Origin of the sequence: Mesorhizobium helmanticense (genome assembly GCF_003034915.1) — a bacterium.
In the GTDB taxonomy this organism is placed as follows: Bacteria; Pseudomonadota; Alphaproteobacteria; order Rhizobiales; family Rhizobiaceae; genus Mesorhizobium; species Mesorhizobium helmanticense.
Genome location: NZ_PZJX01000018.1, coordinates 1 through 230,686, shown reverse-complemented (window position 1 = coordinate 230,686; position 230,686 = coordinate 1). Strand labels below are relative to the sequence as shown.

The window sequence follows — 230,686 nt, the reverse complement described above, 5'->3', positions numbered from 1 at the left end:
TGTCGGGCCATTCGTGAAGCGCATCTATAACACGCCGACGCTGATGATTGTGGCCGAGGGCGACGATCTGACATTGTGGGATCTTGAAATCGGCGCCTTCAACCAGATCCCGTCGACGAAGAAGAAACTGGAAGTGCTGCCGCACACCTCGCACATGACGCTCTATTCGGACCAGTCCAAGGTGAAGGTGGCGGCGGCGATGGCGCGGGACTGGTTCGTCGAGACACTGAAGCCGTAGATGATCAGGGCATGCAGGTAGAGCCGCATCTTTCGCGCCGGCCGGCGAATTTCCATCCGCTCACCCCCGCGGATTTCCTGGCGCGTGCCGTGGCAGTCCATCCGGACCGCCCGGCAATCGCCTGGAACGATCGGCGCTGGACCTACCGGCAATTCGGCGGCATCGCGGCGCGGCTTGCCGCCTGGCTCGGAAGGCAGGAGATCGGGGCTGGCGACGTGGTTAGCTTCATGTGCTCCAACCGGCCGGAGATGCTGGCCGCCCATTATGCAGTGCCTTCCATCGGCGCGGTGCTGAACAGCATCAACACCCGGCTTGATGCCGAGACCGTCGCCTACATACTCGACCATTCCGGCAGCCACATCATCGTGGCGGACCCTGGAAGCATCGACATTGCACGGCAAGCCGGGCGCCTCGCCAACACGCGCGTCGTGCTGTTGGCGGAAAGTGAAGACAGCAACGAGGACAGGCTCGATCTCCTGGCCGGTGATCCCGCAGAAGACCGCTTCGAAATATCAGGCGTTGCCGATGAATGGCAGCCGATCTGCCTCAATTACACGTCAGGCACGACCGGGCGGCCCAAGGGCGTCGTCTACCATCACCGGGGCGCCTATCTCAATGCGCTGGGCAATGTCATGGCGCTCGGCTTCGACCGCGACACGGTCTATCTCTGGACCTTGCCGATGTTCCATTGCAACGGCTGGTGCCACACCTGGGCGGTGACGTCCGCGGGCGGCCTGCATGTCTGCCTCGACCGGATCGATCCGGATCTGGTGTTCGGCGCCCTCAAGACCCACGCTGTGACGCATTTTTCCTGCGCCCCGGTGGTGCTCTACATGCTGCTCAACCATCCCGGGCGCCCTGCCGGCGCCCTGGAAAAGCGCGTCACGGTCGCGACCGGCGGCGCGTCGCCAACCAGCACCTTGATCGAACAGCTCGATACGCTGGGCGTCGACCTCGTCCATCTCTACGGCCTCACCGAATCCTACGGTCCGGCGACGCTGTGCGAACTGCCTGGTCGCCTGGCGACGGCAAGCGCTGGAGAAAAGGCCGCATTCCTGGCGCGACAGGGCGTGCGGCATATTACGGCGAGCCAAGTGCGGGTCGCCGACGAGCAGGGAATGCCGGTGGCGGCCGACGGCAAGACCATGGGCGAGATCCAGCTTTCCGGCAACACGCTGATGGCAGGCTATTATCGCGACGCGGCGGCGAGCGAGAGTGCGTTTTCGGGCGGTTGGTTCCACACCGGCGACCTCGCCATCGTGCACCCGGACGGCGCCATCGAGATCAAGGACCGGTTGAAGGACATCATCATCTCGGGCGGCGAAAACGTCTCCAGCCTGGAGATCGAGAATGTGCTTCACCAGCATCCCGCCATCCTGCTGGCAGCGGTCGTTGCCATGCCGGACGAGAAATGGGGCGAGGTGCCATGCGCCTTCATCGAGACCAAGGCGGGCAAAGAGGTCGGGACGCAGGAGCTGGTCGCATTCTGCCGTTCCAGATTGGCCGGCTATAAAGTCCCGAAACGCTTCGTCTTCCGCGAATTGCCGAAGACGGCGACCGGCAAGATCCAGAAATTCGTGCTGCGCGAAGCCGCGCGCTGATTACAACGTTCCGTGCGGAGCTTTTGGGGTCAGAGCCCAAAAACTATCGCTTAGCTAGTGGAAGTAGATGCCGCCGCAGACGTTGAGCGCCTGGCCGGTGACGAAGGCTGACTGCTCCGAAGCGAAGAAGCACACCGGTCCGACGATATCCTCGGGGTAGCCGAGACGTTTCAGCGCCGCGACCTCTTCCCAGTGCCGGATGGCTTCGTCGCTGCCGAGATTGTTCTTGCCCATCTCGGTCAGGATGATGCCGGGGCAGATGGCGTTGACGGTGACGCCGTCCATGCCGACTTCCTGCGCCAGCACGCGGGTCAGCGTGATCACGGTCGCCTTGGTCGCGGCGTAATGGCCCTGCGTCGGCACGCCCTGGCGCCCGGCGATGGAAGCGATGTTGACGACGCGGCCGGATTTGCGCGCCCGCATATGCGGCAGCACCGCCTGGCACATCAACAGCACGCCCTTGGCGTTGACGTCGAAATGCGCATCCCACGAGGCCTCGTCGAGATCCTGCAGCAGGCTGGGCTTGAGGATGCCGGCATTGTTGACCAGCACGTCGATGCGACCCGCGTCCCCGAGCAGCGCTGCCGCAGTCGCCTCGACCTCTTTCTTGCAGCTGACGTCCATCGTGTAGACATAGGCCTTGCGGCCGGTGGCCTCGATCTCGGCGCGCGTGACGTCGAGTTCCTTCGCCTGCGCCGGCAGGTCGGTGACCGCGACATCATAGCCGAACTGCGCCAGCCCGACGGCAAGCGCCCGGCCGATGCCGCGGCTGGCGCCGGTGACCAAGGCGACCGTGCCGACTTTTGAATTGCTCATGGAAAAAAGTCCTTTCGAAATGCTGCTGTCAGGCGTGGGCTGAGGTGCGCGCAGGCGCCTTGACCGGAAGGGAATTCATCGCGGCGATAGTGTCGTCGAAGGAGACGAGCTTGCCGTCCGAGCCGAGGCCCATCGCGACTTTCGCCGCGACCGCCGAGGCAAAGCGCGCCGAGCGTTCGAGATCCCATCCCCTCACGATGCCGACGATGATACCGGCGGTGAAACTGTCGCCGCAGCCGGTGGTGTCGACGACCTCGATATCGAAGGCCGGCAGATGGAACGGCTTGCCGTTTTCCGGCGCGACATAGACGCCTTCGCCGCCTAGCGTGAGCAGACAGTTCCTGACGCCCTTCGACTTGAAGTAGGCGGCAACCTTGGCCGGATCGGCCTCGTGCGCCATTTCGCTGGCCTCGTCGATGCTCGGCACGAAATAGTCGATATAGGGCAGGCACGGCTCGACGAAGGCGATCGTTTCCGGCGTTGCCTGGATGAGGTCGAAGGTGGTGGTGCGGCCGAGCTCCTTGGCGCGTTTGAGCAGGCGCACCGTCGGCTCGCCGTCGAAGCTTTTCAGCAGGCCGGTGCCGCCGACATGGACGACGGTCGCGTCGAGAGCGGCGTCGAGATCCTCGTCGGCGACGCGGAACACCGTAGCCGTGCCCGGCACGTGCAGAGCCGGCCGCTCGCCATTGGGGCGAACCGGCAGGATGGTGGAGGAGGTCTGCACGCTGCCGTCACGGCGGACCAGGCCGCAGTCGAGACCGTATTTCTGCAACTTGGCGACGAACCAGTCGCCCATGTCGTCGGTGCCGAGCGTGGTCACGGCCTGCGTTTTCAGGCCGAGGATGGCGCAGTCCATTCCCGTCGCGCCGGCGGTGCCGGCAACGGTCATGCGGATCTCCTCGATATAGTCGGCCCTGCCGCCTTCCGGAATGCGCGAGACCGGGCGGCCGAGAATGTCGAGCACGTAGAAGCCGACCGAACTGACATCGAAGCTGGGCATGGTGGAAAAATCCTTTGACGAAGAGGCGGAAAATTACTGGCGCGCGCGGCGCAGGCCGAAGCTCACGGCAAGCACCAGGAAGACGAGCACGCCGATACCGACCTGCTGCCAGTAGAAGTTCCAGCCGATGAGCAGCAGCCCGTTCTTGACCACGGCGAGCAGCAGCACGCCAAGCAGCGTGCCGACGACCGTCGGCCGGCGCTCGGCGCTGAGCGTCGTGCCGATGAAGGTGGCGCCGATGGCGTCGAGCAGGAAGGCGTTGCCCGACAGCGGCACGTAGGACTTCACCGTCGCCGACAACAGGATGCCGGTGATGCCACAGAGCAGCGCGCAGCCGATATAGACCAGCGACTGCTGACGCGGCACGGCGAGGCCCGAATACCAGGCGACGCCCGGCTGCGCGCCCATGGCCTGCACGGCGCGGCCGAAGACGGAGCGATGCAGCAGGAGATAGACGACGACGATGCAGGCGATCAGCACCAGCACCGGCGTCGGCACGCCGAGCAGTGCGGTCCTGGCGATGGCGTTGAACTGGTCGCCGGCATAGCCGGTGATCAGGTAGATCGGCTGGCCGCCGCTGGTTGCAAGTTGCTGCGTGCTCTGGCCGATGAACAGCACGCCGAGCGTCGCCAGGAACGGGCTGATCTTCAGCCTGGTGATCAGGATGGCGTTGAGCACGCCGACGGCGACGGCCGCCAACAGCCCGACGGTGACGCCGAAGACGCCGCCATAGCCGGCGGCAAGCAGCATGACGAACACCATCGAGGCCATGTCGACGGAGACGCCGACCGACAGGTCGATGCCGCCCGACGAGATGACGATGGTGAGCCCGAGCGCGACGATGGCCAGCATCACCACATTGTTGACCAGCACGTTGTAGAGGTTGGCCCCGGTGAGGAAGGTCGGACTGGCGACGGCAAAGAACAGGCAGATCGCCAGGAAGGTGATGACGACGCTGTAGCTGGCGATGAAGCCGCCGAGCCTTTGCGCGCCAGAGGCGCCTGTGTCGTGCGAAACGCTCATCGAGATGCCTCCGGTCCGCGGGCGAATGAGGTGACGGCGACGACCAGCAGGATCAGCGCGCCCTGCACGCCATTGACCCAGTAGCTCGACACGTTGAGCAGCTGGAAGCCATTGGCAAGGAAGCCGATGAACAGCACGCTGAGCAGCGTGCCGCCAATGGTCGGCACCAGGCGCCGGGAAAAGACCGTGCCGAGCAGGGCGGCGGCCAAGACCGACAGAAGCATCTCGCCGGAGCCGGGCGTGCTGGCGCTGAGCCGCGACACCGCCAGCACGCTGGCGATGGCCGCGCAAAAGCCTGAGAACAGATAGGTGAAGCCGACATGCAGCGGCACATTGATGCCGGCGGCGCGCGCTGCTTCCGGATGGCCGCCGACGGCGTAGAGCCGGAGGCCAAAGGTCGTCTTGTGGATGAAGACGAGCATGATGGCGGAAAACAGGATCAGGCACCAGGCAAGCGCCGAAATGCCGAGGAAGCTGCCCGAGACCAGGAAGGCGAGCAGCGGCGAGGCGGCGCCGACCACCGTGTTCTGCGTCAGCGTCAGTTCGGCGCCGGCGGCGATGTTCATCACCGCCAGCGACGCCAGCAGCGGCAGGATGCCGAGGCCGACGACGGCCACCGCATTCAGCGTGCCCACCGCAATGCCGCAGGCGATGGCCGCAAGCAGCGCCACGGCATCGGGATAGCCGGCCTGCAGCACGGTGGCGAACACCGCGGCGCACAGGCCCATATTGGCCGCGATCGACAGGTCGATGCCGCCTTCGGTGACGTTCGAACCGCCGCCGATGATGACCACGGCCATGCCGAAGGCGAGCACGCCGAGGATCGCCGATTGTTCGACGACGTTGATGAGGTTGAAGGAGGACAGGAAGCCCGGCGCGAACAGCGCGAAATAGAGCAGGATGAGCGCGAAGGTGGCGATGGCGCCGAGCCGCACGGCGGCCGCCCCGAGGCGCTTGCCGGTGTTTTGCACGCGCGGCTGCTTCTCGCTCTGCGCGGTGTCCGTGCCGGCGGCTTTCATCGTTGTTGCGGTCATGAGAAGGCCTCCGCCTTGGCGATGCGGGCACCGGAAGAGGCGGCAAGCAGCCTGTCGCCGTCGAGCTCGGCGCCAGAGAATTCGCCGGCGAGCCTGCCGCGATAGACGACGAGCACGCGGTCGCAGACGCCGACCAGTTCGAGCAGGTCGGACGACAGCATCAGGATGGCGGCGCCCTCACCGGCCAGCCGGTTCAAGAGATTGTAGATCTCGACCTTGGCGCCGACATCGACGGCGACGGTCGGCTCGTCGAGGATGTAGACGCGCGACTGGCAGCTCAACCATTTAGCGATCGCCACCTTCTGCTGGTTGCCGCCGGAGAGCTGGCGCACCAGCGTGTCGCGGCCGGGCGTCTTGATCGACAATTCGCGGATCAGCCCGTCGATCGCCTGGTTCTCCTGCCGCCGCTTGACGAAGCCGCTGCCGCTGTAGCGGCCGAGACTGGCGAGGCTGATGTTCTCACGCACCGAGAGATCAATGGCCACGCCGTGAGCGCGGCGATCCTCCGGCAGCATGGCGATACCGCCCTGGACGGCGTGCACCGGCGAGGACAGCGACAAGGTCTTGCCCTCGACCTTGACCGAGCCGCGCTCAGCGCGATCCAGCCCGAACAGGCACTGCACGATTTCCTTGGCGCCGGACCCTAGCAGGCCGGTCAGCCCGACGATCTCGCCGCGGCGCACCGAGAACGAGATGTCCTCGAAACTGCCAGCCATGCCGAGATGCGAGACTTCGAGCATCGGCGCGCCGATCTCGACCGAGCGCTTCGGAAACATCTCGCCAACATCGCGCGCTATCATCATGGCGATGATCTCGTCGATCGGCGTCTGAGCAGGATCGACGGTGCCGACATCGGTGCCGTTGCGCATCACGGTGACGCGATCGCAGAGCTGCTCGATCTCCTGCATGTAGTGCGAAATGAAGATCACCGCGATGCCATCATCACGCAACCGGCGCAGCACAGCAAACAGGCTGTCGACCTCACGCTTGACGAGTGCCGCCGTCGGTTCGTCGAGCACCAGCACCGAGGCCTTCTGCGCCAGCGCGCGGGTGATCTGGACGATCTTCTGCTGCGCCGTGGTCAGGTCCTGCACCAGGATGCCCACGGGGAGTTCGAGGTCGAAATAGCGCTTCAGGAGTTCGGCGGCGCGCCGGTTCATCGAACGGCGGCTGACGAAGGGGCCGAAGCCGAGTTCATGGCGCAGGAACACCGCCTCGCCAACCGTGGCGGTCGGCACCAGCAGGCGGTCCTGGTGAATGAAATGGACGCCGAGCCGTTCGACTGAGGATGGGGTCAGATTGCCGACGGTCTCGCCGTTGACTGATATCGTGCCGCTGTCGGGCTTCAATATGCCGGCCAGCACCTTGATGATCGTCGACTTGCCGGCACCATTCTGGCCGACGAGGCCGTGGATGGTGCCGCGCGCCACTTCCAGGTCGGCATCGTGAAGCGCCTGGACCGGACCAAAGCGCTTGGAGATGCCGGTCATCGAGATGGCGATTTGAGCTGCGGCGGGTTGCGCGGTCATGCCCTGCTCCTTGCGCTGTACTCTTTGCGCATGACGCCTGAAACCGGGATCGGCTGCATGCGCAGGTTTGAAAATACGGGAGCGCGTCGTGCGCGTCGAATCCGGCGCGTGGCGCTCCCCGGAGGCCGCGCCGCCGAAGCGGCGCGGCCCGAACGGCATGAGGCTTGGGAGGCCTTATTTCACGCCGGCCTTCTCGGCAGCATCAAGGAACGGCTTGCCGGTGACGGCGGCGTTCTCCTTGTTGATGAGCACGGCAGGCACGAAGGTGAACGGCGGAACCTTCTGGCCGGCCAGGAACTTGGCCACGTTCTGCACCGAGGTCTTGCCGATCTCGTAGGGCTGCTGGGCGGCGACGGCGGCGGCCGGCGACTTCGCGTCCATCACCATCTTGATGACTTCCGGGCTGCCGTCGATGCCATAGGTCTTCAACTCCTGCCGGCCGGCGGCCTCGGCGGCCTGGGTGGCGCCGATCTGCGGCACGTCCCAGCACGCCCAGACCGCGTTGAGCGAGCCCTTCTCAGGCGACTTGGTCAGCATGTCGGTGATGTTGGAATAGGCCGCCTGGACCGTGTTCGGGATGACGTCGCGCAGTTCCGGCTCGACGATCTTCACGTCCGGGAACGAGGACAGCACATATTTCATCTGGTCGTAGCGGATCTTGCAGACCGGCACGGAGTAGAAGCCGTTGAAGACGAGAACGTTGCCCTTGCCGCCCATGTCGGCGACCATCTGCAGGGCGATTTCGGCACCGATATTGTAGTTGTTCGAAGTGGTGTTGTTGATCGCATGGGGCGTCGCCGTATCGACGGTGAACAGCGGAATATCGGCCTCGCGGATCTTGGCCAGCCACGGGTTCAGCACTTCGAGATTGCCGAGCACCTCGACGATGGCGTCGGGTTTCTGGGCAATCAGCGTCTGCAACTGTGCGATCTGCTGCTGGTCCTTGCGGCCGGCGTCGAGCGCGATCGCCTCGCCGCCAAGCGCCTTGATCTCGTCCTGGATACCGCGGAACGCCATCAGATCCCAATAATGGTCGGTGCCGACGATGGAAACGCCGATGCGCTTGCCCTTGAGGGAAAGCTCCTGCGCCTGCGCGGCGGACAGGACGAACTGGAGACTGCACGCAGCCGCCAGCGCGATGGCCGCCGTCTTGAGAATGCCGTGTGATCTGCTTTGTTTGTTGGACATTGGTTTCCTCCACTTTTGCCTTCAATAACCCTCAGAACCCGCTCTGAAGGACCTCACCGGTTCGATCCGGCAATTCGTTCGAAACGCTCATGCGGCATCGGCATCGCGATGGCCGTAGCTGGCCATCCTGCCGATCACGTTCTCGATCTCCTCATCCGAGAGCACAGGCGGCTCGCCGATCTGCAGACAGCCATGATATTGCCGCGCCAGCGTCTCGACCTCGACCGCCAGCCACATGGCGTTGTCGAGGGACGTGCCGACGGCAATCATGCCGTGATGCTCCAGAAGACAGGCCTTGCGGCCCTCGAGTGCTGCGACCGCGTTGACCGAAAGCTCGGCCGTGCCGAAGGTCGCGTAAGGGGCGCAGCGTATGTCGCTGCCGCCGGCAATGGCGATCATGTAGTGGATCGCCGGGATCTTCCTGCCCATGATGGCGATGGTCGTGCAATAATTGGGATGGGCATGGACGATCGCGTTGACCTCCGGCCGCGCCTTGAGGATGTCGAGGTGGAAGCGCCACTCGCTTGAAGCGTCGAGCCTGCCTTCGACGTCGCCGGCCCAGTTCATGAACACGATATCCTGCGGCTTCAGCGTCGCGTAAGGCGTGCTGGTCGGCGTGATCAGCATGCCTTCGCCATGGCGCACGCTGATGTTGCCTGACGTGCCCTGGTTGATGCCGACCCTGTTCATCTCGATGCAGGCGTCGATGATCGACTGGCGTATTTCGGTGTCTGCCGACATGTAATTTCCCATTGCTTGCCGACCCATCACCAGGCCGTATAACCGCCGTCGATCGACAGGATCGCGCCGGTGACGTAGCTCGAGGCTGGCGACGCCAGGAACAGGATCGCCGAGGCGATCTCCTGTGGCTCGCCGCAGCGCGCCATCGGCGTCATGTCCATCCACACATTGAAGAGTTCGGGGCGGTCGCGCATTTTCAGTGTCATGTCGGTGGCGACATAGCCGGGGGCGAGCGCGTTAACGCGCACGCCCATCGGCGCCCATTCGACGGCGAGCGCCTTGGTCAGCATGTGGACCGCACCCTTGCTGACCATGTAGGACGCCGCACTTTGCGGACGGTTGACGATCAGGCCCGACATCGAGCCGAGATTGACGATGCTGCCCTTGCCCTTCGCCACCATGTGGCGGCCGAAGGCGCGCGAGGCCCAGTAGACGCCGTTGACGTTGATGTCCATGACCAGCCGCCATTCCTCGTCGGGCGTGTCGAGCGCCGAATTGAGGCGGGCAATGCCGGCGCTGTTGACGAGAATGTCGATCTTTCCCAATTCTGCCGCCAGATCGGTGGCGGCGGCTTCCAACGCATCCGGATCGGTGACGTCGAGCGGCCTTGTCGAGACGCTGGTGACACCCGCATCCGCAAGCGCGGCAACCGCCGCGTCCAGCACGCCCTGGTCGAGGTCGATCAACACGACATGCGCGCCGCAGGAGCCAAGCGCCTTGGCTGCCTCGAAGCCGATGCCGCGCGCGCCGCCGGTAACCACGGCTATCTCGCCATCGAGATCCAGTTGACGCCTGTAATCCATACTCTTCCTCCGCGCCGGAACACGGCTCCGCCTCGCGCAAGGCAACAGCTTTGCGCCCGTCGCCAGCCATCGCGGCGACGCCTCAGATCCGATCTTCCGAAAACTCCTCCCGCCACCCCCGGGGGATGACGGCATGAGCAAATCCTAAGGTCGTTCCACGCTCATGTCAATCTGGTTATTACCAGAAATAATATTTCTGCAAGCTGGGCAAATCGGCAATGTGTTGCCTTGGCATCCCTATGCGTTGGTCGCGCTGCTCTGCTCGATCGACATGTGGATGCGCGCCACCGACGAGTTGTAGAGCGCCTGGTAATATTCGAGCGCGGCGCCATCGGCATCGTAGGCAATCGATTCGATCGAGATCAGCGGCGTGGTCGGCGCCACGCCCATCCGCTCCGCTTCCTCCAGCGTCGGCATTGCGGCCGTGAACCAGCGCTCGGCCCGCAGCACCGTCAGGCCATAGCGCTCCCTGATCGTCTGGAAGACCGACTGGTTCTCGATGTCGACGGTCTCCAGCCCCGGCACCTTATGGCCGGGCAGGCTGATATGGGTGAGCGTGATCGGCGCGCCGTCGGTCATGTAGACGCGGCCGATGCGCACGACGCTGCCGGTCTCGGGTATGCCGAAGACGCTGCTTTCCTTTTCGCTGGGCGGGCAGCGGTAGAACTCGAAAGTGCGGGTCGAAACGACATGGCCCTTGGCCGTCAAATCCCCGAACACTGAGAGGTTCGAGGTCATGAAGTCGACATGCTCGCGCGGCGCCGCCACGAACATGCCCTTGCGCGGCATCTTGATGACGCGGCCGCCATTGGACAGCGAACCGATGGCGGCCCGCACCACGGGGCGCGACACGCCGAAGAAATCGCACAGCGCCTGTTCGGACGGAATGCGCGAATTGGCGGCCAGCACGCCGGTGTTGATCGCTTCCTCGATCTGGTTGCGCAATTGCACCCAGAGCGGCGCGGCGTTATCGCGGTTGAGCTGGATCTTCGCGCCAATATCGCGGAAGGCTTCCGCAGCCTCTGCGTCTTCCTGGTCGTAGCGCGGTCTTCCCCGGGTCTTCAGCATCCACCCACCTTGAACTCTCGACCGGCAAAACCGGGCACTAGCATCATCGCCGTGCCTGATACACTCAATCTTTGCGCGAGAAATCAAGCCCGGCAGTGAACCATCCCTGTGAGCCGGCAAGGCGGACCGAACCTAGCGCTTGCCGCCAGCCATCTTCGCGGCCGCCGGCAGACGCCGTAGGGCAAGCATCGCCGCCGCACCAATGAATGGTCCCGGCACCAGCAGCAGGAACGCCCAGCGCCAGCCGCCGAGCAGCGAAGCGACATGCGGGACCAGCCAGATCACCAGCACGGTCAGCGCGAAGCCGAGCCCGAGCTGGACGGACAGCGCCGTGCCGACAAAGCGCCGGTCGCCGAGCTCGGTCACCGCCGCCGAAAACTGCGCCGAATCACCGATGATCGAAATGCCCCAGACAATCGCGACCACTGCAAACAGCCAAAGCGGCCCATCGAAGACAAACCCGATCAGCAGCGCACAGAGGCCGGAAACGAGCATCAGGCCTGATGTGGTGAAGGTACGGCCGAAACGGTCGGAAAGCACGCCGCCGAGCAGGCAGCCACCGACACCGGCGGCGATTGCGCAGAACGTCAGCAGCGACGCCATGGCCGGCGAAACCTGCTGCGCTTCGAGCGCTGCGCGGGCATAGGCAAGCAGCCAGGCCCACATGGCGTAGAGCTCCCACATATGGCCGAGATAGCCGATGTTGACGAGGACCAGCGGCCTGTCGCGGAAGACCGCGCCGATCTGACGGGGATCGAAGACCGCCTTGCCGAAGGGATACGGCCCCTCGCCGGCGAAGAACCAGAATATCGCAGCGCCGACGATAGTCGCCACGGTCGCGGCGATAACCACCAATTGCCAGTCGAGCGCGCCGCTCAGCGCGCGAAACAGATGCGGCAGCGACGAGCCCAGCGTCAGCGCGCCGATGACGGCGCCGAGCGCCAGCCCCCTGCCCCGCACGAACCATGTCGAAACAAGCTTCAGGGCGGGCGGATAGACGCCGGCAAGCGCGACGCCGGTGAGGATGCGGGCGCAGACCAGGCCGACCGGCTCCGGCTGCAGCAGCAGGCAGGCATTGGCGGCTGCGGCCAGCAGGGCGGAGAGCGCCATCAGCCGGTTCAGCCTGACGATGTCGGGCAGATTGACCAGGCTCGACGCCAGCGCGCCGGCGACGAAGCCGATCTGCACGCCATTGGTCAGCCAGGCCTCGATGGCGCCGGACAGGTGCCACGCCGCCTTCAGCTCGGGCGTGATCGCGGTTGCCGAGAACCAGGTGGTCAGCGACAGCACCACCGCGAGGCATAGCAAGGCAAGCACGCTCCAGCGCTGCGCATCGTCGATGCCGTGCATTGCGCTGGGAATGGCCCGCGAGAGCGCCATCCCGTCGCTCAGGCCCTGGCCAGCGGCACGGTGAACACCGTCGCGGTGCCGGTCAGGCAGATGTCGCCGGCTTCGTTGCGCACCGAGGTCTCGATCTTGCAGATCGGCTTGTCGGGTCGCACCTCCTTGATCTCGACGCGGCCGGTGATCATTTCGTCGACGCCGACAGCCTTGACGAATTTCCAGCCGACTTCGAGGAACACCGTGCCCGGGCCGGGAAGGTCTTCCGCCACCAGCGCATTGAGGATGCCCGAGGTGACGCCGCCCTGGACGATCAGCTTGCCGAAGACCGACGCCTCGGCCAGCGCCTTGTCGTAGTGCAGCGGATTGCGGTCGCCGGTCATTTCGGTGAACGCCTCGATGTCCTCCAGCCGCGTGCGCCGCGAACGCTCGGCGAAGGCGCCGACTTGCGGCCGCCCCTTGATGACGCCGATCCAGCCGTCCTTGGTCTCTGTGCTCATGGGCGTGTTCCCTCTATGGTTGGGTTGTCTGGTTGAGCCGGCACCGGCCGACGGTTTGAAAGCGGGCAGCAGGCGGCCGCCGATCCGCGTCGGCGCCAGCACAAGCGGCTGGCCGACGGCGCAGGCGGCTTCGTCGGCCACGATGAAGCTCAACATGGTCGGGCCTTCCTCGAGCTCGACAAGGCCGACGACATAGGGAGCCGCCGGCAGCCAGCCGGGATGGCCGGGCTTGTGCACGACCGAGAAAGACTTCAGCCGACCGCGGCCGGAAGCCTCGCGCCAGGCGAGGCGGTCGCTCCAGCAATGCGGGCAGATCGGCCTGGGATAGAACACCGCCTTGCCGCAGGCCTCGCAGGACTGAATGAGCAGCCGCCCCTCGGCTGCCGCCTGCCAGAACGGCGCGGTCAGCGCGGTGACGGTCGGTCCCGGCGTCTTCAAGAGATCGAGATCGGCGCTCATTGATCGGCTCCCAGCACCAGCGCCGTCGCCTCGCTCATCGTCGCGCCATTGCCGGTGACAAGAGCCAGTCTGGCGTTGGCGATCTGCCGGCCGGTCGCCTCGCCGCGCAGTTGCCGCACCGCTTCCACGACATGGGTCATGCCGCCGGCAAGGTCGGGCTGACCGAAGCCGAGCTGGCCGCCATGGGTATTCAGCGGCGCATCGCCGGAGGGACCGAGATCGTGGTCGCGGACCCAGCGCCCGAACTGCCCTGGAGCGCAGAGGCCGGCATCCTCGATCGTCGCCGCCACCATGATCGTGTAGCAATCATAGAGCGACAAAAGGCTCATCTGGTCGGCACGCGTGCCCGACTGCGCGAAAGCGCGCGCCATCGCCGGCTTGAGCGGCCCGGAGGTCAGGCTCGGCGCCTGCGAAACGGCGCGGTGCGTCACCTTCTCGCCGGCGCCCAGAAGATGCACGGCAGGCTTTGCCAATTGCCGCGCGCACTTGGCCGAGACGACGACGACTGCCTCGCCGCCGGCGACCGGCATGACGATTTCCAGGAGATGCAAGGGCGAGGCGACCATGGGCGAGGCCAGCACATCATCGACATCGGCCGGCTTGCCGTAGAAGATTGCATCGGGATTGAGCTGCGCGTTGCTGCGCGCCCAGGCGGCGATCGCGGCGAAATCCCGCGGCGTCGAGCCATGCTCGGCCATATGCGCCTGCATCAGCAGCGCATAGGAAATGTTGGCGCCCGACGCGCCGAACGGCACGTCGAATTCGCGGATCGGGTTGCGGTTGGGCGAACGGGCCGGCACTTCCTCGCGGGTGTTGGCCAGCACGCACAGCACCGCCTCGCACATGCCGGCCTCGATCGCCGCTGCCGCCCGCCAGACCATGCCGGCGCCGGAGGCGCCGCCGAGATCGACGACATTGGCCATGTCGGGTTTGAGGCCGAGATATTCGGCAACGGTCGCCGGCACATGCTGCGGCGTCTCGCCGACCTGCGGCCCGACCAGCAGCCCGTCAATGTGACCGGGCTCTAGCCCGGCATCGAGGACGGCGAGCCTGGAAACTTCGGCGATCATCTCCAGCGTCGTGCGTCCTTCGGTGCGCCGGGTTGGTTTCAACTCGCCGATGCCGGCAATGGCGCCACGTGATCGTGTCGCGCTCATGCCGCCTGGCTCCGGTCGAGGAGCCGGTATTCGTCAAGCGCCTCCGGGTTGGCTAGCGACCCGAGGTTCTTCACCACCTTGCCCTCGATGACCGTGCGGGCGGCGCCCTCCACCCGCTTACCGTTCAGCGTGTAGGGAATGGCCGAGACGGCATGGATGCGATGCGGGACATGGCGCGGCGAGGCCTGGTCGCGGATATGCTTGCGGATGCGCTGGGCGAGATCCGCGGTGAGTGTGCCGCCCTCTTTCAGCTTCAGACAGAGCAGGATTTCCTCGTCGCCGGTGATCGGCGCGCCGAACACCAGGCAGTCCTCGATCTCCGGGAATTTCTCGCAGGCCGCGTAGATCTCGGCGGTGCCTATCCTGACACCGCCGGGTTTGAGCGTGGTGTCGGAGCGGCCATGGACGATGGCCGAGCCATGCACCGTCATCTCGGCGATGTCGCCATGTGTCCAGATTTCGCGGCGCGCGGCAAAATAGGTGGCATGGTAGCGTTCGTCGCCGCCCTCGCCCCAGAAGGTCAGCGGCATCGACGGGAACGGCTCGGTGCAGACGAGATCGCCCTGGGTGGCGACAACAGGCGCGTTGCGCTCGTCCATCACCGCGACCGCCAGTCCGAGCCCCTTGACGGTCAGATGGCCCCTGCGCACCGGATGCAGCGGCGAACCAAGCAGGAAGCAGCCAATGATCTCGGTGCCGCCGGAGATCGAGGCGAAGATCATGTCGCGCTTGACGTTCTCGTAGACCCAGTCGAACTGGCCTGATGAAACCGGCGCGCCGGCCGACAGCAGCGAGCGCAATGCCGACAGATCGTGCCTGGTGCCAGGCGCGTAGTGCTCGTCGGCGAGCGTCGCCAGATATTTCGGGCTGATGCCGAAATGGGTGACGCCAGCCCGTTCGGCGACACGCCAGAGCGGGCTTGGGTCAAGACCGCCTGGCGATTTCAAGATCGGCGCGCCGTCGTACAGCACGACCGCCGCATTGCAGGCGAGGCCGGAGATTAGCCAGTGATACATCATCCAGGCGGTGTTGGTGTACCAGCTCATGATGTCGCCCGGCCGGACATCGCCGTGCAGCAGATGTTCCTTGACGTGCTGGAGCAGGACACCGCCGGTGGAATGCACGATGGCCTTTGGGGCGCCCGTAGTGCCTGAGGTGTAGAGGACATAGGCCGGGTGCGAGAACGGCACGCGTTCGAAGGCGAGGTCCCCTTCCCTGCCAAATGCGTCGAAGCCGATGCAGGAAATGCCGGCCGGAGCCTGCACCGTGGCTTGGTCGCCGCAGATCACCAGCGTCGTCAGGCCCGGCATGCCGGCGGCGATCTCGCCAAGCCGGCCGGCAATATCGTGGTCCCCGCCGCCATAGCGGTAGCGCGGCGTGGCGAACAGCACCTTCGGCTCGATCTGGCCGAGCCGGTCGAGGATGGCCGAGACGCCGAAATCCGGCGAGCAGGATGACCATACCGCGCCGATGGACAGCGTGGCGAGCAGCGCCGCCAGCGCCTCGATGCGGTTCGGCAGGATGCCGCCGACCCGGTCGCCGCGCCCGACACCGGCAGCCTTCAGGCCATGCGCGGTGCGGGCGACCATGATCCGCAATTCGCCACGGCTGTAGTTGCGGAAATGTCCGGTTTCGTCGGCCTCTACGATGGCAAGTGCGTCGTCATCGCCGCGCAGCAGATTCTCGGCAAGGTTGAGGCTGGCCTCGGGAAAGAAGGCACTGCCGGTCATCGGCGCCGACGGATCGGCGCGGAACGCAATCGCGCCCGGATCGCCGATGACACCGGCAAACTCCCAGACGGCGCGCCAGAAGGCGCCCTTTTCGCCAATCGACCAGCGATGCAGCGACTCGTAGTCATGCGGATCGAAGCCGTTTTCAGCAGCGAAACGCGCAAGGCCGCAGTTTTTGAACGCGGCCGAAGCCGGCGTCCAAAGCACGCTGGATGTCATTCTGGTCCTCCCGGAAATTCGTTTGGCGTTTTCGCTCTTGGCTGTGCACCCGACACCAGCTAGAATATTGGTTATAACCAGAATGTCAAGAAGCCCGGATGGGCTAGTTCGTCTTGGCAAGGGAGCCGGAAGCGCATGCAGGATGTGTTCATTGTTGCCGCCAGACGCACGCCGATCGGCAAGCTCAACGGCGCCTTCGCCGGCATCGCTGCCGCCGACCTCGGCGCCGCGGTGATCGGCTCGCTGCTGCAAGAGACCGGCATCGAAGGCGACGCGATCGGCGAAGTCATCATGGGCCAGGTGCTGACCGGAGGCGCGGGACAAAACCCTGCCCGGCAGGCGGCGCTGAAGGCCGGCATTCCGGTCGGCGTGCCGGCGATGACCGTCAACAAGGTCTGCGGCGCGGGGCAGAAGTCGATCCATCTTGCCGCGCAAGCGATACGCTGCGGCGATGCCGACATCGTCATTGCCGGCGGCCAGGACTCGATGACGGAAGCACCGCATCTGATCTACGGCGCGCGCCGCGGCGTCAGGATGGGCGACCACGAGATCAAGGATTCGATGATCGTCGACGGCCTGTGGGATGCACCCAACCAGGTGCATATGGGGGTGACGGCGGAAGGCCTGGCGCGGCGCTATCAGGTCACACGCGACGAGCAGGACCGCTTCGCGCTGGCCTCGCAGGAAAAAGCGGCCACGGCGATCGCCGCCGAGCGCTTCGCCGGCGAGGTCGTGCCGGTCACGGTCTCAGCGAAGCGCGGGGACCTTGTCATCGCAACCGACGAGCATCCCAATCCCAACTCGGCGCTGGAAACCCTGTCCCGTTTGCGGCCGGTCTTCGACCCGGACGGCACCATCACGGCCGGCAATTCGTCCGGGCTCAACGATGGCGCCGCGGCGGTGATGGTGGTCTCGGAAAAGCGCATGAACGAGCTCGGCCTGACGCCGCTGGCGCGCATCGCCGCCTACGCCTCGGCCGGCGTCGAGCCGATGGAGATGGGGCTAGGGCCGGTGGCGGCCTCGCGCAAGGCGCTGGACAAGGCCGGCTGGACGGCATCCGACCTCGACCTGCTCGAAATCAACGAGGCCTTTGCCGCGCAGGCCATTGCGGTCGATCGCGAGATGGGCTGGGACAGCGGCCTGATCAACGTCAATGGCGGCGCGATCGCGCTCGGCCATCCGCTGGCCGGCTCCGGCTGCCGCATCGTCGTCACGCTGCTGCACGAAATGCGCAAGCGCGGCGCAAAGCGCGGCCTCGCTTCACTCTGCATCGGCGGCGGGCTTGGCGTCGCCATTTGCCTGGAGCGCTGACGGGGAAAGGTCGTTCAGGATTGCGGAAGGATGACGACGTTGTCGGAGTCCCAGAAAATTTCCGTATTCTCACCCGGTTTCGGCAGGCTTGTGCGCGTGCTGCGCTGAACCTGGACACGAACGCGGACACCATCAGCGAGACGGATGGTGTAGAACGACCTGCTGCCTATGAAGATGACATCCTCGACCTGCCCGATCGCCGATTGCGTGGTGTCATTGTCCCGGTTGAAGCGGAAGGATTCCGGTCGAATCGAGACGATCACCTTGCCGCGCAATTCTCCGGCTGGAACGATGGAGCTGTGAAAGCGTAGACCCGATCCGGTGACGGCCGTCCTGGCGGAAGCGTCATCGCCTGCCACTGCCGCCTCGAACAAATTGGTCTCGCCAAGGAATTTGGCGGCGAACAGCGATTTCGGCGCCGCGTACATGGATTCGGGCCGGTCGATCTGCACGATGCGGCCCTTCTCCATGAGAACGACGCGATCCGACAGGATCATCGCCTCGTCCTGGTCGTGCGTGACGTAGACGAAGGTGGCGCCGGTCTGGGCATGAATGCGCTTCATCTCGACCAGCATGTGCTGACGGATCTTCAGATCGAGCGCGGCGAGCGGCTCGTCGAGCAGCAGGACTTTCGGGCCATTGACCAGCGCACGGGCGAGCGCCACGCGCTGGCTCTGGCCGCCGCTCAACTCGTTGATATAGCGGTTGGCGAAGCTGTCGAGCTGAACGATGTGCAGCATGCGCTGAACCCGCTCGCGGATTTCCGCCTTGGGCGTGCCCTTGACCTTGAGGCCGAAGGCGACGTTCTCGAACACATCGAGATGCGGGAAAAGCGCATAGCGCTGGAAGACCATGTTTACCGGCCGCCGCTCGGGAGGTTGGCCGGCACAATCCCGGCCATCGATCTTGATGGAACCGGCGGTCACCGCCTCGAAACCGGCTATGAGCCGCATCAGGGTTGTCTTGCCGCAACCGCTGGGGCCGAGCAAGGTTACGATCTCGCCCTGTTCGATGGACAGGTCTATGTCGCTCAGCGCCTGGAAGGAGCCGAACATTTTCTGGGCCGCGGTGATCTCGATCACGGGCGGGCGGATTGTCATGCCTGTCGGTCCTTATGACACGGTGCGGCTGGCGACGGCCGATCTTCTGCGCAGATGGCCGATGAGCCAGGCAGCGAAGAGGATGGCGATGGAGAACACCAGAGCGAGAGTGGAGATGGCATTGATGAGCGGCGTCACGGTGCGGCGCATCATCGACCAGATATACATGGGCAAGGTCGTCTCGGTGCCGGCGACGAAGGAGGTCACGACGAATTCGTCGAAAGACACGGCAAAGGCCAATATGGCCGAGGCGATCAATGTCGGCGCGATCAGCGGCAGCGTCACCTTGCCGAAGGTCTGCATCTGACTGGCGCCGAGGTCGCGCGATGCCTCCTCCAGCGATGGATCGAACAGAGCAAGCCTGGCGCGCATCGCCACGATCAGGATGGGCAGGGCCAGCACCACATGCGAGATGACGATGGTGACCGTCGAGAGCTGGACGCGGGCCTGCGCGAACAGCACCAGAAGCGAGACGCCGACAAAGAGGCCGGGCAGTGCGATCGGCGTCAGGCACAGCACCTCCAGCAGGACGCGGCCGCGATGCCCCAGGCGAAGCCAGGCAAGCGAGGCGGCAGTCCCGAGGATCAGCGTGATCAATGCGGTGAAGCCGGCGACGGTGAGGCTCTTGACCAGGGCCGAACCGAGCTGGGCATTGCCGAGCACCTCGGCGTACCAGCGCAGGCTGAAGCCGGCAAAGGGAAACGACAGCGAAGGGCTCGCGTGGAAAGAGAACAGAACGATGATCACCAGCGGCATCAACAGGAACGCCAGGATCGACCAGACCACCAATTTGAGCAGCATCGCGTCAGCCCCCCGCTTTTCTGGCCGGCCGGCGCTTGACGACCAGGCCCGTTGCGCGCCCAAGCCCCATCACCGAGAGGTAGATGACGATCGACACCAGGAACATCAGGAAGGCCTGGGCGGCACCCAGCGGCCAGTTGCCGGTCTTGCGGAACTGATCGGCGATCAGCAGTCCCGTCGTCTGTCCCGACGATCCGCCAAGCATCTGCGGCGTGACATAGTCGCCCGCAACCATGACGAAGGTCAGCATGAAGGCGCCGACCAGGCCGTTGGCGGCGTTGGGCGCGATGACGCGGAAGAAGGCGCCGAGCGGAGAGGCGCCGAGATCGCGCGCGGCGTCGACAAGATCCTTCTTGATCTCGCTGAGCGAGGACACAACCAGAAGGATGCAGAACGGCAAGTAGATGTGGATCAGCGTGATGGCGACCGCAAAGCGGCTGAACAGGAACACCCCGACCGGCGTGTCGACGATGCCGGCCTGGATCAAAATGGTGTTGAGGACGCCGCTGGTGCCAAGCAAGGTGCGCCAGGCATAGATGCGGACAAGGTAGCTGGAGAACCAGGTGATCAGGATAAGGTAGAGGATGACCTGCGAGCGGCTGACATAGACGAGGTAGTAGCCCACGGGAATCGCCAGCACCAGCGTGACCGATGCCGTGACCAGCCCGATCAGGATGGCGTTGATCGTCACCGTCCAGAACAATGGCGACATCAGCGAATTCAGATAGTTCGAAAACACGAAGTCCGGCACGATCCTGTACGAGGCCGCCGTCCAGAAACTGTAGACGAACAGGATCAGGCTCGGCACGACGAAAAACACGACCATGTACAGAACGGCCGGCGCGGCCAGCAAGCCGCCCATGCTAGAGCGCGGTGCCTTCATGAACATTCCCACGGACAAACGCGCTATCGGCAAGGACGCCGATAGCCAATTCTCAATTCAGCCTGTTGCAACGAGGGAAGTCTACATCCCTGCCTTGAATTCCTGCCACGCCGCGATCCAGTCGTCATAGGTGGCATGGGTGTCGGATGCCCGCGGCGGAATGCCGGGCAGGCCGGCGGCGAAGATGCTGTCGATGGCATTGTAGTCGATGCGGTTGCGCGATTTTTCGTCGAGCAATGCGACTGCCTTTTTGGAGACCGGCGCCTGAACCACGGCCATGGCGACCTTGGCCTGCACCGCTGGGTCAAGCGACTGGTTGATGAAGGCATGAGCCGCCTCGACATTGTCCGCCGAAATCGGGATGAACCAGGCATCCACCCACAGGACCGGGCCTTCCTTCGGCATGGCCATCTCGATCTTCATGTTCTGCTGGTCGGTCTGCGTGATGATCGAGGGATCGGCGCAAAGTGCCGCAACGACCTCGCCGGAAACCATGAGGTTGACAAGCTCGCCCTGGTTGAGGGCGATGACGCGGGCCTGATCGCGGTATTTGGAGAATTCCGCGAAAGCCTTGCCAAGTTCGTCCTTGGTCAGCAGCGGATATTTCTCGCCAAGGCCGGCGACACGCGCGGCGACCGGCCAGGAGCTCACCGTGTCGTCCATGATGGCGATCTTGCCCTTCAGCGAAGGATCGAGCAGGTCGGCGTAGGATGCCGGCTTGGCCAGCTTGTCGGCGTTGAACAGGATGGTGTTGAAGCCCCAGATATAGGGCGATCCCCAATGCTGCCCGTCGGCGAACCAGGTCGGCTGGTCGTAGAACTGGCTGAAGAGATTGTCGGCGCTGTAGTTCGGCACTTTCGAGACATCGATCGGAGTTACGATCTTCATTTCCCTTATGTAGAGATCCGCATAGGCCTGGTTGTATTCGGCCAGATCGATGGGCGGCGGGTTGCCGGCGACGAACTTTGCCTGCACGTCATCCTGATTGGCGATCGACGTGGCCTCCACCGTCACGCCATTCGTCTTGCGCCAGTCGGCAAGCTCGCTGGTCAGGTCGTAACCTTCCCAGGCCATGACCTGGAGTTCGCCCCCGGCAGCCGCCTGCGCCGGCAGCGAGGACAGTCTCAACAGGAACGCCCCCGCTCCCAGGCCGGCCATTCCGGCGAGAGCGGCCCGCCTGCTGATCGACGATGTTAACAAGCTCGAATTGGCTTCGTCTCCTGCTTTGCGCGTCATGATGAGTTCCCCTTTTTTTGATGGCAGTTTCGACAACCTTGCTTTACAGGATATTGGATACAATAATCATCGGAGTCAAACGAAATCGTCCTGCCACTTGGGCATGGCTCTGGATTTCCTTTTGAAGATTTCATGGCGGATCGAGATATCGACCGCCTTGGCCGCCGGCCCGCTCAAGGCTACGAGCGCCGTTGTGGCAGTGGCTGACGCTCAACGTTTCATGCGAGTGCGAAAAAGCCGGTCGCCAATATGGCGAGCCCGAAATTCGGATTGTGTCGCCGTTCAGACGGTCGCGATCCAGATCGACCTGGATTATTTCCCGGCTCCGCCAAGCAGGCCGCGCACAAATGCCTTTTGGAAGAGCAGATAGGTAACCATTACCGGAAGAAGCGAGATAAGCGTGGCCGCCATCAGCGGACCGTACTCGACCTGCAGACTGCTGGCGAAGCCGGCTATCGTCGCCGTAACAGGCGTCGCTTTGTCACTCGTCGTCAGGGTGATGGCGAAGAGCAGGTCGTTCCAGATGGCGCGGCTCTGGATGATCGCAAGCGCGGCGAGACCAGATCCCGATGCCGGAAGCAGAAGCCGCCAGAAATAACCTGCCGGAGTGCAACCGTCGATCAACGCCGCCTCATACATCGACCTCGGCACCGAGGCGAAGAAATTGCGCATGAAAAAAGTGCAGAAGGGAACGCTGTAGGCGGTGTGCACCAGCCACATGCCGGGAATGCTGTCGTAGAGGCCGAGCGACCTGATCAGAAAGAACAGCGGAATCTGGACGATCTGGAACGGCACGAGCATGCCCGTCAGCAGGAAGAAATAGACCACGCGTCCGCCCGCTCCGCGCATATAGGCAAGCGGATAGCCGGAAATCGCGCCGACCAGCAGCGAGAAGATCACCGATGGCACCGTGATCGCAATCGAGTTCAGGAAGCTTCGCCCCATCCGATCGTAAGCGATGGCGTAGTTCTGGAAGTAGAGCTCGTTCGGCAACGCGATCACCCGCGTTATTTCGGATGGCGATTTGAGCGACGTCAGGAACGCGACGACCAAGGGCGCGGCAAATATCACCGCTGCCACCACCAGGATCGAAAAAGGTAGCGCCGTGCGCCTGGCAACCGCTGTGTTCATCCTATTCCGCCTCGGCGTCCTGGACGCGTTTTGCCAGTTGGTGGATGTAAGGCATGATGATGAGGCCGGCGATCACGAGCAGGTAGACGGAGATCGCACTGGCGCGGCCCATTTCGAACCTGCCGAAGGCAGTATCGTACATCTGCGTGGCGAGCACCTCGGATGCGTATGCGGGGCCGCCATTGGTCATCGCCCAGACGATGTCGAACAAGCGCATCGCGTCGACCGCCGCCATGCCGAGGACGACGATCGTCGAGGGCCACAAAAGCGGGAAGCTGACCTTCCAGAACACCTGCCAGGGCGTCGCCCCCTCGATCCTTGCGGCTTCTATGTATTCCACCGGGATATTGCGGAGGCCCGCGAAGAATACCAGGAAGGCGAAACCGGTCGTCCACCACAGCATCGACCCCATGAGCGCGAAATTGACGATTGACGGGTCGCCCAGCCAGTTCTGGGCCAGGCCGCCCAGCCCGACCGACTGGAGGATCGTCGTCAGCAGACCGCTGGTCGGCTCATACATCCAGCGCCAGATCGCAGCCACGGCAACGGCCGGGATGGTGAAAGGCAGGAAGAAGACGACCCGGAAAACCGACTCGCCTTTCATCCCCCTGTCGAGCAGAGCCGCCAGGAGCAGGCCGAGGCTTGTCGGTCCAAGCAGCAGGAAGACGAGCCAGGAAATGTTGTTCAGGACAGCGTGGTAGAAGCGCGACTGGTTAAGCAGCACGACGTAGTTCCGCAGTCCGACATATTTCGGCGTGGGCGAGAAACCATCCCAACTGTGAAGCGACAAATTGAATGTGGAGACGATGGGATAGACATAGAAGACCGCAAAGAGGGTTATGGGAAGCGACAGAAAGATTGCGTGCGTCATCCCTGCGGTCTGGAACTTCCGGCGCATGAGTTGGAAGTTGGGCATGTCGAATTGTCTCTTGTGAGCTGATGCCTTCGGTCGCGCGATCAAGGAGGAAGCCGGGCCGACATCCGTCGGCCCGGCCTCGGGATCACCACTTCAGGTAAGCGCCCTCCGCCTGGGCTTCCTGGCGGAGGCTCTCAAGCGTCGAGATCAACTCGTTCTCATTTGCATCGGAAGGGTCGATCGCGAATTTCTCGAGCTGGACGCCAAGCTCGGTGCCGACCTTCGTCGGCAGCAGGAAGAACAGGTTCGGCAGCACCGCGTTGGCCTTCGACGCATCCGCCAGCTGCCTGGCGAATTTGGCGCCGACGGCATCATAGATCGACGGATCGACGGTCACGTTTGGCGCGAGCGAGCCTTTCGGAACCGCAAAGGTCGCCTGGCCTTCGGCCGACGCCGCCGAGATGACGAATTTCTCGGCTGTTTCGAGCGTGTCGGCCGGGCCTTCCGGCACGGCAAAGGCATCCATCTGGAATATAGCCTTGCCCTCCGTGCCCGGTGCTGGAAACACGTCAAACTTCTCGACGGGTGCGAAACCCGCCTGTTTGAAATAGGCCGCCGCCCAGGCGCCCATCATGAACATCCCGGTATTGCCGTTGACGACATCGTCGGCCGTCTGGGTCCAGGTCTTGCCGCTCCAGTTCTTGGCGTAGCACTTGACCATGGTATCGCGATAAAGCTCGAGGCCCTTGCGGAATTCCGGGCTATCGAAGCCCAATTCACCGCTCGCGATCTTGTAGTAGCCCTCGGTGCCGACGGTGGAGACGAGCGGCGCGTAGAAATTATACAGGCTCCAGAACGGACCTCCTGCATTGCCCAAGGGCTCGACGCCGGCCGCGCGCAGCTTGTCGCAAACGGCGACCAGGCCCTCATAGTCCTTGGGAGGCTGAAGCCCGGCCTTTTCGAAGATCGCCTTGCTGTAGAATATGTTGTTGATCAGCGACAAATCATAGGGAATGCCATAGGGCTTGCCGTCGACCTTGACGACGCGCTGCACCCCCTCCGGAAAGATCTCGTCGCCCTTGATTTTCGCCCAGGTCTCCGAAAGATCATGCAGCTTGCCGCTGTCGACGAAGGTCTTGAGCTCGAAGGCCATCGAGCTCTGATATGCGGCCGGTGGCGTGTTTCCCATGAACGCGGTCTGCAATTGGCGACGCATTTCAACCGCGTTGCCCGGGATCACCTTGCCGACGATCTGGTTGTCGGGATTCTGTTTGTTGGCGAAAGCGATCAGGGCTTCGATACCGGCCTTTTCAGACCCGGCCGCATAGTAATGCCAAAGCTCCTTCGGGCCGTCGGCCCTGGCCGCTGATGCGCCGGCGAGCACGCCAAGCGCCACGCCAAACCATTTCAAGTTACGCATTGTTCTACCCTCTGTTGAGCCGGGCGTTGGTGTCCCCGGCATATATTCTTCAAACAAGAAAAACCTACCCCCAAAAATCGACAGGCGTCAACAGATTGCGCGTAAAATATCCGCCTCGTCGAATGCGATCGACCTGCATTTCCGATTAACACCTTGTTTTTAAGCACTTTTTTTAAAACGATGAATTCGTAGCCTACCCGGCGATTGACAATGCGGCTGATCTCCTCGTATCAATTATTCTCATAACAAGAAAAATATCGGAGCGAGGCTTGAGCAAGTCGTACATCAGGCATTTCAATGCCAATGCGATCTTTCACAGGATCCGCATCGAGCCCAACGTTTCGCAGCGCGACATCGTCGCAAGGACTGGCATCGACAAGTCGGTCGTTTCCTCAATTATCAATCAATTCAGCGAGTTGGGCCTGGTCGAACGCAATCCGGTAGCGACCAGCAACAAACCTGGCCGCCCTATGGAAGGTCTTACCATTTCTCCTGAAAGCGGCCTGATCGTCGGCGTCCAGATCGAGGCGGACACGATCGGCTATGTCGCTGCCGCGCTCGACGGAATCCCCCTGTGCTCCAGGGCCCAGGCCTTCGACGGGAAGCTGGACGGGGTCGCCGATCTCGTCGGCCGGGGAGTCAAGGAAATCGTCGGTGAATGCGGCCGCGCCGGCGACACGCTCGGTGTCGGCATTTCGCTTCCGGGTCTCCTCACCGACGAAGGCATGCTGCTTCACGCACCCGTCCTTGGATGGCGCGGTGTCCCGGTGGTGGACATGTTCTCCGAGGCACTCGATGCGCCCGTTTTCGCGGGCAATGACGGCAAGGCCGCCGCGATGGCGGAATACATGTTCGGCGAATGCATCGACATCAAGGATTTCATCTACCTGTTTTCAGGCTCGGGTGTCGGCGGCGCCTTGTTCCTCGACGGCGACATCTACCGCGGCGCCAGCGGACTGGCAGGCGAACTGGGGCACATCAAGGTTGTCCCGCAGGGCCGCTATTGTTCGTGCGGCGCCTCGGGTTGCCTCTCGCCTTACCTTTCCGAGCCCGGGCTGGCAGAGGAGATCGGCAGGCTGACCGGCAATCGGCCCACCTCGTTCAAGGACATTATGGAGCGCGCCGACGCCAAAGACGAGGTGGTTGTCGGCGTGCTCGACAATGCCGGCGCCGTCCTCGGTTCGGCGATTTCCAGTCTCGTGAACATCTTCAATCCGCCGCTGGTTTGCCTCGGCGGCGATATGGCGAGCGCCGAGCCTTACCTGCGGCCGGCGGTCGAACGGGCCCTGCAACGACTGGCGCATCCTTCGATGTCGGTTCAGACCAAGGTCATTTTCTCGCAACTGTCGACCGTCAGCCCGTTTCTCGGCGGCGTCGCGCTCGCGCTCGATGGTGTCACCGGTCTCGATTCCCCTCACGTTCTTCCGTGAATTCAGCTCAGGTCAGTTCGAAAGTCAGAGAATGCGCATAGCTATTGTCGGCCTCTCCATCGAGATCATGCTCGCCTCCCCGGTCCCGACCACATGGGACGCGATACAACACTACACCGGCAAGGAGATGTCCGAAGGCGATGTCTGGATGGTCCGAGGCATGCTGGCGCGCATGGCGGAAGATGGCGACGTCGAGGCGGTCCCACTGTACTGGGCCACCGCATTGCCCGGCGGCCCGCTCGAATTGTCGGCATACCGAGAGGTCAAGGACAGGACGCTCGCGCTCATCGACGAACACGGTCCGTTCGATGGGATGCTGATTGCCAATCATGGCGCGTTGGAAGTCCAGGGGCTGGACGTCGACGCAGATACCGATTTCATCCGTGCCGTCAGGAATGCCCTTGGGCCTGATGTGCCGATCGGACTGTCGCTTGATCTGCATGGCGACATGACCCCGGAGCTTCTCGACGCAGCAACGGTGATCAGCGTTCTGCGCACCGCGCCACATCGTGACGACAGGCAGACGGGGTACCGGACGGCAGACCAGCTTATCCGAGTCATTCGAACCGGCATCACGCCCAAGAAATCGGTCGTCAGCCTGCCCATCCTCGTCCCTGGCGAAACCGCGGTCACGGCACTGGAGCCCGCGAAAAGCCTTTACGGCGCGCTGCCGGAATACGACAGCGTGCCGGGCATGATGGAAGCAAACATCCTTGTCGGGTTCGCGTGGAACGACCGGCCGTGGACCGCCGTATCGGCGATTGCGGTAAGCGATGGCGATGCCGAGGTCGCGCGTGCGCAGGCGACACGGTTGGCGCAGGCGATATGGGCCAGACGCGCCGATTTCAATCTCAAGATGGAGACCGCGGAGGTTCGCCACGGGCTGCGGCTCGCGGTCGAATGCGCGGAGCGTCCCGTTTTCGTATCCGATTCCGGAGACAACACGACGGCGGGCGCGGCCGGAGACCTGACCCTTGTATTGCAGGCAGCGCTTGAAGATGAGCAGGTCCGCGATATTGTCATCGCCGGCATTACGGCTCCCGAAACCGTGCGCAGGCTTGTCCAGGCCGGGGTCGGCTCGACTGTCGAGATCGAACTGGGAAGCGAGCACCTTTCCCGCCCGAAGACGGCATATCGCGTAAACGTGCTCGTCGAGGCATGCGGAGAAGAACTGGTGCTGCCGGGGTTCCAGCCATACCGGTCCAGGGAAGGCGCGTGGGCGAAGGTTCGCAGCGGCAATGTCATTGCAACATTCCACGCCAATGCCATTGGCATAACCACGCCCCACCATTTCCTGGCAATGGACATCGACCCGACCATGCACAAGGCGTATGTCGTCAAGCTCGGCTATCTCCACCCGCAACTCGAGGACATCTCAGCCCGGCATATCCTCTTGCTGAGCGACGGCACCTCGCAACTGGACATGACGCGGCTCCAATGGAACGTCTTGCCGCGTCCAACCTACCCTCTCGACAAGGATTTTGCCTGGGACGCGCAGGCCCGGATCTACGGCGATTGATCTCCCTCGCAGTCGATTTTCACTGCTGTTGCACCGACACGAACAAAAGGACCCCCAATGACCATTTCCCTCACATCCGTTCGGTTGCCGGACTTCGGTTCCCCCGGCGAAAAGCCGGACATTCCCGTTGAGACATATGATGCGCGCGCCCGCGCTGCTTACGACAGGGCAGGATGCGACTGGCTGGCGATCTATGCGGACCGGGAGCATTTCGGCAACATCGCTTTCCTGAGCGGTTTCGAGCCGCGCTTCGAGGAAGCCTTCCTCCTGCTTGGGCCAAACAACAAGCGCGTGCTTGTCACGGGCAACGAGTGCGAGAGCTACGCGCCGCTGGCGCGTCTGCCCGGGATGAGCGTGCTTCTGGCCCAGACATTGAGCCTGATGGCGCAGGATCGCTCTCGCTTCCCTCGCTTCTCCGACCGTCTCGGCGATGCTGGAATAAAGGCAGGCGACACCGTAGGGCTGGTGGGCTGGAAATATCTCGAACCATTCGAGGACGACGCTGTCGAAACCGCCTATTTCGTTCCCGCAGTCTACGTGCAGGCATTCCAGCGGGCGGTCGGCGCTTCCGGCGGATTGCGGGACGCGACCCATGTTCTGATGCATCCTGAAAACGGCATCGCCGTCACCATCGATGCCGATCAGATCGCAGCGTTCGAGTGGGCTGCATTGCGCAGCTCGTCGGCAATGTGGCGGATTGTTTCGGGAGTGCGGGAGGGCGACAGCGAGTTCGACGCCGTTTCGCGCATGGGCTATGCCGGAGACCCACTGAACGTCCACACCATGTTCGCGTCAGCCAGCAAGGGCGAGCCGGTGATCGGCCTGCGGAGCGCAACGGGCCGCAAGCTTGGGCGGGGCGATGGCGTGACGACCGCGATCGGACACTGGGGCGGTCTTTCCTCGCGGGCAGGCCTTCTCGATCGTGCCAATGACGAATTTCTCGCAATTGCCAAAGGCTACTTCCAGGGCTTGATCTCCTGGTACGAGACGGCCGCAATCGGTGTCGAGGGCGGCGCCATCCATGAGGCCGTGACATCGACGCTCGCGAAAGCGAAGCTGAAGCCGGCGCTCAACCCGGGCCATCTCGGCGGCTACGAGGAATGGACGCACAGCCCGATCCGGCCAGGATCCGGGGATCGTATCCGCTCGGGCAAGCATTTCCAGGTCGATATCATCCCGACGCCGATCGCCGATGGCTGGGCGCTAAACTGCGAGGACGCGGTTGTCCTTGCCGATGACGCGCTTCGGGCCGAGCTGGAGACCAAACATCCGGCGGTCTTCAAGCGCATGGCGGCGCGTCGCGACTTCATGAAGGACAAGCTCGGCGTGGACCTGCGGCCGGACATCCTGCCGCTTTCCTCGACACCGCTTTATTTCGCGCCGTTCTGGCTCGCGAGCGACAACGTCCTCGTCCGCGATAGATAGCCCTGAGATCCGGCACCGGAGGGTCCGATGACAGCCATCGAGCTGAACAAAGTCGTGAAAGCCTATGGAGGCGTTCAAACCGTTCACGGGATCGATCTCTCGATCAAGGATCACGAATTCGTGGTCCTGGTCGGCCCTTCCGGCTGCGGAAAGTCCACCACGCTGCGCATGATCGCGGGGCTGGAGACGATAACGGATGGCGAGATCAAGATCGGCGAGCGGCGTGTCAACGACCTGTTGCCGGGAGAACGCGACATCGCCATGGTTTTCCAGAATTACGCGCTCTACCCGCATCTCTCGGTCGAGGACAACATCACGTTCGGGTTGCGTTTGAAGAAGACGCCGCGTGGCGAAGTCCAGACGCGGCTGGCCGAGACCGCGCGGATCCTGGACATCGAGCACCTGCTCAAACGCAAACCAAGGCAACTCTCTGGCGGACAGCGCCAGCGCGTTGCCATGGGACGCGCGATGATCAGGAATCCGGCGGTCTTTCTTTTCGACGAACCGCTTTCGAATCTCGACGCCAAACTCCGCGTCCAGATGCGCGCCGAGATCAAGCAGATCCACGAAGCGGTGCCGACCACAACCGTCTATGTCACGCATGATCAGATCGAGGCGATGACGCTTGCCGACCGGGTCGTGGTAATGAATGCCGGAAGGATCGAGCAGATCGCGCCGCCTCAGGAGCTATATCTGAGACCCGCGACCAAGTTCGTGGCTGGATTCATCGGATCGCCGGGCATGAATTTCCTCAGCGCGACGCTCGAACGAAACGAAAATCAATTCAGCGGCGTCCTGTCCGATGGTGCGCGCCTCGAACTGCCGAGCGACGTCTCCAGGTTCGCCGATGTGACGGGACAGGTTGTCGACCTCGGCATCCGGCCCGAACATCTTTCGCCCGGCCCAAAAGACGGCCGATCCGGAAGCAGGATCAACGCCACCGCGGAACTCGTCGAACCGCTTGGAATGGATACGCTCGTTCACTTCACCATCGCGGGCACAAAGGCGGTCGCGCGCGTACCACCCGATGGTTCGCTACGACGAGGAAGCGAACTTCCGCTCTTTGTCGAGCCGCAGGATATCTATGTCTTCGACCGCCAAAGCGGCAGCACTCTGCACGGCGAATAGGGACCTGCGAACGGGCCGGAATCGAAAAATCCGGGACAGGATCAGCCGGCTGCCTCGCCCCGCTTGAGCTGGCTGACGATCTCTTCCGCGGCGTCGGCGACATGCTTCTTGAGCAGCCTCGACGTTTCGACCGCGTCACGCAGGCGATAGGCCTCGAAGATGTCGCGATGTTCCTGCAGCGCCTTGGTCTGGGCCTTCAGCGGTTCGATCTGCAGGCGCAGATAGCGATCCGCCGAACTGTAGAGCGTTTGCAGCACCGCCATCGAACGCGGCCGCATGGAGGGCTCGAGCAGCGCCGTGTGGAAGGCCCAGTTGAGACGGCTGAGTTCCTTCGGATCGCCCCTGGCAATAGCAGCCTCGTAATCCTGAAGAGCGCGCTCGGCATTGGCGATATCCTGGTTGGACATGCGCGCGATGGCCTTCTTGACGAGGAAGGGCTCCAGCAGAAGCCGTGCATCGAAAAGGTCGATCGCATCGTCGGCCGACAGATCGGAGACGACCGCGCCGCGATGCGTCCTGATGACGACAAGACCTTCCGCTTCCAATTGCAGCAGCGCCTCGCGCACGGGAATGCGGCTGACCCCCAGCTCGGCCGCTATCGCCTCCTGGCGGATCTGATGGCCGCCCGGATAGTCGCCGCCGATGATCTTGGCGGCGATATATTCCGCGACCATCGCGGTGACGGTCTGGCGCTGCAACAGAGGCTTGGGCGAAGTCGACATGGCAGGCATTTCCAGAATCGCTCTATTTATCGGGCGATCGTATCCAATATTTCATTCCGATCCAATCCAGCCTTCCAATCGAGATCCTTGGTCAGCCTTTGTCATGCATGTGATCCCAAAACCGCTGCACACTTTTGGGCGACATACATCAATGCCGATCCGCGTAGTCGACGATCTGTGGCGGCAGTGGTTCGCGCCCGCGCACACGGTCGACAAGCTTTTCCGCAATCATCATGGTCGGGCAGTGCAAATTGCCGCTGGTGATGCGCGGCATGACCGACGCATCGATGACACGCAGCCCCTCGGTCTCATGCACCTTGCCGTCGGCATCGACGACCGACATGTCGTCGACGCCCATCCGGCATGTCGAGCAAGGGTGGTATTGCGTGCCGAGATTCTCCTTTAGCCAGGCAAGCACTTCGGCATCGGGCATCGTCCTCAGCCCCGGCGTCAGGGCTTGCCCGCGCATGTCGTCCCAGGCGCGCTGCTGGATGATCTCGTCGGTGTGGCGCACGCCGTCGATCAGATCCCGCTGGTCCTGCGGATGGGCGAGGTAGTTGGAAACGATGGAGGGATGGGAGCGCGGATCGGCCGATTTCAACGTGACGGCGCCCCGGCTCTTCGGCCGCATCAGGCAAGTCTGGTATTGGAACCCTTCTTCGATATTGACCTTGCCATGCATCAGTTCGCCGAGCATCGGCAAAAACTCGTGCTGGATGTTGGCATAGTCGGCGGCCGCGCTGCTCCTGAAGAATGTGCCGACTTCCCAGAGATTGGTCACGCCGAGGCCGGAGCGCAGGAACAGCCATCGCGCCCCGATCAGGCCCATCTTGAACATGTTCAGGTCCATGGCCGGGGAGACGCCCTGGCGCGACGCCCTGTAGCGCACTGAAACGGCGACGTGGTCGACGAGGCCCTTGCCCACGCCCGGCACATCCGCAACCGGCTTGACGCCGAGTGCGCGCAACTCCTCGGAGGGACCGACGCCGGACAGAAGCAGAATCTGCGGCGAGTTGAAGGCGCCGCCGCACAGCACCACCTCGCGTCCGGCCTCGACGGTGTGGATCGCGCCGTCAACCTCATAGGTCACGCCGACCGCGCGCTTGCCGTCGAAGTCGATCCGGTGCACCAATGCGTCCAGCTTGAGGTCGACATTGCCCTTGCGCAGCGCGGGCCTGAGATAGGCCCTGCCGCCGCTGGCCCGCACGCCCCTGTCGATATTCGCCTGGTAGATATGGACGCCTTCCTGACGGTAGGCATTGTAGTCGGGATTGAGCGGATGGCCCGCCTGCTGGCCAGCCTCGAGAAACGCCTCGAAGACCGGCAGATCGCCTTTCAACGTGGTGATCGCGATCGGCCCATCGCCGCCGCGATAGGTGTTGGCGCCCTTGTCGTAGGTCTCCAGCCGCTTGAAGTAAGGCAGGCAGTGGGCGAAGGACCAGCCCGGCAGGCCGTCCTTGGCCCACGCATCGAAGTCGCGCGGATTGCCGCGCACATAGACCATGCCGTTGAGCGAGCCGGAACCGCCCAGCATCTTGCCCCTGACATGCGTGATCATGCGCCCGCCGAGCGCCTCTTCAGGTCCCGTCTCGAAGCTCCATGTCCGGCGCCGGTCGGTCAGCGGGTAGGACATGGCAGCCGGCATGCGCACATAGATGGAGTTGTCGCTCGGGCCGGCTTCCAGGACGAGAACGCGAGCGCTCCTGTCCTCGCCTAGCCTGGCGGCGACGATCGAACCGGCGGCGCCCGCTCCGACGACAATGTAGTCATACGCCTTGGATGCCATATCGAACTTACCTTCACTTGTGCCCAAAAGAATACGTCCGGCCAGCCTTTATGTCGCCCACCAGATGCTTTTGGTCCGCGAATACTGGTCGAGCGAATGGATGCCCTTGTCCTTGCCACCGAAGCCGGATGTCTTGAAGCCGCCGAACGGGGTGGTGAAATCGCCTTCGCAGAAGGCGTTGATCGCCACGAAACCCGCGTCGAGCGTGGTGGACGCCTCGCGAATTGCGCGCGGATTCTCGCCGAAGACATAGGCGCTGAGGCCATATTGCGTATCGTTCGCACTGCGGATGGCGCTGGCGAGATCGTCGTAGAACCTGACGGAGAGAACCGGGCCGAACACCTCTTCTTTCCAAGCATCGGCGCCTTCGGCGACATTGAAGAAAACGACCGGCTCGACCAGGCGCGGCGATGCGCCTTTGGTTTCGGCTGCCGACACGCTGAAATCATTGTTGCGCTGCTTCTCGATGTCGACGGCGCGATTGACCTTGGCGGCGTGGGCGTCGCTGACCAGCGGCCCGATGCGCGTGGCCGGATCGAAGGGATCGCCGATCGGCCATTCCCTCATCTTGGCGACGAGCATGTCGCGGAGATCGCCCTCCAACGCGTGCGGCGCGAGAACCCTCGATATGGACGAACAGAGCTGGCCGGAATTCATCAGGAAGCCGGTCGAGATGTCGTCGGCGAAACGGTCCAGCGACGTGACGTCGGGCAGGATGATGGCGGGATTCTTGCCGCCGCATTCCAGCGAAATTTCCTTCAGGTTCGAATCGGCGGAATAGTGCAGGAAGCGGCGTCCGGTGGCGGTCGAGCCGGTGAAATTGATCGCCGAAACATCGCCATGCAGCCCCAGCGCCTTTCCGGCGACCGGCCCAGTGCCGGGGACGACGTTGATGACGCCGGCCGGGAACCCCGCTTCGATCGCGAGTTCGGCCAGCCGCAGCGTGGTCAGCGGCGTGTCGTCGGCCGGCTTGCAGACGACGGTGTTGCCGGCGGCCAGCGCCGGGCCGATCTTCAGCGCCAGCGTGGTCAGCGGGTAGTTCCAGGGCAGGACGATGCCGACGACGCCTTGCGGCTCGCGCACGATCTGGCTGAGCACGCCCTTGCGGCGTGCCGGGCTGAGATCATAGGCGGTCTCCGTCAGGCTGGCATACCAGCGCAGCACGCCGACAGTCGTCGGCACATCGTCATTGTAGGAATGCAGGATCGGCTTGCCGACATCGAGGCTTTCGAGAAGCGCCAATTCGAGCCAGTTTCTTTCGACCGCGTCCGCCAGCGCACGGATCAACACCGCGCGTCCTTCGTGCCCCATCGTACCCCAGTCCGCCTTCAGCGCCGCGCGGGCGGCCTGCACGGCAAGATCCACTTGCCTCTCGCTGGCAAAGGCGACTTCGCTGATCGTCTCCCCGTCGAAGGGAGACATGATGCTTTTGACGTCGGAGCCGCCGTCGCGGGAAAAGCCGCCGCCGATCCAGGCCGAATCCAGCCGCCGCGCCGTCTCGCGGACCTGCTTCAGGTCGGACGCGCCGAATGTGGGAATCTTATGCATGCAATCCGTTCCTAGTACATCCGCCGGTCGCGCCTCCTCGAAGGCGCGGCCGGCGACGCGGAATTTCCGGTGGTGGTCCGAACATCCCCGCGGATCAGGCAGCGCGGCGCGATTGCGTCTGCTTGAGCTCTTCGATCGTCGCCTTGATGGTGGCGATGACGCGCTCGCGCTCCTCGCCGGCCAGCGGCAATCGCGGCGCCCGTGTCCATTCAGGCGCGCCGTAGACAAGGTGCTCGGCCATCTTGATGTACTGGACCAGCTTCACATGCGTATCGAGGTGGAAGGACGGCGTCATGATACGGTAGAGTTCGCGCGCCCTGGCGAAATTGCCGGCCGCGCACAGGTTGAAAATCTCGACGCATTCCTTCGGCCAAGCATTGGTCATGCCCGAGACCCAGCCGGTCGCGCCGAGCGACATGCTTTCGACGATCTGGTCGTCGACGCCGCAGAAGATATCGAAGCGATTGCCCAGCGCGATGAACATGTCGGTGACGCGGCGCACGTCACCGGTCTCCTCCTTGACCGCGACGATGGTCTGACAATCGGCCAGCATCTTGAGGACGGCGGGCGTGACGTCGACGCCATAGGCGATCGGGTTGTTGTAGATCATGATCGGCAGATCGCTGGCGCCGGCGATCGCCTTGTACCATTCGGCCGTCTCGCGCGGGTCGGTCTTGTAGCCGAGACTCGGGAACACCATCAGGCCTTCGGCGCCATAATCCTGGAAGGCGCGCGCGCCAGCGACCGCGCCGGCGGTCGATATCTCGGCAAGGCCGGAGAGAAGCGGAACGCGCCCGGCGACGACCTCCCTGGCGGCACGGATGACGGCTTCCTTCTCCCCCGGCAGCAACGAGGCATTCTCGCCCAGCATCGGCAGGACGATGATGCCCGAGACGCCGTTGTCGATCAGACGGTTGATGCTTGCCTGTGTCGCTTCGAGATTGATCGAACCGTCCTGCTCGAGCTTGGTCGTAACCGCCGGGAATACCCCCTGCCAATGCGTCATCGTCTGGTCTCTCCTTGGACTCGCTTTCGCAATAATGTATCCAATCTACAATATTCCATTCAAAAGTCTACCGTGAAATCCGCGTTGCGGCAGCGCCAAAACGGGCATGTCACGCCACTGGGATGGGCGGATTTTTCTCGAAGCGCGGCACGGACACACGCACCCCCTCCTGCGCCGAGCGCCTGACGGCCAGCGCCGTGGCAAGCGAGGCGACGCCGTCCCATCCCGTCGCCGCCGGACGATCGCCATGAAGCACGGCGGCATTGAACCGGGCGATCGTGGTGGCGTAGAGGTTGGCGGGCTCGACCGGAATTTCCGTCATCTCGGTGCCGCGGCGAATATAGACACGACCGGACGGCGCCTCATCCAGGATGCCCCGGCCATAGATCGACCCTTCGGTGCCATGGATCTCGAGCGCCGTCTCGTGATGGGCGAAGACCTGGCCCTCATGCATGTAGGCAATCAACCCGGAAGCGAAGTTGACAATGGATTGCACCTGGTCTTCCACGCCATTCTCGCCGATCAGGCTGCTTGCCTTCATCGACATGACCTCGACCGGTTCGTCCGCAAGCACGAAGCGCAAAACGTCGACATTGTGCACGGTCAGGTCATAAATGACCCCACCTTGCGTCTTGTCTTTCGTACGCCACGTCTGCAATTCCTTGGGAAGGTACTCGCAATACATGACGCGTGCCGCGAGCGGCCGGCCGATCTGGCCTGTAAGCACCAGGTCGCGGATCGCCCTGTGCGTGGCCGCGCCACGCATATGATGGTTCGTCGCCAGGACGACGCCGGCGCGATCGCAGGTCCTGGCCATCTCGACAGCATCATACAGGGTCAGCCCGAGCGGCTTTTCGCAAAGCACATGCAGGCCCGCCGCCGCGGCTTCGAGCGTGTCGTCGCGATGCCGGTCATTGTTGGTCGAGACGTAGACCGCGTCGATCGCGGTTTCGGCAAGGAGCGATTCGAGGCTTGTCGCGGATACCGATATCCCGAGATCGTCGGCGAAGGCGCGGCCACGGTCGGCACTCCTGCTGACGACCGCCACCAGTTCCGCATCCGGCACGGACTGGATCGCCCTGGCGACCCATGAGCGGGCGATCTGGCTTGCCCCCACGATTGCCCAGCGGACCTTGCCTTGGGGCGCCTCAGTCATGGAGTTCCCTCGAAATCGCCGCGCCGACCGAGAAATCGCTGAATGTGACCTCGAAACCCTCGCGTTGCGGCGAACAGCACATCATGCCGACGTCGACCGTTTTCGAGGGCGGGAAGTAGGCAAGCCGCACCGGCTTCCAGTGGCCGTCGGACGCATCCAGATATTGAACGCGGATCGCTTCAGCGTGGCGGGTCAGGCGGATCCTGATGCCGTCCGGACTTGCCGGAATGCTGACCAGCGACCAGTCGGACGCGTCGTTGGTGACCACGACGGAAAAATACATCAGTCCGTCGGTGAATTCGATACCGGCCTTGACCCAGTGCGTCTCGCTCAGCCGGACCATCAATCCGGCCTGGTCGTAAAGCACCTTATAGTCGCCCCTGACCGTGACCTCGGCGCTAAAGTCGCCTTCGACCTGGCGACACAGGAAATGACCATTGTCGCGCCAGAAATCGTAGAATGTCTCGCGCCAGAAATCAGTCTCCTTGCCGGTGCGGACATGCAGCGTGTTGTCGCCAAACGCGTGGTGCGGCGGCGGGTTGAGCCAGGTCAGGTCGGTATTCCCTAGTGTCGTCATCGGCTTGCTTGCCTGTCCGGTTCGTGTTGCGTGATCGTCTTGCGTGGTCTGATTAGCCGGCAAAATGTACCGGCGGTTACCTGTACACGTCGGCTACCTGAACCAGGTGTCCGACAGTCGGTAGCCCTCGGGGAACGGATCCTCGGGATCCACTCCGTAGTGGCTCACTCCGGTCAGCCAGGCGCGCCCGGATACCTCGGTCACCACCGCGGGAACACTGCCAGCCATGGCCGTCTCAACGATGCGGCAATCGAAGACGGTGTCGAGTATCGAGGTATGCCGGAACTTCTCGCCCACGGCGAGGTCGCCGCGCGCATGCAGCAAGGCCATCCGCGCGGAGGTTCCCGTGCCGCATGGGCAGCGGTCGAGCCGGCCGGGAGAAACGACCACGGCGTTTTTCGAGGTCTTCACGCCATCGACGATCCGCAACGGGCCGGCGAATTCCGTCTGGTTGATGGTGTTGATCGACGGGTTCTCCGGATGGATCGAGGGAAGCTGTTCGGCGGCGGCGGCCTTGATGGCCTCGCCTAGCCCGATCAGGTCGCGCGCCTCGTCGCGGGCCAGCGTCACGCCGACGTCCTGCGCATCGACGATGCAGTAGATCATGCCGCCATAGGCGACGTCGACCCGCAGCGACCCGATCCCGGGCACCTCGACCATCCGGTCGCGATGCATGACGAAGGACGGGATGTTGCGGAATGTGATGCGGCGGCACTTGCCGCCGCTGCAATCCGCCTCGACCTCGACGAGACCGGCCGGCGTATCGACCCTGACGATGGTCTTGGCGCCGCGCATCGGGATCATGCCAGCCTCGAGGGCGACCGTGACCGTGCAGATCAGGTTCGAGCCCGACATCGGCACAAAATAGTCGGACTCCATGACGATCATGCCGATATCGGCATCGGCGCGTATCGGCGGCGTGATGAGGTTGACGGCCGCGTTGACGCTGCCGCGCGGGTCGAACAGCAGCATGTTGCGCAGCCAGGCGCTGTCGCGTTCCAGCGCCTCCATGCGCTCGAACATCGTCGCGCCACGCGGCGGCAGAACGCCGCCGGTGATGACCCGACCCACCTCGCCCTCGGCATGGGCTCCGACGACGGTAATGACGCGATCCAGGTTCATTGACGGCATCCTCAGAATTATGACGCAACTGCCGGCGGATACGGCCCCTTCGCACAGGTTCTCAAGAAATTGCATCCAATATACGGATTAATGGCGCGCTGGGTTTTTGTCAACCTGCATCCAAGGCGTTCTCGGCCAGCCGGGCGTTAAGCGCCTCGCCAGCTCCGCCGCAGCGGCCGAGGTCGCAACACTCAACCGGACAGGGCGAGCCGCCCGGCGCGGCAATCTGCGCGCGTATCTGCCCAACTCCGACCCGGGGCTGATCAAACAAGAGGCACATCTACCCGATTGACAAAATTCTAAACAGGCGACCAAGATCATATGACCATCAACGATCTTGGTCCCGAGGTTGCCCCTCGGCATTGGCGTAAAGGAGAGCCAGATGCCCCTTCAGCAGAGAGTGACCCATCGTTCAAAACGCCCCGCCATCCTTGCTACCGCACTGCTCAGCCTGAGCCTGATCGCGATGCCCGGCACCGTCCATGCCGACGGGATCACGCTCAAGGTTTTCGGCGGTTCGGCCCTCGACCAGCTCGCTCCGCGTCAGGCGCCGGACGAGCAGAAGAAGATCCAGCAGCAGGTTATCGACGGTTTCCTCAAAGCCAATCCCGACATCTCGGCGGTCGAGTGGGACGCGCAGGGGCCGCAGACCGATTCCATCCAGCGCGTGATGACCGCCAAGCTCGCCAGCCAGGAGATGGACCTGATCGCCTGCCCGGCCTTCTACACCAATGGCGCCTATGTCAGGCGCAAGCTGGTGATGCCGATCACCGACAAGATCAAGCCGTTCCAGGACAGGATCGATGCCGCGGCTCTTGGCGCCTTCACGATCAGCGGCCAGGTCTACGGCGTTCCCATCTCCACCCTGTCGACATCGACGATCTTCTACAATGTCGATCTCTTCCAGAAGCTCGGCATCAAGGTGCCGCCGACCTATGCCGACCTGAAGGCGGCGGTGCCGAAGTTCAAGACCGAGGGCGTGATCCCGCTGCTGCATCAGGGCTCGAACACCGTGATGTGGCCGATGTGGTATTTCGAGACCTTTTCGCAGGCCTCGGGCGACCCGGTCGGCAAGACCCAGAAGAACCTGGAAGGCACGGCGAAGTTCACCGATGCACCTGATGTCGAAGGGTTCAAGCTGATCAAGCAATGGGTCGATGACGGCATCCTTTCCAAGGATTCGCTTTCCGTCGACCAGGACGGCATGCGGGCGGCCTTCGCGGCCGGCAAGAGCGCCATGTATTATGGCGGCACCTGGGAAATCCCGTCACTCCAGACGAGCGTCAAGGACTTCAAATGGGGCGTCTTTGCCTTCCCGAAAATGGAGGGAACAGCGGGCGCGCCAGGCCATGGCGGCGGCGCCGACAACGGTATCTGCGTGGCCTCGTCGATCCCGCCCGAGAAGCTCGATGCAGCCGTCAAGTTCATCGAATATCTGACCCGGCCGGAGGTGGCGACGCTCTATCTTGCGCCGGAGCAGCCGATCGCGGCTTCGATCAAGGGTGTGCCGCAGGTTGACGACGCCTATGCCGTCGAGCTGCGCAAGGAGGCCTTCCCGAGCACGATTAAGTTCCTCGACTGGATCTGGCCATCGGAAGTCGCGACAGCCACGGCCTCGGCAATCGCCGGCATCGTCGGCGGCACGACGACGCCAGAGGATGCCGCGGCCTCGATCCAGACCACCTTCGACGACCTCAAGGCGCAGGGCAACTGGCCGCCCAAGTGACCTCGCATTCGGCTGACCTGGCAGGCATGAAACCCAGCCATCAAACAAAAGGGGCCGCCCGTCTCGGGCTGCCTCCCCTACCGGAGACAAGGGAACATGACGAAAAATCGCGCCGAGCGGCAGCGCTTCTCGATCGGTTATCACCTGAACAGTTGGGACCTGACCGGCCTTCCGCTCAGGCCAGCAATCAAATTCCTGGCCGATCAGGGTTTCGGCTGGTTCGAGATCCTCGCCTTCACCAGCCTCTCGGACCAGTACGCCCGCAAATACATGCAGCTCGGCAACCAGGCGCCGATGGGGGTCACCACCGACACCGACATTCTGCGGCGCTACGCGCTGCTCTCGGAAGGCCAGAGCGAGTATGGCATCAAGCTGTCCTCCTTCTATGTGAACGCGATCTTCACCAACCCTGTCGCCTGGCCCTATGAGCGCGATGTGCTTGTCGCGCTGACCCGGATGCTGAAGGGCTTCGGCTCGCCGGTGCTGGTTCTGGGCGGCGGCCCATCGGAAGCCATTGCCGGCCCTCACACGGCCGACGACTACCGCGCTTTTTGCCGCGCGCTCGAGGATATCGGCAAGCGGACCAAGGACCTCGGCATCGAGACGGTCTATCACCCGCATCTCGACACCTTCATCGAACGCCGTGACCAGCTCGACCGGATGATGGATGAACTCGACACGGACCTCGCCGGCCTCTGCATCGATCCGGCGCATCTTGCCCATACCAACTCCGATCCGGTCGATGCGGTCAGAACCTATATTTCGGCCGTGCGCTACATGCACTTCAAGGACACCAAGGTCGATCCGGCGCTGAAAGGCTATGACCGCTACGGCGCCTTTTGCGAACTCGGCGCCGGCGTCGTCGACCTTGCCGGCATTGTCGACGTGCTGCTCGACGCGAACTATGACGGCCTCGCCATCATCGAGCTGGACGCTTCGAAGAAGACGGCCGAGCAGAGCACGCTGGAAAGCATCGCCTATATCAGCGACACGCTCGGGCTGGTGCTGACGCCGAAAACCGCGAAGGGCGCATGAGCACGCGACCGCAAGAGACGGCTCCTTCCGCGAGCCGTTTCGGGCGCTTCGTTTCGGGCGACGGCGCGGTCGCCTTCGTCATGATCCTGCCCGCCGCGATCCTCTTTTGCCTGTTCTACCTCTGGCCCTTCGTCAACGGTTTCTGGCTCAGCCTGCACAATTGGGACGGGTTTTCCGACCCGACCTGGGCAGGCTTCTCGAACTATCAACGCCTCGCGCATGACCGCATTTTCCTCGGCGCGCTGCGCAACAATCTGATTTTCGTCGTCGCCGTCGTCGTGCTCAAGAACGTGCTGGGTCTCGGGCTGGCGCTGCTTCTCGACCGGGCGCTCGTCGGCCGCACCTTCTTTCGCGCCGCCGCTTTCATCCCGGTGACGATGTCGTTCGTGGCCGTCGGACTGCTCTGGTCCTGGATCTACAATCCGGTCTTCGGGCTGCTCAATGGCGCGCTCGATCTGTTCGGCCTCGGCGCACTGAAACAGTCCTGGCTAGGCGATGCCAATATCGCGCTCTATTCGATCATCGTCGTCGATGTCTGGAAGTGGCTGGGCTTCCACGCCGTGATCTATCTTGCGGGGCTGCAGACGATCCCGTCCGAACTCTACGAATCGGCAAAGATGGACGGCGCCGGACCGGTCCAGCGCTTCTGGCATGTCACTCTGCCGATGATGATGCCGATCGTCTTCATCAACACCATTCTCGGCCTTTCCGGCGCCTTCGTGCGCAACTTCGACATCGTCTATGTCCTGACCAAGGGCGGACCGAACCACGCCACCGAGGTCGTGCTCACCTACATGATGAGCAAGGCCTTCCAGGACGGCGCCATGAGTTATGCCGCGGCCATCGGTTACGTGCTCTTCCTGATCGTCGGGCTGGCCAGCGTCGGCCTGCTCGCCCTGATGCGGCGCCAGAAGCTGGACGTCTGATGAGCGGCTCGGCCAACCCTTCTCTCCCGCTTGGCAACGGCATGGCCAGCCATCGCCACCGCCTCGGCGCGCGCGGCGTTCTCGAACTCGTCGGCATCTATGCCGCGCTCGTGCTTGTGCTCCTTGAGACGATCTATCCGCTGCTCTGGGTGCTGTTCGGCTCGCTCAAGACAAAGCAGGAAATGCTGAGCAACATCTGGGGGCCGCCATCGAGCCTGGTGTTCCAGAACTATGTCGATGCCTGGCGCATTGCCGGCATGGGATCGCGCATCGTCAGCAGCGTCTTCGTCACCGGCTCTGCCTTGATCATCCTGGTGGCGGTGGCGACGCCCTGCGCCTATGCGCTGGCCCGTCTTCGCTTTCCCGGACGCGGCCTTGTGCTGGCGGTGGCGGTGGCGGCGATGCTGGTGCCGCCGCAAGTCATGGCCATTCCGCTGTTCATGGTGGCGCGCGATCTTGGCCTGATCAACAACCGACTCGGCATCGCCTTCGTCTACGCCGCGACGTCATTGCCGCTGTCGGTCTTCATCCTGCGCAGCTTCTTCGTCACGCTGCCCGCCGATCTGGAAGACGCCGCGCGTGTCGATGGCGCCAGCCGGCTGGCGATCCTGATCCACATCATGCTGCCACTGATCCGGCCGGGCGTGGCCCTGATCCTGATCTTCGGCTTCATCGAAATCTGGAACGATTTCTTCCTCGCCTTCCTCCTGCTGCGCGACCCGTCCGTGCAGACCATCCCGCTCGGGCTGGTCAGCTTCTTCCAGCAGTACGACTCGCTCTGGACGCTCTACTTCGCCGCGCTGACGATCACGACACTGCCGGTGATCGTCGTCTTCATCGCCATGCAACGGCAGTTCATCGCCGGCCTGACGGCCGGCGCCGTTAAGGGTTGACATGCAGGATCGCGTTATCGGCGTTGGCGTTATCGGTTGCGGCGAGATCGCCCAGTTGATGCACTTGCCCTATCTCCAGGAATTGCCGGCGTTTCGCATCGCCGCGCTGTGCGACATCTCACCCGGCACGGTCGACAAGCTCGGCGAGCACTACGGGATTGCGGCGCGGTATGGCGACCATCGCGCCCTGCTCGCCGATCCTGATGTCGACGCCGTGGTGATCTGCACCTACGACCATGGCGAGATGGTCGCTGACACCATAAGCGCCGGCAAGCATTTGATCGTCGAGAAACCGCTTGCCTTCACGCCTGAGGAGGCACGCCCGCTGGTCGAGCAGGCCGAACGCAGCGGCCTCATCGCCCTTGTCGGCTATATGAAATTCTATGATCCCGGCTATGAGATCGGCCTCGAGCGCATCGCCGCCATCGGCAGGCCGAAGTCGATCCATGTCCATGACTTCGCCGGCCGCTTCGACCGATACGGCAAGCTCTACACGCAGACCCGCATTGCCGACGTGCCGGCCGATCTGCTTGCGGCCGGACGAGATGCCGTCACACGACGCGTCGAGGCGGCGCTGGGGCCCGATCATGCCGGCTATCGCGACCTCTACCTGCTGTTGCTCGGGTTGAGCAGCCACGACCTCGCCGTCATGCGCGGCGCCTTCGGCACGCCGAGCCGCGTCGTGCATGCGCAGCAGACCGGCCCGAATCAGCTTCTGGCCGTGCTCGACTATGACGGCATTCCCTGTCTCTTCGACATGGCGCTCGCCCAATATGAATGGTGGGACGAATGGATCCATGTGCATGGCGAGCGCGAGGAGGTGCGAATCGATTTCCAGAACCCCTATTTCCGCAACGCCTCGGCCAGCGTGCGGGTGCGCGAAGCGGCCGGCGAGACGGGGTCGGAACGCGTGATACCGGGTATCCCCGACACCGCATTCCGGCGCGAATGGCAGCATTTCGCCGATTGCATTCTTGCCGGAGCAAAACCGCGCACGCCGCTTTCGGGCGGTCTCGCCGACCTCGACCTTGCCGTCCAGATCATCCAGGCAATGCCGCCAAAGCGGCTTTGAGACGAGGCCCCTATCTGAATTTCGGAAACGCGCCGCCGGCCGGCGCGTTGGCCCAGCTCTGCAAGGTCTGGCCGCCGTCGATCAGCCAATCCACGCCAGTGACATGCCTGGCCTCGTCGGAGGCCAGGAAGGCCACGGCGGCCGCGACATCGTCCGGCTGGCCGATGCGGCGCAGCGGGATGCGGTCGGCGAAATGCTGGACACTGCTCTTGAAATCGCCGTCGCCGCTCGCCGGTACGCCGAGCGTCGTCTCGATCACGCCGGGGCAGATGGCGTTGACCCGTATGCCGTAGGGCGCTGCATCGAGTGCTGCGACCCGCGTCAACCCGACCACGCCATGCTTTGAAGCGACATAGCCGGCGCCGCCGGCGAGCACGTCCCAACCGGCCATGGACGAGCCCATATTGACGATCGAGCCGCCATTGCCGGCCGCGATCATCGCCCGAAGCGAGGCCTGCAAGACGAGGAACATGCCGCGCAGATTGATGCGGATGATGGTGTCCCAGTCCTCGACGGGCAGTTCGTGAACAGGAGCGACAACGCCGGAAATGCCGGCATTGTTGAAGACGGCATCGAGCCCGCCGAAGGTCTCGACGGTCGTTGCAACGGCGCGACGCACATCTGCCTCATCAGTGATGTCGGCCTCGATGGCGACTGCGTGCTCGCCGAGAGCCTGGGCCAGCGTCTGCGCTGCCGCGCCGTTGCGGTCGACAATCGCGACCTTTGCACCCTCATCGAGGAAACGCCTTACCGCCGCGCTGCCGATCGCGCCTGCGCCACCGGTGACGAGCACGCATTTTTCGTCGAATCGCTTCATTTTCCAGACTCCGGCTGGGGATAGGAGCGCCACGAATGGCTAGGCTGGAAGCCGATCGTTTTGCGCGCATGGGCCGTGTCGAGCACGGCGCCATGGCCGGCGATCGGCCGCGATAGCGGGACATCCGGGTAGACCCGGCGCAGCAGCGGCTCGGTCTCCTCTTCCATGAACGTGTCGGCGGCGCTGAGCAAGACGCGGAGATGGCCCTCGCCTCCCCATTCCAACGCCTGCAGGAAGCCCTGCCCCGCATCGCGCGCGTCGAGATAGGCCCAGAGATCGCGGGCGCTGTCGGCGGTGGCGCGGCGCGGGCCGACGCCGGCGAAGAAGGTTTCCGGCGTCTGGATCCAGGGCATGCGGATGCTGACGGCCGAAAAAGCGCCGCGGCGCACCGCAGCGTCGACAATCTCTTCGCCGAGCCACTTCGACAGCGCGTACGGATCCTGCGCGCCGACAGGATGGTTCATATCCACCGGCAGATAGGGCGGGCGCACGGTCTTCTCGAAAAAAGGATAACCGAAAACGCTGAAGGACGAGGCGTAGACGAACCGCCTGGCGCCAGCCATGGCGGCCGCCTCGACGACATTGTAGGCGGTCGCGATATTGGTCTTGAACACCTCGCCGCCGGCCCGTCCGGTCGGGCGCGGGATGGCCGCGATATGGATCACGGCGTCGCAATCGCGCACCAATTGCAGTGCCGATCCCAGATCCGTCAGGTCAGCGCTTGCGTGACGCCATGCCAATTTATCGGGCGCAACGGCATCGATGCCCAATACATCATGACCGGCAACGATGAGCGCCGTCGCCACATGGCGGCCGAGCAGGCCGCTGGATCCGGTAACGATTGTCCTCATGGCTCAGCCCCTCAGCCCGGCAAGTCCGGCGAATTTTGAATATCATTGATGGTCATACAAATCGAACACATGATCGTATTCGCTTGTCAATGCCATTTTCGCGGTGAAAATCGGCGCAAGCCCTTGTCGGCGCTGCTTGCGCACATTCGGCAACCGGCTTTGCTTTGAACGGGATTGACTTGGCGTCCCCAACGGTTTTTTGTATGAGTATCAACGATCGACCAAAGGAGCTCGCCATGCCCGTGGACGTCTTTTCCTCACATCGGCACGATGACGCGATGCGCCTTGATCCGCAACGCGCGGCGATTATCGTCATCGACATGGTCAATGAATTCTGCAAGCCCGGCGGCGCTATGGTATTGCCGGGATATGAGACGCTGGTCGCGCCGCAATTGGCGGTCATCGAGGCCGCGCGCGCCGGTGGTGTGCCAATTATCTGGGTGCACGACACCCATCGGGCGGGCATGCGTCGCGAGCGCGAATGGGTGAAGCGCACGCCACATTGTCTGGAAGGCACCTGGGGCCCGGAAATCATCGAGGATCTTGGCGCCCGCGACGATGAAATCCACCTGATCAAGCGGCGCTACTCGGCGTTTTTTCAAACGGATCTCGACCTTACGCTCAAAGACATGCAGGTCGATCAACTGGTCATCTTCGGCGTGGTCACCAACATCTGCGTGCGCTCGACCGTCCATGACGCCTTCTTCCAGGGCTATGAAGTGGTGGTGCCCAGCGATTGCTGCGCGGCGACCGGGCCGCGCGAGCAGGAAAGTTCGCTCTACGACATAGCGACGCACTTCGGCGTGGTCAGCGATTCGGCAAGCGTCGTCGCCGCCCTTCGCGACGGGGCGTCGCTTCAACCGACTGAAGTCGCGGCTTGAACGTCTTTCAAGACCGCGGCACCCGAGACAGCGCGACAGGAGTGCGATGTGAAGACTGAAATCGAATCGCAACCTGAAAGCAGCACAGCGGCGGCCAAGGGATCAGGGGACGGCGCCAAGCCGCTGAGCCGCGAGCAGGTGCTGCAGCGATACGCCACGACGGGCTATGAGCTGGACCGCCATCCGGCGCACGTGATCCGCCGGGCGCATCAGCGCGCGACGCTGCGCTTCCAGCAGGTGATGGCCGGCGAAGACCTTTCGCCGACGCAGTTCGCGGCGCTTGCGACCATCCTCAGGCATGGCGAGGTCTCGCAGAACCATTTGGGACGGCTGACCGCGATGGACCCGTCGACCATCAGCATCGTCGTGCGCAAGCTTCTCAAGAACGGGCTGATCAGCCGCAGTGCATCCGATACCGACCAGCGCCTGTCGATGATCGCGCTGACCGAGAAGGGAACCAGGTACACGCTCGACCGACTCGAACGCAGCGTCGAAGTCGGGCGACGGTTTCTGTCGCCGCTTACGCCAGCCGAGCAGGCGACGCTGCTTCGCCTGCTCAACCGCATCAATGACGACGATCCGTCGAATGGCGACGGCGGGAAATAACTCGCGTCCCAACGACTTCCAGGAATAACAGACGAGGTGCCGATGTCGCCCGACCCGAAACCCAACACGCTTGTCATGCGCAACATCGGCCTGATGCTTTCCGGCGATCTCGCCCAGCCGATCCTAGACGCCGACACGATCGTCGCGGTCGATGGCAAGATCACCGCCATCGGCAAGGCCGGCGCGCTTGACGTCGGCGCCGCCGACACCGTGATCGACGCCGGCGGCTCGGCCGTCGCGCCCGGGCTTATCGACAATCACGTCCATCCGGTGGCCGGCGACTGGACGCCAAGACAGAACCAGATCGGCTGGATGGATTCGACCGTGCATGGCGGCGTCACCACCATCGTCTCGGCCGGAGAGGTCCATACGCCCGGCCGCCCGCGGGACCTGGTCGGCCTGAAGGCATTGGCCATCGCGGCGCAGCGGACCTTCTCCAATTTCCGCCCGAACGGCATGAAGGTCCTGGCCGGCGCGCCGATCCTGGAGCCCGGCCTGACCGAGGAGGATTTCCGCTATTTGGCCGAAGCTGGCGTGACGCTGATCGGCGAAGTCGGCCTCGGTGGCGTCAAGGACGGGCCGACCGGCCGGCAGATGATCGCCTGGGCGCGAAAATACGGCATGACCTCGATGACCCACACCGGTGGGCCGTCCCTGCCCGGCTCCGGCCGCATCGGCGCGGATACCGTGCTCGAGGTCGATGCCGACATTGTCGCCCACGTCAATGGCGGGCCGACGGCGCTCCCCGAAGCGGAAATCCGGCAGATCTGCGAAAAAGGCTCGCGGGCGCTGGAGATCGTCCACAATGGCAATCTGCGCACCGGCCTGTTCGTGCTCGACCTCGCCAGGGAGCGCGGCGAACTTTCGCGCATCGTGCTTGGCACCGACAGCCCGGCCGGATCCGGCGTGCAGCCGCTCGGCATATTGCGGACGCTGACCATGCTGGCCTCGCTGGGTGGCGTCGCGCCGGAAGTCGCGTTCTGCTTTGCCAGCGGCAACACGGCGCGCGTGCGCGGGCTGCACGATCGCGGCATGATCGAGGTCGGCCGCGCCGCCGACCTGGTCTTCATGGACCAGGCGATCGGCGGCGCCGGCGACGGGCTGCTCGACAGCGTGGCGCAGGGCAACCTTCCGGGTATCGGAATGGTCGTCATCGACGGCGTGGCGCGAACCGGCCGAAGCCGCAACACCCCGCCGGCAATGCGGGTGCCGGAAGTCGTCACCGTTTGACGACGGTCAGGGTGCGCTGAGATTCAGCTGACGCCGTCCTTGCCGACGATCTTGTCCTTGGTCAGCCCACCGACGCGTGGGTGCGGCCTGCCGGAATCGGTCACGGCGATGGCGACGACGATCTCGTCGGCACGCGGCGCGTCGGGCACGCGAACCTCCATGCCGTCGAAATGGCTGCGCACCCGCGCCGCGTCCTTGTGGCCAAGCGGGATGTCGAGCGGCACGCCGAGGCCGCCCCGTTTCTTCGACGAAGGAATGAGCGCGGCGCCCTTGCCGAGCACATCGCGGAACGGCGCGCCAAGCTTGGGGTGAAGGATGGCGGCGGCATGTTCCAGCTCGCCGTCCGCGCCGACCGCGGCTGCCTTGCCGAAACTCTCGATCCGGTTGCCCGGAATGCCAAGCGCGGCGACCGCGCGCTTGGGCAAAATCTCGCCCAGTTCCTCACCGATGTCGCTCAACGCCGACAGGTCTTCGACATAGGTGCCCGCATAGGGGTTGCGGATCACGGCAATGGCCGCCGCACGGCGGGTCGGCGGATCGACGGGACGGCCGCCCTCGCTCAAGGTTTCCTCGACGATGGTGATGATCCGGCGAATTTCCGCGCTCATCGCAATCCGTCCTCGCCCTTGATATCGGCCGCGGCAAGGCCGCCCACCCGCGCATGAATGCGCGCACCGGTAGTCATCGCCAGGATGACCGCCATCTCGTCGCTTCGCGGTGCATCGGTGATGCCGACCTCGATCGCATCGAAATGGCTACGCACATAGGAGGCATTGATGTGCGTGATCGGAATGTCGATCCGCGTGCCGGGGCCGCCGACCTTCTTGGTCGAGGGCACGATCGCCTTGGCGTCTCCAAGCAGTTCGCGCATCGCGTAGCCGCCCGGATTGTGCCAGAGCGCGCCGTGTTCGAGCTCGCCGGCGGCACCGACAATTGCGCCCTTGCCGTAGCCTTCGACGGCCGAGGCGCCTTCGCCGATGGCATCGATCAAGCGTCGAGCCATATCGAGGCCGAGCGGCTTCAGATCGTCCATGAAGCCGGTGATCTCTTCGACATAACGCCCGGCAAAAGGATTGGCGATAACGGCGACGACCGCGCCGCGCTTGAGCGGGTGCGCCGCGACGGGGCCGCCCTCATGGAATATCTCCTCGACCTGAACCAGAAATTTCCTGACGACCACAGCCGGCATTTGTCCGCTCTCTCTTCCCGTCGTTTGCTAACTCGTTAGAGTATCAACAATTATCCCCGACAGCCATTTGTCAAGCTTCGACATCAGGTAAGCGAAAAAAGGCACAACGAAACTGCCTCGCAGGGCGATTGACAGCCTGCGGGGCCGCTCATAAACTCATATGACCATCAACGAAAATAGCCGCTGTCTCGGCACTATGCGCGGATGGTCAAGGCGTGGCTTGAAAAGCTGAAAAAGCTGAAGGGGAATGACATGAAAAGGGCGCTCAAGAGTTTATTCATGGCCGGCACGATGCTTGCCATCTCGTTCGGATCCGCCGCGGCGCAGGACAAGGTGTCCATCGCCGCCATTTCCGGATATTTCGCACAGGGCTTCGGTGTTTCCATCGTCAATGGCCTCAACAAGGCCAAGACCGATTTCGGCATCGACCTCAAACTGGTCGACACCGGCAATCGCGCGCTCGATTACGAAGAGCAGTTCGAGAATCTGGCCAAGGCCAAGCAGTACGACCTCATCTTCGTGATGGGCTGGGAACTGGTGGATTCTCTGCAGAAGGTCGCCAAGGAATATCCCGACCAGCGCTTCGTGTTCATCGATGGCGTGCTCGACAATCCCAACATGATCTATGCCAATTTCGCGGAGGAGCAAGGATCCTTCGTCGCCGGTGCGCTGGCCGGCATGATCGAGGCCAAGGGCAGCGAATTTCCCAAGATCGGTGACGGCAAGGCGATCGGCTTTGTCGGCGGCCGCGACATCCCGGTGATCCGCAACTTCCTCGGCGGCTACGAACAAGGCGCCAAATATGCGGCGCCCGACGTGAAGGTGAACTCCGTTTTCGCCGGCACCTTCGACGACCCGGCCAAGGGCAGCGAGCTTGCCCAGGCGCTTTACGGCCAGGGCGCCGACATCGTCTACAACGTTGCCGGTCCGACGGGCGAAGGCGTCATGCAGGCGAGTGCGGCGGCCGACAAATATTCGATCGGCGTCGACATCGACATGTGCGGCTCTGCACCCGGAAACGTGCTCGCAAGCATGCTGAAGCGCGGCGATATCGCCGTCTACACGCTGATCAAGGACGAGGTCGAGGGCCGCAAGGTCACAGCCGGCACCCGCACTTTCGACCTCGCTTCGGGCGGCGTCGAAGTCAAGGTCTGCGACGACATCGCCCCGACGATCCCGGCCGACGTCACGACCAAGCTGGACGAGATCAAGAAGGGCATCCTCGACGGCAAGATCGAGATCGCCAAGGCGAAATAGGACAACAACAGCGCATCCTCCCAAGAAAGCGCTACGCTGGTTCGCCGCGGCTTGCCGCGACGGACCAGCGTCCAATCCGTGAGAACCATGGTGTCGAACGCCGGGTCGCCGACCCTTCACATGAAAGCCGAGATGGCCGTCGCATTGACGGGCATCACCAAGCGTTTCGGCGCGTTCGTTGCCAATGACGGCATCGACCTTGCCGTGCGCCGGGGCGAAATCCACGCCATCATCGGCGAGAACGGCGCCGGCAAGACGACGCTGATGAACATCCTGTTCGGGCTGCTGCAGCCCGATGAAGGCTCGATCCGTCTGAACGGCGAGGAAACGGTGGTCACCGACCCGGCCGTAGCCATCAAGGCGGGGCTCGGCATGGTGCATCAGCATTTCAAGCTGGTCCCCTCGCTCTCGGTCGCCGACAACGTCTTTCTCGGCATGGAGATCCGTCGCCATGGCATGATCGACCACGCCGCGCAGATTGCGCGCACGCGCGAATTGTCCAAGCGGTTCGGGCTGCAGGTCGATCCGACCGAGCGCGTCGGGCTGCTCTCGGTCGGCATCGAGCAGCGCATCGAAATCCTGAAGGTGCTGGTGCGCGGCGCGCGCACCATCATCCTCGACGAGCCTACAGCGGTGCTGACGCCACAGGAGAGCCGCGAACTGTTCCAGACGCTGCGCAGCTTCGTGGCGGAAGGCATGACGGTGATCTTCATTTCGCACCATCTGGAAGAGGTGATGGAGGTCTCCGACACGGTGACGGTGCTGCGCAATGGCAAGAAGGTGGCGACGCGCCCGACGGCCGAGCTCAACAAGGACGAGTTGGTACGCATGATGGTCGGCCGCGAGGTCAGCTTCGACCGCCGGCCGCGCACGCCCTCGCGAGGCGATGTCGTGCTTGATGTCAAGGAATTGTGGGCGCGCGACGACCGCCGGCTGCCGGCGCTGCGCGATGTCAGCTTCGCGGTCCGCTCCGGCGAGGTGGTGGGGATCGCCGGCGTTGCCGGAAACGGGCAGACGGAGCTGGCTGAGGTGCTTTCGGGCCTCAGACCTGCAAGCCACGGCTCAGCCCGACTGAAGGGCCGGGATCTTGCCACGCTCTCCCCCAGGGAAATACGCGAAGCCGGTCTCGCCCACGTTCCGGGCGACCGGATGGTGCGCGGTGTCGACCGCAACGCATCGATTGCCGCAAACATGCTGATGGGCCGGCAGCACCGCGCGCCATGGAGTAGCAGCGGCGTGCTCAACTGGACCGCCATCAGCCAGAATGCCTCCAGGCTGATCAAGGATTTCGACATTCGCGCGCAAGGACCGGGCGATGCCGTGAAGCGGCTCTCGGGCGGCAATATCCAGAAGGTCGTTCTGGCGCGCGAATTCACCAACGGCGCCGATTTCCTGCTGATCGATCAGCCGACGCGCGGCGTCGACATCGGTGCGCAGGAGGCCATCCATGACGAGATCATGCGCCAGCGCGCCGCCGGCCGCGCCATCCTCTTGATATCCGTGCAGCTCGACGAACTTGCCGCCCTTGCCGACCGCATCCTGGTGATGTTCAACGGGCGCATCATGGGCGAGGTCGCCGGCGACGGTGCGGACGAAGATCGTATCGGCATGATGATGGCCGGCGTGGCCGCGCCGGAACGCGCTGCGGAGCCGGCATGATCAGGGATCGCTTGCGCGAGGTTTCCGGCCAGATCATCGCCATCGCCGTGGCGCTGATCCTGGGTGCGATCATCATTCTCCTCGTCGGCGAAAGCCCGGTGCGTGTTTTGACGACGCTGCTGCGCGGCGCCTTCGGCGACCAGGAAAAGATCGCCGGCACCTTGCTGCAGACGACGCCGATACTGATCTGCGGCATAGCCGCCTGCATCGGGCTGCGCGGTGGCATGTTCAATGTCGGCATCGAGGGCCAGCTTTTTCTTGGCGGCTTCGCCGCCGCCTGGGTCGGCTTCGCGTTTGCCTTGCCTCCCGGCATTCACATGCTGGCGGCCTTGGCATTGGCGGTCGCGGCAGGTGCTGCCTGGGTCGCCATTCCCGCCTATTTCCGCGCCCGCTACAACACCAACGAGGTCGTCTCGACCATCCTTTCGAATTACGTCGCGGTGCTGCTCACCTCCTATTTCACGATCTTCCTGTTCAAGCGGCCAGGCGGCTGGTCGGAGACGCCGCCGATCCTGGCCACGGCCTATCTGCCGGAACTCTTCAGCTTCTCGCGGTTGAACTGGGGCCTGGTCATCGGTCTGGTGCTGGCGCTCGGTGCGGCGCTGGTCTTTCGCTACACCAGTTGGGGCTACGGCGTGACGATGGTCGGCTCGGCGCCGAAATTCGCCGAATATGGCGGCGTCAACGTGAAACGACAGGGCTTTGTCGTCCTGTTGCTTTCGGGCGCCGTCGGCGGCCTGGCCGGCGGCATCGAGACGCTCGGCGTCCATCACCGGTTCATGGAGGGCTTCGCTCCCGGCTTCGGCTTCGACGGGCTGATCGCAGCACTTCTCGCCAACGGCTCGCCGGTCGCCACCATCTTCACCGCGCTGTTTTTCGGCGCCCTGCGCAGCGGATCGCTGCTGCTCGAAGTCGATACCAGCGCGTCGCGCGAGATCATCACCGTGATCCAGGCGCTGATCATCCTCAGCGTGTCAGCGCAGGTCCTAGTCAGGCGCCGCGGCGACAGCCAGGCCGGGGAGCGGCGATGGAAATTCTAGACAAGCTCGTCAATGTCGCGCTGATCGCGGCGACGCTGCGGACCACCGCGCCCATTCTTCTGGTCGCGCTCGGGGGCTCGTTCACCACCAAGGCCGGCATTTTCAACATCGGCCTCGAAGGCCAGATGCTGGTGGGCGCCTTCTTCGCCGTCATCGGCTCGATCTGGACGGGTTCGGCATTCGCAGGCGTTGCCTGCGGCGTCGCGGCCGCCCTCGTCTTTGCACTGGTCTTCGCCGTCCTGGTGGTGAGTTTCCGGGCCAATGAAGTGGTCGTCGGGCTGGCGCTCAACATCCTTGCCGGCGGCATGACGATCTCGCTGATGAAGGCGATCTTCGGCACGCGCGGCTCCATCGTCGGCCACGGCATCGTCGGCCTGCCGAAAGTCCAGTTGCCCGGCGCCCGTGCCGTTCTCGGCTCATGGGCGCCGTTGATCTCCGGCTTCACGCCGATCGTCTATGTCGCCTTCATCGCGGTGCCGCTGCTGGTGTTGTTCTACAATCGCACCCGGCTCGGTCTCTATATCCGCGTCGTCGGCGAAAAGCCCGAGGCCGCCGAAGCGCTCGGCATCTCGATCACGCGTGTCCGCTATATCGCATCGCTGCTGTGCGGATTGCTGGCGGGCCTCGCCGGCGCGCATCTGTCGCTCGGCTATATCACCATGTTCACCGAAAACATGTCTTCTGGCCGTGGTTTCATGGCGGTCGCCATCCTGATCTTCTCCAATGGCGATCCGCTGAAGGTGCTGGCCGGCTGCCTGCTGTTCGGCTTCGCCGATGCCTTCTCGCTGCGCCTGCAGACATTCGGCTATCCCTCCTATCTGGTTCTCACCGTGCCCTATGTCGTCGCGCTCACGGCGCTGTTCGCGCTCTCCTATCGGGCGCGGCCGAAGGTCATCACCGAGACGTTGGCCTCGATGCAGAGATTGTTGTCGACGGACAAGAACATCGGACCTGACGGCAAACATCCCTCATGAAGGAACTTTCAATGGAACGCATAATCCTCGACGTGGATTCTGCCGGCGACGACATACTCGCCGTGCTGTTTGCCGCGGCGAATCCAAACCTGAAGCTTGAGGGCGTGACCACCGTGACCGGTGCGGCCGGCCCGATCGAGCAGGTCACCAACGTTGTCCTCAACACGCTGGCGCTTGCCGGACGCGACGACATCGCGGTTTATGCCGGCGCCTGGCGGCCGATCGTCGGCAATGCCAAGGCAGATATGGAGGCGCCGGTCCATTTCGAGAAGCGGCTTGTCGCCCGCTTCGGCGACCGCCTGAAGAAATTCAATCCGCCCGCACCTGCCCCGTCGCGTCAGGCAACGCCAGGGCACGCCGTCGACTTCATCATCGACACGGTGATGGCCAATCCCGGCGAGATCACGCTGGTGACGACGGGGCCGCTGACCAACGCGGCAATGGCGCTGTTGCAGGAGCCCCGGCTGACGGCCGCGCTCAAGCGCCTGCTGGTGCTCGGCGGCAATTTCCAGACGCCGGGCAACATCACACCACTGTCGGAGTACAACATCTGGGCCGACCCCGAGGCCTCGCGCATCGTGCTGAACGCCGATGTCGACAAGATCCTCGTGCCGCTCGACATCTGCGAGGACAACCGCGTCGCCGCATCGATGCTGACGCGCGACGACATCGCCGACATGCAGGCGCTCGCCAAGGACAATCCCGTCTTCGACATGATCGCCGACAGCTTTCCGATCTACATCGACATCTGGCGCGAGTTCTTCGATCTGGTCGGCTTCCCGATGGACGATGTGATCACCGTGGCGCTGGCGTTCGATCCTGGCCTTGCCACCATGAGCGAGCCGCTGTTCGTCGATGTCGTGCTGGACGGGCGTATCGCGCGCGGGCAGACCGTCGCCCATCGCGGCCGGCAATTGCTGCCTGGTGGCGGGCCGAAGACCACGCGCATCTGCACCGACCTCGACGGCCGGCGCTTCCTCAACATGTTCAAGCAGACTATCGCGCAATACGAGCGGGCGGCCTGAGAAACGAAACGATGACCATTGCAACTCCCATCCTGTTCGATTGTGATCCCGGCCACGACGATGCCATTGCGCTGGTCATGGCGCATCGCTCGCCGGCCATCAAGCTGCTTGGCGTCACCACGACCTGCGGCAACGCCGAGGTCGAGAAGACGACGGCCAACACGCTGCGCATCCTCGAATTCATCGGCGCCGGCGACGTGCCGGTAGCGCAGGGCTGCCACCGCCCGCTGGCGCGGCCCCTGGTGCTCGGCACCGCCGACGGACCGAGCGGTCTCGAAGGCTCGCCCTATCTGCCGCAGGCGACGATCAAGCCGGTCAAGCAGCATGCGGTCGATTTCCTCGCCGATGCGCTGCGCGCCGCGCCCGAGCCAATCCTGGTGGTCGCCACCGGCCCGCTGACCAATATCGGCCTTTTGGTCCTCAAGCATCGCGACGTGCTGCCCAAGATCAAGGAATTGATCTGGATGGGCGGCGTGTTCTACCGCAGGAGCGAGATCATCACGCCGACCGAGTTCAATGCCTTCTGCGACCCGGAAGCGCTGAAGATCGTGCTCGACAGCGGCGTGCCGATCCTGATGGTCGGCCTCGATGTCACCATGCAGGTGCTGATCGAGGCGCCGCAATATGCCGAACTGGCGACCATCGACACGCCGCTCGGCCGGCTCGTCAACGACTGGCTGCTGTTCTACGAGAAGCTGCACCGCAACTCGATGGGCGTCGGCGGTGCCATGCACGATCCGCTTGTGCTGGCGCTGGCGATCGATCCGACGCTGGTGCGCACGCGTCCCGCCCATATCGGCGTCGACCTGTCCGGCAGCTACGCATTCGGCGCGACCGTCGCCGATTTCTGGGGCGAGCGGGGCGAAAAGGAAAATGCCCGCATCGCGCATGAGGTCGATGCGGACCGTTTCTTCAAACTGATGTTCGACCTGCTGCGGGATTAGGCGACACGGCACCTCCTGATCATCGCGTGGATCGCTAAGGGGCGACGCTACCGGCTTGAAGGTGCGCACATCCGCCGACGGCGCGCGATTTCGGCGCCGTCAGCGGCTTCCTGTGCCTCACCCCAGTGCCCCTGTTCCTTCGGATCAGGAAGGCGTGGATGGATCTTGGGGGATCTTCCACGCTGCAAGACCAACTCTATGCGTGCCGGCAGGCCCGCAAATCGGTGCCATCACCCATTTTTGGGCGGCCGGTTCCCCAGTTTTCGCGAACTTGTCTAGAGCGGCGGATTCCCAAGTTGAATCGTACCGCCGTTCTATCTCTTTGTTTGAGCATCGGATTTTCCCAAAACCGCTTCGCACTTTTGGGTCCGATGCCCTAGCTTTCGCGAGCTTGCAGGGCGTCTGCCGGCGGCAAAAGCCAGGGCTCGCCGCGAAGGCGGAGCAGAATTTCCATCCGGTTTGCCGCGCTGAATTTGCCGAGCACGGCCGAAACCTGGTGCTCGATCGTCCGCGGTGAGCGCGACAGGCGCCGTGCCGCCTCCTTGTTGCCCAAACCTTGGGCAATCATTGTGAGCACCTGTTGTTCTTGCCTCGTCAGGCCTAGCGGATGCTGCCTGGCCACGGTGTACGGCCCACGGCGCTGCTTCGGCAGTTGACCGGCTGCTCCGATGCGCTGCGCCAGCTTTCGCGCCAGCACTGCCGCTGGGCGCGCTTCGAGGCCCTCCAATGTCGTCACCGCGCGACCCAGCGCCGCGCCTGCATCGCTTGCGCGGACCTGCATGAGAGCGAGCGCCGACTCATAGGGAAGGCCCACGCGGGACCATTCGGCCGACGCCGCCATCGGATCGCCACGAAGTTCCAATGCTCGCGGCAAGGGAATGCGGGCGGCCGGCACCGACAGCGATCCCGCCATTCCACAGCGCTGCCACCAGACTGCCAGTTCGCCGATATCCCAGGGACGGAAATTGTCGAGGTCCATTTCGGCGAGGGCCGTCAGCTGCTCGTGGCCGGCGCCGGGCTCCTCGGCAAGCCAGGCGGCCTCGGCCAGCGCCAGGCGAACCGGTATGATGCGTTGAGCCTCGCCGGTCGACAGACCCTCCTGGAGGGCCTGCTCCAGCAGGGCCGCGCCACCGGGCTCACCCAGCCGAACCCGAGCCCTGCCGAGTTCCGTCAGAGCCGGCAGGTGCATCACCATCGGCAGGCGTTCCAGATTCATGACGCCCTGGGCAATCGTCTCGGCCTCGCGAAAGCGGCCCTGCTCGGTACGAAGCTGTGCTTGCCGGCCGAGCAGGTATTGCGCCGCCGAATCGAGGTCGTGCCTGGCGCAATACGCAATCCCTTCCGCAAGCAGCCGTTCGGCCAAGGCGAAGTCCTTGGACACCACAGCGCCTTCGGCGAAGTTCGTATAGGCTCGCGACGCGTGGTCGTGAAACCCGTGTTCGAGTGCCAGCGCGAGGCTTTCCTCCAGCCGTTCGCGACCGCCTGGACGGTCTGCGAACAGGAGAGAGGTGCCGACATTGTTCAAAGCGTGGACGCGTGTTTCGACTTCGCCCAATTGATCGGCCAGCGCGATCGCGCGCGAGCCCCAATCGATTGCTTCGTCAAAGCGATAATGCAGCATGTGGAGCTGCGAGCGCGTGCTGTAGGCCATCGCCAGTTCCGGCCCAGGCGGCAGATTCTCCACTTCACGCACCGCCTGATCCGCGTGGTCTTCAGCCTCCTGCCCCTCTCCTCGGCGCCAGTGGAGACGCGACAGCCAGCGCAGATTGGCGCCGACCTTGTCGATGCGCCCAAGCTCTCGCCAGATCGCAATGGCGCGATGCCGTGCCTCGATGATTTCGTCATAGACGAACTGTGACAGGCCCGCCTCATAGGCCCAGTCTTCCCAAAGCTGGGCCGCCTGCGCCGACGGCGCCTCTGAAACGTATCTGAGTGCTGTCGCCAGATGTGAAGCCGCCTCTCGATGCGCGCCCAGACGCGCGGCCTGCCGGGCGGCCTGTGGCGCAAGCTCCAGGACGCGTTCGCCGTTGTCGGCCCCCCCGGCATGGTGCACCCGTCGCCAAAGCACGGCGCTTGCCTGCGCCGCCGGAAGCTCGGAGAGTACTGCTTCGACTTTCGCATGAAGCGACCGTTGCAGAGACGGAGCGAGGCGGTCGAGGGTGGCCTCCCTGGCAAGCTCATGGCGAAACGTCAGCGCGCCCTGATCGTCGCGCCGCAGCAATCCACGCCCGACGCACCGGTCCACGAGAGCTTCTGTCTCATGCCCGAGAAGTGAGCGGATCAGCCATGGCTCAACGCTGCCCGGCATGATGCTCATGACCTCCAGCACCTCGCGCTCTCCGGGCGTCAGGCGTGACAGGCGCGCCCAGACCGCGTCGCGTATGGAATCGGGCACGCGCCCCGGTTCTGCCTCACTGCTGGACAGAAGCTCGGTGACGAAGAAGGGATTGCCCTCGGTAATACGATAGAGCTCGTCGGCGGAGCGGCCGGCCTGCTCGGCCAGCACCGTCACTGCCTGGGAAGACAACGGTTCTAGCGTCAGCCGGCGCACCGAGGCCGACGGAAGGTCGCCGAGCACGTGGGTCAGAGGATGATCGGCACTCATCTCGTCCCTGCGCATGCTGAGCACCAGCATCGTGCGGAGCAGGGAGACGCGGCGACCGAGATATCTTACCAGGTCAAGTGTCGCATTGTCAGCCCAATGCATATCCTCGAAGATAAGCACGGTCGTGCCCTTGGTGTGCTGAAGCGCGCTCAACAACGCCGGGAAAAGCCGCTCCGGCGCCGCGGTCTCCTCGAGCAGCGCCGCCACGCGAGGGTCCAGCAGATGCGCCATGTCCTGAAGAGGACCGAGCGGGCGTGGTGTAAAGAGCGCCTCGCACCAGCCCCACAGCACGCGGCAATTCCCGTCGGCCTCCTGCGCGAATTCGCGCAGGAGCGACGTCTTGCCAACGCCCGCCTCGCCGTCCACCAGCACAGTCCCGCCGTGGCCGGCCGCGGCTCTCTCGACCTGGGCCAGCAACGTTCCAAGCGGCCCCTCTCGCTCAAGCAGCATAAGAGCTCACACCTCCACAACCTTTGAAGGTACAGCAGTAAGCCTTGAGTGCAACAACGTCATTTCACCTAGGGTGATCGGACTAGCGATCGCATCATGCATATCACTGACCGCCAACCGCACTCCGACACTGGTACCGGCGTCGAGGAATATCCCGTCAGTTTTAGACCAAACTGGATGGGAGCTAAGAGGCTCTCCTCGCCATGCGCGTATGGCAAGCGAGCGGACCATTTCTTCGAACTGATGTTCGACCTGCTCCGGGATTAAACTGGACCCTGCCAGACACCCTCGTGCAATTTCGCGGCCTCTTCGACCAGCATCAGCCCGATGACCTCGACGATACGCTGACCAGCTTCGAAGACCACCCGGCAGGGCAAATCGAGGGTCGGATTTTCCGGATGATTGCCGGTGATCGCCTTCAGCTCACTTTCGCCGAGCCCATAGACGACCCGGCCGATGCCAGCCCAATAGGCAGCGCCCGCGCACATCGCACAGGGTTCGGCTGACGTGTACATGGTGCATTGGCGCAGGAAAGCAGGCTCGTAGCCCTGCGAGGCCCGGGTCATCAGCACGCGCTCGGCATGGCCGGTCATGTCGCGGGTCGGATTGAAAGCGTTCTCCTGCTCCATCAGCACGCTGCCGTCCGGTCCGACCAGGATCGCTCCGAAAGGATGATTGCCGGTTTCCTGAGCCCGGATCGCGACCTTGAAGGCCTGGCGAAGAAAATATTCGTGATCAACAGGCATGGTGGCCATCGATTGGTTCTCCCTGTTCGCAGCGCACAAGCTGCGTGATCGGATGGCCAATGACAAGATTCAGGATGGCGCCGTGCCGTTCAGGATGTCCTTGACGTTGACAAGCGCATTCCGCACCGCGGCGCCTCCGGCGTAGAAGGTAAGCTGCAAGATTGTCTCGATGATCTGTTCGCGTGTTGCGCCCGCGCTGAGCGCGGCTTGCGTGTGCGCCCGCAACTGCGTGACGGTGTGCCCGAGCGTCACGCAGGAGGCGATCACGACGAGTTCCCGGGTGACGATATCGAGACCCGGACGGGTGGTGATGCCGCCGACGGCCCATTCGATCGACATGTCGGTGAAGTCGGGGCAGAGCCCTTCCATGTCCTGGACAAGGGCCTCTCCGGCTCCGGCGCCGAAAAGTCGTTCGAAATGGGCCAGACCGCGCCGGCGAAGTTCGGGATTTGAGATCATTGCAGTTTCTCCTAGAAGCTGAGTTCGGTTGCGGTGTGAGCGTCGTCATCAGTTGAGCGGCACTTCCGATCCGTGTGTTGTGATATGGAAGTATGATCTGATAAACAGGCCAGTGTTTCGATCTTTCCGAAGTAAGGCTTGGCAATCTTGGATCGCCTGCAGAGCATGGCCATTTTCGTTCGAGCCGTGGAACGCGGCAGCTTTTCGGCCGCAGCCGAGGATTTCCGGCTGACGGGGACGATGGTCGGCATGCATGTGCGCTCGCTTGAGGAGCGGCTTGGCGCACGTCTTCTCAACCGGACCACACGCCGGCAGAGCCTCACCGACGTCGGCAAGCTCTACTACGAGCGTTGCAAGCAGATCCTCGGCGACGTGGCCGATGCCGAGTCCAGCGCTGCCCGCCTTCAGTCTGTTCCGCGCGGCCGTTTGCGGGTGATGACGCCGGTCTCATTCGGCGTTCATGCACTGGCGCCGGCCTGCGCGGACTATCTGTCGTCAAATCCAGAGGTGGCCATCGACCTCGTCTTGAGCGACCGGCCGATCGACATGGTCGAGGAAGGTTTCGAGATCATGGTGCGGATCGGCGACCTGGCCGATTCCACCATGATCGCCCGGCCGTTGCTGCCCTATCGTTCCATAGTTTGCGCCGCGCCCGCCTATCTGGATCGCCGCGGGGTTCCACAGCGCCCCGACGACCTTTCCGGGCATGTCTGCATGGGCTTTGCCCATCCCGTTGCCAGCCGCGAGTGGCGGCTGCAAGGGCCGCAGGGCGAGATCAGTGTCCCCGTCTCCCTCGCCCTGACGGTCAACAATGGAGAAGCGCTGCGCATGGCGGCCTTGAGCGGGCTCGGCATCATCATGCAGCCCGAGATACTGCTTGACGACGACGTCCGGGCCGGCCGCCTGATCCCGCTGCTGCCGGACTTCCTGCCCTTGCCAAAGCCGATGCATGTCCTGACGCTGCCGGACCGGCATCCGCCGCCAAAAATCCGCTCGTTCGTCGATTTCGTCGTCAGCCGGTACGGGCGGCGCTGAGGCCGTCTAGCGTCGCTTGCCGGAACTTGGCCTCGCCTTCGCCGCTTCGATCTGTGATGCCGCGAACTGGCGGGCATGCAAGGCGATCGCGCCGCCGTCGGTCCACAGATCCCGCCAGATCGCCAGATCGTGCGACAGCCCTGGCGCCACCACCGCCGACGAGAAGGATTCGAACGTTATCGGCCCGTGGTAGCCAATGTCGTCGAGCGCATGGAAGAAGCCGGTGAAGTCGATATGGCCGGAGCCCAGCAGACCGCGATGGTTCTCGCCGATATGCACATAGCCGAGTCGGTCGCCGACCAGATGCAACGGGCGCACCAGGTCGTCCTCCTCGATGTTCATGTGATAGGTGTCGAGGTGGATCATGATGTTGTCGGCGCCGATGTCGTCGGCCAATTCGAGCGCCTGCCTTGCCGTATTGACAACGTTTGTCTCGTAGCGGTTGCAGACCTCCAGGCCAAGCAAGACATCGACTGCCGAGGCAGCCCTGGCAAGATCGCGGAGCACGGAGACAGCATTGGCGCGACCGCGGGCGCTTACCGGATAGCCGTATTTGCCGAGGGCGCTGTAGAGCGCGCCGGTGAGCACGCGGCCGCCGAGACCCGCCGTCGCATCGAGCGATGCCTTGAGCAATTGCGCGCCGCGTTCCACCACCGCTGTGTCCTCGTTGGACACGTCCGCATCAAAGGCGAGGCCGCGCGAGCAGGCAACCTGGAGACCTGCATCGTGCAGCAAGGTTTTGGCATGAGCGACGTCCAGCCGGTCGAGATCGTGCAGCGACAGTTCGAGAAGATCGAAGCCCGACTCCGAGGTGCGGGCGACGGCGGTTTCGATCGACTGGCGCGACGTGTCGCCAACCCACACCAGAGCATGAACACCCAGTGGATTTGAGGCAATTGTTTTGGTCACGAAGGTGCTCCGTTGGTTGCAGAATTCCAGGCCCGTTGCCCGTCAGGACGCAAGTATGAACCATATGGAAAGAAATTTGACATGTGGAAAGAAATTTGATTGCAAGATGCAACAAATTTCCTTCCCGACACGCGCTTGCTGTGCGCGACCGCAGACGCCGAGCATGCGCCGATCAGCAGGCGAAGGAGCCGCTTCAAGAACCGGAGAGGCTCATCAAGCGCTCTATGGCGTCTTCCGGGAACTGGCGGGGCGGGTTCGCGCCGACATGTTCAGTGCCACGGCGGCGCGGATGAGCGCCTTCAACGCCTCTTCATCGATCGTGTCGCCCTCATGAATATCGATGGCGCGCCTGGTGTTGCCTTCGAGGCTGGAGTTGAAGAGGCCAGACGGATCCTCCAGAGAAGCGCCCTTGGCGAAGGTCATCTTCACGACATTCTTGTAGGTCTCGCCGGTGCAGATGGTTCCGGCATGCGACCACACCGGAACCCCTCTCCACTTCCACTCCTCGACCGCTTCTGGATCGGCCTGCTTGATGAGATGTCGAACCTGGGCGAGCGTCTCGCCCCGCCAATCACCCAGTTCCCTGATTCTCGCATCTATCAACTGGGAGGGAGAGGCTTCTCCTTCCGTCGAGCCGCTGTTCTTCATGGCCGTTCTCGCTGTCTTCATGGTTGCTGTCGCTTGCCCTCGGCTCACATCCGTTCGCCGGGCAATTGGCTGGCTTGCTTCACCCAGGCGGCGAACTGGGCTTCGTCGAGCTGGTCGTCCTCATGGATGTCGAGATAGCGCACTTCCTTCTGCTTGGACTGGCCGGGCGGAACAGGCTGCAGCGACGTACCGCGGAAGAAAGCCACTTTGACGTATCTGGTGAAGCAATGGATGCCGAGGAACCAGCCTTGGCCCTCGATGCCATAGAAGGGCGAGTTCCATTTGACGGCCTTGTACACGCCGGGGACAGTGCGCGTGATGAGCGCATCGAGCCGGCGGCCGACGTCGCTTTTCCAGCCCGGCATGGCCGCGATATAGGCCTGCACGGGGGTATCTCCATAAGCCTTCGCGATCTGGGGGTTGCCGCCCGAGAGGAGGGCGGGCTTGCCAGCGGCCGGCTGGGCGGCGGTCTCCTTTGCGATCTTGGTCGGCTTCTTGGACGTCTTGGCCATTTTGTTACTCCAGTACGCTGTTCATTCCAGCACGCTGTTCACTCCAGTACGCCGGCGCCTCGCCCGCTGCGCCACTTGCTGGCATAGGGCAGCACGAACATGTACAGGCCGGTAAACAGCAGCAAGGCGAGCGGCAGCAACGGCGAGTAGACCACCCAGAGAGGAGGTTCTCCCAGTCCCATGGCGACGAAGTTGGCGATGACGGTCACCGTAAAGGCAATCGACAGCCAGCGGTGGATCTGCCTGACCCAGTTGTTCCGATTCAATTGCATCTCCTTCTGAAGACGAACCGACGTGCCCCCGGCGACCGGCCCTGTTTGTAACCTGGCGGACTTCAATCCAACCGCGCCAAGACCTGTTCCAGGTTGCCAAAGAACTTCCGCCAGCCGACCGTTGCGCCCTGGTAATAGGGCCGCTGGTCCGCCCGGAAGCCCGACTGCTCCATGCGCAGATGGGTTCCCGTGCTCGTCGGGGTGAGCGTCCATGTGATGACACTCCTGAGGTCCTTGGTGTCCCAGGTGTAGGACAGAGTTTTGGCCGGCTCGACTGCCTGGACCTGACAGTCCACGCCGCCCCAGTCCGCGCTAAGATTGAAACGGCGGCCCTCGTCCGGCTTGAAATCGTTCTTCATCATCAACCACTCCTCGATCAGGTGTGATTGCGTGAGCGCGCGCCAGATCTTTTCCGGCGGATAAGGGATTTCACGCTCGACAACGACGGAACGCGTTTCGGTCGTTGTTTCATTCATTGGTCCATCCTTTTCAATAAGTCTTCGAGGTGGTCGAACCGGGCCTCCCAAAACCCGGCCATCTCGCTTGTCCAGTCCATCAAGGGGGCAAGCGCGCCGAGTTGCGCGCTATAATGGGTCTGTCGTCCTTCGTGGCGATCGCGCACCAGCCCGGCCTGCCTCAGAAGGCCGAGATGCTTCGAGACGGCCGGTTGCGAGATCCCGGCCTGAGCAGTCAGGGCGCCCACGGTCTGCTCTCCCTGGCGGCACAGCCGTTCGAAGATCGCCCGCCGCGTCGGGTCGGCGAGCGTCCTGAAGAGTACATCGTGAGCGTTCGTCATTTGGGATCGATGGTCCTCGCCTTACCAGCGCGCCAGCTGGGTGATTTGAACAAGGTTGCCGCAAGTGTCGTTCAGCTGGGCGATGGTCGAGCCGGTCACCTCGGTCGGCGGCATGGTGAACTCGGCGCCGCGCGCCTTGATGCGCTCGTAGTCGCCCTTGACGTCGTCGGTGAAGAACATGACCGCGGGCTGGCCCTGCTGGAATATGGCTTGCTGGTAGGCCTTGGCCGCAGGGTTGTCGTTGAGCGCGAGTTGCAGCTCGGTTCCCTCCGGCTCGTCGGGCGAAGTCACGGTCAGCCAGCGATACGGCCCGTTGCTGAAATCGGCCTTCTTGGCAAGGCCGAGCACCTCGGTGTAGAGGCGCAGGGCCTTCTCCTGGTTGTCCACGTACACGCTGGTCAATTTGAGCTTCATTTGCACGTTCTCCGTCAGTCACGTTCGCGGCGCGCGCTGCGCCATTTCATAATCAATAACCAAGCGGCTATTGATTGACGTATAACCATTGGGATATGCGTTCGTCAAGCAGGAAGGTGGGTTGTGTCTTCGTTACAGGAGCCACCGGCCCTGTGGGGGCGCACCGCCAGGTTCGGCAGGCAACGCGATGGCACTTATTCGTGCACGGCTTCGAAATCGCCTGCCGATGCAGTTGATGCCGAAGTATCGCCAATCACTGGGTCTTGGGCTTCGTCAGCACATTGTCCCACCAATTGTCGGCGATGTGAGGCAATTCGACAGCAGGCTCCCTGCCTAGCAAATGCGCCAGCACGCGCGGTGGCGTGAGCGGCGTTTGCTGCACCCGACACCCCGTCGCGCGCGCCACGGCACAGGCGACCGCGGCAGGGGGATTCATGATCGGTACTTCGCCGGCGCCTTTCGCGCCCAACGGCCCAATGGACGGCGCGCCTTCATAGAGATCGATCTCGACAGGCACGGTGTCGAGCGCCAGCGGCACTCGGTAGGTCTCAAGGCTGTCCTGCCTGATGCAGCCATCCTCGCCGATCGTATGTTCCTCATGCAGCGCGTAGCCCAGCCCTTGCGTAACCCCACCCTGGATCTGTCCGTGGATGGCGCGCGGGTTGAGCGCCCGGCCGACATCCTGCACCACCTTGTAGCTCAGGATCTCGACATGGCCGGTCTCGGGGTCCACGGCGACCTCGCAGTCATGGACGTTGAAGACGGGAATATCGATGGCGTCGATAAAGTGGCCTGCGGCGCAGCCGGGCATTGCCGGAACGCCGGGATTGGTGAACGAGCCGCTGCCGACCACCGGGCCCGTAACCTGGTGCGCGCGCTGGACGACCTTGGCAATCGTCGTCCCCGATCCCTCGATCCCGGCGATCTCGACCCGCCCGTTGCGCAGTACCAACCGTTCCGGCCGGGTTTGGAGCAACTCGCTCGCAATATTCAGGATCTTGTTGCGCACGTCCGCCGCGGCGGCGACGCTCGCCGCGCCGACGGAAACGGTTGTGCGTCCGCCGCCAACGCCGAGATCGAAGCCGGCTGCATCCGTGTCGGCGTTGCGGACGATGATATCATCCGGGTGGATGCCGAGCTCGTGGGCGACGATCTGCGGCAATGCCTGCACCATCGTGCCCTGACCAAGTTCCACGCCGGCGGTGATGAGCGTCGCGCTGCCGTCGGCATTGAGGTTGATGGTCGCCGTCGAGGGGCCGACGAAGATGAACCAGGTTCCCACCACGGTGGCGCGGCCGTACAGGCGATCGCCCGCCAGATGTTTCTTTGACGGCGACTTTTCACGCAGGCGTTCCATGCGGTCGAGCATCGATCCGAGCACGTCGCCCTCGAAGACCTGGCCCGTGGCGCCGAGGTCGCCGTCGCCCAGCACGTTGCGTCGCTTGAATTCAAGCGGATCCATGCCGATGGCCTCGCAGATCTCGTCGGTATGCCGCTCCAATGCGAAGGTGTTGTAGACGCCATTGCAGGCGCGAAAGGCACCATTGGGTGGGGTATTGGTATAGATGGCGCGTGTCGCCAGCTTGATCGATCCGAGCTTGTAGTTGCCGCCGAGCGTGTGCGCCGTCATCGTGGTCAGGAAGATCTGCTCGCCGCCATAGGCGCCGCAATCCATCAGCACAACAGCTTCACGGCCGACGATCTCGCCTTTTTCGGTGACCGCCGAACGTATTTTGATGTCGGCGTTCTCGCGGCAGAGGCAGGTCAGCATCTCCTCCTGCCTGGAATAGACGAGGCGCACCGGCTGCCCGGACTTGCGCGCCAGTATCGCGGCGTAAGGTTCGAGCGTGCAGTCGAATTTCTGGCCGAAGGCACCGCCCACCGGCGGCACCGTGACATGCACCTGCGAGGCCGGAACACCGAGCAGCTTCGCAGTCATGTTGCGCACCGTCCACGGCACTTGCGTGGACGTCTCGATATGATAGCGCCCATCCTCGTAGGTGGCGATGACGGCCCGGGCTTCGAGCGAAACATGGTTCTGCCGGCCGACCCGAAAGCAGCTCTCGACAATGACGACGTCGTCTCGCGCGAATGCCGTGTCGGTGTCTCCCCGGATCACCGTCGCCTCCCAGGCGACATTGCCGCCGCGCGCACCGCCTTCGAACAGGATTTCGTAACTCTTCCAGTCCGGGTGAACCAAGGGTGCGCCGGGCGCCAGCGCATCGGCCATGGTGAGTACGGGAGGGAGAGGTTCAAGCTCAACCTCTATCGCGCGCGCGGCTGCTTGAGCCTGCTCGTAGGTGTCGGCGGCGACCGCGGCTATCTGCTCGCCGTGGAAACGGATGACGCCCGAGGCGAAGAGCGGATGGTCGGCGATGCCGATCCCATGCATTCCCGGCGCGTCTTCGGCAAGGGCTATGGCGCGCACGCCCGGCATTTGCCTGGCGCGCGTGGTGTCGATCCTTATGATACGCGCCGACGCGACCTCCGAGCGAAGCACCGCCGCGTGGAGCATCCGAGGAGGCATACGGTCGACGGTATAGCGCGTGCGGCCGAGCAACTTGTCGCGCGCGTCCCGACGGGGCAGGTTCATCACGACGCCTGACGGGTCAGCGGTCGCCATCTTTCAACTCCGCCTTGCCAGTGCGACGGCTGCATCGACCAGGCGCTCATAGCCTGTGCACCGGCAGATATTGCCGACGAGCGCCGCCTTGATCTCGTCTCTTTCGGCGTGCGGGCGCTCTTGGAAGAAACTCGTGAGCACCATCAGGATGCCGGGAAAGCACATGCCACATTGGACGACGTCGTGCTCCTCCATGATCAGTTGCAGAGGTGACGGCTCGCCGGCAACCGCGAGCGACTCGACGGTGCGCACGTCCCGCCCCTCGACCGTGCCGAGCGGCACCAGGCAGGACACGACCGGCCGGCCGTCGAGATGCACGGTGCATGCGCCACAGATCCCTTCCCGGCACGCCACCTTCGCGCCGGTAAGAAAGAACTCATCGCGCAGCACATCGATGAGCGGCGTCATCGAACCGCGAGACGAGATCCGGTCTTCGCCATTTATCACCAGGTTTGTCGGCATGGCCGTTCGCTTTCAAGTTCGTTCGTACTGCTACCCCGCAAGAGCGGCTTGCGCCGCCCGCCGCACCAGGGTCGGCAGGACCTGCACCCGATACCATCCCGGCGCTTCGACGCTCTCACGCCCGGCGAAGACGCCTGCGCCGGCCTTGGCCAGTTCGTGCGCCCTGGCCGGGTCCAGCGGACGCCCCAAAAGCTGCTCCTCCAATTGCGGCCAGCGCCGTGCCGAAGCTTCGACGGAACCCACCGCCACCTTGATATCTTCGACCAGGCCATCCGACCCGAGCGCGGCAGCCATGCTGACGATCGCCACGGGGTAGTCGCCGGCCTTGCGCAACGGCAGCCGGGCATGGCCGGTCCGCAGGGACTTGCGCGCGATCACCACGCCGGTCACCAGTGTTCCCGGTTCGAGCGTGCAGCGGACATCCAGCAGGCGGCCGACCGGCATGCGCTCCCGACCGCCCGGCGTGCGAAGCTCCACCGATGCGTCGAGGCACAGCAAAGCAGGTGAAAGATCGGAAGCTGGAAAGTCCGAAGCGCAGAGATTGCCGCCCACGGTCGCCATCTGCCGTACGGCCGGGTTTGCGGCTCCGCCCGCGGCAGCGACCAGGCCGTCGCACCCCTCGGCACCAGCCAGTGCCGCGATCAGGCGGGCATGGGTGACACAGGCGCCGATGCGGATTTCGTCATCCGTCAATTCGACGGCACACAACTCGGCGATCCCGCCGATGCCGACATAGGACGAGCGTCGCTCTTCACGCCGGATCGGCGCCCGCATGATCCATGTGGCGCCGGCAAGCGGTGCGCCGGCCGGTCCCCGATCGGCTAGCGCCGCCACGGCGTCAGAGAGGGACGTGGCGACGTAGAGGCACTGCCCTGTGCTGGCTGGCATGCGGCGAAGTCCTTCCTGCGGCACCGGCAAGACCGTCGGCGATGGGCCGGCTATATCGATCAGAGGCTGCCGCCGGGCCGGCCGCCGGAAAGCCGCCACGCCATCGGCAGCACCGCCGCGGCAAGCGCGAGCTTGAGCAGGTCACCGAGGACGAACGGATACAGTCCCCAGGCAAGAACCGGCTTGTCCCATCCAACAATGGAGCCAAGCCAGGCCAGACCGAAGGCGTAGATGACGACAGTCCCCAGAAGCATGGAAAGCGCCATCGTCGCAATCCTGCGGTCCCAGCCGCAGCTGGCGAGGAAGCCGCACAATGCCGCGGCGGGCAGATAGCCGAGCAGGTAGCCGCCGGTCGGGCCGACCATATAGGCAAGGCCGATGCCCTTTTCCGGCGTTCCGGCGAAAACCGGAAGTCCCAGCGCGCCTTCAACGAGGTAAAGCGCCACCGTCGCCGCACCGAGACGCCATCCGAAGGCCGTTCCGATCACCAAGACGACGAAGGTCTGCATGGTCATCGGCACCGGATAGAATGGAACCTGCAGCTTGGCCGACAGCCACAGCGCCAGCGATCCGGCGACGACCAGTGCGACATTGCGCAATGCGGCGTTGCGCCCGGAGAAAGTCCTGTCGGCCAGTGTGGGGTAAAGCGTCATGGAGGACATGTCTCGTTCCTTTCTGGATTGGGCGGATTGCCGTCAGCGGCTGCCGACCAGCATGCGATAGCGGACCTGATCGAGGATGACGGCGAGCACGAGCAGCGACCCCAGCAGCACCATCTGCAGGTAGGAGCCGATCTGCGCTATGTTCATGCCGTTCTGGAGAAGCACGATGAAGAACGCGCCGAGCACCACATTCTCGACGCGGCCGATGCCGCCGCGCAGCGACACGCCGGCAATGACGCAGGCGGCGATGGATTCAAGCGCGATGGTGCCGCCCAGATTGGTCTCGCCGGACTCGACCCGCGCCGTCATCAGCACGCCGGCAAGCGAGGCAAGCAACGCACAAAGGGCGTAGGCGAAGAACAGCACCTTCCTGGTGTTGACCCCAGACAGATTGGCCGCCTTGAGGTTGCCGCCGACCGCATAGACATGGGCGCCGAAGATGGTGCGGTTCATGATCAGCCACATGACGATAATGGCGACGATGGCGAACAGCACCGGGACCGGCACGCCGAAAACCCGGCCAAAGCCGAAGAAATTGCCGAAATCAAACGGCAATCCCGACACCGGCACGCCGCCCGTCAGGAACAGGGCAATGCCCGCGCCGATCGATTGCAGCCCGAGCGTCATGATGAAGGGCGACACGCCGAACTGGGCGACGCCAAGCCCATTGAGGCAGCCGACAAGCAATGCGGCGCCGAAGCCGGCGAACGCGCCGAGAATGATCGCCACCCAGACGAGGTCGGGCATTGCGGCGACAAGCGCGACCATGGCGAGCGCCGACACGACCGATGTCAGCGCAATCGCCGTGCCGACCGAAAGATCGAACCCGCCGGTGATCAGCACCAGCATCTGCCCGAGCGAAACGAGGACGAGGTAGACCGACTGGCGCGCGACATTGGTCAGGTTCTGGATCGACAGGAACTGCGCCGAGACCAGAGCGAACACGACCAGCGTGGCGGCGAGGAAGAACGGCAGCACGCCGACCCTCAGGAACAGGCCGCGGATGGCCGCCAGCACAAGATTTCGTTTCGGCGCTTCGGTGTCGGTCAGAACCGGAGAGCCTTGGGAGACGGTCATGCCGGTACCCTCGTATCAGCGAAGAAGTGTTTGAGGACGTTCTCTTCCGAGATGGCGGCGCCGGTCAGCTCGGCGGCGATCCGGCCCTTGGAAAAGACGACCAGACGATGAGCCAGATGCATGACTTCCGTCAGGTCGGACGAGACGACCACGACGGCCTTGCCGGCCTCGGCGATTTCCTTGATGAGCCGGTAGAGCGCCGATCTGGTACCCATGTCGACTCCCACGGTCGGCTCGTCGAAAATATAGATGTCGTGTTCCTTGGCGAAGCCCTTGCCGAACAGCACCTTCTGCTGGTTGCCGCCGGACAGCTTGGATACGGAGCGGTTCAGATAAGATGGTGAAATATCGACGCGCGCGGCGATGCCGTCGGCAAGTTCGCGGCTGCGGCGCGGCGAGATGAAGCCGATGCGGTTCGAGACATCGTCGCGGCCGAGCAACGATAGCGCGATGTTGTCGCGCGCCGTCGCGGCCAGCTGCAAGCCTTCGGTCTTGCGGTCGGGCGGCAGGTAGAACACGCCGCCGCGCAGGAGCTCGCGCGTCGCCTTACCGGTCACGTCCCTGCCCTTCAGCATGACGCGGCCCGCCCTTATCGGCTGGAGGCCAAGCACGCTGCGCCAGAGCCGCGACTTGCCGCTGCCGACGAGACCGGCGACGCCGAGAACTTCGCCGGCGCGCACGTCGACGGAAACGCCATGCACGCCGGCGCTGATGATGTCAGTCAGGGACAACACGATTTCCCCATCAGTGCCGCGCGCGATCTCGGGATAGATCTGGTCGATCGCGCGACCGGTCATCAGTTCGACCAGCGCGTGTTCGGAAGTTTCCTTGGCGGAGACCGTGGCGATCATCCTGCCGTCGCGCAACACGCTGATCTGGTCGGCGATCTCGGCGAATTCCTGGATGCGGTGGGAAATATAGATGATTCCGACGCCCTCGGCCCTTGCCCTGGCAATGAAGCCGAACAGTTTGCGCGTCTCCTTTTCGGTCAGCGATGCCGTCGGCTCATCAAGGATCAGGACGCGCGCCTTGGCCAGGAAAGCCTTGGCGATCTCGACCATCTGCTGCTCGGCCCGCGAGAGGGCAGAGACGGGACGCCTGACATCGATCTCGAAATCGAGTTCGTCGAAGAGATTTTGCGCGCCGGCGATCATGGCGCGACGGTCGAGGAACAGGCCGCGCCTGGGCTCGCGCCCGAGATAGACATTCTCATAGACCCGCAGCGTCGGCACCAGCGAGAACTCCTGGAACACGGTGCCGATGCCGAATTTCGCCGCATCATGGACCGATTGCAGTTCGACCTCCTGGCCGTCGATCCTGAGCGAGCCCGATGTCTGTTTGTAGACCCCCGACAATATCGAGATCAGCGTCGACTTGCCCGCGCCGTTCTCGCCGAACAGCACATGCACTTCTCCAGGCAGAAGCCGGAAGTCGACATTGCTGAGCGCCTTGACGCTCAGGAACGTCTTGGTAATTCCGGTCATCTCGACAAGAGGCGGCATTGGGGGCGGCATCAGCGCATCCATCGGTTCCACCGGAAGGCCGGCCCCGCGGGCGGGGCCGGTCCGGTTTCGGATCATTCCACGTTGAAGACCGGTTTGTAACCTTCCGGCGGCAGGATGTTGGTCTGCGGCACATCGTTGACGTTGGCGGAGTCGACCACGAAGATCTTGGGGCCGACATGCTTGATGTATTCCTTCTTCTCCAGGATGCGGACGGCCTGGTCGATCGCGATACGGCCCTGGATGACCATGGAGTCGGCGGGCGCTGCCAGGATGAGGCCGCGCTTGATGCCTTCATAGACGCCCGGCGTCATGTAGAAGGCCAGGAGGTCCACCTTGCCTTGCAGCCCTTGCTCACGAATGATGCCTTGCGCGGCTTCGGCGGTGACCGCGGTTCCGGCGATGTAGCGGATCTTCGGATTGGCCTGCAGCTCGTCCTCGACGAGCTTGAGCTGCACTTCCTTGCCGGTGTCGCCGAACTTCGGCTCAAGGACCTTCACCGCCGACCCCTTCACCGCATCGAGGAAGCCCTTGTTGGCGGCCTCGACCCAGCCCGCCCCCGCCGGTCCCGGGAACCAGCCGACCTCGACTTCCTCGCTGCCGGCGGGATGTTTCTTGGCCAAATATTCGCCGGCCGAGGATCCCATCGTGTAGAACGAGACCAGCGACTTCGCCGACACATCCGGCGATGAGATGCCGTTGATGACGTCGATGACCGGGATACCCTTCTTGTGGATCTCGGAGACGAGATTGTTGAGGCCGTCGAAGGAGATCGCGCCGATGACGACGGCCTGCGCGCCGCTCGCCACGCAGTCCTCGATCTGCGAGATCTGTTTGTTGAGCTCGGTGTAACCGCCGGCCTCGACCAGATTCATCTTCACGCCGAGACGCTTGGCTTCCTCGGCAACGCCATAGTCGACGCCCAGCCAGTAGGCGTCCTTCATGTGCGGGAATGAAACGCAGATCTTCCACGGTTGCGAAGCCTTATCCAGCGCCACGTAGGAGACGTCCATCGGCTTGCCATCGGCGGCGAAGGGCGGTTCGATCTTCTCGGCGTCATAGGGCGACCAGTCGGCGGCGTAAGCGGCGCCCCCGACGATCAAGGCTGCCGCCGTCACTAGCATCATTTTTTTGAGATTTCTCATGTCATTCCCCTTTCTTGTTATCGGCCGCCGCCTTCCGACGGTTCGGCCGCACTTACCCAAATGTCAGTTGCCTTCCCTCAGGCGAAAACGCTCCTGATCCTGTCGAGCAATGCTGCCCGGTCGGCGCGGGCTTTCAGGGCGCCGTCCATGTCGACCTTGACGAATCTGGTGGGCGTGTTCGGCTGCAACTGGCCGATCAGGTCCATGTCGGCCGAAACGACCGTGCCGATCATGAAGTAGCCGCCGCCAGAGACCGCATCGCGGTGCAGGATGATCGGCTCGGTGCCGCCCGGCACCTGGATCGAGCCGTAGGGGTAGCAGCTGTCAACGATATTCGACGGGTCCGAGCCGGCCCCGAAGGGCTGGTCGCGCTCGACGAATTGCAACGGCCGGCCGCCGCGGAAGCGATAGCCCATACGGTCGGCCTCGGGCGCCACCTTCCACTGATCATCGAAGAAGTTCCGGTGCGTCTCCTCGGTGACACGGTGCCAGTAGAGGCCAGGCAGGACCCGCAGTTCGGCCGGCATTCCCGGTCGCCGGCGCAGCGCTTCCGGAATGCTGCGCCCTTCCTTGCTGCCGGCGGCATTACCGACGGGCAGTTTGTCGTCCTTGGCGATGGCGCGGCCCTTGAAGCCGCCCAGCGCCCCGATCGGGTAGGTCGAGCGGCTGCCAAGTGCGAGCGGCACATCGATGCCGCCGGCAATCGCGATGTAGATACGCGCGCCAGTCTGCAGGAAACCGAAACTCAGCACCTGGCCTGCCCTGACCTTCAGCGCGGTCCAGGACGGCTTTTCCTCGCCGTCGAGCTTGATCGGCATGTCGGCGCCGGTCACCGCGATCAGCGCGTCGCGGGTGAATTCGAGATGCGGTCCGACGAACACTGCTTCCAGGCCGGCAGCACCCTCGTCATTGCCGACGAGCAGATTTGCCGCGCGCAGCGCCAGCCGGTCCATCGCACCACCGATCGGGATGCCAAGGTGAAAGTAGCCGGGACGGCCAAGATCCTGAACCGTGGTCGAAAGCCCCGGATTGAGTACTTTAACGGCCATTGATCATGCCCTCCAGCCTGGCGTTGTAGCCGTCGATGTCCTTCTGGAATTCGCGCAGGTCGAAGGTGACGTCGCTGATTGCGGGGGTGAACCGGCCAGCGGCGACTTGCTCGACCGTGTGATCGTATTCTTCGCGGCCGATCGGCTTGAACTTGACGATGTCGCCCGGACGGAAGAACACCATGAAGTCGCGGAGGTAGCTGGTCTTCTGCTCCGGATCGAAGATCGGCATCGGCGTGATGCCGAACATCTGGTAGCCGCCGGCGCCGCGCACCGAATAGATGCAGGAAAAGCAGCCGCCATAGCCGATGGTCAGTTTTGGCGTATCGGTGCGCGGCCTGAGGTATTTCGGCACCTGGATCTGCCGCGGCCGGTCGACCATCTGATACATGAACGGCAATCCGGCGACGAAGCCGACCATCGACACGAACCATGGCGATCCGGCATGGGCGGCGATGAAGTCGTCGACGGTTGCATAGTTGTTGATGCGGGCGGCGTATTCGAGATCGGTGGCCTTGGGATCCTGGTGGCGCTCGCGGAAGCGCATCAGCGTCTCGTGTGTCCACGGATCCTGGTAGAACACCGGGATTTCGATGATCCTGGTGGCGATCACCGGATCGGTTTTGCTGGCCGCGCTTTCAATGGCCTGCACTTCGCGCAGCATATCGTCGGGCCGGATGATGTCGGGATTGAACTTGATCTGGAATGAGGCGTTGGCCGGGCAGATCTCGGTCACCCCCTTGATCTGGCTGTCGCGCACGGCATTGGTCATCGACAGGCTCTTGAAGAACGCCTCCAGCGACATGCTCTCGTCGCACTCGACGAAGAGATGCTCGTCGCCCCCGAATGAATAGCGGTTTTGCATCAGGCCACCTCTCTCGTGCCGCTCGGCGGGGCGGCGAATTTCGTTTCCAGCCAGTTCTCGAGAAAACGCGTGTGGAAGCGTCCGGCCGCCACGTCGGCATCGGCGGCGAGCGCCTCGTGCAGCGGCACGGTCGTCGGAATGCCTGATATCTTGAGACCGGCGAGAGCGGTGCGCAGTCTCGCCAGGCAGGCGGCGCGATCGGCTCCGTGCACGATCAGCTTTCCCAAAAGCGAATCGTAGAAAGGCGGCACCGCGTAGCCGGCAAAGAGCATCGTGTCGAAGCGGATGCCTTCGCCTTCCGGCACGGCAAGCGTCTCCACCGTGCCCGGACCGGGCATGAAACCCTTGTAAGGGTCCTCGGCATTGATCCGGCACTCGATCGCGTGGCCTACAATTGCGATATCTTCCTGCCTGACCGACAAAGGCTGGCCGCCGGCGATGCGCAGCATCTCCTGGACGAGATCGAGCCCGATGATCATCTCCGTTACCGGGTGCTCGACCTGGATGCGGGTGTTGACTTCGATGAAATAGAAATCGCGGCTGGCGTCGTCGTAGAGATACTCGACCGTTCCCGCACCGCTGTAGCCGACCGAGCGCGCCAGGGCGACGGCGCTGTCGCATAGCCGTTTGCGCACGTCGGCCGGCAGGCCAACGGCCGGGGCTTCTTCCCAGACCTTCTGCCGGCGTCGTTGCAACGAGCATTCGCGCTCATAGCAATGGACGAAATTCGTGCCATCGCCGAGGATCTGCACCTCGATATGGCGCGCCTTTTCGATCACCTTCTCGATGTAGAGGCCGCCATCGCCAAAAGCGGCTGCCGCCTCAGCCGAGGCCTGTGGGAAATGGCGTTCGAATTCCTCAAGCGAATGCGCGATGCGGATGCCTCTGCCGCCGCCGCCGGCCGCAGCCTTGATCATCACCGGAAAGCCGATGCGCGAGACGATCGCCGCCGCCTCGGCGAGGTCGGACACACGCCCATCGCTGCCCGGCACCGTCGGCACGCCGGCCTTGGCCGCCACCTGGCGCGCCGCGACCTTGTCGCCAAGCAGCCGGATCGCCGCCGCGTCCGGGCCGACAAACTTCATTCCCGCCGCAACCACCGCTTCGGCGAAGTCGGCATTCTCCGACAGGAAACCGTAGCCCGGGTGGATGGCGTCGACCTTGGCTGCCTTGGCCGCGGCGATCACCGCTTCGACGTTGAGATAGGATTTCTTGGCTGCCGGCGGCCCGATGTCGATCGCCTCGTCGGCCAGTTGCACCGCCAGCGAACCGGCATCGGCCTGACTGTGCACCTGGACGGTCCGCAAGCCCAGGGCTTTCGCCGCGCGGATGATCCGCACCGCGATCTCGCCCCGATTGGCAACCAGGACGGAATGGATGGTCATGCCTCGACCTCGGCAAGCGCCTGGCCGGCCATTATTGCGTCGGCGTCGTCGACCAAGAAGCGGATCGCCTTGCCGTCGATGCCGGCCGTCACTTCATGGAAGGACTTCATCACCTCGACGAGGCCGATCACATCGTCGGCGGAAACGCTGTCGCCATCGTTCTTGAACGGCGCGCTGTCGGGCGACGGCCTGCGGTAGAACATGCCGGGCAGCGGCGATTTGATTTCGGCTTTGCTCATTTTGATCCCCTGATGGCATAGGCCTGTTGGGCGGATACTTCCGACACCGGCGCGATGCGGATCCCGTTCGCGACCAGCGCGGAACGCATGTTGCCGGCGATCTCCAGGCAACCCGGCGTGTCGGAATGAAAGCAGATCGATTCGAAATCAATGTCGATATCGACACCGTCGACGGTGCGGACCTTGCCTTCGAGACAGGCGCGCACGACCTTGTCGGCGATTGCGGCCGGATCGAGTTTGCCGACATGTCGCGTGAAGACGATCGAGCCGGAGCGGTCATAGTCCCGGTCGGCGTAGAACTCCCTTATCACCGGGTGACCAGCTTCGATGGCGGTCCGATAGGTCTGCGACATCCCCATGCAGAAGACGAAGGCGTTGGGCGCCACGGTGCGCATCAGCTTGATGAAGGATCGCGACAGCGCCTCGTCGGCGGCAAGCTCCATGTAGAGCGCGCCGTGCGGCTTGACGTGCTGCAGATTGGCGCCGTGACGGCGGGCAAATTCGCGCAGCGCCCCGATCTGGTAGACGATGTCGTTGATGATCTCGTCGCTGGTGCCGTTGATCTTGCGGCGGCCGAAACCCTGCAGATCCCGATAGCCCGGATGGACGCCGATGCCGACGCCGTGCTGGGTCGCAAGCCGCACGGTGGCGTCCATGAGATTGGGATCGCCGGCATGGAAGCCGGCGGCGATGTTGGCGGAGCTGATCAGCTCCATCAGGCTGGCATCGTCGGTCTCGCTCAGGCGCCATTGGCCGAACGCCTCACCCATATCGCAATTGATGTCGACAACCGTGACCGGCACGTTGCTCCCTTTGCAATTCAGGCGCTGATCGACAGCGCGGTTCCCGTCTTCTTGTTTTTTGAACGTTAGCGCGGTAACACGGCATTGAAAAATTCTATTCTTAGAATTTGATATTCTGATTTTTAGATACCCATTTTGGATGTATCTCGCTGCGAAAGCGCCGGATACCGCCAGAAGCATAGGCGTTTGCTGCGATGCAAAAAGGCAGTCGCTGCCCAAAGAAATTGCGCGTATCGCATTTCCAGAAGATACTAGCCTTCAGTATCAGATAAACGGAAAGCTACTTCCTTGCCCATCAGCCTGCGTCAAATCCGCTATTTTGTCTCGACCGCCGAGCAGGGCCAGATCTCGCAGGCGGCGGTCGACCTCGCAATTTCGCAGTCTGCGATCACCACCGCGATCAAGGAACTGGAGAGAGTGATCGGCGCCGACCTGTTCGTCCGCTCCCCCCAGGGCATGGAGTTGACGGCGGCGGGGCGCCAATTCCTGTTCCACGCTTACGACATCCTCAACAAGGTGCAGGAAGCGACCAGCCTGAACGTGCCGGCCAACAATCTCGAAGGCAGCCTCACCGTGGCGGCCACCTATACGGTGATCGGCTATTTCCTGCCCAATCATCTGGAGAAGCTGAAGCGCAATTTCCCGAAGCTCGACATCCAGCTCTTCGAGCTCAACCGCGAGGCGATCGAGGAGGGCCTTCTGTCCAACCGCTATGACATTGCCGTCCTGCTCACTTCCAATGTGCTCAATCCGGACCTGACGACCGAAACGCTGCTGGGCTCGCGGCGACGGCTATGGGTCGCATCCAAGCATCATCTGCTGCAGCGGGAATCCGTTGGCCTGAAGGAAATCTCGCAAGAGCCGTACATCATGCTGACTGTCGACGAGGCGGCGCACACCTCACTGAAGTACTGGAGCAAGACGCCCTATCAGCCGTCCGTGACGCTGCGCACATCGTCCGTCGAGGCAGTGCGCTCGATGGTTGCCAACGGCCAAGGTGTGGCAATTCTCTCGGACATGGTCTTGCGGCCATGGTCACTGGAAGGCAAGCGCATCGAAACCCTGGTGCCCAGCGACCCTATTCCGGCGATGGATGTCGGCCTGGCCTGGCGCCGCAACGCCCAGTTCACCCCTGCCATGGAGGCGTTTCGGTCTTATTTCAGGCAGACGTTCTATATCCCGAACAGTCGCTAGCGCTTGTATGAACGTGTCGGCGAGAAAAACATTTCAACCGCCAAATCTCGGCTCCGGTGTTCCGGTTACGCCAAGGCCGGTGATCGCGAAAAGGCTGCCCCGCAGGACGCCGTCGCCGGGAAAGCGTGGCAGCGGCGGCTTGGCCATCGAGGTGACGTAGAGGGTGTCCAGCTTCGGCCCGCCGAACATGACGCTGGTGATCTTCTTCACCGGCATGTCGATGATGCGATCGATGCTGCCGTCGGGCGCATAGCGCACCAGCCGACCGTCATAGACCAGCGCATTCCAGAGGAAGCCTTCCGCGTCGACCGTCGATCCGTCGGCTGCCCCGCCGCGGCTGGTATCGACACGGGTGAAGGTGCGCCGGTTGGTCGCCGCGCCCGTAGCAATGTCATAGTCGTAGGCCCAGATCTCGCCAGTCCAGGTGTCGGCGAAATAGAAGGTGCGGTCGTCGGGGCTCCAGCACGGGCCGTTCGAGCAGATGATGCCGGAATCGATCCTGGTGACGGAAAAATCAGGATCGAGCCTGTAGAGACCGCCGGACGGCCCCTCTTCCATCGTGTCCATGGAGCCGGCGAAGAAACGGCCGCGCCGGTCGACCTTGCCGTCGTTGAGACGGTTCATCGGCTTGTCCGGTTCCGGATCGTGAATCAAGGTAACATCGCCAGAGGCGAAATCGAGCAGATGGAAGCCGCGTTGCAGCGAGACCACCGCGCCGCTGCCATCCTTGCGCAGCGCCATCGAACCGATCTTCATCGGCACGTCCCATGAGCGTATCTCGCGTCCGTCGGCGGTGGCGCGGAACACGCGCCCGTCGAAACTGTCGATCCAGTAGAGGCGCTGCTGCTCGACGTCCCACAGGGGTCCCTCGCCCAGCGTGGTCTTCACGTCCACCACGACTTCGATCTTCATGCCGTCCTCCTTTGTTTGTGCCCGTGCCGCGATTGGCTAGAAAGCGACCTTGTCGCCGCCCTTCAGTGACAGGATCTCGCGCGCTTCGTCGGGTGTCGCCACTTCCATACCGAGCCCCTCGATGATCTTGCGGGCAAGCAGCACCTGTTCGGCGTTCGACTTCGCCAGTTTGCCCTTGCCCGCCCAGAGGCTGTCCTCCAGCCCGACGCGGATGTTGCCACCAAGGGCCGCCGACTGGGCGGCGATACGAAGCTGGCTGGCGCCGGCGCCCAGCACCGACCAACGGAACTGGTCGCCGAACAGCCGGTCGGCGGTACGCTTCATATGGGCAACATCTTCGGGATGCGTGCCGATGCCGCCGAGCAGTCCGAACACCGACTGCACGAAGAACGGCGGCTTCACCAACCCGCGATCGGCGAAGTGGGAGAGGTTGTAGAGATGGGCGATGTCATAGCATTCGAATTCGAAGCGCGTGCCATTGTCGTAGCAGGTCGCCAGAATGTACTCGATATCCTTGAACGAGTTGCGGAAGACGAGGTCGCGTGTCGCTTCCAGATGCTGCTTTTCCCAGTCGAACTTGAAGGTCTGGTATTTGTCGGCGAGATGATAGAGCCCGAAATTGATCGAACCCATGTTGAGCGAGGCGACTTCCGGCTTGAACTGGGCGGCGGGCCGCACGCGCTCCTCGACCTTCATGTAGGGGCTGCCGCCTGTAGTGATGTTGATGGCGGCGTTGGTGCCTTGCTTGATGCGCGGCAGGAAGCGGGCGAAGGCCTCGGGCGTCTGGTCGGGTTTGCCGGTCTCCGGGTCGCGCGCATGCAGATGCAGGATCGCAGCGCCCGCCTCGGCCGCGGCAATCGCCTCGGACGCGATGTGGTCCGGCGTGATCGGCAGATAGGGCGACATGGTCGGCGTATGGATCGCCCCCGTCACCGCGCAGGTGATGATGACCTTGCCGCTGGTCTGCGCAGCGCCGGGCTTGCGGCTTGTCTCTCTCATTTTCCAAACTCCCGATCCGATTTTTTCTTGTGCGCTGCCAGTGCCATCAGCCGGCGGTCGCGCCACACTTGCCGCTCGCCGAGGCTCTCCTGTGGCAGGCGCTTGCGGCGGTCGGCCTCGACCGTCGTCATCACCTCGCCCGCCCAATCGACGCGCCGCAGCATCTGCGGGAAGATGTTCGAATAGATCGTCTGGTAGCGCTCGACATAGTCGCGCACACCGCCGGGCGCATTGAGGTCGATGGTCTCGAACGGGCCCATGAACGACCAGCGCAGGGCCAGCCCGTCGCGAATCCCGATATCGACATCCTCGACGCTGGCATAGCCATCGGCGACGAGCCGGAAGGCCTCTTCCAGCAGCGCGCCCTGCAGGCGGTTCATGATGAAGCCGTCGAGCTCGCGCTGCATCACCAGCGGCGCATGGCCGGCGTCGACGAGGAAGGCGCTGGTCCGTTCGACCGTCTCGGTGGAGGTCCATGGCGCCGGCACGACCTCGGCCGCCGGGATGAGATAGGGCGGATTGATGGGATGGACGACGAGGCAGCGGTGACGTCCTTTGAGATGATCGGTGAATTTCGACGGCAGCAGCGCCGAGGTGGAACTGGCGATCACCGCTTGCGGACCGGCAAACGTATCGATCAGGGAAAACACCTCACGCTTCACCTCGAGGTTTTCCGGCGTGTTCTCCTGGATATGGACGGCCCCGGCCAGCGCCTCCTCGAGCTCCGCGACGACGGCGATGCGATCAAGCACGGCGTCGACCGTCTGCCCGCGCAACAGATCGTTCGATGCGAGGTCACCCAGCACACCGCCGATATAGTCGCGGGCGCCGCCCGTCGCGGCCGGCGACTGGTCCCACATGCGTACATCGTGGCCGGCGCGCGCGAAGCTGATCGCCCAGGCCCGCCCGATGAAGCCACTGCCGACAATCGCCACCTTTGCCATCGATCGATTCCTCAGAGTGTTTCGACATTGCCGTCGACGCCGAGCGACTGGCCGGATATGTTGACGCCGGCATCGGAGAGCAGGAAGGCGACCATCGCGGCGACGTCGTAGGGGCTGGTCATGCGGCGCAGCGAAATGTTCTGGAGATAGCGCCCCGTCATCTCCTCATGGCTGATGCCGACCTGGCTGGCGCGCGCCGCGATGACGCTTTCGATGCGCGGGCCCTCGATGATGCCGGGCAGGATGGCGTTGACCCTGATGCCGTGCGGCCCGAGTTCCTTGGCGAGGCTCTGCGTGAAGCCGATGACGCCGAACTTGGCCGCCGAATAGGGCGTACGGAACGCGTAGCCATGGCGGCCAGCCGCCGACGACATCGACACGACCGAACCGCCGCCCGCCGCCTTGATCAGCGGCACGGCACGCCGGGCGCAGAGGAACTGGCCGGTCAGGCAGACGTCGATGCAGCGCCGCCAGTCCGCCGGATCGATCTCGTCGACGCCGCCAGTCGGCCCAGCGATGCCGGCATTGTTGATCAGCGCGTCGAGCCCACCGAGCTTTTCCTGCACCGTCTCGAACAGCTGGTCGACATCATCCTCGCGCGAGACGTCGGCCTTGACCGCATCGACCAGCGCGATCCTGCCGGGTGCGGCGGCCAGCGCTTCGTCGGAAACGTCGCACACCACGATGCGCGCGCCGAGCCGCGACAGCGTGTCGGCGATGGCCAGGCCGATGCCGCCGGCGCCCGCCGTCACCAGCACGCGCTGCCCTTTCAGCCCACCCAGAAATTCATCCGCCGAAGCCGGCGCCTTTGCACTCATCATCCTGTCCTTCTCATTGCAGTCGCCGTTCGCGCAGCGCCATGACGGCGCCCAGAACGACCAGCCCGTATAGAATTGCCCTGGTGGCATAGGGAAGCGTGGTGCCGGCCAACAGCATCTGCAATGCCGTCAGCAACAAAACGCCGCCGAGCATGCCGAGATAGTGGCCGCGCCCGCCAGTGATCAGTGCACCGCCGACCACCACCACGGCGATCGACGGCAAGAGATAATCGTCGCCCATGCCGAGGCTCGCCTGACCCGAAAAGCCTGTCAGCATGATGCCGACGATCGCGGCGCAGACGGCTGAGAGCATGTAGACCAGGATCAGCGTGCGCTCGACGCCGATCCCCGACAATCGCGCCGCGCGCAGGCCGTTGCCGATGCCGTAAACCCGGCGTCCGAACGGCGTGCGCCCAAGCAGCAGCACCGCCGCCACAACGAAGACGATCATCAGCAGAACGACCGGCGTCACGAGACCGAGCCTGGCCGTCATGAACCAGCGCAGCATCGGCGAGGAAAACCCGGCCGGCGTTCCTTGCGAATAGAGCAGCGCGCAACCTTGCAGAATACCGTTGGTAGCGAGCGTCATGACGATCGGCGAGATACCGAGATAGACGATGCCGAAACCGTTGGCGAAGCCGATGGCGCAAGCGATCAGGAGCACGGTCGGCAAGGCGTAGACGAGTGCTGCATCGGAGCCGTTGACCATGCCGGCCAGAATGATGCCGGAAATGCCGATCGTCCACGGCACGGAGAGGTCGAGGCCTCCGGTCAGGATGACGGTACCCTGCCCGAGCGCCAGGACGGCAAGGAAAGACGACAGTACGAGCAGCGAGTTCCAGTACCCAGGATTGAGGATGGTACGGCCGAGCCATATCTGCGTGACGACCACGATGATGATGAGGCAGACATAGGCGGGCAGCGCATAGCGCAGCGTCTCGGCATTGCGCAGATGGAAAGCGGGGCGCGGCGACATCTCGCTGCGTTGGTCAGGCGATGGCCGTGCGATCCTGAGACGCCGATCCGCGTGCTCGAGCTGCGAGGGCAATATGCCGGCGCGCCAGGCGGCAAACCTGGCGCGCGCGGCGCGAAGCTGCACCGCAAGCACCGATGTATGCGAGATCGAGCCGGCAAGAGCCGCCAGCACGAGTATGGTGCCTTCGGCGATGGTGGAATAGTAGGCCGATACGTTGAGCACCAGCAGGATATTCACCACGATCATCAGGATATAGGCGCCGAAGACGGTGCCCACCGGGCCGCCCTGCCCGCCGCCGAGACGCGTGCCACCGACGACGACCGCTGCGAACATCGACAGCAGCAGAGGATTGCCGACCAGCGGATCGCCGCTGCCGGTCTGGGCGCTGATGAACACGCCGGCAAGACCGTAGCAGCCGCCGGCGATCACATAGACGGCGAAGCGCACGAGCACGACGTTGATGCCGACCGCCGCGGCCGAATCCGCATCGCTGCCGACCGCATAGAGCGCGGTGCCGAAGCGGGTTCCCTTCAGCCAGAACCAGGCGAGGAGCACTATCCCAATCACCACCAGCGGCATCGGCAGCCAGCCGGTGATCGCGTCGCCGAGATAGAAGGTGCCGAGATCGGGCGACACGAAGCCGCCGGGCTTGTCCATCACCAGCAGCGTCACGCCTTGCAGGATGAACATGGTGGACAGGGTCACCACGATGGGCTGCATACGCAGCACCGCGATGAAGAAGCCGTTGAAGGCGCCCACCGCCATGCCAACGCCGATGCCGACCGCCGTCCACAGGAGGATGCTCGCGCCAGTCGCCATCGGGTCCATGCTCGATGCCAGCACGACATTGACCAGCGATATCACCGCGCCGGCGGACAGGTCGAAGCCGCCCGACAGGATCACAATGGTCTGGCCGATCGCCGCTAGCGCCGAGGTCGCGCCACCGCTCGACAGGAACGACACGTCGAAATAGGTGAGCGGCCCGGCACTGACCCAGTCGACGATGAAAAGCAGGATCGCAAGGACAGCCGCGGCGATCAGAGCGCCACGATTTCGCACCAGCGCGCGGCGCAGCCCGACGCCGCTGGAGACAGGGGACGAAAGTGCGGCGCTGCTCATGCGGCGACGTCCCCGGCATGCCCGAGCGCCGGGCGCATGATGGCGGGTTCGGTAATAGCATCACCTTCAAGCTCGGCCGCGATGCGCCCGTCATAGAGAACCAGGACCCGGTCGCATTGATGGACCAGTTCGGGAATCTCGGTCGAGTGCAGCAGGATCGAGCCGCCAGCGGCCACATAGTTTCGCATCATCACATAGAGTTCGTGCTTGGTGCCGACATCGATGCCGCGGGTGGGATCGAACAAAAGCAGGATGCGGCTCTGCGCCACCAGCCATTTGGCAATGGCGATCTTCTGCTGGTTGCCGCCGGAAAACGCGCCCGCCCGCGTCCACAGCGCGCGACGGTCGACTTCGACAGTGGCGAACGCCTCCTCGACGGAGCGCATCTCGGCCCCGGCATCGACGAGGCCGAGGCGTGTAAAGCGCGACACCACGGGCAGCGTGGCGTTCTCGCTGCCCGTCAATTTCAGGAACAGACCTTCGGACTTGCGATCCTCAGGCACCAGGCCGATCGCCATGTTGGGGCGCAATGCATCGGCGGGCGAACCAAGCCATACCTTGCGGCCGTCGACCAGGATGTCGCCGCGGGTGATTTCGGCCATGCCAAAGCAGGCCAGGAACAGGTCCTGCTGGCCCATGCCTTGCAATCCTGCGACGCCGAGGATCTCGCCCTTGCGCAGGTCGAAGCCGACGCCGTCGAGCTTGCGCCCGACCTTCAAGTCGCGCACGCCCAGAACCGGCGGCCCGAAAGCCTGCGCATCGTCGGGCTTGGGCGGAAAGGTCTGCTCGATGCTGCGGCCGATGATCTTTTCGATCACGTCGGCGTCCGAGACGTCAGCAACCGGGGCGGTGACGATGTGGCGGCCGTTCCTGAGGATCGTCAACGTCTCGCAGAAGGCGCGGACCTCGCGCATGCGATGGGTAATGAAGACGATGGTCGTGCCTTGCGCTTTCAACCTGGCGATAATGTCGCCCAGCCAGTCGACGTCGCGGCCGGCGAGCGTCGAGGTCGGCTCGTCGAGCAGCAGGATGCGCGGCTTGCGATAGACGGCGCGCGCGATCTCGATCTTCTGGCGCACCGAAAGCTCGAGATCGCCCACCTCGGCATCGAGATCGACGGAAAAGCCGAGATCGTCGATGTGGCGGCGGACCGCCTTGCGCGCGGCAGCGCGGCGGATCAGGCCGGAGATGCCGACGGGAGCGTAAGGCAGCAGCATATTGTCGAGGACGGTGAGATCGCGCACCAGGGTCATCTCCTGGAACGCCGTCTGCACGCCCAGCGCGTGTGCTGCGCGCGGCGCGCCGTAACCGATCTCCTTGCCGAAGACACGGACATGGCCTTCGCTCGGCCGCACCAGTCCCGACAGGAGTTTCACCAGCGTCGACTTGCCGGCGCCATTTTCTCCCAGCAGCGCATGGACGCTGCCGGATGCAATCTGAAACGACACGCGGTCGAGCGCGACGGTCGGGCCGAAGGCCTTGCTGATGCCGTCGATCTCGACAGCGGGAAGCTCGGGAGATTCTGTCATTGGCCTCGATCGCCAGCCCTTGTCCAGATCGACGATGCACGGACAGCAATTCTCCGTGCATCGTCACGATCGCCTTGGGAGGCTTTACGTCTCTATTTTGTGCATGTCGTTGTCCCAAAACCGCTGCACACTTTTGGGCGACATGCACTATTCTTCCGGCTGTCCGACGAGAGCAGCGGCGAGGCCGATCTCGGGTGTCTGGTCCGAGAAGATCGAGGCGAACCAGCCGGGGTTCGAGACCAGCGACGGCTTGAAGGCGTTGCAGCCGGCCTTCATTTCCGCCCAGCTGCCTTCGTCGCACAGCTTGATCGTCTCACTGGTGACAATCGGCAGCGGCAGGATCGTGGTCTTCGCCACATCCTTGCCTTCAATCGCTTCGACGGCCAGCTTCAAGGCGAGTGCCCCGGAATAAGGCGGCGAGGCGTAGGAAATGCGTTGCGCACCGAGCGGCGCATAGGGGGAAGCCGCACCTTCGACCTCGGTGCCCTCCGGCAGCATCTGGATACGGCCACCATTGGAGCCTTCCCCGGCGCAGGGCAGGAGTTCACTGGTCTTCTTGCCGGCCTCGAGTTGCATCGAATTGGCGGTGAAGCAGCCGACCTGCATCCACAAACCGTTGATGTCGTCCCAGTTGCGGGTGGCCAGTATCTTCGAAAGCTCGGTGCGGGCAACCGCCTGGCTCCACATGCCGACAGCCTCGCCGACGATCTTGATGTCGGGATATTTGGCGAAGACTTCCTTGGCGGCCTTTGTCCGTTGATCGTCGACGGATGTTCCGGGAACACCGGTGATGGCAATGATGTTCCCTTTGCCATTGAGCTTTTTTGCAAGCCATTCGGCGGTCACCCTGCCCGCTTCCAACTGGTCGATATGGACGTTGTAAGCGCAAGGCTCGGTGATCTCAGCGTCGTAGGCAAAGACCTTCACACCCTTGTCGCAGGCATTTTTCACGACCTGATTGAGCGCGGTCGGCGAGATCGGGTACACGACGATCGCTTTGGCGCCGCTTTGCACCATTGCGTTGATCTGCTGGATCTGGCGCTGCGCGTTGGGTCCGGCGACCTGGACCTGCAGGTCGACCTTGTCGACCAGGCTTTTGTGAGCGGCCACGGCCTTGACCATGTTGGCCGCCTCCGCCTGCCAATCGTTGCCGATGTAGCTCATGCTGAGAAATATCTTGTGCTTTTCAGCCGCCTGCGCGGCGGACAGGCTAAAAGCGCATGCAGCCATGCCGGCCAGCAGCGTGAGCCGCCGGACTTTCAATCCGATACCCATGTATTCCTCCCAATCCGAACGACCGAATGCCTCCCAAGGGTACGAAACGTAACCCTTGTCATTCGACGTCATCGACCGTATCATGATTTGATCAAAGATCAATGATGAAATCGCCTGATATCAAAACCAGTGCTCGAGGCGGCTTGACGCGGCAATCCGAACCTTGCATTCCGGACTCAGGCGGTAGCGTCGCCCTAAGCGCGTCGCGTTTGTCCGGCCTCATGCGACGCGCTTCAGGTTGTTTTGTGCATGTCGTTATCGCAAAACCGCTGCGCACTTTTGCGCGACATGCATTAGGCGGGAAGGTTGACGGGAGATGGCTGGATCGGCATTCAGGAAGCCGGGGGTCGAGATCACTCCCCTGTCCAGGGAAACCCTGCAGGACAGGGTCTATCGCCATGTCACCGAACTGATCCTCGACGGCAGCATCGTGCCGGGCGAGATGGTGACGGTGCAGAGCCTAGCCGACGCTTTTGGCGTCAGCCCGATGCCGGTCAGGGAGGCGTTGCGGCGGCTGACCGCCGCCAATGCGCTGATGGTGGTTTCGGGCCGATCGATCGGCATTCCGGCGCTCAGCCGCGCGCGTCTGATCGACCTCAGGAATGTCCGCTACGAGATCGAAGCGATCGCCGCCGCATGGGCAGCGGAGCGCATGGACGACCGCGGCATAGCGCTGCTGCGCCAACATCTCGATGCGCTCGAACAGGCCAATGCCGCCGGCGACGTCAAATCCTACCTCAGGGCCAATTACGCCTTTCATTTCTCGATCTATCGGGCGGCCGGCTCCGAGAACATGCTCAACATCATCGAGAATCTGTGGCTGCAGATCAGCCCCTATTTCAACATGCTGCACGATTCCGGGAACTATTCGACCGCCAACGAGCACCATCAGGAGATGTTCGCGGCGTTGCGCGACCGGAATGCGGAGGCGGTTCGGGCCGCGGTCCGTGCCGACATCGACGCGGCCTTCGACGTGCTGGTCGGTTTGCTGGTATAAGGATTGGACCCTGGCACCTGAAGCCGGTCATGCCTCCCGTTGCCGACAGCATGCCGCCTGTATTCTTCCGGATCCGCATCGAACAGTTGTCCAGCCGGCAAGCACTGGAATAGATTGCTTACGCCCTGAGATTGCCGGGATGGCCGCGGCTTGAAAGCAGCACATAATGGATTCGCTCATAACCCGGCTCGGACTCGCCCTGGCAATTGGCCTGCTCGTCGGGCTGGAGCGTGGATGGCGTGAGCGGGACGCGCCCGATCGCAGCCGGACAGCTGGCATTCGCACGTTCGGCATATCCGGCCTGCTCGGAGGCATTCTGGCAGCGCTGGCCAATGCGCTCGGCGCGGTATCCGTCCTGGTCGGAGGGTTCATCGCCTTTGCCGCGATCTTCGCCTGGTACAAGGCGCGCGAGGCAGCGCATGATGAGGATTTTAGCGTCACGAGCGTCATCGCGGGCCTTGCCGTGTTCGCACTCGGCGCGCTTTCGGTCGCCGGCGACTATCGAGCCGCTTCTGCCGGAGGAGCAGCCCTCGCGGCGGTCCTTGCGAGTCGCGAGATCCTGCACGGCCTTCTGAAGCGACTGACCTGGGTCGAGCTTCGTTCGGCCCTGATCCTGGCGGTGATGACGGCGATCGTTCTACCCGTGCTGCCAAACCGGACGATGGACCCGTGGGGCGGGTTCAATCCCTGGGAGGTTTGGCTCCTGACGGTGCTGATGGCGTCGATTTCCTTCGCCGGCTATGTCGCCGTCCGCGTCCTGGGAACCACGCGCGGCCTGCTCGTCAGTTCGACCATCGGTGCCATCGTTTCCTCCACAGCCGTGACCATGGCACTTGCCCGCGACGCGACATCGTCGAGCAATCCCTTGCCGCTGGCAGGGGCGGCTTCGCTGGCAGCGATGGTCTCGCTGTTGCGTGTTTGCGTGGTGGTTTTGCTCATCGAGCCAAGCGTATTCGTCCCAGCCGGCATTCCCGCGATTGCCGCGGCGCTCGTCTTCGCGGGCTGCGGCGCATTCCTGCTGGCGCGCGTCGGCGGGGATCAAAAAGGTGGCGCGCTTACGCGCAATCCATTCGAACTGGGTCCATTGCTGCTCTTCGCCTTGCTTTTTGCGGTTGTCGCGACCGCGAGCGCGGCATTGGCGGCTCAATTCGGCGGACGCGGCTTGCTGGCGAGTTCGGCGCTTGCCGGCACGTTCGATGTCGATGTCTCGGTGCTCAGCGCGTTGCGCCTCGTCAAGCATTCGGTTGCTGTCGAGACCGTAGGCCAGGCGGTGCTCGCCGCACTGGCGGCAAATGCGATCGGCCGGCTATCGCTGGCGGTGTTTGCCGGCCCAGTTAAATTCTGGTTGCCGCTGGCCGGCGCAACCGTGGCTGCTGCGGCCGCCGGCTACTGCGCCATGCTGCTGCCAAATATCGAACTGTCCCGGAGCTTGGCTCTTCCTTGAGGTCCAGGTCGCACCATCAGACCCCCAGGAAACGCCTCAACGCACGATCTTGACGCACATTGGCGTGCCGATCTCGATAGCCCGTCCGGTGTCGATCAGCGTGCCACTGTCGACGTCCCGGGCAAAGATCGAAATGCGGTCGGCATTCTGGTTGGCTGAGAAGAGATGGCCGCCGCCGGACGGGGTCAGCGCCAGATTGCGTGGCGTCGCGCCGCCGCAAGGAACATAGCCGACAAGTTTCAGCACGCCGGTCTGCTGGTCGACCGCCATGATGACGACGCTGTCGTGGCCACGGTTGGAACCATAGACAAAACGGCCGTCCGGCGCGATCTGGATATCGGCGCAATGGTTGCTGTCGCGCGCCTCGGCCGGCACCGCCGGCCTGGCATCGATGATCGAGAGCTTGCCGCTGGTTTCGTCCAGCGCCATCGAAACGATGGTCGAGTCCAGTTCGTTCATGACGAAGACGAAGCGTCCGTTGGGGTGCAAGGCAAGATGGCGTGGACCAGCACCTGGCGGCAGAGCGGATTCGGCGAGCTTGCTCAGCCTCCCATCCGGCTCGATCCGATAGGAGACCAGCCGGTCGATGCCGAGGTCCGCGACAACAGCTGTTCCACCGCCAATGGTTTCCGTCACGCTGTGGGCGTGAGAGCGCTCCTGCCGCGCCGCGTTCGGGCCGGTGCCTTTATGCGATACGCTGGCCAGCGGCACCGACAGTGCGCCGTTCTTATCGAAACCATAGACAGCCACCGCCCGGTCCGGTCCACCCTCGCCCATGCCGTAATTCGCCACCAGAAGCTTCGTTCCGTCACGGGTGATGGTGTTGTGCGCGGTGATGCTGCCCAGCGAAGGCTGCTTGTTCAGATAGCTTAGCGTAGCGGTCGCGCGATCGAAGCTGTAGGCGCTGACCGTTCCTTCCCGCCAGGTGAAGACTTCCGAGTTGGCGTAAATGCGTGCGCCGTCCGGGGTCACCGACAGGAATGTCGGATTGTCGATGTCGTTGGTCTCGGCCAGTTTTCGCGTTTCCAGCGTCTCTTCGTTGAAGTCGTAGACGCTAAGGCCGACACCGCGCGCGCCCTGAAAATACGGCGCCTCGCGGTTCAGGCTACCGATGAAGACCAGACAGGCATTCCGCATGATTTTCCTCCCTGCCCCGCCAGCGCTTCGGCGCGCGGGAACAGCCAAAATTTCGCCTGTTCACGCTTGCAACGCAACCCCATATGTGAAAATACTATTTACAAAAGAAGATTGACGGGAGGAGACGTCGTGCTTTTCGACGCTTTGCTAGGCGTTCCGACAGTTGTGCCAAGCCTCGCCCAGAGCTGGTGGGGCCAGCCGTGACCGAATTCGCGCCGACCGTCGGTGTGGCCTCGACGCACCCCAAAAATATGCCTGAGGATCACGCCGCGCTGCCGGTATGGAATGCGGAGAACTGGTTCTACGAGGACTGGCCGGTCGGGCAGAAAATACGCTCGCTGCGCCGCACGATGGCGGAAGGCGACAGCCACCTCTTCAACACGCTGGTGCTCGATATCCACCCTTATGTGCAGGACCAGATGTTTGCCGAGAGCGAAGGCATTTTCGGCAAGAGGCTGATCGCTGGCGCCTTTGTCTTCTCGGCCGGGTTGGGCCTGGTCGCCACCAACTGCATCAATGCCTTTTCCTACGGCTACGACAAGCTTCGCTTCATAAAACCTGTCTTCATTGGTGACACGATCTATTCGATCCGCTCCAACCTCGACAAGAAGCCCCGCTACAAGGACATGGGCCTGATCCGTGCCAGCTATGAAGTGTTCAAGGGCGAAGGCGAGTTGGTTCTCTACTGCGAGCACCTGCAGACGGTGAAGTACCGCAACCCTGCCGATTTCATCGGCAAGACGGAGAAATAACAATGCAGGCAGCAGCCGAATTGCCGCTTGCCGGTCTCACCGTCGTCGATATGAGCCAGTTCCTGTCCGGTCCCTATTGCTCGCTCAGGCTGCTCGATCTTGGCGCCCGCGTCATCAAGATCGAGCGGCCGGATGGCGGCGACCTGTCGCGCCGGCTCTACCTCAGCGACACCGAGATCGGTGGCGACTCCACGATCTTCCATGCCATCAACCGGGCCAAGGAAAGCCTCGCCATCGACCTCAAGAACGAGGCCGATCTCAAGGCGCTGCGCGGACTACTGGCCAAGGCCGACGTGCTGATCCAGAATTTCCGGCCGGGCGTCATCGAGCGGCTCGGCTTGGACTATGGTGCCGTCCGCGAGATCAACCCGCGCCTGGTCTATGCCTCGATCAGCGGCTATGGCGAGGAGGGCCCTTGGGTCAAGCGGCCCGGCCAGGATCTGCTGGCGCAGGCGCGCTCCGGTGTGATGTGGCTGAACGGCGACGAGGACCAGGGGCCGGTGCCGTTCGGCCTCGCCATCGGCGACATGCTAGCGGGTGCTGCCTGCGCGCAAGGCATACTGGCGGCGCTGGTGCGGCGCGGCATCACCGGCCAGGGCAGCCATATCGAAACCAGCCTGCTGGAAGCGCTGATCGACTTCCAGTTCGAGGTGCTGACCACGCACCTCAATGACGGCCGCCGCCTGCCCAGGCGCTCCAGCTTCCGCAGCGCGCATGCCTATCTGTCGGCGCCCTATGGCGTGTACCCCGCCAAGGACGGCTACCTCGCCGTTGCGATGACACCGATCCCCAAGCTGGCCGATCTGTTGTCGCTTAACGAATTGGCGCCCTATCGCGACAAGCCGGCATCGTGGTTCACCGCGCGCGACGACATCAAGGCGATCGTCGCGCAAAGGATCGCCACCAAGACGATCGACGAATGGCTGGCCATTCTGGAGCCGGCCGACATCTGGTGCGCCAAGGTGCTGACCTGGCCGGAGATGCTGGCAAGCGAGGGGTTCCAGTCGCTCGACATGCTGCAAACCGTGACGCGCGAGGACGACGTCTCGATCCTCACCACCAGTTCGCCGCTCAGGGTCGATGGCATCAGAGCCAAGGTCGACCGGGCGGCACCCCGCATCGGCGAGCACAGCACCAAAATCCGCGAGGAATTCGGCCTGTGAATACGCGCACGCTCAAAGGAATGACCTGGAGCCATCCGCGCGGCTACGATCCGATGGTCGCCTGCTCGTCCCTCTGGCGGCAGAAGACGGGCATAGCCATCGAATGGGACAAGCGCTCGCTGCAGGATTTCGAATCCTTCCCGGTCGATGAACTGGCGCGAGCCTATGACCTCATCGTCATCGACCATCCACATGTCGGCCAGATAACGGCGGAACGCTGTCTCGAGCCGCTGGATGTCGCCGGCCGCGAGGCGGAGCTTGCGGCCTTGGCCTCAGGCAGCGTCGGACAATCCTATCCGAGCTACAACTGGCAAGAGCGGCAATGGGCCTTTCCGATCGATGCGGCAAGCCAAGTCCAGGCCTGGCGGCCGGACGCGCTTAATGCCCCGCCTGCGCGCTGGAGCGAGGTGCTCGATCTCGCCCGGCAAGGCCGCGTGCTGCTGCCGCTGCGCCCGCCCCATTGCCTGATGGTGTTCTTCACGCTTGCCGGCAATCTCGGTCATCCCTGCGCGACCGATCCATCAGTTGATCTCATCGAGAGCGGGGCCGGCGGTAAGGTCTTCGAGACGATGCGCGAGATCGCCGCGCTGGTCGATCCCGCCTGCTTCGACATGGATCCGATCGCCGTTTCGGAACGTATGTCGGAAGCAGGCTCCAGGATCGTCTGCGCGCCACTGATCTATGGTTACGTCTCCTATGCAATGACTGGTTTCCGCGCTAACCGGCTGGCCTTTGCCGACATTCCAGTCATCGGTTCCAACGGCACGATCGGTTCGGCGCTCGGCGGCACGGGCATAGCGGTCTCGGCTTTTTCCCGGGCGAAAGATGCCGCGATCGATTTCGCCTATTGGGTCGCCAGCGGCGATGTCCAGCGCGGCGCCTATGCCGCCTCGGGCGGCCAGCCCGGCCATGCGGCAGCGTGGGAGGACCAGAGCGTCAATGCCGCGACCGGCAGTTTCTACAGGGATACGCGCGCGACGCTGGAAGGCGCATGGGTGCGGCCGCGCCATGACGGCTACATGGCGTTCCAGCAGGCGGCATCCGACTGCATTATTTCCGGCATCACCTCCGGGCGCCAAGCCGCCCGGGTCGTTGCCGATCTCAATCGCCTGTTTCGGGACAGCGTCCCGGCGCAGGTGTCCGGCGCTGCCGGTGGAGGAGCCTGAGCGAAACCGAATGGAGGAGAACAAGATGACAGGAATGATCCGCGGCCTGCTGGCCGCAACCGCCCTTGCCACGATTGCAACGACTGCCCTGGCGCAGGACGTGCAAGGCGTCATCGGCGGGCTGCCGAGCGAACTCAAGGCGCAATATGACGGCGCGCCGCAGAAGGTATTGCCCTCGGCCTGGGACAATTTCACGCCGCCGGCGAAACCATGGAAGTGGTGCCATTCGGAATCCTACCAGGGCAACCCGTGGCGGGTCACGGTGACCAAGGAGTTGAAGCGTCTCGTCGACGGGCTGATCGCCGACGGCACCGTCTCCAGCTTCGAAGTTTCCGATTCCAACAATGACGCCAGCCAGCAGATCAACCAGATCCGCGCCTTCATCGACAAGAAGTGCTCGATCATCACGTCGATCCCGGGTTCGGCGACGGCGTTGGACGATGCCATCGACGCGGCCGCCAAGGCCGGCATCCCATTCGTCACGGCGGCCGGTTCGGTGACCAGTTCGAATGCGATCAATGTCGATTCCAACTATGCGCGTTGGGGCTATGACATGATGACGGCTATAGGCAAGGCCCAGCCGGACGGCGCCAGCATCCTTTTGGTCGAAGGCATCGCCGGACACCCGATCGTGGTCCAGGAGCGCCAGGGCGCGGACAAGGCGCTGGCGGAAAATCCGAAGCTGAAGATCTCGCGCAACGTCAATGGCAACTGGACGGCCAACGTCACCAAGACCGTGGTGCTGCAGGCGATCGCCACCAATCCGGCGCCGATCGATGCGGTGTGGACGACAGGCAGCGAAAGCCGCGTCGTCGCCGAAGCCTTCGCCGAGGCCGGACGGCCGGCGCCGCTGATCACCGGCTCGATTACCGGCGATGCGCTGGGCTATTGGAAGGCCAATCCCGACAAGTACCGCTTCGAAGGCCATGCCGTGCTGCCGCACTGGACCGCCGAGACGCTGTTTCGCGTCGGCGAGCGCATGCTTGACGGCCAGAAGCCCAAGCTGAACACGCTGCTGATCCCGATCCCGCCGGTTCACAGCGCCGATCTCGGCGCGTGGTACAAGGACTGCATGACGACGGATGCGGTGTCGATCTTCCCGGTGCCGCCAACGGACCCGATGCCGGAAGAATGGCTCGACGCCTATTTCTCGAACCCGGCGCCGACCAAGGGCTGGGATTATTCGAAGGTGCCGGATGCCTGTGCAAAGTGACGCCTGTGCAAAATGATGCCTGCGCCAAATGAGGTCTCGGCTGGTCGGTTCCTTTCCGGGAGCCGGCCAGCCAGCATCGAAATACGACATGCTTGAAATCAAGAACATATCCAAACGCTATGGCGAGACGGTCGCTCTTGCCGATGCCTCGATCGTGTTCCGGTCGGGGACCATACACACGATTCTGGGTGAGAACGGTTCGGGCAAGAGCACGATGGTCAAGCTGTTGTCCGGCATCGTCCAGCCGGACAGCGGCGCGATCCTGCTGCAAGGCAAGCCGTTTTCCGGCACCAGCCCCTCTGCCTTCCAGGCGCAAGGTTTCGCGACGGTCTTCCAGGAGGTGCTGATCGCACCGGATCGCAGCGTGACGGACAACATCCTGCTTGGCCTCGACGGGCTGGTCCGGCGCACCGTTGCCCGCAACGAGCGCCGCGACAGGGCAGCGCTGGCGCTGAAGCGCTTCGCTGTCACCGACGTCCCCCTTGACGCACAAGCCGGCCTGTTGCCGCTTGCCGCGCAGCAATTGGTCGTTCTCGCCCGTGCGATCGTGCGCAACCCAAAAATCCTCATCCTCGACGAGGTCACCGCCGCGCTCGACTTCGCCGACCGCGAGTCGGTCTTTTCGTCGATGCGCGCCCTTGCCGGCGAGGGTTGCCTCATCCTGTTCATCACGCATCGCATGGATGAGGTGATGTCGCTTTCGGATCGCATCTCGATCCTGCGCGGGGGCCACGTGGTGCGCACCGAAGAGCGTGGCGCCTCGTCACCGGCTGAACTTCTCAAGGCGATGGCGCCGCGCACCGCGGCGGAGTTGGCGCATGGCTGATCGCGCCCTCCCCGACTCTGGTGGCTCTGACTTTCGTGGCCTCGCCATTCGCGACCTCGTCATCGCGCCCGGCGCCAGTCCGATCACACAGGCGATCGCTCCCGGCGAGATCGTCGGCCTTGCCGGCCTCGACGGTCATGGCCAGGAACTGTTCCTCAAGATGCTCGCCGGCCTTGCACCACCGCTTGGCGGCTCGATCGTGCTCGACCTACCCGGCGGAGGCGGCAAGATCACCGGGTTCCGCAAGGCGGTCTCCAGCGGCATCGCCTATCTGCCACGCGACAGGCGGGCGAACGGCATTTTCCCGACCCAGTCGGTGCTCGACAATTTTGCCGTCTCGACGCTGTCGCGCGATACGCGCCTCGGCCTGATCAGTCCGGCGGCGCGAAGAGTGCGCTACGACATCTACCGCAAGAAACTGTCGATCGTCGCACCCAGGCCCGATGCGCCGATCACCACACTGTCGGGCGGCAACCAGCAAAAGGTGCTGCTGGCACGAGCGCTGGCTCTGGAACCCGCGATCCTGCTGCTCAACGACCCGACGCGCGGCGTCGATGTGGCGACGCGGCACGTTCTCTACGACGTCTTTCGCGGGCTTGCCGCCGACGGCATGGGACTTGTCATCCTCTCCAGCGAGATCGAGGAGATCCTGCTCTTGTGCCATCGTGTGCTGGTGTTTCGCGAAAATGAAGTCGCGGCCGAAATCGCGGGCCAGTCCCTCACCACCGACAGCGTGATCTCCGCCATGTTTGGACGTGCGGCATGAGTTCTGTCACGCGCCTCCTGCCTCTCTGGCGACGCGTCGGTTTCGCCGTCGTGCTTCTGGTCGTGCTGCTTGCGGTCAATCTCATCCTCAACCCGGCGCGATTCCAGCCGGGATCCTGGGGCGCGCTGATCGGACTGGCCGCGCCCTTGATTGGCGCGGCCATCGCCTCCACACCCGTGATCCTTGCCGGCCGTGGCGGCATCGACATCTCGGTCGGACCGCTGATGGGTTTCGTCAACGCTTTTGCGATCCAGGTGCTTTTCCTTGGCGCCGGCATCTCTTCGCCTCTGATCCTCGTGCCTGCCGCGCTGCTCGTCGGTGCGCTGGTCGGCGCGGCGAACGGCTTTCTGGCGACGGTCGTGCGCATCCAGCCGATCGTCGCCACGCTCGGCACCTATCTGATCCTCACCGGCGTCACGCTGACGATCCTGCCGGCGCCGATCGGTCCCGCACCAGCCTGGCTCAAGGCCTTGTCCGGCCCGCTCTCGATACTGCCGCTGGCGGCGATGTTCATTGGCTGGTGGCTGGTGCGGCGCACCCCTTACTACGATCAACTTATGGCGGTCGGCAGCGACGACCGCGCCGCCTACACCGCCGGCGTCGACGTCACGCGCGTGCGCTTCATCGCCTATGTCATGACCGGTCTTCTCAGCGGATGCGCCGGGCTGATGCTGACTGCGCTGATCGGCTCCGCCGATCCCAATATCGGACCGACCTACACGCTGATCGCGATCGCTGCCGTCGCTCTGGGCGGCGTCAGCCTGGCCGGCGGCCGCGGCGGTGTGGCGGGCGCGGCCATCGGCGCCATCGACATCTTCCTCCTGCAAAGCGTGCTGACGACATTCAATGTCTCGACCTTCGTGCTGCAGATCGCCTATGGCGCGATACTGGTGCTGGCCGTGATGTTGACCGCGCTGCAGGAACGTTTCGCCACCAGAGGGCGCTGACATGACCGGCCGAAACCTGTTTGCAACCACCAACGCCCGCGTCATCGGCGCTTTCTGCGTCGCCGCGCTTCTGCACGCGGCCGGCACCGCCCTCATTCCTGGCTACTCGACGCCGTTTGCCGTACGCGCCATGCTGGTGCTCGCCTCGCTGCTTGCCGTCGCCTCGATCGGGCAGACACTGGTGGTGATCATGGGCGGCATCGACCTGTCCATCCCCTTCGTCATCGGCTTCGCCAATGTCGTGGCGGCGCAGCTCTATGGCGACGGCTGGAACTTTTTTCTCGTCTGCGGCCTCGTCGGGGTGCTGGCGATCATTATTGGCGGACTTAACGGGCTGATCTCGCGCAGCCTCGACATCCAGCCACTCATCGTCACGCTCGGCATCGGCATGGTCGTGCAAGGGCTGGTGCTGTTGTGGACGGCGGGCTTTCCATCAGGCTCGGCGCCACAAGCCGTTTCCAGTTTCGTGTCGATCGGCGGCTCGGCCGGTCCGTTGCCGGTGCCGTGGCTGGTGCCCAGCCTCGTCGTGCTGACGGCATGCGTGGTTCTGGTGCTGGAGCGAACGCCCTACGGACGCCGGCTCTACGCGCTGGGCAGCAATCCGGGCGCCGCACCGCTAGCGCTGATCGACCCGGTCCGTATGTGGGTCGTCACCTATGCGGCAAGCGCCTTCTTCGCTGCCGTGGCGGGGGTGCTGCTGCTCGGCTTCACCGGCTCAGCCTATGGCGATGTCGGCCAGCCCTATCTGTTCCAGACCATTGCGGCGGTCGTCGTCGGTGGCGCGGCGCTGGTCGGCGGGCGGGGCAGCTACCTCGGCACGATCGCCGGCGTTCTGGTGCTGACCGAAATCAACACGCTGCTGATCGGCCTCGGCTTCCAGCCCTCGGCGGTTCAGGCCGCGCTTGGCTTCATCATTGTGCTGCTGGTCTCACTCTACGGCCGCGAACGGCACGTATCGGCAACGATCTGACGCTGCGCCAAGTCGGCTAGGCGAGCCGCCAGAGCTTGCGGGCATTCGCCGACAAGAGCCTGTTGCGCTCCGCAACGCTGCAGCCCGAAAGCAGCGCATGGGTCGCCGCCACCCATGTCGACAGGCCGCCGCCAAGCGTGCAGACAGGCCAATCGCTGCCCCAGACGACGCGGTCCCAGCCGAATTCACCGATCGTATGTTCGACATAGGGCCGCAATATCTCGGCCGTCCAGCTGCCAGGATCGGCATAGGCGACGACGCCGGAAATCTTGGCCATGACATTCGGGCGTCGCGCGATCTCGCTCATATGCTCACGCCACGGATGCTCGGCATTGCCCTTGATGTCGGGAACACCGCAGTGGTCGAGGACGAACTGCACATCGGGCGCCAGGTCGGCAAGCGCGATCGCCTTCGCAATCTGATGCGGCAGCACGACGAGGTCGAAGGTCAGGCCGGTGCCGCCGAGCCGCTTGATGTTGTCGCGGAACAGCGCACCTTCCGAAAGCTCGTCGGGCACGACATGGAGGACACGGCGGAAACCCTTGACGAAGGGATTTTCCCGCTGGCGTGCGAGATAGGATGGAAAATCCTCGTCCTCCGGCCGGCAGGAGGCGATCGCTCCGACCAGCAGGCTGCCGGGCTGCCGCGACAGGCCTTCGACACGGGCGGTCTCCGCCTCGATATCGGCGGGGTCGACATCGACCTCCATATGCAGCACGCGCTCGACGCCGACACGGCGAGCCTCCAAGGCGTATTCCTCGTAGGAAAAATCGCGGTTGAGCGCCGGCACGCCGGCGAGCCAGGGATAGCGCAGCACCGAGCGGTTTATGAGATGCAGATGAGTGTCGATGATCATGGTGGCGTACCCTCTAAAGCTCGCAACACTATCTCGCTGAAAAATTCATTATTCAAATAGGAAATTACGGCGATTGAGGCACGTCCGAGCCGGCCAATCGCGACAATCGAGTCGCTGCGCCCTGCAGCAACTGGATCGTCAGTGTGATGTCAGGCGCGGCCGCCGCATTGACGAGGGTGATATAGGGAATGGTGAGCGCCGCGATGGCGCGGCCATCCGGTCCCAGCACCGGCGTCGAAAGGTTGTAGACGCCGGCCGTCTGCAGCGAGGCCATCATCTCGTAGCCGCGGTCGCGAACCTGGTCGAGCCTGGCAAAGAACTCGGCCGGCTGCGCCGCCTTGTCGGTGCTGCGGACGTGCTCGGAGATCATCATCTGCCGTTCTTCCTGTGAGCGGAAGGCCAGCAGAACATGTCCCGAACCAGTGTCGAACAGGCTGATATGGGAGCCGACCCGGATCGAGATGCCCCAATAGTTCGGCGCCTCCTGCTGGGCGATGACAACAGCGGAACCGCGATCAAAAACAACAAGTTGGTTTGCCTGCTGCGAGGTTTCGGCAAGTTCGCGCATCACTGGCGTCGCGTAGGAAACCAGTCGCCGCACCGGGGCGTGCAATTGCGCCAGACCGAACAGCTTGAGCGTCAGCGAATAGCGGTCGCCGTCCAGCCGGGTGACGTAGCCGCGCCGCACCAGCCGGTCGAGCATGCGATAGAACTCGTTGGGGCTGCGATCGAGTTTCTTGGCGATTTCAGCCTGGGTCAGGCCGCCGTCGACGCCGGCCAGCAATTCCAGGATGTCGAGCCCCTTGTCCAGTGCCGGGGCGCGATAGCGCTCGTCTTCGCTGTCATCCATGGCTCATCCCCCTCAGTGAATTCGATTCTTCATATACGCAGGAACAGGGCCGACGGAAACAAATTTCGCCTTGACGTATCCGTGAATGTTTTGTTTGTATATGAATGTAGCGCTTCTTGTCGTCAGACGAGTTGCGATCGCCGCTGAGGCGCACCAAGGGAGGATACCAATGAACAGACTGCTTTCCGGCGTGTCCGCCGGCGCATTGTTGCTTGCATTCGGTGCAGGCGCGGCCCTTGCCGGCGACCTGCCCGGCAAGTTCGAGGGCGTCACCGTCGACGTGAAGCTGATCGGCGGCCAGCAATATGAAAAGCTCTATGAGCGCATTCCCGAATGGGAAAAGGCGACCGGCGCCAAGGTCAACATCCTGACCAAGAAGAACGGCTTCGACATCGACAAGGAGCTCAAGTCCGACATCGCCTCCGGCAGCACCAACTGGTGCGTCGGCTGGAACCATTCGTCCTTCGCGCCGCAGTATACGGGCCTCTATACCGACCTCAGCAAACTGCTGCCTAAGGAAGAAATCGACGCCTTCGTGCCTTCGACGATTCAGGCGGCAACCATCGACGGCAAGCTGATGATGCTGCCGCGCGCCCAGTTCGACGTTTCGGCGCTCTACTACCAGAAGAGCCTATACGAGAACGCCGACAACAAGACCAAGTTCAAGGCGAAATACGGCTATGACCTGGTGCCGCCGGACACGTGGAAGGAAGTCACCGATCAGGCCGAGTTCTTCGCCAACCCGCCCAATCTCTACGGCACGCAGTTCGCCGGCAAGGAAGAGGCCATCAATGGCCGCTTCTACGAGATGGTCGTCGCCGAAGGCGGCGAGTATCTCGACAAGGACGGCAAGCCCGTCTTCAATTCCGAAGCCGGCATCAGGGCGCTCGACTGGTTCGTCAACCTTTACAAGGCAAAGGCCGTGCCGGCGGGAACGACCAACTACCTTTGGGACGATCTCGGCCAGGGCTTTGCCTCCGGCACCGTCGCCATCAATCTCGACTGGCCGGGCTGGGCCGGTTTCTTCAACGATCCGAAGTCGTCGAAGGTCGCCGGCAATGTCGGCGTCAAGGTTGCGCCGAAAGGCTCTTCGGGCAAGCGCACCGGCTGGTCCGGTTTCCACGGCTTCTCGGTGACCGAGAATTGTCCGAACAAGGAGGCCGCGGCCTCGCTCGTGTGGTGGCTGACCAACGAGGACAGCCAGAAGCTCGAAGCCGCCGCGGGCCCACTGCCGACCCGCACAGCGGTCTGGGACTGGGACCTGAAGCAGGCCGAAAACGATCCCTACAAGAAAGAGGTTCTTACCGCCTTCCAGGAAGAAGCCAAGCACGCCTTTGCCGTGCCGCAGACGCCTGAGTGGATCGAGATCTCGAACGCCGTCTATCCCGAATTGCAGGCGGCGATCCTCGGCGACAAGACGTCCAAGCAGGCGTTGGATGAAGCCGCCGCCAAGGCGACGCAGATCCTCGAAGACGCCGGCAAGCTCTAGAAACCGCTACCAACGCCGCCTCCCTCATGACGGTTGAGGGAGGCGATCGCGCCTTACCGGCACTGGGCGATCACGATGGGCTTTCGCCCACCCGGACCTCGACAGCCCAGCGGCGCCCATAATCGATGCAAACCTCAGGGATTCTGATGAAGGGCTTCAAGCCATCCGCGCCATTCCTGCTGCTGCTTCCGGCCATGATCGTGCTGGCGGCGGTTGTCGTGGTGCCGTTGCTGTTGTCGCTCTATTCCAGCTTCACGCCTTTCCGGCTGACGCGGCCCGAGACATTCTTCGTCTTCATCGGCTTCAGGAATTATCTTTCGATCCTATCCAACGGCGATTTCTGGTGGGCGTTCGGGCGCACCGTTCTGCTGCTGACGATCGCGCTCAATCTCGAGATGCTGCTCGGCCTTGGCCTGGCGATGCTGGTTGAGAAGGCGACACGCGGTCAGCGCATCCTGCGCACGTTGATGATGTTCCCGATGATGTTCTCGCCGATCCTCGTCGGCTTCCAGTTCAAATTCATGTTCAACGACAATATCGGCCTGGTGAACAATGCCTTGCAGTCGCTCGGCGTCACCCAGGACGCCATACCGTGGCTGATCGATGGCCATCTCGCCTTCATCGCCATTTCGATTGCCGAGATCTGGTCGTCGACGGCGATCTTCGCGATTCTGATCCTCGCCGGTCTGCTGGCCATGCCGAAGGAACCGATCGAGGCGGCGCGGGTCGACGGCTGCACGCCGTGGCAGACATTCCGCTATGTGACATGGCCGTTCGTAATGCCCTTCGCCTACATCGCCATGACCATCCGCTCGCTCGACGTCGCGCGCGCCTATGACATCGTCAAGATCATGACCGACGGCGGACCGGCGGGCCGCACCGAACTGCTGTGGACGCTGGTGGCGCGCACCGCCTACAGCGACGGGCGCATGGGCATGGCCAACGCCATGGCCTATTTCTCGATCCTGCTGTCGATCGCCTTCACCGTCTATTTCTTCAACAAGCTCGCCGCGGCGCGCACGCAGATCGGTGCTGAGTGGTGATGGACGAGAATTCTTCCGCCCGCCTGAAGCGCCGGCTGTTGGGCGTTGTCTATCGCATCGGCCTGTTCCTGGCGATGCTGACGATCTGCCTGCCGGGTCTGTGGATCGTCATCTCGTCCTTGCGGCCAACCGTGGAGATCATGGCCAAACCGCCGGTCTGGATCCCGCAGGAGATTTCTTTCGACGCCTATGTCGCCATGTTCAGCGGCATCGGCAAGGGCGGCATCCCGGTGATCGAATATTTCCGCAACTCGCTGATCATCTCGGTGACCTCGACGGTCATCGCGGTGGCCATCGGCATGGCCGGCGGCTATGCCTTCGCCCGCTACCGCTTCCGTGGCAAATCGAGCGTCTTCCTCGGCCTGATGCTGACACGCACTGTGCCTGGCATCGCTTTGTCGCTGCCGCTGTTCTTTCTCTATGTGCGGCTCGGCATCATCGACACGCATTTCGGGCTGATCCTTGCCTATGTCGCGCTCAACGTGCCGTTCACGATCTGGCTGATCGACGGCTTTTTCCGCCAGGTGCCAAAAGATCTGGCGGAGGCCGCGCAGATCGATGGTTGCACGCGCTGGCAGGCCTTCTGGCAGGTCGAGTTTCCGCTTGCAGGGCCTGGCATCGCGTCCGCGGCGATCTTTGCCTTCCTGACCTGCTGGAACGAATTCGCGCTGGCCTCGCAACTGACACGCTCGGTCAGCGCCAAGACGCTGCCGGTCGGCCTGCTTGATTACACCGCCGAATTCACCATCGACTGGCGCGGCATGTGCGCGCTTGCGGTGGTGATGATCATCCCGGCGCTGACCCTCACCTATATCGTCCAGAAGCACCTTGTCGGCGGCCTGACCTCCGGCGCGGTGAAAGGCTGACCCAATGGCAACCGTTTCCCTCACCAAGCTGACCAAGCGCTACGGCAATATCGAGATCGTGCACGGCATCGACCTCGACATCGCCGATCGCGAATTCATCGCGCTGGTCGGTCCCTCCGGCTGCGGCAAGTCGACAACGCTGCGCATGATCGCCGGGCTCGAGGAGATCAGCGATGGCTCTATCGAGATCGGCGGACGCGTCGTCAACGACCTGCCGCCGCGCTCGCGCAACATCTCGATGGTCTTCCAGTCCTATGCGCTCTATCCGCATATGACGGTGCGCGAGAATCTCGGCTTCTCCCTCAAGATCGCCGGCGCCGCCAAGGAGGACATGGAGCGCCGCGTCGCCGAGGCGTCGGCCATCCTCGGTCTCGACACGTTGCTCGACCGCCGGCCCTCGCAATTGTCCGGCGGCCAGCGCCAGCGCGTCGCCATGGGCCGCGCCATCGTGCGCGATCCGGATGTGTTTCTGTTCGACGAGCCGCTTTCCAATCTCGACGCCAAGCTGCGCACGCAGATGCGCACCGAGATCAAGAAACTGCATGCCAAGGTGCAGTCGACGGTGATCTACGTCACCCATGACCAGGTCGAGGCGATGACGCTGGCCGACCGCATCGTCATCATGCGCGACGGCTATATCGAGCAGGTCGGCACGCCCGACGAGGTGTTTCGGCGGCCGGCGACGCGCTTCGTCGCCGGCTTCATCGGCTCACCGCCGATGAACCTACATGAGGCGACGATCGATGATGGCCAGATGGTTTTCGCCAGCGGCGAAAAATTGCCGCTGCCCGGCCAGTTCAAGGCCAATGTCGCGACCGGCGACAAGGTTGTGTTCGGGCTGCGGCCGGACGACATCTATCCGACCGGCCACGGTATCAGCTCCGGCGGCGCCGCCGACGTCCATCAGATCGAACTGCCGATCACGGTCACCGAACCGCTCGGCAACGAGACGCTGGTGTTCGTCGAATTCAACGGCAGCGACTGGGTTTCGCGCATGCTGAACCCCAGACCGCTGCGGCCGGGCGAGCGGGTCGCCATGAGCCTCGACATGTCGCAGGCGCATCTGTTTGCCGCCGACACCGGAACGACATTGCGGAGCTGAAGGCATGGCTAGAATAGAGAAGGTCGAACTGCGAATGGTAGACCTTGTGCCCAAGGTCAAGCGCACCGACGCCATCCAGAGTTTCGTCAGCCAGGAAACGCCTGTTGTAACGATCACCGATTCCGACGGCGCGGTCGGCACCGGCTACAGCTACACGATCGGCACCGGCGGCTCTTCGGTGATGCGGTTGCTCTCGGACCATCTGGCGCCGCGCCTGATCGGCCGCGACCCAGATATGATCGAAGCGATCTGGCACGATCTCGAATTCGCCACGCATGCCACCACGATCGGTGCGATCACGGCCATAGCGATCGCGGCGATAGATACCGCACTTTGGGATTTGCGGGCGAAGAAACAGGGCTTGCCGCTTTGGAAACTGGCCGGCGGTGCCAAGGACCGCTGCCCGCTCTACACGACCGAAGGCGGCTGGCTGCACATCGAGACGCAGGCGCTGGTCGACGATGCGTTGGCCGCCAAGGCCAAGGGTTTTCGTGGCTCGAAGGTGAAGATCGGCAAGCCGCACGGCGCCGAGGATCTGGCGCGCCTGTCGGCGGTGCGCAAGGCGGTTGGCGACGGCTACGAGATCATGACCGACGCCAATCAGGGCTTTTCGGTCGATGAGGCGATCCGGCGGGCCGCAAGGCTGCGCGAGCTCGACCTCGCCTGGATCGAGGAGCCGCTGCCGGCCGACGATATCGACGGGCATGTGCGGTTGTCGAACTCGACGCCGACTCCGATTGCCATCGGCGAGTCGCTCTACTCCATCCGTCATTTCCGCGAGTATATGCAGAAAGGCGCCTGCTCGGTCGTGCAGGTCGATGTCGGCCGCATCGGCGGCATCACGCCCTGGCTCAAGATTGCCCATGCGGCGGAAGCCTTCGACATCCCGGTCTGCCCGCATTTTCTGATGGAACTGCATGTCAGCCTGACATGCGCTGTTCAGAACGGCAGATATGTCGAGTACATTCCGCAACTTGACCAGTTGACCGGCAAGCATATGCGCATCGAGGATGGCCAGGCGCTGGCGCCTGATGAGCCGGGCATCGGCATCGACTGGGACTGGGATGCGGTGAAGGCCATGAGCATCGCCGAATTCACCACGGCGATCACCAGATAGGGACGGGCATGCAGCGGATGGGGATGGTGCTGGGGCTGAAGCCTGAAAAGGTCGAGGAGTATGTCCGCCTTCACGCCGCCGTCTGGCCGGATGTGCTGACGATGATTTCGGCCTGCAACATCAAGAACTACTCGATCTACCTGAAGCGGCCGGAAAACCTGCTGTTCAGCTATTTCGAATACCATGGCATCGACTATGCGGCCGACATGGCCAAAATGGCGGCCGACCCGAAAACCCAGGAGTGGTGGGCGGTCTGTATGCCATGCCAGGAGCCACTCGCGACCCGCAAGGAAGGCGAATGGTGGGCTGACATGGACGAGGTCTTCCATCATGACTGAAGGCGGTTTCGACCCTGCCTCGCTCGTCCAGGCCTGGCCCAAACCCTCGGCGCCCCGTCCGATCGTCACCTTCGGCGCGGGATCGATCGTCGGCGACGCGCATTTCCCGGCCTATAGGAAAGCCGGCTTCCCGGTCGCCGGCCTCTACGATCCGGACCAGGCCAAGGCGCGGACCCTGGCCGAGAAATGGGACGTGACTGTGTTCCGCTCGATTGAGGAAGCGGCCGCCGTCGAGGATGCGATCTTCGACCTCGCCACGCCGCCCGGGCGGCACGCCGAGATACTCAAGGCTCTACCCGATGGTGCGGTCGCATTGATCCAGAAGCCGATGGGCAACTACCTCGGCGAGGCAACAGAAATCCTCGAAATCTGCCGCGGCAAGAACCTCAAGGCGGCCGTGAACTTCCAGTTGCGCTTCGCGCCGATGATGCTGGCGCTCAAGGATGCCATCGCCAAGGGCTGGCTCGGCGAGATCGTCGACTTCGACGCCTGGCTGGCGCTGGCGACACCATGGGAGCTCTGGGAGTTCCTGCTCAAGGCGCCGCGCGTCGAGATCGCCATGCATTCGATCCATTATCTCGACCTGATCCGGCAATTGCTTGGCGATCCCAGAGGTGTGCACGCCAAGACGCTTGGCCATCCCAACCATGCCGTGGCGCAGACGCGCACCAGCGCCATTCTCGACTATGGCGACACCGTGCGTTGCGCGCTCTCGATCAATCACGACCACAAGTTCGGCCGCCAGCACCAGGCCTGCGAGTTCCGCATCTGCGGCACGGAAGGCGCTGCCTATCTCAAGCTCGGCCTCAATCTCGACTATCCGCGCGGCGAGCCGGATGTGCTGGAGATCTATCCGAAAAGCGGGACGGACTGGGTCGCCGTGCCATTGGCCGGCGAGTGGTTCCCCGATGCCTTCGTCGGTCGTATGGCCAATGTCCAGCGTTTTGCGGCTGGAGAAGACGCAACGCTGATCAGCCCGGTCGAGGATGCCTGGAGCACGATGGCGCTGGTCGAGGCGGCCTATCAGTCGAGTGCGGCGCCGGCGACGCCGATCGCGGAGAGGCCCTGATGGAACAGATCCAGTATTTCGAGGACTATGAGATCGGTTCGTCGCGCCTGACCAGCGGCCGCACCATCACCGAGACCGACTTCGTCGTCCATGCCGGCCATACCGGCGATTTCTTCCCGCACCACATGGACGCCGAGTTCATGAAGACGACGCCGTTCGGCCAGCGCATCGCCCACGGCACGCTGGTGTTCTCGGTCGGCGTCGGGCTGACGGCTAGCGTCGTCAACCCGGTCGCCTTTTCCTATGGCTACGACCGGCTGCGCTTCATCAAGCCGGTGTTCATCGGCGACACGATCCGCACGCGCACCACCATTGCCGCCAAGGAAGACGATCCCAAGCGGCCAGGGTCAGGGCGGGTAATCGAGCGCTGCGAGGTGATCAACCAGCATGGCGACGTCGTCCTGGCGGCCGACCATATCTACGTCGTCGAACGTCGCGACAAGTCGAAGCAGGCTTGAATGCGCTGCTCCATGCACGCTTCCATCTGGAATTGACCAGCCTTCGTCAGAATTGGTCCTGAGCTATTCGAAAGAATAGGTGAAACCTCCTTCGGAGGCTCCAACCGTCACCTTCGTCATCTTTTCGCCCTCGAGCGACCGGTTCAGCACCCCCCGGCTCAATTCCGGCAGAAGCGTGTTTGTCAAAATGGCGTCAATCATTCGCCCGCCGGATTCGATCTCGGTGCAGCGGGCCTTGACGAGATCCATGACACCGTCACCGATCACCAGTTCGGCATCGTTGGTTGCCCGCAGCCGGCGAGCGATCTTGGCAAACTGATGGCGGGTGATCGCTTCGATCATGGAATCCGAGAGCGGGTAGTAGGGGATGGTTACCACCCGGCCAAGGAAGGCCGCCGGGAACACCTTCAACAATGGAGGGCGCAATGCTGTGTCCAGATCGTCGAGCCCTGCCCGCACCGTGCCGTCCCTGGTCCGGTCCATGATGACCTCGGAACCGACATTTGAAGTGAGCAGGATCAGCGTGTTCTTGAAATCGATCCGGCGGCCTTCGCTGTCGTCCATCATCCCCTTGTCAAAAACCTGGAAGAAGATTTCATGCACGTCCGGATGCGCCTTCTCGACCTCGTCAAGCAAGATCACCGAATAGGGTTTGCGCCGCACAGCCTCGGTCAGGATGCCGCCCTTGCCGTAGCCGACATAGCCGGGTGGCGCGCCCTTCAGGGTGGAGACCGTATGCGCCTCCTGGAACTCGGACATGTTGATCGAGATGAGGTTCTGTTCGCCGCCATAGAGCGTTTCGGCCAAGGCCAGCGCGGTTTCGGTCTTACCCACGCCGGAGGGACCGCAGAGCAGGAACACGCCTACCGGCTTTTCCGGAGCACCGAGCCCGGCGCGGCTGGTCTGGACGCGCCTGGCGATCATCTCCATGGCATGATCCTGACCGACCACGCGTTCGGACAGAGTGGTGGCCAGCCGCAGCGCCTTTTCGGTCTGGCTCGACAGCATCCTGCCAGTGGGGATGCCAGTCCAGTCCTGAACCACGGCCGCCACCGCATTTCGGTCGACCGACGGCAGGATCAGGGGCGTCTCGCCCTGCGCCTCGGCCAGTTCGGCCATAAGTTCGCGCAGCCGTGCAAGATCAGCGGCCGGATCGGTCGGAGGAGGATCGGTGGTCGCTGTTGCCGCCGCCACGGTCCCGGGCGTTTCGGTCTCAGAGACTTCGGTCTCGGTTGCATCCGGGCCTGCCGTTCCGGTGGCCGCCTCCTCTGTCGCCACTTCATCGAGCGGCACTCCCTCGCCGCGCAGCCTGGCGCGCAGTTCGAGTATCTCGGCAACCAGCGCCTTTTCCCGCTCCCAACGTGCTTGCGCGGCGGCAAGGGTACCTTCGGTTTCGGCAAGTCCCGCTTCGACCCGGGCCTGCCGGTCGGTCACCTCGATGCCGATCGCGGCCTCGCGGCCGATAATGCCGCGCTCGACCTCCAGCGCCTGCCGGCGGCGCAGGATATCCTCGACCTCGGCAGGGGTGGCATGTTGCGAAATGGCGACACGGGCGCAGGCGGTGTCGAGAAGACTCACCGCCTTGTCCGGCAATTGCCGCGCCGGGATGTAGCGATGCGACAGGCCGACCGCCGCCTCGATCGCCTCATCGAGTATCTGCACCTTGTGGTGCTGCTCCAGGACGCCAGCCACACCGCGCAGCATCAGAACGGCGACCGCCTCCGACGGCTCGTCGATCTTGACCACCTGGAAGCGGCGCGTCAGCGCCGGGTCTTTCTCGATGTGCTGCTTGTATTCAGCCCAGGTTGTTGCCGCGATGGTGCGAAGTTCGCCGCGCGCCAGCGCGGGTTTCAGCAGGTTGGCCGCATCGCCGGTTCCGGCAGCACCACCGGCGCCGATCAAGGTATGGGCTTCGTCGATGAACAGGATGACCGGAGTCTCGGAGGATTGAACCTCATCGATGACCGCCTTCAGCCGCTTTTCGAACTCGCCCTTTACGCTTGCACCCGCCTGCATCAATCCGACGTCGAGCATGCGCACGCTCACCCCTTGCAGGGTGGGCGGCACGTCGCCCTCGGCGATGCGCAACGCAAAGCCCTCCACGACCGCGGTTTTGCCGACGCCGGCCTCACCGGTCAGGATCGGGTTGTTTTGCCGGCGTCGCATCAGGATATCGACAATCTGCCTGATCTCCGGATCACGGCCGACGACCGGGTCGATCTTGCCGTCGCGGGCGCGCTGGGTCAGGTCGGTGGCGTATTTCGCCAGCGCCGAGTCGCCGCCCGGGCCCCGTTTCATCGGCGTTTCAGTGGCAGGAGCGGCCGGGGCGGCGCCGGCTTCGAGCGAGCCCTCCACCACATCGGCGAAGCGCGAGACGACACCGTCGGCATCGATCTTGTCGAATTCGCCGCTGATCTTCGACAGCAAGCCTTCCAGCACCGGCGTCTTCAAGCAAGCGAGGAGAATATGGGCGCTGCGAACCTCCTCTACGTTGAACTCCAGCCCCGCCAGGTTCCAGCCTTCCTGGATGGCATGAAAGATATGGTCGGAGAATTCCTCGATCGAAGTCGCGCCGTAGGGCAGCTTATCGACGGCGCGGGTCATGTCGGCGGTAAGCCGGCTTGCATCAACTCCCGCATCGGCAAGTATCATTTGCACATCCGAGCGATCGGAAAGCACCAGTTGCTCGATGAAGTGGACGAGTTCGACATAGGGATTGCCGCGCAGTTTGGCGGCGTCGGCCGCAGCCTTGAAGGCCCGCAAACAGACAGGATTGAGCTTGCCGACCAGTTCCTTGCGCTTGAAACTCTGCGATGACCGGCGCTGTTCCATTGAACCTGCTCCTGAAATCTGCCAGCCAACAACCTGCCACATTAGTGGCGACTTGACAAAGCGCATGATGGATAAGCGCTCGGCCGCCGGCCCGGCCGGCTTCCGTTTCGCGGATAAGTCCCACATTCGGGTCGCAGACAACCACGGAATTGCCGGCGTCTATGCGATGAATTTCACATACAGGCCTCGTCGATCACGCCACTGATCCCAGCGCTCAAGATTGGGTTGCGGACTTCTGTTAACTTTTAAGCAGCAACTAAATTGTGGTAAAGTGACGCAGTGTGATACCGTAGCGTCACGCGTGGTTTCAGGGCTGCCCGCTGGGGGTTTGTGTGATTGATCTCGCACTCTGGCTTGCTCCTCTCGACGGTGAAAATCCGTCCGGGAAGGATTTGCGCAACGATCCCGCTTTCCACGAGCTGGAGCGGCTCACCGAGCCCCAGGTCAAGGTCGTCCATGACGGCAACAACAAGCCCGCCTCGCAAAGCACCATACCGGTCGACTGGCCCGCCGTTCTCGGCAAGGTCGAGGAACTGCGCGCGCATGGCCGGGACCTGCGCTTGCTTGTCCTTGTCGCGCGCGCGCTGGCCAATGAACAGGGCCTGGCTGGATTCGCGCAGGGCCTGACCCTGATTGCGAAGAGCTTCGACCAATATTGGGAAACCATGCATCCGGCGTTGCGGCCGAACGCTGCGCCACGCGATGCGGCCTTGCGCCGTCTCAACGCCCTCGCAGACCTCCAGAATGGCCAGGACGGACTGCTGGCGGACCTGCGGCTAAGGACGTTCTTCGCGCCGCGCGCGATCGGACCGATCACCGGACGCGATCTGGAAAAAGGCGCGCTCGACGAGCGTGTCATGCTCCAGGAAGCCGCTTCGGGACTGAACGCGGCTGAAAAGGCGGCGCTGGCCAGCGCCCACAGCCAGCTTCTGAACCGGGTACGCGCCGGATGCGCGGCACAGGCGGACCAGGCCAATGCGGAGATGGTGTCGCTCCTCGCCGACGCCCGGGCAGCGATCGCCGCCCTCGATGCGGTCGAGACGGCGCTCAACGCTCACCTTGAGGGCAGCGGCGGCGCCATTGCCGCGGAATTAAAGCGGTTTCTGCAGCGTCTGCTGACGACGCTCGAGCGGAATTCGGCCCCCGATGCTGCAACGAACGGCGCGGCGAAGCCTCCTCCCTCGCCCGCGGAACCGGCAACGCCTGCTCGAAACGGTCATGGAGCCGATACGATGGCAAGTATGGCAAGCTACGCGGAGTCCGGCAGCAGCGGCCTGCCCGACCGGATCTCGTCCCGCGACGACGTCGTCAAATGCCTTGACCTTGTTGTCGCCTTCTACGACCGCACCGAACCGTCGAGCCCGATCCCGCATCTGGCACGGCGCGTACGCCGGATGGTTCACATGGATTTTGTTGAACTGATGGAAGATCTCGCCCCTTCGGGGCTGAAGGAATTCCGGCTCCTGGCCGGCGTTCCCGATGCCAAGAAGGCCGCTCAGAAGGATGAAAGGTAGCAACACATGCCAGCCGAAAGCAAAGCGAAGGTCATCGAACGAAATCGCGCGCCGCGGGTGCAGATCGCCTACGACGTTGAAACCTACGGCAGCCCGACGACAATCGAATTGCCGTTCGTCATGGGGGTGATGGCCGATCTTTCCGGTGCCTCGCAAACCAAGGAAGCGTCGAAATCGGTACTCGACCGCGCTTTCGTCGAGACCGACGCGAACCGCTTCCCCAAGTTCATGGAAGCGCTTGGGCCGCGGGTGAAGGCGCGGGTGAAGAACACGCTCCCGCAGGCCGAAGGCCAGGAGCGCGACGAGGAACTGGCGCTTGACCTCACCTTCACCAAGATGGGCGATTTCGCCCCCGACAAGATCGCTGAGCAGGTTCCGCAACTGGCCGAGATCCTCAAAATGCGTCGTCAGCTCGAGGAACTGCTCGGCTTCATGGATGGCCGTGTCGACGCCGAAAAGCGCATCGCGCAACTTCTGAACAACGAGCCGCTTCTCGGCAAGATCGCCAACCAGGCACTATCCGACGACGACAAGGCTGGGGAGTAAGTCATGGCCGAACAGCAAAAAACCGCAGCCGTCACCGCTGAGGCGGAAGCAATAGACCTCGGAGAATTCAGCGGGCTGCTGGAGAAGGATTTCAAGGTCAAGAAGGACGACAGCGAGAAGCTGCAGCAACTCGTGCGTAACCTGGCACTGGCCGCGCAATCCCGTTCCGACACCACGACTATTTCGTCCAATGCGATCAAGTCGATCAAGTCGCTGATCGCAGGCATCGACAAGATGCTGACGACGCAGGTCAACGAGATCCTGCACGCGCCGGAAGTGCGCGAGATGGAGGGCACGTGGCGCGGCCTCTGGTATCTCATCAACAACACCGAGACGGATCAGAAGCTGAAGATCCGGGTCATGAACATTTCCAAGGAGCAGCTCGCCGACACGCTTGAAGACTATGAAGGCCAGATGTGGGATCAAAGCCCGATCTTCAAGAAAGTCTATACGGACGAGTATTCGATGCTTGGCGGCGAGCCGATCGGCTGCCTGGTCGGCGCCTACGAATTCTCGAACCATCCGCGCGACGTCGGCCTGTTGCGCAACATGTCCGGCATCTGCGCCTCGGCGCATACGCCGTTCATCGCGGCCGCCTCGCCACGCCTGTTCCGGATGGACAGCTGGCAGGAACTGCCGAACCCGCAGGACCTGCAGATGATCGTCTCCAATCCGGCCTATGCCTCGTGGCAATCGCTGCGCGAGAGCGAGGACGCGCGCTATATCGGCCTGACCATGCCAAGGGTGCTGGCGCGACTGCCGTATGGCACGGATACCGTTCCGGTTAAGGGCTTCACCTTCGAGGAAGAGGTACAGGCCGATCACAACAAATACGTCTGGATGAACGCCGCGTTCCCGATGGGCGTCAACATCAACCGCAGTCACAAACTCTATGGCTGGGGTACGCAGATTCGCGGCGTCGAGAACGGCGGCACGGTGATAAACCTGCCTGTGCACAGCTTCCCGACCGACGACGGATCGATCGCGATGAAGTGCCCGACGGAAGTCGCCATCGACGACCGGCGCGAGGCGGAACTGGCCAAGCTCGGCCTGATGCCGATCCTGCACCGCAAAAACACCGATCTCGCGGCTTTCATCGGCGCGCATTCGTTGCAGGACGACGAGACGCGCGCCGGGCGGCTGGTCGATCCCGACGCCCAGTCGAACGAACGGCTGAGCGCCAATCTGCCCTATCTTTTCCCGGTCTCGCGCTTCGCGCATTACCTCAAGGCGATCGCGCGCGACAAGATAGGGTCGTTCAAGGAGCGCTCGGACATGCAGATCTGGCTGACCGAGTGGATCAACCGCTACGTGCTGGCCAACCCGGCCTTCGCCGACGACAAGGCGCGCGCCAAGCGCCCACTTGCCGCTGCGGAGGTCCAGGTGGACAGCGTCGAGGGGCGGCCGGGCTATTACAATGCCCGCTTCTATCTACGCCCGCACTACCAGTTGGAGGGTATCAACGCCTCGCTCCGGCTGGTGTCGGAACTACCGTCCGTGAAGACTTGATTTGCAGCAACATCATCTTGTTTTGATTGAAAGCGGTGGAGAAAGACAATGCCCACAACAGTGAAGATCGATGGCTTTTTAAAGGTTCCGGATATCAAAGGCCCAAGCGTTCGCGACGGCCACGAAGATGAAATCGAAGTCCACGGTGTCGACTACAAGATAGTCGCGCCTTACGATCCGAATTCGCTCTCGCGTCGCGGTCGTGTGTCCCTCGGCATGATCAAGTTCACCAAGCACTATGACAAGTCGTCGCCATATTTGAAAAAGGCGCTGTTCGACAACAAGGCGCTGGACGAAGTTGTGTTCTCCGCACGCCGGACCATCGACGGCGAGACCAGCGACTACCTGGTCGTCACCCTGACCGACGCCTCGATCATGGAATACGACATGTCGCAGGCCGAGGACGAGGAAGACCTGATCCAGGAGGAGGTCAGCTTCGCCTACAAGAAGATCAAGTTCGTCTATGACAAAGACGACGAAATCGAAATGGATGTCTATGTCGGCAAGTGAGGCCCGGCGGTCCGGCGCCGACAAGCTGCAGGTTACCGGCAGTTCGCGGGCGAAACGCGAAGCGGTCCAGCCCTCTCTCTGGGACCGCCTCGTCAACGACCTGCCGGGCGTGACCTCGGAAATAGACGGGCTGCGCCAAGTCTTGCACGACGAGCTTGGCACAGACCGGCTGGACATCCTTGTTGCGGGAACCCCGCGGGTCATCGACGCCGACGCCGAGCTCACGTCCGATCAGAAGCAGCGCCTGCATCGCCTGATCTTTCAAACCCAGCATCGTGCGGAGATCGAAAGCCGTGGCGTGGTCGTATCGGCCCGTGTCCTCAGGGAGGCCGTGCGTCGCGACATCGAAGCTCTGTTCAACACCGAGCGCTTCGAGGCCATTCCACTTCTTTCCGATCTCGAAAGCGAACAGGCCGCCGACAACCCGCCGTCGCTTGCCGATTTTCCGGAGGTTCGCCGAAGTGTGGTCAATTACGGCGTGCCTTCGTTTTCGGGTCGTTCGTCCCGCGACTTCGATCGCGAAACCCTGGCGCGCGAGATCCGTTCCATCCTCGCCACGTTCGAGCCACGTCTCAAGGAAAGCGCAACAAAGGTTACGGTGACCCTTGGCGACAAAACCGTGGGCCTGAAGATCGAGATAGACGCTGTGCTGATCATGACGCCGACGCCGGAACGCATGCGGCTGCGCACCACGATCAATCTCGATAACGGCTTGGCGCGGACCGAATTTAGGGAAGCCTGAGAGATGGATCGGGTCTTCGTAGAGTATTACGAGGAGGAACTGACCCATATCCGTGCACTCGCGGCGGAATTTGCCGACATGCATCCGGCTGTGGCGCGCAATCTTTCACTCGATACGGTCCCGTGTCCGGATCCGTATGTCGAGCGGCTGCTTGACGGCGTTGCCTTCCTCGCCGCGCGCACCCGGCTGAAAGTCGATGCGGAGCGCTCGCGGTTTTCACGCAGCGTGCTCGATGTCCTCTATCCCGATCTGGTTTCACCGGCGCCGGCAACGGCGATGGCGGTGCTGAAACCCGGCCAGCAGGTCCAGTCGATGATTGCCGGCCATGTCATCAAGCGCAACACGCGGCTGGTCTCCAGCCTGCAACCCGGCCTGTCGACGCGCTGCACATTCACCACCGCGCAGGAAATGACGCTGTGGCCGATAGCCATCACTTCGGTCGGCTATTTTCAGGATCGCAGCGCGCTGGCGGCGGCAGGCATAACGCCGATCGGCGGTGTGGGCGGCGAGGCAGCGCTCCGCATCACGCTGGCTCGAACCGGTAAGGGCAAGCTCAACGAATTGGCGCTGGACAGGCTTGATCTCTATTTTGCCGGGCGCACGAAGGCGCCGCTGCTGTTTGACGCGATTTTTGGCGCCTGCTCGGCGGTCGGCGCACGCGCCGAAGGCAAGAGCAACCCGCTATCGCCTTTGCCGGAACCCGAAATGGTCGGCATCAGCGACGACGAGGCCCTGATGCCTCGTACCCGTCCGACATTCGAGGGGTATCGACTGCTGCGCGAATATTTCATGATGCCCGAGCGCTTCCACTATGTGCGGATTTCAGGGCTGCAACCCGTCCTGCGCAAATGCGAGGCCGGGATAGAGATCATCTTCATGTTCCGGCGTCCGGTGGCCGAGCTTGCCGACCTGACACCGGCCGATTTCGAACTGTTCGCAACGCCGATCATCAACCTCTTCGAGCGTGAGTGCAACGTCATCGAACTCGATCCTCGCAAGACGCGGCAAGTACTGCATGCCGACCGCACGCGGGCGCGGGACTTCGAGATCTATCGGGTCACCCGCGTCGAGGATGCCGACACCGAGGGCAACGATGCCGAAATCCCGGAGCTCTTCAGCCTCGGTCAAAACCGCGGCAGTGGCTGGGTCTACTCCACCGAACGGCGCCCTCGCCGGGCCACCGAGGATGAACGGCGCGACGGCCTGACCCGCACCTCATACACCGGGGACGATGTGTTCCTGTCGATTTCCCGTCCGCTTGGAAGCCCGCCGAACCGTCCGCTGAAGCGGGTCGACATCATGGCGCTTTGCACCAACCGCGATCTGCCGATCCTCGACGACAATCCCACCTTGACGCTGGAGACAGGCGATCCCGTCGAGACAGTCAGGCTCCTGGGCGCATTGCGTTCACCGCAGCCGGCCATCCCTGCGGCGCTGCCAGCGGGCGCCGAGGGCGAATCCCGCGCCGACAATCTCGCCTGGCGTCTCGTGGCGCAACTCGCGCTCAACTTTCTCAGCCTTGCCAAGGAAGGTCGCGGCCTGGATCCGCTGCATGCGTTGCTCGATCTCTATGCCGACCGGGGCGATCCGAGCCTCGCCCGCAACGTGCATTCGTTCGTTCGCGTTGACTCGCGGTCGGTCATCGAGCGGCTGCAGATCGACGGGCCGATGTGCTTCGGACGGGGCACGGAAGTGACGCTGCATGTGGACCAGTCGGTCCTGGCGGGGCAAAGCACATTGCTGCTTTCGGCCTTGCTGGCGCGGCTGTTTGCCCGTCATGCCGGAATAAACGGCTTTGTGCGGACCCGCACGCGGCTGCTGCAGAAGCAGGAGGATGTGCCATGGCCGATGACGCCCGGCAATCGCTACCTGATCTAGACACATTCGACCTGGACCGGGCCGAGGGGCTGTCTGAATCGTTCGACTTCTTCGAGCTGCTGCGCCGGCTCGAACGGAGGGGCGGTCTGTTCGGCTATTCCGGCCAGCCGGATCGCGAACCTGCAAGGCTCGGACAGCATGTGCGTCTCAGCTTTACCGCCAAGGACGTGGTTGAGTTCCGCGACGCGAAGGACAAGACGCCCGGGAACGACAAGTCGTCGAAGGACAAATCCTCGGGGAACGACAGGGTGCCGGCCCGGGTCACGGTTGCAAATATCGGGCTGATGGGACCGGAAGGCCCCTTGCCGCTGCATCTGACGCGTTGGGTGCTCGATCGCCTGTCGCAGCGCTGGTTCACCGGCGCCGACGCGCGGCAGACCAGCGACACGACCTTCGTGGACTTCGTCAACATTCTTCAGCACCGCATGATTGCCCTGTACTATCGGGCCTGGGCGGATGCCCACCCCGCGGTACAGGTGGAACGTGCGGTCGGCGGCCGCGTTCGCGCCATGCTTGAAGCCATGGCGGGGATCGGCCTGCCTGGCACTGGGAATCCCGATCTCGACACGGTGAAGCTTCGCCAGGCCGCTTCGCTCGCCAGCCAGGTCGACGGCCCGGAGCGCCTGACGCTGTTTCTGGCGGAAGCGTTCAAGGTGCCGGTCCAGCTCAAGGAATTCGTCGCCGCGTGGATAACCATACCAGCCCCGCTCCAGACGCGCCTTGCCAAGGCTTACACCGCGCTCGGTCGCGGGGCGACGATCGGCCCGCGCGTTTTCAACCGCCAAAGCCGGATCGAACTCCGCGTCGGCCCGCTCGGATATGAGGACTTCAAGGCGTTCCTGCCGGGTGGCCAGAGCCTGAAATTATTCAAGCAGGCTGTCCGCGACATGGTCGGGGAATCGCTCGACGTCGATCTGCGGATCGTGCTCGCGCGCAACGCCGTGCCGCCGCCGCATATCGGAGCGGTACAGCTCGGCCGGACCGCCTGGCTTGCGCGCCCCCCCGAAAGGGGAGATGCTGACGATATGCGGCTGCGGACGATCGTCGGATGGCGGCCGGAATTGGCGGAGGTCGCGGCATGAGCCTGCTGCTGACGCTGGAGCAAGGACCCCGTACCCAGGCGGTTAGGCAGACCCGGCTGGACGAGGGTGAACTGGTGATCGGCCGCAGCGCGGACGCGGGCTGGCAGATCGACGATCCCGACATGTTCGTTTCGCGCGCCCATTGCAAGATCACCGGCGGGCGGGACGGATATTTCGTCACCGATACGTCGAGCAGCGGGCTGTTCATCAACGACTCCAACAGTCCGCTGGGCGCTGGCCAGTCCGCGCGGCTGCAAAGCGGCATGCGGCTCAGACTGGGCGACTATGTCGTATGCGTCGACCTGCAGTCGCCGGTAGCCCAGGCACCGGCAAGCAGTCAGTCGGTCGCGGAACGCCCGCCGCCGGCGTCTCGTGTACCGATCAGCATCGGCCACGACGACTTTTTTTCAGCCAAGGTCGAAGAGGAGCCACGGCGACCGAGGCCGGCCGATCTGCCGAACCCGTTCGAGCAGCCGGTGCCAGGAGCGTTCGAGCGTGCCAATCAGCGCAGTTCACCTGCCTTCGACGACCCGTTCAGCCTCGACCCGGTATCAACACCCGCGCCGAACGGCGCAGCCTATCCCGAACCACGTGGTGCGCCAGGCCCCGCTGACCCATTCAGCCTCGATCCGGTGCCTTCCCGCAACGGTGCAACCGAGTCCGTTCCAGGAAAGTCATCCGAATTCGATGACGATTTTGGTTTCGAGCCGGCCGCGACGCCCGATTTGAAAAACGGCGCCGGCCCGTCCGGTCAACGCGAACGCGCCGCCGTAAGGCCGCAATCCGCCAATCCGTGGGACCTGCCCGCGCAACCGGCTGAGGCGCCTCCTCCACCAAGAACGGGCGCTGCCGCCAAAGCTCCCCGGCCGGAAGCGGCGGGGCTCAATGACACGGCGCTTCGCACGGCGTTCCTGCGTGGCTTGGGCATTGAGGAAGCCGATTTTCCGGGGCGCGACACCGCCGCGGAAATGGAGAAGTTCGGTCGCGAATATCGGCTGATGATGGAAGGCCTGATGCAGCTTCTGCGCAAGCGAGCCGAAGAAAAGGGAAGCGCTCGGGTCGCCCAGACGATGGTCGGGGCTTCTGAGGTCAATCCGCTCAAGTTTCTGCCGACGGTCGACGACGCCATCGTGACCATTATCGCCGAGCGTAGCCCCGGATTTCTCGCCGGCGAAGCAGCAATCGCCGACGCGGTCCGCGATCTCGCGCAACATCACGTGCGCGCCTGGCGCGGCGTGCAGACCGCCTTGCGGCGGATGATTGACCGTTTTGACCCGGCGGCGATCGAGGAAGAGCTGAAATCGAATTCCGCGATCGGCACCCTGCTTTCAGGCGGGCGTGGCGCCAAGCTGTGGGAGCTCTACCAGAAACGCCATCGTGAAATCGCCCAGAGCGCGGAAACGAGCTTTCTTGGTGAAATCGGCGCAGATTTTCGGGACGCATATGAGGAGGAGTGAGACATGATCGATCGACGCGAATTCGTCATTGCCCTGGGCGCGACGGGGCTGCTTGCGGCTTGCCAGAGCGGTCCGCCAAAGCCGTCGGCCATCACGGTCAACCTGACCGGCGCTGCCGGCATGAACCCGGGACCGGGTGGCGGCGACCGGCCCGTGACGGTCCTGGTGATGCGGCTGCGCAGCACCGGTAAATTCAACTCGGCCGATTATTTCGCGCTGCAGGGCGATGCCGGCTCCGCGCTCGCAGGCGACCTCATCGGATCCGACCAGATGTCGGTCGCACCGGGAAAGACCGCGACCAAAATCATCACCGTCGAGCCGGACGCAACTGCGCTGGGCTTCGTTGCACTGATCCGCGAGCCCGGCGGCAGAAACTGGCGGACAACCAAGTCCGTTTCGCCGGGATCACAATTTACCGTCAACGTAACGCTTGGTAGCGGCGGAATTTCCGCCTAGCGGCCAAGGCAAGGGGTGCTCGATGCAGAGAGTGGCGGCATGAGCGATGCAAACAGGGTGCTGTGGTCCGAAGGACTGTTTCTGCGGACCCAGCATTTCCAGCAGCAGGATCGTTTTTTCGAGGCGACTGTGCGCGGCGCTTTGCAGGCCGGGCAGTTGCACACGTTCGGCTTTCAGCAGCTGACGCTGGACCAGGCAATGCTCGATGCCGGCCAGGTCTCGATCCTGTCGGCACGGGGCATCTTTCCGGACGGGACTCCCTTTTCGATCCCGGACATGATGGACGCGCCGCGACCGCTACCGGTGACGCCGGATACGGGCGCCGGAGCGGTGCTGGTCGCCTTGCCGCTCGAACCTCCCGGCGGCGTCGGCTTCGATCCGGCACACACGGCGTCCAGCGGCGCACGCTATCATGGGCGGATCGTTGCGGTGCGCGATGCCGTGCAGGGAGGTTCCGACCCCGAAGAGATCGAGATCGCCCGTCCGCAGGCGCTGCTGCTTGCCCCCGGAAAGTCGGTTGGCGGTTACACCGCCCTGCCCATAGCCGAAATCAAGGGCGTTCGAGCCGATGGCGGGGTGTCCCTGGACGAGACGTTCCTGCCGCCGACCTTGGTTACCGGCGCTGTGGCCGGGTATCGGCAATTGCTTCAGGAAGTCGTTACCGGCCTCGACCAGATCGCCGAGGCGCATGGCAAGATGGTCATGGGCGGACCAGGGCGCAGCGTCGAAGATTTGTTGATGCTCAATCTCGCCAATGCGGCGCGGCCGCGACTGGCCCACATGCTGGCGCAGGATGTTTTCCATCCGGCCGAGCTTTATCTTGAGCTTGCCGGTCTCGCCGGCTCGATGGCGACTTATGGCTCCAGCGCGCGGCGGCTGGGCGAGTTGCCGGCTTACGATCACATGGCGCCTGGACCCGCATATTCGGCGCTGGCGGATGCCCTGCGTTCGCTTATCCTGAGCCTGCGCTACATCGAGCCGAAATCACGCGCGCTGCCCGTCATGCGGCATTCGACCAATGTCTGGAAGATCCGCATCGACAATCCGAAGCTCCTGGTGGCCAGCCGGATCGTCATCCGGGTCGGGTCCGAGCTGTCGGAGGACGCGCTGCGCAAGATATTCGTCAATCAGGCGACTGTCGGCGCAGCCGATCAGTTCGAGGGCCTATGGAAGTCCCGCCTGCCCGGCATCCCGCTGAAACCGCTTCATTCGCAACCCCGTGAAATCCCCTACGATGGCGATCGGCTGTGCCTTGAGCTGGACCAGAAGAGCGAGCACTGGGCCTCGCTGCTCGATGCCCCAGGCTTCGTCATCGGCGTTTCGGGCGTGTTGCCGAGCGAGCCGCAGGTGGACTGCTACTCGGTGAACAGGTGAGATCATGAGCCGAGATGATCCTTTCGGACTGTCGGAGGATCGTGAACGCACTCGCATACGGCTGACCGGCGCGCCGATGCCGCGCCCGATGGCGCCACTCCTGCCAGGCGCGCCGATAAAGCGATCCCGCGCTCACCCGAACGCACTTGTCAATGCGTTCGCACCCTTGCTCGAATTCGCGCCCGAGCTTGAAAGCGCGCTGCCGCCGGAGAATCCGGAAGCGCTGCGCACCCGGTTGCTCGACGAACTGGTTCGGGCACGCGATACGGCGATGGCGGCGGGATCCTCGCTGGAGCGAGCCGATCAGGCAGCCTGGGTGGTGGCGGCGCTGCTCGACGATCTGGCGTTGAACACGCCATGGGGCGGTGCAAGCGCATGGCCGCGTCAGCCGCTCGTGGTCATGCTCCGCGGCGATGTCGATGCCGGCACGCAGTTCTTCACCCGTCTCGACGAACTGGAGCGCCACCCGAACCGTGATCGCGAATTGCTGGAGCTGCAATATCATTGCCTGGCACTCGGCTTCCGCGGCAAATATCGCGTGCCCGGCCGGTCGGGCGACCGCTCGCTCAATGCCGTTCGCGTGGCGGCGGCACGCTTCCTACGCGATGCCGACGCTGAAGGCGCGCCGCTGTCGCCGAACTGGAAAGGCGTGATCGCCTCCGACGAGCCGCAGCGCTTCATCGTTCCGATCTGGGTAATGGCGCTCGGCGCCGCTGTTGTCGCCACCGCAATCCATATCGGGCTCTCAATGGGGCTAAGCAGCCAGGGGGTCGAGCTTTCCGCCCTTGTTCGCGCCCTGCCGCCTCCCACCCGCGGTGATATCAGCCGCACGTCGCCACAGGTCGACGCGCCGCCGCCAGAGGCCGTGGATTTTGCGCTGCTGCCGGAATTTCAAGCCGGGGCGCCGGCCAATCTCAGGTCTGCCCTTAGAGGTACCGAGAGCGTTTCCCTGGCGAAGCTGGTCGTTCAGGCCTCCAACCCCGAACTGTTCCAGTCGTCGCGGGCGCAACTGACCGACGGTTTCGAGCCCCTGATCGGTTCCATCGCCAAGGTGATCCTCGCCAATCAGGAACTGATCGGAAACATCACGGTGGTCGGTCACACCGACAGCGTTCCGCTGCAAAGCTCCAATCCGCTCTCCACCAACCAGCGGCTGTCCGAAGCGCGCGCGGCGACCATTGCCGACATGCTGGTCCAGAGCGGAGTGCCGCGGGACCGCGTTCGTTCCGAAGGCCGCGCAGCCACCGATCCCGTAGCCAAAGACAGCACACGCGAAGGCCGGGCCTTGAACCGCCGCGTCGAGGTGCTGGTCGAAAAGAGGCTGTGAGATGTTCATCCTGCGCTTCCTCTGGGCGGTTCTGACATCGCGCTGGCTCTGGACGCTGATCGGCATCACGCTGCTTTCCCTGGTTATCTGGGTGTTCGGCCCGATCGTCAGGGTCGGTGCTTACGAACCCTTCGCCTCGGAAACTGTGCGGATCGTCATTATTGCGCTGCTGGTCATCTTCTGGCTGATCTGGCTGATCGTCGCCCAGCGCCGGGCGATCCGCGCCAACCGCATGTTCATCGCCGAGATCGCCGCGCCAGCGGTGGAAAAGCCGCTCAGCCCGGGCGAGGAGAACGTCGCCGCCGTCGGTGCCAAGTTTGCCGAAGTGATGGCCGAACTGAAGCGCCGCAAGCTGGGCGGGCGCAAGTTCCTGCGCGAAATGCCCTGGTACTTGATCGTCGGGCCGCCGGCCACCGGCAAGACCACGGCCCTGCGGCAGTCCGGGCTGAACTTCCCGATCGACCTGACCGACGACCTGCAGGGGGTTGGCGGCACACGTAACTGCGACTGGTTCTTTTCGGAAAACGCGGTTCTGATCGACACCGCCGGCCGCTATGTCCAGCAGGAGAGCCAGCCCGACGTCGATGCGGCGGAATGGCTGGGTTTCCTCGACCTTTTGAAGAAGCACCGGGGTCGCCGGGCGCTGAACGGGGTGATCGTCGCGCTATCGATCGACGTGCTTTCGGAGGGCGACGAAGCCATCAAGGCACATGGTCGCAAGATCCGCCGTCGGTTGGCAGAGCTCAACGACCGGCTCGAGATCCGCCTTCCGGTCTATCTGATGCTGACCAAGGCCGACCTGATCAAGGGTTTCGAGGCTTTCTTCGGCGGCCTGTCGACGGCCGCGCGCGAGCAGGTGTGGGGGACGACCTTCGCGCTGGACGCGCGCGTCGACGCAAAGACCATAGAGCGGGAAATCGCCACGCTGGCGACGGAACTCGAGCGGCGGCTGGTGCCGCGCCTGGAGGACGAGGACAAACTCGCCGCCCGCGCCGAGATCTTCAGGTTTCCCGCCCAGCTCGCAAGTCTGTCCGAACCAATCCAAGTGCTGATCGAGGCAATGTTCGGCGAAAGCCGGTACGAGGAAGCCGCCTGGCTGCGCGGCCTCTATCTGACGTCAGCGACCCAGGAAGGGGCGCCCATCGACCGGCTGGCCGCGGCGCTGTCTTCTTCCTTCGGTCTTCCGCCGCGACGGGCCATGCCGGCGCAGCGCATCGAAAAACGCAGCTTTTTCCTGAAGAACCTGCTGACCGAGGTCATCTTCAGGGAAGCGGGCCTGGGGACGTTCGATCCGCTGGCGCAGCGCCGCCGCGCCTGGATCTGGCGTGGCGCCGCCGCCGCATGTACCGCCGCGGCCCTGTTGGCCGGCGCGATGTTCACCTGGTCCTACTATGACAACCGCAATGCGATCACGGCGCAGGTAAGCCAGTTCGAGGCGCTGCAGACGCCGCTGACCGCGGCCGCGGCAAACCCGGCGTCGGTGGCGCAGCCTGCCATCGATGGCGCGCTCAATGCGATGGCTGAGGTCGCAAATGCCCGAACGGCGCCGCCAGGCAGTGCCCAGGATCTGCTCGGACCATCGGCCTCGGCGGAGCTGCTGCGCGCGCAGGCCGACACCTACGACCACTCTCTGCGCAACGTTCTCGAGCCGCACATGATCGCTCTGCTCGAGGCAACCATGTGGCGGCAGATCCGCGATCCGGATTTCATGCTGGGGGCGCTGAAGACCTATCGCATGATGACGGGCCTGTCACAGATGGATTCCGATTTCGTCCAGAACTGGTGGGTGAACGATTTGCCCGAATTCGCGCCCACGGCGCCCTTTCCGACCGCCGACGCGGAAGAGCACCAGCTTGCCGCGATCCGCCGCATGGCGGTCGACGACAGCTATATCGCGCCGGATCAGGCGCTGGTTGCCGAGGCGCTGAAAACAGTCTGCACGATTTCGTTGCCGGCGCGTGCCTACAGGCAGCTGCTGGCCGACCCGGCGGTGGCCGGGCTCAAGGAATGGATCCCCGCGAATTTCGCCGGACCTAACGGCGCCAAGGTTTTTGCGCGGCGTTCCGACAAGACGCTGCGCGTCGGCATTTCGGGGGCATTCACTTATTCCGGCTTCCACGATGCCATTCTCGACCGGGTCGAGGATGTCGCCGCCCAGGCGGCGCTGGATCGGGCGGTCTTCGCCGGAGGCTGTTCGGAAAATTCCGAGACCTCCGTCTCGGCGCTGTCCGAGGACATTCTGAAGCTCTATTACGAAGACTACATCGCGCAATGGGACAGTTTCCTGCGCGATATGAGGCTCGCGCCGTTGACCGACCTGAATGTCGCCAGCGAGAATCTCAAGGACCTTTCAAGCGCCGATTCCGCGCTGAAACGCCTGCTCACGGCAGTCATTCAGGAGACCGACCTTACCCGATCCGATGAAGCGCCGGCCGATAACAAGGCAGCGGCCAAGGGCGGCTCGAAACTGCTGGGCAAACTCGGCAAGTTGGGAAAGATCGTCAAGACGGGAGCCAAACTGCTGCCGCGCGCGGGCTCCCCCGACGAGGTGGATCTGACCGGCAGTCTGGTGGCCGAACACTTCAAACCGCTCAAGGGCGCAATCGCCGAGGTTGACGGCCAGCCGCCGGCGCTCGATGCCGCGGTGGTGGCCCTGACCGCCCTGTCCAACGTGCTGCAGACAGTCACGGCCAATCCCGATCCCCAGGACGCCATCAAGAAGCAGGGCGGCCTAGCCGAGCTGACGGGAGCGGTCGCCAGGCAAGCGCAAATCCTGCCCGATCCGGTCGACGACTGGCTCGGCGGCATCGCCGGCGACACCAGCGGCCTGACGCAGAAGGCCGTCACCTCGGAGCTCAACGCCATCTGGCGCGCCGACATCCTGCCGTTCTGCCAGGCAGCGCTGAACGACCGTTATCCCTTCAGCCCCGAAAGCGCGGTCGACGTCAATGTCCGCGATTTTTCTCGTCTGTTCGGGCCGGCCGGAATGATCGACGCCTTCATCAACGATCACCTGATCAGCTATGTCGACACCGCCAGCCAGCCATGGAAATGGCGCGCCGATTTTGGCCTGGACGCTTCGGCTCTGGCGGCGTTCGAACAGGCCAGGCGGATCCGCGACGATCTCTTTCCCGGCGGTACGGGTCCGGTGATGAACTTCACGCTCGAGCCCAAGGATCTGTCTCCGAACGTCACACGCGTCACGCTCAATCTCGATGGCCAGAACCTCGTCTACTTCAACAATGCGACGCGCCCGCAGCCGATGACCTGGCCCGGCAAGGACGGCACCGGCGTCATCTCGCTTGCCTTCCAGCCGATCGACGGCTCACCCGAAATCATGCTCAACGAGACCGGCAGCTGGGCATGGCTGAGGATGCTACGCAGCGGCCGCTTCACCGGCACCTCGCTGTCTGACGTCTACAGCCTGCGATTGGGCACGCAAGGCATGTACGCCGACTTCGAGCTCAAGGCGGCAAGCGTCGAAAATCCCTACAATCTTCAGATGTTCAAGAAGTTCTCATGTCCGCCCCAGATATGATCCTGCCCGGCTTTTACGGCAAAATGCCTGCCACCGGCGATTTCGTCACGCGGCGGCTGCCGGGGGATTTTGTGCGCGTTTGGGACCGCTGGCTGGCGCAGCACATCGTCCCGCTGATGGGTTCGGAGGCCTGGCCGCAGAATACGGCGCTGCGCTTTCTCGCTGGCCCTGCCTCCTTCGGCGCATCGGCGGGCATCATCTTGCAGAGCGCCGACAGGGTCGGCAGGCAGTTCCCGCTGAGCGTCGTCGCGCAGCTCTCCGAAGCTCCCTTCCAGCTTACTCATGGCGACGAATGGTTCGACAGCATCGAGGCTGCGGCCTTCGCCGCCCAACGCGTTGAGCTCACACCCGACGAACTGGATGCCGCACTGACCGCCCTGCCGGTGCCACCCATTGAGGAGGGCGGAGATGTCATCGACGACATGGTGATGTGGACCGCCCGCTCGGACATTTTCGACATCGACCCGCAATCTCCGCAAGCGACGCTTGAACAAATCTTCGCCGCCAACTGGGAGACCAGTTGATGCAGGCAGAAGGTGTTCTCTGGATATCGGTTCACTGGCGTTGGAGGAGTCCGGCCTGAATGTTGCCGCTGTCAAACCAAACACCGTTCGCAGCAGAAGGCCTATGGACCCGCGACGAGCGTGGCCAGGAGGTGTGGCTGGTCGCGATCAAGGCTTCCTTCCAGATCGACCCCGACGGCAAGCAGACGCCCCTGAAGGAACAGGTTCCCATCAACATGGCGCCGGTGTTCGCCGCCGATCCCAATGAACTATTCGATGACGACGATTTCCACATCGAGAAGAAGCACACCGATGTGTTGGTTGAGGGGCATGTTTACGCACCTAAAAGCCAACCGAACGTCGAGTGCACGGCGCGCCTGAAGGTTGGCGATCTGGATAAGATCATCAATGTGACTGGCGACCGGATATTCGTTCCTGGCCCGGTTTCGTTCCGCATGAGTCGCCCAGAGCCATTCGTCAAAATGCCAATCAGCTGGCGTCGCACCTACGGCGGCACGGATATGGAAGGCTCGAAACCGGATTGGGACCAGCGCAATCCGATCGGTGCCGGGTTTGCCGTGAACCCTCAAAGGCTCGTTGGCAGGACAGCGCCCAATTTCGAATATCGCGACGCGCCCTACCGCGATCACCGGAGTGGCCGGCCTGCCAGTTTCGGCCCAGTCGCACACCATTGGCAGCCGCGCGCAAAATACGCGGGCACCTACGGCGAAGAATGGAAGAAGACGCGCGACCCGCTGCTCCCTCACGACTTCAATCGCCTATACTATCAATGTGCGCCAGAAGATCAGCAAACCAAAAAACCACTAGTCGGCTATGAGGATGTCCGGCTGGGCGGATTGAACGCCGATGGATTTATGCAGTTTCTTCTGCCGCGTATCACCTTCGACATCACAACGCATTTCAAGAACAAACCAGATGTCAAACACGAAGAGCCTTCGATTCAAACGTTGCGATTAAGACCGGATGACCGGCAGTTCAGCATAACTTGGCTCTCCGCACTCCCCGTGCCTTACGACGAGGAGAAACTCAGCACCACGACCATCCGCATTCGACGGCGCGCAGGCGTTTCTCCCGCAGTCAGCCGCACCGGCGTTTGGACAGGATCTGATTGATGGCCGGTGGCAGCACCATAGTTATCATTGGGGTCGGTGCTCGCACGCCGCTCGGATTTTCCGCTGCAGCCAGCTCCGCGGCGGTGCGCGCCGGAATATCAGGCATCCAGGACCACCCGTATATGATCGATCGTTTCGGCGAACGTATGAAGGTGACGCGAGACGTTGGCATCGACGCGGCGTTGAATGGCCCGCATCGCGCGGCCGCGATCGCCACCACGCCGGCGCTCGATGCCTTGGCACCCCTGCGTAAGATCGGACATTCCGTGCCGATTGCACTGATCGTATCGACTGGCGAACCACGTCCAGGGCAGAACGGCGATTTCGCCGGGAGGATGTATGCTGAGCTTGGCGCCAGGCTATCCCACGACGCTAGGCTCGAAGGAGGAGGGTCCATCGCGGGGGGACATGCCGGGGGGCTGCTCGCCCTTTACCATGCATACAAGATGTTGAAGGAGGACAGAGCCAAATTCTGCCTAGCCGGAGCCGTGGACACTTATCTCGAACCGGAAACACTAGAGTGGTTGGACGAAAATGAACAGCTCCATTCCGACGGGAATATCTATGGCTTCTGTCCCGGCGAGGCCGCCGGGTTCTGCCTGATGACAACACTGCAGACCGCGCAAGACTTCGGCATTGACCCTCTCCTGCAGGTGGTCGGCATGTCCATCGCCAGCGAGGAGAGCCGGATCAAGACGCAAACTGTTTGCCTCGGCGACGGGCTAAGTGCCGCATTCCGCTTCCTATTCGAGAATGCACCCGCCCACCCGGTCGATCGCATTATCTGCGACATGAATGGCGAACGCTACCGCGGCAATGAGTATGGTTTCGCCGTGCTGCGTAATCCCGGTCGGTTCAAGGATGCCGCCGATTTCGAGACCCCGGCGGATTGCTGGGGTGACGTTGGCGCTGCATCAGGTCCGCTGTTCGTCAGCTTGGTCACCGAGGCTGAAGCCCGAGGTTACAGCAAAGGACCGCTTTCCCTGATTTGGGCGAGCTCGGAAAACGGCACGCGCGCAGCCGCGTTGCTCGGTGGCGCAAGGAGCACACGCTGATGCCAACGCACATCACCGTGAATGGCCTTGGCCTCACACACAAGAGTTCGACCGGGTTCTCAAAGGCCACGATACCCGACGTCTGCAAAACGCCCACTCCTGGCGGCCCTGTGCCGATGCCGTACCCAAACTTCGCGATGAGCAGCACGTTGGGAGACGGAACCACGACCGTCTTTGCCAAGGGCGGCGCGATGATCGCCAACAAGGGCTCGCAGTACAAAATGTCCATCGGCGACGAGCCGGGGACGGTCGGCGGCGTAAAGTCGAACACCTTCAAGCAAGCTACAGATTGGATCACTTACTCCTTCGACGTTAAAATGGACGGCAAGAACGCTTGCCGTGACACTGACAAGAAATTCCACAACAACAAAAACACCGTCGACCTGATGGGGAACGCTAACCCGGCACCAGGGACAAATTCCACGTTTGACGCCCTAAAGAAGATGGTGTGCGAATGCGACGTGGACGAAAAAACGATCAGCGATGTCCCAAAATCTCCCAAGTCGACCTACTGTCGGCGGCTGGGGGATGCGAAACATGACTGCGTCGATAAAAAGATCGTGGATCATAACGGACAAGGGAAAGAGCCCGTCATCGGCGCCGAGTCGGGCTGGAAGAAGGACGATCCATTTTCCGAGAATCCAGCGACCGACATGGTTGGCTTTTCGAGAAAGGGAAGTCGACAATGGCAACGCAGCGGATCTGGCTGGCCCGACGCGGTAGGGATGGATGAAAACGGTGATCCACAACAGTGTTTCGATTTCAAGTTCAAATGCAAAGGGACGAAAAAGAAAGGCGCAAAGCCGACTCCTTGGGGAAAAGGTCAGCGTAGAAAGCAGGAACGGATTACGCGGGAGTTTGGAAGCGATCCCGACAAGTATCCCCCTATCAAGATCTGCAACATCGAGTGCTATCAATGACGACGGAAAGCAATCTCACAGTTCGAAATGAGCACGGCACGATCGTAGCGCTACCGACCATTTGCCTTTCACTTTTCAGTGACGATTCACTGGCCGCGGTGATGTTGTCGACCGCCGATGTCATTGAGCGATATGTCAAGCTGATAGGTTCCGACAAGCTGGCAATTCGGTACGATGCTGATGGAAATGATCGCCCACTAACCCCCAATCGATATGCTCGCGACCTTAAGACCCTGAGGAACGCGCAATCCCGCCAGACGATCGAGGAAATCCTCTATGACTCAGCGATCGATGAGTGGGTAGGGGCGTATTCCGTTAGCTTTTTCGGCATCGATCCCAATTCCGAGGACGCCGAGCCGGAAGAGGCGAGCATGCTCATCCTAACTCTCCCATTTGATGCCGTCACAAGCATCGGCGCTGACGCGTTGGCTGAGGAGTTTCGGCAAATGGTTTCTGTTTTCTCACGGCTTTCTTACGGTTACGCTTCGTATTGCCTACGTAGGACGGAAGCTACGTCCCATATGGCGACTGGCGGGATTAATGCATTGATTGCTAGGTATCTAGGCCTAGATCCTTCTTATTTACCGATGCAGAATAAGATGAGAGGAAAGACTTTTGGAGCGCACTGGATAGATTTTATTGGAAGACCTCTGGTTGAGAAGCTCAAACGCTCGAGTATCATCGCCGACGTCCAGCATGCGGTGGTTCACGACCTTTCGGATGGAGGTTTGATGATTCAGAACTCCAAGGTGCCTGCCCTCGGTGACGTCAATCGCCGGGCGACAGATATAGGGTCCATGCCGGAGACCGCGCGCGCAATAAAATCGCTTCGCAGCCGCGTAGCAAACTTTGGTGACCCAAATTTCAATGCGCAAGACTGGCTTGCGCGCTTCGACGATCTTGAAGTTGAGGATTGGAACAACGCGCTATGATCACGCGACCGTTCGCGGTGAAGCATCAAGTTAGTCGGGCATCCGGCCAGATTGAATTGAACGTCCTGCTAAACGACAAGGTTGACGCAAAGCTCATTATCGAATCGATTGACCGGGGAATTCGCTCGATCGAAAGCCTCGCAGCACTTTCGCCGGATCCTAAAATCGCTGGATTTTCTATATTGGACCAAACGCGCAACGAAAACGCGTTCCGGTGGTATCTGCGTTGTCCGGTAGCCGACCCCTCCCTTCTCGCCAAAGTTATCAACATCGTTCATGGTGCCAGCCTTGAGAACGATAGCGTCAAGGAGATCACGCTTGTCGCAGAGGGAGCTGACTTGGATTTGTCGGAGGGGCCAAGGCCGTTGGTAATCAGCTTCCCGTTCGAAGTGCTGAACGAGACGGAAGGTCAAAAATTGACGGTAGTGCTCGAATTTCAGGACGTGACGACCGAGGAGCAACGAGCGCCATTTGTCGAAGCCTGGGACAACTTTGCGACACTCGCCGAACTCGGCGCATTCTACGATCTCGAACACCCGCCGGGAAAAGCTTTCGCCGTAGCTGATCGCTTTCCGCTCTCCAACGCATTGGAAATAGTTATGCGCTTCGAGCGCTACAAGTTCGACCTGTCCCACCTTTCCGAGCTATTCGGCGCGTTCTCGACGCTCCATCGTTCGATAGCGCCAGTAGAGCGCGTCATCGTGTCCTGACGTCGAGCGGCACGACATCCATTTCTTTCCCTCCCCAGTCCTTAACCTTCTCCGCCACGGGGACCCTGGCGCCAAAATCTCCAAAATGATCCTCGAAGGCATGGCCAAGCTCGGCCGGGTTGAGCGTGAACAGGTCCGCCCCCTTCGCCTCCGGAAACAGTTCCAGGAGCGCACCGCCGGCCGCAACTGCCAGTGCCGGATTGCGCATCTGGTGGATCAGCCAGTGCAGCACTGTGCGGTCACCCAGCATGCCGGCGCCGCGCACGGCTAAAGGCGCGGTCTCGGGCGATCTCAGCAATGTGCCCATCCAGGCTCGCACGTCCTTGTCGGGCGCGGCCGTGATCGCCGCGCGCAGGGCCGTCATTGCGCTGGAGCCGCCGCTGACCGCCACCTTCCGTAATTCGGGGCTGGCCAGGTCGCCGGAGCCGAGCTCGTTTAGCGCCCAGGCCGCCCAGAACCGAGCGAACTCGTCGTCATCGGTCAAAGCCGCTGTCAATTCGTTGACAAGGTCTGCGCGTTTCAGCGTCCCGGCGAGGCGCACACTGGTAGCGCGAACGCGCGTATCCGGGTCGCGGACAAGTCTCCCCAGCATCTGCTTCGGGTCGACGCTATGCCCGAGGCAGGCCGATACGCCGAGAAATCGCTTGAAGGCATCCGGCGCGCCGATCCAATCCCGCACCAGCGGGGCGATCGTTCCAGGCAGGTGCCACGCCAACGCGCCGACCAATCCGCGAGCGTCGTCCTTGCTTTGAAGGCCGAATTCGACCGCATCAGCCACGCGACGGTCGTCATTCAGCTCTATCGCCATCCATCCATAGAGGAACAGTTCGCCCTTCTCGGGGAAATCCTCATATGCCGCGGTGATGAACGGCCAAGCGGCAGGCCCAGCGATACGCAGGCCATCGAGGTTGGCTTCCAGGCGCCGATCGACGCCGGCGACCACATGACGGTCCGGCGGATCGTCCATCATCAGCGTGTCGCGCTGCGCCCAGAAGAACGCGACCTGCTCGGCGTACTGCCTGACGACATCCGGGACTATTGGCCGCTCCGGCGCGCCTTCAGATTTTGGCTTGTCGGTTGCCGCCAGCATCAGTTGAGATCGATCGATCCGCCACGGATACGATTGGCGGCACTCGCCTGGCTGGTGACATACGTGCCGCGAATGGTGATGCGGCCATCCTTTTCCATGAGGATCGTCGCCTTGCCGCATCGCAGTTCAATGCGCTCTTCCCCAATGATGCGAACGCGCTCACCGTCGCGCACGACTTGCGGCGCTGTGGTCTTGTGTGCCGGGTCGACGACGCGGCCGACGATAAGCGGCTTGGCGGGATCGCCCTCCTGAAAGAGCAAAGCCACCTCGGAGCCGACCATATCGGACGTGAGTACAGTCAAGCTGCGCGCTGGCATCGCTGTCTCTTCCGGATTGCCGGGGAACACCACCAGCGGCGATGCGGCGTCGTCGAAACCGAGAAAGATGCCGATCACCACACCGTCAATGCGTTCGCGAACGTCACTCATCGCCACACCCTCAATTCTCGCTGATCTTCGAGCCCTTCATAGTGATGTCGCTCGACGCCTTGATGCTAATTTTGCCCGACGCCTTGACCGAAATATCCTTGCCCTCGATGCCGATCGTGCCATCTTTCTTCATCATGATTTTCGCCGATCCGGTCTGAATCAGAATCTCGTCGCCGGCGTCAATCACCAACTTCTTGCCGATTTTGATCGTGCCATTGCCTGTGACCGAAATGGCACTGTCTTTGCCGACGGAAAGCGAATGCGCGCCGGCCACGGATGTCGAATCGTCCTTGCCCACCGAAGCGGTGCGTCCGCCGCCGACCGTCGAGCCTTGATCCTTCGCGATGCTCTCGGTGTGGCCGCCGCCTATGGACACGCTCTGGTCGGAAGCGATCTGCCAGCTGTCCGTTGCGCCGATGCTGTGGCTCTGCGCGGCCCCCACCGTCACCGACCGTGTCGCCCCTATCGTATTCGCTTGTGGGCCGCCTACACTTCGGGTTTCAGAAGCACCCACTGAATCGATGCGCGCGGCACCGACTGTCACCGTCTGGACGAGCGCAACGGTCTGCGTGTGATTGGCGCCGATTGTCTCCGTCGAGTTCGCCCCAATACCGATCGTCTCGTTCGACCCCACCGTCAGCGACCTGTTCACCCCCACCGTCTCGGTATCGTTGTTGCCGATATCCGTGGTCTGGTCGACGCCGACCTTGACCGTCTTGTTGTTACCGACGTCCTCGTCGAGGTTGTGGCCGACGGAGTGCTTGGCGTCGTGGTCTATGCGGTCCGACTGGTCGTGCTGGACCAGCTTGGTGCGGTCGTTCTTGATCAGAAGGTTGTGGTCCTTCTGCGCCTGGAAGTTGACCAGTTCGGAGCCGGCCTTGTCCTCGAACATCAGCTCGTTGTAACCGCCGCCGCCTTTCGATGAGTCGGACTTCCAGCCGGATTGCGTGGCGCTGCCCGGCAGCCCGTAGGGCGGCATCTGCGAGGCGTTGTAGACCCTGCCGGTGACGATCGGCAGATCCGGGTCGCCTTCGATGAAATCGATGATGACCTCCTGGCCGATGCGCGGTATCTGGATGAAGCCCCAGCCGCTGCCGGCCCAGGTCTGCGAGACACGCACGAAACAGGAGCTGTTCTGGTCCTTCTTGCCCAGACGGTCCCAGTGGAACTGCACCTTCACCCGGGCATACTTGTCGGTGAAGATCTCCTCGCCGGAGGGACCGACCACCGTCGCCGTCTGGGGACCGCGCATGATCGGCCGGGGGGTAATTCGCGGCGGACGGTAGGGCAAGGCGGTCGGCGCGACACCCAGGATCACCTTGAAGTTCTCGCTGCCGACGTCGGCAAGGGCCCTGTAGCCCGGATCGAACAGCCGGTATTCGGCGCTGACCACCAGATACTCCTGGTTCTGATCCTCGCGCGGGAAACCGTCCAGCTTGAACGTGCAGCCGGAATATAGCCCACGCACGGTTCCGACAGCGGCGATGCGCTGGTGCACGGCCTGGACTTCCTCGCGCCGGATGGCCGCCAGGCTGTCGCCCCGACCCACATCGAGATGGGCGCCGGGCTGGCGGTAGTTCTCGCCCGCCGCCAATTTGTGGCCGAACGGCTGGGCGGATTTGGCCATCAGGTCGGCGCCTGGCTTGGTGAAGTCGTAGTCGGTATGGACATAGGCGCCTGGCCGCACCGAACTGCCCGGAATCCATTCCGTTATATACTCGACATCGCGCCGCGAGCCCTGCCCTTCAAAGTGATAAGGCACCTTTTCGTAACCCGGCGCAGGCTTCAGCTTGCTCATCGCATCGGCGAGCACAAGGGTGTGCTTGCCCTCGTCGTGCTCGAAGAAATATAGGATGCCTTCGTGCTCGAGCAGCCGCTGCACGAAATCGAGATCGGTCTCGTCATACTGCACGCAGTATTCGCGCGGCGAATAAGACCCCTGCAGGCGCTTCTCGAATTTTGCCGTGCTGTATTTCGAGAAAACCTCCTCGACGATCTCGATGACGCTCATGTTCTGGAAAATGCGGCAGTCAGTCGTGTTGCCGAGGAACCAGAGCCATGGCCTGATGACCGCTTCGTAATATGCCAGCCTGTCCTCGATCCGGGTGAGCCGAAATTCCGAGATCAGGCCGCTGAACCAGCGTTTCGGATCGGATTCACCTTCGATCGAAACAGCCCCGCCCAGCATCTTGAGCGGATCGATATCGGGGCTGTTACTCACGAACCCGACAGTATAGGCCAAACAACGACTGATCTCATCGCGCCCGACGAGATGGGTGAAGGTTAACAACTCGGCGCCCACCGGTGTCTGCACAACCGTGGCGCGTTGTTCGTTCGGCATGGGTCGTGCCCCTCCTGGACGCGGCCGCCAGTGTGGCGGATTTGAAGTTCCTGCTATGTGATCAACATCACCTTCAGGAACGCCACACTAGGCCATGTTGAGCCTACCACAGGTTTTCCTGCCGACCAAAAAAAGAACGAGCGGCAGCTGAACCCTGCCTTATCGATTTAATCGACTTGAAACGCTGCTGTCCTGTTATACTTGCAAGCTGCTAGAATGGTGGCGTATCGATCGGCGATCGACGGCGATTTTAGATGTTCATCAGGCTGCAGATCAACAATGTCGACGCCCTGCCCGCTGGCATCTCAACCGGCTATGCAGCCCGTGATCGCGGCTTCGAAATCGGACGCGAGGCTTGTGACTGGACTTTGTCCGACCCGGACAAGTTCATCTCCGGCCGGCACTGCGAGGTCAGGTTCGACGCGGGCGCGTTCTGGCTGTACGATGTCTCGCGCAATGGAACCTTCGTCAACGGATCGAGCCAGCGCATGGCCGGCCCGCATCGGCTCGGTCATGGCGACCGGCTGCTGATCGGCCGCTACGTCATCTTGGTATCGATTGACGACGAGCGCGCGACGACAGGCCAAGTTCAAGGCAATCGCGGTTCGACGCAACGGGAAATGCCGGTCGCCACCGGCCGGCCGCTGGACTTCGGCAACGAGCCTTTCTTCAGTCCGGCGGAGCAGCGGCCCGGGCAGCAGGCGCCAGCGTCGACGTCTTCGTTGCTGCAGCCCACTCCTCCGCCCTCGGCGGGGTCCGCACCCCGCCGCCCTGACTCAGACGAGATGCTGCGGGAAATCGCGATCGGAGCCGGCATCTCCCCGGAATTGCTTCAATCTCGTGATCCTCATGAAGTTGCTGCCGAAATCGGCGCGGTGCTGCGGACGGTGGTCGAGGAGCTGGCCTTGCTGCTGAAAGCACGGGCCGCTGCGAAGATATTGGCCAAGAGCACACACCGCACGATGATAAGTGCTGAGGACAACAACCCCCTGAAGTTCGTGCCGGGGACCGACGATATCCTTGAGATCATGTTCGCGCGGCGCAGGGCCGGCTATCTCGATGCCAGGCACAGCATCGAAGATGCATTCCGCGATCTCAAGACGCACGAATTTGCCACCTATGCAGCCATGCAGGCTGCTCTTTCGCGCTTACTTGACGACTTGTCGCCCGAGGCGATCGGCAAAAAGCTTCCGCCAACGTCGTTCAGCTCGAAGAAAGGCCTGGCCTGGGACGCCTTTGTCGCGAAATGGCGGACCATGGAGGAAGCCCACGAAAACGGCATGCTGGATATATTCCTGTCCTATTTCAGCGAAGCCTATGCCAAGGCCGACAAGCAAAAATAGAGCGGTGAGACCGACCCTGGCGCATAGAAGTGCATCCCCGAAAGAACGTGCAGTGCTATAGTCGGCGAAGAAAAATCTCGTCGGCGCACTGCATCCGGTTCCAATGGCTACTTTGTGAGACTACGATCACATACGACAGTTCGCCAAGCTGGTAAGGTTGATTGACCTGGGGTCTGCGGCAAATGTCATCTTACGGCGGGATAGCGTTTTGTAGCCAACCTTCTTCCGAACAGTGCTCTCGCCAGCAGGGACGGCGTTTTCTGCATCTGGCCAGGAGCCGTTTGGCGTTCATCCAGCGCATGCACCTACATCGCGCGTGGACGGCAGATCGGCGATGAGTTCCAAGGACGATCCTTTCGGTCCGGCGGGCAAAACGGTCATTCGCCCCAGGCCACGGCGCGAGCAGAAATCGGCGCCAGTTGCTCAGGAACCCGTCCCAGGTGGCAAGCAGCACTCGCCGGTCAAGGATTCAACAGTTTTCGATTCCGGTGTCGGCCGGCACCCGCCACCGGGCTGGACATCCGGAACCGTGATTTATCAAGGCGAAACTCCCGGCGCAGCGGCGGGAGCAGGCTCGTTTGCGGCCACGCCAAAGCTCGCCATGCAGCAGGGAATCCTGCTCGATGCCGCGGACAGCGTCAGCTATTCCGCGGCAAACCCGATCCTCGCCGCGGCCGCGCCCCTGCTGATGCTGTTCGGCCAACTCAGGCTTTTGCCAGTCAAAAGACAAGCGGAGCCGTTGGCGGAGCACGTCGCCGATGAGCTTGAAAAGTTCGACCGGACCATGGAAAAAGCCGGCGTTCCTGAAGAGGATGCCCGGATCGCAAAATTCGCCCTTTGCGAAACCGCTGACGATCTGATCGGCAACCTGCCTTGGCCCAAGAGTGATGACTGGGCGCAGCACAGCATGGTGTCGCGGTTCTTCCACGTCGAACCCACCGGGACGGGCTTCTTCGAAGCGCTGAACAAGGTGCTGGGCACCCCGGAGGCACATTACGATTTGCTCGAATTGATGCATGCCTGCCTGTCATTGGGGTTCGAAGGCCAGTATCGAGGCCTGGGGGGCGAAGACACCGATCTCGAACGCGTCCGACGCGACGTCTACGAGACGCTCCGCTACTTCAGGGCTCGCGCCGACGAAGAGGTCTCGCCGCACTGGCAGGGCCTGGCGGCGACAATGACGAACTCGTCGGCCCGGCTGCCGCTCTGGGTCGTTGCGGCTGCTGCATCGGCGCTGCTCACAGCGGCATTCTTCACGTTGCGGGTCTTCATCACCAACGAGGGCGATGCCGTTGCCGGCCAGCTGCTGGCCCTCAATCCATCGACGCCGGTCACCATCGAACGCGCCAGCGTGGCGCCGTTGGCCGAACCGGTGAAAGTCGCCCCGCCTGTCGCCGCCACCCCCAGCCAGATCGATCGCATCCGTACCGCACTGGCCAAGGATATCGCGCGCGGCGGGCTGACCGTCGGCACGCAGGGCAGGTTCATCGTGGTGGAAATCAACAATCTCCTGCTGTTCCAGTCCGGCAGGGCCGAGATAAAGCCGGAGTTTGGGCCGATAGCCGCTGACATCGCCGCCGCGCTGGAACCCGAGCCCGGACCGATCCGGATCGTCGGCCATACGGACAATATAAAGCCGCGAAAATCGAGCGCGTTCAAATCCAACTTCGACCTTTCCGTCGCCCGGGCGAAGGCGGTCGAAGCAATGATGGCGCCACGGTTCAGCCAGCCTTCGCGGATCACGGTCGAAGGCAAGGGCGAGGACGAGCCGATCGCCGACAATACGACGCCGGAAGGCCGCGCCCAGAATCGCCGTGTCGACGTGATGATCCCCAAGGAGGAGACGTTGTGAGCGCGGCCGGCTGGAAGCGCCCATGACGCGTTGGCTGCTGCGGATATTCAGCGTCATCGCGCTGGCCGGTTTCGCGGCAGCCATCTGGTTTGCCGGGCCCTTGATCCGCTTTGCCGACACCCGCCCGCTCGGCCCCGTCTGGCTGCGTGCCACGATCATAGGCGTCATCCTGACGATCGCGGCGCTCTTCTACGGCTTCCGGTTCTGGCAAATGCGAAAGGCACAGAAAGCGCTCGAGGCGGCAATCGTCCGCAACGACGACAGGGATGGCGACTCGCAAGTGCTCGAGGCCCGCATGAACGAGGCCATTGCGACGCTGAAGCGGTCGAGCGGCAAGCGCAACTTCCTCTATGATATCCCCTGGTACATCATCATCGGCCCCCCCGGTGCAGGCAAGACGACGGCGCTGGTCAATTCGGGCCTGAAATTTCCGCTTGCCGGGTCGGGTGACGCCCAGCCGGTGGCCGGTGTCGGCGGCACACGGTCCTGCGACTGGTGGTTCACCGACGAGGCGGTGCTGATCGACACCGCCGGACGCTACACAACGCAGGATTCGCACGCCGAGAGCGACAAAAAGAGTTGGCTTGCCTTTTTGGCGCTGCTCAAGAGATACCGCACCAGGCAACCGATTAACGGTGTCATCCTGGCCATCAGCCTTGCAGACCTCATTAGCCTCGACGACCAGCAATTGAACGCCCATATCGTCGAGATACGCAGCCGGCTGCGGGAAACATACGAAACGCTGAAAGTCCAGTTTCCGGTCTACCTGCTTTTCACCAAGGCCGACCTTGTCTCCGGCTTCATGGATTATTTTGGCGGGTTCGACGAAACGCGCCGACGCAAGGTGTGGGGCGCGACATTCCAGACCACGGATCGCAACAAGAACATGGTCGGCGAGACTCCAGCCGAGTTCGAGGCACTGGCAAAATGGCTGGCGGAGGAGGTCCCCGACCGGCTGCAGGAGGAGGCTGATCCAGTCGCGCGCATATCTGTCTTCGGCTTTCCGGCGCAGTTTGGTGCGCTGAAGGGACGGATCACCACTTTCGTCGCCAGCCTGTTCGATCCGGCCCGCAGCCAGGTGAATGTCAGCCTGCGTGGATTTTATTTTTCGTCAGGCACGCAGGAAGGAACACCGATTGACCAGGTGCTCGGTGCAATCAGCCGCAGTTTCGGCAGCAATTCCAGAGCCCATCTGTCCGGCACCGGTAAAAGCTTCTTTTTGCACGACCTTCTCACCCGCGTCATTTTTGCGGAGGCCGGGTGGGTTTCATACGACAAATCGGCTGAAAAGCGTGCAGCGATAGCCAGATATGGCGGCCTTGGCATAATCGCATTGATCGCTGCGGTGGCCCTGGGCGCCCTGGCCATGAGCTACACAGCCAACAGGTCGCTGATCGACGCCACCGCGCAGGCGATGAACCAGTATCGCGAGACAGCGGACCCACTGCTCAAAAGCACGACGGTCACCGATGTCGATCTCGAAAACGTCATTGGCCCGCTCGACCAGTTGCGCAATCTGCCGGCAGGGTTCGAAACCGGCGACTTGCCGACGCCGGTCGAGGAGACGTTCGGCCTCAGCCAGCGGGAAAGACTTCTTTCGGCATCCAAGACGGCATACCGGCAAGCCTTGGAGCGCACATTCCGCGCGCGGCTATTGATCCAGGCCGAGCGGACGATCCAGGCCAAGATGGCTGACCCCGCCGCGCTCTATGAACCGTTGAAAATCTATCTGATGCTTGGCGGCAAGGCGCCAAAGGTCGATGACGCGTTGATCGTTTCCTGGATGAGACAGGATTGGGAGCAGAACCGGTATCCGGGCGAAAACAACCGCGAGGGACGGGCGCAGCTCGAAAAGCATCTGCGCGCCATGCTTGCCTTGGATGACGCCTATGATCCGGTTTTCGAACTCAACCGACCGCTTGTCGAATCCGCCCAGCGCTCGCTCGGGCGCATGAGCCTGGCCGATCGCGCCTCCGCATTGATCAAGTCGGCTACATACGCGGCGGCGCTGGACGATTTTTCTGTTTCCGCGAAAGGTGGCCCGGAAGCGCAGTTGCTGTTCGAGCGCATCGACGGCAGCGACCTGGCTGATGTTGGTATTCCCGGCATCTACACCCATGCCGGCTTCAACGACTTCTACCTCGGGCAACTCTCGCGTATCGCGCAGATGCTGGTCGACGATCAATGGGTCCTCGGCGGTGGCGGCGAGCAAGGCGGCATCGATCAGGAACTGCTCAAGCTCGGTCCAGAACTTCTCGATCGCTACGGGAAGGAGTTCACCGCGGCGTGGAACGGCGTTCTCGACGAATTGAGGTTCAAAGCGATGCTGAAGGACAAGCCGCACTATATCGCGCTTTCCGCCGCCGCGTCATCAACATCGCCGATCGACCAGCTTTTTACGGCGATAGCCGACGAGACAGCTCTGACGCAGGAAGCCGGACGCAGCAGAGCCTCCGAGCTAGAATCCGGCGTGGTTCAGAACCAGCCGCAGACGTCTGCGGATATCGCCAAGGGTTTGGCGCGCATCGGCATACAGATTGCCACAGGCAAATCGCAAAGCCGCGCCGGCGCAGGGTCCTCGAGCGCACAGCACCCCGGAGCAAATATCGAAGCGCAGTTCAGATCATTCCAGACGCTGGTGAACGGTCCTGCCGGACGCCGCCCGATCGATGCATTGACCCAGAATTTCCGTGACATTTACCAGAGTCTGCAACTGGCTGCCGATGTTCCTTCGCAGACGGAACGCGTCAACATGAATCTGCAACTGCAGGTATCCACCCTTCGCGCCAATGTCTCGCGTCTGCCCAAGCAACTCGCGCGGATGGTCAACGCGACGGCCGACGAGTTTGAGGGCAACGTCGCCGAAACCTCGGTAGCGAATCTGAACCAGATGCTCGACCAGACGGTGACGCGCGCCTGCGAAGAGGCGGTCAACGGACATTATCCCTTCGCCGGCAATGGCACCGAGGACATCGCAATGGCGGATTTCTCGAAACTGTTCGCTCCGGGCGGGCTGATGGACCGGTTCTTCGCACAGAATCTCGCATCGCTGATCGATATGACCGGCCAGGACTGGAGTTGGAAACAGGATGCGCGCTTCGGGCGCGACCTTCCGAAGTCGACCTTGAAGGACTTCCAGCTTGCTGCCGAGATCCGCAACGCCTTCTTTCCCTCCGGTGGTTCTGTCCCATCGGTGAGCGTGACCTTTACGCCGGTTTCACTGCATGGCGATGCCGATGCGGCAATACTCGACGTCGATGGCCAGATCGTTCAAAGCAACCAGGCAGGCAACACGCCAAGCACGGTGACCTGGCCGAGCGGCGGGACTTCGGCGTCCGCCAGCCTGAGCCTCATGCCGGAAATGCCAGGCCGTGAGTCCGCCATCAAGTTTGACGGTCCATGGGCACTGAAGCGATTGCTGGACAAGGCTGATATCACCAGCACCGGCGGCAATACGGAAGCCCGCTTCGTGATCGGCGGGCGCGATGTCGCCTATACGATCCAGGCCGGTTCGGACCCCAACCCCCTCCTCCTTCCCGCGCTTTCCGGGTTCAGCTGCCCAAAGGCTTTTTGAGATGGCCCTTGAGCTTTCCAGCATGGTGACGCCGCCCATGGGCAACAGGCGCTCGGACGTTGATTTCGATACTCTAATATCCGCGCCTGTGGCAAACTGGCGCGAGCGAGCGCTGAAAAAAGCGCCGCAAAGGACGCCTGCGAAGCGCTTGGTGGCAAATTGAATAATGTCGCCCTTCCCTTTGAAAGCTTCGGCGTCAGCCACAGGGGCTGTGTCCGCGAGCTCAATGAGGACAGCTATCTGGTCGAGCCGGAAACCGGCCTCTGGGTCGTGGCCGACGGAATGGGTGGACATGATGCCGGAGAAGTCGCCTCGGCCAGCATCGTCGATCACCTGGCAACGATCGGCATCGCAAGTTCAGCACCGGATCTTCGCGCGCGCTTCGAGGACCGGCTGAGCCGGGCCAATGCCGAGATCCGCGGGATATCGGAGTCTCGCGGCGTTACCATAGGCTCCACCGTCGCTGCCCTGCTGGCGATGAATGGACGGTACGCCTGCTTATGGGCGGGCGACAGCCGGGTCTATCTGATCCGCAACGCCTCGATCTCGCAGATTTCGAGGGACCATACCGAAGTCCAGGAACTGCTTGACAGGGGCATGATCAGCGCGGCCGAGGCGCTCACCTGGCCGCGCCGCAATGTCATCACACATGCAGTTGGGGTCAGCGACGAGATCGTCATCGATTTCCAGCAAGGCGAAATCATGCCGGGGGACATTTTCGTGTTGAGCACCGATGGGCTGACGGCGCACGTCACCGACGCCGAGATCGAGGCAGCAGTGATGTCCGCGACACCTCAGGCGGCGTGCGAAAACCTGCTGCAAACGGTGCTGGCGCGCGGCGGAACAGACAATGTCACGATTGTGCTGGTGAAGATCGGAGACGGAAGCAACGGGTTCCATCCTGATCCATCCGCGGAGGTTGGAGGCCGATGAGCGCCGACGACAAGACGCGAATATCGCCTGGCCTTGCCAACACCGCCGTCGGCACGCAACTCAGCGGCATCTACGAACTTGACGAGCGGATCGCGTCCGGAGGCATGGGTGAGGTCTATCGCGGCCACAACATCCAGACCGGCGACCACGTCGCGATCAAGATCGTCCTGCCCGAGTTCGCCCGTGATCAGACGATCCTGTCCCTGTTCCGTAAGGAAGCCTCGATCCTCAACCACCTGTCGCACGATGCGGTCGTTCGATATCACGTCTTCACGATCGATCCCGGGATCGCCCGGCCCTACCTTGCCATGGAATTCGTCGACGGTGAATCGCTGTTCGACGTCATGCGACGTGGCGCGATGCGGACGGAAGAAGTGCGCAAGCTCTGCCACCGCCTTGCATCCGGTCTGAGCGCCGTGCACCAGGCAGGAGCAATACACCGCGACCTCTCCCCGGATAACATCATCCTGCCAGGAGGCCGGGTCGACCGTGCGAAGATCATCGACTTCGGCATCGCGCGATCGGCGACCGTCGGCGGGGAGACCCTGATCGGCGGAAAGTTCGCCGGCAAGTACAGCTACGTTTCTCCCGAACAGCTCGGGCTGTTTGGCGGCGACGTCAGCGAACAGTCCGACATCTACAGCCTGGGATTGGTGCTGGCCGCCGCACTGCGCGGAAAACCGATCAACATGGGCGGCTCCCAGTTCGAGATCGTTGAGAAGCGCCGAACTGTGCCGGACCTGTCCGACATCGATGCCGATTTTCGCGACATTGTCGAAGCCATGCTGCAACCGGACCCGCGGGATCGGCCGATCAGCATGGCGGACATCGCCAGGCTGACGCGTGATGACAGCGAGGAGACAACGCCTCCACCGTCCATCAAACCCCGCGACCGGACCGGTCTGCCGCGAACCGCGGGAACCGTCGCGCCCGGTTCCAAAGCCCCGGGGCACGGCTTGCCAACCGCAGCGAAATCAGGGGAACAGCGCTTCGTCCCGCATGTACGGCCGGCGCATCTGTCCGAACCGCGGCCCTCGGCGGCCGCGGATCCTTCGCGCGCGGTCACCGCTGATGCTCGCGGAAAGTCTGCAAGGACCCGAACCTTCGCGATCGCTGGCTTGACGGCGCTGGCTGTGGTGTCTGGCGCAGGCGTCTATCTGAGCGGCTTGATGACGCCTTCCACGCCGGTCGCCGACGATACACCGCTTTTGACACCAGAAGCACCAAAGCCGGCCCCGACGGACAGCGCTGCGAGCCGGCCTGGCAATGAGCCGGCAAAGCAGATTCCATCCCAGCAGCCAAAACCGGACATCGCTACGCCGCCCGTCGACAATCAGGCCGATGCGGCGGCCAGTCAGGAGCCGGAGCCGACACAGCCGGTCAAAGTTCCCCCGCCAACCGAGGAAATCTCGGAGCCATCTGCGGTCGAGACGCAAACGCCACCCGAAGCGGCTCCACCGGCAATTCAGCCGGATGCGGTGACCAGCGACAGCCAGCAGGCCGCTCCGCCGACCGCCGACGTCGCACCTATAGCACCAGCCGAGAAAGCCTCGCCGCCAGCGGTCCAGCCCGATGCCGTGGAAAGCCAGAAGCCTGAGCGACAGGCTGCAGAGGAAGCCAAGGCCAAGGCTGATGCCGAAGCCAGGGCCAAAGCGGAGCGAGAGACCGAAGAGGCGGCGAAAGCACAGGCCGAAGAGGAAGAACGTCGGAACGCGGAGCAGGCTATGCGGATCTTGTCGGAGACGAAGGCCAGGCTCGACGCCGAACGCAAGGCCGCGGAGCAGGCGCCAAAGGCGGCGCTTGCGCCGCAGCAACCGGCTGACAAGCCGCCGGACGACGCAACCGTCGCCTTGAATGTGCCCAGACCGGAAGCTCCGCCGGCCCCTCCCGTCGATGCGATGGCGCAACGGGTCGCCTGGGTGCGCGACTTCAGCGGCGGCGACTGTTTCTATGCGGCGTTGACGTCGGCTACCGACAAGGCTGCCGCGATCGAGGGATTTGGAACCGAGGTCCCGCCTTTCGAGCGAATGATGTACGACTTCCAGGCAAGATTCCAGGTCGAACCGGACATCAGCGTCCGCCTCATTGAACCGGCCCAATGCGAAGTCACCAACTTTCTGCGCATTCTGGACCGGACGGCTGCCGACAAGCCGCAGCTTGTCCTCGATCGGACGTCGGTGCCGAGCGGTTCGCCGATCAGCGGCACGCTGGTGACGGATGGCGGCCTCATTTCCAGCGTGCTGCTGATCGACCACAAGGGTATGGCATTCAACCTCGACGATCGCATCGTGGTGCAATCGGACAAGGCCACGTTCAGCATCCCGACCGGTCTCGGCGCTGCCGACAAGGCGGCCGGCAAGCCCGTGCCGGAGATTATAATGGTCATCACAGGTCGACAGGATATTCAGGCTGCGGCGTTCTCCGAGCCAACACCAGCCTCGGTGCTGCTACCCAAAATTATCGAGGAAATCGAGACCAGCGGATCTGACTTCTCCGCAACGGCACAGTACTTCCGGCTCGGCGGGTAGCATGAACGCCCATGGACCTCCGCCGCTTGCGTTTTTCCTCCCTGCCCGCTGTCCCGCCCAAAAAGCGGCGTGACTTGGTTCGAGCCCTCAAACTTGCGGTCATGTCGGGTGCGGCGCTGCTGGCTCTTCTCTCGACGAACGAAGCGCGTGCCGAATTCACCGTCTGCAACCAGACACTCGACGTGGTCAATCTCGCCGTTGGCCAGAAGGTCGACAATGCGGACCAGACCGACGGCTGGTGGACCATCGGCGCAAATCAATGCGTAAACGTCATCCGCGAGGAACTGGCGAACCGCTACATCTACATCTATGCGACGGACGTCTTTGGTCACGCGATCCTGACCGGGTCGACCGAAATGTGCATCGACCGGCGGCGCTTCTCGATACGCGGCATCGATGAATGCTGGCAGCGTGGCCGTATCGCCGCGCGATTTCTCGAAGTCGATACGCTCGAACAGGTGCGGTGGACCTTTTTCCTGACCGGAAGCAATCCGTGACGCACAGTATCGATACGAGCTTCAGGCTGAAGAAGCAGGCGCGCGCCGCCCTTCGCAGACGCAGGCTGTGGCGCAGGCTCTCTGCCGGTCTGGCTGTGATTGTCCTGCTGTCGATCGCCACCGGCTTTTACCTCACCGCGAACTATTGGTCGTTCGGCGATGAAGACGAGGAGTTGCAGGCGGTCGAAGGAACGGACGATGTGCCGGCCGATGCATCGGTCTATGTGCCTGCCATTATCGATCTCGCAGGCGACCCGATGTGGATCACCCTTGCGCCAGACGCCGGCGCCGCAACGAAAGGCAAAGTGATCCCGCGCCCGGCGGAACTCGATCAGGCCGGAGTTTCTCCCCAGATCGAAATTCTGTCTGACGTGATGCTTAGCGCCAGCGAAAAATTCATGACGACGATACCGTCCACGCAAGAAGATTTCGCATTCTTCCAGGCGCAGCGACAGACCCCGGCGCCGCCATCCAGCGATTTGCAAGACGATCCTCAGCTACTCGAGCCAGGCGAGGCTCCGGTTGCTTCTGGTCCGCAGGCGGATACCGACGACCCCGAAGCAGGCTGGGGCGAAACAATCGCTGCAGGCGAGGCAGCCCTTCCCGCCTTCCAGAAGACCCAGATCGAAAACAATACAAGCGTCGCAATTGTCACGAGCGAATATCAGCGATTCGAGGCTACCGCAGACATTTTCGTAAAGATTCTGAACGACCGCAGTTTGGACAGCGTCGCACTGGATGCGCATTTCCCCACCGAGGACGCCAGGCTGGCAGGCGAAGCCCTGAAGGCGCTTTTCGGTCGGGAAAGCCTTGAGCCGGGTTATGTCGTCGCGATGCGCGGTTTCAGGCCGGCGCGCGAGACGACAGCCATGTCCCTGATGCAGGTTTCCATCTACGCCAAGAACGTATTTGTCGGCACGCTGACGCGCAATGCCGCTGGTGCGTTTGTGTCGGGTGTTGACCCCTGGGTCCGCGAAGATCTGTTCAACTACTCGGGCGCACAAGCGGAAGGCACGCACAAGAGGCAATACCGACTGCTCGACGCAATCTATTCGACCGCGGCACGTAATAATGTTCCAACCGGCGTGATCGGAGAAGCGATCATGTATCTTTCCAGAGGACAGGATCTGGATGCCTTCGCCAGCCAGGACCAGCGTCTGGTGCTGATCTATTCGCAAAGGCCACGTGGCAAGGAAGAGACTGCGGGACGGGTGTTGTATGTAGGTGTCCAGGGTAGCGAAAAGAGCCTCGACTGTTTCGTCTTCCAGCAGAGCGACGGCCAGTTTGCATGCGTTAGCGGTGACGATCAGGTTCGCTCGCTGACGGTCACCAACGGCATGGTCACGCCGGTCAACGGGGTCATGACGTCCACCTTCGGTCCGCGAAAACACCCGATCCTCGGAACCGTCCGGATCCACAAGGGTGTGGATTGGGCAGCACCTCTGGGTACACCGATTGCAGCCGCTTTCGACGGCGAAATCGTCTTTCAGGGCGATGGAAAAGGATACGGCAATCTGGTGAAGATCTCGCACGGAAACGGGAGCGAGACGCGCTATGCGCATATGCAGAGGTTCGCGATCAAGAACGGTGTCGGCACGAAGGTGAAGGCGGGCGATATCATTGGCTATATCGGCACCACCGGCCTTTCGACCGGACCGCACCTGCATTTCGAACTTTATCGGAGCGGCGAGGCCGTCAATCCCCTGGGCACGGTTACCACAATCGCAACGGACGATTCCGCCGTCGAAACGCTGACCGACCGTATCGTTCATGTCGAAAGTGGCGGCAGCGCCCGCGCCAAGAACCCCCTTTCTTCAGCGACCGGCGCCGGTCAGTTCATAACAAAGACCTGGATCAGAATGATGAATACATATCGCCCCGAACTTGCGCGGACATTGTCGACCGCCGACCTGCTCGCTCTGCGCTACGACGCTACGATCTCGCGCGAGATGGTCAGCAATCTGGCGCGCGAAGGCGAGGCCTATCTTCGGGCGCGCGGCCACCAGATCACGGCCGGCCGGCTCTATCTCTGCCATTTCCTGGGAATGGAAGGCGCGCATCAAGTGTTGTCGGCGTCGGGTTCGGCGCAATTGAGTGCCGTGCTCGGGTCGGCCGTCATTCAAGCCAACCCATTTCTCACCGGCAAGACCGCCAGCTATGTCGTGAGCTGGGCCGAACGGAAAATGGGTCGGAAGCTGAGCCAGCCAACGACTGGCGCAGGCCAGCAGACAACGACGACGCAAGTCCGCCAGACATCGCCGGAGTTCGAAAAGTACAAGCAGGCAATCACGGCCGTCATAAGCTCGGTTCAGAATACCCTTTGAACCTGCCTCTCGCGGCGCGCGGGTTTCGCCGTATCGGACCCTTTCAACCAAAACTGTGGCCGGGATCACATACGCCCAAGAGCCATTTTGGCAGAAGCGACTACGTCGCTGATGAAACTCAGCATGCACAGACACCAATGGTGTGCGCCAAAGGCGCGGAGGGCTGGTCCATGCAAGCATTCGCCGTCTTTCTGAGCGGGTTTATCCTGTTCATCATCGCCTCGCTTGACGCCGAGGCTGCCACGCCCGATGCCAAACGCGTGGCGCTGGTCATCGGCAACAGCAAATACGTGCATGCCGTTGCCTTGCCCAATCCGGCCAACGATGCGCACCTCATCGCATCCACCCTGCGCAATGCCGGCTTCCAGGTGATCGAAGGGGTCGATCAGGACAATGCAGGCATGCACAGCCTCATCAGCCGGTTTACCGAGCAATCCTATGACGCCGATCTCGCCGTCGTATTTTATGCCGGGCACGGTATGCAGGTCGACGGCAAGAATTTCCTGATACCGGTCGACGCCGAGTTGACATCGCCCGCTTATCTCAAGACCCGCACCATTCAGATCGACGACTTCATGGCAGCGCTGCCGCCCGAGCCGGCGGTCGGGGTCATTATCCTCGATGCCTGCCGCGACAATCCGCTGGCAAGGACGCTGGCCGCCTCGATGCCTAAGAGCCGCTCCACCTCGTTCGGCGCCGGTCTGGCGCCGGTTGAAGCAAAATCGGAGGGCGTTGGAACCGGCGGCATTCTGATTGCCTATGCAACGGATCCAGGCGCCATCGCTTTCGACGGCAACGGCGTCAACAGCCCTTATTCCACGGCGTTAGCCAGGCACCTGACTGAGCCCGGCGTTGAAATCCAGAGCGCGCTGACGCGTGTGCGCGGCCAGGTGACCGAAACGACGCAGGGCCGCCAGAGACCTTGGCACAACGCATCGCTGGGCCGCGAGGTCTTCATGGGACAATCCGTTGCGCAAGCGGTGCCTGTCGTAAAACCTGCCGCCGACGTATCTGGCGCAGCTGCGACCGCGACCCCCGCCCCTGCAACCAGCGAGCCTCCTTCCTGGGAGGTCGAGCAGCGCCTGTGGGATGAAGCTTCGAAGCGCAATTCCGTTCCGTTCTACGAAGCCTATCTCGACCAGTTTCCCAACGGCCGCTTTGCCACTGTGGCACGGCTGAACATCGACCAGCTGAAGGAGCCGAAAGCCGAAGACCAGCAGGTCGCGGCGGTCGATGAGGACGAGGCGAATGCCAATTCCGGCTCGGCCGTTCGCACCTCCATTGGTGTTTCGGACGAGGCGAAGCAGACCCCGGGTACCGAGTTGACAGAAAGTGCGATCGGTCTCGATCGCGAAGGCCGCATCGATCTGCAATTGCGCATCGAAGCCTTGGGCAACGAACTCGGCCGTATCGACGGAAACATAGGTCCGCAGACCCGCCAGGCTATCGGCGTCTGGCAAGCGAAGAGCGGTCTGCCGCGGACCGATTTCTTGACGCGCGAGCAACTGGCGTTCCTGGTGATCCAGACCGATCCAATGATGGCCACGGTGCGCGCCAGACATGCCGCAGATCAGGCCCGTGCAGCGCAGCCGAAAAAACAGGTGCAGAAGGCCCGCGCACAAAAGCCCGTGGCACAGAAAGCCCGGACACAAAAGCCGGTGGCGGCACACAAGCCTCGCAAACAACAGCAGGTCGTGCAGAAAAAGCGCTACCGCGAGGTGGTTCGACGGGACGCCCCCCCGCCGCGGGACAACAGCGACTTCCTGACCAAGGCGTTGATTTTCGGCACCGGCGTTGCGGTAGGTGGCGTGCTCAACAACAACTGACAAGCCTGCGTTTCAAGCCTGTTCGACACCTGAGCAGGGGCCTGACGCACACCAGCTATTCAGTTCTTATCCGCATTTCCACCCGGCGGTTGGCCGGATTGTAGGGGTCGGGGTTGCGTGGATGCGTTTCGCCCAGGCCGATTGCCTTGATGCGGGCAGCGTCGACGCCATTGGACATGAGGAAGGCGGTCACCGATTGTGCTCTTCGTTCCGACAGCCCCTCATTGTAGTGAGCCGAACCGGAAGCGTCGGTGTAGCCCTCAACGACAAAACTCAGCGTGCTCAGCCGGTTATCATTGAGCGCCTTGGCGAACTCGCCGAGTTCGGTGCGCGCAGTTGTATCGAGTTCCGCGGAATCCAGGCCGAAATTGATCAGCATATCGATGCTGGTTCTTTCGGCGGGTGCTTCCTTCTTGTTGCTCTTGCATTCGTCTTCGGTGCCGACACAAACCCCACGCGACGGGCCGAATTCGCTCGCCCCTTCGAAAAACTTCACGATGTCTTCTGATTTCTGAAGCGGATCAGCGGAAGCATGTGTCGAAGAAAGCGCTACCGCCAAGACAAAGGCTGAACCCCACAACTTCACAACGGCACTCCTGTTTTGAGCATCCGATTTCGCCAACTTGGACTATACCAAATTGCGAAGCGATTGTCTGTCATAAACGTTGAGCATTTGGGCGATCAACGGCGGTTGCCACCTTGCCCTGGACTGAGGCTTGACCCGCGCCTCGTCCAGCGCTTCAGTACCAATTGTTCCCCAGGTGAAAGCGTGGTGGCCATGGCTTATGAGCTTCGATTCAAAACGGCGCGGGATCTTTTCATGGCCTGTCCCGCTGTTGCCGGGGACATGGTAGCACCTCCAACCGAACAGCCTTCAATCGAGTTTTGCCGCACTCTCCTTGCCGGACGAGTGCCCGAGGAGGCGATTACGTTCTGTGCCTATCTCCTGCCTGAGCGGGCTGCGATCTGGTGGGCGCATGAGTGCCTGAGCCACCTGACCGATCTGCTCGATAGCGGGGATCAGGAGTTGCTCGCGCTCGTTCACGACTGGGTCGGCCAACCCGATAGTCCTTACCATGGCGCGGAAGTGAGCAAGGCCGCGGCAATGCCGCCGACAACGCCGGCTGCCTGGATTGCCCTGGCCGCAGGATGGCACGGCAACGGTGCGGCTGCGGACATGGCCGCGGCATCGCATTTGCGATCATTTCCCGCCGCCCATGCGGTCAATGCGGGAGTTCTGGCCGGACTGGCGCGCGTTGCATTGGCGGACCGCTTTTCGGTTCTTTCCGCGTTTGTCGAAATGGGCATCCAGATGGCAGAGATCGAGGCGCTGCGCCAATCAGCGGATGCATACTAATGCATCTCGCGTTTGACCGGTCTCACTTTAGGTTGTTGTTTTGTGCACGTCGTGCGGCATCCTCCGACCCTCGTCGTGTTGCGCAGCTTTCGTAAAAAATGAAACGGAAGCCAGCTCAGCTGTGCGCCGAGATACCGCCGCTATCGAGGCCATCACCAGCCGCCGCCCCCTCCCCCGCCACTGCCACCCAGGGGAGCGATGACAGGTGGCGCAGACTCCTCCTCAACCGGCTCGATCACCTTTTTCTTGACCACCCGTTTGGGAGCCGCCTTGACAACCTTCTGCTCGACAGGTGGCCTGCGAACAATCTTCTGCTCGACGGGTACCCTGCGAACGACCTTCGGCGGTGACGTCTCCACCAGCGGCGTCGGTTCGGGTGGCATCAAATACGTGCAGCCTGTGAGCGCCGCAAGGACGCCGAAGAGAGTTGTTCCGATGATCGCCTGCTTCAATACTCTGCCCACCATTGCCTCCTTGTTGATCAGAACAAATCCCGACGCGGATTGGCTTGCTCCCAGACCGCCCTGGCCGCCTTGACCAGTTGCGTGTCGATAGAACCGCTTGACGGAATCTTCGACTTGAGTTCCCCACGCAGTTGCTTCAACGCAGCCGTTTTCGCCTTCGTTCCGAACTTGGCCAGCGTTGTCTGGGCGTCCGGCAACTCGTTGCGAAGATCGAGCGCGACTGTGAATGCCAGGAAACGCACGGCGACGGCTTGGTCGGCATTGTCGCCCTTCTGCATCTCGAGGGCCGCGCGATCATATGCACCGGATTGATCGCCCCGCGCGGTCGCCAGCTCAAATAGGCGTTGCGCTTCATCAAGGTTCTGCTGCACGCCGAGGCCATCTCGATACATGCGCCCAAGGCTGGCTGGAGCGTAGGGCTGGCCAAGATCGATGGCCTTCTGGAATAGCGCCTGCGCCGCCTTCGGATCCTTTTCGACACCTTTGCCGCTGAGGTAGTTGCGACCGAGCAGGTTCATCGAATACATGTCCTGTCGCTCGACACCGGCATTCAAGAAAGCAACGGCGCGGACCGGATCGACGGGCGCACCATTGCGGCCTTCGGTGAAGATCGCGGCGAGATCGTTCATGGCATAGGTATGCCCCATCGCTGCCGCCTTCAGCAGCAGGTCCAGCCCCTTGGCCGTGTCGCGCTGAGCGCCGAGACCGTTGAACAAGGCACGACCCCACGCCGTCATCCCATAGGGATCGCCTTTGTCAGATGCCACTGAGTAGAAGTCGTTTGCCTTCTCGGGATCGACGTCCATCCCTATTCCAGACGAGGCGATATAGCCAAGTTCGAACACGGCGCGCACGTGCCCCCTGTCGGCAGCCTGTTGGATGGCTTTCCTGGCCTGCTCGACCTTGCCCGCCGCAAGCAGCGCGCGCCCCAGCTCATAGCGGAAGCGGGCGACATCGGGATACGCCTTGACCGCATCCTCGCAGAGCTTCACCGCGTCGGCGCCGATTTCATTTGGCAGCAGGCCGGGGACGACGCCCTGCAGGTCGAGGGGTTCACCGGCAGCCGAGTCGCAGGGATCGACGGTAGGCGATAGTTTCATCGTGGCGGGCTTGGATGCGGCGCTGCCCGCCCGGATTTCGAAGGCGACCTCGACCGTTTTGCCAGCTCCGATCTGGGGCTCATAGCGCAGCCGGTCGACCTCATCAGCCATCAGGCTGGAGTCGGGCGACAGGATCCGATCCGGCAGGGATAGCGTTCCCGTTGCCGGATAGCTGGCAACTTTCAGGCTGACCGCAGGGTCCTGTGTCGGGAAATTCAGATTCAGCGGAATCGGGCCGACGCCGACCGGAATGTCGATCTCCCGGTCTTCGATCGCCTCGGCGGCGCCGGTGATATGGATGCCCCGCTCCAGCACCTGCTGCTTCTGCTCGGCCTCGAGCGAAGCCATCACCTGTTCACCCTGGGCGCCTTCGCCGCTCTTGATCCGGAACACCAGCATGCCCCGGGCTTCGCCGCCCCAATTGTCGCGTGCGGCATAGGCCAGCATGTCCATCTCTTCCGGCTCGCCGGTTCCCTTTGGGACATCCATCTGCAAACGCGGCAGGTCCTTGCCCTGGATAAGTTCTCCCGCCTCGACGACCTTGCCGTCCAGCATCAGGCGGCCGAGCGTGGGCGGTCTTTCGATGCTGACCGTGATTGTCCCGCCGTCGATCTCGACCGGTTCGGGGAGATCCAGACCGACGGGGCCAGCCCCTGACAGCACGACCTTCTCCAGCACCGGCGGCAGCGATGGGCGGCTGCTTCGACGCATCAGAACGACGTCGTCGATCAGCGAAGAGTTCTCCCAGGGAACCTGCAGGCCCTTTGTCGCCTCAACCACATCCCGGCGCACGGCCGACATGACGGTGCGAATCTCCTGGTTGGGGGCCAGCGCGCGACGAGCAAACGCCGAGGAGAAAGGACTGAGGTCGCCGGCGCCGTCATAGGCAACGGCGCCGGGTTCGGTGGCAAACGCGATCAGCGTGTTCAGCGAGCTTCTTACTTGCGCAAGGCCGGTGCCGCTGGCGACAACAAGCTGGTCCCTCAGCCAATAATCCTTGCGCGGGAATGGATTGTTGCGACAGGCATCGAGAATGATCACCTGGATTTTCGACTTCGAACGCATCTGCTGCAGCACGTCGTTCAGCTTGATTGCCTGGACCTCGACATCGGCCGGCTGTTTCAGCGACGCGTCCACCGGGATCAGGAAATTTTCGCCGCCGATCTGAAAGCCGTGACCGGAATAGTAGACGACGGCGACATCGGCGCCATCCACGGCGGCCAGATAGTTGCGGAACTGGTCTTCGAACTGCAGCTTGGTGAGATTGCTCGCAACGAACACCTCGAAACCAGCCTGCCGAAACGTATCGGATACGTCCACAACATCCTTGGCCGGGTTCTTGAGGGCCGAGATTTCCCGGTAGTCGGAATTGCCGATGACAAAGGCAACTCTTCGTTCGAGCGCGGACGCGTCGAAGGCCGCAAGGCTTGCGATGATGAAGGCTACAACGAAGCCGCAACGTCGGAGCATGTCATATCCCTTAACCGCTGTTACCTGATGACCACAAGAATACAACTTGCGGTATCAAAGTCCGTTAGAGAGCATGCAACCTGCCGAGACACGACCCGGGAGAAACGCCGCCACGACAGCGGACAAGCCCTCACCTGATCAATTGCTAAATTACATCAGAGGTGAGGTGTCTGCAATGTATGTCACACAGGCTCGCCATTTCGGCTATTAGAACCCGTGGTCGCGCTGGGGTCGGCTGCCGTAACGATATTGTGGTTAATTGCAGGACTGAAACAAGCGTCGCCGGAAATCCTGACGCGGCGGCCGGCCAAGGGCGAGCAGGAAGCGTAAGCAATCCTGACAAACTGCTCCGATAGTCGAGCCAAAGCTACGTCACTGGAAAATGCCTATGATGCGTCGCGCCGATTTGCGGTATCGGATGCAAAGGCGGTACCGTATTTGCTCGGGTCAATAGGCCCCCAAATCCTCTTGATTATAGCCAGTATGAGTAAAGTAAAATTTATGCAACGACCTGGAAAGCAGTCCGAAAGCAGGCGGTCGCGACGGAAGTCGACGTGCATGCCATCGCTCTCTGCCTCGAGCACGAGCCCACGTTGCGAGATCAATTCCTAGGGAGATAGTCAATGGCTCGCAATAGATCGCAAGAAACTCGCACATCGAAACCCAATGATGGCGTGGTCGTCCAAGGCGACAAGCGCAACGCACAAGACATTATCGGATTAATTATCGACCAGCAGTCACAGTTCTCCAAAACAAACCGCCGGATTGCACACGCGATTCTGAGCGAGCCGCATAGCTTTGCCGAAAAGCCCATCGAGGAGCTCACCACCTGGCTCCATGTATCGGCGCCAACCGTCACCCGGTTTTCCCGCATGCTGGGGTGTGACGGCCTAAAGGATCTCAAGCTTAAGATCATGGGATCGGTGCGTGTCGGCATCCGTTATCTCGAACCCCAGACGCCGCCCGGATCCATCGCCGAGGTTGCGGAGCGCGTCAGCAAACGGGCACAGAAAACCATTGCGGATATGCATCACAACGTCGATCTCGAACGCGCTCAGGCGGTGGTCGACAAGATCAGTGTCTGTCACACGCTCTACGCATTCGGCAGCGGCGGCGTCTCCTCATGGCTCATCGAGGAAATCCAGAACCGCTTTTTCCGGCTGGGCATACGTGTCATTCCCTGTAACGATCACCAGATGCAATTCATGCTGGCGACAAGCGTGGAACGCACGGACGTCGTCATCTGCTGTTCGCTCACGGGCGCCAATAGCGAGCTTGAGAAGGCCGTATCCGTCGCTCGCGAATACGGAGCGATAACGATTGCCCTGACCCCAAGCGGAACACCTCTCGCCGCCGCGGTGGATGAGCTGCTGCCCATCAACGCCCCCCCCGACGAAGATATTCTGAGCCCGGCGTCAATCCGCTACGCTTACATGATCGCGATCGATATCATCTCCTACGGCGTCGCCATCGCACGTAAGAACGCAGGCCGGGAAAAACTTCGCCGCCTCAAGCAGCAGCTGGCGATCGCGCGCGATGAGGCTCAGACCCAACCTCTGTGCGACTGACCCGAAAAGATGTCTATTTTTTGCTTTTTCGATCAAAAGTCAGCTTAAAAAATGGTCACCTGCTCAAAACTGGCGGATAAATGATCCGAAAATAAAAATTTTGTTGGACAGCTCCAAAAAATTTTGCATAGTTACCCCACAGCACGAGCTTAACCGGCCTTACAGTTCGTCTTCGAGGTCGGAGATACCGAAAGTTATCTGCCGGCGCAGCCGGTTGGCCGAAATCAAAAAAGCTATAACAATGGGGAACTAGCATGATTTCTTCGCTGGAACGACACCTGCTGTCCAGAAGACAGATACTGCAAGGCGCTGCGGGGTTATCCGCTGCGGCGATGATGGGATCTCGCGCTTTCGCGGCGCCCTCCACACCGATCAGCTTCGTTGGCTGGCAGTACCAGCCGCAGATCGTCGAAGAGAATGTCAAGTCGTTCATGAAACTCTACGACGAGAACGTGAATTACGAACTCGTATCAGGCGACTACCACCCCGTGGCGGAGACGAAGCTTACCGGCGGTCAGCATATCGACATGCTGTACTCCGAGGAGAACTACATCGCCCGCTGGCACGCAGCCAACTGGATCCGCGACATCGAGAGCCTGCCGGGCGTTGCTGATATCAAGGCCGGCATGTTCCCGGTCAGTGTGGAGTCGCTTTCACTGCCGAACGGCGGGCCGCTATGCGGGCTTCCCTACTACGCCGGCTACAACACCTTCCTCTACAACGAGGAGCATCTCGCGAAGGCCGGGGTTCAGGCGCCGGAAACCTGGGATGCCGTCCTTGATGTCTGCCGCAAGCTCAAGAAGGATGGGATCTCCGAGGCGCCCTTCCACGCGATGTGGCAGCAACAATGGCCTGATATGTCCTGGTACATGTTCGCGGCATGGTATTCAGAAGGCGCAAAGGTCTTCGACGCCGATGGGAACTTCGTCGACGAGCCGGCGTTGCGCAAGATCCTCGAAATCAACCAGACTTTCTACAAGGAAAAGCTGGTCGTCGAGGACATCATGACTTTGCCCGGCGAAGGCGTGCCCAGCTATGCCTCCGGCCGCCACACATTCATGGTCGTGCATGATTACAACCACAAGGTTGCCAATGATCCCGCCGTTTCCAAGATCGCGGGAAAAGTGCGCAACGCGATCATGCCGGGAGCGACCCGCTCGACCATGGCCTGGACGGCGGCCTATCTCATGGGCTCGCAACCCGTCGATGAGGAACGCGTGTGGAACCTGCTCCAGTTCTTCGGCGGCAAAGCCAAGGATGGCCAGTATCATGTGATCAAGCGCTGGGCGCTCGAGTTCGGCCTCGGCTCGGGCTACAAGGAGGTCATGCAGGACCCCGAGATCGTCGCCAGTTTCTCGAAATGGCGCGACCTCGATATTTCGGCCAAACAGCTCGGCATGGCGACGTCACGCGCCATCGGCAAGGCGATCTGGTTCCCGGAATGGGATATGTTCATGATGCAGCAGGTCCAGGAATACATCCGTTCGGGCAGCTCGACCGACCAGCTGGTGGCATCGCTTGCGGCCAAGGCTTCGGAGTTGAAGGCCCAGTACCAGTAAGGCATCCGAAGTAGCCGGTCATCGGGATCGGCTACTCCGTCCGTATCAACCTCCAACGACATCGCCAGACGCGGCATTGCCGGCGATCTGGCCCAGATGATGTGCGAGGACGCATGACAACGACGCTGCTGCCGTCGCAAAGAATAGAGCCACTGGCGCATCAGCGCCGCCGCAGGATCAGCCTTCCGGCTTTTGCTTATGTCTCCGTCGCCCCGACACTGATCCTGATGGTCCTGATCGTCGGCCTGCCACTCCTCTACAGCCTCTATTTGTCCTTCAACATCACCAATCCGATCACCAAGCGATGGATTTTCGTTGGCTTCGCCAATTATACGAAGATCTTCCAGAACCAGGACTTCTGGTATGCGCTCGGCCGCACGCTTTATTTCTCGGCGATTGCGGTCATCGGAACGACCGTACTCGGAACGCTGATCGCACTTGTCTTAAACCAGCGATTTGCTGGCCGCGGCTTCCTGCGCAGTGTGGTCCTTGTCCCCTGGGCCATGGCGCCTGTGTCTATCGGAGTGCTGTGGTCCTTCATCTATGCCGGCAATTTCGGTTTGTTGAACGGCTTTCTCAACGACGTGGGCCTCGGTTCATGGGGACGGGCATGGTTCGGAGAGGGCTTCCGCGCCCTCAACCTCGTGGCATTGACCCAGGTCTGGAACCAGACGCCGTTGACGACGCTGATGCTCCTTTCCAGCTTGCAATCCATGCCGGGCAACCTGCATCGCGCAGCCATTCTCGACGGCGCAGGGCCGGTCAAGCGCTTCTTCTCGATCACGCTGCCCTGGCTCAAGCCGACGCTGCTTTTCTCCACCATCATCTCCACCATCAATGCGTTCCTGGCCTTCGACATCATCTGGATCATGACGCGCGGTGGGCCGGGCGCGGCGACAACCACATTGTCCTGGCTCGGCTACATGCAATCCTTCCAGTTCCTGAAGTTCGGCGAAGGGGCCGCTCTTCTCTACGTGTTGACGTTCCTCAGCCTTGCATTCGCGATCGCCTATTTCGCCTTCCTCAGCCCCAGGAAAGCCAGAACGACGGTGCCGGCGATGGCCGCTCCAGGACTGCAGACGGCCAGCCGCCCGCGCCCTCCCATGGTCGTCTTGCCGGAATGGAAGCCGAAGAGGCTGATGGGCCCGATTGCCACGCGCAACACGGCTAAATTCCTGTTCGCGCTCGCCGTTGTTGCCATTTTTGTCTGGTCTTTCCTGCCCGTCGCCGCGCTGATCCTGATCAGCCTGTCGCCGGCCACCGACCTGATCCGAACGCCTCCTTCCGTCGTGCCCTCGACGCTCACCTTCGAAAACTATCGGTCCGTGCTCATGGCCCAAGGCACGACCAGCGTGCAGGCCGCACGCGTGCCGTTGTCGCTGCTCAACAGTTTCGGCGTCGGCATCGTCGTCTCCGTCATCAACGTCGCGCTCGGCACATTGGCTGGTTACGGTTTTGCCCGCTACGCCGGACATCGTTTCTTTGCCGTCAGCCTCTGGGCGCTTCTTCTGACGCGTATGGTTCCTGCGCTGACGCTGGTTCTGCCGTTCTTTGTCATCTTCCGGACGCTCGGGCTCATCGACACCCATCTCGGTCTGGTGATCGCATATTCGACGATCCTGATGCCGCTTGCCGCCTGGATGATGAAGACCAGTTTCGAGACCGTGCCCCTCAGCCTGGAGCGCGCTGCACAGATCGATGGCTGCAGCCGCTGGACGATGTTCCGCAAGGTTCTGGTGCCTGTGGTGCGGCCGGCTATCGTCGCGGCGCTGATCTTCTGCTTCCTGGTGTCCTGGAACGAGTTTCTCTTTGCCATGATCCTGACCTCGACCCCCAAGACGCAGACAATCCCGGTCGTCATCGCAGGCTTTCTCAACCAGGCACGCTTCTATGAGTATGGGCCGCTTTTTGCCGCCAGCGTGCTTGCCATCCTGCCGCCCGTGGCGGTCGCCTTCTTCTTCCAACGTTACCTCGTCCAGGGTGCGCTTTCCGGCGCGGTCAAGGGCTGAAAGGAGATTTGAGCATGGCATCGATCGAAATTGCCGGCCTCAACAAGCGGTTCGGGACCATGGCTGTTTTGAAAGGGCTCGATCTCTCGATCAACGACGGCGAGTTCATCTCCTTCCTCGGACCGTCGGGATGCGGAAAATCGACTTTGCTGTTTTGCATCGCCGGCCTGGAGGATATCGACGAGGGATCCATCCGCTTCGACAACAAGGAGATTTCGGATCTCGGACCGCGCGAACGCAACATCGCCCTGGTCTTCCAGGATTACGCGCTCTATCCGCATATGACGGTGCGCGAAAATATCGCCTTTCCATTGCGCCAGCAGAAACTGGCAGAGGCGACCGTGGACAAGCAGGTTGCCTGGGCCGCCGATGTTCTGGGCATCGAGGCCCTTCTCGACCGACCGCCGGCGGCGCTTTCCGGCGGCCAGCGCCAGCGCGTCGCCGTTGGCCGCGCGATCGTCAGAAACCCTTCGGTACTTCTAATGGACGAGCCCCTTTCCAATCTCGATGCCTCGCTGCGCGTGCGCATGCGCACCGAGATCCGGCGCCTCCAGAAGGCGCTCGGCATCACCGTCATCTTCGTTACGCACGATCAGGAGGAGGCCATGGTGCTGTCCGACCGGATCGCCGTGATGAAGGACGGCGTCGTGCAGCAGTTCGCGCCGCCGATGGAGGTTTATTCCGAGCCAGCCAACCAATTCGTTGCCGGGTTCATCGGCAGCCCGCAAATGAACTTCTTGCCCGCCAATCTGTGTGGCGGCAGTTCCGATCAGATCCTCGGCGTGCGTCCACACGACCTGAAGCCGGCGGCTCGTGGCAATGGCGGCCTGACGCTGTCGGGCGAGCTTGTGCTTATCGAGCCGGCCGGGCCTTTCCAGTTCCTCGACGTTTCGATCGCCGGGCATGTCGTCCGGGCAACCTGTAGCGACGCGTCCGGCCTGTCTGCCGGCCAAAGCGTCATCCTCAGCGCGCGAGCGGACGCCGTTCGTTATTTCGCCGCGGACGGCGGCACCCGTATCAACCAGCAATTCTTGGAAACCGAAAGCCGAATTCATGCCGTATGAGCTCGTTTTAAAAAATGGCCGTGTGATCGATCCTTCCCAGGGCATCGACCGCATCACCGACGTTGCCTTCGCCGGCGGAAAGGTCGCCGCGCTTGGGGACGGTCTTTCCGGCACGCAAGAACGAAACGTCTCCGGCTTGATCGTGACGCCCGGCCTGATCGATCTGCACACGCATGTCTACTGGGGCGGGACGTCGCTCGGCGTGGACCCCGACTCGTTTGCCCGAAAGAGCGCGGTTTCGACCTGCGTCGATACAGGAAGTGCGGGACCAGGAAATTTTCCGGGATTTCGCAAGCATGTGATCGAGCGCAGCACCGCCCGCATTCTCGTTTATCTGCATATCTCCTTCGCCGGCATCTATGGGTTCGCAAAGAATTTCATGATCGGCGAAAGCCATGACATGCGGCTTCTTGCCGGCCGTGAAGCGGTCGAGATCATCAACGCCAACCGCGACGTCATCATCGGCGTGAAAGTGCGCATCGGGCGCCATGCTTCCGGCCCCGCCGGTATCCAGCCTCTCGATGTCGCCCTGCAGGTCGCGGATGAGACGGGCCTGCCGCTGATGGCCCATATCGATGAGCCGCCGCCATCCTACGAGGCCGTTGTCTCGCGCCTGCGCGCCGGCGACGTGCTGACCCATTGTTTCCGGCCCTTCCCCAATGCACCCGTCGACGGCAGGGGCAAGATCAAGCCGGAAATCCTTGAGGCAAGGCAACGCGGCGTTCTTTTCGATATCGGCCACGGGATGGGCTCCTTCTCCTGGAAGTCCGCACGCGCAATGATGGCGCAAGGTTTCCAGCCGGACACCATCTCCTCCGATGTCCATGCGCTGTGCATCGAAGGCCCGGCCTACGACCAGGTCACGACGCTTTCGAAATTCCTGGCGCTCGGCATGTCGATCAACGACATCATCGCAGCCTCGACCGTCAATGCGGCCAAGGCATTGCGGCGCCCTGAGCTTGGAACGTTCAAGATCGGCTCGGCCGGGGATGCGAGCATCCTCGAATTGCGCAGCGGCGCGTTTTCCCTTGAAGACACGCGTGGCGAGATCGTCGTCGCGCCTGAACGTATCTTTGCCGCCGGTCTGGTCATTGCCGGCCAGGATATCGGTACCGACGATCAAACGCTCGCAGCAGCGGCCGAATGAAGGAGATCTGAAAAATGGATGGTGGCTACACAACGAAAGACGCGCCGGCCAATTTCATAGGCGGCGAATGGCAGACGGAGCCGGAGACCATGGCGGCGGTCAACCCGGCAACCGGAGAGACCATTGCCCAGCTCCCGCGATCAAGCCGCGAGACGGCACAACGGGCTGTCGCCGCGGCAAAGGCCGCCGGGCCGGCATGGGCCGACACGCCGGTTTTCAAGCGCGCCGCGATTTGCGTTGCCATCGCCTCGGCAATCGACGCCGCTCAGGAAAAGATCGCTCGCATCCTCTCGGCCGAGCAAGGCAAGGTTCTTGCGGAGGCCATGGGTGAGGTCGGCAAGGCCGCCGACGGCTTCCGGCTGGCATCCGAGCTCGTCAAGCAAATGGGCGGGCAGACCTTGCCGGCCGAGGATCCGACGAAGCTTGTCATGACGATCCGCCAGCCGCGTGGCGTTTATGGCGTCATCACCCCGTGGAATTTTCCGGTCAACATCCCCGTGGAATATCTGGCCCCGGGCATTGCCAGCGGCAACACCATCGTCTGGGTCCCCGCTCCTTCCACCTCGCTGGTCGCCTGTGCCTTGATGGAGGCAATCGACAGCGCCGGTCTTCCCGCCGGCGTCATCAATCTGGTCATCGGGGAAGGCGCAACCGCGGGCGACGCCGTCGTGGTTCATCCCGACGTGGCGGCCATCGGCTTTACCGGGAGTGCGGCGACCGGCAGGAGAATCGCCGAGCGCGGCGCCGGCAAGCCGCTGCTCCTGGAACTGGGCGGCAACGGCCCCGTGATCGTTTTCGAGGATGCCGATCTTGACGCGGCTGCCGCTGCCGCGGCCGGCGGCGCATTCTTCAATGCCGGTCAGGTCTGCGCCGCGACGGGACGTGTTCTCGCGCATCGGTCGATTGCCGAAAGCCTGTGCGAGAAACTTGTCGTCCATGCGAAAAAACATGTGCTCGGCGATCCCTTCCATCAGGGAACCACCATGGGGCCGCTGAACAACGCCAAGGTCGCGGCCAAGGTCAAGGAGCATGTCGATGACGCGGTCGCCCAAGGCGCCAAGGTGCTTTATGGCGGCAAGCCGCGCCCCGATCTCGGCAGTGGACTGTTTTTTGAACCGACGATCATCGCCGGTGTCACGCGCGAGATGAAAATCAACCGGGAGGAGACTTTCGGCCCTGTCGTTCCCGTTCTCGCGTTCAGGGACGAGGCCGAAGCGCTCGATCTGGCGCTCGACAGCGACTATGGCCTGTCGGTCGGCGTCTTCACGGCGGATGTGGCGCGAGGTGTTTCGATCGCCAAGGCGATCCCCGCCGGGATCGTCAACGTCAATGCCGGCAGCACCTGGTGGGAAATTCACCTGCCTTTCGGCGGCGGGACCGGCACCAGGAGCGGCATCGGCCGGCTGGGCGGCGTGCACACGATGGAAGCCATGACGGAACTCAAGATGATTTCGGTCACGATCGATCGAAAGGCAGGTGCGGCATGAACCCCCAATCGCTTGCTTTTGCCGGCGAACGCAATTCGCTGCTTTCTCCGCCCGAAAAAGCGCGGATGATCCGCGTTCTCGTCGACGAACTGATCCCTGGCGCCGAGGGCTGGCCCTCCGCATCCGAAGCCGGCGTGCACGGCATCGTGGCGATGCGTCTCCTTGCGGACTGGAGCGATGTGCGGTTTACGGCAATGGCCGATCTGCTGGGCTGGGAAAGGGACGGGCTTTCAAGCGCCGATGGCGAGACCCGCATCGCGTCCGTCAAGGCCTTCGAGCACGCTGACCCGGAGCTTTTCGACAGGATCTACGCAGCGGTGACGCTTGCCTACTACGAAACGCCTTTCGTCATCGAAGCCATTCGAAACACGGGGCGCCCATACTCCTACCGGCCTCATCTCACCGGCTACGACATGGCGCCCTTTGATTTCAACCGGGACCAGCCCGCCCATCGCCGCGGCCGCTACCTGAAAACAGAAAACGTCAGGCCCGTCGATACGTCGTCGCTCGGCCTGGACACGGTAAAGACAGATCATTGGGGACTGGAAAGATGACAACAGAGCGCATCTGTGACGTATTGATCGTGGGCGCCGGCGCGACGGGATCCCTGGCGGCACTGACACTGGCGGAAGCCGGTCTCGATGTCATCTGCCTGGAACAGGGTTCCTGGGTGGAAGCGCAAGATCATCCGCATCTCCATGCCGACTGGTCTTGGCAGCGCCGGACCAACTGGAGCCCGGACGTCAACAAGCGCAGCCATCCGGACGATTTCCCCGTCAATTCGGACTCCTCGCAAATCCTGATGTGGAACGCCGTCGGCGGGTCGACCAACGTCTATGGCGCAATCTGGCCACGCTACCGTCCCTCCGATTTCCGCAAGGGCACGGAGCATGGTCTTCAGCCGGACTGGCCGCTCACCTATGAGGATATCGCGCCCTTCTACGAGCAGGCCGACAAGCTCGTCGGCGTGTCGGGACTTGCCGGCGATCCGGCCATGCCCCCACGAGACCGCTGCCCGACCCCGCCAATGCCTGTGTCCAAGGTGGCGAAGCGCCTTGCTTCCGGTTTCGATGCGCTTGACTGGCACTGGTGGCCCGTCGAGGCCGCGGCGATCTCGGAGGATTATGACGGCCGACCGGCCTGTAACAATTGCGGCACCTGCAACGGCTGCCCGCGCGGATCGATGAGCAAATATTCGCTGTCCATCTGGCCGAAGGCATTGAATGCCGGCTGCGAACTGCGCATCAACGCCCGCGTGCTGAAGATCGAGAAAGACCCGGACGGCCGCGCAAGCGGCGCGCTCTATGTCGACCGGAACACCGGGAAGAAATATTTCCAGAAAGCGAAACTGGTTATCGTGGCCGCGAACGGCATCGGCACGCCACGGCTCCTTCTTGCATCCGACAATCTTGCCAACGCCAACGATCAGGTCGGACGCCATCTCCTGCACCACACGCTGGTTGCCTGCGAGATGTGGGTCGACGAGCCGGTCGATGGTCATATCGGTTACGTCGCATCCCTGCTGTCGCGGCAGTTTGCCGAAACCGACGTGTCGCGCGGTTTCGTCAACGGTTTCAATTTCAACTGCATCACCTCAACGCCTTCGGCAGGAGAACTCGCTGCAGGCTGGTTCACGCCGGCTCGTGCGCCATGGGGCCGCGACCATCACCCGTGGTTCGAGCGTCACTTCGGCCATTCCATCGGCGTTTTCGCCATTGGCGACGATCTGCCGAATCCGGAAAATCGCGTGACGCTGGATCCCGTGCTGAAAGATTCCGATGGCGTGCCTGCGGCAAAGACCCATTATGCGCCAGGTGAAAACGACAAGCGCATGATGAACTACATGCTGGATCGCCTCGAGGAGCTTGCAAAGGCGTGCGGCGCTTTCGAATATCGGCTGCATGACTATCGCGACAAGGACGGCGTTTATCGCACACCCGCCTGGCATATGATCGGCACCTGCCGCATGGGCAGCGACCTCGCGACATCCGTCGTCAACCGGTGGAATCAGACCTGGGAGGTTCCCAATCTTTTCATCGTCGATGGAAGCGTGCTGGCGACCGGCGGTGTCGTCAATCCGACGGCGACCATCTCGGCGCTCGCTTTGCGTGCCGCAGCCTATATCCGCGACAATTTCGAAACCCTGTCGCAGCAGACGCGGTCGTCGATAGCCGCCTGACGCGGACGACGCGGGTAGTCCATCGCAAGCCCGGTAAAGCCATCGGGGTCCCGCCGAAATGGCTATGACCGGAGTCGTGCGGATCAGAGAAAGACAAAATGCTCCAACGCCCCCCTGCCGAACCCGGAATGAGCGAAGCCGATATCGATACGCCTGCCCTCATCATCGATCTCGATGCCATGGAAGGCAATCTCGACCGCATGGCCGCATTCTGCCGCAACGCAGGGGTACGGTTGCGCGCTCACGCGAAAACCCACAAGTCCCCCGTCATCGCCCACTGGCAGATCGCCAGGGGGGCCATCGGCCAGTGCGTGCAAAAACCAGCGGAGGCCGAGGTTCTTGCCTGGGGCGGCGTCAGCGACATCCTCGTTTCTAACGAGGTCGTTTCCTCCCGCAAGCTGGCGCGTCTGGCCGCGCTGACCAGGATGTCGAAGATTTCGCTTTGTGCCGATAGCGCGATCGTGGTCGACCAGATCGAGGCAGTTGCCGAATCCTTTGCCACGCGGTTGACCGTGCTGGTCGAGATCGACGTCAGCGGCGGCCGCTGCGGTGTGGAGCCCGGCGAGCCGGCCACGGCACTGGCGGTACGCATAGCGAGAAGCCGCCATCTGGTGTTCGGCGGCCTGCAATCCTATCAAGGGCGCGCCCAGCACCTGCGCACCGAAGAGGAACGGCGCGACGCGATCGGCCAGGCTGCGGCGCGAACGGCGGATACGGTCGCCGCAATCAGGAAGCAAAAGCTGGAATGCGCTGTCGTTGGCGGCGCAGGCACGGGAACCTTCGCCCACGAGGCAGCCAGCGGCGTCTACAACGAGTTGCAAGCCGGCTCCTATGTGTTCATGGATGCCGACTATGCACGAAATCGTCCCGCTCCCGATTTCGAACAATCGCTGTTCGTGTTGAGCACGGTCATGAGTGCCGCCCGTCCCGGCATCGCGGTTCTGGACTGCGGCCACAAGGGGATTGCCGTCGACAGCGGGCTTCCTCTCATTCACGCCAGACAGGATATCGACTATGTCGGCGCATCCGATGAGCACGGTTCGCTCGTCCTGCGTTCGGATCCCGGCAGCCTTGCCATCGGCGAAACGCTGCGCCTCATTCCGGGCCATTGCGATCCAACGGTCGACCGCTACGACTGGTATGTCGGCATGCGCGGCAAGCGGGTCGAATGCGTCTTTCCTGTCGCGGCGCGCGGAATGATGCAATGACGCTTGCTGTTCCTCTGAAGACCGAAACGAAACCCCAGGACCTGAGCCTACGCTGCATCGCTTGCGATGCCACCCTGGCGCCAACACTGGTCTACCGCTGCCCCGACTGCGGCGGCATATTGGAGGTTGTACGTCAAAAGCCGGAGGGCCGCGGCTGGCTCAGGGCCGACTTCGTCGCGGATGACATTACGCTTGGAGAGGGCGGCACGCCGCTTCGGGAACTCAGACCCGATCTCCTCCATGCCGGCTTCAAAGGGCGGCTTCTGGTGAAGGACGAAACCCGCAATCCATCCGGCTCCTTCAAGGATCGTCTCGTGGCGGCGTCGTTGAGCCGGGCGATCGCGCTTGGCGCGACTGGTATCGTCAGCGCGTCGAGCGGCAATGCCGGCGCCGCTGCCGCCTGCTATGCCGCGAATGCGGGAATTCCCGCTATCATCGTCTGCCCGGAGGCGACCCCGCGTGGCAAGCTGGCGCAGATTGTCGCCTATGGCGCCACGCTTGAGCAGGTGCCCGGCCATTACGGAAACTCGTTTGAGCATGCCAAACGACTCTGCGCCGAGACCGGCTATGCAAATCTGACCACGACCTATCTCAATCCTTATGGCGTGGATGCCTTGCGGCTGGTCGGGCAGGAACTCCATGAGCAGATGGGACGCATCGTGCCCGACTGGATCGCCATCCCGACAAGTTCCGGGCCGCTGGTCAAAGGCGTCTTTCAGGGCTTTATGGATAGGGTTGGCGAAGTGCCACGTCTGATCGCGGCGCAGTCCGAAGGTTGTGCTCCGATAGCGAGAGCCTTCAAGGACGGAAAAATCGACGTTGACGGCTGGGAGAACCCCAAAACGATCGCGTCCGGCATTTCGGACCCGTTGCTGGGCTATCCCGAGGAAGGCAGTCTGACGCTTTCGCTTGTCCGCGCAAGCAAGGGTGTTGCGTATGCCGTCGGCGATGAGTGCATTCGCGAGGCGATGATCGACCTGGCGCGCAAGGCCGGTCTGTTCTGCGAGCCGACGGGGGCGGCCTCTCTTGCCGCGGCCCGGGATCTGTTCATGAACGGCACGATTGGATCAACTGATACCGTGGTCTGCATTGTGACCGGACATGGTTTCAAGGATTTTGCGGCCCACGAGGGCGTGGGGCACTCCATTCATCGAGGATCCAGACCGCTTTAACCGGGAACTCTCGGAGTTCGCAGATTGAAGAGGCGTGCGCCAAGCGAATGCGCCCAATCCTGACAACGATTATCGCGGACCGCGTCGCTGCCGACGCCTTCACCACGAGCGACCCAGAAGGTGTCGCCGATCCCATGCTCCAGATGCAAATCGCGGCGAAATACCTCGTCGAATGCGGCGCTGTCGCAAAAACCACACGCGAGAGGGAAGCGGCCGCGACGGAATTGATTCGGTCGATAGGCTCACGTGCCAACGGGGGCACACTAATCCCCGGCGGCCTCCAGGATGAGGTTCGTGATCTCGTCGGGGTGGGAGATCAACGACAGGTGACTTGACTTCACTTCGATAGTTTTCGCGCCCATGCGTTTGGCCATGAAGCGTTCGAGATCGGGGTTGATTGTGCGGTCTTCCGTTGAAACGGCGTAGAAACTTGGCTTCGAGCGCCAAGCCGCCTGCGTGGTCTTGCCGGTGAGCAGCGCCTTGTGGAATGGTTCCTGGATCGCATAGAGCACTTTCGCCTTCTCTTCCGGCAGGTCGCCAGCGAAATCGCGCAGGAAAGCGGCCTCGCTCAAACGCCCTTCATCACCGTCGAAGATGATACCGGCGGATGCGGGTGGTGTCGGAAATGTCTTGGCCAGCGCCGTGTAATCCTCGCCCGCGTCCGGCGCTCGCGCCGCCACATAGACGAGGGCCGAGACGTTGGGATGCATGCCGGCTTCCGTGACAATCATCCCGGAAAAGGAATGCCCGACCAGAACGGTCGGGCCATCCTGCCTCGCCAACACGCGCTGCGCGGAGGCGACCGCTTCGGGTAACGTCGTGAGGGGGTTCTGCACAGCGGTGACATTGAGTCCCGCCGCCTGCAGTCGCGCGATCACTTCGGACCAGCAGGAGCCGTCAGCGAACAGCCCATGCACGAGAACGATATTGCGCGCCTTCACAAGCGCTGCCGGGGTTGCGGCCATTCCGCGCGCAACGATGAGCGAAGCGACGGCGGCGGCAACCGCCGTGGTCGAGAAGGTACGCCGGTTGATCATGAGCTGTCTTCCTTCCATTGTACGAGTTCTTGGCAAAAATCCTGCGGTGTCACTACGCCGGCGGCGGGATCACCATCGAAAAGACGATCCGTCCGGATCAGGCGGGCACCCCACTTGCGAGTTCCGCCAAGGCGCGAAGCTTCGCGTCCAGCATGATTGCCGCGGCGGTGACGTCATCGTTGTTGAGCCGGCTCATCAGCGACGAGGGCAGATCGTATGCCAACCGCACCTCGCCGGTTGCCGTCTGAAAGATCAGGACCCTCACCGGAACATTCAGGCCGACACCCAAGTCATGCGTGATCATGGTCTTGGCCACCATCGGGTTGCCGATGATGTATGATCGAATCCTGGCGTTCTCACCCACCCTGGCCATCCAGGCGCCATGGTCGTTCGTCAGGAAGCGCATGAAGCCGCTTCGACCTTCATAGGCCCGGATGCGGGACTCGAAGTCGGCTGGGCTGGTCGCCGCGGCGACTTCGCGCGCAATAATGGTGGGGTCCCCGAAGTTACCGAGTTCGGCCTCGAAGGCAGCCACGACATCGTCGAAGGAACGCCGGCTTACATGCTCACAGTGCTGAACGGTAAAGCTGTCGATCATGGATACCTCCTCTTGGCTTGCTGGTAACCTCTGGCCAACCACGATCTTTACAGCGTTGGCCAGGGGCGGTTGACATGGGTGTGCAATCCTTACCTCGCGGTCGCGGCCTTTTCGATGAGCTTGGCCACAACTGACGGATGCGAGACCATCACGACATGGGGAGCGCCTTTCACGACTATGGTCTCCTTTGCACCCGCACGCTGCGCCATGAAGGCGTGTGCGGCCGGCGGGATGACCTTGTCGTCACTACCGTAAACAAACCACGATGGAATGGTTTTCCAGGCCGGCGCCTCGGAGGCTCCCTTAAGCGCGACATCCGTCACGGGGCGCTGAGTGGCCGCCATGAGCTCGGCCTGCTTCTCGGGAACATCAGCCGCGAATACAGACCGGAACTTATTCTGTTGGATATAGAGGTCATGGGCGCCGTCGGCGAGGGCAATCGGCGTCGCCAGCGCGTCAGGCAGGATGCTTCCCGGAAATTTGCCAGTGAGATCGAAGGCGCTCTCGCCAGCTTCCGGCGCATAGGCCGCCACATAGACCAGGGCCTTGACATTGTCGGCGCCGGTCGCGGCATTCGTGATGATCGAGCCTCCATACGAGTGGCCGACCAGGACCACCGGCCCTTTGACGTTCTTGACAATACCGGACACGTAGTCGGAGTCGCTTTTGATGCTGCGAAGCGGGTTCGCAGCCGCGATGACCGTATATCCGGCGGCCTGAAGCTTGGAGATTACACCGTCCCAGCTCGATGAGTCCGCCAGCGCACCGTGGACCAGGACAATGGTGGGCTTCGTCGGCTCGGACGTGGCGGCCGAAGCGGTACCGATTGGCAGGATCGACATGCCAATGGCGCTGAGAGCCAACAGCGCGGTAAATGCCGCCTGCGTAAAGTGAGCTATAAGTTTCATAGACAGGTTCCTCTGATTTGAAGGATGGGATTAAAATCGATGTTGACGGGCGATTGCCCTGCTCGCCTGCTCGCCAATGATGACGCTGGGCGCCATGGTGTTAGCCAGAGGAACGCGGGGCATCACGGAGGCGTCTGCGACACGGAGGCGGTCGACGCCGTAGACTTTGAGACGACTGTCCACGACGGACATGTCGTCCTGCCCCATCTTGGCAGTGCAGCTCTGGTGCCAGATGGTCGTCACGCCGTCGCGGATAAAGTCGTCCATGGCGGCCGAGGTGAGTGCCGTCGGCATGACTTCGCGCTTCACAAAGCCCTTAAGCGCCTGGGAGTTGCCAACCTCCCGCGCAAGCTCCACACACCGCCGCAACGCGGTCAGGTCAGCCGGATCGGAAAGGATTTGCGCATCGATCTGGACCGGATCGTCGGGTTTGGCACCGGTCAGGCGCAGACGCCCCACGCTGTGCGGACGCAGCAGCGCCGGAAATATCCCCCAGGATCCGGCCGGGGTGGTGTAACGCCCAGCGAGCTCGGGGGTCACGACGGGAAACTGTATCTGAAGCAATTGGATATCAGGACTGTCCAACTCCGGTGCGCTCTTGGCAAAGATGGTGGCTTCGCCTCCGTTGCCATGGGGAGGCAGCGGCTCCGGATATTCCCAGACGCAGCTCGAGACCATGATGTGGTCCTGGAAGTTGGCGCCCACTCCAGGAAGGTGTTGGATCACCGGGATGTCCAACGATGCCAGCGCCTCAGCATCGCCAATGCCGGACTGCATCAATACTTTGGGGGTCTGGATGGCACCCAGGGACAGAACCACCTCCTTCGAGGCGAGGAAACGGTGACTCCGACCGTCGGAGGTGCAGTCCACGCCGATCGCCGCTCCCCGTTCGACGATCACGCGCGTGACCAGGGTCCCGGGCAGTACCGTCAGATTCGGCTGGTTCATCACCGGGAAGGTGTAGGAACGGAAGATCGACTGCCGCCGACCGTCGCGAATGCGCAGGTTGAAGTAGGAAGCGCCGCCGGGCCCTTCCATCATGGCGCCGTTCACATCGTCGAAGGAAGGGATGCCGAGTTCGGTGGCCGCGTCGAGCATCGCGGCCGCGACGGGGTTCGACTCGATCGGGGGCGTGATGTAAAGGAGACCATTCTGCCCGCGTCTGGCTGGGTCCGGCGTGCCCTGCCAGTCTTCAATTTCGCGATAGATGTTCAGAACGGAGTCATAGCTCCAGGCGGGATCGCCGGCCTGATCGGCAAAATAATCCCAGTCAGTCTTGTGGCCGCGAGCCCAGAGCATGACGTTGATGCTTGATCCTCCCCCCAAGACCTTGCCCATGCTCATCGGGATGGCGCGCCCGTTGAGGTGCGGATTGGGCAAGGCCGTGTAACCCCAGTCGCGCGCGCTGCCCAGATTCAGCGGCCACGCCGCCGCCATTTCCACCTCGGGAGCGTTGTCGCTCCCCCCGGCTTCTATCAGCAGCACAGAGACGTCCGGATTTTCCGCCAGACGCCGCGCCACGACCGAACCGGACGAGCCGGATCCGCACACGATGAAGTCGTAGGTCGCTCGAAGAGATGCGCGAAGTCGCAGCTGGTTCTCTTCCACTTCGCGGGCGAACTCCGCGTCGAGACTTTCATGAGATGATGCTTTGCTCATGTTCCACTCCAAAAAAGGGAATCCCGCGCCAGCCTGTATTGAACGGCCTGGTCGCGTGGTGGGCCCGGTCGAGCGCTCTCGCTCTCGGCTAGGCGTCCAGAAAGGTGCGGACGTGGCTCACGAAGAACGCGTGGTGTTGGAAGAGAGCACCGTGGCCGGAGTCGGGATACAGGAGCAGCTGAGCGTTGCTCATAGCCCTGAACATCGCGTAGGCGTTGTCCGCCGGCAGCATGGTGTCGTCGCTGCCGCTAACCACGAGGGCGGGTTGGGTGATCGCGCGCAAGATTGTATGTTCGGTATCCGGCGTGGCGCACCAGGTGATCAGCGCCTTGGCCTGCGGATCGGTCACGGCGCTGCCGCTGTCGGTGTCCCGATCTTCCTTGCGGGCATAGACCCGGTTCAGAAATGCTTTGCCGGCGGCCTGGCCGTCGGCCGACCGAGTGAAGAACAGCGGCAGCCGCGGATCCGGCGTTTCGGTTTGGGAGAAGGCCTCCTTGAGGACCGCCAGCAGGTGCTCTTCACCGCCCTGCGGCGCGGTGCCGACGAGGATCACCTTGCGGACCAGCGGGCCGTGCTCGGCCGCCATCTGCTGGGCGACGCAGCCGCCGAGAGAATAGCCGAGCAGGTCGACCTTGGAGAAGCCGAGCAACCCGATGAAGGTGACGGCGTCGCGGGCCATGGCCGCGATGTTGTCGGGGGTTTGGCCGGTGGAGCGGCCGACGCCGGCGTTGTCGAAGGCGATCACGGGACGATCGACAGCCAGCGCGTTCACGACAGCGGGGTCCCAGGCGTCGATATTGCCCGAGAAGTGCTGCAGCAGAATGAGCGGCGTTCCGTTCGATGGGCCGAGCCGGCGATAAGCGAAGCGGATGCCGCTGCCTTCGATGTATAGGGTGGGCGCGGTTTCCAGCGTGGTACCCTTATGGGTTATGGCGTTGAGTTCCGTCATGTCATCCTCACAGACTCTCTGAGTAAATCGCTCGTTCAGAGCGGCACGGCAGAGAATGGCATGATGGCTATCGGACGGGGTGTTACGAGGCGTAAGCTGGTGCAAAGTTCTGTCATCCAAATAGCTCGGGATGATTGGGCATGGGCTGAACACTTCCGGAGCAGCCAGATCATCATGTGAAGTTTGGAGCGATGCTCTTTACTGGCCGCTTGGCTGATCCAATTCAGCCGGCGAAAATGCCATTGTCCCGAGAAGGGCATGTGGAGGCATGGCCCCGCGCCAACGTTGCGTTCGCCCGCCTGGCGCGTCATCCTCGAAGGGTCTGCGGCGCGCTCAAGGTGCAGGGCGCCCGAAACAGGACGACGGCCGCCGGAGTAGTCCGGACATCCGGAGTCGCCTCTACCTCAATCCCAAGCCCTAAGTCGACAGACCGTCAAACGTGCACGTCCGAGGGCGACTCCAGGTTACGCCCAGCAGGGGTTCGCCTCCGCCCCGGCACATTCATCAGATGCCAGATTGATTGCGCAGAATGATGAGCTGAACGATTTTTTCGTCGTGAGATGAAAAATAAAAGGCAAGCACGAGAGGATCCGGCAGCCCGCGCTTGTCGAACAATCCATCCACATGGGCGGTCACGATCGAATGCCCATAATGCTGGACCGTTTTAACGAGTTCGAGTGACAATCGCTCGCCGATGATATCGCGCGCCGCCCAAGCCGCGATGGCCTCCTTGCCCCAGTAGTCGACAAGCTGGTCATTGACCAGGGCGTCCTCGACGAATGTCTCCAACAATGCGTCGAGATCGCCTGTGTTCGTTGCGCGGACGCAAGCCGCTACCGACGGCGGCAGCTCAGCGATCAAGGCAGTCGGATGCGGATCCTGCGGCCCGGGCTCTCGCTGCTTATCGAAATGAGACATGCCAACAAACGCCCTGTCTGTAAACTCGAACGAATGTTGCAGGAGGAGGCGGCGGGGGGCATGTTATCCGATGTTAAATGACGTTATCGCCTGAGGTCCGCCAGGAGTTGACCCGCAAGCTTCAGGTCCTTTGTCTGGTATCCCTCCGCAAATTGCCGATAGACACCCTCCAACAGGTCGGCGGCGTCCGCCGATTTGCCGCGGCAGGACCACTGCCGCGCAAGGCTCATTGCCGATCGCAGTTCGAGGCTGAGGGCCGATTGCTCCTTTGCTTGCCGCAAGGAGAGCTGGAAAGCCCGCTCAGCGGCCGCCAGGTCGACGGGCGTGGTCTGGAGCCATATCTCCGCACGGACTCTCAGCAGGTCTGGTACATTCAAGGTTTCGCCGAAGGCCTCGCTCAGGACCAGGCCTGCGTCGACTACAGCCGCAGCCTCCTCGACCTCCCCCGCCTTCATCAGGCCTTCAGCAAGAGCGATATGAAGCGCCGGCGTCAGGGTGTGATGATTCTGCGCCTGCAACACTCCGAGAGAGCGCCGCAAGAGCGCTACGCCCTCCGCCGTATTGCCGCGCGCAATGGCTAGTTCGCCGCTCAATGCCATACCGAGTGTGTGGTAGGGGCCAAGTGAGTGTCGCGCTGCGTGATCGAGAAGGCGCCGCACAAGTTGCTCCGCCTCATCGAGGTCGCCTCGCCAGAGAAATACGGTTGCCGTGAAGATCAAAGTCATACACAGATTGACCGGGTGATCGCGTTTGGTCGCCAAGTCGGTCACCCGCGTTGCGGTCTCGGCGGCACGGTCCGGAAGCCCGATCAGCCAGTAGCAGCGCGCCAGCGCGATCAGGGCGCGAATCTCATGATCGTAGCCAAAGAAGGCAACTTGCGCGGCGCCCGCGGCATCAGCTTTCGTTAGGCCGCGTTCGCAGTGGCGCCGCGCGCCCATCTGATCTCCAACCAAGTGGTAAGCGACACCCAAGACCGACTCCGCCGTCGCGATAACGCCAGGCGAGCCAGTCGCCTCGGCGACTGTCATGCTGCGTTGGGCGACCCTGAGCGCGCCCTGGAAATCGCCGACGCGGGTGAGGAAGATGCCCATACCGACCAGGAGGTGAATTTGATACACATGGTCGCCACGTGCCTCGGCCAAGCTCAGCGCGTCCTCGATGGCTCTGCGCACTTCGTCGCTGTTGCCTCGGGTAAACATCGCCGAAGCGGGGAGGAACGCCTGCAGCGTCAGGTGGATAGCGCTCCCTTCATCGATCTCGGGCAATGCAGCCAGGCCCTGTTCGCAACAGCGAACGCATTCGCTGAACAAGGCAAGATCAAAGAACAATGGGGCCGCCCCGGCAGCCAGCTGTACGCCGATCGCCGCTTCGCCAGCGGCGGAAAAGCTCCATTCCAAGGCCGCGCGAATATTGCCCAGGTACGGTCCGGCGAATGCCACGTCCTCAATGGTGATTGCGACTCCCTTGCCTGCGCTGTTCGAAAGACGATTCGCGTAATAGAGGGCATGTTGTCTCGCGACAGCGTTCGCCTCATCGGTTTGTGCAAGTTTTTCGGCTGCGAAGGCCAGCGTGGAATCGAGCAGCCGATGATGTGCGATCCCGCCGATCGGCGCGACCCAAACGAGCGATTTGTCGATCAAGCTGGAAATCGCTTCAGCCACCTCAATCGCATCGGTTTGGTCGTCGGCCGCCACAGCCTGAGCTGCTTCGAGCGTGAACACGCCAACGAAGGCTGAGAGGCGGCTGAGCACGCGCCGGTCCCGGTCGGACAAGAGATTGAAGCTCCAGTCCAGCATCGCTGCCAGCGTTTTTTGGCGGGGCGGGGCGCTTCGGCGACCCTGCCATAGGAGTTTGAACCGATTGCTCAGCAGGTCAGCCGTGCCCTGCAACCCATAAGTGCCGACCCGGCTGCCCGCGAGTTCGATGGCGAGCGCTATCCCGTCCAGTCGGCTGCAGATAGCCGCCACTGTCGGCGCATCGGCGTCTGTTAGCGGCACGGTGTAGCCGCTGGCGAATGCACGCTCCATAAGCAGCTGCACCGCGGGTGTAGCCATGACTTCGGCCGCAGTCAGGTCTTCTCTTACGGTCGGATAATTCAGCGGCGTCAAAAGGTGAACGTGCTCGCCTTCCGCGCGTAGCGCCTCCCGGCTTGTGGTGAGGATATACACCTCCGGCGCATCGTTGTAGAGACGCTCCGTCAGCGAAGCGGCAGTGTCGATGACGTGCTCGCAGTTGTCGAGGACCAGCAGAAGCCGACGCCCCGCCAGAAAGGCCAGGAGACCGGGCAGAGGATCTTGCGCCTGTACGAAGACACCCAGCACAGCGGCCACAGCGCAGGAAACAAGGTTCGCGTCGGTGACCGCGCCGAGATCAACGAAGTAAACAGCGTTGTCGAACTCGTCGAGAAGGGCGTGGGCGATGGAGATGGCGACGGTCGTCTTGCCCATGCCGCCCGGCCCCACCACGCTCACGAAACGCCGCGAGGTGAGCAACGTCGACAACGCCTCGACGGCGTCGTGACGGCCAATCATGCGGGCCAAGCGTGCCGGAAGTTTGTGTTTCGGAACCAAAGGAGGCTCGGACGGAGGCAGAAGCGACATCGGCGGCTGCGTTGCAGCACGATCAACAGATGCGACGAAACAATAACCCCGCCCTGTCACGTTCGCGATGTATCTGCCACCGCTCTGGCCATCGCCCAGCACCTTCCGCAGTTCCGCGATCGTCACCCTGAGGCTGCCTTCGCCCACCACGACGTTCGGCCAGGCTCGGGCCATCAATTGGCGCTGTCCAACGACCTCACCAGTGGCCTCCGCAAGCGCGATGAGGATATCGAGCGCTCGACTGCCGACATCGACCGCCTCCTCGCCCCTCAACAGGAGGCGCTGCGCCGGGATCAGGCGGTATGGTCCGAACGAGATCACGTCACCAGAAGCCATGGAGCCCTGACAAAAGAACAATCAAGCGTGCCGGCCCACCATCCATCCGCCTGAAGTTTCCATTTCACCTACCTCTGCGTTGGCGCTTGTACAATGCTGGTTTTTGTCGATCTCAAGCGACCGTCCCAGCTGCGAGTTCGCCAAGGCACGGAGCATGGCATCCAGTTTGAGAGCCGGGGCGGATGCGTCTTCGTCGTGCAGCCGGCTCATCAGACAATAGAGCAGATCATAGGCTAAACGAATCTCGCCAGTTGTTGAAGCGCCTGAAACCGCTTCGACTCTCATATTCCCTGATGCGGGTCTCGAAGTCGGCGTGGCTCGTCGCAGCGGTAACCTCTCGCGGGATCGCGCCGTCCTCAATACCGCCGAGTTCAGCCCTGAAGGCAGCAACGATGTCCTCGAAGGAGCGTTGGCAAGCCGAAAAAGCCGGAGGATCTCTCCGATCACGCCTGCATTCAGTTCCGCAATCCCCGCACGGAACGGCCTTTCGAATGGGAATTCCAGCGCGGCAAACAGATCCTGCCTGTCCCGACGAGCGGGCCGCTCCTGCTGACCGATGTCAACACCATGCTGCAGGCCCGTCTTGCAGGAGCCGGCGTGGCGCAGGTCATGTCTTTGGGCATCGGGCACTGGATCGCAAGCGGCGCGCTGATTGATCTCTTCCCCGACTGGCCGGACGAGACCTTTCCGCTTTTTGCCATTCACCCGTCCCGCCGCCACCCGGCGGCCAAGGCCCGCGCTTTCCTGGATTTCTGCGCAGAACTTGCGAGGAATGGAACGCCTGATGGTCGCTAGCCGCGGTCGAGTCCCGACAATGGACAACTACGTGAATTCGCCAAGGCGAATGCTTCAGTGGACGAAGTACCGTCATGCGCGAAAAAGCGGGCGATGGCACTTCTCCCCTGCCCCACTGGGTCGCTATCCGGGAAAAATCAGTTTAGCGATATGGCCCTCTGAGGTTCGATTTATCAACACCAACGCAAAGGCGATTTATCAGCCGGACAAGTTCCTCGCCCCGGCTGGCGACGATCTTGCCGCGCTCGTCCGGCTGCGCGTTTGAAAGAGCGTTCCAGAGCCGGGCTTGCCGCTTGCAGATATCCGCGAGGTCGGAGCATTCCTGAGCGGTCAGCTTCAACAGGTCGCCGGCTGTTACCGGCCCGATGCCGGGGGGCGTGGTTACTCCGAGGGAAAGGTACCCCGGCGGCACGGTGCCTTTTGCGTTGGTCACCGATTGGCGGCAGATGACGTCGAAGATCTGGTCCACGGCCTGCTTGGCGCCGGCGACGCGCGACGGGTGATCCGTATCGGCCGCGGCGTGCGGCAGGAGTTCAAGTTTATCGCCATGCCGCTCGACCAGATCGAGATAAGGCAACATCGGGCCGGAGAGGCTGCCGGTCGACGGATCCCTGAATAGGTCAGCATCGACCGCCGCATGACGAATCCGCCCTGTCTCCAGGGCATCGCCAAGTGCCGCTGCATCGACAAGCTCGCCGCGATCGTAGTTGACGAGCACCGCGCCCTTGTTCATGCGGGACAATACGTCCGCCCCAATGAGCCCGGCATTGGCGTAGCGCCCGTTCTGCGTATCCTGTTGGCCCAACCCGACATGGACACTCAGCACATCGGCGCCGTCAGCTGCTTCGACGAGGTCTGGCGCAAAGACAATGCCCTCGGCTTCTATCCAGTCGCGGTGCCGTGGCCGTGCGTGGATCACCACGCGCATGCCGAAGGCGCGGGCGAGCTTCGCCACCTCGCGGCCGATATTGCCATAGCCGATGATCGCGATCGTCTTGCCTTCGAGCTTCTGCGTCGGAAAATCGCGCAGCTCCCTGCCGGTGTCGAAGGCGCCGCGCGCCACTCGCTCGTGAAGCACGTCGACCGGAAGATCCGGCAGCACCTTCAGGATCGCCTTCATCACCATCTGCGCCGTGGCGCGACTGTTGATGCCGGGCGTGTTCATCAGCACCGCGGAGCCGCCCTCGCCGCTGCCGCCGCCCCACGAGCGTGAGCCCATATTTCCGGTGCCGGCCCCGATCCGCACGCCGGCCAGCGGAAAGACGGTCTCCGCAGGCAGGAAGGTCGCGGCGGCGATGACGGCGTCATAGCGCCCGTCGCCGGCGGCTTCGATCAGTTCTTCCCGTGTGCTGAGGTCCGGCTGGTAAAAGAAATGCACCCGGCCCCGTTCGAGATCCGCCTTGTCGCCAAGCGCGGACCGGTGGAAGCGGCCGCCCTTGGCCTTGATATGTGCGCGCACCTCGCTCGTGTCAGGCTTGCCGTCGGATCCGAAACGCAGGCCGACCAGATCACAGATCAACACGGCGTAGACGCTTTGCGCGTCGATCTGCTCCACGGCCTGTATATTGGTGTTCGCGGTCACGTCGTTTCCCCATGCAAGAACGGAAAGGCCTGCTGGTACAGCAGCACGCAGCACGCTCCAAGATCAGAACCTATCCGCCCGAAACGGCGTCAGATCGATCGCCGGCGGCAAACCGGCCGCAAGTTGCGACACGATCTTGCCGGTGACGGCGCCTCCGATGAGGCCTTGATGGCCATGGCCGAAGGCGTAGATGACGTTCTTGGCCCGCGACGCCCGGTCGATGACGGGAATGCTGTCGGGCGTTCCTGGCCGATGCCCCATCCAGCGCGTGACCTCGCCGACCTCCAGTTTTCGGAACATCGGTCGAGCCTGCTTGAGGAGAACATCCGCCCGGTTCATGTTCGCGGGCGCTTGCAGCCCGGCGAATTCGACATTGCCGGCGATCCTGAGGCCATCCTCCATCGGCGAAGCGACGAACTTGCGGTCGGCCGAAATGGTCTGGATGCGCAGGCCGGTATCGGCACTCCTAACCATGATGTGATAGCCGCGCTCGCTCTCGAGCGGGATATGGTCGCCAAGCTTGCGAGCAAGGTCGCCGGACCAGGCACCGGCGCACAGCACCACGGTTTCGACCGGCATGCGCCCGCCACCTTCCAGCCGCAGCGCCGACGGGCCATTGGGACCCATATCGAAGCCGAGCACTTTTGCCCTGATGAAGCGGGCGCCCTGACGTGCCGCATGTTCGGCGAGCTTGGCGACAAGCCGGCCGGGGTTGGGACACTGCCCTTGTTCGGGCAGATAGACCGCGCTCTTGAAGATCGGCGCCAGGGCTGGTTCGAGCTGGCGGATTTCGTCGGCATCGAGGATCTCGACCTTGACGCCATGCTCGCGCCGCAGCCCGAGCCCATAGGCGCCCTTCGACGGACCGTCCGCCGTTTCGTGGACGAAGAGTTGGCCGCGCTTCTGCAACAGGTCCTCGCAGCCGGCGGCCTTGATCAGCGGCTCATAGCACTCGAACGTGTAGCGGTGCAGCGAGCGCATGGCCGCCGATATCTCCTCGACACGCGGCTTGCGGCTCGCGGCGAGGAAGCGCAGCAGCCAGGGCAGCGCGTGCGGCAGATAGGCCAGCCGCACGATCAACGGACCTTCCGGATCCATCAGCCATTTCGGCACGTTGCGAAGCACGCCGGGCATCGAGTTTGGAATGCACGATCCCGGGCAGATGCCGCCGGCATTGCCGAAGGAGCATTGCTCCTCCGAGCCCGGCAAGGCCGGATCGACCACCTCTACGGCAAAACCCTGCTTGAGCAGGTAGTTCGCGGTGCAGATGCCAACGATGCCGGCGCCGATGACCGTCACCTTGCCGCGCGGTATGCCTGTCGATGCCATGGTGATCGATCCGTTGTGCCGATCAGGGCGCGATCGCGCTCGGCGTCCCGGCACGGAAGGCCGGCAGCGACCGCGCCACCATCTGCTGCAGCATGCGGAAGTCGGACAGATAGGCCATGAAGCGATAGCCCAGTTTGCGCATGTCGACGCCATAGGCGACCGAACCGCAATGGATGCCCGGAATGACGCCGGCCTCCTTGCACTTGGCGGCGATGTATTCGATCGCCTCGTAGACGGCCGGATAGCGCGGATCGAAACCGGGCGCCTCGCCCATGGTCACCGCAAGGTCCGACGGGCCGACGAAGATGGCGTCGAGGTTAGGCGTCTTCAGGATGTCTTCCAGGTTCTTCACCGCCTGCTCGCTCTCGATCATCGCCATGGTGATAATGGTGTCGTTGGCATGCTGGAAATAGTCCGCGCCGGCATAGAGCGAAGCGCGCAGCGGGCCGACGCTGCGGCCGCCCTTGGGGAAGTAGCGGCACGCCTTGACGAAGGCATCCGCTTCCTCGGCCGTGTTGACCATCGGGCAGATCACGCCATAGGCGCCGGCATCGAGTACCTTGCCGATGATCGCAGGATCGTTCCACGGCACGCGCACCATCGGCGTCGTATCCGTCGTCGAGATCGCCTGCAGCATCGGCACGGCGTCGACATAGTCGGTCGCGCCATGCTGGAGGTCGACGGTCAGCGCGTCCCAGCCCTGCTGAGCCATCAGTTCCGCCGAGATCGACGACGGAATGCCGAGCCAGCCCGTCACCACTTCGCCGCCGGCGGCCCAAATGTCCTTCACCTTGTTCTTGCGCATAGCTTGAGGTCCTTTGCTATTGTCGGGAATTCAAAATCAGATCCGCCGCTTTTTCGGCGATGGCGATGGTCGTGATGTTGGTGTTGGCGGCGATGATCGTCGGCATGATCGAGGCATCGACGACGCGCAGACCCTGCACGCCGCGCACACGGCACTCGGCGTCGAGCACTGCCAGAGGATCGCTGTCGGCGCCCATCTTGCAAGTGCCCGAGACATGCCAGCCCGACCAGACGGACTGCTTGACCCAGTCGGCGATCAGCTCTTCATTCCCGAGCATCGCCTGGATGCGATCGGTGGTGCCGAACTTGCGTTTGAGCAAGGTCTCGCGGAAGAACGGCGCGTAGTCGAAGAGGTAGGCCGCGGTCGCGGTCTTGATCCAGTTCGACGGCTTGCGCACGCTGAGCGCGCGCGCCTCGTCGCTGTAGCCGGCCAGGAACCAGGTGTTGACGTGCTGCTGGACATCGGGCGATTGCATGATCCTGCAGATGCGCTTGAAGCCATCGACCAGGCGCATCAGGTCGCGACCATCGGAGGCCATATTCAGATCGACGATCGGCTCGTCAGTCTGGATCGCCGACTTCAAGGTGACTGTTCCGCGCGAATAGGATTTGTTGACGCAGACATTGAGCGCGCCCATCGCCTTGCCGAGCGGATGCCAGCCGGCACGGTTGACCGGCATCAGGAGCATGTCGCCGGGATGGCAGCCGGCATAGTTGGAAGAGTATCTCACACCCAGGAAGATGTGGCGGCGCTGACCGGGCTTGAGCCGTGCGGATTTCTTGAAATGCGCGCCGACGGCTATATGCGGATGATCGGTCAGGTTCTCACCGACGCCGGGGCGATCGGCGACCACTTCAATGCCCAGCCGCTTCAGCTGCGCCGCCGGCCCGATGCCGGCACGAAGCAAGATCGCTGGCGAATGCAGGGCGCCGGCTGAAACGATTGTCTCGTTGGCGTTGTAGATCGTCGTGCGGCCAGCGATCGTGGCCTCGACACCGGTGATGCGCGTTCCCTCCGTCACCAATCGCTCAACGAACGCATTGGCGAAGATGTGCAGGTTCTTGCGGGCCCGCACCTCGGCGTCGAGATAGCCGATTGCGGTCGAGACGCGGCGGTCGTTCTCGTTCGACAAAGGCAGCGGGAACGAGCCGTCCTCGAAACTTCCATTGTAGTCCGGCCGGTAGGGGTACTCGCTTTCCGTCACGCTGAGGACGGATCTGGTGAAGCCGGCCCAGTCTTGCGGAAAGACGCGGCGGATCGGAATCCGCCCGCTCTTGTTGTGAAGTTCGCCATCAAAATCGAGATCGCGTTCCAGCTTCTTGAGATAGGGCAGCATGCCGTCCCATCCCCAGCCGGGCAGGCCGAGACCTTCCCATTCGTCATAGTCATGCGGCATTCCGCGCACGGCGAACTGGCCGTTGATGCTGGAGCCGCCGCCCATCACCTTGGCCTGTTCGAGCTTGGCCGTCTTGACCACTTGCGCGTTCTGTTTCGGCGAGCGGTTGAAGACGCGCAGTTCCGTCCAATGGTATTTCGGGTCGAAATAGGAAAGGCCGGGATAGCTGTCGGCGATCACCTCCGGGACGTCATCCGGCGGTGTGTCGGGTCCGGCTTCGAAAAGCGCGACTTGCTTCGCGCCGTTCTCCGAGAGGCGGCTGGCGAGCACGGCGCCCGCCGAGCCGCCGCCGACGATGATGTAGTCGAATTGCATGTGCTTGCGCTCGCTCAGGCGTAATTGGCCCAGATGGCCTTCTGGCGCAGGAACGCCTCGATGCCGGCACGGCCCATATCCTTGCCGAAGCCGGAACCCTTGTAGCCGCCGGCCGGGTAGGTGAACTCCGGGCCGCGTCCGTGCTGGTTGATCCAGACCATGCCGGCTTCGATCGAATCCGCTGCCTTGAGCGCTTTCTTCAAATCCGTGGTGTGGACGCTGGCGGCGAGTCCGTAGATCGGATGCGCCGCCTGGACGAGGCCTTCCTCGATATCGGCAAAGGTCCGTACCGTCAGTACCGGACCAAAAAACTCGTCCTTGAACCCGATATTGTCGTTGGAGACATTCTCCAGGATCGTCGGCGCGTAGAAACTGCCCTCGTTGCGGCCTTCCAGCACCGTACCGCCGGTGACCACGGAAGCGCCCTCACCGATGCTGGCGCGGACCATCGTATCGATGCGCTCGAGCTGCTTGCGGCTGATGATCGGCGCGAAGGTCGTGGTTTCGTCCCAGGTCGGTCCCGCCTTGATCGCCTTGGTGCGGGCGATGACGCGCTCGACAAGCTGGTCGGCAATCTTGTCCTCGACGATCAGCCGCGAACCCGCCGTGCAGACCTGGCCGGCATTGTCCATGAAGGCGGCAGCGACACGGCCGGCCACCACATCGATATCGCCGGCATCGGCCAGCACCAGCTGTGGGCTCTTGCCGCCGAGCTCGAGCGTGACCGGCTTGATGCCGGACTGGGCGGCCAGCGTCATGATGGCGGCACCGGTCTGCGTCGAACCGGTGAAGGAGATTTTCAGAATATCGGGATGGCGCACGATCGCCGCCCCCGTTGTGTGGCCGTAGCCATTGACGACATTGAACAGGCCCGCTGGAACCCCGGCTTTGGCGGCAAGCTCCGCTAGCGCCAGCAGGCTGTGCGGGGTCAGTTCCGACGTCTTCATCACCACGGCGTTGCCGGCGGCCAGCGCCGGGGCGAATTTCCAGGCCGCGGTGATCATCGGGAAGTTCCAGGGAACGATCGCGCCGACAATGCCATAGGGCTCGTGTTTGACCATGCTCAGCGCATTCGCCTCGGTCGAGGTGACCGTGCCTTCGATCTTGTCGCAGAACTCGGCGTAGTAGCGAACGACGCCGGCGGTGCGCACCGCGTCGCGGGCAATCGTCATCGAGATCAGCCGGCTCGATCCCATCGCCTCCAGCTGTCCGAGATAGGTTGCATTCTCTTCGATCAGCGCCGCGAAGCGCATGAGCGCGGCGGCGCGATCGCGTGGCGCGATCTTCGCCCAGCGGCTCTGTGCGAGTCCCTTTTTGGCGGCATCGACGGCTTGCTGCACTGCCGCTTCGCCGCCATCGGTGATGATGCCCATGGGCTGGAGATCGGAAGGGCGAAGAACCTCGATCTCCCTGCCCGGTAGTTCAATGGACCGGCCGCCAATATGATGGCCCTTGGGAACGGCGATTGTGGCCGGATCGAAACTCAGCGTCATTGATATCTTTCCTTTTGCGGCCAGCTCGAAAGGGGGGGCGCATTCGACGACGACCGCTTGACTGTTTTGCGCAACGCGGCGTGCCTTCAGCACACCTTCTCGGCCTCACGCGCCTCGAGGAACGGGCGAAGCAGATCCGCCGATTCATGGAAGCGTCCGACAAATGTCTTCAGACGCGGATGTTCGGGATGCAGCAGCACCTTGGCCGGCGGCCCCTGCTCCGCGACCAGCCCCTGATCGAGAAACACGACCCGATCGGCAACCTCGAAGGCAAAGCCCAGTTCGTGGGTGACGATCACCATGGTCATGCCGCTCCTGGCCAGTTCAACCATCGCCTTCATAACTTCGCCGACCAGTTCTGGATCGAGTGCGGAGGTCGGCTCGTCGAACAGCATCACCTTCGGCTGCATGGCCATGGCTCTCGCGATCGCAACGCGCTGCTGCTGACCACCGGAAAGCTGGCGCGGATGCTTTTGCACGTGCTGCGCCAACCCCATGAGGTCAAGCAGTTGCAGCGCCTTCTGGCGTGCCTGCTCTTTCGGCTCCTTCTTGACGACGACCGGACCTTCCATGACGTTGTCCAACGCCGTCATGTGCGGGAACAGATTGAACTGCTGGAAGACCATGCCGGTCTTGGAGCGGATGCGGTTGACTTCCTGGGCCGGTATCTGGGCGCCCTTGCCATCGGCCTGCCTGTCGAACAGCGTCTCGTCATCGATGACGATGCTGCCGCTGGTCGGCACGTTGAGCAGGTTGATGCAGCGCAGCAGCGAGGTCTTTCCCGATCCGCTGGCGCCGATCAGCACCACCACTTCGCCTTCCACGACCGATAGATCGATGCCGTTCAGCACACGCTTGTCGCCGAACTTGAGGCAGATGCCGTCCAGCCGCAGGACAGGCTTGCCGCCCTTGTCGGTGGCGGCGCTTGGCTCGCTGATGCTCATTTGAGGCTCCCGCTCTTTTCGAGTTTCCGGGACAGCAGCGTCAGCGGAATCAGGATGATCAGGAAGATGACGCCAACGGCGGTGTAAACTTCCATCGGCCGATAGGTGAAGCTCGAGATATAGCTGGCCTGATAGAGGAGGTCCGGAACCGTTATCATCGACAGCAGCGTGGTGTTTTTCATCTGGATGATCGACTGGCCCGCCAGCGGCGGGATCATCTTGCGGAAGGCCTGCGGCAGGATGATGCGGCGCATGCGCTGGCCATAGGACATGCCGATCGCTGTCGCCGCATCCGTCTGGCCGGGATCGACCGACTGGACGCCGGCGCGCAGGATTTCGGCGTAGAACGAGCCGACGTAGCAGCTCAGCCCGATGAAGCCGGCCCAGAACTTCGTAACGTTGATGCCGGCGAAAATCGGGAAGGCGTAATACACCCACAGAAGCGTGACGAGCAGCGGAATGTTGCGGAAGAACTCGACATAGATCTGGCCGAGGATCACCAGCGGCTTAAATGTGCTCAGCTGGATGAGCCCGACGAGCAGGCCGATCAGCATGCCGGCAGCGATCGTGATGACGGTGAAGTAGAGCGTCATCAGGAGGCCTTGCCAGAGCAGCCCGATATTGTTGGTTATGACTGTATAGTCGAACATGGCGTCCTCACTGGTTCGATGCACGTCCAGTGGTGGCCTGACCGCCGCACCAGGCGGCGGTCAGGCTGTTGCGATCAGAAGGAGAACCCCGCCGGAAGGATCGACAGGTCGATGCCGCGGGCTTCCCACGAGCGGGCAAGCTTGCCCTGCGCAAGGCCGAGCGAGCGCTCCTGCAAGATCCAGTTGGTCAGGAAGTTGATGAAGCCGGCATTGCCCGGCTTGCGGGCGACGGCCAGCGTTGCCGGATTGCGCAGGATCGGCTCCGGCAGCGAGACATTGCCGATCTTCTGGTTGGTGATCTGCAGCGCGTCGAAGATGGAAAGCACAACGCCATCGGCGCGGCCAGCCTGGAGTTCCATCAGCGCCAGGCCACGATCTTCGACCGGCGTGATCTTGGCTTTCGGCAACAGGGCTTCGGCGACGACCTGCATGGTGCTGCCCTTCTGGACGACGACGGTCTTGTCGGGCGAGTTGAGCTCGGCCCAGGTCTTGACCGGCTTATCGGGGGGCGTCAGCACAGCCCAGGCGTCGGTGAACAGCGGCTCCCACAGATAATCGACGACAAGACCGCGCTTCGGGTTCGGATTGACGCCAATGGCGATGTCGATCTTGTTGGACTGGAAGTCGGCGGCCAGATTGCCCCAGGTCGTCTCGACCGGCTCGAGCTTGACCCCGAGCTGGGTCGCGATCTCGCCCAGGAACTCGTAGTAGAAGCCGCTCCACTGGCCCGTCGCCGGGTCCTTGATGTAGCCCGGCTCCTCGCCCGTCATCACCGGAACCTTGAGCACGCCGCTGGCGCGGATCTGGTCGATGACGGCGGATGGATTGTCGTCCGCGGAAGCGGCGATCGGCGCCGTGAGCAGGCCGAGGCCAATGGTCAAGGCGGCCATGAACGTACGCATTACTGTGAATTTCATATCATTCCCCTTTCTGAGTTTGTTGGTGATTACCGGGCTAGAAATCCCTTCGAGAGAGGGTCGCTCTTCTCGAAGTAGATTGTCTGGGTCGAGGTGATGAAGGCAGAGCCTTCGATCTCGGTGATCATCGCCTCGCGGCCTTGCTCCTCGACGCGCCTTTGCAGGCGCGCCTCGAACGGAATGCCGAAGATGTTCCTGGCATGGTAGGTCTGGTCTGAGCTGATCAGCCCCTTCGCAAGCAGATAGGTCAGGCGCGCCGACGTCCCGGTGCCGCAGGGCGAGCGGTCGAACTTGTTGCGTTCCAGGACCAGGAAATGCGTCGCCGAATGTTCGCTGTCGGCTTCGTAGAACAGCACGCTCGGTGCGGCCGCGCCTGTCAGCAGCGGCAAGTCCTCTGTTGCGGCCTTGATTGCGTCCTTGATCCCGGCGCCCGCCTGCATCAGAGCCGACGCATTCTCCGAAGCCAGCTTGAAACCGAGTGGCGCGGCGTCCACCAAAGCGTACCACATGCCGGCATAGACAATCGCGGCATCGACCTTGCCGAGGCCTTCGACGGAGACACTCAGATGCTCCAGCCCGACATAACTCGGGACATTGGCTATCCGCACCCGGTCCAGCGAGCCGTCTTCACTCCAGATCAGATGAACAGTCACGATGCCCGCCGGCGTTTCCAGCGTGAAGCTGTCGCCTGTTTCGACGGAGATCTGGCCGGTGAAGGCCAGTGTCCTGGCAAGGCCGATCGTGCCGTGACCGCACATGTCGAGATAGACGTAGGACGAGATGAAGAAGGCGCCGTAGTCGGCGATATCAGACGTCACCGGCACGAGACCGACCATGGCGGCATGGCCGCGCGGCTCGTGCAGCAGTGCCGGGCGAAGATGATCGAAGCGCAGGCGAAAATGATCCCGCTTCTCCCGCACGCTCGAACCCGAGAGTTTTGGAATGCCGCTCAGGATGACGCGCGTGGGGTGGCCGGCGGTGTGGGAATCGATGACGCTGAACGCTGACGAGAAGGTTGACACGAACTAGCCCTCTCCGAAGGCGTCGCGAATGCCGGCCCGCATGCTCTGCCAGATTTCCCGGATGAGGTTTTCGGTCATCGCCTTGGCGTTTTCGCCATCGCCCGCGGTGATCGCGTCATAGATGCGAGCCGTGTCGTCCAGCGACAGCTGGATGATCTTCGGATCCTGCTCATAGGCGTGATAGCGATACCGCAAGGCTTGCTTTTCAAGCCCGCCCAGCAGGCGCGTCAGGGTCCTGTTGCCGGCCAGGCTGTAGGTCAGGAAGGAACCGCGCACGTCGACGATGAAGAACTGCCGGGCGTCGTTCCTGGACTGTGCTTCCTTCAGCTCGGACAGCAGTATCTTGAACTCGGCTTTCTTCGCGATGTCAGCGGATTCGGCGGCCTGCTTGGCGACCAGCCCTTCCAGCTCGATGCGGCACATATAGACCTCATCGAAGTCACGCTGCGACATCGGCGAGACCCAGATGCCACGCCTGGCCTCGCGCATCACCAGGCCGTCGCGCTCAAGCAGCCGCAAAGCTTCACGCACCGGCGACCGGCTGACGCCATAGCGCTCAGCCACCATTTCCTCGGTCAATCGCTCCAGGGACTTGAGCCGGCCGAAGATGATCTCTTCCTCAAGCATCTCGGCGAGATTCTCGGGAATGGCCGCCGACAATTTTTGGATGCGCGCTAAAATCATGTCGACACCATATTGTATACACTGTACAAGTCAAGTCGTTGCGGTCATCTTCTTTTGACGGGCAACCCGCAAGCGGATTTGCAAGGACCGCCGGATTTGAAAGGACTAGAAATGTATCCAGAGAAGATCGAGCTGTTGGTTGATGGCGTGTGGTGTCAGGGGTCGGACGGCAAGTCCGAACCGTTGATCAATCCTGCCACCGAGGAGGTGCTGGCAACCGTGCCGCATGCCACGGAAGCCGATCTCGACCGCGCTCTTGCCGCTTCAGCCAAAGGCTTCAAGTTGTGGAAGACCATGACCGCGATGCAGCGCTGGGCGATCATGAGCAACGCCGCCGACCTGATCGAGCAGCGCAAGGACACCATCGCCCGCATACTGACGATGGAGAACGGCAAGGCGCTGGCCGAGGCCACCGGCGAGGTGCAATTCGCCGCCGATGCAACCCGTTGGTATGCGGAAGAAGGCAAGCGCGCCTACGGACGCATCGTCCCTGCCCGGCTGCCCGGCGTGCGGCAGATGGTCTTCAAGGAGCCGGTCGGGCCGGTTGTCGCCTTCGCCGCCTGGAATTTTCCGGCCAGCAATGTCATCCGCAAGATTTCCGGCGCGCTCGGCGCCGGCTGCTCGATCATCCTGAAGCCGGCCGAGGAAACGCCGGGAACCGCGGTCGCCATCGCCCGCTGCTTCCAGGACGCAGGAGTGCCGGCGGGCGTGCTCAACATCGTCTTCGGCGAACCGGCCAGGGTCTCGTCCTATCTGATCGCCTCGCCGATCCCGAAGAAGGTCTCGCTGACCGGCTCGACGGCCGTTGGGAAACTGTTGCAGAAACAGGCGGCGGATACGCTGAAGCGCTGCACCATGGAGCTGGGCGGCCACGCCCCCGTCATCGTTTACGAGGACGCCGATCTCGACAAGACGCTCGATACGGTCGTCGCCTTCAAGTTCCGCAATGCCGGCCAGGTATGCACCTCGCCGACGCGCTTTTACGTGCATGAGGCCGTCTATGGCCGCTTCATCGACGGGTTTGCCTCGCGCACCCAAAAACTCAAGATCGGCGACGGCCTCGACGCAAACGTGCAGATGGGCCCGATGATCGCGCCGCGGCGGCTGGACGCCATGGACGGTTTCGTCAGCGATGCGACGGCCAAGGGCGCGAGCGTCGTCACCGGTGGCAAGCGGATCGGCAACAAGGGTTATTTCTATGCGCCGACCTTGCTGAAGGACGTGCCGGACACCGCGCGCATCATGGCGGAGGAGCCGTTCGGGCCGATCGCGCCGACCACCACCTTCTCAACCTTCGACGACATGATCCAGCGGGCAAATTCGCTGCCTTACGGCCTGGCCTCCTTTGTCTTCACCCGCAATCTTAGCCTCGCGCAGAAAACCGAGGCGGCGCTGGAGGCCGGCATGGTCGGCGTCAACCACATGATGGTGTCGACGCCGGAAACACCATTCGGCGGCGTCAACGAATCCGGCTACGGCTCGGAGAGCGGCATCGAAGGCCTCGACGCCTACCTGCGGACGAAGTTCGTGACCGAGATGTAAGGGGCATCAATCGATGTTTTCGGGGGCGGGATCAATCGGGCGATTTTGCACTTTGCGGCATTCGATAGCGGGCCCAAGCCTTCTCGAAAAGTACCGTCACCGCCCCAGCTAAGGCGTTAGCCAGAAGCCATCGCGATCGACGAGCAACCGGTATTGCACACACCCTACTGCAGGTGGCGTATCGTGAGCGCGGGTATCCACTCGATTCCTGCCGAATTTCCGGCTAGCCTGGGCGATAGATGGCTCAGTTCTGGGGGTGAATCATAATCAGATCGCCCGTCAAGATATTGATGGGCAGCACCTTTGGTCCTCAAGACCGAGAGCAATGGGGCGTGAAGTGAGTTCTATAGCAATATGCGCCGCCCGGCGACCTTGTCCTTTCGTATGCCGATCTAGCAATTAGGTGCATTGGCAGGATAGCGGCATTCGCCTTCACCGCTCCGAAGCCAAATGGAGCTCGGAGAGACCGGAGCTTATTGGAATCAAGAGGGATGGCTTCTATAGCGAACGACGATCAGCTTGAAGGCACTATTAAGAAGAGCGTCATCCTTGGACCCTCTTGGGTAATACGGATTGTAAATTGCGCCCCCATGTTTCAAAACAGGCCGGCAGCCCGCGAGGATGGTTTCGTGCGGGGTCGCCCATGGTCCTCAAGGCGAGAATTCTAAAAGACGTTCAACAATGACCCAGCACGCACAAAACGCTCGAATTCTCATGTACAGCCACGACACGTTCGGGCTCGGCCACTTGCAGCGCTGCCGGACGATCGCGCATTCGCTGGTCGAGGATTTCCGCGGACTTCAGGTTCTCATCATTTCGGGTGCGACTATCGCTGGCGCCTTCGACTACCGCGCCCGTGTCGACTTCGTGAAGATCCCCAGCGTCATCAAGTTGCGCAACGGCGAATACACCTCGCTGGAGAAGGATATCGATCTTCATGAGACGCTGAGGATGCGCCAGTCGATCATCCGTCACACGGCCGAGACCTTCCGGCCGGATATCTTCATCGTCGACAAGGAACCGCTCGGCCTGCGTGGTGAAATCGAGGACACTCTGTCCTACCTCAAGACGCGGGGCACCACGCTCGTACTAGGCCTGCGCGAGGTGATGGACGCGCCGCATCTGCTCGAAGCTGAGTGGGCACGCAGGGATGTGATGCGCAAGATAGGCCTGTTCTACGACAAAGTCTGGGCCTATGGTCCGCCGGATTTCTACGACCCGTTGACCGGCTTGGATGTCCCGCCCGCTGTCAGGGCAAAGATGAAGTTCGTCGGTTTCCTGCAACGGAGTCTGCAGAAGAACGAGTTGCCCGGCCACCGGCCCGAGGGCGACTATATCCTCGTTACCACCGGTGGTGGCGGTGACGGCGGGGACTTGATCCACAACGTCATCGATGCCTATCAGCAGGATCCGCACTTGCGGCATAGGGCGCTGATCGTGCTTGGGCCTTACATGCCGGCGCGCAAGCGCAACAAGCTGCTCAAGAAGGGGTCCAAGATCCCCTATATCAAGATGATCGAGTTCGATAACCGCATGGAAGAGCTGATTGCCGGCGCCAAGGCGGTGGTGGCGATGGGGGGTTACAACACCTATTGCGAGATACTGTCTTTCGACAAGCCGGCGCTGATCGTGCCGCGCGTCAAGCCCCGCGAGGAACAACTGATCCGCGCGCGGCGCGCGGCCGAACTCGGCCTCGTCGAGATGCTTTTGCCGGAAGAAGCCGAAGATACCCAGCGGTTTGCCGATGCCCTGGAGGTGCTGCCGGACCGGCCCCGCCCATCGCAGAGCAATCCGCATCTAACGATGGAAGGGCTGCCTCATATATCCGAGATCGTCGCGGAACTGCTCGAACGGCGGGCCGGCCACCACCTTTCGGTCATCGAAGGCATGAACTGAATTGCAACGTCGCAAGATCGTCGTGGTTCTGAAGGGCTATCCGCGGCTGTCGGAAACCTTCATCGCGCAGGAACTGCTCGGTCTGGAGCGTGCGGGGTTCGAGCTGATACTCGTCGCGCTAAGGCGGCCGACCGACGCAAAACGCCATCCCGTGCATGACGAGATCAAAGCGCCCGTCCATTATCTGCCGGAATATCTGCATGAGGAGCCGCTGCGCGTGGTGCGCTCGCTGTTTGCTTGTTTGCTGCGGCCGGGCTTCTGGCGCGCGCTTGGATTGCTGGCTACCGATATCCCCCGCGACTTTACGCGCAATCGCGTGCGCCGCTTCGGACAGGCGCTCGTGCTGGCGGCCGAATGGCCGAAAGACGCGGGCTGGCTGCATGCACATTTCGCCCACACGCCGGCGTCGGTGACGCGCTATGCCAGCCAGCTTCGTGGCCTGCCCTGGAGCTGCTCGGCCCATGCCAAGGACATCTGGACTTCGGCGGACTGGGACTTGGCTGACAAGCTTTCCTCGGCGCGCTGGACGGTCACTTGCACGAAAACCGGCTTCGACCGTCTGAAAAAACTCGCTAACGGCAACTCGTCCGTGCATCTGAGCTATCATGGGCTCGACCTTGATCGCTTCGGCAGTTTCGGCGAGGCCCGAAAACAGCGTGACGGCTCGGCGCCGGACGAACCGGTTGTCGTTCTGAGTGTCGGGCGCGCCGTTGAAAAGAAAGGTTACGATACCTTGCTGGAGGCCCTTGCGCTGTTGCCTGGTGATCTGGCGTGGCGTTTCGAGCATATCGGCGGTGGCGAGGAACTGGAACGGATCAAGGCGCTGGCGCAAAAGCTCGGCCTGGATGGTCGCGTCTCTTGGAAAGGCGCGCTTGCGCAGGAGGAGGTGCTTGAGCACTACCGCCGCGCCGACATCTTCGCCCTAGCCTGCAGGATCACCGCGAATGGCGACCGGGACGGTCTGCCGAATGTTCTGGTGGAGGCGGCCAGCCAGCGGCTTGCCTGCGTGTCGACCGATATTTCCGGCGTGCCGGAGCTTTTATCGCCGGATGAAACCGGGCTGCTGGTTCCGACGGAAAACCCAATTGCCCTGGCACAGGCGCTGGAGCACCTGATCCGCGATCCCGTGCTACGCGCCCGCCTCGGCAACACCGCAGAGCGGCGCGTGCGCGGCAATTTCGATCATATGGCAAGCATTGGACAGCTCAAGGAACTGTTCGAGCGGGAGTGGCGGGCTGCCGAATGAAGCGGCTGCGCGCTTTCTTCTATGTCCAGCACCTGCTCGGTATCGGCCATCTCGCGCGCGCCAGCCGCATTGCGGCGGCTCTGGTCGATGACGGGTTTGACGTAACCGTCGTGACCGGCGGAGCGCCCATTGCGGGGTTTCCGGGACCGGGTGCAAAATCTGTAACCCTGCCACCCGTCACCTCCGGTGATGAAGGATTTTCCGGACTTGTCGACCTGCAGGGCAAACCCATCGACGATGATTTCAAGAAATCGCGTTCAGAGATGCTGCTGCAGGCATTCCGGGATTGCAGGCCTGATATCGTCATTGTCGAGGCGTTTCCATTTGGACGCCGGCAGATGCGTTTCGAACTCTTGCCGCTGATCGAGGCCATCGACGCGACGTCGCCCAGACCGCTGCTGGTGACGTCCGTGCGTGATATCCTTCAGGAACGCGTCAAGCCGGGCCGAAACGAGGAAACGATCGATCTCATCAACCGGCATTTCGACCTTGTTATGGTCCACGGCGATCCGTCTTTCGCAACCATCGACAAGACATTCCCACTGGCTGCGGCGATCAGGGCCGAGGTCACCTACACAGGGCTGGTTGCCGCGCCGCCACCAGCCCCGGCCTCCGAGCGCTTCGACGTTCTGGTGTCGGTTGGCGGCGGGGCTGCCGGAAAGAGCCTTGTCAGTTCCACCATCACAGCGGCGCGGAATGCCAACAACGCTTGGAAATGGTGTTTGATCACCGGACCAAACCTGCCGAAGGACGAGTTTGACGCGATCGCATGCGATGCTACGCCGGGCCTGTCCATCTTCCGGTTCCGCGAGGATTTCGCCAGCCTGCTGACCGGCGCCCGCCTGTCAGTCTCGCAGGCGGGTTACAACACGGTCTGCGATGTCCTGCGCGCGGGCTGTCGCTCCTTGCTCGTTCCATTTGCAGCCGGCGGGGAAACCGAACAGACGTTTCGCGCCCTGATGCTCGAAGAACTCGGTCTTGCAACGGTGCTGATGGAAAAGAACCTGACGCCTGAAGGCTTGGCGCAAGCGATCGAACAGGCGCTGGCAGGACCGCCGCCTTCCGTGCATCGTCTCGATCTGGAAGGCGCGCGTCGCTCGGCGCAAATCCTGCGCGAGCGGTACCGAACATGGTCCCTAAAGGCAGGGCCCGGTTCCGGAAAAGTTCACGATCGATAGATGCTAACGCGCATCTCGTCTGAGATTGGCGTGACCCGCTTCAAGCCCTTGTTTTTATTCCGAAACTGCACCGCCCTTTTTAGGCGAAATGCATTAGACAGTTCCAATCAGCATGAAGCGCGTATATTTTTTTGTCGGCAGCTCGCCGGAAAAACGCACCTCCCGCAGCGTCGCCATGGCTTCGAAGGCTGCAAGTGAAGCCACGCAGTTGATGTGCGTCGGCTCGCTGAAATAATCGTTCGATTGCAGCAGCACATTCGTGCCCTGCGGAAGCAGAGCAAGCCAGGCGCCCAGATCGGCTATGTGCTCGCAGCTCGTATTGACCACAAGGTCGGGCCGCCCGACCGCATAGTCAAGTGCATACATGTCTGCCGTCAGCGCCCGGAACCGGTCGCCGGCTTCCCGGTTGAGGGTCCGGGCGACCGGCGCGACTTCGGGATCAATGTCGATGCTATCGACCGCCGCGATGTCGAAGCGGGCGTCGTTGAATAGCATTGCCGGCAATACGCCGTACCATCCACCCAGAATCCATATGCGTCCGAACCGGCCGCCGCAGCTTTCGAACAGCCTGTCGAGCGCCCACATCTTGCAGGCGACCTGCTTGTGGTTGAAGGCGTTGGCGATATCGGCCTTCGGATGTTTGGCGATGACGCGCGCCAGCCCTGCCACGAGAGGGCATTTGACATAGGCAGCAATTCCTCGTGTGAGGTCCAGGGCTTGCTCGTGCCCGTCCATGCCGGCATTGCGCGGTTGCGTGACATCCATCATATTCGTCTTGTATGTTGGGATTTCGGGCGACGCAATCTTGCCTCCCGCAAGGCTGTTTGATCCGCGGACGTGATTATGCTGCAAGCCGCTTCGCCATTGCCCGGTGCCGGAGAGAGCCTGTTGCATCTATCCGGACCATCGGCGTGCATCCGCCAGCACCAGCCGCGCAGCTGCGGCCTCGTGCTCGGCTATTCGCCAAAACCCTACGGAAGCCGCGAACTGTTGGAGCGCAGGACAATCCCCCGGCACTGCAGCTTCGAGCTGGTCGTTGGCGACGAAGAAATTGCTGATACGCCACTCGCCAGCAGGTGCTTTTACATCCCGCATCCTTCCAACTGAAGGGCCCACAGTCGCATATGGAACCCAGCCTAGCCCGCTATATCTGGACGCACACCAAGAAGCAGCAACTCTGGATATTGATGATCGTCGTGCTTTCGATGATCCCGTATTTCATGTCCTTCGACCTGCCGAAGCTGATCGTCAACGGCCCGATCCAAGGTAAGGGCTTCGAGCAACCGGGCGCGACCCAGCCATTCATGAGGCTGCACTACAACCTGCCGTTCATTGGAGAGGTCCAGTTCTTCTCCGGTTTTCAGCTCGACCGCAAGGAGACGCTGCTTGCCCTGAGCCTTGTGTTCCTCCTCCTGGTCATCATCAACGGCCTGTTCAAACTCTACATCAACACCTACAAGGGTCGCCTCGGCGAACGCATGCTGCGGCGTATCCGCTTCGATCTGATCGATCGTGTGCTGCGGTTTCCGCCGCTTTACTTCAAGCGGGTGAAATCCGCCGAAGTGGCGACCATGGTGAAGGACGAGGTGGAGCCGCTGGGCGGCTTCATCGGCGATGCCTTCCTGCAGCCGGTACTGCTCGGCGGCCAGGCGCTGACGGCCATGCTGTTCATCATGGTCCAGAACTTCTGGCTCGGAATGATAGCGGTGGTGATCGTGGCGATCCAGATCGTACTCATCCCGCGAATGCGGCGGCGGCTGATCGTGCTCGGGCGTCAACGGCAGTTGACGGCGCGCGCGCTTTCGGGCCGGGTTGGCGAAATCGTCGACGGCATCGGCGCGGTTCACGTCCACGATACATCAAACTACGAGCGCGCCGACATAGCTGCCCGGCTGGGGCTCATCTTTAAGATCCGCTTCGATCTTTACCAATGGAAATTCATGGTGAAGTTCCTCAACAATTTTCTCGCGCAGCTCACGCCCTTTCTGTTCTACATGGTCGGCGGGTATCTGGTCATCCAGGGGCGGCTGGACGTCGGCCAACTCGTGGCCGTGATCGGCGCTTACAAGGACCTGCCCGGACCGATGAAGGAACTGATCGACTGGGATCAGGATCGGCAGGATGTCCAGGTCAAATATCAGCAGGTCGTTGAACAGTTCACCGTCGAGGGTCTCATCGCGCCGACAATCGGGGCGGTGACGATCGACGATCCCGCTCCGATGACCAGTCCTCTGGCGGCGATCAATCTGTCCATAGCAGACGATGGCGGTGCAATGCTCCTCAACCGTATCTCCCTCCAGATCAAGCCGGGTGAGACGGTGGCGCTGGTCAGTACCGCAACAGGTGGAGCTGAGGCGCTTGCAGAAGCCTTCGCGCGGCTGAACCGGCCGGACAGCGGAAGGGTCGCTTCGGGCGCCGATGACCTGCTTGAACTCCCCGAAGCAGTGACCGGCCGGCGCATGTCCTATGCCTCGTCGGATGTTTTCCTGTTCCAGGCAAGCCTCCGGGATAACCTGCTCTACGGGTTGAAGCATGCGCCGCTGACAACGGTGCCTTATGACGGCGCCGCGGCAGACCAGCACCGCTGGAATATCGACGAGGCGCGCCGGTCGGGCAATCCGGATCTTGATATCCACAGCGACTGGATCAACTATGCTTCAGCCGGCGCTACCGGCCCGCACGATCTCTTTGAAGCCGTGCGCCGGGTGCTCGACGCGGTTGTTCTGTCGCGCGACATTCTGGATCTTGGCTTGCGCTCTTCGGCCGACCTCACGCGTCACACGGAGCTTGCCAGGCGGATCGTCGAACTGCGTGCGGCGCTGCGAACCCGGCTGGAGCACGAAGGACTGAGCGGACTGGTGGTTGCTTTCGAACCGGGCGCCTACAACAAGGAAGCAACAATCGGCCAAAATCTGCTCTTCGGCGCTGCCGCCGGCCCCGAACTGGCCGACAAGGCTCTGGCGGCCAATCCCTATTTTGCTTCCATTCTGAGGCAAGCCGGCCTCGACCACACGCTCTACGAAATGGGCATGGAGATCGCCGAACAGGCGATCGAGCTGTTTGCCGACCTGCCGCCCGATCACCAGTTCTTCCAGCAGCTCGCCTTCATGAGCGCCGAGGAGATACCCGCCTACGAAACCTTGCTGCAACGGCTCAAGAATCGTCCCCACGAGGCGGTTTCGGAGAACGACCGCGCCATGATCGTCGCCTTGAGCTTTGCCTATATCGAGCCCCGGCACCGCTTCGGCCTGCTGAGCGACGAACTGATGAGCAAGATCGTCGCTGCACGCAACCGGTTCTATGAAAACCTGCCGCCCGAGCTGCAAAATGCGATCGAACGGTATGATCCTGCCAAATACATTGCCGCGGCCACCGTCATGGATAATGTCCTGTTCGGGCGTGTGGGCACCAACCATCCCGACGCGCCGGACCGCATACGCTCCATCGTCTATGACATTCTTGACGAACTGGGGCTTTATGCCGAGCTTCTGGATGTCGGCCTGGACTTCAATGTCGGCTCAGGCGGCAGGCGGCTGACCGGTGGACAGCGACAGAAGCTCGATGTTGCCCGGGCCCTGCTCAAGCGCCCCGATTTTCTCATTCTCAACCGGCCGCTATCGGCGCTCGACCAGCGTGTACAAGATAAGGTGCTGCGAAACGTGCTAGAGGAAGCCAGACGCGACGGTCATTCGCCGGCAATTGTGTGTGTCGTGACGAATCCGGCAATGGCGATGATGTTCGATCGCGTTGTCGTCTTCGACTCGGGTCAATTGGTGGAAGACGGAACACACGAGACACTTTTGGCAGGGAACGGTATCTTCAAGGAACTGCTATCATAGTCTGGCAAACGCGAATTTGGGAAGGTTTGCGACAATGCTGCTCAAGGATGAAGTTGGAATGCTGCAACGCGTTCCCTTGTTCTCTGGCATCGAGCCGACAAAGCTCAAACTGCTTGCGTTCACATCCGATCGCGTGAGCTACAGCGCCGGCCAGATCCTTTTCCGGCAGGGCGACGAGGGAGACGCCGCCTATGTCATCCTTTCAGGCAGGGCGGATATTCTGGTCGATTCCGACAGCGGGCCGATAAAAGTTGCTGAACTGGTGCCAAATTCGATTGTTGGCGAGATCGCCATACTGTGCAACAGCTCCCGCACTGCCACCGTCAGAGCGGCAAGTCCGCTGGAAGCCTTGAGAATCCGCAAGGATCATTTCCTGAGGCTTATGAGAGAGTTCCCGGAAATGACCATCGAGATATTGCGGGTTCTTGCCGATCGCCTAAGCCATACGACCGCGGATCTGATCGACGCACGAAGCGCCAAATAGACGTGCGCTCGATCCTCGCCGTCGTGATGGCACTGGCCTCTTGCCGAGAAGATCTCCCGGAGAAAACCTGTCTCGCCTAGCAGCGGTTGTTTGGCTACGATGGGCGACGGGGATTGCGAAGGGCTAGCATGGACGACGACGTTTTCCTGGTCAGGTTTTGGGGCGTGCGCGGCAGCATTTCGGTATCGGGGCCAGAATTCTCTCGCTATGGCGGCAACACAATCTGCATTGAAATGCGATGTGGTAAGCATACGCTTCTGTTCGACGCGGGCTCTGGCCTACGGCCTGCCGGCAGGGCCCTTCGGGCGTCGGGCGTAACCGATTTCGACCTGCTTTTCACCCATTGCCATTACGATCACATAATCGGGCTGCCGGCTTTTACGCCGATCTATGACCGGAGCGTCAAGGTTACGCTTTGGTCCGGGCATCTTGCAGGACGCATGACGACCCGGCAGATGGTCGATGAATTCATGCGACCGCCGTGGTTTCCGGTGAAAATGGACGTCTGCAAGGCAAGCCTCGACTGCCGCGATTTCGTATCCGGAGACGTGCTTCGGCCGCGCGAAGGTGTGGTGGTCCGAACCGGCAGTCTTATCCATCCGGGCGGCTGCATAGGCTACCGGGTCGAATGGGGCGGCCGCGCCGTGGCGGTGATCACAGACACTGAGCACGAGCCGGACAAACTCGATCAGGCGGTGCTCGGCCTGATAGACGATGCCGACCTCGTCATTTATGATTGTGCCTACACTGAGGAGGAAATGGAACGCCGCCGCGGTAACGGGCACTCGACATGGCAACAGGGCGTCAAGCTCTGTGAGGAGGCCGGTGCGCGGGGGCTTGCGCTGTTTCACCACGATCCGACACGTACCGACGAGGAACTGGACGAGATCGAGAAACTGGCCAAAGACAGGTTTGCCGGCGCTTTTGCCGCGCGGGATGGCCAGACGCTCAAATTTCCAGTCTCGTTGCACAAAAAGCGCTGAGCTATTTTCCTCTACCCGCGATCAGTGTCCTGATCGGAAGCCATGCGCAGGCTTCAGTCCGTGCGGTGACTGTGAACAGCTGCTCGAGGAAAAGCCAGGCCGATTCATCATGTACGAGATGGTGGGTGAGCAGGCCGACCGGTTCGCCGCCGTCGAATGCATGCCGCAATTGCGCGATGACAGACTGAATCAATAGGCGATGATCGCGGCAGCCGCGCGTGCCATGCCAATCCATGATGTCGACATTGCTGTTGATGACCGCCAGGGAAGCCGGCTTCGGCGGCCCATAGACCGACAATGCCGCGAATCCTATCGATCCAAGGTCGGATACCAAGCTGGCGTCGATCCTGTTCCAGGGTGGCACCAGCATCGGAACGGCACGTGCGCCGTGCAGGGCGGTTATGTGAGACAGCCCGCGAGCCAGATCATCGAGCACTGCCTCGCGTGGCCGATGCGCGCCGAGCTCCTGCTTTTTCTGATGCTCAGGCGCATGATTTCGATGCGCCCAGCCATGGATGGCGACCGTGGCATGCGGCGCCTCGTCAAGCCGGACGACAAGCTTCTCATCAGTCAGGGCCGGAATGACGGCCAGAGTGACCGGAACCGCGAATTCACCGGTGAGGTCGAGCAGCCGATCAAGCGCAGGCGTCGGATCCACGGCGTCATCGTCGCGCAGCCAGAACTCTGCCTTGCGGTCCGCCCGTTGCCAGCACGCCAGCTCTTCCACCAGGGGGGTCCAGATCTGATCGGATGTCATGAAACCGGGATCTTCGGAAGAAGTTCGGCCAGACGCGCCGCCGCACCACCGAGGGAACGTTCCTCGAGGACAAAACGCCTAGCTCCCGCGCCCATGATGGTTCTTTCGTCGTTGCTGGCCAGAAGCCTTTCAATGGCAGAAGCGAACGCCGCTACATCGCCCGACGGGGTGAGAAACCCGGTTTGGCCATCCCGCACCACCTCCGGCACGCCGGCAATCTCCTGGGCCACCACCGGAAGGCCGGCGGCCTGTGCTTCAAGATAGGCAACGCCATAGGCCTCGCCGTAACCCGGCCAGACGTAGATTCCCCCGCTGTAGAGGACATCCGGCACGGCGGCTGGCTCAATCGCGCCAAGCCATTCGATACGGTCGGCGGGCAAGCCGGCGAATTGCGCTTTGACCTCGTCACGAGCAGGCCCGTCCCCGACGACCGACATGGTCCAGCGCAGGTGGCCGATCGAACCGAGTGCTTGCGCCAGCATGCGATAGCTTTCGACTTTGTCGCCCGCGCGCATCATGGCGACGGTAACGAGGCGTGTCGGACAACCCCGTGCCGGCGTTTCCCGGAATACCGATGTGTCGATGAAAGGCGAAAGCATACCGAGAGCGGCGCCGGGAATCGCATCTGTCAGTCCCTGGCGATCCCTTTGCGTGAAGCAGATGTTCAGTGCTGCCTGTTCGATGGCTCGCGCCACCAGCGCTTGCGTATCGGCCCATAAGCCGGCGTTGCGCCGCCTCGAATAGGAGGCTTCCGCTGTCACATAGGGGACAGCAAAGGCCGACGTCAGCTCGGGGCCGATCAGGTCGGGCGCCTTGTAATAGGGATGATAGGAGAACCAGAGATCGGGCTTGCCGTCACGATCCCAAAGCTTGGTCAGCCGCGTGGCTTCCTCTCGGGCCTCGATCTTGAGCGCATCGAAACTTTTCGATTCCGGCTGACGTAGATAGAAGCGCAATTCGGATGCCAGTTCGACGCTATGCCCTCCATGCTCCAGAGCCTTGACCAGCATCCGTGCCATCTGGCGATCGCCGGAGACGACGGGATGATTGGGCGACTTCAGCGGCGCGTAGAAGGCAATTCGCATCGCCGGATCCTATCATCGGAAAGCCTGCGCAAGTCAATTTCGAAGCATGATCGACTTCACCTTCAACCGGTGGAATGTGCTATCTGATGATCATGGAAACAGCTGCCGCGTCCGACCCGTTTGTCGCTTCTTTGCCGGTCTTCGCAAAGTTCGAAAGCGTTGCCGATATCGATAACTATCGACCTCTCCCCGATGGCTGGGCGCTGGCCACCGCCGACATCGTCGGCTCGACCAAGGCGATCGAGGCTGGGCGCTATAAAACCGTCAATATGGCCGGCGCCAGCGTCATTTCGGCGCTGCTCAATGCGCTGGGCCGGCAAGATCTTCCCTTCGTCTTCGGCGGCGATGGCGCACTCGTGGCGTTTCCCGGCTCGGCGCTGGAGATCACCCGCAACGCGCTGGCGGCTGTCCAGAGATGGGTAGCGGACGAACTGGATCTGACCTTGCGTGCCGCAATCGTGCCGATAAAGGATGTAAGAGCGCAAGGCCTCGACGTTCGCGTGGCGAGGTTCCAGGCCTCCGAAGCGGTCTTCTATGCCATGTTCGCCGGCGGTGGCGGCAGTTGGGCGGAAGCCGAGATGAAAGCGGGGCGCTACCGCGTCGATCCTGCGCCGGCCGGCGCGCGGCCGGATCTGACCGGCCTCTCCTGCCGCTGGAACCCGATCGAAGCCCGGCATGGCGAAATCGTCTCGATCATAGCCGTACCGGGGGCGTCGCGCGACCTGCGCGGTTTTCAGTTTCTGGCTTCCGACATCATCGCCCTTGCCGGCAGGCAGGAACGCGATGGCCACCCGGTGCCAGTGAACGGGCCGGGCTACAGTTTTCTGCCCGCCGGCCTCGATATCGAGGCGCGGGCCATGGCCCCGCCAGGATGGCGGTGGCTGTCGAAGCTGTGGGTAGTGTTCCTGATGACGCTTACGGCTGTTACGGACAGATATGGCTGGACGGTCGGCGGTTTCGATCCGAAGATCTACAAACGCGACGTGGCCAGCAATTCGGATTTCCGGAAGTTCGACGACGGCTTGAAGATGACCATCGACGTTGACGCGGATGTGTTGCAACGGATTGAGAACCGGCTGAAACAGGCAGAAGAGGCGGGCATCTGCAACTATGGCCTGCACCGCCAGAAATCGGCCTTGATGACATGCCTCGTCGCATCGCCGCTGCAACGCGATCACGTTCATTTCATCGATGGCGCCGCCGGCGGCTATGCGATGGCCGCCGCAAGCCTGAAGGCGAAGGCGCCGGTCTGATGACGGCTTGCGGAAACCGATTTTCCGCAATATGCCTCGGCCATGATTCTCGGGATCATGGTGAGCCTCGCCATGGGAGCGGATAGTCTGTCCGAATTGACGGGAAAGCAGATTTTTGGACGCCTCACGATCGACATATGACCGTCTTCTGAACCGGATTTCGACGCGTGTCGCGCAAGTCGGCGTGATCGGACTGGGCTATGTCGGGTTGCCGCTGGCGGTTGCGATCGCACGCGCCGGCTTCCCGGTTTCCGGCTTCGACATCGAAGCCCAGAAGGTCGAGAGCCTGAACAACGGCCAATCCTACATTGAGGCAGTGACGTCGACAGCCCTTGCCGGCCATGTGGCGAGCGGACGGTTCCGCGCCACTGCGGATTTTGCCGAACTGGCCGTCTGCGATGTCATCATCATCTGCGTTCCGACGCCGCTGACGAAGCACCGTGAGCCGGACCTCTCCTTTGTCAGGAGCACGGCAGGCACCATCGCGAAGCATCTGCGTCTCGGCCAGCTGATCGTGCTGGAATCGACCACCTATCCCGGCACCACCGACGACGTGATCAAGCCCATAATGGAAGAAACCGGCTTGCAGTCGAAGATAGATTTCTTCCTCGGCTTCTCGCCCGAACGCGAGGATCCCGGCAACCGCAGCTTTGAAGTCGCGACGATCCCCAAGGTCGTGGCAGGCGACGGCATTGAAGCGGCGACGCTCGTCCAGGCCTTCTACCAGGGCGTAGTCAAGACCGTCGTTCCGGTTTCCAGTACGGCGACCGCCGAGGCGGTCAAGCTGACGGAAAACATCTTCCGCTCGGTCAACATAGCCCTCGTCAACGAGTTGAAGGTCGTGCTCGGTGCGATGGGCATCGATATCTGGGAGGTGATCGAGGCGGCAAAGAGCAAGCCCTTTGGCTATATGCCTTTCTATCCTGGCCCCGGACTTGGCGGGCACTGCGTTCCGATCGATCCCTTCTACCTGACGTGGAAGGCGCGCGAATACGAACTGCCGACCCGTTTCATCGAGCTGGCGGCGGAGATAAACACGGCCATGCCGCGTCATGTGGTCGATGAACTGGCGAAGGCCCTGGACCGGCGCTGCGGCAAGGCGCTCAGCCGCTCGCGCATTCTTATCATCGGGCTCGCCTATAAGAAGAATGTGCCCGACATCCGCGAAAGCCCCTCATTGCGGCTCATTGAACTCATCGAGGAATGGGGCGGCAAGGCGGAATTCCACGATCCGCATGTTACCGAGATCCCGACCACACGGGAGCATATGGCGATCAAGGGGCGTCGCTCGGTCGAATTGACCGAGGCGGCCTTGAAGGATTTCGATGCTGTCGTCGTTGCAACCGACCACGACGCGATCGACTATCAGGCGATCGCTGATCACGCTCTTCTAATCGTCGACACACGCAATGTTTTTGGCCGCCTCGGGCTAGCGCGAGAGACACTGGTGAAGGCCTGACGGCGTCGGAGCCGGCGAATTTTTTTGCCCGCTGTCAGGATCGTGATTGCACTCCGCCGGCAGCCTCGCCACATAATGTCCAGGACTTCGGAGAGAGCATGAGCACAGCGCAAGCAGAAATTTCCGCCATTCTCATGGATAAGGTTGCCGATTGGCTGACCCAATCGGCGCTGGCGGGCAACGACCTGGAAACATTGGTCAAGGGCTTTTGTGAACGGCTCGCTGCCGCCGGCCTGCCGCTGAAGCGGGTGCATTTGAGCTTTTCGATGCTTCATCCGCTTTATGACGCACTTGGCTTCACCTGGCTTCGCGGCCAGGGCCTGCAAGTGGAAGGCTTCCGCAGTGAGAACGGCGTTCATTCTGACAGATTCCTGACCAGCCCATACTACCATCTGCTCAGCCACAAGCTCGACCATCTGCGGCGCCGGCTCGACCCGTCGGTGCGGTCAGAGTTTCCTGTTTTCGATGAACTCAGCCGTATGGGCATCACCGATTACATGGCTTTCGTCCATCCCTTCAGCGTCGACACCAGTCAGGGCATGATGGGGTCCTGGTCCACCGACAGTGCTGCAGGCTTCAGCGACAGCATGATTTCGGCGCTGCTGCACATCCAGAACCATCTCGCTATCGCAACCAAGATGGCGGTGCTCACCAAGCTCGCCGACAACATGATGACCACTTATCTCGGCGGCGACGCCGGCAGGCGCGTGCTGGACGGCCAGATCAAGCGCGGCGAGGGCGACACAATCCGGGCCGCACTGGTCATGGCCGATATGCGCGGGTCGACAAGGCTTGCCGAAACCTCCGGCCGCGAAATCTATATCGATACGCTGAACCAGTTTTTCGACGCCATTGCCGCACCTTTCAATCGCAGAGGCGGGCAGATCATGAGTTTCATGGGGGATGGCTTCATTGCCGTCTACCCTTGCGAAAGGCACCGCGCACAGTCCGAGATCGCCTGCCAGGCTGCTCTTGCGGCAGCGCACAAGGCCAGCGCTCGCATGATGGAGCTCAATCTGCGCAGAAAGGAGCAGGGGTTGGGCGACATAAAATTCGGTATCGGCCTGCATGTCGGCAATGTGATGTTCGGCAATGTCGGGCTTACCGACCGGCTGACATTCTCTGTCTTCGGCTCGGCTGTAAACGAGGTCCAGCGCCTTCAGACCCTGACCAAGAAATATCCGTACAGCGTTCTCGCCAGCAAAGACTTCGCCGGCTATTGCGGCGGCACCAACTGGCTGACGCTCGGCAAGGAGGAACTGGCTGGTATCAAGCAGAAGCTGACGGTGCTTTCACCCGATCTGTCGGGTGCTCTCGCAGTCGATGAAGACGCTGCGCCGATTCACGACCGGATATCGGACGCCGAGCAGGTCATGCTGCTTCATCGCGATGCCGCCCGGCTGTCGGCGGGCGACCCGAGGAAACTCCAATAGCCGCCACGATCTGATCCGAACGCCTTGGTATGCAGTCCGTTGGCCGGTTCCGCCGGGGAACCGGCGACTGTTTCGAATCCAAGTTGCTCTAGGCGCGCAATACGCTAGTCTCGCCTTCTGGACCTGCCAGAGTGGGGCTGGTGTGAGAATGACTTCGGGCGTTGATCTGCTGCGGATAGAAGATGTTGGCATCACTTTTGCCATTGTCGGGGGACCATTGCATGCCGTCAGGCGTGCAAATCTTCGCGTCCTGCCCGGCAAGGTTACCGCGCTTGTGGGCGAGTCCGGTTCCGGAAAGTCGGTTCTCAGCCAGGCAGTGATGGGCATTTTGCCGAACACAGCCCATGTTCGCGGCCGCATCCTGTTTTCCGATCCTGAAAAACCTGGCACGACGCAGGATATCCTGCAGATGCCGCGCGACGGACCCGAAATCCGGGCGTTGAGAGGCAGCCGCATCGGCAAGATCTTTCAGGAGCCGATGACATCGCTGTCGCCGTTGCACACGATCGGCAACCAGGTCAGCGAGTCCCTGCAGATTCATACGCCCATGGCTCGGGTGGAGCGCAAGGCGCGGACCGAGGAAATGCTCGGCCTTGTCGGCTTTCCCAACCCCAAGCGCGCCTATGACATGTATCCCTTTGAACTTTCGGGAGGATTGCGTCAACGCGCCATGATCGCCATGGCGCTCATCTGTCGGCCCGCTTTGTTGATCGCCGACGAGCCGACGACGGCGTTGGACGTCACCATCCAAGCGCAAATCCTGCAATTGCTGCGCGGGCTTCAGACCAAGCTGAACATGGCGATGCTGCTGATCACACACGACCTTGGCGTGGTCGCCAATGTCGCCGACGAGGTGGTGGTCATGTACCATGGCGAGATCATGGAAGCGGGACCTGTGGAGGCGATATTCCGCCGGCCAGGCCACCCCTACCTGAAGGGCCTGATGGCAGCCGTTCCGCATTTCGACCTGAAGCCTGGCGAAAGGCTAAAGGCGCTTCGCGAGGTGCCGGTGAATGTCGAGAACCTGCTGGGCAAACAGACGGCGCCTGCATCGAAGGGGGCGGACGACATCCTGCTGTCGGTCAGGGATCTGAAAAAAGTCTACACCACCCGCAAGTCCGGATGGTTCGGCGGGAGCCATCAAACCTCCGTTCGCGCCGTGGACGGCGTGAGCTTCGACATCAGGCGGGGTGAGTGCCTGGGTCTGGTCGGCGAAAGCGGCTGCGGCAAAACCACCGTCAGCAAGATCCTCATGCGGGCTGTTACCCCTAGCGGTGGCTCCGTGGTCTTCAACGGCCGCGAAGGACCGATCGACGTGCTGGAAGCCGAGGGAGACGCCCTGCGATTGCTGCGCGCGAAAATCCAGATGGTCTTCCAGGATCCGGTTTCGTCGCTCTCACCTCGCATGACGGTGGAGAACATCTTGAGCGAGCCGCTGGAAATCCATCAACGTGGCAATGACGCGTCCCGACTCGCCACGGTCAAGAGCCTGATGCAGGCAATCGGGCTCGATCCGCGCTTCATCAAGCGCTATCCCCACAGTTTCTCCGGCGGGCAGCGTCAGCGTATCGGCATCGCGCGCGCGTTGGCGCTGGGGCCTGAACTGCTGATCTGCGACGAGCCGGTTTCGGCGCTCGATGTCTCCGTCCAGGCGCAGATCCTGAACCTCCTGAAGGACCTGCAGAAGGAACTGGGCCTGACCTACCTGTTCATATCCCACAATCTGGCGGTGGTGGACTACATGGCGGACCGCATCGCGGTGATGTGCGGCGGGCGTATCGTCGAGCTTGCGCCGCGCGAAATCCTGCTCAGGAAACCGATCCACCCCTACACGCGCTCACTGCTGGCCGCAGTCCCCTTCCCCGATCTCGATCGGCCGATGGATTTCAAGACGCTGAAGCTCGGCGGCGCTTCCGACACCAGCGCATGGGGACCGCAATTCCGCGACGAAGGCGACGAGGATATGCTGTCGCCGCTCGACCTTGGCGGCGGTCACCTTGTGCTGGCCCGGCGTACGGCCGATGTCAGCGAGTTACGCCATTGATCAGCCGGCGCACCGTCCTTGGACTCATGGCTTCGGCATTTCTGCCGGGCACGTTGCGCGCCGGCGACCTGGAGCCGGAATTTCTCCAGCCGCAGCTCAGGGCCAGGGCGCTGCCGGCACTCGCCGAACGCTTGCCCAAGAGCCCGCGCGCGTTGAACCTCGCCGCGATGGGCCGGCAGCCCGGCCAGTATGGCGGCACGCTACGCACGATCATCGGCAGTCAGAAAGATATCCGGATGATGACGATCTACGGGTATGCCCGTCTGGTCGGCTATGACGAAAAGCTTCACTTGCAGCCCGACATTCTCGAAAGTTTCGACGTAGCGGATGATCGCGTCTTCACTTTCAAGATTCGGGAAGGGCATAAATGGTCTGACGGAAGCCTGCTGACGCCGGAGGACTTTCGCTATTGCTGGGAAGATGTCTGGCTGAACGATGAGCTTTCGCAGGGCGCGCTTGCCCCGAGCCTGCTGGCGAACGGCAGGCCGCCACGCTTCGAGATCATCGATCCGCTGACGGTCCGCTATAGCTGGGATGCGCCCAATCCTGACTTCCTGCCCAAGCTCGCTGCCGCTTCGCCGCTATCGCTTGTTCTGCCGGCCGCCTATCTCAAGCAGTTCCACAAGAAATACCAGGATCCATTCCGGCTCGCCGGCCTAATGAAGGAGAACCGGGCCAAGAAATGGACGCTCCTCCATATCCGCATGTCGCGGCAGTATCGCCCGGAGAATCCGGAACTGCCGACACTCGATCCCTGGCAGAACCGGACCAAGCCGCCGGCCGAGCAATTCGTCTTCGAGCGAAACCCGTTCTTTCATCGAATAGACGAGAATGGCCGGCAACTGCCCTATATTGACCGGATCGTCATGAATGTCAGCTCGTCGGCGATCATCTCCGCCAAGACCGGTGCGGGCGAGAGCGACCTGCAATGCATGGGAATCGACTTCAGCGATTACTCCTTCCTGAAAGACGCGGAGAAGCGCTACCCGGTGAAGATGCATCTGTGGAAACGCACACAGGGTTCGCGGCTGGCGCTGCTGCCCAATCTGAATTGTTCCGACCAGGTGTGGCGTGACCTTCTTCGTGATGTGCGCGTGCGCCGCGCCTTATCGCTCGCCGTGGACAGGCGCGAGATCAACATGGCTGTGTTCTACGGATTGGCGCAGGAAAGTGCCGATACGGTCTTGCCGGAGAGCCCGCTCTACCGGCCGGAATTCGCGAAAGCCTGGGTTGCCCATGATCCCGACCAGGCCAATGCCCTGCTCGACGAGGTCGGGCTCCAGACGCGTGACGATGACGGCCTGCGGATGCTTCCCGATGGACGCTCTGCGCAGGTCATCGTGGAAACGGCCGGCGAAAGCACGCTGGAAACCGACGCACTCGAACTCATCACCGATCACTGGCGCAAGATCGGGATCGCGTTGTTCATCCGGACTTCGCAGCGCGACATCTTCCGCAGCCGCGCGCTTGGCGGCCAGATCATGATGTCGATGTGGTCGGGTATCGACAATGGCGTGCCGACCGCCGACATGAACCCGTCCCAGCTTGCCCCCACCATCGATGACCAGCTGCAATGGCCGCTCTGGGGCGCTCACTATCTGTCCCATGGCAAGATGGGTGAGGCGCCCGATCTTCCTGAAGTGGTCGAGTTGATGGCTTTGCTCAAGCGCTGGAACGGATCGACCGAAGCCACCGAGCGCGCCGAAATCTGGAATTCAATGCTGTCGATCTACACCGACCAGGTGTTTTCGATCGGCACGGTGAACGGAACGCATCAGCCGATTCTGGTGTCCTCCCGGCTGCGCAATCTGCCTGACAAGGCGCTCTACGGCTACGACCCGACCGCCTATTTCGGTGTCTACATGCCGGATACATTCTGGCTTGGAGGCTCCTGAGCGTGCTTCGATATCTTGTCTGGCGCATCGCCGTGATGGTTCCAACGCTGCTGGTCATATCGGCGCTGGTGTTCACGATCATCGAACTTCCACCGGGCGACTATTTCGACAGCTATGTTGCCGAGCTTCGGGCTCAGGGCGAAGCGGTGGATTCCGATCGCATCCAGATGATGCGCAAGGAATATGGTTTCGACCAGCCACCGGTCATTCGCTACTTCTACTGGGTCGGCGGGATGCTGCATGGCGATTTCGGCTATTCCTTCGAATATGAGCTGCCGGTTCGCGACGTCGTCGGGGACCGAATGTGGCTCACGGTGCTGGTTTCCTTCGTCACGATCATCTTCACCTGGCTCATCGCCTTTCCGATCGGCATGTACTCCGCCACGCATCAATACAGCTGGGGCGACTACGGCCTGACTTTCTTCGGCCTTCTCGGCCTTGCCATTCCGAATTTCATGCTGGCGCTGATCCTGATGTATTTCGCCAACATCTGGTTCGGCACATCCATCGGCCATCTCATGGACCAGCAATATCTCGGCGAGCCGATGAGCTGGGCCAAGGCGAAGTCGATCCTCGCCCATCTCTGGATTCCGGTCTTGATCATCGGCACCGGAGGCACGGCAAGCATGATCAGGCGGCTGCGCGCCAATCTTCTCGACGAGCTACACAAGCAATATGTCGTGACCGCGCGCGCCAAAGGACTTCATCCGTTCAAGGCGCTGGTCAAGTATCCGCTGCGCATGGCGCTCAATTTCTTCATTTCCGACATCGGCTCTATCCTGCCGGCCATCATCTCCGGCGCCGAAATCACGGCGATCGTGCTGTCCTTGGAAACGACCGGGCCGATGCTGATCAAGGCGCTGCAAAGCCAGGACATGTATCTGGCAGGGTCGTTCCTGATGTTCCTAGCCTTCCTGACAGTCATCGGCGTCCTGATTTCCGACCTGGCGCTGGCGCTGCTTGATCCACGAATTCGTTTGCAGGGCGGCAGCACCAAATGAACACGCATTCGCCCCTGCCCGCTCCGGGTGCTCCACTGCAGCACTACGTTTCCACCGCGCCCTTTGACCTGCAGTCGGTCGAGGCGATGACGCCGGAGCAGTCGAAGGTCTTTCAGGCGTCGCAGTTGCGGCTGATGTGGTGGAAATTCCGGAAGCACCGGCTTGCCGTTGTATCCGGCATATTCCTGGCAGCACTTTATTTCGGAATAGTGATCTGCGAGTTCCTGGCGCCGTACAATCTGCACACGCGCAACATGGACTACATCTATTCGCCGCCGCAGCGGGTGCACCTGTTCCACAACGGCCAGTTCGTCGGTCCGTTCGTCTATGGCCGCAAGATGACGCTGGATATGGACACGCTCAAGCGGAACTACATCGAACAACAGGATGATGTTCAGCGGATTCGTTTCTTCTGCAAGGGCGACAGCTACCAGTTCTGGGGCCTGATCGAAGGCGACAGGCATTTTGTCTGCCCTGCCGAAAACGGCCAGCTCTTTCTGGCCGGCACTGACAGGCTGGGGCGCGATGTGCTCTCGCGCATCATCTATGGCGCACGCATTTCACTGACAATCGGCCTCGTCGGCATCAGTTTCAGCTTCCTGCTCGGCATTGTCATCGGCGGACTGGCCGGCTATCACGGCGGTATCTTCGACCTGATCGTTCAACGGATAATCGAAGTTCTGCAATCGATTCCCAGCATTCCGCTATGGCTGGCTCTGGCGGCGATCATGCCGATAACCTGGAGTCCGATTTTGATCTATTTCGGCATAACAGTCATCCTCGGGCTGCTCGACTGGACCGGACTGGCGCGGGCCGTGCGTTCAAAGCTTCTAGCCTTGCGCGAGGAGGACTACGTTCTGGCCGCGCAATTGATGGGCGCCAGAAGCAGCCGCATCATCGGACGGCATCTCATTCCCGGCTTCATGTCGCATCTGATCGCGACGGCGACGATCTCCATACCCGGCATGATCCTGGGCGAGACGGCTCTGAGCTTCCTTGGGCTCGGCCTGAGAGCGCCGATAACTAGCTGGGGCATCCTGCTCACCGAGGCGCGCAGCGTGAGCGTGATCGCGTTCTATCCATGGCTGCTTTTGCCGATGCTCCCCGTCATCCTAGTCATCATGGCGTTCAACTTCCTCGGCGACGGCTTGCGGGACGCCGCGGACCCCTACAAGTGAGATCGCTGTGCTGCCGCGCGGCCTGCCGACGACTCGTATGATGCTTGTCGGCGGCCGGTTGCGTTATTGCAAGGTTCGTCGTTCGCCTCTATATGCGGCAAGCCTCGATCGGGGCTGCTGGTTCAGGACATACAATCGCATATGAGTCGCCTCGATAATTTCATCAGCAGGATGACCGCACAGCGCGACATTCTCAATCAAATTTGCCCCGAGGTGGCGAAGATGGAGGGACCTGTGCTCGAGCTCGGCCTCGGCAATGGCCGGACGTTCCACCATCTGCGCGAGCGCCTGCCCGGGCGCCGGATCGTGGTGTTCGACCGCGAAGTTGGCGCACACGCCAGCTCAATTCCCGACACTGAAAACCTCGTGCTCGGCGAAATACGCGAGACGGCCCGCGAGTTCATTGGCATCGACGCCGCTCTTGTTCATGCCGACATCGGCACCGGCTATGACGATCGCGATGCAGTGACCGCTACCTGGCTTCCCGATCTGATTGCGCGCCTGCTTCGCGTCGGCGGCTTCGCGGTCAGTGGCACGCCGCTCGATCACCCGCTGCTGCAACGCCTCCCGCCGCCGACTTCGGAGCCCGCCGATCGTTATTTCCTCTGCAGGCGCGTGTAAGGGCGGAGACGGCCCAAATCTTCAGGGGCCCAGGCCTTCTCTTCGGGGCCGAGTCTTCAGGGGATCGTATAGACTGCTATCTCCCGCTCAATGCCGCGCAGCGAGACCTCATGAGGCACCGGCGTCAGCGCGTTCCTGTGCAACAGATCCGCGGTGAGATTGTCTTCGACCACCGCACGCGTGGCGAAGATCGCCTGTGCGTTGGCAAGGTTCTGGACCCGCGAAGCAATGTTGACCGTCTGGCCGAAATAGTCCTGCCGCTCGTTCATGGACACGGCGATGCAGGGGCCGGCATGGACACCGATCTTGAGCAGCAGATCCTCGCGCCCGCTCTTGTCATTGAGCGCACGCATGGCATCGCGCATCCTGAGGGCCGCGGCAATTGCTCGATCGGGCGTCGCGAAGGTCGCCATCACCGCATCGCCGATCGTCTTCACCACCGCGCCTGCCTCCGCCGCGACGATCTCGTGCAGAACCTGGAAATGCTCGCGCACGAGATCGAAAGCCGAAAGATCGCCCACCCGCTCGTAAAGCTCGGTCGATCCGCGCAGGTCGGTGAACAGGAAGGTCAGGCTGGTGATCTTCAGGCGCTGGTTGATGTCGAGCGTATCCGTGCGATAGAGATTGCGGAACGTCTGGTTGGTGAGCAGGCGCTTGGCGGTCAGGAAGGGCCGGCGTCTGCCCAGGAAATCATGCAATAGCTGGCCGGCGATGAAGACCGTCGGTAGCACGCGGGCGTCGGTCCTGTTCTCCAGCGAAATGCGCAACGGGCCGGGTTGCATCTCCAGCGTCTGGTTCTGGACATGGTCGCGGTCGAAGACCAAAGAGAGGCTTCGGCGCTCTTTTGTTGGTTCGCCCTTCCCGTCGATGAACTGCACTGAATGGGTGACCGGCTCGAAGACGATGATGAATTCGGACGGAAGTTGTATGGGCAGAACCGCCTTTTCACCGGGGGCAAGCTCGATATCCTCCAGCGAGAACGCTTCTATCTTCTTCGCGAAATCCTCTTCCGGCAGATCGACGCCGGACGCCCAGTAGATCTGGCGGAAATATTCCATCAACGGCAGTTCGTGCGGATTGTGGGCGGCAATCCTGCGCACGCGGGGACTGACGGTGAATGTAACCTCGACCATCTCGTCGAGAGTCGGCGAATAGCCCTCGGAGCATAGCGCGCAGGTGTATTCGTCCTTCTGCACGGTTTTCAGCGTGGCATTTGTGTCGAGCACGCCGCCACAACCGGGGCACAGAACATTCCAGGAAATGTCGAAGATGCCCACCCGTGCCGCATGGAGAAAGGCGCTTATGGCGCGTTCCTCGTCGAGGCCATGCTTGCTGGCGAAGGCTGGCACATTGATGCGGCAAAGTTCGCGGTCCTTGCCCTCCGCGATGGTTCGCTTGATCGCATCGATTGCCTGCGGATCGACATCGGTCGATTGCCGCAGAAGCGAGAACAGATCCTGAGCTTCGTTCATCGTGCAGGCTCCGGAAAAAATTCGCCCCGGAGGCGTCTTTGGTCCGAGATGCTCCATCTTACTTCGAAACGGATCGTACGGCCATTCGAATAGATAAGCCTGGTGACAGTTCAATTTCCATTCGGCGGATTTTCACCGGCCGCAAGCGGCACTATGATGGGTCCATGGGCCATTCATCTTTGGGACTTTCTCCCATGCCGACACTTAACAACCCGCCATTTCCCGCGGCCCTGCGCCTTTTCTCGGTGGTGGTCATCATCGTGCTGATCGTAGGCGCCGGCCTGTTTTTCGCGCCGGTGCTGGTCAAGCCGCGCTGGCCTTGGGCCGTCACGCCGTTCAATGCCCGCTTCCTCGGCGGTTTCTACACCGCCGAAATGGCCGTGATGGCGGCGCTGCTGGTCTGGAATCGCTGGTCGCCCGGCAGGCTCGTGCTCGTCATGGCTTTCATCTTCACCGTCATCGTGTCGGTGGCTTCGTTCATCAACCTCGGCTATTTCAACTTCGGGCGCAAAGCGCCCTGGCTCTGGTTTTTGGTCTATCTTGCTTCAGTAGCGGTATCCGGGCTGTTCCTGTGGCGGACCAGGGGCCGTCCTTCTGCAAAAGGCGTCACCTTAAACCCCGCATGGCGCGGCTACATGCCGGTGGAAGCGGCGTTCCTCGGGCTCTATGGCGTCGGCCTGTTGCTGTTGCCCCTGACATTTAGCAGCTTCTGGCCATGGCCGATCGATGCCTTTCACGCTCAGGTCTACAGCGCCATCTTCCTCGCCGGTGCGGGCGGCACATATCTCGTCTGGAAAAGCGCGCCGCGCGAGGAACTGCTGGTGCTCGGCCTGGCGCAGTTTCTGGTTGGCCTGCTTGCCATCCTTGGCCTCGTCATCACCGACGCTGTGGTGCACCGGATCGACTGGACGGCGACAGGGACATTGTGCTGGCTCGCCCTTTTCGGTTGGATCGGCATCAGCGGCGCCTTCAAACTCTACACCGCCTCCGGGGTTTTCAGCCCGCAATCGGCATCATAAGTTGCACAGACAGCTGGATTTTCAGGTGACGTCCGGTGCATCGTGCCGGACCGATGCCTTGCCGGGAAAGCCATGACCTCGCTATCCTCCGAGAAAATCCAACCGCAGCTCCGGGCCGTTCGGGCAAGCGATGCGGAGGCGCTTTGCGCTATCTTCAACATGCCGGGCTTTCGCTGGGGCACGCTCAGGATGCCCTTCGAGATGGTGGAGCAGGTGGAGCGGCGCATCGCCAAGTCCGGCCAGGAAACCACCTGGATCGTTGCCGAGTTGGATGGCAAGGTCGTCGGCCATGGCAGCCTGGTTGTGCAAGGTTCGCCGCGCCGTTCGCATATCGGCGAGATCAATATCGGCCTTGACGATGGCTTTGTCGGCAAGGGTATCGGCTCTGCCATACTTGGCGCGCTGCTTGACGTGGCCGATAATTGGCGCGCCCTGAAGCGGGTCGAATTGAGCGTCTACGCCGACAACGAACCGGCCATCCGTCTCTACACCAGCCACGGCTTCGAGGTCGAAGGCCGGCATGTGAAGGCCGGTTTTACCGACGGACAGTACCACGACCTCCTGAGCATGGCCCGGCTGCGGTTCTGAGAAGCGCTGTCTTGGCGTTCGCACCGCAAGCGGCTAGACGAGACCAATGACAGCCGTCCTTGACCCAACCCCTGCGCCTCCAGCGGAAGTTCTGGCTGTGTTGTCGCTGCTCTGCCCGGAAGTTGTGCGTGACATCGAGCAGAACTGGAATGCACCGGTTTCCGATTACGCCCGCCATCTGTGGCGACCGGTGGCAAGGCCTGTATCGGGCCCGGCGATCGCTGCCCGCTCGATCCTGCGCGAAGTCCTGCATCAGCGCCTTGGTGTGATCATGCAGCCGGAAGAGATTGGCAAAGCCCTCGACGAGTTCGAGCACAGACCGGTGATTCAGTCCGGCCTGCACTGCCTGCTTCTGATGGACCGGATCACCTTCGATGCCCTCCTGCTTGCCTGGCTCGGCGCGGTCGAAAACGGGCTGTCGACCTTCTTCGGCTTCATGGGAACGACGATGACCATGGAGACGATTGGCCGGGAGGGACCGGGATGGCTCGATGTCGGCGACGACAAGGTCAACCTGTTTGGCATCGGGCGCCACAAACTGTGCCGCAAAAGCGCCTGCGTGGCCGGTCCCGTCTCCTTAAACAAGCGCGCGCTCGAAGCGGTGGGCGACGAAACGGATGCCAGCCGCTGGCTGGGTACGCTGCTTGCCAGCCAGGACAAGGTGTTTGGGACCGCCGCCGATGCGCTGACAGCCCTCAACGAGGATCTGGTCGCCAATTGGGATCGTTCCGGCATGGCCCTGCCGGTTTTCATCGATGATCGGCTCGCCGCTTCTGCCGTGGCGCGGCATCTGGACCATGACGGCAGCCTTCTTTCCAGGCTGCTCATTGAGCCCGCAAGACGCCAGCGTCTCGAACGTGCCTTGCAAGAGGCCGCATCGAGCCCATTTGGCAGATTCCTGCCCAATGCCACGGCCTATTTCTGGGGCATCCGAGAGGAGCGCGTGCGCAAGCTCGTCCTCGAGAACGGGCACCTGATCGAACCTGACAGGCCGCACGGTCTTTCCATCCCGTTCGAACGGCCGCGTCTCAAGCAGGCGCTGCTGGACGGCGTGCTGCTGCCGAACTTGTTCCTGATGTTCCTCGTCCTTGCCATATTGCCGCGCGTGCGGGTTGTGGGCGGCCTGAGGCAGATTGGTTATGTCGCGCTTTTCCACTCGATCCTGCTGGCTGCGCTAGATGAAAACGCGCCGGAAGAGCGCGATCTGGCTGCGGAGCTGCAGGTTCGGGAAAATGCCTGGGGCATGCGGGTCATCGATGAAAAGATCTCGGTCCGCGAGCAGCTTGCCGGCCTGCCGGAAGGGGCGCTATTCCCGGACCTGCTCCGGCAATACCGTTTGCGGACATTTGCCGAGACGACCGACGACCTGAAACTGGTTCGCGAAAACGCCCGATGGCGCAAGATCGGCCAGGCAGGGATCAAGGCGACCTAAGCCTCGCTTCAGGCCTTATTTCTGGTGCGCAACCGCAAGCGACGGCGACTATCGGTGAGCCTCTGGCGTCTGCAGCTATGGGGTTCGTGGCAGTCAAACGGCAAACAAACGGTCGCGGAGGGTCCATCGCGATCGGCTGCAGTTCAAGGCCTGACCTGACATGGCCTCGTCTGGCTGCTAAGCCGCCGAGATCGGATTTCACTTGGATATAGTGGAAGGAAACTTATAGAAGCGACGGACATACGCCTCTGCGTCCTAGCTCCGCATCGATATTACCGCGAGCTCGACCTGTCGTGGATCGGAGACGGCATCAGTGCCGGCCTGGCGGGCTTCGCCGAACCCAACGGCGTGCGATTGTCCTTCGGCTTCGAGGCGTAGAGGCGCGCGAGCGGCAAGGGGCATCGCCACCGCCTTCGGAAACGGGACCGCTTACCAGCGTTTTAGTCTGGCGGGCCAGCCAGACGCCAGCCATCGACGAAGGGCTCCGCAGCTGTCATACTTATAAAGGGCAAGTTCGTCGTGAAATCAGCGATTTTCCAGTCTGGATTCCCAGCAAGAAATAGGCGGGCTTCCTCCTGTGCCTCAGAAACGCGGCCGGCAAGGGCAAGCGCGGGTATCAGGGCCTCCCTCGAACCCGTCCCGTAGGTTTCGTCCCGGCTCAAGGACCCAACAGCTTCTTCGTAGTGACCGGAGGAAATTTGCGCCATTCCCATGATCCAGAAATACCAACCGGGCGGACGAGGATTTAAACGCAGCGACTCTTCACAAGCTATCAGCGCCGCTTGCGGGTTGCCTAAGTAGATTTGAAGCTCACCCATCCATGCAACCGCATCTGCATTGTTGGGATTTAGCCGAACGGCAGCATCGAATTGGAATTTTGCTTCATCCCAATTGCGCTCATAAAGCTGCACGCAGCCTAGGATCCTGCGAGCGTGGGAATCGCCGGGATCGATTTCCACGGCTCTTTGCGCGTGCATTAGAGCCTTTGCGCGGCCGGGTATCTGTGGCTCTCCCCATAACATCCAGCCAAATAGCAGTGAGATGGCAAGATTGCTGTGCGCTTCGCAGTAGTTTGGATCGATTTGAACGGCACGTTCCAAATCAGCGCACGCCTCACTGTTGTCTGATCTCGAAATGTTGCATTTGCCTCGCGACCTAACACAAAGATCATAGGCTTCGAGATTTGACGGTCGGGAACGGGCAACAATATTCTTGACACCAAGCTTGCCAGAAATCGCTTCAACAACGCGTCGTGTGACCTCGTCCTGAACGCCGAAAATATCGGCGAGATCGCGGTCAAAGCGTTCAGCCCAGACATGATTTCCACCGCCCGCAGCATCAATCAACTGGACATTGATCCGGAGACGCTCTGCCGAGCGACGCGCGCTCCCTTCAAGGATGTATCTCACCCCTAAATCATGGGCGATTTGGCGCACGTCGATGGACTTGCCCTTGTAAGTAAGGGTGGAATTGCGGGCGATAACGAAGAACCCAGGCACATTCGATAGATCGGTAATGATGTCTTCCGTCAGCCCGTCGGCGAAGAACGCCTGCTCTGCATCCCCGCTCATGTTGATCAGCGGCAAGACGGCTATCGACAGCTTTGGCGGCACCGACCCGGTCCGATGGCTCGTTGCAAATTCTGACGTTGCGGTCGTCGGCGACCTAGCGGTGCCAACCTGAAGAGAATAGACTCGGATCGGCTCGGCGATGTTCTTGAGCTGCGTGTTGCCGAGGTCGGTGACCGAGAGGTCGAGCCGCGCCTTGACCTGACGATAGGCATCCTCCGAGAGGCAGATGGCGCCAGGCGCCGCGACGCCCTCCAAACGCGAGGCGATGTTGACGCCGTCACCCATCAGGTCGCCGTCGCTTTCTTCGACCACGTCGCCCAGATGGACGCCTATACGGAATTCGATGCGGCGGTCTTGCGGCACACCGGCATTGCGCTCGACCATGCCGTTTTGCACCTCGATGGCGCAACGCACGGCATCCACGACACTGCGGAACTCGACCAGCGCCCCGTCCCCCGTGCGTTTGATCACGCGACCTTTGTGCACGGCGATGGTCGGATCGATCAGATCGCTGCGCAGTGCACGCAACCGAGCCAAAGTACGGTCTTCGTCCTCGCTGGCGAGCCGGCTGTATCCGACTACGTCCGCAGCCAGGATTGCGGCTAGCTTGCGATTCTCGCTCATCGCGCAACCTCCTCGCCGCTAGGATAGCAGGAAGACCGAGGGCAAGAGGAAACTTTCGCAAACGACGGCCACGCAGCCGCCCGAATCGGCAGCGCTCTGCCACCGGACCCACACGGGTCGCTCGATGCCCATTTGCGCTGCCGCTTGCCGGTCGTCGGCTATCGGTTCATGCTTGTGAACACCCTGGCCGTGAAGTGCGTAGCGGGATCACGCCGTCACGGCCCCTAGAGCCGGATGATTTCAGGTCGATTCGACCTGAAATCTGAATCCGCCTCTAAATTAAAGAGATAGAGCATGATGTCGTCCGAAAACCGCTACACACTTTTCGGCATCATGCTCTAGTGAGGTCTGGTCCTATGGACTGCTCGGGCTGCGGTTTCGAGGTCGAGGGCGGTTACGCTTTCTGTCCGAGGTGTGGCAGGCGCCAGCCCGTGCCATGCGCCAGTTGCGGCTACCCCTGCGCACCTGATTTCGAGTTCTGTCCGAAATGCGGGGCAAGCGTCGGTGCGCCCGCAAAGGCCGTCGAACGGCCTGCTCCGACACCAAGCCGGACCATTGTGCCCTCTTCTCGAACGCCGTCGCTGCTTGCGAACATCGAAAGCGAAGATGGGCTGCATCCTGTCTCCGACGCCGATCGCCGGACGGTAACGGTCCTGTTCGCCGACCTTTGCGGCTTCACGACACTCAGCGAGCAGCTCGACCCCGAGGTCATGCAAGCGTTGCAGAACGAACTGTTCAAGGAATTGACGACGGCCGTGCGAAACTTTGGTGGTTTCGTCGACAAATTCATCGGCGATGCACTGCTCGCTTTGTTCGGTGCGCCGGTTGCGCATGAGGACGATCCGGAACGTGCGCTTCGCGCCGCTCTCGACATGATCGCCCGGACGGCGCGGCTCGGCGAAAGCACCCCCCACTCCGGCTCGCCTCTGTTACTCCACATCGGCATAAACACTGGTCCGGTCGTTACTGGCGGATTGGGCATCGGCACCGCCAAATCCTATTCGGTGACCGGCGACACAGTGAATACGGCGCAACGCCTGCAATCGCTGGCCGCACCGGGTGAGGTGCTGGTAGGCGAACTCACTCACAGGCTGACCCGGCATGCCTTCTCTTACGAGTCGCTGGGTGATGTCGTGCTTCGCGGCAAGGCTGGCAGTGTGCTCGTCCATCGACTGGATGCACCGCTTGCGGCGCCGCGTGCAGCGCGTGGGCTCGAGGCGCTCGGCCTCAGCGCGCCGATAATAGGTCGTGGTGCGGAGCTCCATAGAATGCTGGCGAGCCTTGACCAGGCTTGCGGCGGCTCGGCCCAACTCGTCCGCCTCGTCGGAGAAGCCGGTATCGGGAAATCGCGACTGGTGAAGGAGTTCGTCGCCCGCATCGGCGACGAGGATCGTTTTCGCAACGTCGCCGTGCGGCAGGCCACGTGCTCACCGCTGGGCGAACAATCATTTGGCGCCCTGGGCGCAGTGGTGCGCAGCGCGGCCGGGATGATGCAAAACGACAATGGGGACGAAATGCGGGGGAAGCTCGCAGGCTTGCTTACCGATCTCGGCCTGCAGGGCGAGGAGGCGAAGCGGCTGATGCCCTTGCTCTACCATGTGCTTGGCCTTGGCGACCCCGATGCCACCTTGCAGCATGTCGAGCCCGAGCAGCTGCGGCGGCAAATTCTCTACGCAGTCCGCACAATCATCGAACGGCGGCTTGCATTGTCGCCGCTGTTGATTGTCGTAGAAGACCTGCACTGGGCCGACGCCGTGTCGCTCGAGGCACTACGTTTCGTGATGGACAGGTTGGAACGCACGCGGTTGATGTTGCTGGTCACGCATCGTCCGGCGCCGGACAGCGGCCAGCTCGACTCAAGTCGGGTCAGTCATACTGCGCTCAGGCTTTCGCCGCTCAACAGTGATGACGGACGCAGCCTGCTGGCGGCGCTTTTCGGCGAAAGCTGGGTAAACTCCGCAGGCGGGCTTCTCGACCAGATCCTCGAGCGCGCGGGCGGCAACCCCCTTTTTGTAGAGGAGATCGTTCGCGGCCTTATCGATCGCGGTGTATTGATGCGCGAGGGCCAGCAATGGCGGACCGCGGCAGGCGAAGTCGCAACCGGCATTCCCGCCACCATCCAGGCAATGTTGCTTGCTCGCGTCGACCGGCTGCCGCAAGAGGTGCGCCGGTTGGCCCAGGAAGCCGCGGTAATCGGCCCGCGCTTCGATGCCACGCTCCTGAAAGCCGTGACAGCCGACCCCGGCCGGCTGGAAGCCGGCTGCGAACTGCTTTGCGATGCGGAAATCATCGAGGAAGTTGCCGGATCAGGCTCGGTCTCGTCGCAAAGCTACCGCTTTACGCAAACATTGCTGCAGGACGTGATCTACCAGAATCTGCTCCTGCAACGCCGGACCGACATTCACGGACGGGTCGGTGCTGCCTTGGAGCAACTGTGCGGCGACAAGCCGGAACGGCTCGAGGATTTGACCGTGCTCGGTCATCATTTCGCACAGAGCGCCGAGCGAGAGAGGGGCGCGCATTACCTGCAGGCGGCGGGCGATCGCGCTCGCATGATATACGCCAACGACGACGCCCTTCGTTTCTACGAGCGAGCACTGACTGCGTTGGGCGCGATCGGGCAAACACCGCTCAAACTGGCAATTGCAGAGCGTATTGCCGATTTGAGCGGCCCGGCAGGCCGCCGCGAGATCGCGCACCGCCACTACGAGGCGGTGTTGCAGGCATACCGCGAGTCAGCCGATCGTGTCGCGTCGGCGCGCGTTTTGCGCAAGATCGGTCGGCTGCTCTGGGACGTCGGCAAGCGGGACAGCGCAGAATCTCGCTATGCTGAAGCGGCAGCGCTCCTCGATGGAGCGGATGCCCCGATCGAGCAGGCGCATCTCTGGCAAGAACGTGGCCGACAGGCGTTCCGCAACGGAGATCACGCTCTCGCGGCAAAATGGGCAGACGCGGCGCTGGATTGCGTACACACTCTGACAACGGAACATGTCTCCGAGGATGCCACCCTCGTGACCGCCGAGGCACTCAATACCAAGGCTGTTGCGCTGGCTCGGCTTGGGCGAAACCGTGAAGCCGTGGGTCAGGTTGAGCGCAGCATTGAATTGGCCGAAGCCGCCGGTCTGCTGGGCGCGGCCTGCCGCGGTTACACCAATCTCGGCGTGCTTTACACGACCATCGATCCGGCAAAGGCGATGGAGGTCTGCCGGCGCGGTCTTGAAGTGGCGCGCCACATTGGTGATCTGGGTTTCCAGGCGCGCCTCCTCGCCAATCTGGCGGTGGCTTGTTGTACTTTCACGGATCGCTGTCCAACGGAGGGCGTGCCCGCTGCCGAGAAGGCCATCGAGATCGACCGGGCGCTCGACCAGCGCGAGCACCTGCCGGTGCCGTTGATCGTGCTTGGGCAGATCCACCAGTGCAACGGCCGTCCGGAACTGGCGGTTGGATTGTTCCACGAAGCACTGGACGTAGCCCGCGAAACGAGCGAACCCCAACTGCTGTTTCCGTGTTATGATGGGCTTGCAACGCTTAATCTCGACCTCGACAATCTGGCCGAGGCCGAACGCTACTTTTCCCTGGCGCAGGGAATATGCGCCCAGCACGGGCTCGACCCGGAAGCGCTTGTGGTGCTGCCTTTTCTCGACTAGCCGGGGTTGGGGGTTGGAAATGTCCTCGCATAGTGACTTGGTACCGCTTCAACCGGGCGACCGTGCGCCCAACCTGGTACTCGACGCCATTACCCAGGAAGGCAAGATTGCGCTTGACGACTTTCGCGGACAAAAACCGGTGCTGGTCGGCCTGTTTCGAGGTCTGCATTGTGCGTTTTGCCGGCGCCATATCGCCGCCCAGGCACGGCTTGATCCGCAGCTGCGCGAAAAGGGTGTGGGCAGCCTGACGGTGGTCAACACGCCGATCGAACGGGCGCGTCTCTATTTCCGCTACCATCCGATGCCGAATCTGCTGGCCGCCTCCGACCCGGAGCGCGCTTCACATCGTGCTTTTGGACTGCCCAATCTCGAATTCACCCAAGAGGAGACGAATTGGCCGTACAAGGTCGCGATGGCAGTGGCACAGGATATGCGGGTCGACATACCAGGCGAGTTACCCGGTCCGATGGATCCTATGACGGCCGGCGAAATCCTCAACAAGAAGGACAATTACGAAGTGACCGAAGCCGACGAGCAGATGATGGCAACGGGACACGGACAACTGGTCGGTCAGTTCCTGCTGGACCGGCAGGGGATCGTCCGCTGGAGCTTCACGGAGGTTCCAGAGGGTGGGCGATACATGTTTGGGGCGCCAAGCCCACAGGAGCTGATGTCAGCGGTGTCTCAAGTCGCCCAATAATGAACTGACAAGTTCACCGTAATTCGAGCACGGCCTCGACTTTGGCAACAAAGTCATCGAGCGAGCGATCCCCGCGAATTTCAATGCGCGGAAGGTCGATGGGATCGCAATCGAGGTCCACCGGCCCGTGCTTGCGGCCGAAGCCGATCCGATAGCCGCACTCCTTGGCCAGCCGGCCAAGCCGTCGGTCGGTGACAGAGAAGGGTGCCGCGAACGACGTGGTTGGCCGACCGGTCCACCGTTCGATGAACATACGAGAGCGCAGGAGTTCGGCGGCCAGGTCAGAGCTCGACAGACCATCGATCGCACTATGCGTCGCCAGATGGCTTCCGAAGAACGCACCTTCGGCGGCGAGGCGGCGCACCGTCCCGGCGTCCATAAGCCGCGTCGGCGGACCGCTGTCGGCATCCCACTGTGCACTTTCACCCACCAGGTCCGTCACCAGGAACACTTCCGCAGTCAGATCGTTCGCGCGCAAGATGGGCCAGGCATGGTCGGCAAAGTTCTGGAAGCCGTCATCGAAGGTGATGAGCACTGGGCGGCCAACGAAAGGGTGACGGTTGGCGATGGACCCTTCCAGCTGCTCGGACCCAATCGTGTGAAAGCCATTGGCGCGCAGCCATGCCATCTGGCTGGCGAATGCGGCGGGTGTGAGCCGAAAACGGGCGAGCGCAGCCGGACCATCATCGGCGACGCTGTGATACATGAGGACAGGGATACGCTGCCGCCGCTCGCTACGTGCGACGTCGCGGCGCAAGGCCCTCGCCCCGCCCCAGACGATATTTCGCGCGACCCCGATTCCGACGGGCGCGCGGATTGGCATATGTTCTATCATCGGTTCCGTCGCCACGTCGTCCGGTGACAGGCGGCGGAAGCGGTCTACGCGATAGAGCTCGGTCTGGATCGATTGCTCGAGGACGAGGCCTTCGGTCGCTGCCAGCGTCTGCGAGATCGCTTGTGCACCGAATGTGTTCCAGTCGAAGCCCGTCCTTTCAACATTGTCACGCAGCACGAATGCGTGTGCGCTGATGAAACTACCGCCAGGCGCCAACGCCTCAACAAATTTTTTGGCGATGCGCCGCAACTCGGCGAGATCATCCAGATAGTAGAACACCTCCGAACAGACGATCAGATCCATCTCACCCGGCAGCGTGTCCGCGGAGAAATCCAGGACGCCGAACTCAACATTCGGCTGATCGCTGCATCGCGCGCGGGCCCGTTCGACGGCTATGGCGGAGATGTCAGTTGCAGTCAGATGGCCCACTCGCGGCGCCAGCTGCCACGTGAAGTGGCCCTCCGCGCAGGCCAGCTCAAGCGCCCGTCCGATAGGACCGGCAGGCAGAATTTCGAGCTGCCGCTCATACTTTTCCTGCTCATAGGACGAACCGTAGTTCCAGGGATCCTCGGTCGCGAAATAGCCATTCCAGAACGACGTGCGATCCTTATCGTGCATGGCCCGTGCGCGGCGCGGCGGCGTGGGAGGCTCCGCAGGTTCGGCGCTCGACCGAACCAGCTCCCGCGATTCCTCGGCCAATTGGGCGAGTTTACCGAAGTGACTGTCCGGATCGGACCGGCTTTCAAGCCGCTCAGGGGGCACGACATTCAGGATCAATTCGATCCAATAGTCCCTTGTCACTGTCCCGAGTACGCCGAATTGCACGACAGCCTCGATCTGGCCATCCATCATCAGGTAGGCATAGATTTGATCGATTCCTTGCGGAAGTTCGACCGTGGTCGGATTTCGAGCGTCGACGCGAATTCCAAGTGTCCGCGCCAGTCTGCGCGGCGCGGCAAGGTCGTCGACGTCGAGAAGCATTTGCTCAAGCTGATACTGTACGCGGCGACCCGTTGCGGGATTGTCCCAGACCTTGCCGAGTTCGAGGATCAACTCAGTGAGGGAGCCCCCGAACCGGTCCCAACTGGCAGCCAATTTCGCTGGCACCGACAGGCTTCCGACCATTAGGCCATCGACGACCACCTTGGCGATCTCACGCGCCCATTTACGTCCTGCCGGGAGCGCGCGCAGGGAGTGCGGGTCGATCGAGCGCGAGCCGCTGCCGCAATCCGACGCGGCGTTCCACAACGCGAACCACGCGAGTGCCTCGGAGGCGGTGCCGCCGTTCGCCTCGATCGCTCCATCGGCATGAGCCGATGCCGGGTGTTTGACCCTGGGATCAGGAGAAAAGCCGCGGGCGATCACGATTTCCGCATCTGCCAGCATCTGTGTCGAATTGCGGGAGAGCGCGTTGGGGCTGATACGATAGAAAGCGAGCGGCTCGTCGACCATCACCCAATTTTTGCCCAGACGCGCGAGGCGCTGCCACAGATCCCAGCCCTCGCAGGTGCGCAGCGACACATCGAAACCGCCCAACCCGACAATTGTCTCCCGGTCGACCAGCAGCGCGTGAGTGGCGATGGCACACCGGCGGGCGAATGTTTCGAAGGGCTGGGTCGCAACCTCCGTCGAGATGCTCGGCGGGGTAAGTTCGCCATCGGGCATCGCGCGCCGGGAACCGCAATAGGCCGCCACCGCATCGGGAGCGGTTTTCAGTGCGGCCAGCATTTTCGCAAGGAAGCCGGCATCCACCCAATCGTCCGCATCCAGAAACATCAGCCAGCGGCCGCGCGCTGTCGAAATCCCGCTATTGCGCGCGCCGGCGGCGCTATAGGCGCAAGAGCTCAACGTCCGAAATCGGGCATCGCGCTCCACATAACCGGCGATGATCGCGGAGGTGCGGTCAGTGGAGGCGTCGTCGACGACGATCGCCTCCCAATCCACCATTTCCTGATCGAGAAGGCAATCGAGTGCGCGCGCCAGCGTTGCCTCGGCGTTATGCGCAGGAACCACGATTGAAACCAAGGGATTATGCGCCACGCCGTCTTACCCGCGCCTGGTTCGAAGGTAGAACAGGAGTCTCGGAACACAGCCGGCGATTTCCTGGTAAAGGAAAACGGTCCTCAGGGGCGCCGCGTCCAAACGGACTTCTGCGAATTCTTCCGAGCCGTCGCGACGCCACCATTTGGCTGCTGAGCGAGCTTGCTCCTGTCGTGCTACAGATGGTGGAAGCCTGGCGCAGCATTCGCATCCGTGCCGCCGAGCTTGGGCGCCAGCTGTCGCAGATGCACGTCAAAGCAAGCACGCCGCATACTCATGTCGATCCCCGGAATCGGCGCCATGACCACAAGCCGCGGTCCCTGGCACCGTATGAGTGCAATGGCTATGGCAAACTGACGTCTTTTGCAATCGGGGGCGCAATAAATGCAAGCCCACTGAAGCCTGGTGTGAATGACTGCAGTTATTGGGACGATTGCTCTCCTCCTATCGACCGAAACCCCTCGATTCCGAGGGGCATTATCGGACAGCCATTCTCTGTGCGAAAGGAGACCTTCCTTCTACCGTTGGGCCCGCATCGGAAGCTGGTCGTCTCAGTATATAGCCGGGCGCGAGGCAGTATGCACACCGCCAGGCCCAGCTAATTTAGATGTTTCTAATGGTTCTGCGATACTTAGTTGCACTCCAGTAGCTATAGCCTGACATTGTATTACTCATTTCGATAGTGGATTTCGTCCAATGGTCAATTAGATTAGCCGGTTATGGCCGCTATCACGAAGAGGTACTAGAGCGACATCAATCGGAACGCGTGCTTTTGCTGCTAGTCCAGGAGATGTAAAAGGGACGCATGAATCGGTTTAGGTCAAGAAGATTCCGGCTTGCGGACCGGGTAATTTGCTGACATGCTGATCCGTTTCTGGGTTGTGGCAATTGGGGCAAAGAGATGGCCAAGGAATCTTCGAGTACCGCTTCTCCAGCAAATAAAGCGGACGCAAATCTGATAAGTAATGCAGAAGGAAACGGGCTGAACTTCATGGCGGTCCAGGCTCGCGAGAGCGGGGGAGCCGGCGACGCTGTAGGTGTCGACAAGATACGTGATCTGCTGTTCGGCAACCAGATGCAGGACTATGACCGCCGTTTTTCCAAGCTTGAAGAACGGTTCTTGCAGCGCTTCAAGGATGTCGAATCCGAGGCCAAGCGCAATCTTGAAATGTATGAGTCAAATGCAAAGAAGCAGGTCGAATCGCTCGCGGCGCAATTGCGTAACGAAAAAGATGCGCGAGCCGAGGCCGACAAGGAGATTGACCGGAATCTTCGCGAACAAAATCAGGCGCTTGAAAAGCAGGTGCGCGCGTTGTCTGATCAATTGAGCGAGCTCGAGCGCGAAGTTGCGGACCGGGTAAATCGAAGCGATCAATTGCTGCGTGAGGAAATCAAGCAAAAGAATGAAAGCATTCAGATGCTGATCGAGAAGATGTTTTCCGATCTCAGCAACGTCAAGACCGACCGAAATCTTTTGGCCGGCCTGTTTGTCGAGGTCGCAAAATGCCTGAATCAGGATACCGTCGGCAGCAAGAGCAACTCGGAGCGTAGCTGGAAAGTGAGTTGATCGGACTTGACGTCGACCGTCGACCCAATCAGCCTTCCTCAAAGAACAGCTTCGAACGATACAGAGATTGATCGCGAGGCTCTGGCTAGCCTTTTGGTTGAAATTGCCCGGAATGTCGATCCGGATTATCGTGCGCGTTTCGACGGAGTCCCAACCGCCGATCCTCGCATGGAAACGTTGCGCCAGCTGCTGGTCGGCCGCGAAATTTCGGAGCTTTCACGCGTTACGGACCTGCTCGACGAACCCGAGCAGCTTGCCACTGCAGTGGGGGGCGTTCTCCCCAGTGCAACCGCACGTGCGTCTCATGCCCAACTCGGGGAGGCCCTTGCGCCGGCTGTCGAGAGGGCTGTGCAACGGTCCATCCAGAAGAACCCGCGCACACTGACGGACATATTATACCCGGTGTTCCTGCCGGCTATTCGCAAGTCGATCGGTGAAAAGATCGACCAGACCTTTCAGTCCCTGAATGAGTCTCTAAGGTATATATTTACCTGGCGTGGACTTAAGTGGAGATTCGAATCTTGGAAAACAGGTACGAGCTTCTCAGAAGTCGTTCTTAAGCACTCTCTCGTTTATCGTGTAGAACATGTCTTTCTAATCAACCGAAATTCCGGGCTTTTGATTACGCATGTAGCTGCCGAAAACGCGACGAGCGAAGACCCTCAGCTAATTTCTTCGATGCTTAGCGCAATTCAGGATTTTGCCAGGGACTCATTTAACGAGAAAGAACAGGGCGGCCTGGACACTATTCGTTTCGGGGAGCTTCGTCTCTGGTCGGAAGTTGGACCGTATGCGACCTTGGTTGCGGTGATCCGGGGAAATCCACCAGAGGAACTACATGAAATAATTCGCGATGTATTGCTTCGCATCCACGATGAATGCTCACAGGCTTTAGAGCAATTTGACGGCGACAGTTCGCAGTTGGCCGGCGTAGAGACGCAACTGCGGACCTTCGTTGAACTCAAGCAGGAGGAATCAGACCAGGGATTTCCGTGGTTGGCGGTGGCTGCAGTCCTGCTGGTTTTGATTCCGGCAGGCGGTTGGTTCGTTCTTTCCTGGCAATCCGGGCAGCGCTGGCAGGCCTATGTGTCGCGACTTGAGGCCCAACCGGGAATCATCGTCGCCCAACAAACGGCCAAGGGCGGACATTTCTACATTTCCGGCCTAAGAGATCCGCTTGCCGCCGACCCGCAGTCGCTGTTGTCCGGAACG

The 230,686-nt window shown here is 62.4% G+C and carries 193 protein-coding genes and 2 pseudogenes (1 of these 195 cut by a window edge); 102 read left to right on the top strand and 93 right to left on the bottom strand.

Features of this window, described 5'->3' with window-relative positions; translation table 11 throughout:
* Together C9427_RS08755 and C9427_RS08750 are read left to right on the top strand one after the other, a co-directional pair.
* Positions 1-238: the 3' portion of an alpha/beta hydrolase gene (locus C9427_RS08755; protein WP_107648718.1), read on the top strand. Its footprint begins 680 nt before the window's first position; 238 of the gene's 918 nt are visible here — the last part of the coding sequence; the start codon falls outside the window, past its left edge; its stop codon occupies positions 236-238.
* An 11-nt stretch (positions 239-249) separates the two neighbouring features.
* The gene (locus tag C9427_RS08750) at positions 250-1,839 is read left to right on the top strand and encodes an AMP-binding protein (RefSeq protein ID WP_107648717.1); all 1,590 of its coding nucleotides are present in this window, start codon (positions 250-252) and stop codon (positions 1,837-1,839) included.
* A 54-nt stretch (positions 1,840-1,893) separates the two neighbouring features.
* Here C9427_RS08750 and C9427_RS08745 read toward each other — a convergent pair whose 3' ends face one another.
* The 13 genes from C9427_RS08745 to C9427_RS08680 all read right to left on the bottom strand — a co-directional run bounded on the left by C9427_RS08745 (position 1,894) and on the right by C9427_RS08680 (position 16,447).
* Positions 1,894-2,655, bottom strand: a complete 762-nt coding sequence (locus tag C9427_RS08745) for an SDR family NAD(P)-dependent oxidoreductase (protein ID WP_107648716.1) — start codon at positions 2,653-2,655, stop codon at positions 1,894-1,896.
* A 28-nt stretch (positions 2,656-2,683) separates the two neighbouring features.
* The gene (locus tag C9427_RS08740) at positions 2,684-3,655 is read right to left on the bottom strand and encodes a carbohydrate kinase family protein (RefSeq protein WP_107648715.1); all 972 of its coding nucleotides are present in this window, start codon (positions 3,653-3,655) and stop codon (positions 2,684-2,686) included.
* Between the two features lie 33 nt (positions 3,656-3,688).
* Entirely contained in the window at positions 3,689-4,678 is a 990-nt protein-coding gene (locus C9427_RS08735) for an ABC transporter permease (protein WP_107648714.1), read from the bottom strand.
* A complete protein-coding gene (locus tag C9427_RS08730; protein ID WP_107648713.1) occupies positions 4,675-5,712 on the bottom strand; it encodes an ABC transporter permease in 1,038 nt (345 codons plus the stop codon). The genes C9427_RS08735 and C9427_RS08730 overlap by 4 nt, the downstream gene beginning before the upstream one ends.
* The gene (locus C9427_RS08725) at positions 5,709-7,241 is read right to left on the bottom strand and encodes a sugar ABC transporter ATP-binding protein (RefSeq protein ID WP_245437035.1); all 1,533 of its coding nucleotides are present in this window, start codon (positions 7,239-7,241) and stop codon (positions 5,709-5,711) included. Before C9427_RS08725 ends, C9427_RS08730 begins: the two co-directional genes overlap by 4 nt.
* A gap of 174 nt (positions 7,242-7,415) precedes the next feature.
* A complete protein-coding gene (locus C9427_RS08720) occupies positions 7,416-8,429 on the bottom strand; it encodes a sugar ABC transporter substrate-binding protein (protein WP_107648712.1) in 1,014 nt (337 codons plus the stop codon).
* Positions 8,430-8,516: 87 nt separating this feature from the next.
* A complete protein-coding gene (locus C9427_RS08715; protein ID WP_107648759.1) occupies positions 8,517-9,170 on the bottom strand; it encodes an L-fuculose-phosphate aldolase in 654 nt (217 codons plus the stop codon).
* A gap of 26 nt (positions 9,171-9,196) precedes the next feature.
* The gene (locus C9427_RS08710) at positions 9,197-9,973 is read right to left on the bottom strand and encodes an SDR family NAD(P)-dependent oxidoreductase (RefSeq protein ID WP_107648711.1); all 777 of its coding nucleotides are present in this window, start codon (positions 9,971-9,973) and stop codon (positions 9,197-9,199) included.
* Positions 9,974-10,210: 237 nt separating this feature from the next.
* A complete protein-coding gene (locus C9427_RS08705; RefSeq protein WP_107648710.1) occupies positions 10,211-11,041 on the bottom strand; it encodes a GntR family transcriptional regulator in 831 nt (276 codons plus the stop codon).
* 132 nt (positions 11,042-11,173) lie between these two features.
* Complete coding sequence (locus tag C9427_RS08700; protein WP_245437034.1) at positions 11,174-12,421, bottom strand: MFS transporter; 1,248 nt, start codon at positions 12,419-12,421, stop codon at positions 11,174-11,176.
* Between the two features lie 8 nt (positions 12,422-12,429).
* Complete coding sequence (locus tag C9427_RS34730) at positions 12,430-13,341, bottom strand: OB-fold domain-containing protein (RefSeq protein ID WP_245437033.1); 912 nt, start codon at positions 13,339-13,341, stop codon at positions 12,430-12,432.
* Positions 13,338-14,498, bottom strand: coding sequence for a thiolase family protein (locus tag C9427_RS08685; RefSeq protein WP_107648708.1), 1,161 nt, complete (start codon positions 14,496-14,498; stop codon positions 13,338-13,340). The genes C9427_RS34730 and C9427_RS08685 overlap by 4 nt, the downstream gene beginning before the upstream one ends.
* Entirely contained in the window at positions 14,495-16,447 is a 1,953-nt protein-coding gene (locus tag C9427_RS08680) for an acetoacetate--CoA ligase (protein ID WP_107648707.1), read from the bottom strand. The genes C9427_RS08685 and C9427_RS08680 overlap by 4 nt, the downstream gene beginning before the upstream one ends.
* Before the next feature lie 135 nt (positions 16,448-16,582).
* Between C9427_RS08680 and C9427_RS08675 the strand changes: the two genes are divergently transcribed.
* Complete coding sequence (locus C9427_RS08675) at positions 16,583-17,758, top strand: acetyl-CoA C-acetyltransferase (protein ID WP_107648706.1); 1,176 nt, start codon at positions 16,583-16,585, stop codon at positions 17,756-17,758.
* A 14-nt stretch (positions 17,759-17,772) separates the two neighbouring features.
* On the opposite strand, the gene C9427_RS08670 is transcribed toward C9427_RS08675, so the two are convergent.
* The 7 genes from C9427_RS08670 to C9427_RS08640 form a co-directional block, all read right to left on the bottom strand.
* Positions 17,773-18,858, bottom strand: a complete 1,086-nt coding sequence (locus tag C9427_RS08670; RefSeq protein ID WP_107648705.1) for an ABC transporter ATP-binding protein — start codon at positions 18,856-18,858, stop codon at positions 17,773-17,775.
* Between the two features lie 12 nt (positions 18,859-18,870).
* Entirely contained in the window at positions 18,871-19,659 is a 789-nt protein-coding gene (locus tag C9427_RS08665; protein ID WP_107648704.1) for an ABC transporter permease, read from the bottom strand.
* A 4-nt stretch (positions 19,660-19,663) separates the two neighbouring features.
* Complete coding sequence (locus C9427_RS08660) at positions 19,664-20,542, bottom strand: ABC transporter permease (RefSeq protein WP_107648757.1); 879 nt, start codon at positions 20,540-20,542, stop codon at positions 19,664-19,666.
* Positions 20,543-20,623: 81 nt separating this feature from the next.
* Entirely contained in the window at positions 20,624-21,778 is a 1,155-nt protein-coding gene (locus C9427_RS08655; RefSeq protein WP_107648703.1) for an ABC transporter substrate-binding protein, read from the bottom strand.
* Between the two features lie 312 nt (positions 21,779-22,090).
* Entirely contained in the window at positions 22,091-22,909 is an 819-nt protein-coding gene (locus tag C9427_RS08650) for a carbohydrate ABC transporter permease (protein ID WP_107648702.1), read from the bottom strand.
* Between the two features lies 1 nt (position 22,910).
* Positions 22,911-23,780, bottom strand: a complete 870-nt coding sequence (locus C9427_RS08645) for a carbohydrate ABC transporter permease (RefSeq protein WP_245437032.1) — start codon at positions 23,778-23,780, stop codon at positions 22,911-22,913.
* Positions 23,781-23,910: 130 nt separating this feature from the next.
* Positions 23,911-25,185, bottom strand: coding sequence for an ABC transporter substrate-binding protein (locus tag C9427_RS08640; RefSeq protein ID WP_167434285.1), 1,275 nt, complete (start codon positions 25,183-25,185; stop codon positions 23,911-23,913).
* Positions 25,186-25,454: 269 nt separating this feature from the next.
* On the opposite strand from C9427_RS08640, the gene C9427_RS08635 reads away from it, so the two are divergent.
* Genes C9427_RS08635 through C9427_RS08620 form a run of 4 tightly spaced genes read left to right on the top strand, consistent with a single transcriptional unit; the run spans position 25,455 to position 30,687 of the window.
* Entirely contained in the window at positions 25,455-26,615 is a 1,161-nt protein-coding gene (locus C9427_RS08635) for an ROK family transcriptional regulator (protein WP_107648699.1), read from the top strand.
* Positions 26,575-28,134: a M81 family metallopeptidase gene (locus tag C9427_RS08630; protein WP_107648698.1), complete on the top strand. Its 1,560-nt coding sequence runs from the start codon at positions 26,575-26,577 to the stop codon at positions 28,132-28,134. Before C9427_RS08635 ends, C9427_RS08630 begins: the two co-directional genes overlap by 41 nt.
* Before the next feature lie 57 nt (positions 28,135-28,191).
* Positions 28,192-29,559 carry a M24 family metallopeptidase gene (locus C9427_RS08625; RefSeq protein WP_107648697.1) on the top strand — a complete coding sequence of 456 codons (1,368 nt, stop codon included), beginning with the start codon at positions 28,192-28,194 and terminating at the stop codon, positions 29,557-29,559.
* 27 nt (positions 29,560-29,586) lie between these two features.
* Positions 29,587-30,687 carry an ABC transporter ATP-binding protein gene (locus C9427_RS08620; protein WP_107648696.1) on the top strand — a complete coding sequence of 367 codons (1,101 nt, stop codon included), beginning with the start codon at positions 29,587-29,589 and terminating at the stop codon, positions 30,685-30,687.
* 41 nt (positions 30,688-30,728) lie between these two features.
* Here the strand turns inward: C9427_RS08620 and C9427_RS08615 are convergent, their stop codons facing one another.
* The 7 genes from C9427_RS08615 to C9427_RS08585 all read right to left on the bottom strand — a co-directional run bounded on the left by C9427_RS08615 (position 30,729) and on the right by C9427_RS08585 (position 38,604).
* Positions 30,729-31,409 (bottom strand): GntR family transcriptional regulator, encoded by a 681-nt coding sequence (locus C9427_RS08615; protein WP_245437031.1) that lies wholly within the window; start codon positions 31,407-31,409, stop codon positions 30,729-30,731.
* 148 nt (positions 31,410-31,557) lie between these two features.
* Positions 31,558-33,195 carry a choline dehydrogenase gene (locus C9427_RS08610; protein ID WP_107648694.1) on the bottom strand — a complete coding sequence of 546 codons (1,638 nt, stop codon included), beginning with the start codon at positions 33,193-33,195 and terminating at the stop codon, positions 31,558-31,560.
* A 48-nt stretch (positions 33,196-33,243) separates the two neighbouring features.
* On the bottom strand, positions 33,244-34,743 hold the full coding sequence (locus C9427_RS08605; protein ID WP_107648693.1) for an aldehyde dehydrogenase family protein: 1,500 nt from the start codon (positions 34,741-34,743) through the stop codon (positions 33,244-33,246).
* A gap of 94 nt (positions 34,744-34,837) precedes the next feature.
* Positions 34,838-35,749, bottom strand: coding sequence for a dihydrodipicolinate synthase family protein (locus C9427_RS08600; protein ID WP_107648692.1), 912 nt, complete (start codon positions 35,747-35,749; stop codon positions 34,838-34,840).
* Between the two features lie 109 nt (positions 35,750-35,858).
* Positions 35,859-36,905, bottom strand: a complete 1,047-nt coding sequence (locus C9427_RS08595; protein ID WP_107648691.1) for a Gfo/Idh/MocA family protein — start codon at positions 36,903-36,905, stop codon at positions 35,859-35,861.
* A complete protein-coding gene (locus C9427_RS08590) occupies positions 36,898-37,482 on the bottom strand; it encodes a DUF1349 domain-containing protein (protein ID WP_107648690.1) in 585 nt (194 codons plus the stop codon). Before C9427_RS08590 ends, C9427_RS08595 begins: the two co-directional genes overlap by 8 nt.
* 93 nt (positions 37,483-37,575) lie before the next feature.
* Positions 37,576-38,604 (bottom strand): proline racemase family protein, encoded by a 1,029-nt coding sequence (locus tag C9427_RS08585; protein WP_107648689.1) that lies wholly within the window; start codon positions 38,602-38,604, stop codon positions 37,576-37,578.
* A 382-nt stretch (positions 38,605-38,986) separates the two neighbouring features.
* Here C9427_RS08585 and C9427_RS08580 point away from each other — a divergent pair, with 382 nt between their 5' ends.
* From C9427_RS08580 to C9427_RS08560, 5 genes are all read left to right on the top strand, one after another.
* A complete protein-coding gene (locus C9427_RS08580) occupies positions 38,987-40,330 on the top strand; it encodes an extracellular solute-binding protein (RefSeq protein WP_107648688.1) in 1,344 nt (447 codons plus the stop codon).
* Positions 40,331-40,426: 96 nt separating this feature from the next.
* Positions 40,427-41,365 (top strand): sugar phosphate isomerase/epimerase family protein, encoded by a 939-nt coding sequence (locus tag C9427_RS08575; RefSeq protein ID WP_107648687.1) that lies wholly within the window; start codon positions 40,427-40,429, stop codon positions 41,363-41,365.
* A complete protein-coding gene (locus C9427_RS08570; RefSeq protein ID WP_107648686.1) occupies positions 41,362-42,291 on the top strand; it encodes a carbohydrate ABC transporter permease in 930 nt (309 codons plus the stop codon). Before C9427_RS08575 ends, C9427_RS08570 begins: the two co-directional genes overlap by 4 nt.
* Positions 42,291-43,184, top strand: a complete 894-nt coding sequence (locus tag C9427_RS08565) for a carbohydrate ABC transporter permease (protein ID WP_107648685.1) — start codon at positions 42,291-42,293, stop codon at positions 43,182-43,184. The genes C9427_RS08570 and C9427_RS08565 overlap by 1 nt, the downstream gene beginning before the upstream one ends.
* Before the next feature lies 1 nt (position 43,185).
* The gene (locus tag C9427_RS08560; protein WP_107648684.1) at positions 43,186-44,256 is read left to right on the top strand and encodes a Gfo/Idh/MocA family protein; all 1,071 of its coding nucleotides are present in this window, start codon (positions 43,186-43,188) and stop codon (positions 44,254-44,256) included.
* Between the two features lie 10 nt (positions 44,257-44,266).
* Here the strand turns inward: C9427_RS08560 and C9427_RS08555 are convergent, their stop codons facing one another.
* Together C9427_RS08555 and C9427_RS08550 are read right to left on the bottom strand one after the other, a co-directional pair.
* A complete protein-coding gene (locus C9427_RS08555) occupies positions 44,267-45,073 on the bottom strand; it encodes an SDR family NAD(P)-dependent oxidoreductase (RefSeq protein ID WP_107648683.1) in 807 nt (268 codons plus the stop codon).
* Positions 45,070-45,924 (bottom strand): NAD-dependent epimerase/dehydratase family protein, encoded by an 855-nt coding sequence (locus C9427_RS08550; protein ID WP_107648682.1) that lies wholly within the window; start codon positions 45,922-45,924, stop codon positions 45,070-45,072. Before C9427_RS08550 ends, C9427_RS08555 begins: the two co-directional genes overlap by 4 nt.
* 236 nt (positions 45,925-46,160) lie before the next feature.
* Between C9427_RS08550 and C9427_RS08545 the strand changes: the two genes are divergently transcribed.
* From C9427_RS08545 to C9427_RS08535, 3 genes are read left to right on the top strand one after another with little or no spacing between them, the layout of a single operon-like run.
* The gene (locus C9427_RS08545; RefSeq protein ID WP_107648756.1) at positions 46,161-46,805 is read left to right on the top strand and encodes a cysteine hydrolase family protein; all 645 of its coding nucleotides are present in this window, start codon (positions 46,161-46,163) and stop codon (positions 46,803-46,805) included.
* 48 nt (positions 46,806-46,853) lie between these two features.
* Positions 46,854-47,411, top strand: coding sequence for a MarR family winged helix-turn-helix transcriptional regulator (locus tag C9427_RS08540; RefSeq protein ID WP_107648681.1), 558 nt, complete (start codon positions 46,854-46,856; stop codon positions 47,409-47,411).
* 42 nt (positions 47,412-47,453) lie between these two features.
* Complete coding sequence (locus C9427_RS08535) at positions 47,454-48,641, top strand: amidohydrolase family protein (RefSeq protein ID WP_107648680.1); 1,188 nt, start codon at positions 47,454-47,456, stop codon at positions 48,639-48,641.
* Positions 48,642-48,664: 23 nt separating this feature from the next.
* On the opposite strand, the gene C9427_RS08530 is transcribed toward C9427_RS08535, so the two are convergent.
* Complete coding sequence (locus tag C9427_RS08530) at positions 48,665-49,249, bottom strand: amino acid synthesis family protein (RefSeq protein WP_107648679.1); 585 nt, start codon at positions 49,247-49,249, stop codon at positions 48,665-48,667.
* Positions 49,246-49,830, bottom strand: coding sequence for an amino acid synthesis family protein (locus C9427_RS08525; RefSeq protein WP_107648678.1), 585 nt, complete (start codon positions 49,828-49,830; stop codon positions 49,246-49,248). The genes C9427_RS08530 and C9427_RS08525 overlap by 4 nt, the downstream gene beginning before the upstream one ends.
* A 252-nt stretch (positions 49,831-50,082) precedes the next feature.
* Here C9427_RS08525 and C9427_RS08520 point away from each other — a divergent pair, with 252 nt between their 5' ends.
* The 6 genes from C9427_RS08520 (at position 50,083) to C9427_RS08495 (ending at position 56,729) form a co-directional block, all read left to right on the top strand.
* Positions 50,083-51,087: a BMP family lipoprotein gene (locus C9427_RS08520; protein ID WP_097573244.1), complete on the top strand. Its 1,005-nt coding sequence runs from the start codon at positions 50,083-50,085 to the stop codon at positions 51,085-51,087.
* A gap of 87 nt (positions 51,088-51,174) precedes the next feature.
* A complete protein-coding gene (locus C9427_RS08515) occupies positions 51,175-52,746 on the top strand; it encodes an ABC transporter ATP-binding protein (RefSeq protein ID WP_107648677.1) in 1,572 nt (523 codons plus the stop codon).
* Positions 52,743-53,786, top strand: coding sequence for an ABC transporter permease (locus tag C9427_RS08510; protein ID WP_167434284.1), 1,044 nt, complete (start codon positions 52,743-52,745; stop codon positions 53,784-53,786). The genes C9427_RS08515 and C9427_RS08510 overlap by 4 nt, the downstream gene beginning before the upstream one ends.
* On the top strand, positions 53,774-54,760 hold the full coding sequence (locus C9427_RS08505; protein ID WP_107648676.1) for an ABC transporter permease: 987 nt from the start codon (positions 53,774-53,776) through the stop codon (positions 54,758-54,760). The genes C9427_RS08510 and C9427_RS08505 overlap by 13 nt, the downstream gene beginning before the upstream one ends.
* 11 nt (positions 54,761-54,771) lie before the next feature.
* Positions 54,772-55,785 (top strand): nucleoside hydrolase, encoded by a 1,014-nt coding sequence (locus tag C9427_RS08500; RefSeq protein WP_107648675.1) that lies wholly within the window; start codon positions 54,772-54,774, stop codon positions 55,783-55,785.
* A gap of 11 nt (positions 55,786-55,796) precedes the next feature.
* Positions 55,797-56,729, top strand: coding sequence for a nucleoside hydrolase (locus C9427_RS08495; protein ID WP_107648674.1), 933 nt, complete (start codon positions 55,797-55,799; stop codon positions 56,727-56,729).
* Positions 56,730-57,105: 376 nt separating this feature from the next.
* Here the strand turns inward: C9427_RS08495 and C9427_RS08490 are convergent, their stop codons facing one another.
* The 3 genes from C9427_RS08490 to C9427_RS08480 form a co-directional block, all read right to left on the bottom strand.
* Complete coding sequence (locus C9427_RS08490; RefSeq protein WP_107648673.1) at positions 57,106-59,784, bottom strand: ATP-binding protein; 2,679 nt, start codon at positions 59,782-59,784, stop codon at positions 57,106-57,108.
* A gap of 263 nt (positions 59,785-60,047) precedes the next feature.
* Positions 60,048-60,530, bottom strand: coding sequence for a nucleoside deaminase (locus C9427_RS08485; protein ID WP_107648754.1), 483 nt, complete (start codon positions 60,528-60,530; stop codon positions 60,048-60,050).
* Between the two features lie 69 nt (positions 60,531-60,599).
* Entirely contained in the window at positions 60,600-60,989 is a 390-nt protein-coding gene (locus C9427_RS08480; RefSeq protein ID WP_097573253.1) for a carboxymuconolactone decarboxylase family protein, read from the bottom strand.
* Between the two features lie 165 nt (positions 60,990-61,154).
* Here C9427_RS08480 and C9427_RS08475 point away from each other — a divergent pair, with 165 nt between their 5' ends.
* Positions 61,155-62,024: a LysR family transcriptional regulator gene (locus tag C9427_RS08475; RefSeq protein ID WP_245437030.1), complete on the top strand. Its 870-nt coding sequence runs from the start codon at positions 61,155-61,157 to the stop codon at positions 62,022-62,024.
* A gap of 6 nt (positions 62,025-62,030) precedes the next feature.
* Here the strand turns inward: C9427_RS08475 and C9427_RS08470 are convergent, their stop codons facing one another.
* The 19 genes from C9427_RS08470 to C9427_RS08380 form a co-directional block, all read right to left on the bottom strand.
* The gene (locus C9427_RS08470; RefSeq protein WP_107648671.1) at positions 62,031-62,933 is read right to left on the bottom strand and encodes a sugar phosphate isomerase/epimerase family protein; all 903 of its coding nucleotides are present in this window, start codon (positions 62,931-62,933) and stop codon (positions 62,031-62,033) included.
* Positions 62,934-63,155: 222 nt separating this feature from the next.
* Entirely contained in the window at positions 63,156-63,602 is a 447-nt protein-coding gene (locus C9427_RS08465) for a DUF1801 domain-containing protein (RefSeq protein WP_107648670.1), read from the bottom strand.
* A gap of 23 nt (positions 63,603-63,625) precedes the next feature.
* Positions 63,626-64,093, bottom strand: a complete 468-nt coding sequence (locus C9427_RS08460; protein WP_107648669.1) for a DUF1801 domain-containing protein — start codon at positions 64,091-64,093, stop codon at positions 63,626-63,628.
* Positions 64,094-64,131: 38 nt separating this feature from the next.
* Positions 64,132-64,365 (bottom strand): hypothetical protein, encoded by a 234-nt coding sequence (locus C9427_RS08455; RefSeq protein ID WP_425351637.1) that lies wholly within the window; start codon positions 64,363-64,365, stop codon positions 64,132-64,134.
* 62 nt (positions 64,366-64,427) lie between these two features.
* Positions 64,428-64,841: an SRPBCC family protein gene (locus C9427_RS08450; protein WP_107648668.1), complete on the bottom strand. Its 414-nt coding sequence runs from the start codon at positions 64,839-64,841 to the stop codon at positions 64,428-64,430.
* Positions 64,838-65,161 carry an ArsR/SmtB family transcription factor gene (locus C9427_RS08445; RefSeq protein ID WP_107648667.1) on the bottom strand — a complete coding sequence of 108 codons (324 nt, stop codon included), beginning with the start codon at positions 65,159-65,161 and terminating at the stop codon, positions 64,838-64,840. The genes C9427_RS08450 and C9427_RS08445 overlap by 4 nt, the downstream gene beginning before the upstream one ends.
* Before the next feature lie 21 nt (positions 65,162-65,182).
* Positions 65,183-65,575 carry a VOC family protein gene (locus C9427_RS08440; protein WP_107648666.1) on the bottom strand — a complete coding sequence of 131 codons (393 nt, stop codon included), beginning with the start codon at positions 65,573-65,575 and terminating at the stop codon, positions 65,183-65,185.
* A 253-nt stretch (positions 65,576-65,828) separates the two neighbouring features.
* Positions 65,829-68,198 (bottom strand): xanthine dehydrogenase family protein molybdopterin-binding subunit, encoded by a 2,370-nt coding sequence (locus tag C9427_RS08435; RefSeq protein ID WP_107648665.1) that lies wholly within the window; start codon positions 68,196-68,198, stop codon positions 65,829-65,831.
* 3 nt (positions 68,199-68,201) lie between these two features.
* Positions 68,202-68,660, bottom strand: a complete 459-nt coding sequence (locus tag C9427_RS08430) for a (2Fe-2S)-binding protein (protein ID WP_107648664.1) — start codon at positions 68,658-68,660, stop codon at positions 68,202-68,204.
* A gap of 30 nt (positions 68,661-68,690) precedes the next feature.
* Complete coding sequence (locus tag C9427_RS08425; protein ID WP_107648752.1) at positions 68,691-69,548, bottom strand: FAD binding domain-containing protein; 858 nt, start codon at positions 69,546-69,548, stop codon at positions 68,691-68,693.
* 59 nt (positions 69,549-69,607) lie between these two features.
* On the bottom strand, positions 69,608-70,210 hold the full coding sequence (locus tag C9427_RS08420) for a biotin transporter BioY (RefSeq protein WP_245437029.1): 603 nt from the start codon (positions 70,208-70,210) through the stop codon (positions 69,608-69,610).
* 33 nt (positions 70,211-70,243) lie between these two features.
* A complete protein-coding gene (locus C9427_RS08415; protein WP_107648663.1) occupies positions 70,244-71,287 on the bottom strand; it encodes an ABC transporter permease in 1,044 nt (347 codons plus the stop codon).
* Positions 71,284-72,801: a sugar ABC transporter ATP-binding protein gene (locus C9427_RS08410; RefSeq protein WP_208636356.1), complete on the bottom strand. Its 1,518-nt coding sequence runs from the start codon at positions 72,799-72,801 to the stop codon at positions 71,284-71,286. Before C9427_RS08410 ends, C9427_RS08415 begins: the two co-directional genes overlap by 4 nt.
* A gap of 62 nt (positions 72,802-72,863) precedes the next feature.
* Positions 72,864-73,934, bottom strand: coding sequence for a TMAO reductase system periplasmic protein TorT (gene torT, locus C9427_RS08405; protein ID WP_107648662.1), 1,071 nt, complete (start codon positions 73,932-73,934; stop codon positions 72,864-72,866).
* Positions 73,935-74,011: 77 nt separating this feature from the next.
* Positions 74,012-74,983: a 5-oxoprolinase subunit C family protein gene (locus C9427_RS08400; protein ID WP_107648661.1), complete on the bottom strand. Its 972-nt coding sequence runs from the start codon at positions 74,981-74,983 to the stop codon at positions 74,012-74,014.
* Entirely contained in the window at positions 74,973-75,848 is an 876-nt protein-coding gene (locus C9427_RS08395) for a 5-oxoprolinase subunit B family protein (RefSeq protein ID WP_107648660.1), read from the bottom strand. Before C9427_RS08395 ends, C9427_RS08400 begins: the two co-directional genes overlap by 11 nt.
* Entirely contained in the window at positions 75,848-77,233 is a 1,386-nt protein-coding gene (locus C9427_RS08390) for an acetyl-CoA carboxylase biotin carboxylase subunit (RefSeq protein WP_107648659.1), read from the bottom strand. The genes C9427_RS08395 and C9427_RS08390 overlap by 1 nt, the downstream gene beginning before the upstream one ends.
* Positions 77,230-77,472: an acetyl-CoA carboxylase gene (locus tag C9427_RS08385; RefSeq protein WP_107648658.1), complete on the bottom strand. Its 243-nt coding sequence runs from the start codon at positions 77,470-77,472 to the stop codon at positions 77,230-77,232. Before C9427_RS08385 ends, C9427_RS08390 begins: the two co-directional genes overlap by 4 nt.
* Entirely contained in the window at positions 77,469-78,275 is an 807-nt protein-coding gene (locus C9427_RS08380) for a 5-oxoprolinase subunit PxpA (protein ID WP_107648657.1), read from the bottom strand. Before C9427_RS08380 ends, C9427_RS08385 begins: the two co-directional genes overlap by 4 nt.
* A gap of 288 nt (positions 78,276-78,563) precedes the next feature.
* Between C9427_RS08380 and C9427_RS08375 the strand changes: the two genes are divergently transcribed.
* Positions 78,564-79,469, top strand: coding sequence for a LysR family transcriptional regulator (locus tag C9427_RS08375; RefSeq protein WP_097575002.1), 906 nt, complete (start codon positions 78,564-78,566; stop codon positions 79,467-79,469).
* 33 nt (positions 79,470-79,502) lie between these two features.
* On the opposite strand, the gene C9427_RS08370 is transcribed toward C9427_RS08375, so the two are convergent.
* The 7 genes from C9427_RS08370 to C9427_RS08340 form a co-directional block, all read right to left on the bottom strand.
* Positions 79,503-80,381 carry an SMP-30/gluconolactonase/LRE family protein gene (locus C9427_RS08370; protein ID WP_107648656.1) on the bottom strand — a complete coding sequence of 293 codons (879 nt, stop codon included), beginning with the start codon at positions 80,379-80,381 and terminating at the stop codon, positions 79,503-79,505.
* A gap of 36 nt (positions 80,382-80,417) precedes the next feature.
* The gene (gene kce, locus C9427_RS08365) at positions 80,418-81,380 is read right to left on the bottom strand and encodes a 3,5-dioxohexanoate:acetyl-CoA acetone transferase (protein WP_107648655.1); all 963 of its coding nucleotides are present in this window, start codon (positions 81,378-81,380) and stop codon (positions 80,418-80,420) included.
* Positions 81,377-82,324, bottom strand: coding sequence for a 3-hydroxyacyl-CoA dehydrogenase (locus C9427_RS08360; protein ID WP_107648654.1), 948 nt, complete (start codon positions 82,322-82,324; stop codon positions 81,377-81,379). Before C9427_RS08360 ends, kce begins: the two co-directional genes overlap by 4 nt.
* A gap of 11 nt (positions 82,325-82,335) precedes the next feature.
* The gene (locus C9427_RS08355; RefSeq protein WP_107648749.1) at positions 82,336-83,142 is read right to left on the bottom strand and encodes an SDR family oxidoreductase; all 807 of its coding nucleotides are present in this window, start codon (positions 83,140-83,142) and stop codon (positions 82,336-82,338) included.
* 13 nt (positions 83,143-83,155) lie between these two features.
* Positions 83,156-85,237 carry an ABC transporter permease subunit gene (locus C9427_RS08350; protein ID WP_107648653.1) on the bottom strand — a complete coding sequence of 694 codons (2,082 nt, stop codon included), beginning with the start codon at positions 85,235-85,237 and terminating at the stop codon, positions 83,156-83,158.
* Complete coding sequence (locus C9427_RS08345) at positions 85,234-86,766, bottom strand: sugar ABC transporter ATP-binding protein (protein ID WP_107648652.1); 1,533 nt, start codon at positions 86,764-86,766, stop codon at positions 85,234-85,236. The genes C9427_RS08350 and C9427_RS08345 overlap by 4 nt, the downstream gene beginning before the upstream one ends.
* 147 nt (positions 86,767-86,913) lie before the next feature.
* On the bottom strand, positions 86,914-88,041 hold the full coding sequence (locus tag C9427_RS08340; RefSeq protein WP_107648748.1) for a sugar ABC transporter substrate-binding protein: 1,128 nt from the start codon (positions 88,039-88,041) through the stop codon (positions 86,914-86,916).
* Between the two features lie 316 nt (positions 88,042-88,357).
* On the opposite strand from C9427_RS08340, the gene C9427_RS08335 reads away from it, so the two are divergent.
* Together C9427_RS08335 and C9427_RS08325 are read left to right on the top strand one after the other, a co-directional pair.
* Positions 88,358-89,038 (top strand): GntR family transcriptional regulator, encoded by a 681-nt coding sequence (locus C9427_RS08335; RefSeq protein ID WP_107648651.1) that lies wholly within the window; start codon positions 88,358-88,360, stop codon positions 89,036-89,038.
* Positions 89,039-89,204: 166 nt separating this feature from the next.
* Positions 89,205-90,482 carry an MgtC/SapB family protein gene (locus C9427_RS08325; protein ID WP_107648650.1) on the top strand — a complete coding sequence of 426 codons (1,278 nt, stop codon included), beginning with the start codon at positions 89,205-89,207 and terminating at the stop codon, positions 90,480-90,482.
* Between the two features lie 36 nt (positions 90,483-90,518).
* On the opposite strand, the gene C9427_RS08320 is transcribed toward C9427_RS08325, so the two are convergent.
* On the bottom strand, positions 90,519-91,619 hold the full coding sequence (locus C9427_RS08320; RefSeq protein ID WP_107648649.1) for a lactonase family protein: 1,101 nt from the start codon (positions 91,617-91,619) through the stop codon (positions 90,519-90,521).
* A gap of 200 nt (positions 91,620-91,819) precedes the next feature.
* On the opposite strand from C9427_RS08320, the gene C9427_RS08315 reads away from it, so the two are divergent.
* The 8 genes from C9427_RS08315 (at position 91,820) to C9427_RS08280 (ending at position 99,422) form a co-directional block, all read left to right on the top strand.
* Positions 91,820-92,371 carry a MaoC family dehydratase gene (locus tag C9427_RS08315; protein WP_107648648.1) on the top strand — a complete coding sequence of 184 codons (552 nt, stop codon included), beginning with the start codon at positions 91,820-91,822 and terminating at the stop codon, positions 92,369-92,371.
* A gap of 2 nt (positions 92,372-92,373) precedes the next feature.
* Positions 92,374-93,534, top strand: a complete 1,161-nt coding sequence (locus C9427_RS08310) for a CaiB/BaiF CoA transferase family protein (protein WP_107648647.1) — start codon at positions 92,374-92,376, stop codon at positions 93,532-93,534.
* Positions 93,531-94,700 (top strand): extracellular solute-binding protein, encoded by a 1,170-nt coding sequence (locus tag C9427_RS08305; RefSeq protein ID WP_107648646.1) that lies wholly within the window; start codon positions 93,531-93,533, stop codon positions 94,698-94,700. The genes C9427_RS08310 and C9427_RS08305 overlap by 4 nt, the downstream gene beginning before the upstream one ends.
* Positions 94,701-94,725: 25 nt before the next feature.
* Positions 94,726-95,913 (top strand): ABC transporter substrate-binding protein, encoded by a 1,188-nt coding sequence (locus C9427_RS08300; protein WP_107648747.1) that lies wholly within the window; start codon positions 94,726-94,728, stop codon positions 95,911-95,913.
* 88 nt (positions 95,914-96,001) lie between these two features.
* Positions 96,002-96,739, top strand: a complete 738-nt coding sequence (locus C9427_RS08295) for an ATP-binding cassette domain-containing protein (RefSeq protein ID WP_107648645.1) — start codon at positions 96,002-96,004, stop codon at positions 96,737-96,739.
* The gene (locus C9427_RS08290; protein WP_107648644.1) at positions 96,732-97,505 is read left to right on the top strand and encodes an ATP-binding cassette domain-containing protein; all 774 of its coding nucleotides are present in this window, start codon (positions 96,732-96,734) and stop codon (positions 97,503-97,505) included. The genes C9427_RS08295 and C9427_RS08290 overlap by 8 nt, the downstream gene beginning before the upstream one ends.
* Positions 97,502-98,452, top strand: coding sequence for an ABC transporter permease (locus tag C9427_RS08285; protein WP_107648643.1), 951 nt, complete (start codon positions 97,502-97,504; stop codon positions 98,450-98,452). Before C9427_RS08290 ends, C9427_RS08285 begins: the two co-directional genes overlap by 4 nt.
* A gap of 1 nt (position 98,453) precedes the next feature.
* The gene (locus C9427_RS08280) at positions 98,454-99,422 is read left to right on the top strand and encodes an ABC transporter permease (protein WP_107648642.1); all 969 of its coding nucleotides are present in this window, start codon (positions 98,454-98,456) and stop codon (positions 99,420-99,422) included.
* 16 nt (positions 99,423-99,438) lie between these two features.
* On the opposite strand, the gene C9427_RS08275 is transcribed toward C9427_RS08280, so the two are convergent.
* Entirely contained in the window at positions 99,439-100,278 is an 840-nt protein-coding gene (locus tag C9427_RS08275) for an amidohydrolase family protein (RefSeq protein ID WP_107648641.1), read from the bottom strand.
* A 64-nt stretch (positions 100,279-100,342) separates the two neighbouring features.
* Positions 100,343-101,128 carry an IclR family transcriptional regulator gene (locus tag C9427_RS08270; protein WP_107648640.1) on the bottom strand — a complete coding sequence of 262 codons (786 nt, stop codon included), beginning with the start codon at positions 101,126-101,128 and terminating at the stop codon, positions 100,343-100,345.
* 169 nt (positions 101,129-101,297) lie between these two features.
* Here C9427_RS08270 and C9427_RS08265 point away from each other — a divergent pair, with 169 nt between their 5' ends.
* The 8 genes from C9427_RS08265 (at position 101,298) to C9427_RS08230 (ending at position 108,610) form a co-directional block, all read left to right on the top strand.
* A complete protein-coding gene (locus C9427_RS08265; protein WP_107648639.1) occupies positions 101,298-102,617 on the top strand; it encodes an ABC transporter substrate-binding protein in 1,320 nt (439 codons plus the stop codon).
* Between the two features lie 146 nt (positions 102,618-102,763).
* A complete protein-coding gene (locus C9427_RS08260; RefSeq protein ID WP_107648638.1) occupies positions 102,764-103,660 on the top strand; it encodes a carbohydrate ABC transporter permease in 897 nt (298 codons plus the stop codon).
* Positions 103,660-104,526, top strand: a complete 867-nt coding sequence (locus C9427_RS08255) for a carbohydrate ABC transporter permease (RefSeq protein ID WP_107648637.1) — start codon at positions 103,660-103,662, stop codon at positions 104,524-104,526. Before C9427_RS08260 ends, C9427_RS08255 begins: the two co-directional genes overlap by 1 nt.
* A 4-nt stretch (positions 104,527-104,530) precedes the next feature.
* Complete coding sequence (locus C9427_RS08250) at positions 104,531-105,628, top strand: ABC transporter ATP-binding protein (RefSeq protein WP_107648636.1); 1,098 nt, start codon at positions 104,531-104,533, stop codon at positions 105,626-105,628.
* Positions 105,629-105,632: 4 nt separating this feature from the next.
* Positions 105,633-106,745 (top strand): mandelate racemase/muconate lactonizing enzyme family protein, encoded by a 1,113-nt coding sequence (locus C9427_RS08245; RefSeq protein ID WP_107648635.1) that lies wholly within the window; start codon positions 105,633-105,635, stop codon positions 106,743-106,745.
* Positions 106,746-106,753: 8 nt separating this feature from the next.
* Positions 106,754-107,083, top strand: coding sequence for an L-rhamnose mutarotase (locus C9427_RS08240; protein ID WP_107648634.1), 330 nt, complete (start codon positions 106,754-106,756; stop codon positions 107,081-107,083).
* Complete coding sequence (locus C9427_RS08235; protein ID WP_107648633.1) at positions 107,076-108,152, top strand: Gfo/Idh/MocA family protein; 1,077 nt, start codon at positions 107,076-107,078, stop codon at positions 108,150-108,152. Before C9427_RS08240 ends, C9427_RS08235 begins: the two co-directional genes overlap by 8 nt.
* Positions 108,149-108,610, top strand: coding sequence for a MaoC/PaaZ C-terminal domain-containing protein (locus C9427_RS08230; protein WP_167434288.1), 462 nt, complete (start codon positions 108,149-108,151; stop codon positions 108,608-108,610). The genes C9427_RS08235 and C9427_RS08230 overlap by 4 nt, the downstream gene beginning before the upstream one ends.
* 63 nt (positions 108,611-108,673) lie before the next feature.
* On the opposite strand, the gene tssH is transcribed toward C9427_RS08230, so the two are convergent.
* The gene (gene tssH / locus C9427_RS08225; RefSeq protein ID WP_107648631.1) at positions 108,674-111,442 is read right to left on the bottom strand and encodes a type VI secretion system ATPase TssH; all 2,769 of its coding nucleotides are present in this window, start codon (positions 111,440-111,442) and stop codon (positions 108,674-108,676) included.
* Between the two features lie 332 nt (positions 111,443-111,774).
* Between tssH and tssA the strand changes: the two genes are divergently transcribed.
* From tssA to C9427_RS08135, 18 genes are read left to right on the top strand one after another with little or no spacing between them, the layout of a single operon-like run.
* A complete protein-coding gene (gene tssA, locus C9427_RS08220) occupies positions 111,775-112,956 on the top strand; it encodes a type VI secretion system protein TssA (protein ID WP_107648630.1) in 1,182 nt (393 codons plus the stop codon).
* Positions 112,957-112,962: 6 nt separating this feature from the next.
* Complete coding sequence (gene tssB, locus C9427_RS08215) at positions 112,963-113,502, top strand: type VI secretion system contractile sheath small subunit (protein WP_097574984.1); 540 nt, start codon at positions 112,963-112,965, stop codon at positions 113,500-113,502.
* Between the two features lie 3 nt (positions 113,503-113,505).
* A complete protein-coding gene (tssC, locus tag C9427_RS08210) occupies positions 113,506-115,011 on the top strand; it encodes a type VI secretion system contractile sheath large subunit (RefSeq protein ID WP_097574983.1) in 1,506 nt (501 codons plus the stop codon).
* A 48-nt stretch (positions 115,012-115,059) separates the two neighbouring features.
* Positions 115,060-115,521, top strand: coding sequence for an Hcp family type VI secretion system effector (locus C9427_RS08205; RefSeq protein ID WP_008875170.1), 462 nt, complete (start codon positions 115,060-115,062; stop codon positions 115,519-115,521).
* Entirely contained in the window at positions 115,508-116,263 is a 756-nt protein-coding gene (tssE, locus tag C9427_RS08200; protein WP_107648629.1) for a type VI secretion system baseplate subunit TssE, read from the top strand. Before C9427_RS08205 ends, tssE begins: the two co-directional genes overlap by 14 nt.
* A 3-nt stretch (positions 116,264-116,266) precedes the next feature.
* Complete coding sequence (gene tssF, locus C9427_RS08195; RefSeq protein ID WP_107648628.1) at positions 116,267-118,141, top strand: type VI secretion system baseplate subunit TssF; 1,875 nt, start codon at positions 116,267-116,269, stop codon at positions 118,139-118,141.
* Positions 118,105-119,223, top strand: a complete 1,119-nt coding sequence (gene tssG / locus C9427_RS08190; RefSeq protein WP_107648627.1) for a type VI secretion system baseplate subunit TssG — start codon at positions 118,105-118,107, stop codon at positions 119,221-119,223. Before tssF ends, tssG begins: the two co-directional genes overlap by 37 nt.
* Complete coding sequence (tagH, locus tag C9427_RS08185) at positions 119,220-120,680, top strand: type VI secretion system-associated FHA domain protein TagH (RefSeq protein WP_107648626.1); 1,461 nt, start codon at positions 119,220-119,222, stop codon at positions 120,678-120,680. The genes tssG and tagH (C9427_RS08185) overlap by 4 nt, the downstream gene beginning before the upstream one ends.
* Before the next feature lie 3 nt (positions 120,681-120,683).
* Positions 120,684-121,136, top strand: coding sequence for a type VI secretion system lipoprotein TssJ (tssJ, locus tag C9427_RS08180; RefSeq protein WP_107648625.1), 453 nt, complete (start codon positions 120,684-120,686; stop codon positions 121,134-121,136).
* Positions 121,137-121,175: 39 nt separating this feature from the next.
* Positions 121,176-122,510, top strand: a complete 1,335-nt coding sequence (gene tssK / locus C9427_RS08175) for a type VI secretion system baseplate subunit TssK (RefSeq protein ID WP_107648746.1) — start codon at positions 121,176-121,178, stop codon at positions 122,508-122,510.
* A 4-nt stretch (positions 122,511-122,514) separates the two neighbouring features.
* The gene (gene icmH, locus C9427_RS08170; protein ID WP_107648624.1) at positions 122,515-123,837 is read left to right on the top strand and encodes a type IVB secretion system protein IcmH/DotU; all 1,323 of its coding nucleotides are present in this window, start codon (positions 122,515-122,517) and stop codon (positions 123,835-123,837) included.
* Between the two features lies 1 nt (position 123,838).
* Positions 123,839-127,375, top strand: a complete 3,537-nt coding sequence (tssM, locus tag C9427_RS08165; protein WP_107648623.1) for a type VI secretion system membrane subunit TssM — start codon at positions 123,839-123,841, stop codon at positions 127,373-127,375.
* Entirely contained in the window at positions 127,372-127,899 is a 528-nt protein-coding gene (tagF, locus tag C9427_RS08160) for a type VI secretion system-associated protein TagF (RefSeq protein WP_107648622.1), read from the top strand. The genes tssM (C9427_RS08165) and tagF overlap by 4 nt, the downstream gene beginning before the upstream one ends.
* Positions 127,900-127,958: 59 nt before the next feature.
* Positions 127,959-129,011, top strand: coding sequence for a DUF2169 family type VI secretion system accessory protein (locus C9427_RS08155; RefSeq protein ID WP_107648621.1), 1,053 nt, complete (start codon positions 127,959-127,961; stop codon positions 129,009-129,011).
* On the top strand, positions 129,011-130,066 hold the full coding sequence (locus tag C9427_RS08150) for a beta-ketoacyl synthase N-terminal-like domain-containing protein (RefSeq protein ID WP_107648620.1): 1,056 nt from the start codon (positions 129,011-129,013) through the stop codon (positions 130,064-130,066). Before C9427_RS08155 ends, C9427_RS08150 begins: the two co-directional genes overlap by 1 nt.
* On the top strand, positions 130,066-130,986 hold the full coding sequence (locus C9427_RS34725) for a DUF4150 domain-containing protein (RefSeq protein ID WP_245437028.1): 921 nt from the start codon (positions 130,066-130,068) through the stop codon (positions 130,984-130,986). The genes C9427_RS08150 and C9427_RS34725 overlap by 1 nt, the downstream gene beginning before the upstream one ends.
* Positions 130,983-131,918, top strand: a complete 936-nt coding sequence (locus tag C9427_RS08140; RefSeq protein WP_107648619.1) for a type VI immunity family protein — start codon at positions 130,983-130,985, stop codon at positions 131,916-131,918. The genes C9427_RS34725 and C9427_RS08140 overlap by 4 nt, the downstream gene beginning before the upstream one ends.
* Positions 131,915-132,628, top strand: a complete 714-nt coding sequence (locus tag C9427_RS08135) for a hypothetical protein (protein WP_107648618.1) — start codon at positions 131,915-131,917, stop codon at positions 132,626-132,628. Before C9427_RS08140 ends, C9427_RS08135 begins: the two co-directional genes overlap by 4 nt.
* Here C9427_RS08135 and C9427_RS08130 read toward each other — a convergent pair.
* From C9427_RS08130 to C9427_RS08120, 3 genes are read right to left on the bottom strand one after another with little or no spacing between them, the layout of a single operon-like run.
* The gene (locus C9427_RS08130; RefSeq protein WP_245437027.1) at positions 132,615-133,718 is read right to left on the bottom strand and encodes a HEAT repeat domain-containing protein; all 1,104 of its coding nucleotides are present in this window, start codon (positions 133,716-133,718) and stop codon (positions 132,615-132,617) included. The genes C9427_RS08135 and C9427_RS08130 overlap by 14 nt on opposite strands.
* Positions 133,718-134,146, bottom strand: coding sequence for a DUF6484 domain-containing protein (locus tag C9427_RS08125; protein WP_107648617.1), 429 nt, complete (start codon positions 134,144-134,146; stop codon positions 133,718-133,720). Before C9427_RS08125 ends, C9427_RS08130 begins: the two co-directional genes overlap by 1 nt.
* Before the next feature lie 10 nt (positions 134,147-134,156).
* Positions 134,157-136,487 (bottom strand): type VI secretion system Vgr family protein, encoded by a 2,331-nt coding sequence (locus tag C9427_RS08120; RefSeq protein WP_107648616.1) that lies wholly within the window; start codon positions 136,485-136,487, stop codon positions 134,157-134,159.
* A 254-nt stretch (positions 136,488-136,741) separates the two neighbouring features.
* On the opposite strand from C9427_RS08120, the gene tagH (C9427_RS08115) reads away from it, so the two are divergent.
* The 8 genes from tagH (C9427_RS08115) to C9427_RS08080 all read left to right on the top strand — a co-directional run bounded on the left by tagH (C9427_RS08115) (position 136,742) and on the right by C9427_RS08080 (position 151,364).
* Positions 136,742-137,830, top strand: coding sequence for a type VI secretion system-associated FHA domain protein TagH (gene tagH / locus C9427_RS08115; RefSeq protein WP_107648615.1), 1,089 nt, complete (start codon positions 136,742-136,744; stop codon positions 137,828-137,830).
* Between the two features lie 334 nt (positions 137,831-138,164).
* Positions 138,165-139,682, top strand: a complete 1,518-nt coding sequence (gene tssL / locus C9427_RS08110) for a type VI secretion system protein TssL, long form (protein ID WP_107648614.1) — start codon at positions 138,165-138,167, stop codon at positions 139,680-139,682.
* Positions 139,683-139,704: 22 nt separating this feature from the next.
* Positions 139,705-143,256, top strand: coding sequence for a type VI secretion system membrane subunit TssM (tssM, locus tag C9427_RS08105; RefSeq protein WP_107648613.1), 3,552 nt, complete (start codon positions 139,705-139,707; stop codon positions 143,254-143,256).
* Between the two features lie 159 nt (positions 143,257-143,415).
* A complete protein-coding gene (locus C9427_RS08100; RefSeq protein WP_107648612.1) occupies positions 143,416-144,189 on the top strand; it encodes a PP2C family protein-serine/threonine phosphatase in 774 nt (257 codons plus the stop codon).
* Positions 144,186-146,717, top strand: a complete 2,532-nt coding sequence (locus C9427_RS08095; RefSeq protein WP_107648611.1) for a serine/threonine-protein kinase — start codon at positions 144,186-144,188, stop codon at positions 146,715-146,717. The genes C9427_RS08100 and C9427_RS08095 overlap by 4 nt, the downstream gene beginning before the upstream one ends.
* A 101-nt stretch (positions 146,718-146,818) precedes the next feature.
* A complete protein-coding gene (locus C9427_RS08090; RefSeq protein ID WP_107648610.1) occupies positions 146,819-147,214 on the top strand; it encodes a DUF1036 domain-containing protein in 396 nt (131 codons plus the stop codon).
* Positions 147,211-149,538 carry a M23 family metallopeptidase gene (locus C9427_RS08085; protein WP_107648609.1) on the top strand — a complete coding sequence of 776 codons (2,328 nt, stop codon included), beginning with the start codon at positions 147,211-147,213 and terminating at the stop codon, positions 149,536-149,538. Before C9427_RS08090 ends, C9427_RS08085 begins: the two co-directional genes overlap by 4 nt.
* Positions 149,539-149,708: 170 nt before the next feature.
* The gene (locus tag C9427_RS08080) at positions 149,709-151,364 is read left to right on the top strand and encodes a caspase family protein (protein ID WP_107648744.1); all 1,656 of its coding nucleotides are present in this window, start codon (positions 149,709-149,711) and stop codon (positions 151,362-151,364) included.
* Between the two features lie 55 nt (positions 151,365-151,419).
* Here C9427_RS08080 and C9427_RS08075 read toward each other — a convergent pair whose 3' ends face one another.
* A complete protein-coding gene (locus C9427_RS08075; RefSeq protein WP_107648608.1) occupies positions 151,420-151,950 on the bottom strand; it encodes an OmpA family protein in 531 nt (176 codons plus the stop codon).
* 192 nt (positions 151,951-152,142) lie between these two features.
* On the opposite strand from C9427_RS08075, the gene C9427_RS08070 reads away from it, so the two are divergent.
* Positions 152,143-152,721: a DUF6931 family protein gene (locus C9427_RS08070; RefSeq protein ID WP_107648607.1), complete on the top strand. Its 579-nt coding sequence runs from the start codon at positions 152,143-152,145 to the stop codon at positions 152,719-152,721.
* Between the two features lie 152 nt (positions 152,722-152,873).
* On the opposite strand, the gene C9427_RS08065 is transcribed toward C9427_RS08070, so the two are convergent.
* Both C9427_RS08065 and C9427_RS08060 read right to left on the bottom strand, forming a co-directional pair.
* Positions 152,874-153,188: a hypothetical protein gene (locus C9427_RS08065; RefSeq protein ID WP_107648606.1), complete on the bottom strand. Its 315-nt coding sequence runs from the start codon at positions 153,186-153,188 to the stop codon at positions 152,874-152,876.
* 14 nt (positions 153,189-153,202) lie between these two features.
* The gene (locus C9427_RS08060; protein WP_107648605.1) at positions 153,203-155,755 is read right to left on the bottom strand and encodes a caspase family protein; all 2,553 of its coding nucleotides are present in this window, start codon (positions 155,753-155,755) and stop codon (positions 153,203-153,205) included.
* A 623-nt stretch (positions 155,756-156,378) separates the two neighbouring features.
* Here C9427_RS08060 and C9427_RS08055 point away from each other — a divergent pair.
* The 10 genes from C9427_RS08055 to C9427_RS08010 all read left to right on the top strand — a co-directional run bounded on the left by C9427_RS08055 (position 156,379) and on the right by C9427_RS08010 (position 169,148).
* Entirely contained in the window at positions 156,379-157,323 is a 945-nt protein-coding gene (locus tag C9427_RS08055; RefSeq protein ID WP_107648604.1) for a MurR/RpiR family transcriptional regulator, read from the top strand.
* A gap of 254 nt (positions 157,324-157,577) precedes the next feature.
* The gene (locus C9427_RS08050) at positions 157,578-158,882 is read left to right on the top strand and encodes an ABC transporter substrate-binding protein (protein ID WP_107648603.1); all 1,305 of its coding nucleotides are present in this window, start codon (positions 157,578-157,580) and stop codon (positions 158,880-158,882) included.
* 113 nt (positions 158,883-158,995) lie between these two features.
* Positions 158,996-160,891: an ABC transporter permease gene (locus tag C9427_RS08045; protein WP_107648602.1), complete on the top strand. Its 1,896-nt coding sequence runs from the start codon at positions 158,996-158,998 to the stop codon at positions 160,889-160,891.
* 14 nt (positions 160,892-160,905) lie between these two features.
* A complete protein-coding gene (locus tag C9427_RS08040) occupies positions 160,906-161,955 on the top strand; it encodes an ABC transporter ATP-binding protein (protein WP_107648601.1) in 1,050 nt (349 codons plus the stop codon).
* On the top strand, positions 161,945-163,102 hold the full coding sequence (locus tag C9427_RS08035; protein WP_107648600.1) for an amidohydrolase/deacetylase family metallohydrolase: 1,158 nt from the start codon (positions 161,945-161,947) through the stop codon (positions 163,100-163,102). The genes C9427_RS08040 and C9427_RS08035 overlap by 11 nt, the downstream gene beginning before the upstream one ends.
* Before the next feature lie 14 nt (positions 163,103-163,116).
* On the top strand, positions 163,117-164,589 hold the full coding sequence (locus C9427_RS08030) for an aldehyde dehydrogenase family protein (RefSeq protein ID WP_107648599.1): 1,473 nt from the start codon (positions 163,117-163,119) through the stop codon (positions 164,587-164,589).
* Positions 164,586-165,143: a gluconate 2-dehydrogenase subunit 3 family protein gene (locus C9427_RS08025; protein ID WP_107648598.1), complete on the top strand. Its 558-nt coding sequence runs from the start codon at positions 164,586-164,588 to the stop codon at positions 165,141-165,143. The genes C9427_RS08030 and C9427_RS08025 overlap by 4 nt, the downstream gene beginning before the upstream one ends.
* Positions 165,140-166,768, top strand: coding sequence for a GMC family oxidoreductase (locus C9427_RS08020; RefSeq protein WP_107648597.1), 1,629 nt, complete (start codon positions 165,140-165,142; stop codon positions 166,766-166,768). Before C9427_RS08025 ends, C9427_RS08020 begins: the two co-directional genes overlap by 4 nt.
* A 98-nt stretch (positions 166,769-166,866) precedes the next feature.
* Entirely contained in the window at positions 166,867-167,976 is a 1,110-nt protein-coding gene (locus tag C9427_RS08015; RefSeq protein ID WP_107648596.1) for a DSD1 family PLP-dependent enzyme, read from the top strand.
* A complete protein-coding gene (locus C9427_RS08010; RefSeq protein ID WP_342587239.1) occupies positions 167,937-169,148 on the top strand; it encodes a pyridoxal-phosphate dependent enzyme in 1,212 nt (403 codons plus the stop codon). Before C9427_RS08015 ends, C9427_RS08010 begins: the two co-directional genes overlap by 40 nt.
* A gap of 263 nt (positions 169,149-169,411) precedes the next feature.
* Here C9427_RS08010 and C9427_RS08005 read toward each other — a convergent pair whose 3' ends face one another.
* The 7 genes from C9427_RS08005 to C9427_RS07975 all read right to left on the bottom strand — a co-directional run bounded on the left by C9427_RS08005 (position 169,412) and on the right by C9427_RS07975 (position 178,153).
* Positions 169,412-170,203: an alpha/beta fold hydrolase gene (locus tag C9427_RS08005; RefSeq protein ID WP_107648594.1), complete on the bottom strand. Its 792-nt coding sequence runs from the start codon at positions 170,201-170,203 to the stop codon at positions 169,412-169,414.
* A 79-nt stretch (positions 170,204-170,282) separates the two neighbouring features.
* Positions 170,283-170,783, bottom strand: coding sequence for a DUF302 domain-containing protein (locus tag C9427_RS08000; RefSeq protein ID WP_107648593.1), 501 nt, complete (start codon positions 170,781-170,783; stop codon positions 170,283-170,285).
* Positions 170,784-170,872: 89 nt separating this feature from the next.
* Complete coding sequence (locus tag C9427_RS07995; RefSeq protein WP_208636357.1) at positions 170,873-171,625, bottom strand: alpha/beta fold hydrolase; 753 nt, start codon at positions 171,623-171,625, stop codon at positions 170,873-170,875.
* A gap of 96 nt (positions 171,626-171,721) precedes the next feature.
* Complete coding sequence (locus tag C9427_RS07990) at positions 171,722-173,350, bottom strand: GMC family oxidoreductase (RefSeq protein ID WP_107648591.1); 1,629 nt, start codon at positions 173,348-173,350, stop codon at positions 171,722-171,724.
* 88 nt (positions 173,351-173,438) lie between these two features.
* Complete coding sequence (locus C9427_RS07985; RefSeq protein ID WP_107648590.1) at positions 173,439-174,299, bottom strand: alpha/beta fold hydrolase; 861 nt, start codon at positions 174,297-174,299, stop codon at positions 173,439-173,441.
* Positions 174,300-174,803: 504 nt separating this feature from the next.
* On the bottom strand, positions 174,804-175,217 hold the full coding sequence (locus C9427_RS07980; RefSeq protein WP_107648589.1) for a nuclear transport factor 2 family protein: 414 nt from the start codon (positions 175,215-175,217) through the stop codon (positions 174,804-174,806).
* 83 nt (positions 175,218-175,300) lie between these two features.
* Positions 175,301-178,153: an ATP-binding protein gene (locus C9427_RS07975; protein ID WP_107648588.1), complete on the bottom strand. Its 2,853-nt coding sequence runs from the start codon at positions 178,151-178,153 to the stop codon at positions 175,301-175,303.
* Between the two features lie 423 nt (positions 178,154-178,576).
* Here C9427_RS07975 and C9427_RS07970 point away from each other — a divergent pair.
* Positions 178,577-178,948, top strand: a pseudogene (locus C9427_RS07970) (LysR substrate-binding domain-containing protein); the annotation flags it as partial.
* Positions 178,949-179,090: 142 nt separating this feature from the next.
* Here C9427_RS07970 and C9427_RS07965 read toward each other — a convergent pair.
* The 10 genes from C9427_RS07965 to C9427_RS07920 all read right to left on the bottom strand — a co-directional run bounded on the left by C9427_RS07965 (position 179,091) and on the right by C9427_RS07920 (position 190,085).
* Positions 179,091-180,530, bottom strand: coding sequence for an NAD(P)-dependent oxidoreductase (locus C9427_RS07965; RefSeq protein WP_107648586.1), 1,440 nt, complete (start codon positions 180,528-180,530; stop codon positions 179,091-179,093).
* 63 nt (positions 180,531-180,593) lie between these two features.
* On the bottom strand, positions 180,594-181,913 hold the full coding sequence (locus C9427_RS07960; protein WP_280954150.1) for an NAD(P)/FAD-dependent oxidoreductase: 1,320 nt from the start codon (positions 181,911-181,913) through the stop codon (positions 180,594-180,596).
* The gene (locus C9427_RS07955) at positions 181,882-182,664 is read right to left on the bottom strand and encodes an HpcH/HpaI aldolase family protein (protein WP_064987889.1); all 783 of its coding nucleotides are present in this window, start codon (positions 182,662-182,664) and stop codon (positions 181,882-181,884) included. The genes C9427_RS07960 and C9427_RS07955 overlap by 32 nt, the downstream gene beginning before the upstream one ends.
* A 16-nt stretch (positions 182,665-182,680) precedes the next feature.
* Positions 182,681-184,375, bottom strand: coding sequence for a GMC family oxidoreductase (locus C9427_RS07950; protein WP_107648584.1), 1,695 nt, complete (start codon positions 184,373-184,375; stop codon positions 182,681-182,683).
* Positions 184,376-184,389: 14 nt separating this feature from the next.
* Positions 184,390-185,868: an aldehyde dehydrogenase family protein gene (locus C9427_RS07945; RefSeq protein ID WP_107648743.1), complete on the bottom strand. Its 1,479-nt coding sequence runs from the start codon at positions 185,866-185,868 to the stop codon at positions 184,390-184,392.
* Positions 185,869-185,954: 86 nt separating this feature from the next.
* Complete coding sequence (locus C9427_RS07940) at positions 185,955-186,812, bottom strand: amino acid ABC transporter ATP-binding protein (protein ID WP_107648583.1); 858 nt, start codon at positions 186,810-186,812, stop codon at positions 185,955-185,957.
* A complete protein-coding gene (locus tag C9427_RS07935; protein ID WP_107648582.1) occupies positions 186,809-187,462 on the bottom strand; it encodes an amino acid ABC transporter permease in 654 nt (217 codons plus the stop codon). Before C9427_RS07935 ends, C9427_RS07940 begins: the two co-directional genes overlap by 4 nt.
* 74 nt (positions 187,463-187,536) lie before the next feature.
* Positions 187,537-188,379, bottom strand: a complete 843-nt coding sequence (locus C9427_RS07930; protein WP_107648581.1) for a transporter substrate-binding domain-containing protein — start codon at positions 188,377-188,379, stop codon at positions 187,537-187,539.
* Positions 188,380-188,408: 29 nt separating this feature from the next.
* A complete protein-coding gene (locus C9427_RS07925) occupies positions 188,409-189,401 on the bottom strand; it encodes a proline racemase family protein (RefSeq protein WP_107648580.1) in 993 nt (330 codons plus the stop codon).
* 3 nt (positions 189,402-189,404) lie between these two features.
* Positions 189,405-190,085: a GntR family transcriptional regulator gene (locus tag C9427_RS07920; protein ID WP_107648579.1), complete on the bottom strand. Its 681-nt coding sequence runs from the start codon at positions 190,083-190,085 to the stop codon at positions 189,405-189,407.
* Positions 190,086-190,196: 111 nt separating this feature from the next.
* Here C9427_RS07920 and C9427_RS07915 point away from each other — a divergent pair, with 111 nt between their 5' ends.
* The 4 genes from C9427_RS07915 to C9427_RS07895 all read left to right on the top strand — a co-directional run bounded on the left by C9427_RS07915 (position 190,197) and on the right by C9427_RS07895 (position 195,947).
* Positions 190,197-191,627 (top strand): NAD-dependent succinate-semialdehyde dehydrogenase, encoded by a 1,431-nt coding sequence (locus tag C9427_RS07915; protein WP_107648578.1) that lies wholly within the window; start codon positions 190,197-190,199, stop codon positions 191,625-191,627.
* Positions 191,628-192,308: 681 nt separating this feature from the next.
* On the top strand, positions 192,309-193,523 hold the full coding sequence (locus C9427_RS07905; RefSeq protein WP_107648577.1) for a glycosyltransferase family protein: 1,215 nt from the start codon (positions 192,309-192,311) through the stop codon (positions 193,521-193,523).
* Position 193,524: 1 nt separating this feature from the next.
* Positions 193,525-194,769: a glycosyltransferase gene (locus tag C9427_RS07900; protein ID WP_107648576.1), complete on the top strand. Its 1,245-nt coding sequence runs from the start codon at positions 193,525-193,527 to the stop codon at positions 194,767-194,769.
* Positions 194,766-195,947 carry a glycosyltransferase family protein gene (locus tag C9427_RS07895; RefSeq protein ID WP_107648575.1) on the top strand — a complete coding sequence of 394 codons (1,182 nt, stop codon included), beginning with the start codon at positions 194,766-194,768 and terminating at the stop codon, positions 195,945-195,947. Before C9427_RS07900 ends, C9427_RS07895 begins: the two co-directional genes overlap by 4 nt.
* 93 nt (positions 195,948-196,040) lie before the next feature.
* Here the strand turns inward: C9427_RS07895 and C9427_RS07890 are convergent, their stop codons facing one another.
* Positions 196,041-196,715 (bottom strand): class I SAM-dependent methyltransferase, encoded by a 675-nt coding sequence (locus tag C9427_RS07890; protein WP_425351636.1) that lies wholly within the window; start codon positions 196,713-196,715, stop codon positions 196,041-196,043.
* 75 nt (positions 196,716-196,790) lie between these two features.
* Between C9427_RS07890 and C9427_RS07885 the strand changes: the two genes are divergently transcribed.
* From C9427_RS07885 to C9427_RS07870, 4 genes are all read left to right on the top strand, one after another.
* Entirely contained in the window at positions 196,791-197,054 is a 264-nt protein-coding gene (locus C9427_RS07885) for a hypothetical protein (protein ID WP_107648574.1), read from the top strand.
* 17 nt (positions 197,055-197,071) lie between these two features.
* The gene (locus C9427_RS07880) at positions 197,072-199,786 is read left to right on the top strand and encodes an ABC transporter transmembrane domain-containing protein (protein WP_107648573.1); all 2,715 of its coding nucleotides are present in this window, start codon (positions 197,072-197,074) and stop codon (positions 199,784-199,786) included.
* Positions 199,787-199,820: 34 nt separating this feature from the next.
* Positions 199,821-200,270 carry a cyclic nucleotide-binding domain-containing protein gene (locus C9427_RS07875; RefSeq protein WP_008875211.1) on the top strand — a complete coding sequence of 150 codons (450 nt, stop codon included), beginning with the start codon at positions 199,821-199,823 and terminating at the stop codon, positions 200,268-200,270.
* 128 nt (positions 200,271-200,398) lie between these two features.
* Positions 200,399-201,253 carry an MBL fold metallo-hydrolase gene (locus C9427_RS07870; protein WP_107648572.1) on the top strand — a complete coding sequence of 285 codons (855 nt, stop codon included), beginning with the start codon at positions 200,399-200,401 and terminating at the stop codon, positions 201,251-201,253.
* 1 nt (position 201,254) lies between these two features.
* Here the strand turns inward: C9427_RS07870 and C9427_RS07865 are convergent, their stop codons facing one another.
* On the bottom strand, positions 201,255-202,010 hold the full coding sequence (locus C9427_RS07865) for a polysaccharide deacetylase family protein (protein WP_107648571.1): 756 nt from the start codon (positions 202,008-202,010) through the stop codon (positions 201,255-201,257).
* Positions 202,007-203,095, bottom strand: a complete 1,089-nt coding sequence (locus C9427_RS07860; RefSeq protein WP_107648570.1) for a glycosyltransferase family 4 protein — start codon at positions 203,093-203,095, stop codon at positions 202,007-202,009. The genes C9427_RS07865 and C9427_RS07860 overlap by 4 nt, the downstream gene beginning before the upstream one ends.
* A 74-nt stretch (positions 203,096-203,169) precedes the next feature.
* Between C9427_RS07860 and C9427_RS07855 the strand changes: the two genes are divergently transcribed.
* The 8 genes from C9427_RS07855 to C9427_RS07820 all read left to right on the top strand — a co-directional run bounded on the left by C9427_RS07855 (position 203,170) and on the right by C9427_RS07820 (position 213,979).
* Positions 203,170-204,348, top strand: a complete 1,179-nt coding sequence (locus C9427_RS07855) for a DUF3095 domain-containing protein (RefSeq protein WP_107648569.1) — start codon at positions 203,170-203,172, stop codon at positions 204,346-204,348.
* A gap of 115 nt (positions 204,349-204,463) precedes the next feature.
* A complete protein-coding gene (locus tag C9427_RS07850; protein WP_107648568.1) occupies positions 204,464-205,807 on the top strand; it encodes a nucleotide sugar dehydrogenase in 1,344 nt (447 codons plus the stop codon).
* Between the two features lie 98 nt (positions 205,808-205,905).
* Entirely contained in the window at positions 205,906-207,240 is a 1,335-nt protein-coding gene (locus C9427_RS07845; protein WP_107648567.1) for an adenylate/guanylate cyclase domain-containing protein, read from the top strand.
* A gap of 148 nt (positions 207,241-207,388) precedes the next feature.
* The gene (locus C9427_RS07840; protein WP_107648566.1) at positions 207,389-209,284 is read left to right on the top strand and encodes an ABC transporter ATP-binding protein; all 1,896 of its coding nucleotides are present in this window, start codon (positions 207,389-207,391) and stop codon (positions 209,282-209,284) included.
* Complete coding sequence (locus C9427_RS07835; RefSeq protein WP_107648565.1) at positions 209,281-211,179, top strand: ABC transporter substrate-binding protein; 1,899 nt, start codon at positions 209,281-209,283, stop codon at positions 211,177-211,179. Before C9427_RS07840 ends, C9427_RS07835 begins: the two co-directional genes overlap by 4 nt.
* 2 nt (positions 211,180-211,181) lie before the next feature.
* Positions 211,182-212,180: an ABC transporter permease gene (locus C9427_RS07830; RefSeq protein WP_023672136.1), complete on the top strand. Its 999-nt coding sequence runs from the start codon at positions 211,182-211,184 to the stop codon at positions 212,178-212,180.
* The gene (locus C9427_RS07825) at positions 212,177-213,358 is read left to right on the top strand and encodes an ABC transporter permease (protein ID WP_107648564.1); all 1,182 of its coding nucleotides are present in this window, start codon (positions 212,177-212,179) and stop codon (positions 213,356-213,358) included. Before C9427_RS07830 ends, C9427_RS07825 begins: the two co-directional genes overlap by 4 nt.
* A 141-nt stretch (positions 213,359-213,499) precedes the next feature.
* The gene (locus C9427_RS07820; protein ID WP_107648563.1) at positions 213,500-213,979 is read left to right on the top strand and encodes a class I SAM-dependent methyltransferase; all 480 of its coding nucleotides are present in this window, start codon (positions 213,500-213,502) and stop codon (positions 213,977-213,979) included.
* A 56-nt stretch (positions 213,980-214,035) separates the two neighbouring features.
* On the opposite strand, the gene C9427_RS07815 is transcribed toward C9427_RS07820, so the two are convergent.
* Positions 214,036-215,451: an adenylate/guanylate cyclase domain-containing protein gene (locus C9427_RS07815; protein ID WP_107648562.1), complete on the bottom strand. Its 1,416-nt coding sequence runs from the start codon at positions 215,449-215,451 to the stop codon at positions 214,036-214,038.
* Between the two features lie 194 nt (positions 215,452-215,645).
* Here C9427_RS07815 and C9427_RS07810 point away from each other — a divergent pair, with 194 nt between their 5' ends.
* The 3 genes from C9427_RS07810 (at position 215,646) to C9427_RS07800 (ending at position 218,490) form a co-directional block, all read left to right on the top strand.
* Positions 215,646-216,470, top strand: a complete 825-nt coding sequence (locus tag C9427_RS07810; RefSeq protein ID WP_107648561.1) for a hypothetical protein — start codon at positions 215,646-215,648, stop codon at positions 216,468-216,470.
* Between the two features lie 72 nt (positions 216,471-216,542).
* Positions 216,543-217,058 (top strand): GNAT family N-acetyltransferase, encoded by a 516-nt coding sequence (locus tag C9427_RS07805; RefSeq protein WP_107648560.1) that lies wholly within the window; start codon positions 216,543-216,545, stop codon positions 217,056-217,058.
* Positions 217,059-217,104: 46 nt separating this feature from the next.
* Positions 217,105-218,490 (top strand): hypothetical protein, encoded by a 1,386-nt coding sequence (locus C9427_RS07800; protein ID WP_107648559.1) that lies wholly within the window; start codon positions 217,105-217,107, stop codon positions 218,488-218,490.
* A 440-nt stretch (positions 218,491-218,930) separates the two neighbouring features.
* Here C9427_RS07800 and C9427_RS07795 read toward each other — a convergent pair whose 3' ends face one another.
* On the bottom strand, positions 218,931-220,685 hold the full coding sequence (locus tag C9427_RS07795) for an adenylate/guanylate cyclase domain-containing protein (protein WP_107648558.1): 1,755 nt from the start codon (positions 220,683-220,685) through the stop codon (positions 218,931-218,933).
* A gap of 356 nt (positions 220,686-221,041) precedes the next feature.
* Between C9427_RS07795 and C9427_RS07790 the strand changes: the two genes are divergently transcribed.
* Positions 221,042-224,332, top strand: a complete 3,291-nt coding sequence (locus tag C9427_RS07790; RefSeq protein ID WP_107648557.1) for an ATP-binding protein — start codon at positions 221,042-221,044, stop codon at positions 224,330-224,332.
* Between the two features lie 19 nt (positions 224,333-224,351).
* Positions 224,352-225,032 carry a redoxin domain-containing protein gene (locus C9427_RS07785; protein WP_107648556.1) on the top strand — a complete coding sequence of 227 codons (681 nt, stop codon included), beginning with the start codon at positions 224,352-224,354 and terminating at the stop codon, positions 225,030-225,032.
* 13 nt (positions 225,033-225,045) lie between these two features.
* Here C9427_RS07785 and C9427_RS07780 read toward each other — a convergent pair whose 3' ends face one another.
* Entirely contained in the window at positions 225,046-227,907 is a 2,862-nt protein-coding gene (locus tag C9427_RS07780) for a trifunctional glycosyltransferase/class I SAM-dependent methyltransferase/polysaccharide deacetylase (protein WP_107648555.1), read from the bottom strand.
* Positions 227,908-228,808: 901 nt separating this feature from the next.
* Here C9427_RS07780 and C9427_RS07770 point away from each other — a divergent pair.
* Complete coding sequence (locus tag C9427_RS07770) at positions 228,809-229,474, top strand: coiled-coil domain-containing protein (protein WP_107648554.1); 666 nt, start codon at positions 228,809-228,811, stop codon at positions 229,472-229,474.
* 6 nt (positions 229,475-229,480) lie between these two features.
* Positions 229,481-230,686 (top strand): annotated as a pseudogene (locus C9427_RS07765) (OmpA family protein); the annotation flags it as partial.

Excerpts from the sequence above, each read along its gene's own strand:
- C9427_RS08750 (WP_107648717.1), top strand. The coding sequence starts at position 250 with ATGCAGGTAGAGCCGCATCTTTCGCGCCGGCCGGCGAATTTCCATCCG.
- C9427_RS08745 (WP_107648716.1), bottom strand. The coding sequence starts at position 2,655 with ATGAGCAATTCAAAAGTCGGCACGGTCGCCTTGGTCACCGGCGCCAGC.
- C9427_RS08740 (WP_107648715.1), bottom strand. The coding sequence starts at position 3,655 with ATGCCCAGCTTCGATGTCAGTTCGGTCGGCTTCTACGTGCTCGACATT.
- C9427_RS08735 (WP_107648714.1), bottom strand. The coding sequence starts at position 4,678 with ATGAGCGTTTCGCACGACACAGGCGCCTCTGGCGCGCAAAGGCTCGGC.
- C9427_RS08730 (WP_107648713.1), bottom strand. The coding sequence starts at position 5,712 with ATGACCGCAACAACGATGAAAGCCGCCGGCACGGACACCGCGCAGAGC.
- C9427_RS08725 (WP_245437035.1), bottom strand. The coding sequence starts at position 7,241 with ATGACCGCGCAACCCGCCGCAGCTCAAATCGCCATCTCGATGACCGGC.
- C9427_RS08720 (WP_107648712.1), bottom strand. The coding sequence starts at position 8,429 with ATGTCCAACAAACAAAGCAGATCACACGGCATTCTCAAGACGGCGGCC.
- C9427_RS08715 (WP_107648759.1), bottom strand. The coding sequence starts at position 9,170 with ATGTCGGCAGACACCGAAATACGCCAGTCGATCATCGACGCCTGCATC.
- C9427_RS08710 (WP_107648711.1), bottom strand. The coding sequence starts at position 9,973 with ATGGATTACAGGCGTCAACTGGATCTCGATGGCGAGATAGCCGTGGTT.
- C9427_RS08705 (WP_107648710.1), bottom strand. The coding sequence starts at position 11,041 with ATGCTGAAGACCCGGGGAAGACCGCGCTACGACCAGGAAGACGCAGAG.
- C9427_RS08700 (WP_245437034.1), bottom strand. The coding sequence starts at position 12,421 with ATGGCGCTCTCGCGGGCCATTCCCAGCGCAATGCACGGCATCGACGAT.
- C9427_RS34730 (WP_245437033.1), bottom strand. The coding sequence starts at position 13,341 with ATGAGCGCCGATCTCGATCTCTTGAAGACGCCGGGACCGACCGTCACC.
- C9427_RS08685 (WP_107648708.1), bottom strand. The coding sequence starts at position 14,498 with ATGAGCGCGACACGATCACGTGGCGCCATTGCCGGCATCGGCGAGTTG.
- C9427_RS08680 (WP_107648707.1), bottom strand. The coding sequence starts at position 16,447 with ATGACATCCAGCGTGCTTTGGACGCCGGCTTCGGCCGCGTTCAAAAAC.
- C9427_RS08675 (WP_107648706.1), top strand. The coding sequence starts at position 16,583 with ATGCAGGATGTGTTCATTGTTGCCGCCAGACGCACGCCGATCGGCAAG.
- C9427_RS08670 (WP_107648705.1), bottom strand. The coding sequence starts at position 18,858 with ATGACAATCCGCCCGCCCGTGATCGAGATCACCGCGGCCCAGAAAATG.
- C9427_RS08665 (WP_107648704.1), bottom strand. The coding sequence starts at position 19,659 with ATGCTGCTCAAATTGGTGGTCTGGTCGATCCTGGCGTTCCTGTTGATG.
- C9427_RS08660 (WP_107648757.1), bottom strand. The coding sequence starts at position 20,542 with ATGAAGGCACCGCGCTCTAGCATGGGCGGCTTGCTGGCCGCGCCGGCC.
- C9427_RS08655 (WP_107648703.1), bottom strand. The coding sequence starts at position 21,778 with ATGACGCGCAAAGCAGGAGACGAAGCCAATTCGAGCTTGTTAACATCG.
- C9427_RS08650 (WP_107648702.1), bottom strand. The coding sequence starts at position 22,909 with ATGAACACAGCGGTTGCCAGGCGCACGGCGCTACCTTTTTCGATCCTG.
- C9427_RS08645 (WP_245437032.1), bottom strand. The coding sequence starts at position 23,780 with ATGACGCACGCAATCTTTCTGTCGCTTCCCATAACCCTCTTTGCGGTC.
- C9427_RS08640 (WP_167434285.1), bottom strand. The coding sequence starts at position 25,185 with ATGCGTAACTTGAAATGGTTTGGCGTGGCGCTTGGCGTGCTCGCCGGC.
- C9427_RS08630 (WP_107648698.1), top strand. The coding sequence starts at position 26,575 with ATGGTGTCACCGGTCTCGATTCCCCTCACGTTCTTCCGTGAATTCAGC.
- C9427_RS08625 (WP_107648697.1), top strand. The coding sequence starts at position 28,192 with ATGACCATTTCCCTCACATCCGTTCGGTTGCCGGACTTCGGTTCCCCC.
- C9427_RS08620 (WP_107648696.1), top strand. The coding sequence starts at position 29,587 with ATGACAGCCATCGAGCTGAACAAAGTCGTGAAAGCCTATGGAGGCGTT.
- C9427_RS08615 (WP_245437031.1), bottom strand. The coding sequence starts at position 31,409 with ATGTCGACTTCGCCCAAGCCTCTGTTGCAGCGCCAGACCGTCACCGCG.
- C9427_RS08610 (WP_107648694.1), bottom strand. The coding sequence starts at position 33,195 with ATGGCATCCAAGGCGTATGACTACATTGTCGTCGGAGCGGGCGCCGCC.
- C9427_RS08605 (WP_107648693.1), bottom strand. The coding sequence starts at position 34,743 with ATGCATAAGATTCCCACATTCGGCGCGTCCGACCTGAAGCAGGTCCGC.
- C9427_RS08600 (WP_107648692.1), bottom strand. The coding sequence starts at position 35,749 with ATGACGCATTGGCAGGGGGTATTCCCGGCGGTTACGACCAAGCTCGAG.
- C9427_RS08595 (WP_107648691.1), bottom strand. The coding sequence starts at position 36,905 with ATGACTGAGGCGCCCCAAGGCAAGGTCCGCTGGGCAATCGTGGGGGCA.
- C9427_RS08590 (WP_107648690.1), bottom strand. The coding sequence starts at position 37,482 with ATGACGACACTAGGGAATACCGACCTGACCTGGCTCAACCCGCCGCCG.
- C9427_RS08585 (WP_107648689.1), bottom strand. The coding sequence starts at position 38,604 with ATGAACCTGGATCGCGTCATTACCGTCGTCGGAGCCCATGCCGAGGGC.
- C9427_RS08580 (WP_107648688.1), top strand. The coding sequence starts at position 38,987 with ATGCCCCTTCAGCAGAGAGTGACCCATCGTTCAAAACGCCCCGCCATC.
- C9427_RS08575 (WP_107648687.1), top strand. The coding sequence starts at position 40,427 with ATGACGAAAAATCGCGCCGAGCGGCAGCGCTTCTCGATCGGTTATCAC.
- C9427_RS08570 (WP_107648686.1), top strand. The coding sequence starts at position 41,362 with ATGAGCACGCGACCGCAAGAGACGGCTCCTTCCGCGAGCCGTTTCGGG.
- C9427_RS08565 (WP_107648685.1), top strand. The coding sequence starts at position 42,291 with ATGAGCGGCTCGGCCAACCCTTCTCTCCCGCTTGGCAACGGCATGGCC.
- C9427_RS08560 (WP_107648684.1), top strand. The coding sequence starts at position 43,186 with ATGCAGGATCGCGTTATCGGCGTTGGCGTTATCGGTTGCGGCGAGATC.
- C9427_RS08555 (WP_107648683.1), bottom strand. The coding sequence starts at position 45,073 with ATGAAGCGATTCGACGAAAAATGCGTGCTCGTCACCGGTGGCGCAGGC.
- C9427_RS08550 (WP_107648682.1), bottom strand. The coding sequence starts at position 45,924 with ATGAGGACAATCGTTACCGGATCCAGCGGCCTGCTCGGCCGCCATGTG.
- C9427_RS08545 (WP_107648756.1), top strand. The coding sequence starts at position 46,161 with ATGCCCGTGGACGTCTTTTCCTCACATCGGCACGATGACGCGATGCGC.
- C9427_RS08535 (WP_107648680.1), top strand. The coding sequence starts at position 47,454 with ATGTCGCCCGACCCGAAACCCAACACGCTTGTCATGCGCAACATCGGC.
- C9427_RS08530 (WP_107648679.1), bottom strand. The coding sequence starts at position 49,249 with ATGAGCGCGGAAATTCGCCGGATCATCACCATCGTCGAGGAAACCTTG.
- C9427_RS08525 (WP_107648678.1), bottom strand. The coding sequence starts at position 49,830 with ATGCCGGCTGTGGTCGTCAGGAAATTTCTGGTTCAGGTCGAGGAGATA.
- C9427_RS08520 (WP_097573244.1), top strand. The coding sequence starts at position 50,083 with ATGAAAAGGGCGCTCAAGAGTTTATTCATGGCCGGCACGATGCTTGCC.
- C9427_RS08515 (WP_107648677.1), top strand. The coding sequence starts at position 51,175 with ATGGTGTCGAACGCCGGGTCGCCGACCCTTCACATGAAAGCCGAGATG.
- C9427_RS08510 (WP_167434284.1), top strand. The coding sequence starts at position 52,743 with ATGATCAGGGATCGCTTGCGCGAGGTTTCCGGCCAGATCATCGCCATC.
- C9427_RS08505 (WP_107648676.1), top strand. The coding sequence starts at position 53,774 with ATGGAAATTCTAGACAAGCTCGTCAATGTCGCGCTGATCGCGGCGACG.
- C9427_RS08500 (WP_107648675.1), top strand. The coding sequence starts at position 54,772 with ATGGAACGCATAATCCTCGACGTGGATTCTGCCGGCGACGACATACTC.
- C9427_RS08495 (WP_107648674.1), top strand. The coding sequence starts at position 55,797 with ATGACCATTGCAACTCCCATCCTGTTCGATTGTGATCCCGGCCACGAC.
- C9427_RS08490 (WP_107648673.1), bottom strand. The coding sequence starts at position 59,784 with ATGCTGCTTGAGCGAGAGGGGCCGCTTGGAACGTTGCTGGCCCAGGTC.
- C9427_RS08485 (WP_107648754.1), bottom strand. The coding sequence starts at position 60,530 with ATGCCTGTTGATCACGAATATTTTCTTCGCCAGGCCTTCAAGGTCGCG.
- C9427_RS08480 (WP_097573253.1), bottom strand. The coding sequence starts at position 60,989 with ATGATCTCAAATCCCGAACTTCGCCGGCGCGGTCTGGCCCATTTCGAA.
- C9427_RS08475 (WP_245437030.1), top strand. The coding sequence starts at position 61,155 with ATGGCCATTTTCGTTCGAGCCGTGGAACGCGGCAGCTTTTCGGCCGCA.
- C9427_RS08465 (WP_107648670.1), bottom strand. The coding sequence starts at position 63,602 with ATGAAGACAGCGAGAACGGCCATGAAGAACAGCGGCTCGACGGAAGGA.
- C9427_RS08460 (WP_107648669.1), bottom strand. The coding sequence starts at position 64,093 with ATGGCCAAGACGTCCAAGAAGCCGACCAAGATCGCAAAGGAGACCGCC.
- C9427_RS08455 (WP_425351637.1), bottom strand. The coding sequence starts at position 64,365 with ATGCAATTGAATCGGAACAACTGGGTCAGGCAGATCCACCGCTGGCTG.
- C9427_RS08450 (WP_107648668.1), bottom strand. The coding sequence starts at position 64,841 with ATGAATGAAACAACGACCGAAACGCGTTCCGTCGTTGTCGAGCGTGAA.
- C9427_RS08445 (WP_107648667.1), bottom strand. The coding sequence starts at position 65,161 with ATGACGAACGCTCACGATGTACTCTTCAGGACGCTCGCCGACCCGACG.
- C9427_RS08440 (WP_107648666.1), bottom strand. The coding sequence starts at position 65,575 with ATGAAGCTCAAATTGACCAGCGTGTACGTGGACAACCAGGAGAAGGCC.
- C9427_RS08435 (WP_107648665.1), bottom strand. The coding sequence starts at position 68,198 with ATGGCGACCGCTGACCCGTCAGGCGTCGTGATGAACCTGCCCCGTCGG.
- C9427_RS08430 (WP_107648664.1), bottom strand. The coding sequence starts at position 68,660 with ATGCCGACAAACCTGGTGATAAATGGCGAAGACCGGATCTCGTCTCGC.
- C9427_RS08425 (WP_107648752.1), bottom strand. The coding sequence starts at position 69,548 with ATGCCAGCCAGCACAGGGCAGTGCCTCTACGTCGCCACGTCCCTCTCT.
- C9427_RS08420 (WP_245437029.1), bottom strand. The coding sequence starts at position 70,210 with ATGTCCTCCATGACGCTTTACCCCACACTGGCCGACAGGACTTTCTCC.
- C9427_RS08415 (WP_107648663.1), bottom strand. The coding sequence starts at position 71,287 with ATGACCGTCTCCCAAGGCTCTCCGGTTCTGACCGACACCGAAGCGCCG.
- C9427_RS08410 (WP_208636356.1), bottom strand. The coding sequence starts at position 72,801 with ATGCCGCCCCCAATGCCGCCTCTTGTCGAGATGACCGGAATTACCAAG.
- torT (WP_107648662.1), bottom strand. The coding sequence starts at position 73,934 with ATGAGAAATCTCAAAAAAATGATGCTAGTGACGGCGGCAGCCTTGATC.
- C9427_RS08400 (WP_107648661.1), bottom strand. The coding sequence starts at position 74,983 with ATGGCCGTTAAAGTACTCAATCCGGGGCTTTCGACCACGGTTCAGGAT.
- C9427_RS08395 (WP_107648660.1), bottom strand. The coding sequence starts at position 75,848 with ATGCAAAACCGCTATTCATTCGGGGGCGACGAGCATCTCTTCGTCGAG.
- C9427_RS08390 (WP_107648659.1), bottom strand. The coding sequence starts at position 77,233 with ATGACCATCCATTCCGTCCTGGTTGCCAATCGGGGCGAGATCGCGGTG.
- C9427_RS08385 (WP_107648658.1), bottom strand. The coding sequence starts at position 77,472 with ATGAGCAAAGCCGAAATCAAATCGCCGCTGCCCGGCATGTTCTACCGC.
- C9427_RS08370 (WP_107648656.1), bottom strand. The coding sequence starts at position 80,381 with ATGAAGATCGAAGTCGTGGTGGACGTGAAGACCACGCTGGGCGAGGGA.
- kce (WP_107648655.1), bottom strand. The coding sequence starts at position 81,380 with ATGAGAGAGACAAGCCGCAAGCCCGGCGCTGCGCAGACCAGCGGCAAG.
- C9427_RS08360 (WP_107648654.1), bottom strand. The coding sequence starts at position 82,324 with ATGGCAAAGGTGGCGATTGTCGGCAGTGGCTTCATCGGGCGGGCCTGG.
- C9427_RS08355 (WP_107648749.1), bottom strand. The coding sequence starts at position 83,142 with ATGAGTGCAAAGGCGCCGGCTTCGGCGGATGAATTTCTGGGTGGGCTG.
- C9427_RS08350 (WP_107648653.1), bottom strand. The coding sequence starts at position 85,237 with ATGAGCAGCGCCGCACTTTCGTCCCCTGTCTCCAGCGGCGTCGGGCTG.
- C9427_RS08345 (WP_107648652.1), bottom strand. The coding sequence starts at position 86,766 with ATGACAGAATCTCCCGAGCTTCCCGCTGTCGAGATCGACGGCATCAGC.
- C9427_RS08340 (WP_107648748.1), bottom strand. The coding sequence starts at position 88,041 with ATGGGTATCGGATTGAAAGTCCGGCGGCTCACGCTGCTGGCCGGCATG.
- C9427_RS08335 (WP_107648651.1), top strand. The coding sequence starts at position 88,358 with ATGGCTGGATCGGCATTCAGGAAGCCGGGGGTCGAGATCACTCCCCTG.
- C9427_RS08325 (WP_107648650.1), top strand. The coding sequence starts at position 89,205 with ATGGATTCGCTCATAACCCGGCTCGGACTCGCCCTGGCAATTGGCCTG.
- C9427_RS08320 (WP_107648649.1), bottom strand. The coding sequence starts at position 91,619 with ATGCGGAATGCCTGTCTGGTCTTCATCGGTAGCCTGAACCGCGAGGCG.
- C9427_RS08310 (WP_107648647.1), top strand. The coding sequence starts at position 92,374 with ATGCAGGCAGCAGCCGAATTGCCGCTTGCCGGTCTCACCGTCGTCGAT.
- C9427_RS08300 (WP_107648747.1), top strand. The coding sequence starts at position 94,726 with ATGACAGGAATGATCCGCGGCCTGCTGGCCGCAACCGCCCTTGCCACG.
- C9427_RS08295 (WP_107648645.1), top strand. The coding sequence starts at position 96,002 with ATGCTTGAAATCAAGAACATATCCAAACGCTATGGCGAGACGGTCGCT.
- C9427_RS08290 (WP_107648644.1), top strand. The coding sequence starts at position 96,732 with ATGGCTGATCGCGCCCTCCCCGACTCTGGTGGCTCTGACTTTCGTGGC.
- C9427_RS08285 (WP_107648643.1), top strand. The coding sequence starts at position 97,502 with ATGAGTTCTGTCACGCGCCTCCTGCCTCTCTGGCGACGCGTCGGTTTC.
- C9427_RS08280 (WP_107648642.1), top strand. The coding sequence starts at position 98,454 with ATGACCGGCCGAAACCTGTTTGCAACCACCAACGCCCGCGTCATCGGC.
- C9427_RS08275 (WP_107648641.1), bottom strand. The coding sequence starts at position 100,278 with ATGATCATCGACACTCATCTGCATCTCATAAACCGCTCGGTGCTGCGC.
- C9427_RS08270 (WP_107648640.1), bottom strand. The coding sequence starts at position 101,128 with ATGGATGACAGCGAAGACGAGCGCTATCGCGCCCCGGCACTGGACAAG.
- C9427_RS08265 (WP_107648639.1), top strand. The coding sequence starts at position 101,298 with ATGAACAGACTGCTTTCCGGCGTGTCCGCCGGCGCATTGTTGCTTGCA.
- C9427_RS08260 (WP_107648638.1), top strand. The coding sequence starts at position 102,764 with ATGAAGGGCTTCAAGCCATCCGCGCCATTCCTGCTGCTGCTTCCGGCC.
- C9427_RS08255 (WP_107648637.1), top strand. The coding sequence starts at position 103,660 with ATGGACGAGAATTCTTCCGCCCGCCTGAAGCGCCGGCTGTTGGGCGTT.
- C9427_RS08250 (WP_107648636.1), top strand. The coding sequence starts at position 104,531 with ATGGCAACCGTTTCCCTCACCAAGCTGACCAAGCGCTACGGCAATATC.
- C9427_RS08245 (WP_107648635.1), top strand. The coding sequence starts at position 105,633 with ATGGCTAGAATAGAGAAGGTCGAACTGCGAATGGTAGACCTTGTGCCC.
- C9427_RS08240 (WP_107648634.1), top strand. The coding sequence starts at position 106,754 with ATGCAGCGGATGGGGATGGTGCTGGGGCTGAAGCCTGAAAAGGTCGAG.
- C9427_RS08235 (WP_107648633.1), top strand. The coding sequence starts at position 107,076 with ATGACTGAAGGCGGTTTCGACCCTGCCTCGCTCGTCCAGGCCTGGCCC.
- tssH (WP_107648631.1), bottom strand. The coding sequence starts at position 111,442 with ATGGAACAGCGCCGGTCATCGCAGAGTTTCAAGCGCAAGGAACTGGTC.
- tssB (WP_097574984.1), top strand. The coding sequence starts at position 112,963 with ATGCCAGCCGAAAGCAAAGCGAAGGTCATCGAACGAAATCGCGCGCCG.
- tssC (WP_097574983.1), top strand. The coding sequence starts at position 113,506 with ATGGCCGAACAGCAAAAAACCGCAGCCGTCACCGCTGAGGCGGAAGCA.
- C9427_RS08205 (WP_008875170.1), top strand. The coding sequence starts at position 115,060 with ATGCCCACAACAGTGAAGATCGATGGCTTTTTAAAGGTTCCGGATATC.
- tssE (WP_107648629.1), top strand. The coding sequence starts at position 115,508 with ATGTCGGCAAGTGAGGCCCGGCGGTCCGGCGCCGACAAGCTGCAGGTT.
- tssF (WP_107648628.1), top strand. The coding sequence starts at position 116,267 with ATGGATCGGGTCTTCGTAGAGTATTACGAGGAGGAACTGACCCATATC.
- tssG (WP_107648627.1), top strand. The coding sequence starts at position 118,105 with ATGGCCGATGACGCCCGGCAATCGCTACCTGATCTAGACACATTCGAC.
- tagH (WP_107648626.1), top strand. The coding sequence starts at position 119,220 with ATGAGCCTGCTGCTGACGCTGGAGCAAGGACCCCGTACCCAGGCGGTT.
- tssJ (WP_107648625.1), top strand. The coding sequence starts at position 120,684 with ATGATCGATCGACGCGAATTCGTCATTGCCCTGGGCGCGACGGGGCTG.
- tssK (WP_107648746.1), top strand. The coding sequence starts at position 121,176 with ATGAGCGATGCAAACAGGGTGCTGTGGTCCGAAGGACTGTTTCTGCGG.
- icmH (WP_107648624.1), top strand. The coding sequence starts at position 122,515 with ATGAGCCGAGATGATCCTTTCGGACTGTCGGAGGATCGTGAACGCACT.
- tssM (WP_107648623.1), top strand. The coding sequence starts at position 123,839 with ATGTTCATCCTGCGCTTCCTCTGGGCGGTTCTGACATCGCGCTGGCTC.
- tagF (WP_107648622.1), top strand. The coding sequence starts at position 127,372 with ATGATCCTGCCCGGCTTTTACGGCAAAATGCCTGCCACCGGCGATTTC.
- C9427_RS08155 (WP_107648621.1), top strand. The coding sequence starts at position 127,959 with ATGTTGCCGCTGTCAAACCAAACACCGTTCGCAGCAGAAGGCCTATGG.
- C9427_RS08150 (WP_107648620.1), top strand. The coding sequence starts at position 129,011 with ATGGCCGGTGGCAGCACCATAGTTATCATTGGGGTCGGTGCTCGCACG.
- C9427_RS34725 (WP_245437028.1), top strand. The coding sequence starts at position 130,066 with ATGCCAACGCACATCACCGTGAATGGCCTTGGCCTCACACACAAGAGT.
- C9427_RS08140 (WP_107648619.1), top strand. The coding sequence starts at position 130,983 with ATGACGACGGAAAGCAATCTCACAGTTCGAAATGAGCACGGCACGATC.
- C9427_RS08135 (WP_107648618.1), top strand. The coding sequence starts at position 131,915 with ATGATCACGCGACCGTTCGCGGTGAAGCATCAAGTTAGTCGGGCATCC.
- C9427_RS08130 (WP_245437027.1), bottom strand. The coding sequence starts at position 133,718 with ATGCTGGCGGCAACCGACAAGCCAAAATCTGAAGGCGCGCCGGAGCGG.
- C9427_RS08125 (WP_107648617.1), bottom strand. The coding sequence starts at position 134,146 with ATGAGTGACGTTCGCGAACGCATTGACGGTGTGGTGATCGGCATCTTT.
- C9427_RS08120 (WP_107648616.1), bottom strand. The coding sequence starts at position 136,487 with ATGCCGAACGAACAACGCGCCACGGTTGTGCAGACACCGGTGGGCGCC.
- tagH (WP_107648615.1), top strand. The coding sequence starts at position 136,742 with ATGTTCATCAGGCTGCAGATCAACAATGTCGACGCCCTGCCCGCTGGC.
- tssL (WP_107648614.1), top strand. The coding sequence starts at position 138,165 with ATGAGTTCCAAGGACGATCCTTTCGGTCCGGCGGGCAAAACGGTCATT.
- tssM (WP_107648613.1), top strand. The coding sequence starts at position 139,705 with ATGACGCGTTGGCTGCTGCGGATATTCAGCGTCATCGCGCTGGCCGGT.
- C9427_RS08095 (WP_107648611.1), top strand. The coding sequence starts at position 144,186 with ATGAGCGCCGACGACAAGACGCGAATATCGCCTGGCCTTGCCAACACC.
- C9427_RS08090 (WP_107648610.1), top strand. The coding sequence starts at position 146,819 with ATGTCGGGTGCGGCGCTGCTGGCTCTTCTCTCGACGAACGAAGCGCGT.
- C9427_RS08080 (WP_107648744.1), top strand. The coding sequence starts at position 149,709 with ATGCAAGCATTCGCCGTCTTTCTGAGCGGGTTTATCCTGTTCATCATC.
- C9427_RS08070 (WP_107648607.1), top strand. The coding sequence starts at position 152,143 with ATGGCTTATGAGCTTCGATTCAAAACGGCGCGGGATCTTTTCATGGCC.
- C9427_RS08065 (WP_107648606.1), bottom strand. The coding sequence starts at position 153,188 with ATGGTGGGCAGAGTATTGAAGCAGGCGATCATCGGAACAACTCTCTTC.
- C9427_RS08060 (WP_107648605.1), bottom strand. The coding sequence starts at position 155,755 with ATGCTCCGACGTTGCGGCTTCGTTGTAGCCTTCATCATCGCAAGCCTT.
- C9427_RS08055 (WP_107648604.1), top strand. The coding sequence starts at position 156,379 with ATGGCTCGCAATAGATCGCAAGAAACTCGCACATCGAAACCCAATGAT.
- C9427_RS08050 (WP_107648603.1), top strand. The coding sequence starts at position 157,578 with ATGATTTCTTCGCTGGAACGACACCTGCTGTCCAGAAGACAGATACTG.
- C9427_RS08045 (WP_107648602.1), top strand. The coding sequence starts at position 158,996 with ATGACAACGACGCTGCTGCCGTCGCAAAGAATAGAGCCACTGGCGCAT.
- C9427_RS08040 (WP_107648601.1), top strand. The coding sequence starts at position 160,906 with ATGGCATCGATCGAAATTGCCGGCCTCAACAAGCGGTTCGGGACCATG.
- C9427_RS08035 (WP_107648600.1), top strand. The coding sequence starts at position 161,945 with ATGCCGTATGAGCTCGTTTTAAAAAATGGCCGTGTGATCGATCCTTCC.
- C9427_RS08030 (WP_107648599.1), top strand. The coding sequence starts at position 163,117 with ATGGATGGTGGCTACACAACGAAAGACGCGCCGGCCAATTTCATAGGC.
- C9427_RS08025 (WP_107648598.1), top strand. The coding sequence starts at position 164,586 with ATGAACCCCCAATCGCTTGCTTTTGCCGGCGAACGCAATTCGCTGCTT.
- C9427_RS08020 (WP_107648597.1), top strand. The coding sequence starts at position 165,140 with ATGACAACAGAGCGCATCTGTGACGTATTGATCGTGGGCGCCGGCGCG.
- C9427_RS08015 (WP_107648596.1), top strand. The coding sequence starts at position 166,867 with ATGCTCCAACGCCCCCCTGCCGAACCCGGAATGAGCGAAGCCGATATC.
- C9427_RS08010 (WP_342587239.1), top strand. The coding sequence starts at position 167,937 with ATGCGTCTTTCCTGTCGCGGCGCGCGGAATGATGCAATGACGCTTGCT.
- C9427_RS08005 (WP_107648594.1), bottom strand. The coding sequence starts at position 170,203 with ATGGAAGGAAGACAGCTCATGATCAACCGGCGTACCTTCTCGACCACG.
- C9427_RS08000 (WP_107648593.1), bottom strand. The coding sequence starts at position 170,783 with ATGATCGACAGCTTTACCGTTCAGCACTGTGAGCATGTAAGCCGGCGT.
- C9427_RS07995 (WP_208636357.1), bottom strand. The coding sequence starts at position 171,625 with ATGTCGATCCTGCCAATCGGTACCGCTTCGGCCGCCACGTCCGAGCCG.
- C9427_RS07990 (WP_107648591.1), bottom strand. The coding sequence starts at position 173,350 with ATGAGCAAAGCATCATCTCATGAAAGTCTCGACGCGGAGTTCGCCCGC.
- C9427_RS07985 (WP_107648590.1), bottom strand. The coding sequence starts at position 174,299 with ATGACGGAACTCAACGCCATAACCCATAAGGGTACCACGCTGGAAACC.
- C9427_RS07980 (WP_107648589.1), bottom strand. The coding sequence starts at position 175,217 with ATGTCTCATTTCGATAAGCAGCGAGAGCCCGGGCCGCAGGATCCGCAT.
- C9427_RS07975 (WP_107648588.1), bottom strand. The coding sequence starts at position 178,153 with ATGGCTTCTGGTGACGTGATCTCGTTCGGACCATACCGCCTGATCCCG.
- C9427_RS07955 (WP_064987889.1), bottom strand. The coding sequence starts at position 182,664 with ATGCGCAAGAACAAGGTGAAGGACATTTGGGCCGCCGGCGGCGAAGTG.
- C9427_RS07950 (WP_107648584.1), bottom strand. The coding sequence starts at position 184,375 with ATGCAATTCGACTACATCATCGTCGGCGGCGGCTCGGCGGGCGCCGTG.
- C9427_RS07945 (WP_107648743.1), bottom strand. The coding sequence starts at position 185,868 with ATGACGCTGAGTTTCGATCCGGCCACAATCGCCGTTCCCAAGGGCCAT.
- C9427_RS07940 (WP_107648583.1), bottom strand. The coding sequence starts at position 186,812 with ATGAGCATCAGCGAGCCAAGCGCCGCCACCGACAAGGGCGGCAAGCCT.
- C9427_RS07935 (WP_107648582.1), bottom strand. The coding sequence starts at position 187,462 with ATGTTCGACTATACAGTCATAACCAACAATATCGGGCTGCTCTGGCAA.
- C9427_RS07930 (WP_107648581.1), bottom strand. The coding sequence starts at position 188,379 with ATGAAATTCACAGTAATGCGTACGTTCATGGCCGCCTTGACCATTGGC.
- C9427_RS07920 (WP_107648579.1), bottom strand. The coding sequence starts at position 190,085 with ATGATTTTAGCGCGCATCCAAAAATTGTCGGCGGCCATTCCCGAGAAT.
- C9427_RS07915 (WP_107648578.1), top strand. The coding sequence starts at position 190,197 with ATGTATCCAGAGAAGATCGAGCTGTTGGTTGATGGCGTGTGGTGTCAG.
- C9427_RS07905 (WP_107648577.1), top strand. The coding sequence starts at position 192,309 with ATGACCCAGCACGCACAAAACGCTCGAATTCTCATGTACAGCCACGAC.
- C9427_RS07895 (WP_107648575.1), top strand. The coding sequence starts at position 194,766 with ATGAAGCGGCTGCGCGCTTTCTTCTATGTCCAGCACCTGCTCGGTATC.
- C9427_RS07890 (WP_425351636.1), bottom strand. The coding sequence starts at position 196,715 with ATGATGGATGTCACGCAACCGCGCAATGCCGGCATGGACGGGCACGAG.
- C9427_RS07885 (WP_107648574.1), top strand. The coding sequence starts at position 196,791 with ATGCTGCAAGCCGCTTCGCCATTGCCCGGTGCCGGAGAGAGCCTGTTG.
- C9427_RS07880 (WP_107648573.1), top strand. The coding sequence starts at position 197,072 with ATGGAACCCAGCCTAGCCCGCTATATCTGGACGCACACCAAGAAGCAG.
- C9427_RS07875 (WP_008875211.1), top strand. The coding sequence starts at position 199,821 with ATGCTGCTCAAGGATGAAGTTGGAATGCTGCAACGCGTTCCCTTGTTC.
- C9427_RS07870 (WP_107648572.1), top strand. The coding sequence starts at position 200,399 with ATGGACGACGACGTTTTCCTGGTCAGGTTTTGGGGCGTGCGCGGCAGC.
- C9427_RS07865 (WP_107648571.1), bottom strand. The coding sequence starts at position 202,010 with ATGACATCCGATCAGATCTGGACCCCCCTGGTGGAAGAGCTGGCGTGC.
- C9427_RS07860 (WP_107648570.1), bottom strand. The coding sequence starts at position 203,095 with ATGCGAATTGCCTTCTACGCGCCGCTGAAGTCGCCCAATCATCCCGTC.
- C9427_RS07855 (WP_107648569.1), top strand. The coding sequence starts at position 203,170 with ATGTGCTATCTGATGATCATGGAAACAGCTGCCGCGTCCGACCCGTTT.
- C9427_RS07845 (WP_107648567.1), top strand. The coding sequence starts at position 205,906 with ATGAGCACAGCGCAAGCAGAAATTTCCGCCATTCTCATGGATAAGGTT.
- C9427_RS07840 (WP_107648566.1), top strand. The coding sequence starts at position 207,389 with ATGACTTCGGGCGTTGATCTGCTGCGGATAGAAGATGTTGGCATCACT.
- C9427_RS07825 (WP_107648564.1), top strand. The coding sequence starts at position 212,177 with ATGAACACGCATTCGCCCCTGCCCGCTCCGGGTGCTCCACTGCAGCAC.
- C9427_RS07820 (WP_107648563.1), top strand. The coding sequence starts at position 213,500 with ATGAGTCGCCTCGATAATTTCATCAGCAGGATGACCGCACAGCGCGAC.
- C9427_RS07815 (WP_107648562.1), bottom strand. The coding sequence starts at position 215,451 with ATGAACGAAGCTCAGGATCTGTTCTCGCTTCTGCGGCAATCGACCGAT.
- C9427_RS07810 (WP_107648561.1), top strand. The coding sequence starts at position 215,646 with ATGCCGACACTTAACAACCCGCCATTTCCCGCGGCCCTGCGCCTTTTC.
- C9427_RS07805 (WP_107648560.1), top strand. The coding sequence starts at position 216,543 with ATGACCTCGCTATCCTCCGAGAAAATCCAACCGCAGCTCCGGGCCGTT.
- C9427_RS07800 (WP_107648559.1), top strand. The coding sequence starts at position 217,105 with ATGACAGCCGTCCTTGACCCAACCCCTGCGCCTCCAGCGGAAGTTCTG.
- C9427_RS07795 (WP_107648558.1), bottom strand. The coding sequence starts at position 220,685 with ATGAGCGAGAATCGCAAGCTAGCCGCAATCCTGGCTGCGGACGTAGTC.
- C9427_RS07790 (WP_107648557.1), top strand. The coding sequence starts at position 221,042 with ATGGACTGCTCGGGCTGCGGTTTCGAGGTCGAGGGCGGTTACGCTTTC.
- C9427_RS07785 (WP_107648556.1), top strand. The coding sequence starts at position 224,352 with ATGTCCTCGCATAGTGACTTGGTACCGCTTCAACCGGGCGACCGTGCG.
- C9427_RS07770 (WP_107648554.1), top strand. The coding sequence starts at position 228,809 with ATGGCCAAGGAATCTTCGAGTACCGCTTCTCCAGCAAATAAAGCGGAC.